The following is a 230686-nucleotide window of genomic DNA, read 5'->3' on the forward strand; positions in this document are numbered from 1 at the left end:
ACCACGCCTGATCCGATAGGGTTGGCGGGAGGAATCAATCTTTACCAGTATGCGAAAAATCCTGTCGGATATATCGATCCGCTAGGCCTGACGCCAGTTGACGCTCCTGGCTACAACGTATACGGCCTGTATGATCTGGACATAAATGGTAAGCCTGTCGGCGACCCCTATTACGTGGGCATCACCAACGACCTTGATCGAAGAACGGCAGAACATGTTGACTCTGGAAGGCTGACCGGAACGAGAAAAACCGGTTTGATCCCGATTGATGAGGACATCACTTATGGGAAAGCCAGGGGTTATGAACAAGCCTATATCGAACGCTATCAAACCAAGAACGGGATAATCGGCGAAAGCCCATCGGCCACCAACCGAGGCAATAAATACAACTCCTTCGATCACGACAACACCACGCGTGAACGAGGTCGCCATAAGTACTTTACAGATGCCTATAACAGCAAAAATTCCGGCCCAGGAAAAAGAGGAGGAGGAAAATGTCGTTGAGTAATTTCAAATTATTCGGCTGGGAAAAAAAGCCAAGAACGGTACTGCGCTCAATCAAGCCTGGGGATGTCTTCTGCTTTGAAGTGAGTAAAGGCCGTTACTGCTTCGGACGGATAATTGCCAAAGTCAGCGTCGGACACACTGCAGAAATTTATGACCTGTTTCTGCCTGAACCCACTGTTTCGGAGCAACAGATAAGCGCCGCAAAGAGAATAATTCCACCCGTTGTGCTGGACAGTTATGGTCTGTTCGATAAAAAAATATCGGGCGAGTGGCGAATCATCGGTTCAGGCCCCGAATTTATCCCTGGCGACGTAGAGAACTTTTATTTCGTTTATGGTGCAGAAGAAAACCGTAAAAAAGTCGACATATTTGGCAACACCAGCCCTGTCTCAAATGCTGCGTCACAGGACTACCCCGCCTACAGCCCAAAACAGGACGATCAAATAAAGTTCATGCTTGGCGCTTAGTTTCAATGGTACCCCCACAAAAAATGGGCACCCGACCCAGTCGGCGTGCCCATTTTTCCTACCACCCCGCCCCCTGTCGAGACGGCACTGCAATTACGCGTTAACAGTGTCTTTCAGCGATTTACCCGGTTTGAATGCAACGGTATTGCTCGCCTTGATTTTCACAGGCTCACCGGTTTGCGGGTTTTTGCCGGTGCGGGCGCCACGATGGCGTTGCAGGAAGGTGCCGAAGCCAACCAGGGTGACGCTGTCCTTGCGGTGCAGGGCGCCGGTGATTTCTTCGAGAACGGCGTTGAGGACGCGGTTGGCCTGTTCTTTGGTGAGATCTGCTTTTTCAGCGATGGCGGCTGCGAGTTCTGGTTTACGCATGTGTGAAGCCTCTTTGACGGTTTTTTGTTGTTATGTCCGTGCTGCTCTCTTCTGGAGCAGCGCCCAAAGCGCCGCAGGCTCTACTCTGCGGCAGACGGGAGTGAGGATGGCATGCCCTCGCACGCTCCGCCAGTCTCGCGGCGACCTTTCTGAGGGTAGGAATGTGCTAATTCCGACAGAACGACCGGCATTTACGCCAGCAAAGGTGGAAGTTCTTTGTTGAGGGCCAGTTTTTCCATCACCGCCGTGCCCGTCAGCGCATAACCCAGCAGGCGACCGCTGGCGTCGCGGCACAGGGCCTTGATGTCGGCGCCCTGGCCTTCGACGCTCCAGACGCCTTCGGAGCCCCTTGGCGGCGGCGAAACCACCAGCGGGCAGACCGGGGTTTTCACGGTGACGGGCATCGGGCCGTAGCTGACGGCGGTGGCATTGCCGGCCAGGGTTTGGGCCAGAGCGCGGGCGCAGGTCATCAGAGGCATGACGTACAGCAGGTTCAGGCCGTCGACCTCAGCGCAGTCGCCCAGGGCGTAGATGTTGGCGTGGGAGGTCTTGAGGTGACGGTCCACCATGATCCCACGGTTGATTTGCAGGCCCGCGGCGGCAGCCAGGTCGATACGTGGGCGCAGGCCGATGGCCGAAACGACCAGATCGCAGGGAATCACTTCACCGTCAGAAAGGTGCGCTTCCAGCCCGTCCGCCGTGCGCTGCAGGCGGTTGAGCACCGGCCCCAGGTGGAAACGCGCCCCCAGGCCTTCCAAGCCAGCTTGTACAGCGGCAGCGGCTGCCGGGTGCAGCAGGGTTGGCATCACTTGCTCGCACGGAGCGACCAGGTCGATTTCATACCCGCCAAGGATCAGGTCATTGGCGAATTCACAGCCGATCAAGCCGGCGCCGAGCAGCAGCACGCGGCGTTTGCCAGCAGCGGCAGCGCGAAAGCGTGCGTAGTCTTCAAGGTCGTTGATCGGGAAAATCAGTTCCGCCGCGTCGCCTTCAACCGGGACGCGTACGGTTTCTGCACCCCAGGCCAGGATGAGGTCACGGTAAACCAACGCTTCCTCGCCGATCCACAGGCGTTTGTGGCCCGGGTCGATGCCGCTGACACGGGTGTGAGTTCGCACTTCGGCCTTGAGTTGCTCGGCCATGGCGCCCGGCTCAGCCATGCTAAGGCCGTCGGCCTCCTTGTTTTTGCCAAAGCCGGTGGAGAGCATGGGCTTGGAGTAGGAGCGCCCGTCATCTGCGGTGATCAGCAGCAAGGGGGTTTCGCTGTCGAGCTTGCGAAACTCCCGGGCCACGTTATAACCGGCCAATCCTGTGCCGATGATCACGACAGGTGCGTTCATTCCTTTCTCCTTGTAATACGTTTCTTAAATTCGGGATTAAGCGATTTCGATCATTTCGAAATCCATTTTGCCCACGCCGCAATCCGGGCACAGCCAGTCTGCAGGGACATCTTCCCAACGAGTGCCGGGCGCAATGCCGTCATCCGGCCAGCCGTCGGCTTCGTTGTAGATAAGGCCACAGACGATACATTGCCACTTCTTCATTACTTGCTTCCTCAGGTTCAGGCGTCTTGGCCGGCGTTCGTTGGATCCAGCGTTGCCGCGCGGCTCAGGGCGTTTTGTACTGATCGGGGCCGGCAGATGCAAGCGCGATCGACGCAAGGTGCCGGTTGAGCCCGGCAAAAGCCCAGGGTGCCATGGTAAGCTCGCCGCCTCTTTTGCTGCCAATACTGACTCACCGTGCCGCACTCAATCGCCCTCCCCGATGCTTGCCAATGGCTGATCCAGAGCCGTTTGAGCCCTCTGCCTACACCATTGACCCTCAATTGGCTGTTCGATGACGGCTCGCTGACACGGCGGCTGACAGGGCTGTCCAACGACGGTTTCAGCGTAACGCCACTGTTAGAAGGCTGGCAGCCGCTGCGAGACGACGAGTGCGCCGCGCTGGACTTGGCCCCGGCCACTGTCGGCTGGGTGCGCGAGGTGTACTTGCGTGGGCACGGTCAGCCGTGGGTGTTTGCCCGCAGCGTGGCGGCGCGCAGTGCCTTGCAGGGCGATGGGCTGCACATGGATGAACTGGGCAGCCGCTCCCTGGGCGAGTTGCTGTTCTGCGATCAAGCCTTCACGCGCCAGGCAATCGAGGTGTGCCATTACCCACGGCAATGGCTGCCGACAGCCGATCAGGCGGATGGGCTATGGGCACGCCGCTCACGTTTTGATCGTGGATCGCTAAGCGTGTTGGTAGCGGAAATCTTCCTGCCGGACTTCTGGCACGTGCTGCATGAACATCCGGAGAACTGCTGATGTACCAACGTCTGCTCAAATCCCTGAACCGCCTGAACCCGAGGGCCTGGGACTTCATTCAGTTGACCCGGATGGACAAGCCCATCGGCATTTACTTGCTGCTGTGGCCGACACTCTGGGCGTTGTGGATTGCGGGCAAGGGTTCTCCCTCTTTCATCAATATTGTGATTTTCGTGTTGGGCGTGGTGCTGACCCGGGCGGGCGGCTGTGTGATCAATGACTGGGCTGACCGCAAGGTCGATGGCCATGTGAAGCGCACCGAGCAGCGCCCGCTGGTGAGCGGAAAGATCAGCTCCAAAGAGGCGCTGGTGTTTTTTGCGGTGCTGATGGGTATCAGTTTCCTGCTGGTGCTGCTGACCAACGCCACCACGATCCTGTTATCCCTTGGTGGATTGGCGCTGGCGGCGAGCTACCCGTTCATGAAGCGCTACACCTATTACCCGCAGGTGGTGCTGGGCGCGGCGTTCTCCTGGGGGATGCCGATGGCCTTCACCGCCGAGACCGGCAGCCTGCCCGCTGCTGCGTGGCTGTTATATATCGCCAACCTGCTGTGGACGGTAGGCTACGACACGTATTACGCGATGACCGACCGTGACGACGACCTGAAGATTGGCGTGAAATCCACCGCGATCCTGTTTGGCGATGCCGACCGCGTGATCATCCTGACCCTGCAAAGCCTGGCGCTGGTATGCCTGTTGCTGGCGGGGACGCGGTTTGAGTTGGGCGGATGGTTCCATCTGGGGCTGCTAGCTGCGGCGGGGTGTTTCGCTTGGGAGTTCTGGTACACCCGCGACCGGGACCGCCTGAAATGCTTCAAGGCGTTTTTGCACAACCACTGGGCCGGGTTGGCAATTTTTGTTGGGATTGTGGCGGATTACGGGTTTCGATGAGGGGCCAGGCCCCTCACCGAGAGTGGCCTGAATCAGGGCTTGGCGACTTGCCAGGCGCCGTCCATTTTGCCGTCGCCGGTCATGTCGCCGGCCTTTTTATCCATGACGAAGGTATAGAGCGGCTTACCGTTGTAGGCCCACTGGCTCTTTTGGTCATCACGGGTGATCACAGTCCATTTGCCCATTGGCTTGTCGGTAGACTCGGCCATCAACGGCGGCCAGTTAGTCGCGCACTTGTCGTTGCACATGGATTTGCCATCGGCATCCTTGGCAAAGGTATAAAGCGTCATTTCCTTGTGATCCACCAGCATCCCGTCTTTGGTCATCGCCGGCTCCGCCGCGAACGCCAGGGTCGGCAGCGTCAACGCGGCCGTTACCAGCAGGGCTTTCCAGGAAACAGTACGGTAAGTCATAGGAACCTTCCTTTTGTGGTTGTCAGGATTCGGACCCAAAGGGTAGTCCAGAGTGCCGTGATTTGCCCAAGCGACTAAATTACTGTCACACGACTGCAATAATTCCGTTATCTAATGCGGCGCAAGACAGTTAAATGACAAGAGGATTTTTGAGCATGGTTGGCAGGAGCATTCTGATTGTTGACGACGAAGCGCCCATCCGCGAGATGATCGCCGTTGCGTTGGAAATGGCCGGCTATGACTGCCTGGAGGCTGAGAACTCCCAGCAGGCCCATGCCATTATCGTCGACCGTAAGCCGGACCTGATCCTGCTGGATTGGATGCTGCCTGGCACTTCCGGCATCGAACTGGCCCGCCGCCTCAAGCGTGATGAACTGACCGGGGATATTCCGATCATCATGCTCACCGCCAAGGGCGAAGAGGACAACAAGATTCAGGGCCTGGAAGTGGGCGCTGATGACTACATCACCAAACCCTTTTCCCCACGGGAGTTGGTAGCGCGTCTGAAGGCGGTATTGCGCCGCGCCGGCCCGACCGATGGCGAAGCGCCGATTGAAGTCGGCGGTCTGATTCTCGACCCGATCAGCCACCGCGTCACCATCGACGGCACACCGGCCGAGATGGGCCCGACCGAATACCGCCTGCTGCAATTTTTCATGACCCACCAGGAACGCGCCTACACCCGTGGCCAGCTGCTGGACCAGGTGTGGGGCGGCAATGTGTATGTGGAGGAGCGCACCGTTGACGTGCATATCCGCCGCCTGCGCAAAGCCTTGGGCGACGCCTACGAGAATCTGGTACAAACCGTGCGCGGCACTGGCTACCGGTTCTCCACCAAAAGCTGAGCCAACCCTTCTACTTCCTTAGCAGCTGACAAGGACGCATGTTTAAGTGAACCAGAACTGGCATGGCACCCTGATCCGCCACATGCTTCTTTTGATCACCGGCTGCCTGTTGGTCGGGCTGATCAGCGGCTACTACGGCTGGAGCCTGGCCATCGGCATCGGCCTGTACTTGGGTTGGACCCTCAAGCAACTGCTGCGTCTGCACGAATGGCTGCGCCAGCACAAACCCGACGAAGCACCACCCGACGGCTACGGCCTGTGGGGCGAGGTGTTCGACAGTATTTACCACCTGCAACGCCGCGACCAACGGGTACGCGGTCGCCTGCAAGCGGTGATCGACCGGGTGCAGGAGTCCACCGCCGCGCTCAAGGACGCGGTGATCATGCTCGACAGCGACGGCAACCTGGAATGGTGGAACCGCGCCGCCGAGACCCTGCTGGGCCTCAAAACGCCCCAGGACAGCGGCCAGCCGGTGACCAACTTGGTACGCCACCCGCGCTTCAAGGAATACTTCGAGCAGGACAACTACGAAGAAGCCTTGGAAATCCCCTCGCCGACCAACGACCGTGTGCGCATCCAGCTGTACCTGACGCGCTATGGCAACAACGAGCACCTGATGCTGGTTCGCGACGTAACGCGCATCCACCAACTGGAGCAGATGCGCAAAGACTTCGTCGCCAACGTCTCCCATGAACTGCGCACGCCGTTGACGGTGATCTGCGGCTATCTGGAGACGCTGCTGGATAACGTCGACGAGATCAACCCACGCTGGAGCCGTGCCCTGCAGCAGATGCAGCAACAAGGCTCGCGCATGCAGACCCTGCTCAACGACCTGCTGTTGCTGGCCAAGCTTGAAGCCACCGATTACCCCTCGGACAATCATCCGGTGGCGGTGCAAAGCCTGTTGCAGACCATCAAGAATGACGCGCAGGCCCTTTCCGGCGAGCGCGGGCAGCAGATCAGCCTGGAAGCCGACCCACAGGTGTTGCTCAAGGGCAGCGAAGGCGAATTGCGTAGCGCGTTCTCCAATCTGGTGTTCAACGCCGTGAAGTACACGCAGGACAAAGGCGCCATCCGCATCCGCTGGTGGGCCGACGAGCAAGGCGCGCACCTGAGCGTGCAGGACTCCGGCATCGGCATCGACGCCAAGCACTTGCCTCGCCTGACCGAGCGTTTCTACCGTGTCGACTCCAGCCGCAACTCCAACACCGGCGGCACCGGGCTGGGCCTTGCCATCGTCAAGCATGTGCTGCTGCGCCACCGAGCGCGCCTGGAAATCAGCAGCGTGCTGGGACATGGCAGCACCTTTACCTGCCATTTTCCGCCGGCGCAGATGACCCGTTCGCGGCTTGTCGGAAATGACGAATAACTCAAACACAGCACAAAACCAAATGTGGGAGGGGGCTTGCTCCCGATGGCGGTGCATCAGTATCAGATATGCTGACTGACACACTGCTATCGGGAGCAAGCCCCCTCCCACAATTGGAATTGTGCTGTTTCGAATAAGGCATTCCAGGCCCCACCCGGCGGTAACCACTAGGCAAGCGCCCCGCCAGCCGCTACATTGGCCGACTTGCGCCTGCCTCTCGGGCCTGCCTGTCACCCCTTATTGAACACATGGAACCTGCAAAACCCAATCATGGACCCTTCCCCTGGTATCACCCTCTCTACACTCTTCGCCGACTTCGGCATGATTCTTTTTGCTCTGATCCTGGTACTGCTCAACGGTTTTTTCGTTGCGGCGGAATTTGCCATGGTCAAGTTGCGCTCCACCCGAGTCGAGGCCATCGCCCACACCAACGGCTGGCGTGGACAGATCCTGCGTACCGTACACAGCCAGCTCGACGCTTACCTGTCGGCCTGCCAGTTGGGTATCACCCTCGCCTCCCTGGGCCTGGGTTGGGTCGGTGAGCCGGCGTTTGCCCACATCCTTGAACCGATGTTGGCCGCCGTGGGCGTCGAATCGCCGGAAGTGATCAAGGGCGTGTCGTTCTTTGCGGCGTTCTTCGTGATTTCCTACCTGCACATCGTGGTCGGTGAGCTGGCGCCCAAATCCTGGGCCATTCGCAAACCCGAGTTGCTGTCGCTGTGGACGGCGGTGCCGCTGTACCTGTTCTACTGGGCCATGTACCCGGCCATCTACCTGCTCAACGCCAGCGCCAACGCGATCCTGCGCATCGCCGGCCAAGGCGAGCCTGGCCCGCACCATGAGCACCATTACAGCCGCGAAGAACTCAAGCTGATCCTGCACTCCAGCCGTGGCCAGGACCCTAGCGACCAAGGCATGCGCGTATTGGCCTCGGCCGTGGAAATGGGCGAACTGGAAGTGGTCGACTGGGCCAACTCCCGCGAAGACCTAGTGACACTGGAATTCAACGCACCGCTCAAGGAAATCCTCGCACTGTTCCGCCGCCATAAGTTCAGCCGCTACCCGGTGTACGACAGCGTCCGCCAAGAGTTCGTCGGCCTGCTGCACATTAAGGACTTGCTGCTGGAGCTGGCCGAACTCGACCATATCCCCGAGTCGTTCAACCTGGCCGAGCTGACTCGCCCGCTGGAGCGCGTGTCGCGCCACATGCCGCTGTCGCAGTTGCTGGAGCAGTTCCGTAAAGGCGGCTCGCACTTCGCCGTGGTCGAAGAGGCCGACGGCAACATCATCGGCTACCTGACCATGGAAGACGTGCTGGAAGTGCTGGTCGGCGATATCCAGGACGAACACCGCAAGGCCGAACGCGGCATCCTGGCCTACCAGCCGGGCAAGCTGCTGGTACGTGGCGATACCCCGTTGTTCAAGGTGGAACGCCTGCTCGGCATCGACCTGGACCATATCGAAGCCGAAACCCTGGCCGGCCTGGTCTACGAAACCCTGAAACGGGTGCCGGAAGAGGAAGAAGTGCTGGAGGTTGAAGGCCTGCGGATCATCATCAAGAAGATGAAAGGACCGAAGATCGTACTGGCCAAGGTATTGATGCTCGATTAACCCTCAATTGCCCAACGCAAAGTTGGGCAATGCGCCCACCGGCTGGTTGAACTCATACGGGATCGACACCAGCCCTGCCTCGGTGGCGCGCTGTACCACAAAGTGCAGGTGCGGCCCGCTGCTGTTGCCGGTATTGCCCGACAACGCCAGCGGACTCCCCACCGCCACGCGCTGCCCTACCCTCACACTGACCGACCCTTGCTTCAGATGCAGGTAGACCCCCTCGGTGCCGTCATCATGCTGCACCCGCACAAAATTCCCCGATGCATCATTGCCCCGCCCGGCCTGCTCGTTCTCGGTCTTCACCACCACGCCACTGCGCGCGGCGATGATCGGCGTGCCTTCGGGCATGGCGATGTCCATGGCGTAGCGGCTCTTGACGTCGGTGTGGCTGAAGCTGCCGCTGGGACCTTGGGTCAAGCGGAACGGACCGCCGCGCCAGGGCAAGGGGTAGCGGTAGGCTTGGGGTCGATAACGGGGGGTTGGCCTGTCGAGCATTGGACGCTCGACCTTGCGTTCCTGGATCACGAACGCCTGGGCGCCGGGGGTTTGCCGGTCGCTGAAAAACACCACGCCATTGGCGTCAGTGGATTTGTAGAGGGTCATGGCCAAGGTCGAGGTGGTGACCGTGGCCAACCCGCAGCAGATCAAAAGACGAAGGAGCATGGCGCGAACCTGCCGGGATGACTGAGCGGCAGGTTAGCAAGGGATAATGACAATCTTGTGGTGAGCTGAACCTTAAAGGGTCAGGCACCCGGCACAAAATGCTTCTGAGCCGTACCGCGCGCAATCAGGCGGGAGATGTAGTCGAGTTTCTGCGCATCCTGGTCAATAAACCGGAAGGTCAGTTGCAGCCAGTCGCTGTCGGGCTTGGGCTCGAAGGCGACGATGGCGTGCAGGTAGCCGTTGAGACGGGCCACCTCGGCGTTGTCGCCTTGCTCAAGGTCGAGCACCGCACTTTCCAGCACCTGAGGCAGGACTTCAGTGCGACGCACTACCAGCAGCGCCTCCTTGATGCTCAGCGCTTTGATGACACATTGCTGGGTGCCACTGGACAGCCGCAGTTGACCCTGGCCACGACCGGCGGCCGGCGCGGCGGAAGGGGCTTGCACTGGCGGGCTGTTGAGCAGGCCTTTGCTGGGCGCTGACGCTGCAGCTGCAACGGGGGCCGAACGCAACGCTTCAGGCTTGCCGCCCGTCAGGGCGCTCAGGGAATCGTTGCCAAAGGCCGAGTTCATTTTGGTCGGCGCGCTGGCAACCAGGGCGTCGAGGCGACCGACCTTGTGCAGGGCCTGTTTGACCTTGTTCAGCAGTTGCTCGTTAGTGAACGGTTTGCTGACGTAACCAGAAACCCCGGCCTGGATCGCCTGCACTACGTTCTCTTTATCGCCCCGGCTGGTCACCATCACAAACGGCATGGCCTTGAGGTGCGGTTGCTCACGGCACCAGGTCAACAGCTCCAGGCCGGACATTTCCGGCATTTCCCAGTCGCACAGCACCAGGTCGAAGCTCTCGCGCATCAGTATGGTCTGGGCCTTCTTGCCGTTTACCGCATCTTCAAGCTTGATCCCGGGGAAGTAGTTGCGCAGGCACTTCTTCACCAGATCGCGGATAAACGAGGCGTCATCCACCACCAATACACTGACTTTACTCATCGACCCTTCATCCTATAAAAACTTCGGCACGCAGAACGCCTGACTGATGGCATTTTGCCAAAACTCGGTAGTCACAGCTGGACTTTATTTATTCCGCTGCGCAAAAAATTCAGACACCAGAAACGAAAACGCCCGGCCAAAGGCCGGGCGTTAATTTCTCGGGCAACCTTACTTATCGTCAGATTCGCCCGGAACATTAGGGATTTGATCGGCGGAACCTTCAACTTCAGCCTTCATGCGCTTAAGGCCCATGTGCCGTACGTCAGTACCACGAACCAAATAGATCACCAGTTCCGAGATATTGCGCGCGTGATCGCCGATCCGCTCCAGGGAACGCAGCACCCAGATGATGCTCAAGACCCGCGAGATAGAGCGCGGGTCTTCCATCATGTAGGTGGCCAGTTCACGCAGGGCTGTCTTGTATTCGCGGTCGATGACTTTGTCGTACTGCGCCACCGACAACGCCAGATCGGCGTCGAAACGCGCAAACGCGTCAAGCGCATCGCGCACCATGTTGCGCACTTGGTCGCCGATGTGGCGAACCTCCACGTAGCCGCGTGGCGCTTCGCCTTCCTCGCACAGCTGGATGGCGCGACGGGCGATCTTGGTGGCCTCATCGCCGATGCGCTCCAGGTCGATTACCGACTTGGAGATGCTGATGATCAAACGCAGGTCCGAGGCCGCTGGCTGGCGACGGGCCAGAATGCGGAGGCATTCTTCGTCGATATTGCGTTCCATCTGGTTGATCTGGTCATCGATCTCACGCACCTGCTGGGCCAGGCCCGAGTCGGCCTCGATCAGCGCGGTCACGGCGTCGTTGACTTGCTTCTCCACCAAGCCGCCCATCGCCAGGAGGTGGCTGCGCACTTCCTCAAGCTCGGCGTTGAACTGCGCGGAGATGTGATGGGTAAGGCCTTCTTTGCTAATCATGTTGGCGTCCTTGGAGCGTCCGGTAAGGTGCGGAGAACCGCAGCGTCAGTGCAAACAGAACCACAGCTTCCTAGCCGTAGCGACCGGTAATGTAGTCTTCGGTCTGCTTCTTCGCCGGATTGGTGAACAGGGTGTCGGTATCGCCGAACTCCACCAGCTTGCCCATGTACATGAACGCGGTGTAGTCGGAAACCCGCGCCGCCTGTTGCATGTTGTGGGTCACGATAACGATGGTGAACTTGGACTTGAGCTCGTAGATCAGCTCTTCCACTTTCAGGGTCGAGATCGGGTCGAGTGCCGAACACGGCTCGTCGAGCAGCAACACTTCCGGCTCCACGGCGATGGTGCGGGCGATCACCAGACGTTGCTGCTGACCACCGGACAAGCCGAGTGCCGACTCATGCAGACGGTCTTTGACCTCGTCCCACAGCGCCGCGCCTTTAAGGGCCCACTCAACCGCTTCGTCGAGGATGCGCTTCTTGTTGATGCCCTGGATACGCAGGCCATAGACCACGTTTTCGTAAATGGTCTTGGGGAACGGGTTCGGCTTCTGGAACACCATGCCCACGCGGCGACGCAGCTCGGCCACGTCTTCGCCCTTGCGGTAAATGTTGGTGCCGTAGAGGTTGATCGCACCTTCCACACGGCAACCGTCGACCAGGTCGTTCATGCGGTTGAACGTGCGCAACAGCGTGGACTTACCGCAGCCCGACGGGCCGATAAAGGCGGTCACGCGCTGCTTGGGAATGTTCATGCTGACGTCGAACAGCGCCTGCTTGTCACCGTAGTAAAGGCTCAAGCCCGGTACTTCGATGGCCACGGTTTCCTGGGCCAGGCTCAGGCTCTGCTTGTCGCGACCCAGGGCAGACATGTTGATGCCATGGGAATGGGTGTCGTGTTGCATGGGATGCTCCCTGTGCTGTTGTGTGGGAGGGGGCTTGCCCCCGATAGCGATGCTTCAGGAACATGTGTGCCGGCTGGCACACCGCTCGGGAGCAAGCCCCCTCCCACAAATAAGTCCGCGTTCAATTCAGATCAGCTGTCCAGCGCCTTGTACTTCTCGCGCAAGTGGTTGCGAATCCACACCGCCGACAAGTTGAGCGTGGCAATCACCAGCACCAGCAGCAAGGCGGTGGCGTACACCAGTGGCCGTGCGGCTTCGACGTTGGGGCTCTGGAAGCCGACGTCATAAATATGGAAGCCCAAGTGCATGATCTTCTGGTCCAGGTGCAGGTACGGGTAGTTGCCGTCCAGCGGCAGCGACGGGGCCAGTTTCACCACGCCGACCAGCATCAGCGGCGCCACTTCACCGGCGGCACGGGCCACGGCCAGGATCATGCCGGTCATCATCGCCGGGCTGGCCATCGGCAGCACGATCTTCCACAGCGTTTCCGCCTTGGTCGCGCCCAGAGCCAGGGAGCCTTCACGCACGGTGCGGGGAATCCGCGCCAGGCCTTCTTCGGTGGCCACGATCACCACCGGCACCGCCAGCAGCGCCAGGGTCAGCGAGGCCCACAGCAGGCCCGGCGTACCGAAGGTCGGTGCCGGCAGGGCTTCGGCGAAGAACAGGCGGTCAACTGAGCCACCCAGTACATACACGAAGAAGCCCAGACCGAACACGCCGTAGACGATGGCCGGTACACCGGCCAAGTTGTTCACGGCGATGCGGATGATTCGAGTCAGGGTGTTCTGCTTGGCGTATTCACGCAGGTACACGGCCGCCAGCACGCCGAACGGGGTCACGATCATCGCCATGATCAGGGTCATCATCACGGTGCCGAAGATGGCCGGGAAAATCCCGCCTTCGGTGTTGGCTTCCCGTGGGTCATCGCTCAAGAATTCCCAGACCTTGCTGAAGTAGAAGCCGATCTTGGTCATCGTGCCCATGGCGTTCGGCTGGTAGGCGTGGACCACTTTGCCGATGCCGATTTCAATTTCCTTGCCGTTGCCATCGCGAGCAGTCAAGGCATCGCGGTTGAACTGGGCGTGCAGGTCGGCCAGGCGCGCTTCGATGTCCTGGTAGCGGGCATTCAGCTCGGCGCGGTCAGCATCCATATCGGCCTGGGCGGCGGCATCAAGCTTGCCTTCCAGCTCCAGTTTGCGACCGTGCAGACGAATGCGTTCGAGTCCGGCGTTGATCGCGCCGATATCGGTCTTTTCCAAGCTCTTGAGCTGTGCGGCGAGCTTGTTGACGCGATCGACACGGGCTTGCAGCTCCGGCCAAGCGGCCTCGCCTTCGGCGATGACCTTGCCATCCTGCTTGACGTTGACCAGGGTGCCGTAGAAATTGCCCCACTCACGACGCTCGATGGCCATGAGGTTTTTCGGTGTGCTCTGGTCTTTCAACCACTCGCCAACGATCCAGGTGAAGTCGTTGCCATTCAAATCTCGGTTGCCGACCTTGATCAGCTCGCGGGTCATGAACTCCGGGCCTTCATCAGGCACCGGCAGGCCAGCACTTTTCAGGCGCTCGCGGGGCACTTCTTCTTTCTGCACCACTTCGCCGATGACGATGTGGTTTTCCTGGCCCGGCACGTTGTAGTTGGCCTGGATCAGGTCAGCTGGCCAGAAGTGGCCCAAACCACGTACGGCAATCACGGCCAGCAAACCAATGGTCATGATGACCGCGATGGACACCGCGCCACCGCTGATCCAGACGCCGGGGGCGCCGCTCTTGAACCATCCATTCAGGGAGTTCTGTTTCACAGACTTCTACCTTTCTTAAAGCGACGAGTATTTCTTGCGCAGACGCTGACGGATCAGCTCGGCGAGGGTGTTCATGACGAAGGTGAACAGCAGCAGCACCAGCGCCGAGAGGAACAGCACGCGGTAGTGACTGCCGCCCACTTCCGACTCCGGCATTTCCACCGCGACGTTGGCCGCGAGCGTTCGCAGGCCTTCGAACAGGTTCATCTCCATCACCGGCGTGTTACCGGTGGCCATCAGCACGATCATGGTCTCGCCTACTGCACGGCCCATGCCGATCATCAGTGCGGAGAAGATGCCCGGGCTGGCGGTCAGGATCACCACGCGGGTCATGGTCTGCCAAGGCGTGGCGCCCAGCGCCAGGGAGCCCAGGGTCAGGCCGCGCGGCACGCTGAATACGGCGTCTTCGGCGATGGAGTAGATGTTCGGAATCACCGCAAAACCCATGGCCAGGCCGACTACCAGGGCGTTGCGCTGGTCGTAGGTAATGCCTAGGTCGTGGGAGATCCACATACGCATGTCGCCGCCGAAGAACCAGGTTTCCAGGTACGGGCTCATGTACAGCGAGAGCCAGCCCACAAACAGGATCACCGGGATCAGGATTGCGCTTTCCCAACCATCGGGCACGCGCAGGCGGATGGATTCAGGCAGGCGGCTGAAGACAAACCCGGCCACCAGGATGCCAATCGGCAACAGCATCAGCAGACTGAAAATCCCCGGCAGATGCCCTTCGACATACGGCGCCAGGAACAGGCCGGCGAAGAAACCGAGGATCACCGTCGGCATCGCTTCCATCAATTCGATCACCGGCTTGACCTTGCGGCGCAGGCTCGGGGCCATGAAGTAGGCGGTGTAGATCGCAGCGGCAACGGCCAGCGGTGCGGCCAGCAGCATGGCGTAGAACGCGGCCTTCAAGGTACCGAAGGTCAGCGGGGCCAGACTCATTTTGGGTTCAAAGTCGGTGTTGGCGGCGGTCGACTGCCACACGTATTTAGGCTCGTCGTAGTTTTCGTACCAGACCTTGCTCCAGAGCGCGCTCCATGACACTTCCGGGTGCGGATTGTCGAGCAGCAGCGGTTGCAGCTTGCCGCCGGCTTCGACGATCACGCGGTTGGCCCGTGGTGACAGGCCGAACACGCCCTGGCCATCGACCACTGGGTCCACCAGCAGGGTGCGGTGGGCGGTGCTATGGAACACGCCGAACTTGCCGGAAGCGTCCAGGGCAGTGAAGCCTTTGCGGCGCTCTTCGGCGGTGATTTCGACGATAGGCGCAGTGCCCATCTGGAAGGTGCGGATCTGCTTGAAGCGCTGTTCGCCATCCGGGTCGCGGGCCATGAACCACTGGGCCAGGCCGCCTTTGGAGTTACCGATGATCAGCGAGATACCGCCCACCAGTTGGGTGCTGGCCGTGATTTCGGCGTTGCCGTCTTCCAACAATTTGTAGCGACCGTTGAGGCTCTTGTCGCGCAGGCTAAACACATCCGCCAGGGCACGGCCGTTGATCACATACAGCCATTGCTGGCGCGGGTCGATGAAGATCGCCTTCACCGGCTCGGTCATTTGCGGCAGCTCGACACGCTTCTGCTCACTGGTGACTTCGCCGGTCATCATGTTTTCTTCGCGGCTCAGGGTCAGCACGTTCAAGTGCGAACCGGCCGAGCCTGCGATCACCAACGAGCTATCAGTGGCGTTGAGGGCGACATGCTCCAGCGGGCGGCCGGCGTCATCCAGCACGATCGGCGTTTCACCGTAAGGGTATTCAATCGCCGGGGTGATGGTTTTCTTGCCGTCCGGGTAAGACACCTTATAGGTGTGGCGGAACACCAGGGACTGCCCATTGGACAAACCGAGGATCACCAGCGGGCTGCCCGGCTGGTCTTCACCAATAGAAGCAACGCTGGTGCCGGCTGGAAGCGGCAGGTCGACGCGCTTGAGTTCAGCACCGGTCTCGACTTCAAAGAACAGCGCCTGGCCCTTGTCGGAAACCCGCATGGCGACTTGGTTCTGTTCTTCGAGGGAGATCATCAGTGGCTTGCCGGCGTCCTGAATCCAGGCCGGGGTCAGCGCGTCTTCCTTGGTCAGCGAGGCGCCCTGAAACAATGGCGCGACGACGTAGGCGAGGAAGAAGAAGATCAGGGTGATAGCGCCAAGGACAGCGAGGCCGCCCACCAGCACGTACCAACGGGTCAGGCGATCTTTAAGCGCGCGAATGCGGCGCTTGCGTTGCAGCTCAGGCGTATTGAAATCAATGCGCTTGGGAGGAGAAGTCGTCGTCATGGTGGAATTGGCCAGATCATTCATGCGCACACCCTAGCGATCCTGTATGACAGAAAGATGACAGTGCAGTGACGCAACAAATCCGCCGCGAAGCATAGCTGGCAGCGGACTAGAAAATTCGGATGCGAGGCCGGTGAGCCGGCCCCGCGGAGGCAATCAGTTGCCTTCTTTCAAACCCAGGTCAGCCAGGGCCTTGGCGGCAACTTTGGCTGGCAGTGGGATGTAGCCGTCTTTCACTACAACTTCCTGGCCTTGCTTCGACAGCACAAGCTTCACGAACTCAGCTTCCAGCGGAGCCAGAGGCTTGTTCGGGGCTTTGTTGACGTAAACGTAGAGGAAACGCGACAGCGGGTATTTGCCGTTCAGGGCGTTTTCTTCGGTGTCTTCGATGAAGTCAGTGCTGCCTTTCTTGGCCAGGGCCACGGTCTTCACGCTGGCGGTCTTGTAGCCGATGCCCGAGTAACCGATGCCGTTCAGCGAGGAGCTGATCGACTGCACGACCGACGCCGAGCCTGGTTGTTCGTTCACGTTAGGCTTGTAGTCACCTTTGCACAGGGCCTCTTCCTTGAAGTAGCCGTAGGTGCCGGATACCGAGTTACGACCGAACAGCTGTACTGGCTTGTTGGCCAGGTCGCCGGTCACACCCAGGTCGCCCCAGGTTTTCACGTCGGCTTTGCCACCGCACAGGCGAGTCGAGGAGAAGATCGCGTCGACTTGCTCCATGGTCAGGTGCTGAATCGGGTTGTCCTTGTGCACGAACACGGCCAGGGCATCCACGGCAACCGGGATAGCGGTTGGCTTGTAGCCGTACTTCTGCTCGAAGGCAGCCAGTTCGGTGTCCTTCATCTTGCGGCTCATCGGGCCCAGGTTGGAGGTGCCTTCAGTCAGCGCAGGTGGTGCGGTAGCGGAGCCGGCAGCTTGAATCTGGATGTTGACGTTCGGGTATTCCTTTTTGTAACCCTCGGCCCATAGGGTCATCAGGTTAGCCAGGGTATCGGAACCGACGCTGGACAAGTTGCCCGACACACCAGTGGTCTTAACGTAAGCCGGGATTGCCGGATCAACACCTGCGGCCACCGCGTTGGCGGTCGCAACGCCAGCAGCGACAAAAGTCATTGCCGCCATCAAACGTTTCAGTTTCATGCCTTGCTCCTAGCAGATAGGGATAGTTGGATCGGGGCCAAGTATCGAGAGGCCGTGTGAACACTCTATGTCTGAAATATGACAATTGGATGAAAGGCCAGCATTGGGAGATCAAGCAGGTCAGTAAGGTATGGCGCGGAGAAACGGGGGTAATGCGCAGGTAACGCGGTAAATCAGCTACACACTGCAATCAATGAACGGACACCTGCCCCGTGGCGAGGGAGCTTGCCCTCTCGCCACGGGTGGATCGGGCTGCTTTTAGCGGCCACGCTTCCACAGATACCCACCTACCACCATCCCCATGACACACAGCGCGGCCACGTAGTAAGCCGGGCCCATCGGGCTTTCCTTCATCAGCAGGGACACCGCCAGCGGCGTGAGACCACCAAACACGGCGTAGGCCACGTTGTAGGAAAACGATAAGCCGCTGAAGCGCACCACTGGCGGGAAGGCTTTCACCATCACGTACGGCACCACGCCAATGGTGCCGACGAACAGGCCGGTCAAGGCGTACAGCGGGAACAGCCAGTCCGGGTGAGTCAGCAGGCTGTGGTAGAGCGTCCAAGAGGTCGCCAGCAGCAGCGCGCAACCACTGATCAGCACGCGGCCTGCACCAAAGCGGTCGGCCAGGGCGCCGGAGGCGATGCAACCCAGGCTCAAGGTCACGATAGCCAGGCTGTTGGCTTGCAGCGCAACGGTCGGGCTGAAATGGTAGATGGTTTGCAGCACGGTCGGAGTCATCAGGATCACCACCACCACGCCGGCCGACAGCAGCCAGGTCAGCAGCATCGACAGTACGATCGCGCCACGGTGGTCGCGCAGTACCGCGCGCAATGGCAACTCGGCGGCCAGGGTTTTGCGTTGCTGCATCTCGGCGAAGATCGGCGTTTCATGCAGCCAGCGACGCAGGTACACCGACAGCAGGCCAAACACGCCGCCAAGCAGGAACGGGATACGCCAGGCGTAATCCGAGACCTGCTCAGGGCTATAAATAGTGTTGATCGCGGTAGCCACCAGCGAACCCAGCAGAATGCCGGCGGTGAGGCCGCTGGTCAGGGTGCCGCAGGCGTAGCCGATGTGGCGTGGCGGAACGTGTTCGGAGACGAACACCCACGCGCCTGGCACTTCACCGCCAATCGCCGCGCCCTGGATGACGCGCATCAGCAGCAGCAGGATCGGCGCCCACAGGCCGATCTGCGCGTAGGTTGGCAGCAGGCCCATGATCAGGGTCGGTACGGCCATCATGAAGATGCTCAGGGTGAACATTTTCTTGCGACCCAGCAGGTCGCCGAAGTGCGCCATGATGATGCCACCCAGCGGGCGGGCCAGGTAACCGGCGGCGAAGATGCCGAAGGTCTGCATCATTCGCAGCCATTCGGGCATATCGGCAGGGAAGAACAGCTTTCCGACCACGGTGGCGAAAAACACGAAAATGATGAAATCATAAAATTCCAGCGCCCCGCCCAAGGCAGACAGCGACAGGGTTTTGTAGTCGTTGCGGGTCAGCGGGCGCGAAGGTTGCGCACTGCTTGCGGGCACGGAGGACATGGCAAGGCTTCTCTTATAGTAATCATCGTAATAAGGACGGCACGCCCGGGACTTGCGGCGGGTCTGGCAAGATAGCAAATCGCTTGTAAAAGCACAGCGCCAGGAGAACAGTTGTGCACAAAAGCCGCGATACAGCGTCTATTTACCGACCAAATGAACGCCGGGAGGTCGTCGTGGCGCCAGGGTCTCGATATACTCGGCCCTTGCGAGCGCAAGACCCGCAGCCTTGAGGGGCTGCTGTGCCAAAACGTCGTTGGGTGCCATCCAGCCGATTTGGCAGAGTTTCCCTTTAGTACGCCTTACGAGAAACGTATCGAACGGAGTATGTTTGTGCTGAAACGTTTTTCTAACAGTCGGCTATCCACCCTGCTCCACCTATAAAAGCGTCACGGGTCAGAGGCCCCACGGCATGATCGAACTCGAACAAGAAGATCCTATCCCGCAAGGCGATCTCGCCCTGCAAATCACCGCGCTCCCGCGTGAAACCAATGGCTTTGGCGATATCTTCGGCGGCTGGCTGGTCGCGCAGATGGACTTGGCCGGTACCGCCATGGCCAGCAAGGTTGCGGGCGGTCGCGTGGCTACCGTGGCGATTGATCGCATGGCGTTCCTGGTGCCGGTGGCCGTGGGCGCGCAGTTGTCCTTCTATACCCAGGCCCTGGAAATCGGCCGCAGCTCGATCCAGATGATGGTCGAAGTGTGGAGCGACGACCCACTGTCCAGCGAATGGCGCAAGGTGACCGAGGCGGTGTTTGTATTCGTCGCTATCGATGGCAGCGGCCGCACGCGCTCAGTACCGTCGCGCGCGCGTTAAACCTCGCCGGGTTTTGACGGTCAATTGCCCCATTGCCTGCCATTGAGAGTGCTGTGTATGCCTACGCCCCACGTTGAAACCGTGAAAATCGACGAGCTGGACTGCTGGCGTATCCGCCACAACGGCGCTGAACTCATGATTGCCCAGCAGGGCGCGCATATCTTCAGTTACGGGCGTGAGGGCGAGCAGCCGCTGATCTGGCCGAACCCTGAAGCGGTATTCAAGCAAGGCAAAGGCATCCGCACTGGCGTACCGGTGTGCTGGCCATGGTTCGGGGTGTTCGACCGCAACCCGCAAAGCGTGAAGGCGATGCGCCAAAGTGATCAACCTGCGGGCGCTCACGGTTTCGTGCGTACCGCGACCTGGGCATTGGCCGGGACAACACTTGAAGGTGAAACGCTGCGGGTGGACCTGGAACTACCCGTTCCTGCAGGCGGCTTTCCCGGCTGGCCCCATCAGGTCGACCTGACCTTGAGTCTGCTGCTAAACGATCAACTGCACATCCGCCTGACCAGCCATAACCGTGGCACCGACGCCGTAACCCTGAGCCAGGCGCTGCACACCTACTTCGCCGTGAGCGATGTGCGCAACGTGCAGGTCGACGGCCTGGACGGCTCGGCGTACATCGATACCGCCGATGGCTGGAGCGAGAAGAAGCAATCCGGCCTGCTGCACTTCAGTGCCGAAACCGACCGCATTTACCTCGATACGCCCGCGCAGTTGAGCATTGTCGACAGAGACTGGCAGCGCCAAATCCAACTCACCAGTGAAGGCTCGAAATCGACCGTGATCTGGAACCCCTGGACCGAACGCGCCAAGGCCTTCGACGACATGGCCGACGATGGCTGGCAGGGCATGCTGTGCATCGAGACGGCGAATGTGCTGGATGATGTGGTGAGCTTGGCCCCAGGTGAAAGCCACACACTGGGCGTGAGCATCACCTCTATCGCCCTGTAAACCCAATCGAAAATGTGGGAGGTGGCTTGCTCCCGATAGCAGAGTGTCAGTCAGCAGATTTATTGCTGATAGACCGCTATCGGGAGCAAGCCACCTCCCACATTGTTATGCGCCGGATTTTAGAGATCTGACTCCTTCACCACCCGCACCTTGCCCGCATCCAGCGCATACGCCGCATCCGCCAGGTCGTTATTCACCTTCTCTACCTTCAACGTACCCGTAACCCAAAGCGGCGTGTAGATATCATCCAGCTTCAACCCTTTGGGATAACGCACCAGCACCAGCTGGTTAGGCGGCGGTGGTGGGACGTGAATGCACGCGCCTGGATACGGCACCAGGAAGAACAACGTACTGCGGCCCTTGGCATCGGTTTCCAACGGCACCGGGTAGCCGCCGATACGGATGTCCTTGCCGTTCATCGCAGCCACGGTCTTGGTGGAATACATCACCGCCGGCAAGCCTTTGCTCTGCTTGAGGCCGCCCTTATCGGTAAAGGTGCCTTGGGCTTCCGGGGAGTTGTGATCGATCTCGGGCATGGCTTCGAGAGCCTTTTGGTCCGACAGCGGCATCAGGTCGAGCCAGTCGGTTTCCGGCAATTCGCCGGCGTGCGCCAGGCCAGAGCCCAGCAGGAGGAGAGTCAACAGAAGACGGCGCATGGAGAGGCTCGGCAAGTACAAGTGCCGAGCATTCTAGCCCTCTGCGCCTGCGCAGCGCAGAGGACTTTGTCGGCTGATTACTTCTTTTTGATCAGGCCGTAGATCACCAGCAGCACAATGGCACCGACCAACGCACCGAGGAAGCCTGCACCTTGGCCAGCCTGGTAGATACCCAGTGCCTGACCACCGTAGGTCGCGGCCAGGGAGCCGGCGATACCCAGCAGGATAGTCATGATCCAGCCCATGCTGTCGTCGCCGGGCTTGAGGAAACGCGCCAGCAGGCCGACGATAAAGCCGATAAAGATGGTTCCGATGATGCCCATGGCATTTCCCTCTGATTGAATGTGAGTCATGCCAAAGCCTAGTCATGCCAAAGCCTAGTCAGGCTTTGCCATCCTGCAATCAGAGAGACGGCGGCAACCAATGGTTCCCGCCGTCACCAGGCTTATTGCTCAGCGATCAGCGCTTCAACCTTGAGGATCTGCGCTTGCAGCGTCGCACGGTCCTTGCAGCGCAGGTTGGCGTGGCCGACCTTGCGCCCGGCCTTGAAGGCCTTGCCGTAGTGATGCAGGTGGCAGTCATCGATGGCGATGACTTTTTCCACCGGCGGCACAACGCCGATGAAGTTGAGCATGGCGCTCTCGCCGACCTTGGCCGTGGAGCCCAGTGGCAAGCCCGCCACCGCCCGCAGGTGGTTTTCGAACTGGCTGCACTCGGCGCCTTCGGTGGTCCAATGCCCGGAGTTGTGCACGCGCGGGGCGATTTCGTTGGCCTTGAGGCCTCCGTCGACTTCAAAGAACTCGAACGCCATCACGCCGACATAATCCAGCTGCTTGAGCACACGGCTGGAATAGTCTTCGGCCAGGGCCTGCAACGGGTGGTCGGTGCTGGCCACGGACAGCTTGAGGATGCCGCTGTCGTGGGTGTTGTGCACCAACGGATAGAAGCGGGTCTCACCATCACGGGCACGCACGGCGATCAGCGAGACTTCACCGGTGAACGGCACGAAGCCTTCCAGCAGGCAAGCGACGCTGCCCAGCTCGGCGAAGGTACCCACCACATCATCTGCAGTGCGCAGGACTTTCTGGCCCTTGCCGTCGTAACCCAGGGTGCGGGTTTTCAGCACGGCTGGCAGGCCGATGCTGGCGACGGCGGCGTCCAGGTCTGCCTGCGATTGGATATCGGCGAAGGCTGGCGTCGGAATCCCCAGGTCCTTGAACATGCTCTTTTCGAACCAACGATCGCGAGCGATGCGCAGGGCTTCGGCGCTCGGATACACCGGCACGAACTGGGACAGGAAGGCCACGGTTTCAGCCGGGACGCTTTCGAACTCGAACGTCACCAGGTCGACTTCATCGGCCAGCTGGCGCAGGTGGTCCGGGTCGCTGTAGTCAGCGCGCAGGTGTTCACCCAAGGCCGCCGCACAGGCGTCCGGCGCAGGGTCCAGGAAAGCGAAGTTCATCCCCAGCGGGGTGCCCGCCAAGGCCAGCATACGGCCCAGTTGGCCGCCACCGATTACACCGATTTTCATCGTCAACAACCTCAGGCGATACGTGGGTCTGGATTGTCCAGCACGCTGTCTGTCTGCTCAGCACGGAATTTTTTCAGCACCGCGTGGAACTGCGGGTGCTTGGCGCCCAGGATACTGGCGGACAGCAGGGCTGCGTTGATCGCGCCGGCCTTGCCGATTGCCAAGGTCGCCACCGGGATGCCGGCCGGCATCTGCACGATGGACAACAGCGAATCGACGCCCGAGAGCATTGCCGACTGCACCGGTACGCCAAGCACTGGCAGGTGAGTCTTGGCTGCACACATGCCCGGCAGGTGCGCTGCGCCGCCGGCACCGGCGATGATCACCTCGATGCCACGGGATTCTGCTTCATCGGCATACTGGAACAGCAAATCCGGGGTGCGGTGGGCAGAGACCACTTTCACTTCATACGGAATGCCGAGTTTTTCCAGCATATCGGCGGTGTGGCTAAGGGTGGACCAATCGGACTTGGAGCCCATGATCACGCCAACCAATGCACTCATCGTCGTGCCTCTTCTCTCTGGGCGCCCGCAGGCGCGTCAAAAAACAACAAGCCACGCGGGAAATCCGGCGTGGCTTGTTGTACGAATTTTGGCCGGTTGGACCGGCCGAAGGCCGCGCAGTATACCGTAATAATCCAGATAAACAGCCCCTCGGATGACCATCTGTCTAGCGGGGCAAACCGGCGGTTTTATTGACTTAAGAGTCAGTCCCATACACCGCGAAATACTGTGGGAGGGGGCTTGCTCCCGATGGCGGTGTGCCAGGCACTTATCTGTCACTGATACACCGCTATCGGGAGCAAGCCCCCTCCCACATTTGCCCTGCATTCGGTCCGAGATCGGGCTCAGGTGTTCTGCGCCGCGCCACCTTCCAACTTGCGCCACAACAACCGCACATTCGCCTTGCGCACCAACGCGCAGCGATACAGCCGAATTTCCAGCGGCACATGCCATTGCGGTCCGCCGCAGACCACCAGTTCGCCTCGGGCAAGTTCGGCACGAACGCTCAACTGCGGCACCCAGGCAATGCCCAGGCCTTCCAGGGCCATGCTCTTGAGACTGTCGGCCATGGCGGTTTCGTAAACGGTGGTAAAGCGCAGCGCGCGCTGGCGCAGCAGCAAGTGCACCGAACGACCAAGGAACGCGCCGGCGCTGTAGGCCAGCAACGGCACGCTGCCCTCGCCTTCCAGATCGAACAGCGGCTTGCCATCAGCATCGGCCGCGCACACCGGGAGCATTTCGGTGTTACCCAGGTGCAGCGAAGGGAAAATTTCGGCGTCCATCTGCATCGCCGCGTCCGGATCGTAGAACGCCAGCATCAGGTCGCAACCGCCTTCGCGCAGGGCGTGCACAGCGTCGCCGACGTTGGTGGCGACCAGGCGGGTGGCGATGTTCAAACCTTCATTGCGCAACTGCGCGATCCAGCGCGGGAAGAAGCCCAGCGCCAGGGAGTGGGCGGCGGCCACTTGCATGACTTCGCCCTGCCCGCCTTCCAAGTGATGCAAATGGCGCAGGACCTCGCCGAGCTGTTCGACCACGGTGCGCGCGGTGACCAGAAACAGCTGCCCTGCTGCCGTCAATTCCACCGGTGTGCGGGAGCGATTGACCAGGGTCAGCCCCAACGCGGCCTCAAGGCTACGGATACGTCGGCTGAACGCTGGCTGAGTGACAAAGCGCCGCTCCGCCGCCTGGGAAAAGCTGCGCGTCGCCGCCAAGGCGCTGAAGTCTTCCAGCCATTTGCTCTCAAGGTTCATCACTGCCTCCCACGGGTACGCACCATTTTGGCACACACGCCCGCCATGATAGCCGGGTCACATCTGCATTATGCCGTTTATGCATAGGCCAGTGCTTAACAGCATTGGCCCAAATTTTCCTACAGGCCTAGCATTCGCAGCGTTCCGGCCTGTTCCGGGTCCATATTGAGATGATTTCCGTCATGTCCTCCGCTGCATCATTCCGCACAGAAAAAGACCTGCTTGGCGTACTCGAAGTACCCGCCCAAGCGTATTACGGCATCCAGACCCTGCGAGCGGTGAATAACTTCCGCCTCTCGGGCGTTCCGATTTCGCATTACCCGAAATTGGTGGTCGGCCTGGCAATGGTCAAGCAAGCAGCCGCTGATGCCAACCGCGAGTTGGGTCAGCTTAGCGAAGCCAAGCACGCTGCCATCAGCGAAGCCTGTGCCCGTCTGATCCGCGGCGATTTCCACGAAGAGTTCGTGGTGGACATGATTCAAGGCGGCGCCGGCACTTCAACCAACATGAATGCCAACGAAGTCATCGCCAACATCGCGCTGGAGGCCATGGGTCACCAGAAGGGCGAATATCAATACCTGCACCCCAACAACGACGTGAACATGGCGCAGTCGACCAACGACGCCTACCCGACCGCGATCCGTCTGGGTCTGCTGCTGGGCCATGACGCGCTGCTGGCCAGCCTCGACAGCCTGATCCAAGCCTTCGCCGCCAAAGGCGTCGAGTTCGGCCACGTGCTGAAAATGGGCCGCACCCAATTGCAAGACGCCGTGCCGATGACCCTCGGCCAGGAATTCCGCGCCTTCGCCACCACCCTCAGCGAAGACCTGGCACGCCTGAAAACCCTGGCGCCAGAGCTGCTGACCGAAGTGAACCTGGGCGGCACCGCCATCGGCACCGGCATCAACGCCGACCCGCGTTACCAGGCCCTGGCCGTGCAACGCCTGGCCACCATCAGCGGCCAGCCGCTGGTACCGGCTGCCGACCTGATCGAAGCCACCTCCGACATGGGCGCCTTCGTGCTGTTCTCCGGCATGCTCAAGCGTACCGCCGTGAAGCTGTCGAAGATCTGCAACGACCTGCGCCTGCTGTCCAGCGGCCCACGCACAGGGATCAATGAGATCAACCTGCCAGCGCGTCAGCCAGGCAGCTCGATCATGCCCGGCAAGGTCAACCCGGTCATCCCGGAAGCCGTGAACCAGGTAGCGTTCCAAGTCATCGGTAACGACCTGGCCCTGACCATGGCAGCCGAAGGCGGCCAACTGCAGTTGAACGTGATGGAGCCGCTGATCGCTTTCAAGATCTTCGACTCGATCCGCCTGCTGCAACGCGCCATGGACATGCTGCGCGAGCACTGCATCGTCGGTATCACCGCCAACGAAGCACGCTGCCGCGAACTGGTGGAACATTCCATCGGCCTGGTCACCGCGCTGAACCCGTACATCGGCTATGAAAACGCCACCCGCATTGCGCGTATCGCCCTCGAAAGCGGCCGCGGAGTGCTGGAACTGGTGCGCGAAGAAGGCTTGCTCGACGACGCCATGCTCGACGACATCCTGCGCCCCGAAAACATGATCGCTCCACGTTTGGTCCCGTTGAAGGCCTAAGCGTTTGTTGCACCGCTCACCAGGTTGAGGGACTAGACACCTCTCACCTTTTGAGGGCCTGAAGGCTCGTTCTTCAGGCCCTTTTTTTTGCCTCAAGGTTGTGAAATGAAGCCCATAAAAATTCCAATATCGCCCTGCAAACCCGCCTTGCCCGAATCAGCGGCGCTGAAACCTTTAATCGGCCCGTGCAGACGTATCACGTACTCCTAGGTATAGTGCCGCCCCTCTCGCGTCTGCGGCCGTCGGTAACGAGGCCCGGTAGAGCGCGAAACCGCATGAATAACAACACCCGCAAAAGGATTGGGGTCGAACTGTCGCGCACTGCCTGGTGCCATGCGACGTGTCGGACCGTCCTGCGTTTGCCATTAGAAAAATCAGCGAGGAACACTCCATGCTCGAAGTCATCAACGACTTCCTCTCAGGGAAAGTACTGATCGTGCTCATTGTCGGGCTCGGCGGTTATTTCACGATCCGCTCGCGTTTCGTTCAATTGCGTCACTTTTTCCACATGTTCTCGGTGTTCAAAGACAGCTTGAAGAGCAGCTCCGGCCAACTCAGCTCGTTCCAGGCGCTGATGCTCAGCCTCGCCGGTCGCGTGGGTGCCGGTAACATCGCCGGTGTCGGCATTGCCGTAACCCTCGGCGGCCCGGGTGCCGTGTTCTGGATGTGGGTCACCGCGCTGGTGGGTATGTCGTCGAGCTTCATCGAATGCTCCCTCGGCCAGCTGTACAAGCGCACCGACGCAGAGGGCACCTACCGTGGCGGCCCGGCTTATTACATCCAGCACGGTTTGCAGAAGCGCTGGCTGGGTATGGTCATGGCGTTCCTGCTGCTGGTGACCTTTGGCTTCGCCTTCAACGGCCTGCAAGCCCATGCCGTGACTCACTCGCTGAACAACGCTTTCGGACTCGACACCACCTACACCGGCCTCGCGCTGGCGGTGCTGCTGGGCCTGGTGTTCATCGGCGGGATCAAGCGCATCGCGTCCATCGCCGACCTGCTGGTCCCGGTCAAAACCCTGGTGTACATCGCCGTGACCCTGTACGTGATCGTGCTGCAATTCGACCACGTGCCGGCCATGCTCGCGACCATCGTCAAGAGCGCTTTCGGCCTCGACCAAGCCTTCGGTGGCCTGGTAGGCAGCGCGATCATCATGGGCGTGAAACGCGGCGTGTTCGCCAACGAAGCCGGTCTGGGCAGTGCGCCTAACGTGGCAGCGGTGGCCTCCGTAGAACACCCGATCGCCCAAGGTGTGGTCCAGGCGTTCAGCGTTTTCCTCGACACTTTCGTGATCTGCACCTGCACCGCGCTGCTGATCCTGCTCTCCGGTTTCTACACACCAGGCTTTGAAGGCGACGGCATTGCCCTGACCCAGAACTCCCTGGCTGCTGTGGTCGGTGACTGGGGCCGCATGTTCATCTCGGTGGCCCTGGCTTTGTTCGTGTTCACCTCGATCATGTACAACTACTACCTCGGCGAGAGCAACCTGCGCTTCCTGGTGGGCAACAACCGTAAGGTGCTGATGGGTTATCGCGCGCTGGTGCTGGTGCTGATTTTCTGGGGCTCGATCGAGAACCTGGGCACCGTATTCGCCTTCGCCGACATCACCATGACCATGCTCGCCTTCGTCAACCTGTTCGCCCTGGCGTTCCTGTTCAAGATCGCCATGCGTGTGCTGGACGACTACGACCGCCAACGCGCTGCGGGCATCAAGACCCCGGTGTTCGATTCCAGCCAATTCCCGGACCTGGATCTGGACCGCAAGGCCTGGCCGGCCAACCCGGCAAAACCGGACGCGGCCCCATCGGCTGAACTGAACGCTCAAGTACAACGCTGAGCGCAGCTAGATAGATGACACACCGCCTGGCCTTGGGCATGCTCTGGGCCCGGCGGCGTTTTTCGTTCAGGAGATTTGTTCATGCAACCAGCTAACAACGTGATGGTGCTCTACACCGGCGGCACCATTGGCATGCAGGCCAGCGCGAATGGCCTGGCGCCCGCGTCCGGCTTCGAAGCGCGCATGCGCGAGCAACTGGCCGACGCGCCATTGCCAGCCTGGCGCTTTCGCGAAATGGCGCCGCTGATCGACAGCGCCAACATGACCCCCGCTTACTGGCAGCGCCTGCGCAGTGCCGTGGTCGAGGCCGTGGACGAGGGCTGCGATGCGGTGTTGATCCTGCACGGCACCGACACCCTGGCCTACAGCGCAGCGGCCATGAGTTTCCAACTGTTGGGTTTACCGGCGCCGGTGGTGTTTACCGGCTCGATGCTGCCGGCCGGCGTGCCTGACAGCGATGCCTGGGAAAACGTCAGCGGCGCGTTGACGGCGCTGGGCGAAGGCCTGAACGCCGGCGTGCACCTGTTTTTCCACGGTGCGCTGATGGCGCCGACCCGCTGCGCGAAAGTGCGCAGCTTTGGTCGCAACCCCTTCGCCGCGCTGCAGCGTAACGGTGGCGTAGCCAAGGCCGAGGCACTGCCCGCCGCCCTGGATTATCGCCAGCCCAAGGCCGTGGCCAACGTCGGCGTGTTGCCGCTGGTGCCGGGCATCGCCGCCGCGCAGTTGGATGCGCTGGTCGACAGCGGCATCCAGGCGCTGCTGCTTGAATGCTATGGCAGCGGCACCGGGCCCAGCGACAACCCGGCGTTCCTCGCCAGCCTCCAGCGCGCGCAGGATCAGGGCGTGGTCGTGGTCGCAATCACCCAATGCCATGAAGGTGGCGTGGAGCTGGATGTGTATGAAGCCGGCAGCCGCCTGCGCGGCGTGGGCGTGCTGTCCGGTGGCGGCATGACCCGCGAGGCCGCGTTCGGCAAGCTCAATGCGTTGATCGGCGCAGGCCTGGCCAACGCCGAGATTCGCCGACTGGTCGAACTGGACCTGTGCGCCGAGTTGGCTTGAGATCCGATTCAAGCGATCCGGTAGAGCGTCACTCCCGCCACGATCCCGGCGGCGCACGGCATGGGAATTGCTCGGTTCAAGTATTCATTGGCCGGGATCATCCCCATGCTGCACTCGCACCTGACTACCCTCAACGCCGTTTCGCTGGTGCTTGAGGCTTTCAGCGCCCAGGGCATCAGCCCTGAGGTGCTGTTGGCCGGCAGCGGTATTGCAGCGGCGGACCTGAACCACGCCGATACACGCATCACCACGCGCCAGGAAATGCAGGTGTGCGCCAACGCGGTGGCCCTGCGCCAAGCCATCGGCCTGGAACTGGGCCAGCGCATGCGCGTGTCGTCTTACGGCCTGTTGGGCTACGCGCTGCTCACCAGTGCCACCTTCGGTGACGCTTTGCGCCTGGCCCTGCGCTACCCGGCGCTGTTGGGAACACTTTTCGAGCTGAGCCTTGAGGAGGACGGCCAACGCGTCTGGTTCACCGCCCGCGATTACCGTGAAGACCCTGCGCTGGCCGCGTTCAATATTGAGTTGTGCCTGGCTTCACTCAACGTCATCTGCGACGACTTGCTCGGTCGCCCGCTCCCTCTGCTGGGGGCGCGTTTTGAATACCCGGCGCCAACCTACCAGGCGCGTTACGAAGAGCGCTTCGCCTGCCCGCTGGAATTCAACGCCACCAGCAACGCCTTTGCCTTCGACCGCCAGTGGCTCGATCAACCGCTGCCCTTGGCCGACGCCGTCACCCATCGCGCCATGACCGAGCGCTGCCGCAAACAAAACACCGAGTTCACCGGACGCCAGGCCTGGCTGGGCCGCGTGCGTCAACTGCTGGCGGCGCAACTGCCGGCAGCGCCAGGGCTGGATAAACTGGCGGAGCAGTTGAATTGCTCGCCACGCACCTTACGCCGGCACCTGCATGACTTGGGCAGCAGCTATCAGGAGTTGCTCGACGAACTGCGCTTCGAGCAGGCCAAGCAGTGGCTGGCCAACGATGCAATGCCCATCCACCGCATTGCCGAGCACCTGGGGTTCAGTGAGACCGCCAGCTTCCGTCATGCCTTTGTGCGCTGGAGCGGGGTCGCGCCAAGCCAGTTCCGCCCCTGATCCCCACGTCCAGGCGGGGTGAATACGGACAGTGCCTTTGGCCATATTCATCCCCTTTTGGCCGCTCCTGCCGTTCTCTTGCCGCGCCGGCGAGGCAACACTGCAAGACACCGCCAAACGCCTGCGAGTACACCACTATGCTGACGATCTACTCGGACGATCATCATCTGCACCACGGTCGATGCGAACTGATGGACGGGCAACTGATGCCCTGTTTCGAAATGCCCTCCCGTGCTGATCACGTACTGCAACGGGTCAAGGACCGTGATCTGGGGCCGGTGCGAGCCCCCGAGGACTTTGGATTGGCACCGCTGCAACGCATCCACAGCCACGCCTACCTGGATTTTTTCAAAGGGGCCTGGGCACGCTGGGTTGAGTTCGGCCAGGACGGCGACCTGCTGCCCTACACGTGGCCAGCCCGCACCTTGCGCCGCGTGCTGCCCACCAGCCTGCACGGTCAATTGGGCTATTACAGCTTCGACGGCGGCGCGCCGATCACCGCCGGCACCTGGCAAGCGGCCTATAGCGCAGCGCAGGTGGCACTGACCGCGCAACAAGCGATTCAACAAGGTGCTCAAAGTGCCTTTGCCCTCTGCCGCCCACCGGGGCACCACGCTGCAGGCGACTTGATGGGCGGCTATTGCTACCTCAATAACGCTGCAATTGCCGCCCAGGCCTTTCTCGATCAAGGCCATGCCAAGGTCGCGATCCTTGATGTGGATTACCACCACGGTAACGGCACCCAATCGATTTTCTATGACCGCAGTGACGTGCTGTTCACCTCGATCCACGGACATCCGGAAGCCGAGTTTCCATTCTTCCTCGGCTATGCCGATGAGCTGGGCGACGGCGCCGGTAAGGGCTTCAATTTCAATTACCCGCTGCCGGCCGGTGCCGGCTGGGATACCTGGAGCGCCGCGCTGGATCAGGCCTGCGCGCAAATCGAGCGCTATGGCGCCGACATCATCGTGGTGTCCCTGGGGGTAGACACGTTCAAGGACGATCCCATCTCGCAGTTCAAGCTCGACAGCCCGGATTACCTGGCGATGGGTGCGCGTATCGCCCGGCTGGGCAAGCCCACGCTGTTCGTCATGGAAGGCGGCTACGCGGTGGAAGAAATCGGCATCAATACCGTCAACGTTCTCGAAGGTTTTGAGGGGTCAATCCAATGAACATGCTCAAGTCGCTTGCGTTGTGCGTCGCCGTATTAAGCAGCGCCGTCCACGCCGAAGAAAGAACCCTGCGGGTCTACAACTGGTTCGACTACATCACCCCCAAGGCGCTGGAAGGCTTCAAGGGTCAGAACCCTCAGATCAAACTGGTCTACGACATCTTCGACACCAATGAAGCCCTGGAAGCCAAGCTACTCACCGGCAACTCCGGCTATGACGTGGTGGTGCCGTCCAACGTGTTCCTGGCCAAGCAGATTGAAGCCGGCGTGTTCCAGCCCCTGGACCGCAGCCAGTTACCAAACTGGAACCACCTCGACCCCAAGCTGATGAAGCTGATCGAGGCCAATGACCCCGGTAATAAATTCGCCGTGCCCTACATGTACGGCACCATCCTGATTGGCTTCAACCCGGCCAAGGTCAAGGCCGTGCTGGGCGACAACGCTCCCGTGAACAGCTGGGACCTGATCTTCAAGGAAGAGAACATCAGCAAGCTCAAGCAGTGCGGCGTCGCCCTGCTGGATTCGCCATCGGAAATCCTGCCGCTGGCCTTGCAGTATCTGGGCCTGGACCCCAACAGCAATAACCCGAAGGACTATGAGAAAGCCGAAGCCCTGCTGCTTAAAATCCGCCCGAACATCACCTACTTCCACTCCTCCAAATACATGGCCGATATCGCCAATGGCGACATCTGTGTGGCCGTCGGTTATTCCGGCAGCTTCTCCCAGGCTGCCAACCGCGCCAAGGAGGCCAGGAACGGCGTGACCGTGGACATGCGCCTGCCCAAGGAAGGCGCGCCGATCTGGTTCGACATGCTCGCCATTCCCAAGGGCGCAAAGAACCCGCAGGACGCCTACGCCTTCATCAACTACCTGCTGCAACCTGAGGTGATTGCGCCGATCAGCGATTTCGTCGGCTACCCCAACCCGAACAAGGACGCCACCGAACGGGTCGACCCGACCATCCGCAATAACCCCAACCTGTACCCGACCGAGGCGGCGATGGCGACGTTGTACACCTTGAAGCCGTTGGACAGTAAAGCTGAACGCGCCAGGACCCGGGCCTGGACCAAGATCAAATCGGGGACCTGACCGCCCCTCACACAGGACTCAGGCTAAGTAATTACCGCCCGCGCCAATCCGCCCCTCACTACCGTTGTCCTCTGCAACGGCGCCGCACCCCGGCGCCGTACTTCCCAAGAAAGGGCCCCGAGCCACCCACGCTCACGCGCCCTTCATTTCTGCAAAGGACTTGCCTATGCCTGAAGCAACGCTTCCTGATCATCCGTCGGCCACCAGCCACAATCGACCCCCTACTACCTATGAGCTACTGACTCAACTGACCTCCGGCCCGAACAGCCGGGAGGTGGCCGCCGTGACCCTGCGCTCGGCGCTCAAGGAGCTGTATCCAACCCTGGCCATCGACCCGGACCTGGCCATGGTCGTCACGCCGAATTGGCGCGTCGTCGATGATCAAGTCCTATCCGCCCCGGCCTATGCCATGTCGCTCACTTCGGTGCTGGCAAGCCAGATGCTGAACCCGAAGCCGGTGATCTACCTCGATGGCGAACACTTCCTGACACTGCAACCCGACGCCCGGCCACCGGTGCATTTACCGGTAAAAATCGATGCCATTGCGCGCATGATCAATGAGCTGTCAGAACTGATGCTGTCTGCCTTCCAGGAGCAGTACCTCAATTACTGGAATGCCTCCGATGGCCGAAGCGGGCACCGCTGGAAAGTGTTCTCACAATCCCTGCGCAAAGTATGGAATGTCACGGCGCAAGAGGGCTGGGATGAACATGATTGCGCCATAGCCAGGTCGCTGTTCCTTTTTCCGGAGCGAGCCACACGCTCTGCCCAGGACAGCTACAACACTCACGCCTACCTGATCGACGTCGATGCGCTGCAAGACAGCCAGACCGCTCACACCGCCCTCATGGACATCGCCGTAGTGATTGGCGAGCATGAGCAGGGCCAGCGGGTCCTGGCTTACTCACTGGTCAACGGCTACGAAAAATTCGACTCGCTGGAGCAATTCGGAGAACAACTGCCCGACCGAATGAACGCACGGAACAATGAGCTAAGCCTGCAGTGGCGGCTGTACGAACCGCCGGGCAATTTCTTCGACAGCCTGGCCGGCGCACTGATTGCGTTGCAACTCGACGCAATAGGCTCGATTGACAAAGACGACCGCAAAGCGATCAACGTGGACGCCGACGCCAGCCCCCTGGTCGCGGTTGCCAACGTCCTGCCGGTGGTCGAGGACTTGAGCGATCACTCGCTATCCAATATCCGTAACATCCATGAGCGGTTGCCCGACTGGCTGGCCCACGCCTCGGACTTGGATATTTCCATCTACAGTCGGCGCCTGATCGATCTTGCCGAGTTGCATACCCTCCAGAAGGGCGCGTCCTTCAATGACGATATTGCGCCGATCCGCGAATATACCCGCGATCAGTTGCAGAGCCAGATTCGTGCGCACGCCCAAGGTGCAAACATCAACGTCGACAAGATCGAAGTTCACATCGAAAGCCCGGTTGTCTGGGGAAGCACGTTCATCGTGCCCACGGCGCCGGACATCACACGCCGTAACCTGATCGACCTAGCCCTGGAAAACCTCACAGGCCTGCCGACCGGCCAACCCCGCGTGCTCTATAACGGCAGCGCAGCTCCCCCGTGGCTGTCTTACACCTACCTGAAGGGCGTGATTGAAAACATCGATATCGGCCAGCACTACCCGGCGCTGATCAAGCGCACGCTGCTGGAAGATACGGTTCAGGCCAAGGGCAGACAAACGCTCTACATCAACCATTTGCGCGTACAGCTGCCTTTGCTGGCACTGCAACTCAAGATTCGCCAACAGCACGGGGTCGATGAACTCGGTGCGCGCTACGTCGCTGCCGTAATGCAGGACGAAGACCACGGGCGACTCGTCGACGGGCAGGAGATTGTCATTCGCCCCTTGGCATTCTTACCGACCTTGCGCCCCGGCAATGATCAGGATGTGGTTGCCAATATGTTCGTGATCGGCGCCAAAGACGCCGCCGCGGGCCCGTGCCTGCTGTACCGTCCCTTGCTGGAACCAACGCTGCTGCAGTATCCGTCACGGCAAAACCTGATCTACGCCATCAAACACACGCGCCTACTTCGCGACTCGGTGCTGGCCTGGCTGCCAGAGGCGGCGCGCTTCAACTACGCGCAGTATGTATTCCCCGATAAATGGCCATCGCCATGGACGGTCATTCGAGGGCTGGTCGAGCCGCAGGTCATGGTGTACATGAGCGGCTCCATTACCTTGAGCGACCAGGTGCTTGGCGCAGCCCCGCTGGTCGCACTGTTCAAAGCCAATGCCGAGGCCATGGTCGAACTGGCGGGCCGCCAGTCAGTCTCCAATGCGCAAAAACGCTGGGCAACCTTGCGCCAGGCAGGCTGGCAAATCTTCAATGCGACATTGCCGTTCCTGGGGCGCACGGCCGGTATCGCCGCCTGGATCTGGCAGATCATGGATGACTTGCAGGACATCGCCCAGCAGGACAACCCCGAAGCGGACCCCGAAGGCGCCTGGATAGCCCAGGTCGACCTGTTACTCAACCTTGGCATGGCCCTGGCGCTGCACGGGGCCTTGCGTCACGCGCCGGTCGAAAAACCCAGCGAAGAAACCAGGCTGAAAACAGAATCGTCAGCGGTCGAACCCGCCGAAAAAATCGAGCCGCCGCCCAGCAAAACCTCCGTGGCCCGGCTGGACAACGTAACGGGCACCGAGCTGCCGAGTCGGCATCAGGGCCTGCTGAACATTCGCGGCGCCATCCCCACCGACCGTCCAAGCCTGGAGGCCACGCTGGACAGCTTCAAAATCGAGAGGCCCGCGGGCCTGGAACCTCAGGTCACAGAGCCTGGTATCTATCTGCACCTCTACCCGAACGCCCAGAAATGGTACGCCGTGGTCGGCACGCGCTGGTTCGAAGTCAACGTAGACGAAGCGGATAACGTGGTCATCATCGACCCAGGCAATCCCTCGCGAATGGGCCCCATGCTACTCAACAACAAGGCGGGCCAATGGTTTGTGGACACACGCCTGCGCCTGCGCGGTGGTGGCTTCAAAAACCGGCGCAAGGCCGTGCAAACCCGCAATACGTCTCGAATCGGCGACCTGCGCAGGCAGCTCGACGAATTCGACGCCAATGAGCGCAGCAGGCAGTCGGAAATCGCCGGCGCACACACGGCGATAGGCGACGAAGCAGGCCCCTCCACCGAATTGCGCCGCCAGAGCTTCATCGACAAGGTCGACGCCCGAATCCTAGATTACGACGTGCCGATCCGCCAACTCAGGTCACTGGGCATTATCGATAACGTGCCCAACTACCAGAGCTCCATGATCGACTATTTGCACAAGCAACTGCTGTTGACGCGCTCCGCCATCAACCAACGCTTACCGCGGTTCCGTGAAACCCTGGAAAGCTCCGTCCCCAGCCTTGAGTCGGTCACCGGCATTGATGCCAAGACCAAGACACAAACCGCCCGGGCCATGTCGGACATGACGGGCGAAATGATCAGACGCATGGAGTACGTGGAGACACGTTTTCATGAACTGGAAACGCTTGGCATCGACGGCAACAAGGTCATTCAGAGCACGCAACACGCTCTGCCCAAGCTTCAATTGCGAGACTTGAAGGCGTTTCAAGTCACCCTGGCCCGTCACCTGTGCGTCCAAGAGGGAGACGGCGAAGCGTTCGATACTGCGCGCGCCCTGCTCGACACCATTGTCGATGCCGCCGATCTTCACATACAGAGCTGCACGGAGGCGCTGGCCGACACGGCTATTCGCTCGTTGGAGGAGCGTATCGACGTGCTCAACAGCCTGGTCGATCAATTTTCCATCGTTGACCAGCGCCTGCTGGACCTGCATGCCGAATACCCCGAGCAGGTACAGCGCGAGCCCCTGGAAACCCTGCGCAAGCAGATCAACGAATTCAATCAGCACGTCGTTCGCGAGCTGGCCCTGTTGCTCAGGGAAAGCAAAGCGTTGGAGCCCAAGCCCGGCAGTTCGAAAACCGCATCACCCCCCAAGCGCAAGATCATCAAGACACGCTTCAACGGCGTGGTGGTCGGCGAACCGCGCGCGGCCGAAGAAGGGCTGGTGGATGTAAAGTCGCCGCTGACGGGCAAAGTCATTGCGACCTTCCATGAGAAAGAGCCTGGGGTGTGGGTCGAACGCGACAGCCGCCCTTCCGGACCGCGACCGCCCCAGGCAATAGACCTGAACGTGAGCCTCGAAGAGGGTGACCAGTTGCTTCAGGACGAACCTGCCGCGACCTTGCGGACCCTGGGCCACTCAAAAAAGGCTAGGCGCATTCCGGTCGAAATCGAGGAGATGTTCCACCAATACGCCGCTCGCCTGGAGCGTGCCGTCAGCCGCATCGAAGAAGCGTTGACCCAACGTAATCTGACCGAAAGCGATCGCCCTTCCGCAGCCTCCACTAACAAGCAGCTCAACGACACGGCGCAGCGCCTGTACGAGCTGGGCACCACGACCCGGATCAGCATGACCAAGCAGCAACCGCCCACAGCGGCACGGGTGGAGTGGCTGTTTGACCGGGGTTTGGTGGAAATTGCCAAGGTCATCACCCGGCGTCGCCTCAAGGGGCCGGGCAAAGACTTTCTGGACGAGTACGAAATACGCGACCATCAAACCCACAACGTGCTGTGGTATGCCCACTTTCACTACAGCTCAGCGCAAGCGGCCGCCGAAGAATATATCGCCGGGCACCTCAAGACGCGTGAACAACAGAAGCAAGGGGGAAGCCTGCAGCGCACCGGCTTGAACGACCACGACCAGATCGCGATTTACCGCAGTCAGATCGGGTCGAAACTCGCCAAATCGCTGTTTTTTGACAGCTGACCGTGCTGCTTGTCGGCGCCCCAGGCCTTGCGCAGACGCTTCAGCGCGTCGGCAATCGCGGCTTCAGGCACGGCGGCAAACCCCAACACCAGGCCGGCGCGTTGATCCGCCGGCGTGGTGGAGTGCGCCAGCCAGTAGCTGCTCAGACCATTGACCTCCACGTCGGCCGAGCGGGCCTGCTCCAGCAGTTGCTGTTCGCGGGCCAAGCTGTCCACGCGCACCGTCATGTGCAGCCCCGCCGCTACGCTCGGCAACTCGCCAACCCCCGGCAGACCGCTGGGCCAACCGGCCAGCAAGGCATTGCGCCGGCTTAATGCTGCGCGGCGCATGCGGCGGATGTGCCGTTGAAAATGGCCCGCCGCCATGAACTCGGCCATCACTGCCTGAGTGCTGACTTCCGAGTGGCGCATGTCGACAGCGCGGCGCCGTGAGAAGGCGTCCACCAGACCCGACGGCAACACCAGATAACCCAGGCGCAGCGCCGGAAACGCGACTTTGCCGAAGGTGCCCACGTAGAGCACGCGACCACTGCGGTCCAGCGCGGCCAACGGTGACAGGGGCGCGCCGCTGTATCGGTATTCGCCGTCGTAGTCATCTTCGACGATCCAGCCGCCTCGGCGCTCGGCCCAGGCCAGCAATTCCAAGCGCCGCGCCAGGCTCATCACCACGCCCAAAGGGTATTGATGGGAAGGCGTGACGTACGCCAGGCGACAGTCGCCCAGTTGATCAAGGGCCTGGCAGTCGATGCCGTCACTGTCCACCGGCACCCCATGCAGGCACCCACCGGCCAGGGCAAATGCATGGCCTGCGGCGCGATAGCCAGGGTTTTCCACGGCCACGCCATCGCCGGGCTCCACCAGCAACTGTGCACAAAGGCTAATCGCCTGCTGTGCACCACTGGTGATTACTATTTGCTCAGCCGTACATTGCATCCCCCGCGAACTGCGCAGGTATGCCGCGATCAGCCCGCGCAGACGCCCATCGCCTGCAGGGTCGCCATAGCACAGCTGTTGCAGGTCCGGCTTGCGCCAGAAGGCCCCGTTCAGCTTGGCCCAGACCTCGAACGGGAACAGATCGAAAGCCGGCACACCGACCCGAAACGCCTTCGGCGGCCCTGCGGGTGGCTGCGACAGGTAGTGGTTTTGCAGTCGCCCCAAGGCCGGTCTGTGGATAACTTCATCATCGAGATCCGCTGGCAAATTTTCCCATTTTGTGGATAAGGCTGGGGATAAGCCTGTGTGTAACCCTGTGGATACTTTTGTGGATAGTTTTTTCGCCGAGGGCAGTTGAGCGACGTAAGTGCCATCGCCGACACGCCCTTCGATAAACCCCTCGGCATACAGCTGATCGTAGGCACGTACCACGCTGTTGCGCGAAATCGACAGCGCGGCGGCCAGGTCACGGCTGGCCGGCAGGCGCGTGCCGCTGATCAGGCGACCATCGAGTACGCGCTGGCGTAGGGCTTCATAGAGCTGACGCGTCAGGCCCTGGCCGCGATCCAGCTCGATACCGGCGGGGTTGAATGACAGAGGCGGCGCAGTCGGCGACATATTGGACCTATGAAATTGGCTGTAGATGGCTCTTACAACGGACCATTAGCCTGCCTAGGATGCTGGCATTCGCCAAGGAAAATATTCATGTACACACCTCGCGCCTTTGCCCTCGACGACTTACCCGAACTGCATCAATTGATCCAGCACACCCGCCTGGCGCAACTGGTGACCTTTGGCGAGCAAGGCCTGCAAGCCAGCCACTTGCCGCTGCTGCTCAACCCCGATGAAGGCCCCAACGGCACGCTTTACGGGCACTTGGCCAAGGCCAATCCGCAGTGGCGCGATTTACAGAATGGCAACGACGCCCTGCTGATTTTTGCCGGCGCCGACGCGTATATCAGTCCGGCGTTTTACCCGGCCAAGGCCGAGCACGGCAAAGTGGTGCCGACCTGGAATTACATCGCCGTGCATGCTTACGGCAAGGCCGAGGTGTTTACCGATGCCGAGCGCCTGCTGGCGCTGGTCAGCGCCCTCACCGACCGCCACGAAGGTAACCGTGCGCAACCATGGAAAGTCAGCGACGCCCCCGCTGATTACATCGACGGCATGCTCAAGGCCATCGTCGGCTTTGCATTGCCCATCGAGCGCCTGATCGGCAAACGCAAACTCAGCCAGAACCGCAGCGCGGCGGACATCGCCGGCGTGCGCGACGGCCTCGCCGCCAGCGCGGACGTGCGCGACCAGACCCTCGCACGCTTTATTCCCCAAGGAGTTTCAGAATGAGCCAGATCGACATCCGCCAGGTCACCGCAGCCGACCACGCCGCCTGGTTGCCGCTGTGGCAGGCGTACTTGACGTTCTACAACACCGAACTGCCGGACGCCGTCAGCCAAAGCACCTGGCAGCGCCTGATCGACGCCAGCGAGCCGACCCATTCGGCACTGGCCTGGCAGGACGGCAAGGCGGTGGGCATGGTCAACTTCATCTATCACCGATCTAATTGGAGCATCGAGAACTCCTGCTATTTGCAGGATTTGCTGGTGGACCCTGCCCAACGCGGCACCGGTGTCGGCCGTAAACTGATCGAGTTCGTCTACGCAACTGCCAAGGCCGACGGCTGCTGCAAGGTGCACTGGCTGACCCACGAGACCAACGCCACCGCGATCCAACTCTACGAGCACATCGCCGAACGCCCTGGCTTCATTCAATTTCGTAAAGGTCTTTAAGGAGCGCAGCATGTCTACTTCCCTCGCCGACTGGAAAGGCGTCCCGGCGCCCACCGCTCAACTGCTCGAAGGGCGCTTTATCCACCTGGAAAAACTCGACCCGGCGCGCCACGCCGATCAACTGTGGCAAGCCCTCGAAGGCCCCGGCGCCGACCCCAAGCTGTGGGATTACTTGCCGTACGGCCCGTTTACCGAGCGCGCCGCGTTCGATGCGTGGCTGAACAACCACGCGGCCAATACCGACCCGTACTTCTTCAGCATCGTCGACCGCGCGACCGGCCAGGTGCAGGGCATCCTCAGCCTGATGTCCATCGTCCCGGCTCAAGGCCGCATAGAAATCGGGCATGTCACCTTCGGCGCGCCGATGCAACGCTCACCCAAAAGCACCGAAGCGGTGTACCTCTTGGCCAAATACGCGTTCGAGCAGGGCTACCGCCGCCTGGAATGGAAGTGCAACAACGGCAACGCCCGCTCCAAATATGCGGCTGAGCGGTTGGGGTTCAGTTTTGAGGGGGTGTTCCGCCAGCATATGGTGGTCAAGGGGCAGAACCGGGATACGGCGTGGTATTCGATTTTGGATTCGGAATGGCCGACGGTGGGCGCGGGGTTTGAGGCGTGGTTGTCGGAGTCCAACCAAACCGCCTCGGGTCAGGTAAAAAGCCTGGCGCAGTGCCGCCAGGCTTAAGCCTTAGTTCAGCTTCTGGGCCAGCACCGCAATGTGCTCCGGCCCGATCCCGCAGCAACCGCCCAGGTGGCTGGCACCGCGTTTCTGCCAGTCCGCGGCCCAATGCAGGTAGCCCGGCGGATCGAGGTCCTCGCGCAACGGATCCAGGCCATCGTTGGCCGTGGCTTCCTTGGGTTGCGGCGGGAAGGCATTGGCGTAGGCGCCGATCTGGATCGACACGCCCAGACGCTCGAAGGTTTGACGCGCCGCGTCGATGGCCGCGCCAATCACTTCCGGCTGGCTGCAATTGAACAACAACACTTGCACACCCAACTGCGCCGCTACTTCGGCCGCGTCTGCCACCGGCTCGCCGGAGCGCAGGCGCGGGACGTCGTCAGTGTCTTCATCTTTCAAGGTAAACGACAGCCAGAACGGCTTTCCATCCTGAGGCAGGCCGGCATGAATCGCCCGCGCCTCGACGATTGAACTCTGGGTTTCCGCCAGCCACAAGTCGACGTGGGGCGCGAGCCCCTGCACCAGTGGGGTGAGCAACTCAGACACGCGCTGTGCTTCAAACAAGTCCGGACGATAGGAGCCAAACAGCGGCGGCAGCGAACCGGCCACCCGCACGTTTTTGCCCGACGCCGTTACCGCACGACGCGCCAATTCGCCGGCCAACGCCGCCAAGGCCTGGCCTTCGGCAGCAAACCGCGCTTCACCGATATGAAACGGCACCACCGCGTAGCTGTTGCTGGTGATCACGTTGGCACCGCTGTCGATATAGGCCGCATGCACAGCCTCCACCGCCTGCGGCGCTTCGCTCAGCGCCAATGCCGACCACTCCGGCTGGCGAAACGGCGCGCCACGGCGCTGCAGTTCACGGCCCATGCCGCCATCGAGAATTACTGTTTCTGCGCCCATATGCTTTTTACTCATAAGCTTATGAAAATAACTCACTATGAGAGTCGTTCTTATAACTATTTAATACGTTCAATTCGCTTCATACCAACTCTTTTTTCTAAAGGTGTCCTTCGTGAAACTTAAACCCCTGCTGGCCCTGGGCCTGATGACACTGGCTGCCTCCACCCAGGCGTTTGGCGGTACGACCCTGGACCGGATCGAACAGAAAAAAGAGCTGGTGGGCGTGCTGATGGAAAGCTATCCGCCGTTCTCGTTTCTCAATGACCAGAACCAGCTGGATGGTTTTGACGTCGATGTGGCCAAGGCCGTGGCGCAAAAATTGGGTGTGAAGCTGCGTTTGGAAACGCCATCGTGGGACGTGATCGCCGCTGGCCGCTGGAGCGGGCGCTACGATATTTGCATTTGCTCGATGACCCCGAGCAAGGCTCGCGCCGAAGTGTTCGACTTCCCGGTGGAGTACTACGCCTCGCCGGCCGTGATCGTGGTCAATGCCAAGGACGACCGCATTCACGCCGCCAAGAATTTGAGCGGCAAGAAAGTCGGCCTCACCAGTGCCTCCAGCTATGAAAGCTACCTGAACAAGAACCTGGTGATCGAAGGCGCCGAAGACACGCAACTGCAGTACCCGTTCGAAGAGGTGCAGATCGCGCCGTACGACACTGACAACGTCGCCTTCCAGGACCTCGGTCTCGGCGCCGGCGTGCGCCTGGACGCGATCCTTACCAACCTGGTGACCGCACAGCCTCGCCTGACCCAGGACAAACGCTTCAAGCTTGCTGGCGAACCGCTGTACTCGGAGCCCAACTCGGTAGCTATCGAAAAAGGCGACGCCGCGTGGGACAGCAAAGTGCGTGAGGTGTTTGCCCAGCTCAAGCAGGACGGCACCTTGAGCAAGCTGTCGCAAAAATGGATCGGCGCTGATATCAGCCGATGAGTTTTCGCACGCGGCTTTACCTGACCTGGGCGGCGCTGTTCGCCCTGTTTGCGAGCTTCTTCCTGAGCTTTGACCTGAAGTTCTCGATCATTCTCGACAAGCTGCCCAACCTGGTCGGCCTGCACCTGGCGCCCAATGGTTTCCTGCAGGGCGCGGCGTTAACGCTGTTCCTGTGCCTGTGTTCGATTCTGGTGTCGTCGGCGCTGGGCTTCGTCACGGCACTGGGGCGCCTGTCCAGAAGCGCGGTGGCGTTTGGCATCGCCACCTTCTACGCCTCGTTCTTCCGTGGCACGCCGTTGCTGATCCAGATCCTGCTGATCTATCTGGGCATGCCGCAACTGGGCCTGGTGCCCGGCGCGATCACGGCTGGGATCATTGCTCTGTCGCTGAACTATGGCGCGTACCTGAGCGAAATCTTCCGCGCCGGCATCCTTGGCGTGCCCCACGGCCAACGCGAAGCCGCCCTCGCGCTGGGCATGCGCGATAACGCGATCTTCTGGCACGTCACCCTGCCCCAAGCCATGCGCACCATTGTTCCGCCCGCGACTAACCAATTCATCTCGATGCTCAAGGACTCGTCCCTGATCTCGGTGATGGGCGTGTGGGAAGTGATGTTCCTCGCGCAATCCTACGGCCGCTCAAGCTATCGCTACATCGAGATGCTCACCACTGCCGCGATCATCTACTGGGTGATGTCCCTCGCCCTGGAATTGATCCAGGCGCGGATGGAACGTCACTTTGGCAAGGGCTATGTTCGGCGCGGGTGAAGTCAGTAGCGCGCGCGTCGCACCCGCCCCCCCCTCTGCAAACCGCGCGCCTTATCGCACAAGACCTGGGAAGTCTCCTGCAATCCAGCGGCACTGCGCCTGACATTTATCCCGCCTGAGCATCGCTAAATTCCCCGCCTCAAATATCAAGAGGTGGGCCTACATGCCGTTCATACACAAACAACTCGCACTGGCGATCATGCTGTCGCTGGGTGTCGCGAGTACTCAAGACGCGCAGGCACGGGGCGATATGGAGCCGGACAGCGAATGGCTTGATTGGATTGTCATGCCCGATGAAAGCCGACAGTTCGAACCGGCCGTCCCAGGGCCAGATGACTTCTACTTCGCGGATCGGGCGACGAGTCGCAACGGCCTGAACGTCGCCCGCGTGCTCGACGCTGCCGTGGATGAACTGTACGCGTCGGACGAAATCAGCGAACAGGCCAAGGACGAGCTGGACGATTACGGCCAGTACCTGTCCAGCCTTGCACCCGGCCAGGTCGGGGCCGCGCTTGAGCAACTGGCCGGCAGCCAAAACGCCAATCTGGGCACCGCCACGCAAAACGCCCTGAAGCAGTTGAACGCCAGCCTGCTCTCGGCAGTACGTCAGTTAGATATGGACACCCGCGAGACAGGCCGAGTTTGGCTGCAGGGCCTGGACAGCGGCGGCAGGCTCGACGCCCAACACGGCAGCGCCGGCTTGAGCCAAAGCACCCAAGGCGTGCTGCTCGGCGCCGACTGGTCAATCGACCACGCGTGGCGAATCGGTGTGGTGGGCGGCAAGTCCGGCAGCGACTTGAGCACCAAGGGTTTCAAGGGTGAAGTGGACAGCTGGCACCTCGGCACCTACGCCGCACGTCAGGACGGGCCGCTCTCGATGCGCCTCGGTGCGCTTTACAGCAGCCATCGCGGGCAGAACAAACGCTCGGTCGATCTAGGCTTGCTCGACTATCGTGAGCAGCTTAGCGGCAAATACAAGGCCCACAGCCAGAACGCTTTTGCCGAGTTGGGCTATCAGTTGGACGCTGCCGGCTGGCGTGCCGAACCCTATGCCGCCGTCGGCTTCCAGCGCTACCAGCGTGATCGTTTCGAGGAAAAAGGCGGCTACGGCGCGCTGAACGTTGGCGCACAAACCCAGCAAAACCTCAGCAATACCTTCGGCGTGCGTGTCTCCCAAGACTTCGCGCTGGGCAACCGCATGATCCTCAAACCGCACCTGAGCAGCAGTTGGAAACACCTGTATGGCAATGTCGACAGCCGCGTGCGCCAGTCCTTCGTCCATGAAAAACGCGAGGACTTCAACAGTGAGTTCACCATCGGCGGCACATCTCTTGACCGCAACAGCCTCGCGCTGCGCACCGGCCTGGACCTGACGCTGTCGGCCGAACACAGCGTCGGCCTGGCCTACACCGCGGAATTTGGCAGCAACAGCCGCAACCAGGGTCTGACGGGCCAGTGGGCGATGGCGTTTTAAAGGCGAAAAAAAAGGGGGCACATGCCCCCCGAGGATTAAACGTTAGTGTCGAAGGCTGTATCAGCCTTCGACTTCAATCAAGATTTCGCCAGGGTTCACCCGGTCGCCCTTGGCCACATGGACAGCGGTCACCTTGCCGGCAATCGGTGCCTGCACTTCGGTTTCCATCTTCATGGCTTCGGTAATCAACACTGCCTGACCGGCCTTGACCACGTCGCCTTCCTTGACCAGCACGTCAACGATATTGCCCGGCATTGCGGTGCTGACATGGCCCGGCTCGCTGGCCTGCTTGCGCTTGCTACTGCCGCCGCCGACAAATTCGTTGAGCGGCTCGAACACCACTTCTTCCGGCATGCCGTCGATGGACAGGTAGAAATGACGCTTACCTTCGGCTTTTACGCCGACACCGGTGATGTCCACGCGGTAGCTTTCGCCGTGTACGTCGATGACGAACTCGGTCGGCACACCTTCGCCACCTGCACGGGCTACGCCGCCGGCTTCAGGGATGGGTAACAACACTTCCGGGGCCAAGGTGCCGGCGTCGCGTTCTTCGAGGAACTTGCGGCCGATGTCCGGGAACATGGCATAGGTCAGCACGTCTTCTTCGGATTTGGCCAATGCGCCGATTTCTCCGCGCAGTTTGGTCATCTCTGGCTTAAGCAGGTCGGCTGGGCGCACGTCGATCACTTCTTCGCTGCCGATGGCCTGGCGACGCAACTGCTCGTTCACAGTGCCCGGCGCTTTGCCGTAGCCGCCTTGCAGGTAGAGCTTCACCTCATTGGTGATGGTCTTGTAGCGCTCACCGGCCAGCACGTTGAAGAACGCTTGAGTGCCGACGATCTGCGACGTTGGCGTCACGAGCGGCGGGAAGCCGAGGTCTTCACGCACACGCGGGATTTCGGCCAGTACTTCGCTCATACGGTTGAGGGCGCCCTGCTCTTTCAACTGGTTGGCCAGGTTGGAAATCATCCCGCCCGGTACCTGGTTGACTTGCACACGGGTGTCGACGGCGGTGAATTCGCTTTCGAACTGGTGGTACTTCTTGCGCACGGCGTAGAAGTACAGACCGATCTCTTGCAGCAGTTCCAAGTCGAGGCCGGTATCGAATTCGCTGCCTTTAAGGGCGGCGACCATCGACTCGGTACCCGGGTGGCTGGTGCCCCAGGCGAAGCTGGAGATGGCCGTGTCGATATGGTCGGCACCGTTTTCGATGGCCTTGAGTTGGCACATCGCGGCCAAGCCGGCGGTGTCATGGGAGTGGATGAAGATCGGCAGGTTCTGCTCGGCCTTCAGCGCCTTGACCAGCTCGCCGGTGGCGTATGGGGTCAGCAGGCCGGCCATGTCCTTGATCGCGATCGAATCGCAACCCATGGATTCCAGTTGCTTGGCCTGCGCCACGAACGCGTCGATGGTGTGCACCGGGCTCGTGGTGTAAGCGATGGTGCCTTGGGCATGTTTGCCGGCGGCTTTTACGGCTTCGATGGCCACGCGCAGGTTACGCACATCGTTCATCGCATCGAAGATACGGAACACATCGATGCCATTCACTGCTGCCTTGGCGACGAAGGCTTTCACCACATCGTCGCTGTAATGGCGGTAGCCCAGCAGGTTCTGACCACGCAGCAACATTTGCAGGCGGGTGTTAGGCAACGCGGCGCGCAGTTTGCGCAGACGCTCCCACGGGTCTTCTTTCAGAAAGCGTACGCAGGCGTCGAAGGTCGCGCCGCCCCAGACTTCCAGGGACCAGTAGCCAACTTTGTCGAGCTTGTCGCAGATCGGCAGCATGTCGTCGGTACGCATGCGGGTCGCCAGCAACGATTGGTGGGCGTCGCGCAGGATGGTGTCAGTAACGAAGATTTTCTTGCTCATTATTATGTTCCTCACAGGCCTGCGTGGGCGGCGATGGCGGCGGCGATGGCCAGGGCCAGCTCTTCGGGTTTGCGCTTGATCGAGTAGTTGGTCAGCTCAGGGTGGCTTTCCACAAAACTGGTGTTGAACTGGCCGCTACGGAATTCCGGGTTACGCAGGATTTCCTGGTAGTAGGCGGCGGTGGTCTTCACGCCTTGCAGGCGCATGTCGTCCAGGGCACGCAGGCCGCGGTCCATGGCTTCTTCCCAGGTCAACGCCCACACCACCAGTTTCAGGCACATGGAGTCGTAGAACGGTGGGATGGTGTAGCCGGTATAGATAGCCGTGTCAGTGCGCACGCCGGGACCGCCGGGCGCGTAGTAACGGGTGATCTTGCCGAAGCTCGGGAGGAAGTTGTTTTTCGGGTCTTCGGCGTTGATGCGGAACTGCAACGCGAAGCCACGGTGTTGGATGTCTTCCTGTTTCACCGACAGAGGCAGGCCCGAGGCGATGCGGATCTGCTCACGAACGATGTCGATCCCGGTGATTTCTTCGGTGATGGTGTGTTCCACCTGAACCCGGGTGTTCATTTCCATGAAGTACACCTCGCCCTCGGCGAGCAGGAACTCCACGGTACCGGCGTTCTCGTAGCCCACGGCCTTGGCCGCGCGCACCGACAGGTCGCCGATGTAGGCGCGCTGTTCAGGGGTCAGCTGTGGGCTTGGGGCGATCTCGATCAGCTTCTGGTTGCGACGCTGGATCGAGCAATCGCGCTCGAAGAGGTGCACCACGTTGCCAAAGCTGTCACCGAGGATCTGCGCCTCAATGTGCTTGGGATTGACGATGCATTTTTCCAGGAACACTTCCGCCGAACCAAAGGCCTTGGTGGCTTCGGAGATGACGCGGGGGAAGGCTTGTTCAAGTTCTTCGCGACTGTTGCAACGACGAATCCCGCGACCGCCACCACCCGAGGTGGCCTTGAGCATCACCGGGTAACCAATGCGGTCGCCTTCGGTGAGGGCTTCGGCGATGTCGGCGACGTTGCCTTCGGTGCCTGGCGTGACCGGCACGCCGGCTTTGATCATGCTGCGGCGCGCTTCGGTCTTGTCGCCCATGCGGCGGATCACTTCAGCGGACGGGCCGATGAACTTGATCCCACGCTCAGCACAGATGTCTGCCAACTCGGCATTTTCCGACAGGAAGCCATAGCCAGGATGCAGCGCATCACAACCGGTTTCCACGGCCAGGTTCACCAGCTTGCGCGGGTTTAGATAACCGGCCAAAGGCTCGGCACCAATGCTGTGAGCTTCGTCGGCACGTTTAACGTGCAACGCGTGGCGGTCGGCGTCGGAATAGACCGCGACCGAGCGAATGCCCATCTCGGCGCAAGCACGCACGATTCGTACGGCAATTTCACCACGGTTGGCGATCAGGATCTTTTTTATCACTTGGAAATTCCCTTGAGCCGATTGCTGCGTTCTTCGACCCCTGGAGCTAGGTCGGCGCGTGACTAAATGTTTCATGACAGTCGCGAGACACACACTAAGCCCCAGCAGGGATTAACAAAAATCAATAATTATTGGGTTGTGTATAAGTAAAGACTTATAGTCACCGCATTACGGCCGGGATGGGTATTTGAATTATGCGTAAGTCATTGATGCGTATGACATTGCGTCAATTGCAGATTTTCAATGAAGTGTGCGATTTACGCTCTTACAGCCGTGCAGCCGAGGAAATGTCTCTGACACAACCGGCCGTCAGCCTGCAAATTCGTCAGCTAGAGGAGCTGATCGGCCAGCCGCTCTTCGATTACGTCGGTAAAAAACTCTACATGACCGAGGCCGCCGAGGCGCTGCAACGGGCCAGTCGTGACATCTTCGGGCGCCTGGAAAACCTCGATATGCAGCTGTCGGACATGCAAGGTTCATTGCAAGGTCAGCTAAAGCTCGCGATTGAATCCAGTGCCAAGTATTTCGTGCCGCACCTGTTTGCCGCGTTCAAGCGCCAGCATCCGGAAGTACAACTGCACCTGACGGTGGTCAACCGCGCCCAAGTGATCCGGCGTCTTTCCGACAACCGCGACGACCTCGTGATTATGTCCATGGTGCCCCAAGACATGGGGTTGGAATTCCTGCCGTTTCTCAACAATCCGATTGTTGCCGTGGCTCCACCCGATCATCCATTGAGTCTGCAGGGGCCACTGCGTCTGCAAGACCTGGAGCCTTACACACTATTGGTGCGCGAACCGGGCTCCGGCACGCGACTGGCCTGCGAGGAGTATTTCAAGGAGAAGCGCGTGCACTTCACCCAGACGGTGGAAGTGGCTTCGGCCGAGGCGCAGCGTGAATGCGTGTGCGCAGGCTTGGGCGTGGCTTTGCTGACGCGCCATGCGGTGAATATGGAACTGGCCACCGGCGGGCTCAAGGAGCTGCCGGTGGAAGAGCTGCCGCTGTACCGCAGTTGGTGCCTGGTACAAGCCAAGGCCAAGCGCCTGTCACCGGTGGCCCATGCGTTCCTGGGCTTTATTCGCAGCGAGCGTGTGCAAATCAGCGCGCTGGCTGAACGCTTCGCTGGGCAGCCGCGGGTGCCTGCCAGTGGAGTTCTGGGTAGTCACTGATGCTCTGGAGCAGTTGGCGCTCCTGGCAACGGTCTTCAATTGCGCGACGGAACGCCATGCGACGCTGGTCTTCCTGCTGACGACGGGTCTTTACGGTGCTGTTGCTGTCTTCGTAGGGACGGGCCATTTGGTGTCTCCCAAAGCGAGTACGGGGAGTACAGGATGGGTCGTAGCGATGACGGTTTAACGGCGCGGGGGTTACAGGACGATGAATCTTCCGAATAGGTAAACAATCCAAATGTGGGAGGGGGCTTGCTCCCGATTACGGTACATCAGCCGATTTCTCTTTGACTGACCCACTGCTATCGGGAGCAAGCCCCCTCCCACATTTTGAGCGTGTATGGCCCTGGATCAGTCGTCGAGGGCTTTGACGGACTTGGGCGACAACCGCAGGCTACGCAAGCTGCGTTTCACACTCTTGAGGTGGTTGACCAGGCTCGGTCCGCGCGCCATGGCCACGCCCATCGCCAACACGTCGATCACCACCAGATGGGCGATGCGTGACGTCAGAGGCGTGTAGATCTCGGTGTCTTCATGCACGTCGATCGCCAGGTTGACTGTGGACAGTTCGGCCAACGGCGTCTGGCTCGGGCACAGAGTAATCAACGACGCGCCGCTTTCACGCACCAGATTGGCGGTGATCAGCAGGTCCTTGGAGCGGCCCGACTGGGAAATACAGATCGCCACATCCGTCGGCTTCAAAGTCACCGCCGACATCGCCTGCATATGCGGGTCGCTGTAAGCCGCTGCTGTCAGCAGCAGGCGGAAGAATTTGTGCTGGGCATCTGCCGCCACCGCGCCGGACGCACCGAAGCCGTAGAACTCCACACGCTGGGCCTGGGACATGGCAGTCACGGCTTTTTGCAGCTCCACCGGGTCGAGTTTCTCGCGCACTTCCATGAGGGTGTGCAAGGTGGTGTCAAAGATCTTGAGGCTGTAATCGGCGACGGAGTCGTCTTCATGGATTGCAAACTGACCAAAACTGGCACCGGCGGCCAGGCTTTGGGCCAATTTGAGTTTCAGGTCCTGGAACCCGGAGCAACCGATGGCGCGGCAGAAGCGCACGATGGTCGGCTCGCTGATGCCAACGCTGTGGGCCAAGTCGGCCATGGAACTGTGCATCACAGCCGCAGGGTCAAGCAGCACGTGATCGGCAACCTTGAGTTCCGATTTGCGTAACAGGTGGCGCGACTGGGCGATATGTTGCAACAGGTTCAAAGGACGGACTCTTGTTATTGGCAGGGCCAGGGGATGTAGCAAGCTTGTAGTTATACTACAAGAATTGTCGTTTTGCCCGTCCGACGCATCACTTAATTGCCCTGCCACCCTCATATTCAAAGGCCAGGAGCTTTGTAGCCACTCCGGCGCCCTTGGCGTCGCTAAGGATAATCTGCATTTTTCCGTAACAATTCTGCCAACCCGTCAGCCTGCATCGGCCGGCTGATCAAATACCCCTGCACTTCGTCGCAACGCTCCGCCCGCAGGAAATCCAGCTGCTGCTGATCTTCCACGCCTTCGGCCACGACCTTGAGCGCCAAGCCGTGGGCCATGGCGATAATCGCTCGGGTGATGGCCGCATCCTCGCGCCCCTGTCCGAGCCCACGGATAAAGGTCTGGTCGATTTTCACGTAGTCCACAGGGATGCGCTTGAGGTAGCTGAGGGACGAGTAACCCGTGCCAAAGTCATCGATGGCAAGCTTCACCCCCAGGTCACGCAGTTGCTGGAAAGTGGCGATGATGTGTTCAACGCTGTCGAGCAGTTGGCTCTCAGTCAGTTCCAGCTCCAGGTATTGCGGGTCCAGGCCGGTTTCTTCCAATACTTGGCGCACCAGGCTGACCAGCTTGCCCTGGCGCAATTGGTGAACCGAGAGATTCACCGACACCCGAATCGAAGCCAACCCCTGGCGCTGCCATTCACAGGCTTGCCAGCAAGCCTCGCGCAACACGAATTCGCCCAGCGGCACGATAAGGCCCGTTTCTTCGGCCAGGCCGATAAAGTCGCAGGGCGGCACCATGCCCCATTGTGGATGCTCCCAACGCACCAACGCTTCAGCAGCATTGAGCCTACCGGTGGCCAGGCACAGTTTCGGCTGGTAGAACACCGAAAGCTGGCGCTCCTCGATGGCTTTACGCAGATGGTTTTCCAACTGCAGGCGCTCAAGGGTGCTGCCTTGCAGGCTGTCGGTGTAGAACTGGAAGTTGTTGCCGCCCAGGTGCTTGGCGTGTTGCATGGCCATATTCGATTGGTTGACCAGTTCGGAAATTTCACGCGCATTGTCCGGCAGCAAACTCACGCCCATCGAAGCGCTAACCACCAGCTCATGCCCCTCCACCGTCACCGGCACTCGCAGCTTGGCCAGCAGCCGCGTGGCCACCCGCGCCAGGCTCGACAAGCTACCGTAGGCGTCGAACAAGACAGCGAACTCATCGCCGGACAGGCGTGCAATGGTGTCGGCTTCGGGCAAGGCGTTGATCAACCGGCGGGCCATCTTTTGCAGCAACTGATCGGCCACCTCATGGCCCAAGCTGTCATTGAGCAGCTTGAAGCGGTCCAGGTTGATATGCAGCAACGCCAGACTGCGCCCGCCCTGGCGCACGCGCTGGTGGGCTTCGCGCAGCCGTTCGCGGAACAGCGAGCGGTTGGCCAGTCCGGTCAATTCATCGTAGTGAGTGAGATAGCGCATGCGCTCCTCGGACTCGCGCCGCGCCGACAGATCAGCGAAGAAGCCCACGATGTGGCTGACTTTTCCACGAACATCGCGCACAACATTTAATTGCAGCCACTGCGGGTAAAGCTCGCCGTTCTTGCGTGTTTCCACCAGTTCGCCCTGCCAGGTGCCGTGACTGAGCAAAGCTTGGCGGATCACCGGGAAGTGGCGTCGGGCATCGCGGCTGCTGGGTAGCTCCACCACGTTGCGACCGAGCATGTCATCAATGTCAAAACCGGTGACGCGACTGAAGGCCTGGTTGACTGCGATCAGCGCGTAATCCGGGTCGAGGATCACGATGCCTTCGCTGGCGGCTTCGAACACCGTCGAGGCCAGCCGCTGTTGTTCTTCGAGCGCCTTGCCGGCACTGATGTCGCGCCGCGTACCGAGCATTCGAATCACTCGCCCGCTCGCAGCGCGCTCCACCGCGCGGCCACGGTCTTCGATCCATACCCAGTGACCATCGCCATGGCGCACGCGGTATTCCACCTGGTAATCCTCGGTGCGCCCCTTGAGGTGCTCCACCAACGCGCGTTTGAGCAACGGTAAGTCATCCGGGTGCAAGCGCGGTTTGAGGTGGCCGAGCATGGCCGTGACGTACTCCGGCTCCAGGCCGAACAGCTCTTTGAGCTGGGTGTGATGGACTTCGTCGGTTTGCAGGTTCCAGTCCCACAAGCCCAGTTCGCTGGCTTGCAACGCCATGGCCAGACGCGCTTCACTTTTATTCAGGGCCAGGCTGGCGACGTCCAACTCCTGACTACGTTGCGCCACACGGTCCTGCAGGCCGATCTGGGCTTCGCGCAGCTCTTGCTCGACCTGACGGCGCTGCTCGACTTCACGCACCAAATCCTGATTCAACTGTTCGCTGCGCTGCTGCGCCTGCTGGAGATGCTCGATCAGCGCCTGGTTCTGGAAACGCCGCAGGAGTTCACGCTGGATCAGGCGGTTGACCTGCCAGGCCACCAGGTTCAGCGACACCAGCAGGATCAGACCGAGCACACCCCAACCTTGTTGCTGCGGGCTACCATCCCATAACAGGTAGACAATAGACGGCACCAGGCACGGCACAGCGAAGGATAGAAACGCCGGCAGGCTCACGGCGTAGGCCACGCTGGCCGATAATGTCGCCGCGCCGATCAGGCCGAACACCCAGGCTTGCTGCATGAAGCTGTTAACCGGCGCCAGGGCGATGGCCGCAGTGGCCAGCGTCAGGCCACTGACCGCCGAACCGAGCATGAACATGCGCCGCCACACCGGCTGCGCCTGTCGGCTTGGCATCGCCGAATCAAACGCCGCCACCTGGATCACGCGCATGGCCACCAGGGCGAGGAGCCACACCAGCCAGATGCTGTCGAGCAGGTATTGTTTGGGGTTCCACAGCAGCCAGGCGCATACCAGGCCGTTCACCAACATTAATAGGGTCGGCAGCAGCGAACCTTGATACAACAGGCGAGTGCGCTCGACCGCCATCTCAGTGGCGTAGTGTTTATGGATAACCTGCGCAGGCGCCATCGAGGGGCCAGGCAGGTCGGTGCTGAGGGTCATAGGCAGTGTTCTTATAATGGTGAGCCCGAAACGTGGACGGAGCATACACAAGCAAACGCTTGGGCCAAACTGCTCCACGTCATAAAAACTGCGTGGTCACACGCCGCAAAGCTCGGTGCCAGACGGCTTCAGCGAGACCCGGCGCGGGCTGTGGGCATTGACCGACCGGTCATCACCCTGAGCAGAATATTGAGCCGGCCCGGATCACGTTGAATATTTTCCATCGACCACCCGGCATTGGGATTTGCCCGACTCCCCCCAGCACCCTAGAATGCGCCGATGCGCGATGATCTCTCTCTTTTGCTGAACTCCCTCAACGATGCCCAACGCCAGGCCGTAGCGGCCCCCGTTGGCCGTCAGTTGGTCCTGGCCGGTGCTGGCTCCGGTAAAACCCGAGTGCTGGTGCACCGTATCGCCTGGTTGATCCAGGTCGAAAACGCGTCTCCGCACTCCATCCTGTCGGTGACGTTCACCAACAAGGCCGCTGCCGAGATGCGCCATCGCATCGAACAGTTGATGGGCATCAGCCCGGCCGGCATGTGGGTCGGTACCTTCCACGGCCTTGCGCACCGCCTGTTGCGGGCCCATTGGCAGGAAGCTGGCCTCGCCCAGACCTTCCAGATCCTTGACAGCGACGACCAGCAACGCCTGGTCAAGCGCGTGATCCGCGAACTCGGCCTCGACGAACAGCGTTGGCCCGTGCGCCAGGCGCAGTGGTTTATCAACGGCCAGAAAGACGAAGGCCTGCGCCCGCAACATATTCAAGCCAGCGGCGATCTTTTCCTGGCCACCATGCGCAGCATTTATGAAGCCTATGAGGCTGCTTGCGCACGTGCCGGCGTGATCGACTTCTCCGAACTGCTGCTGCGCGCCCTCGACCTGTGGCGCGACAACCCCGGCTTGCTGGCCCATTACCAGAAACGCTTCCGCCACATTCTGGTGGATGAGTTCCAGGACACCAACGCCGTGCAGTACGCCTGGTTGCGCCTGCTGGCCAAGGGCGGCGACAGCCTGATGGTAGTGGGTGACGACGACCAGTCCATCTACGGCTGGCGTGGCGCGAAAATCGAGAACATCTACCAGTATTCCGAAGACTTCCCGGACGCGGTCACTATCCGTCTGGAGCAGAACTACCGTTCTACCGCTGGCATCCTCAAGGCCGCCAACGCCTTGATCGCCAACAATACCGGACGCCTGGGCAAAGAGCTGTGGACCGACGGCGGCGAAGGCGAAGCGATCAACCTGTACGCCGCCTTCAACGAGCACGATGAAGCGCGCTACGTGGTGGAAACCATTGAAAGCGCCCTGAAAACCGGCCTGGCACGTAGCGATATCGCGATTCTGTACCGCTCCAACGCCCAATCGCGGGTATTGGAAGAAGCCTTGCTGCGCGAACGCATCCCGTACCGCATCTATGGCGGTCAGCGCTTCTTCGAGCGTGCGGAAATCAAGAACGCCATGGCCTACCTGCGCTTGCTGGAAGGTCGCGGCAATGATGCGGCGCTGGAGCGAGTGATCAATATCCCGGCCCGCGGTATCGGCGAAAAAACCGTCGAAGCAATCCGCGACCACGCGCGCCACGCCGACGTGTCGATGTGGGAAGCCATGCGCTTGCTGATCGCCAACAAAGGCCTGACCGGGCGGGCAGCGGGTGCGCTGGGCGTGTTTGTAGAGCTGATCGAGAATCTGGCCGCCAAGTGCCTGGAAATGCCCCTGCACTTGATGACCCAGACCGTGATCGAGCAGTCCGGACTGATCGCCTATCACGAAGCGGAAAAAGGCGAAAAAGGCCAGGCCCGGGTAGAAAACCTTGAGGAACTGGTCAGCGCCGCCCGCGCGTTCGAAAACACCGAGGAAGACGAAGAGCTGACCCCACTCGCCGCATTCCTCGGCCACGCCTCGCTGGAAGCTGGTGATACCCAGGCCGATGAGCATGAAGACAGCATCCAGCTGATGACCTTGCACAGCGCCAAGGGCCTGGAATTTCCGTATGTGTTCCTGGTGGGCATGGAAGAAGGCCTGTTCCCCCACAAGATGAGCCTGGAAGAGCCCGGCCGTCTTGAAGAAGAACGTCGCCTGGCCTACGTGGGTATCACTCGGGCGATGCAGAACCTGGTCATGACCTACGCCGAGACCCGACGTCTGTACGGCAGCGAGACCTACAACAAGGTGTCGCGCTTCGTACGTGAAGTACCGAAGGGCCTGATTCAGGAAGTTCGCCTGTCCAACAGCGTCAGCCGCCCGTTCGGTGGCGGCCAACAGCAGAACTCCAGCAGTATGTTTGCCGGTTCCGAGATTCCGGAAACTCCGTTCAGCTTGGGCCAGCAGGTCAGGCATGCGGTCTTCGGTGAGGGCGTGATCCTCAATTTCGAAGGCGCTGGCGCCCAGGCACGAGTGCAGGTGAACTTCGCCGAAGGCAGCAAATGGCTGATGATGGGTTACGCGAAGCTCGAAGCAGTCTGAAACATTTGCCTACATGAAGCTTATTGGCCCGCCCTTGTATTCAACGAGCGCGGGCCAATATCAGTAATCAGTCCTACAGATCCTTCGGAATCGGTCTTACGCAAAAGCCCGAAACATTATGCCGCTAGCCACTGCCACTACACCTGTGCAACATGGCGCGCGTGCAATCCACAAATGGGAATTCCCTTTATGAAACGTTTTCTTAGCATCGCCATGGCGTTGTGCATCGGCCTGACGATGAGCCTCGACGCCAACGCCAAACGCTTCGGTGGCGGCAAAAGCTCGGGTGCGGCACCGACTCACCAGACCAGCCAAATGGCTCCATCCGCCGGTGCAGGCGGTGCTGCCGCTTCCGCAGGCGCAGCCGGTGCTGCTGGCGCCGCAGCCAAGGCTGGCGGTGCTTCACGCTGGCTTGGCCCTCTGGCCGGTATCGCGGCCGGTGGCCTGCTCGCCTCCATGTTCATGGGCGGCGGCTTCGAGGGCATGCAGATCTTCGACATCCTGATCATGGCCGTCATCGCCTTCCTGGTCTTCCGCTTTATCGCCGCCCGTCGCCGCAAGCAGCAGGAGCACCTGGCTCCAGCCGGCGCGCCAATGCAGCGTGAAGTGTTCGAGCAGAAACCAGCCATGGGCTCGATCTTTGGTGGTTCGGCAGCGCCTGCTGCGGCCCGTCCGGTGATCAACGCACCGGCTTGGTTCAATGAAGAGCGCTTCGTCGAAGCGGCCCGCAGCCACTTCCAGTCCCTGCAGCAACACTGGGACGCCAACGAAATGGACAAGATCGCCGAGTTCGTGACCCCGCAACTGCTGGAGTTCCTCAAACGCGAACGTGCCGAGATCGGCGACGCGTTCCAGTCGACCTACATTGACGACCTGCGCGTTCAGTTGGACGGTGTGGATGATCGCGCCGACAAGACCATCGCTACCCTGACCTTCAGCGGTGTGTCGAAGACCTCGCGTTTCGACCAGGGCGAAGTGTTCAGCGAAAGCTGGAACATGGAACGCCCTCAAGGCGAGAACCAGCCATGGCTGGTCGCCGGTATTCGCCAAAACGGCTGATACCCACGCGCTTGAGCACGCCGTAACGAAAAACCCCGGACATGTCTCATGTCCGGGGTTTTCTATTTCACGGTTGCACTTATAGCGAGCTACTGTATAAAACGCCCCTATAAACCGCGCCATCTAGCAAGAGGATCCCGGCCGTGGAAGAAATCATCGAACAATTGCGTGAAGCCAACGAACCGGTCCCGGTTCCTCTGGAACTGCCTGACGAAGATCAACTGGTGGAAATCGAAGAACAACTGTTCATCGACATCCCGTTTGTCTTCCGTGAATTCCTGCTGACCGTCAGCGATGTGGTGTACGGCAGCCTGGAACCGGTGACCGTCACCGACCCGCAATCCCACACCTACCTGCCGGATGTAGCGGCCAACGCCTGGGATGCCGGCGTTGATCGCAGCATGATTCCGATCTGCCAGGACGGCGACGACTACTACTGCGTTGAAGAAGACGGCACCGTGGTGCTGTGGTCCGGCGAAGAAGAACTCGTCACTGAAGAGACGTGGGAATCGGTTTGGCACTGGGCGCGGGATGTTTGGCTGGAAAGCTGAATCCTGTCACCCGTGGCGGACCGGTTTTTGTGGCGAGCAAGCTCGCTCGCCACAAGCGAATGCACCGCAGCACCTTAGTGCTCCGACGTGTCCTTGTGATTATCCAGAGTCTCCAGCAAGGCCACCTGCATCCGCGTATGCACGCGAATGAACCAGCGCCACAGAACGGCCGCTACCGCCGCCGCGACTACTGCAATCAGCACCAGCAACTTGTTGGTCGGCAAAATGCTGGCCGACAAGGCTGCCAATAGCAGAAAGATCACCAGAAGCGACAGAATCGGGATCAGCTCCGAGATTACCCTTCGCACACGCTGGGTATGTCGCCCGGCCATTTCCGGCTTCACGCTCATTTCTGCCAGCAGCATCGACAGCGCCTTGAGCTTGCGGTAAGCCGCTATCAAGAACGGCAGCGACAACAACAACGCCCCTCCCCAGATCAACGCCTTCTGCCAGCTCGGATCACTGATCCAACCCTCCAGATACCCGCCAATGCGCACCGCAAAAAAGCTGCCAGCGAAGAAGATCGCGATCACCAGCGCGAGGTTCACCCCTACTTGCAGGATGATCTTGCGGATCATCGACGCCAGCATCGCGCCCTCGCCCTGAGGCTGAATGCTGCGCAACCACTCGCCGTACATCCCGAAGACCCGACTCATGCGCTTGGGCATCACTGCCGCAATCTTCAGCGACAGGGGATCAGCACCGCGAATCAGGTAGGGCGTGAGCAGTGTAGTGATCGCCGAAACCGCCACCGCCACCGGATACAGGAAGTCGCTGGTTACCTGCAAGGTCATGCCCAGCGCGGCGATAATGAAGGAAAACTCGCCAATCTGTGACAGCCCCATGCCCACGCGCAGTGAGGTGCGGCCGTCATTACCGGCGATAAATGCGCCCAGGCCGCAGGACAGCATCTTGCCCAGCACCACGGCCACGGTGATTACCGCGATTGGCCAGGCATATTGCAGCAGGATCTGCGGGTCAATCATCAAGCCAATCGCCACAAAAAAGATGGCGCTGAACATGTCGCGAACCGGCTCGATCAGGCGTTCTATCTTAATCAACTGCTTGGACTCGGCCATGATCGCGCCGATCAGGAATGCCCCCAGCACCATGCTGTATTCCAGCTTGACCACCAGCAGGCAAAAGCCGAAGCACAGGCCCAATACGGTGATCAGCAGCATCTCATTGCTTTCGAACTTAGCTACGTAAGCCAGCAGACGCGGCACCAGCAAGATGCCAATCACCAAGGCGACGATCATGAACAGCGAGAGCTTGCCGACGGTGGAGAACACCTCGCCGGAGCTCACGGTGCCGCTGACGGCGATGCTCGACAGCAAGGCGATGATGCCGATGCCAAGGATGTCTTCAACGATCAACACGCCGAAAATCAGCTGGGCAAAACGCTGGTTCTTCATTTTCAGGTCATTGAGGGCCTTGACGATGATGGTGGTCGAGGAAATCGCCAGGATCGCGCCGAGGAAGAGTGAGTCCATGGTGTTCCAGTCGAACCAGCGGCCGATTTCGTAGCCGATCCAGATCATCAGGATGATTTCCAGGAAGGCTGCGATAAACGCCGTCGCGCCCACCTTGAACAACTTGCGCAGGCTGAACTCCAGGCCCAGGCAGAACATCAGGAAGATCACCCCTAGCTCGGCGAGGGTCTTGATGGTGTCTTCGTCGTGGATCAGACCGAACGGCGGCGTGTGGGGACCGATGATGAAGCCGGCGACGATGTAACCCAGCACCACCGGCTGCTTGAGGCGGTGAAACAGGATGGTGACCACCCCTGCCACCAGCATGATCACGGCCAAGTCCTGGATAAAGCTGATGGCGTGCATGGCGAGGGGCTCCTTGAGGGTACTGGCGCTTTTCCCACTTCCGCCCACGCACATGAAAATGCGCAAAGTGCGGAAGGAAAAGTCTGCCTTGATCGTAAGAAATGCCCTGACATGGGCTTTTGAAGGTTAACACCGCGACTTCCAGCAGAAAGCCGGTGCAATATATGGAAACAGATCGGTGCAGGCGTGACGGCAAGCCGCCCACCGGCGTCCCGTAAGGGATGGCGCTGCAAAGATTCCAGCACCCGCAGAGGTGCACCCCAACCAATGCCTACAACCCGTGAGTGTGTTATGGAACCCGGAAACGCCCAGCTGTCGATGACGGTATTGATGACCCCTGACATGGCCAACTTCTCAGGCAATGTCCACGGCGGCACCCTGCTCAAGTACCTCGACGAAGTGGCCTACGCCTGTGCGAGCCGTTATGCCGGTCGCTATGTGGTGACGTTGTCGGTGGATCAGGTGATTTTTCGCGAACCGATCCATGTCGGCGAATTGGTGACGTTCCTTGCATCGGTCAACTACACCGGCAATACGTCGATGGAAGTGGGCATCAAGGTGGTGACCGAGAACATCCGCGAGCGCTCGGTGCGTCATACCAACAGTTGCTTCTTCACCATGGTGGCGGTGGACGACCAGCGTAAACCCGCTGCCGTACCACCGCTGCAACCCCATAACAGTGAAGACAAGCGCCGGTTCGTGCAGGCCCAGCAACGCCGGCAGATTCGCCAGGAGCTGGAGAAGCGCTACCAGGAAATCAAGGCAGACGCGCTGTAAGTCCCAAGCCGCAAACCCGATCAAAAATGTGGGAGGGGGCTTGCCCCCCGATTGCAGTGGGTCAGCCATTACTTAGGTAGCTGATACACCGCCATCGGGAGCAAGCCCCCTCCTACATTGGGTTTTGTAAACTTAAAGTCCGATCGGGGTGGCTTCAAAGCGCACACGTGGATGGGCAATGCGATCCTGGGCCCGCACCAACTCCAACTCGTAAGTGGCGCAAGCCTGGGTTTCCAGCAGCACTTCGTGCACGGCCGCTGCGGTGAATTCAAACGCGGCCAGCAGGCTGTCGCCTAACAACACCCGCGCCAGGAACAACCCCGAGGTCAGGTCGCCCACGCCCACCGGTTGGCGCGGGAACGCCAGCAGCGGTCGACGCAGGTGCCAGCTGCCGTCAGCGGTCACCAGCAGCATCTCGAAACCATCCGGCAACTTGCCCGGGTAATCCAAGTGTTTGACCAACACGGCTTTAGGCCCGCGAGCCAGCAACGCCTTGGCCATAGCCAGACAATCGAACAGCGACTGCGGTTTGCGCCCGGCAAAGCTGTCCAATTCCAGTTGGTTGGGGCACAGGAAGTCGGCCATGGCGACGGCTTCATCGAGCAGGAAATCGCTGACTTCCTGGGGCACGATGCAGCCTTTTTCAGGATGACCCATCACCGGGTCGCACAGGTACAAGGCCTTGGGATTGATCGCTTTAATACGCGCCACACCGGTGAGAATCGCCTGGCCCTGGGCCGCGCTGCCCAGATAGCCGGACAGCACCGCATCACAGTTGCCCAACTCACCGATGGCGGCAATCCCTTCCACCAACGCCGGAATTTGCTGCGGCGCCAACACTTCGCCCGCCCACTGGCCATACTGGGTGTGGTTGGAGAACTGCACAGTGTTAAGCGGCCAGACGTTCACCCCGACCCGCTGCATGGGGAACACGGCGGCGCTGTTTCCGGCGTGGCCAAAGACCACATGAGACTGGATCGCAAGCAGATGAGGTGTGCGTTTCATGCAGGGGATTTCCGTAAAGCCATTGAAATTCTGGCCGCGCAGTATGCGACTAAACACAGCCTGTACGACAGGCCAGCGACACAGTTAAGCTGCTCTCACTTTGTTGGAGTTTTTCGCATGCTGACCCTGGGAAACATCTTCGTGTTGATGCTGCTGGCGACCGGCGCCGCCTGGGTTTGGCACAACCACGGCCTGCGCGAACGGGCGCTCGCGCGGGTGAAGCAGCATTGCGCCAAGCTCGATATCGAATTGCTCGACGGTGCCGTAGCGTTGAAACGCATCGGTTTTGTGAAGGACGCCAATGGCCGGCGGCGTCTGGCGCGTATCTATAATTTCGAGTTCACCGTCACGGGCGAGACCCGTCACAGCGGGACCATCACGCAGTTTGGCGCCCATAGCGCGCAGATCGAACTGGCGCCCTACCCGTTCGAGGCCAAGGAAGTGCTGCCCAGTGCTGAAGTCATTGAGCTGAGCCAATGGCGTCAGAACCATGCGACTAAAAACCGTCAGTAACGGCAGGCAGTCAGCGCGGCCTGCAATGCAGCCATATCCTGTGGTGTGCTGAAGATCAATTCGATACGTGAGTCGCGGCGCCATTCGCTGGGGTGCCAGGCGAGCGGGCTGTTATCCACAGCGTTGGCCGAGATCCACCCATCACGGCTGTGGATAACCAGTTTGGCGCGGCGCCACTCAAGCGATGTCAGCCACAGGTGCAGACGCTCGGAATCGAATTTCTGGCTCGGGTGCCAGCGCCAACCGATACTCCAACCGCCCTCCTGGGCCTGGCTCAGGCAGATCGGCAATGCCGGATCGCTCCAGATAGCCGGCAATTGAGCCAGCCCCTTGGGCACCTCGACGTTATCCACAGCCTCTTCAGCCTGCGCATTCAAACCTGGCAGTTTGCCGAGCGGCACGTACGCCTGCCGCGTCCAATAAATGCCACGGGCGGGTAGCTGTCGTTCGACGGCCTCGCGTTGCGCAGCATCCAGCCCCTCATCCTTGTTCAACACCAACAGCCCGGCACTGGCCAACGCTTCCTGCTGCGCTGGCGGCAAGGGTTTGCCCGCAGCCAGCGCTTGGGCATCCAGCACCAGCACACAAGGCTGAACCGCAAGCACCGTCTGCCACGGCGCTTCGCGCAACTGCTGGAGCAACTGCGCAGGATGACCCAGGCCCGAGGGTTCGATAAACAACCGATCCGGCTTGGCCTTACGCAGCAACCGGCCCAGGCCTACCTGGAACGGTGCGCCATTCACACAACACAGGCAGCCACCGGCGACCTCCCCCAAGGCAATGCCGTCGTCGTCCTGGGTCAGCAACGCAGCATCCAGGCCGATCTGCCCAAACTCATTGATCAGCACCGCCCAGCGCTCGTTGGCCGGGCGTTGGGCGAGCAGGTGCTTGATCAGGCTGGTCTTGCCAGCGCCCAGGGGCCCGGCAATCACGTGGGTGGGAATGTTCTGCAGCATAAGTGCCATCGTTCGGACCGTGTAGAGCGTTTGATCCTACGCGGTTACGCGAGCCAATCCAGCGTCAGAATCAATCGGCGCTCATCCGCTTTCAGCGCGGGGGAGCGGTGGATCAGGCCGTGGCCTTCGTTGCCATGCCATTTGGTGCCCTTGAGCAGTGCCACTTCACCGCACTGAATCTGCTCAATGCGCTCGCTGGGCTCGGCGTCCGCTTGGCTGAGTTTGCGCCGGTCCATTACCCCTTCACGCAACCACTGGCTGCCGATACCTGCATAGGTGGTGATCAGCCGCACCGGCACATGATCGACGTGAAAACGCGGGCACATGGCTTTATCCAACAATCGCAGACGAACGCCTATGCGCTTGGCGCCGAGCAGACAGGCAAAAGCACTGACCAGCCACGACACATCGGCGACAAAGCCTTCATAACCTTCAAGATCGCGGCAACTGGACGCCAATCCTCGCAAGTTCGGCTTGGCGTCTTCGCTGTTGAGTTCGATCACCATCGAATCAGCCAACGGCTCGTTGAGTGCCACAAGCAAGGCGCCGAACTCAGCGATATGCAGCGGCAACTGGCGCTGCCACAGCGCCAGGTTCACGCCGTCTTCGAGGATGTCGGACAGCACCAGCGGGGTTTCACCGCAGGTCTGGCGAATCACGGGGCGCAGGGGGATAGCCGGTGCCAGCATCAGGCTGCCTCTTCATACCAGGGACCAAACGGATCAGCCAAAAGGCGCCACCCTTCCACGCCAAGGGCCATTTCTTCATCGGTGAGCAAGCACGCATCCAACTCGACGCGCATGTGGGCGAAGTCGATGTTCTGCCCGATAAACACCAGTTCCTGGCGGCAGTCGCCGGTGCTCAGTTGCCAGTTGCCCATAATCGCCGCGACGCTTTCTTGGTCTTGTGGCCATTGGCTTTTCGGTACGAAACGCCACCAGCGTCCGGCAAACCCGTGACGCATCAGGCCGCCTGCCTGGGACCAGCTACCGGCGTCCTGATGCTTGCTGGCCAGCCAGAAAAAGCCCTTTGAGCGCAGCAGTTTGCCGTTCACCCAAGGTCGATCGATAAAGTCGAAGAAGCGTTGCGGATGGAACGGGCGGCGTGCGCGATAGGCCATGGACGCGATGCCATATTCTTCGGTTTCCGGTACATGCTCACCGCGCAGCTCCTGCAACCAGCCTGGCGCTTGGGCCGCACGCTCGAAGTCAAAGCGGCCGGTGTTGAGGATCTTGTGCAGCGGCACCTCGCCCATGACCATCGGGATGATTTCCGCCTGAGCATTGAGGCGCTCAAGGATAGCCATCAGCTCTTCGCGTTCGCTGCTGCTGATCAGGTCGATCTTGCTGATCAAGATGACGTCGGCGAATTCGATCTGCTCGATCAACAGGTCGGTGATTGAACGCTCGTCTTCTTCCCCGAGGGTTTCGCCCCGCGAGGCCAGGCTTTCGGCGGCCTGGTAGTCGAGCAGAAAGTTCATGCCATCGACCACGGTAACCATGGTATCCAGGCGCGCAACATCGGCCAGGCTTTGGTCATTTTCATCGCGAAAGGTGAAGGTTTCTGCCACCGGCAACGGTTCGGAGATACCGGTGGATTCAATCAACAAGTAATCGAACCGACCTTCCTTGGCGAGTTTTCCGACTTCTTCAAGCAAGTCTTCACGCAAGGTGCAGCAGATACAGCCGTTGCTCATCTCCACCAGCTTTTCTTCGGAACGGTTGAGGGTGACGTCACGCTGCACCTCGCTGCCGTCGATGTTGATTTCACTCATGTCGTTGACAATCACCGCCACGCGCAGATTTTCGCGGTTGCGCAGGACATAGTTGAGCAATGTGCTTTTACCGGCGCCGAGAAAGCCGGACAACACGGTAACGGGGAGACGATTGGGCATCAGGTAATCCTCATCAGGGTTGGCCGGTCAAATCGCCCGTTTATGGCGTTCGCGCAGCTCTTCACGTTCTTTGGCTTCGATACACAGGGTGGCGGTGGGACGTAGCAGAAGACGTTGCAGGCCGATGGGTTCGCCGGTTTCGCGGCACCAGCCATATTCGCCACGGGCCAGCAGTTCGAGGGCGTCGTCGATCTTGTCCAGCAGCTTCTTCTCCCGTTCCAGCAGGCGCAGTTGCCATTGGCGCTGCTCTTCGGCGCTGCCCACGTCAGCCGGGTCGCTGTTGGTTTCCTGCTCGCGCAGCACCAGGAATTCGCCTTCGATACGCGCTTGCAGTTCAGTGCGCTGAGCCAACAACAGTTCGCGGAAGAAGCCATGCTGGGCTTCATTCATGTAGTCGGCAGGCGGTTGGGTCAGCAGGTCTTGTTCAGTCATGGGGAGAGGTTCACGGGTCAGGCTGTTTTTCAATGTTATAGTATAACAATACAAATAATCCAATCCCCCCTTGCTCGCTTCGACAAAGAGGGCAATGCTTGAACGCATCCTTGCCCCGAGAAACCTTATGAAATACCTGTTGTGCGCCCTGTTACTGGCAGCGGCAGGGACCGCTTGCGCCCAAGCGCCCAGCCTGCTGGCCAACTGCACGCGCAGCGCCAACCTGCTGGCCTGTGTCGACCCACTGGGCAACGCCTACAGTGTGTCGACCGAGGGCAGAACCACGTATTTGCGCGGTTTCGAGGTGGTCGGCAAACGCTATTGGGCACAGACCAACAGCCGTTATGGGCAACTGACGTTTTTTACTGGTTTGGCGTCAGATGGGGAGGCGTGGGTCGGCTACACGCGGCGCGTGGGTTGGACCACGATCAATCGCTTCTCCAGCTCCGGCGGGGCCAGCGCCAAGTTCACCTGCAGCCGCATTACCGGCTGTTAGGCCTGACCATTCTTTTGTTCCTGCACCCACGCCATGTAGCTGTTCATCGGCGGATTCTTCTGGAAGTAGTTTTTCAGGCCATCGAACAAGCCATCCGCCACCGCCTGTTGATGACGCGCCGTCACCAAGCGCTGGGCGTCTCGGGCATTGGAGATAAAGCCCGTCTCCACCAGGATCGAGGGCACATCCGGTGACTTGAGCACTGCAAACGCGGCCTGTTCCACACGTTTCTGATGCAGGCTGGTAATGCTTTGCAGGCTCCCGAGCACCGAACTGCCCAGTTGCAGGCTTGAGGCGATGGTGGCGTTCATCGACATGTCGAGAATCACGCCGGCCAGCATCGGGTCTTTATCCTTCAGATTGAGCAACGTGGTAGCGCCCAACAGGTCCGCGCCATTTTCGCGCTGGGCCATAAAGCGTGCGGTGGCCGAGGTCGCGCCGCCCTCCGACAGCGCATACACCGACGCCCCTGAAGCGGTGAGGCGCGGCGCTGCATCGGCGTGCACCGAGATAAACATATCGGCCTTGTGCTGACGGGCGATGTCCACACGCTTGCGCAACGGCACGAAGAAATCGTCGTTGCGCACCAGTTTCACGTCAAAGCCCTTCTCGCGCTTCAAACGCCTGGCCAGCAGTTGGGCGATGGACAACACCACGTCTTTTTCGCGCTGGCCCTTGGAGCCGATAGCGCCCGGGTCTTTGCCGCCGTGGCCGGGGTCGACCACCACCATGATGTCGCGCTTCGGATGCGCCTTGCCCTCTGGCGCCACCAAAGGCGCAGGGGCAGCCGAGATCTGACGTGGCGCCTGAGTGGCGCCAGTGAGATCGAGCACCAGGCGATGCCCCTGACCCTCCTGAGGCGGCAACACAAAGCTGGTGAGCCGCATCGGTGCGGCCAGATCGAGCACGATGCGCGTATCCGATTTGCCGAAATGCCCCGAGCGAATCGAGGTGATTCCGGTGTTCTTCAAATCCAGTTGAGAAAAGTCGCCACTGAGCGCCGCGCCGCTCAGGTCGATGATCAGGCGCTCCGGCGCCGTCAGGGAGAAGGTCTTGTACTGCACCGGACCGCTGAGGTCGAACACCAACCGCAGCTTGTCATCTGAGCGCCATAAACGCGCGTTACGAATCTGCGTGGCGTAGGCCGTGAGCGGCAAAACAAAAAAGGGGCTGGCCAAGAGCAGATTGAGAAGCTGACGTCTGTGCATGACAAATACCGCAGATAAAGGAGCGTCCGTACTCGACATGACTGAAAAAAGGCTACGACAGAAAATTCATCGTAGACCCTATTGTTATACTATAACATGTCGAATTATTTCCAACGATGGACCTGCTCATGAACGCGCTGACTCTGCCGGATATCGCCGCGCAGGCTTCACGCCAAGCCTTGCCACTCGACTGGGTCGGCATGTGCGGCATCGCCCTGCCAATCCTGATCGACGGTCAGCGCTTGACCGCCACCGCCGATGCCGGCGTGAGCCTGGATGACGGCACCGCCCGTGGCATTCATATGTCACGCCTGTACCTGGCACTGGAGATGCTCGACCAGCAGCCCCTCACGCCTGCACTTCTGCGCAATGTACTTCAGCGTTTTCTCGACAGTCATGAAGATTTATCTAAGAACGCCTACCTGCGTCTGCACACGAATTTGCTGTTGAAACGCCCGGCGCTGGTCAGCCCCTTAGCTGGCTGGAAAGGCTACCCAGTCAGCATCGAAGCGCGCCTGGAAAACCAGATGTTCCACGTGGAACTAAAAATTAACGTTACTTATTCCTCAACTTGCCCCTGTTCCGCTGCCCTGGCCAGGCAGTTGATTCAGCAGCAATTTCTCGAAGACTTCGCCGACACGCCGTTGCAGCATGAAGACGTACTGACCTGGCTCGGTAGCGCAGACGGCATCGTCGCCACACCCCACAGCCAGCGCAGCAGCGCGCAGTTGCACGTACACCTGCGAGGCGAGCAACTGGCGCTGACCGACATCATCAACGACGCCGAAGCTGCTCTCGGCACCGCCGTACAAACCGCTGTGAAACGTGCGGACGAACAAGCCTTCGCCCTGGCCAACGGGCAGAACCTGATGTTCTGCGAAGACGCCGCCCGCCGTCTGAACCTCGCCTTGAAACGCTCGGATGCCGTCAACGCCTTCCACCTCAAAGTGATCCACGCCGAAAGCCTGCACGCGCACGATGCCGTGGCTGAAAGCCGCTGGACGAGACACCCTGAATGATCACCTGCAACGCTTTGCGCTGGGGCGCCCCCGGACAACCACTCACACCCGCCATAGATCTCATGCTGGAAAAAGGTAGCCTCACCGGCGTAATTGGTCCCAATGGCTGCGGCAAAAGTAGCCTGCTCAAAGTCATCGCCGGCCTGCAAAAGCCGCTGGCTGGCAAGGTGGTCGTCGATGTTCCACGCCGGGGCGGCCTAGCGTTCCTGCCTCAGCAGCAACACCTTGACCGCCAATTTCCCATTAGCCTGCAAGAACTGGTCGCCGCCGGTTTCTGGGGCACCCGACTCCCCCCGCAACAACGCAATCAGCGCCTGCAAGCAGTGCTGGAAGACTGGTGCCTCAGCGGCCTGGAACAGCGCCCGCTGATGGCGTTGTCCGGCGGCCAATTGCAACGCGCCCTGCTCGCCCGCATGAGTTTGGCCGATTCGCCGGTGTTGCTGCTCGATGAACCCCACGCAGCCCTCGATGAGGACGGCCAGACGCTGTGCTGGAAACATATCCACGCCTGGCATGCCGAAGGCCGCACGCTGGTCATCGTTTGCCACGATTTGGCGTCCGTACGCCACCACACCGAGCAAGTGCTGCAAATCAAAAACACCGGTTGTGTGTTCGGCCATAGCAAAGAGCTGATCCGCCCGCAGCCCCAGATGCAGGTGGCCTGATGCACTTCGCCGCCCACTTATGGATGCCCTTCCTCGACTTCGTCTTTATGCGCCGCGCACTGATCGGCGGACTTGTACTCGCGTGCAGCACTGCCCCGCTGGGTGTCTTCCTGATCCTGCGCCGCATGAGCCTGATCGGTGACGCCGTGGCCCACGGCATCCTGCCCGGCGCTGCGCTGGGTTTCTGGTTCGCCGGGCTCAGCCTGCCGGCGCTGACCATCGGCGGCCTCGGCGCCGGCCTGAGCATGGCTGGCCTCTCCGCTTGGATCACTCGCCGTACCGGCCTGCGCGAAGACGCCAGCCTCGCCGCCATCTACCCCATTTCCCTTGCCGCTGGCGTACTGATCCTCGGCCTCGCCGGTAAACGCCTGGATCTTTTGCACTTGCTGTTCGGCTCTGCCTTGGCCGTCGACGCAACCACCCTTACCGGAATGCTCTGGGTGTCCGGGTTCAGCCTGGTCGCCATGGGACTGATCTACAAACCACTGCTGCTGGACACCCTCGACCCGCTGTTCCTGCAAACCGTCAGCCGCCTTGGCCCGCTGGCCCATGGGCTGTTTTTAACCCTGGTGGTGCTGAACCTGGTGATCGGTTTCCAGGCCATCGGCGCGTTGATGGTGGTGGGTCTGATGATGTTACCCGCCATCGCTTCACGTTTCTGGAGCCGGCGCCTGCCGGTGTTGATTGCGGTGTCGGCGGTGCTGGGATGCCTGTCGGTATGGCTTGGTTTGTTGTTGTCGTTCTACTACTCACTGCCCAGCGGCCCGGCGATTGTGCTGGTGGCTGGCGCTGGGTACCTGCTGTCCGTGGTCTTCGGTCCGGTGCACGGTTTGATGCGCCGCCCGCCCCTGCTTACATCCCAATGAGGTGTCTCCCGATGCGCGCTCTACTCGTGCTGTTCAGCCTGCTGCTGCCGCTGTCGATGGCCCAGGCCGCCGACAAACTCCAGGTGGTCACCAGCTTCAGTATTCTCAATGACATTACGCACCAGATCGGTGGCGACCACATTCAGATCAGCAACATGGTCGGCCCGGATGCCGACGCCCACACCTACGAGCCCACACCGGACGATGCCAAGGCGCTGCTCAAGGCCAAGCTGATCATCAAGAACGGCCTCGGTTTCGAACCCTGGCTGGACCGCTTAGTCACCAGTACCGAAACCAAAGCCACGGTGGTCACCGCCAGCAAAGGCGTGATCTCCCACACCATGGAAGAGGATGGCGAAACCATCCCCGACCCGCACGCTTGGCATAACCTGGCCAACGCTGAAATCTATGTGAACAACATCACCAAGGCGCTGGTGGCTGCCGACCCGGCCAACAAGGCCGACTACCTGCGCAACAGCCAAACCTACCTGAAAGAAATCTACCGCCTGCTGGCCGAAGCCAAGACCAAGTTCAGTGCTCTGCCCCCAGGCAACCGCCGCATCGTCACCTCCCATGACGCTTTCGGTTACTTGGGCCAGGCCTATGGCATTCAGTTCCTCGCCCCCCAAGGCCTGTCTACCGAACGTGAACCCTCTGCCGCTGAAGTCGCTGCGCTGATCACACAGATCCGCAAAGACAAGGTCAAAGCCGTGTTCATGGAAAACATCAAGGACTCGCGCCTGCTCAAGCAAATTGCCGACGAAAGCGGCGCGCAGATCGGCGGCACGCTGTACTCCGACGCCCTCGCCGCCGAAGGCCCGGCCAGCACGTTTACAGGGCTGTTCGAATACAACCTCAACACCTTGTGCGCCGCCCTGAGCAAGCCATGAACCTGAGCATGCTCGAACTGGAAGGGGCTGCCAAAGGCAGTCGCTTCCCACTCAAACCGGTACTCGATGCCCTGCCATGGAACAGCGATGGCCTGATTGCCGCCATCGCCCAGCAACACAGCAGCGGCGAGGTGTTGATGCTGGCCTGGATGAACCGCCGGGCCCTCACCGAAACCCTCACTACCGGGCAAGTTTGCTACTGGTCACGCTCGCGCCAGCAACTGTGGCGCAAAGGTGAACGCTCCGGTCACTGGCAGCAGTTGGTGGAAGCACGCCTGGATTGCGACGGCGACGCGGTGCTGCTGATCGTCAACCAACTCGGCCCGGCTTGCCACACAGGCCGGCCCACCTGTTTCTACAACGCCATTGATGGCGACTACGTCCACATCATCACGGAGCCCAGCGCATGATCCGCAAGAACCCTTCCGGCGATCTGCCAGTGATTGCCGAATCGGCCTACGTCGACAAGACCGCCATCATCTGCGGCAAGGTCATCATTGGCGAGAACGTCTTCGTCGGCCCGTATGCGGTGATCCGCGCAGACGAAGTCGACGCCAGCGGCGCCATGGATCCGATCACCATCGGTGCCAATTCCAATATTCAGGACGGCGTGGTCATCCACTCCAAATCCGGCGCGGCAGTGACCATCGGTGAGTTCACCTCCATCGCCCACCGCTCCATCGTCCACGGCCCGTGCTCAGTTGGCGACCGCGTATTCATCGGTTTCAACAGCGTGCTGTTCAACTGCGCCGTGGGCGATGGGTGCGTGGTGCGCCATAACTCGGTGGTCGACGGTCGTGATTTACCCGCCGCGTTCTACGTGCCCTCCACCACCCGCATCGGACCGAATACCGACCTGTCACAATTCCCACCGGTGAGCGTCAGCGCCTCGGAGTTTTCCGAAGACGTGGCACTTACCAACGTCGACTTGGTGCGCGGTTACAAAGCCCTGCAAAACGAGTTCTAAGCCATGAGCCGCCTGCTGATCCGCAACGCCCGCCTGGTCAACGAGGGCCAGATTTTCGACGCCGACGTGCTGGTCGCCAATGGCCGCATCGAAAAGATCGCCAGCAGCATCACCGGCTGTAACGCGCCACTGGCCATCGACGCCAAGGGGCAATGGCTACTGCCGGGCATGATCGACGACCAGGTGCACTTTCGTGACCCCGGCGCGCCGGACAAAGGCAGTTTCTACAGTGAGTCCCGCGCGGCCGCGGCTGGCGGCATCACCAGTGTGATGGACATGCCCAACACCAACCCGGCCACCCTGAACCTGGAGGCGCTGGCCGATAAAAAACGCCGCGCGGCCCTGCACTCGGTGGTCAACTACGGCTTTCACTTCGGGGTAAGTAACGACAATCTCGACATCGTCGCCGCCCTCGACCCCTGCGAGGTGGCGGGAGTCAAAGTGTTCATGGGCGCGTCCACCGGCAATATGCTGGTGGACGACCCACGGATCCTGGAGCGTCTGTTTGCCGAAGTCCCGACCATCCTCCTGGCTCACTGCGAACACACGCCCAGTATCCAGGCCAACGAGCGGCGCTTGCGCGAGCGTTTCGGCGATGACATCCCCGCCGTCGCGCACCCCCTGATCCGCGACGCCGAGGCCTGCTATCGCTCGTCCTCTTTCGCGGTGGAGTTAGCCCAGCGCCACGGCACGCGCCTGCATGTGCTGCACCTCACCAGCGCGCGCGAATTGGCTCTGTTTGAAGACAAGCCCCTGGCACAAAAACGCATCACCGCTGAAGTCTGTGTGCACCACTTGCTGTTCGATGACCGGGACTATCACCGCCTCGGCCATCAGATCAAATGCAACCCGGCGATAAAGACCCGCGCCGACCGCGACGCGTTGCGCCAGGCGTTATTGAATGATCGTTTGGATGTGATTGGCACAGACCACGCGCCGCATACCTGGGCGCAAAAACAACTGGCTTATCGCGAAGCGCCGTCGGGATTGCCCCTGGTGCAACATGCGCTGCCGGCGTTACTGGAGCTGGTGGCAGACGGGCTGCTGTCGCTGGCCACGCTGGTCGCGAAGACCAGCCACCGGGTCGCCGACCTGTTTGCTATCCCGGACCGTGGTTATCTGCGTGAAGGGTATTGGGCCGACCTGGTGCTGATCAAACCCGAGCCCGAAGGTAAGCCGGTCAGGGATGAGCCGATTCTTGCCCGCTGCGGCTGGACGCCCTTTGCAGAGCGCAGCTTTCGCCACAGCGTCAGCACCACCCTGGTCTCCGGCCACCTGGCCTGGCACAACGGCAAGGTGGTCGACAGCTGCCAGGGTTTGCCGCTGCACTTTCTGCGTTAAGCGCGTGGTTTGACCGTACCGCAATCGTTGCCCAGCCACTGGGCGTGAGTGTCCAGGCTGCCCTTCTGCTGAATGCCGGTGGCATTGAAGGTGCCGTTGACGGTCGTGGTGAATTCTTTCTGGCTTTGGAAAGTGGCGACTCCGGTGCCCTGAGCTTTCGGGCAGCTGAAACGGAATTTCCACTGGTTGCCGGTTTTGTCGGTCACTTCCTGTTTGCAGCCCGATTGCGGGTCGGTCAAAGGGATTGAGTCCGAGGCGACCTGGGCTGGAGTGAGGCACACCTGCACGCCTTTACCTGCCATGGTGATGCCCTGCTTTTCGAGCATCGCGCGCTGTTCGGGGGTCATCTGTTGCTTGAGCTGACCGAGGATCAGCGACAGGTCCGGCAGGTCCTGGTTATCGACTTTCATATTGCTGGTGGTCAATTCCCACAAGCCCGGCGCCAGCATCTGCGCCTGCGCTGCCACCGGCAACGACAAACCAACAACCATGGATAAACAGAGCAGACGAGCATTCATCGGGTAACTCCTGGGCAATTGTGGGCGTTAGACGCTGCAAAGGCGCCAGTGTTGCACGCCAAATAAAATAGCGACATTCGCAGCCGAACATGGTCTGTTAGGCATTGGATTGTCTGGAGTACTGTCGTCCATGGATTTCTTTGGCCCGCACCTGCTCGCCTACTTCATCGCCACGCTGCACTTTCTCGGGACTCTCGCCGCGATCCACGCGGTGCTGACCGTCAGGACCGCTCAAGGCTCGATAGCTTGGGCCTTGTCGCTGATGTTCATGCCCTATCTCACGTTGATCCCCTACCTGATTTTTGGCCGCAGCACCTTCGACGCGTATATCCAAGCGCGGCGCCAGGCCAATCAGGAAATGCACACCGCCATCACCGCGCTGAACTGGCGTCCTTGGGTTGAGGAGGCGCTCGCTGCGCGCAACTCCAGTGCTTACGCCTCGTTGCGCGCCATGCCCAAACTGGGTCGCATGCCGTGCCTGGCCAACAATGAAGTACGCCTGCTGATCAATGGCGACGCCACCTTCAGCGCGATCTTTGAAGCCATTCGCAACGCCAAAACCGCTGTGTTGTTTCAGTTTTTCATCATTCATGACGATGAACTTGGCCGCCAATTACATACGCTGCTGAAAGAAAAGGCTGCCCAAGGCGTGGCTATCTACGTGCTCTACGACCGCATTGGCAGTCACGCCCTGCCCCATCGCTACGTGCAATCACTGCGCGACGCCGGCGTGCAGGTCAAGGCCTTCGCCACCCGCAGTGGATGGCTCAACCGCTTCCAGGTCAACTTTCGCAACCATCGCAAAATCGTGGTGGTGGATGGCATCACCGGGTTTGTCGGCGGGCATAACGTGGGTGATGAATACCTGGGCAAAAAACCGCCATTGGCGCCATGGCGCGACACCCATGTACAGGTCACCGGTCCCGTGGTGGCGTGCCTGCAGGAGTCGTTTGCCGAAGACTGGTTCTGGGCCGCGCGCGAACTACCGCCGCTGATCCTACCGGACACCTATCCCGAAGATGGCGTGCTCTGCCAATTGCTCGCCAGCGGTCCGGCCGATCCGTATGAAACCTGTTCGCTGTTTTTCGTCGAGGCCATCCACGCAGCGACCGAGCGGGTATGGATCACCAGCCCGTATTTCGTCCCCGATGAAGCGGTGTTTGCCGCCCTGCGCCTGGCGGTACTACGCGGAGTGGATGTGCGCCTGCTGCTGCCGTCGCGGCCGGATCACCGCATTGTGTATGCCGCCTCCAGCCTCTACGCCATCGAAGCCGTGCGCGCCGGAGTGCGGGTGTTCCGCTACACGCCGGGCTTTCTGCATCAGAAGGTGGTGTTGGTGGACAGCGAGATCAGCGCCATTGGCAGTGCCAACATGGACAACCGTTCGTTTCGGCTGAATTTTGAAGTGATGCTGCTGACCGTCGATGAAGCCTTCGCCCAGGAGGTGGAGCATATGCTGCTCGATGACTTCGCGCAGGCCCATGAAGTCAGCCAGGAAGAAAGCCGCGAAACACGGCGCCTGCAACAACTTGGGATGCGTGTGGCGCGCTTGATCTCACCAATCCTTTAACCAGACAACACAAAACAAAATGTGGGAGGGGGCTTGCTCCCGATAGCGGGGGGTCAGTCAACGGGTGGCGACTGATATACCGCTATCGGGAGCAAACCCCCTCCCACAGTTGGATCTCCACCTTTCTGGAACATCAGATCAGCGATAGATGTCTTCCCGCGTCCACGGCAGTTCATGGCTGCCATCCGCGTGAGGCTTCACCGCGAGGATCTGGTGCAGGTTGATCCAACCCCGTGCAAACGCATAGGCGCAACCGGCCAGGTACAACCGCCAGATACGCAACGCCTGTTCTGGCACCATCTTGGCCGCCGCTTCCAGGTTGTCCTCCAGTCGCTCACTCCAATGGTCCAGGGTTCGGGCGTAGTGCAGGCGCAGGCTTTCGACGTCGACGACTTCCAGCCCGACTTCGCTGATCTCGGCGGTCATCATTGCCAAGTGTGGCAACTCACCGTTCGGGAACACGTACCGCTCGATAAACTCCCCGGCGCCACGGCCCACCGGGCGGCCATCGGTGTGCTTGGCGGTGATGCCATGGTTCATCACCAGGCCGCCTTCACGCACCGCACCGAACAGGGTCTGGCAGTACTGCGCCAGGTTGGCGTGGCCGACGTGTTCGAACATGCCCACGCTTACGACTTTGTCGAATCGGCCGTCCTGGGGTAGATCACGGTAGTCCAGCAGTTGCAGGTCGATCTGGTCTTCCAGTCCCTCGGCTTTGACTCGCTCGCGAGCCAATACCAACTGCTCTTTGCTCAGGGTGATGCCAAACACTTTCACCCCGAACTCCCGCGCCGCAAACCGCGCCAGCCCGCCCCATCCGCAACCGACGTCGAGCAAATACTCCCCCGCCTGCAAGCGTAGCTTGCGGCACAGGTGGCGGAATTTGTCTTGTTGGGCCTGGTCGATGGATTCGCTGCCGGTTTCGAAATAGCCGCAGGAGTACGCCATGTCCTGATCCAGCCACAGCTGATAGAACTCATTGGACAGGTCGTAGTGGTAGGAAATCGCCGCTGCATCCGTGGCCTTGTCGTGGATCGAGCGCACCGGATGACTGTCGCCGTCGCCCTCGATCAAGGCATGACTCAGCTCATCACAGACCCGGATCACTTCGCTGATGGAACCTTCCAGCTCCAGTTTGCCCTCGACGAAGGCTTCGCCCAGTGAGTCGAGTGTGGGATGGGTCAGTTGCGAGACGACCGTGGGGTCCTTCACCACGATGGTCACACTGGGCTCTGGGCCCAAGTTGAATTCATGGCCGTCCCAGAGTCGCAGACGCAGCGGTAGCTGAAGATTCTGTAAGGCCGGTGGAAGTTGCGCGAGCATGAGTAGTCCCCCCTTGTTTCAGACGTCTGAACTGAGGGTAGACCATCCCAATAAAAGTAGGAGGCTATCGATTTGATAACCCTCTTCTATGGAGCTCGGCGTTGGAGCAAACCGTCCTGGACCCACTGTTTCAGCCATGTAACAGCCTGCAGCGGCGCACCCTCTGCATAAGTGACTGCTAGCTGCTCACACAGTTCTGCGAAGGTCCAACCGGTCGTCACCATACCGGCCAATGCTAAGGCTTCCGCAGGTTCCAGGCTGCGGTAATGGCACACATGATGAAGGCGCCATACCAGGCAGATCTGCGCCAGGTCCAAGGTGTAGCTGCCTGGGAAATCCGCCCCATCTTTGCTGGCACGCCAGATGCCCACGCTGTTGAAGTGACACAGTCGCTGCTGCACGGACGGTGTCAGGGCAACCTGCAAATCCGGCCAGTCCTCGGGCGGCAGGAGCGCCATGTCATTCAGGGACAGCGGCTGACCCTGCGGCGCATCGAAGGCCAGGGTAAAAGCCCACTCCAACTTAGCCAGCTCTGCCAGCGGTGCACTTTGTTCGGCCACGAGGTGCTCGTGGATAAACGCCGGCAACCGTTCGCCAAACCAACGCAAGCTGTAATGGGCCGACGGATAACGGCGTACATAAGCGTGGGTCAGCGCCGCAAACTCATCATCCCCCAGCCAATAGAGGATGGCGCTGAAGTCGTGCCGCAGTACTTCCTGCAACCGCGCGATATAGGCGTTGTGATAGATCGCCAGGCCCGTGTCTACGTCCAGCGTCGGCCCGCCCAATAAAGTGGCGGCAAAGCCACTGTTGGCGTCGGGGGTTTGGGCTAATAAATGCTGTTCGAAGGCCAACTGCCAATCGGTCAGGCGCATACCGCTCTCCTGGCCAAGGCGGTGGCGCCCAGTTCGCGGGCCTTGCTCAACTCGGTGAGCAGCTCTTCGAACGGCGGAAAATGGTCATCGCGCTCCAACAGCGTCGACACAGGCCCCCCGTGCTCCAGGGTCTGTTGGTACAGCGCCCACACCGGATCACATACCGGATGGTCGTGGGTATCGACCACGTAGTCGCCATAGTCCATATGCCCCGCCAAATGCAGCTGGCGAATGCTCTCGGGCGGCAGGTTGCGGATAAAGGTCCAGGCATCAAAGCCATGGTTGCGAGAGCTGACGTACACATTATTGACGTCCAGCAACAACTGGCACCCCGACAGATGAGCCAAGGCGTTGAGGAATTCCCACTCGGTGAATTCATCTGCCTTGGAACGCACGTAACTGGAGACGTTTTCCAGCACCAGCGGGCGCTGCAACACGTCCTGCACTTGGCGAACGCGGCTGGCGACGTGATAGAGGCTTTCTTCGGTGTAAGGCAGAGGCAGCAGGTCGTGCAACTGGTGCGCACTGCCGCGGCTCCAGCACAGATGATCGGAAACCCACGCCGGGTGAATACGCTCGGCGAGCTGTTTGATCTGCTTGAGGTAATCGATATCGATGGCGTGGGGCCCGCCGATGGACAGGGACACCCCGTGCATCACCAGGGGATAGCGCTCGGCTATCGCGTCCAGGAAGTACAAGGCTTTACCGCCCTGCACCAGATAATTCTCGGAGATCACTTCGAACCAATCCACGGCCGGCGATTGTTCAAGGATCTGCTGGTAGTACTCACTGCGTAAACCCAGGCCGTAACCCAGACTTGGAAGGGAAGCGGACATGGCTGACTCCTGGGGAAAGTGTGTCCGCAGCGGAGGGGGGCTGCCGCTGCGGTTGCACTCGTTTGCCGGTTATTCGCCGACTTTGCCGCCAGCCGCGTCACAGGCTGCCTTGGTCATAGCCTTGAAGCCGTGGCCCTTGCACTCTGCCTGGCCTTTGCAGGCGTTTTCAGCGGTCTTGCAGTCGTTCATGCCCTTGCAGGAGGTTACGCCGTAGCAATGCACTGGCGCGTCTGCGGCTTGTACCTGGGTGGCGACACCAGCAAACATGGTAGCGGCGGCCATCGCGAAAGCGGCACCAGCAGCAGCGGATTTAATGTTCATTGTTGTATTCCTCATGATCAGTAGTGGCGTCGGTCTGAACGGATTGTTCAGTCTCGACACACCACTAGAGTGAGGCCCCCCACCGGCGTTACAGCGGTGCGCAAATATTGCTGAAAATTATTCGTCGAGTTTCAAAAGCGGCTCGTGGAAGCGTAGCAAACGCCCGGCGTTACCCAGCACCAGCAACGTGCTGAGGTTGTGCAACACTGCCGCGATCATTGCCCCTGCGGCCCCCAACCAGCCAAATGCGGCGAACACCACAATCGCCAGCGTCCAGCCCAGACCGATGATCACATTGACCTGCAACGTGTGCCGACACTGGCGACTCAAGCGCACACAGGTGCCGAGGCGGCGCAGGTCGCTGCCGATCAGCACCACGTCCGCCGATGCCAGCGCGATGTCCGCCCCGCCCGCCCCCATTGCCACGCCCACCACGCCGGCCTTGAGCGCCAGGGAGTCATTGATCCCGTCGCCGACCACCATTGGCCGAAAGCCGCTGCCGATTTCGCCCAGCACGCGGTTGAGCTTGTCCTCAGGCAACGCCTGGGCTTCGACATCGCTGATGCCCACGTCCAAGGCCAAGCTGTCGGCCACGCTTTGACGGTCGCCGGTCAGCAGCAATTGGCGGCCCAGGCCCAGCTCACGCAATTCTTGCAGCGCCTGGCGGGCTTCCGGCTTGACGCTGTCAGCCAGCAACAGCCAGGCGAGAAATCGCCCGTTCAGGGCCAGCCCGGCAATCGGGCCGTCATGGTTGGGCACGCCCGTGGTGGCAATGCCCAACTGCTCGAACAACTCCGGACGCCCAAGGGCCGCTTCGCCCTGCTCGGTCTGCGCCACCACGCCGAGGCCCTGGCGTTCGCGGATGTCGGTCAGCATCAACAGTTGTTGCTGGGTAGCCAACCCCGCCAGCGCGCGGCTGACTGGGTGACTGCTCGCCGAGCCCAGGCTGGCCGCCAGATTCAGCAACGCCTGCCGGTCCGGCTCAAGGGTTTCGATGGACTGTAATCGCAGCGTGCCAAAGGTCAGGGTGCCGGTCTTGTCGACCACCAGCGAGGTCAAGTCCGCCAGCTCTTCCAGGAACGCCGAGCTGCGAATCAGAATCCCATGGCGCGCCGCCACGGCAATCCCGGCAATCGCCGTGGCAGGTGCCGACAACACCAACGCACAGGGGCACGCCGCCACCAGCACGGCGAGCATCGCCTGGGCGTCATTGGTCACAAACCAGGTGACCGCCGCCAGCAGCAGCACCAACACCATATAACTGCCCGCATAGCGCTCCAGCAGTCGCGTGATCGGCGGCTTGGACCGCTCGGCGTTCTGCATCAGCGCGATGACCTTGCCCAAGGTCGACTCGTTGCCGGTGCGCGTCACTTCAAGGCGCAGCAGACCGTCGAGGTTGATCGCCCCGCCAAACACCTGCACGCCGACGCTGGCTTCCAACGGCACCGACTCACCGGTGATCGGCGCCGTGTCCAGACTCGCCTGGCCCGACAACACCACACCATCGGCGGGCACACGGTCACCGGCGCGCACTTCCACGATATCGCCGGTGTTCAGCGTGCCGTTGTCCACTTCAACAATGCTGCCGTCGGCCTGCACCAACCGCGCATGACTGCGAGTCAGTTTGCCCAGAGCATGGATCGCTTCCTGGGAACCGATCACGCTGCGCTCTTCCAGCACATGCCCAAAGATCATGATGATCGGCAGCAACGCAGCCGTCAGCAGATCCCCCGTAGCCCAGGCGCCAAGCATGGCCAAGGCGATAAGTTGATCGGTAATGCCATGCAGGCTGGGAAACCGCAGGCTGTACCACGCCGAACGCATCACCGGCACGGCCACCAGCAGTGATGCCACACCCAGTAATAGCTGACTGACGCCAGTCTGGTCCGGCGCCAGCCAGCGCCACACCAGGCCCAGCACGAGTAATCCCAAGGCCAGCATGGCCAGGGTCAATTGCCGGGCAGCGCTGCGCTGCTCGGCGGACGTCAACATAGGTGCGCTCATTGCTCGGCTCCCTGGATGATCAAGCGGGAGTCGTCTTTAGGGTCGACCGTGGTCACGGAGCCCGCCTGGCCGAGAATCTTCGGCAAGCGCTCGCGGTACAGACGCAGAAGCAAACCCGGGTCTTTGACCTGGGCGAGGCTGGCGACGGTGGCGGTTTGCGCCTGGGCGTTGGCCAAGCGTTCGCTGGCCTGGGCGTGGGCAACCTGCACCACACGGTCAGCTTGCTGATTGGCGGTTTGGGTGAGCTTTTCCGCTTCGGTGCGCGCATTGGCCACCGCTTTATCGGCTTGCTGACTGGCCGTCAGCACCGCATTGAACGCATTCACCGCCGGGCCCGGCAGGCTCGACTGCACATCGACACGGGTGACTTCGATCCCCAAGCCCAAGCCGCTTGAGGTCAACTCCGCCAGCCGCTTATTGATGCCTTGCACCAGGTCACCGCGCAACCGTTCACGACGCTCGGCGGCGCTATTGTCGGCGCCGATCAGTTCCGGGCGCGCCACCAGAATCGTGTCCAGGTCCCGCGCCGCCGTCAGGGCCACGGCGCTGCGCGTGACCAGGCGATCCAAGGCCGGCAACACATGCTCGCCCTGCAATACAAAGGAATACGGTTCGGTGACCTTATAGAACACCCGCACATCCAGCTGCACCACTCCGGCATCCCCGGTCAGCAGGTAGCCGGAGCCGGCCATGGCATCGCTCAAGGGCGTGGCGAAACTGGCCACGCGGTCAGCCTGCACCGCCGCCTCCGAACGCAGCAGGTTTTCCACCCGCCGCTCGATCACCCGATCGGCGGCCGGCAGCAACACCACCTGCTCAAATGGCTGCGGCCAGGCCAATAGCAAGCCAGCATTCTGAATACGGTCGAGGGCGCCGAAGTGCAGCACCACGGCGCGGTTCTGCGGGTCGATCTGGCGCACATTGGAAAATGCCCAGGCCAATGCCGCCAACACAGTCACCGCGTACAGCGCCATGAACGTCAGGCGCCCGGCCTGAATCCATGGGCTGTCCGGGCTGTCACGCTCGGTCATGGCTGGACGTCCTTCGGTCCGTCCACCAGCGCACGGAATGGTGCGGCGTCGGTGCGCAGGATGATCTTGGTGCCCGGCGTCACCACCGTGCCCAAGGTATCCAGCGAGCGCAGCAAGTTGTACAGCTGGGGATTACCCGCGTAGGCCCGCCCGTAAATCTGCGCGGCCTCGACACGCGATTGCGCTTCGATATCGGCGGCTTTCACCGTGGCGTCGGCCTGCACGATGCGCGCGTCGCGCTCGGCGGCGGAACGGATTTGGGCCGCTTCGCGCTTACCCACGGCAGTGCGTTCGGTGGCGATGGTTTCGCGCTCGGCACGCATGCGGTCGACGGTGGCGGTCAGCGTCACCGAGGGCAACGTCAGCCGCTCGATACCGACTTGGGCCACGCGTACGCCGTAGGTAGTGAGCAATTGTTGATCAATTTGCTGGCGCAACTGCGCCTCGAAATCGGCGATACGTACCTGGCTGGCGTCGGTATTGATCAGGCTGGACAGGTCAAAACTGGCCGCCGTGGTTTCCAGTGCCGAGCCGACGAAAGTGCGAATCTGCCGCGCCGCCTCATCCGGCTGGTTCTGCACCGCACGCATAAAGCGCTGCACATTGTCGGCATCGCCCTGCACCTGCCACGCCACATAGGCCTGCACGATGATGCGCAAGCCATCGCGGGTGCCCACGTCCTGCAAGCCGCTGGAGGTGGTGCGCAGGCGCAGGTCCACCGGGATCGCCGCTTCGAACGGCGCCGGCCAGCGCCAACCAAGGCCCGGCTCCAGCAACACCCGCGACGGGTTGCCGAACCGCGTAATCACCGTGGCTTCGCCGGACCGCACTTGCACCAGGCTTGCCGCAGCGACCGCAAACAATACGAGCAACACGGCCCAGCCCATACGCCGCCAAGGGAATGGGCCAGCAGCGTGCTCATCACCGTGATGGTGGTGGCCGTGATGATGGTGATGACCGTGATCGTGAGAATGAGCGCTCAACAGACAGACTCCTTATTGAACGGCTTTACGCGGCACCGAGGGATCGGCCGGCAAGGTAAAAGAACGCAGATCGATCGTCGGTGCGCCATCGGCGCCCAGGCGATGATCCAGAATCAGCAGTTTGGCGTGGGCCAGGCCCTGGCTGAGTTGGCCAAGGTACTGCTCCAACACGAAGGCCTGACCCGCACTGGCATAGGCCTTTTGTTCGGCGGCGAAACGCAGGTCGGCCGCCTGTGCGCCAGCATTCACTTCATGGGCCATGGCCGTGGCTTGATCGCGGGCAATGCTGGCTTGCAACAGGGCCTGGTTGGTCTGCTCACTGGCGGCTCCGCGCTCGCGGGAGATCAGGGCCTGAGCACCGATCTGCGCAGCTTGCACGCCGTGATAGGCGTTGGCGGCACCGGCCGGTGGGTGGATGGCTTCCACAACGGTGGCGAGGATTTCCACACCGCTGTGGAGTTTCTGCAGATCCGCCTGCACCGCGCGCCCCACTTCGTCAGCCAGGCTGGTGCGTTGTTCGCCGAGCAATTCGTCGAGAGTGCGCGAAGCAAAGTCGTGCACGAGGATGCGGCTGGCGGTGCTGCGGATCAGGGTCGGTACATCCGCGCTGTTATACGTAGCCGACAGCGCGGCCTCGTCGGTAAGGCCAATGCGGTAGACGAAGCGCACATCCATATTGACGATCTGGAAGCCCTGCTTATCGCCGCTGCTGCTGGCGATGACTTGGGATTTGTCATTCACATGGCTGGCGTCCCACAGTCGATTGGCTATCAACGGCGCCGGACCTTCCGCAGGTGTCAGCTCGGGCGAAGCAGTTTCGCTGACGCTGGTGGCCAATTCATGCACCACGCCGTTTTCCACTTTAATGACGCGACCCAATGGCCAAGGCAACCCGGCATGCAGGCCGGGGCCGAAGACTTGCACCGGTTTGCCGAAGCGTTCATAGATCCCACGGCCTTGCAGGGGCACTTCATGCACACCGGTCAGCGCCCAACCGATCGCCAGCACCACCAGCGCCACCGGAAAAAATGCGCGGCGCATGTAGGTAAAGGCCCAGATCTGACGCAGGTCAATGCCGAAGCGGTTGTGCAACTCGTGCTGCAACGCCAGCAACGGTTGTGGCGGCCAGCGCAGCAAACCCGCGATAAAACTTTGCGCCATCAGGCGGGGTTCAAGATGCGGTTGGCGCGGGCTGAACAATGACAACGCGCCCCTGAGCAGAAACTCCGCCGCCACCAGTGCCGGCAGCAGGCCAATCAACACCGCCAGACGCAACGGCCACACGGACTCGGCACCGGCAAACAGCAGGCAAATCGCGCTGACCACCAGGCAACTGATCGCCACTCGGCTCAACTGCGCCAGTTGCGAAGCTTCCGGCCATTGCGCGGCGGTTTCCTGGGCCAGGCGACGTTCGAACACCAGCAAGCCAAACGCCAGGGCCAAGGCCAACGCGGCGCCAATACTGGCGGACTGACCTACAGCCGAAGCCGGCAACGCCAGGTTCCAGAATTCGATAACGCTAACCAGCGCGAGCAGCGACCAGCCGCCAAGCCACAACACCGGCGCGCCAATCTGCTTGCCAAAGCGCCCAACCAGCCGCGCGTACCCGCCCGTTTGCTCAACCGGTACTTCAACCGCGGGTTCCTCCAGCGCCTGGGCGCGCCAATCGGCCACCCACCACGCCGACTGTAAACCCGCCACCAGCACCAGCAACGCGCAGGCGCTGTTGATCAATACCACCGGCCAGATCGACAGCGGCGCAAACAAGGCGACAAACAGCGCCAGCACCCAACCGGCGACGGCCAGCACTGTCAGGCTGATACCGGCCTGACGCAATCGACGGGCATGGAACTGCCCCTGTTGAAAGCGCGCGAGGCCTTCTACAGAAGCGCCGTCAGCTTCTAGATCCACTTGCATCCCAACACGCCCGTCTGTACACAATTCGTTACGATATAACACGCGACGTGAAATTTTTGTTCGTCAAAAAGCGCTTTTGAACACGATACACATCCCCTGTGACAGGGGGCTTGCTCCCGATAACGACCTGTCAGTTGGTGCCTGTGCTGGCTGATCCATCGCCATCGGGAGCAAGCCCCCTCCTACATTTGTTTCTCAGTGCTCTCCAGAGCGTGACTAAACCCCCATAAACACGAGCCATCACTGGTAGATCTCATGATTAATCGGCACACTCCAAACCAGTTTTTCGCGGGCTCACGGACAAGGAAGCGTCACCCCCCATGATTTCGATCTATCAGCTCAAACCGCGTTTTCAAAACCTGCTGCGTCCTCTCGTGCAGCGCCTCTACGACAACGGCACCACCGCCAATCAAATCACCGTTCTGGCCGGAGTGATTTCCCTGCTGGTGGGCCTGCTGATTGCCAGCTTCGCCCAACACCTCTGGCTGTTTGCGTTGATCCCGCTGTGGATGATTGCGCGCATGGCCCTTAATGCCATCGACGGCATGCTCGCCCGTGAATTCGGCCAGCAGTCGCGCTTGGGCGCCTACCTCAATGAATTGTGTGACGTGATCGCGGACAGCGCGCTGATCCTGCCCTTTGCACTGATCCCGGGCGTGAGCCTGGCGCCGGTGCTCTTGGTGGCATTGCTGGCGGTATTCAGCGAATACGCCGGTGTGCTCGGGCCCATGGTCGGCGCTTCGCGGCGCTACGACGGGCCGATGGGCAAGAGTGATCGAGCGTTTGTACTCGGCGTGCTGGCCACCGGTGTAGCGCTAGGCTGGCTCGGCGCAGGTTGGGTCGACACGGTGATGTGGCTGGTCGCCGCCCTGCTCGCCTACACCCTGGTCAACCGCGTACGCCAAGGCCTGAAAGAAACCCCTTCCCCTTCTGCATAAGGATTTTGCGATGCGCGAACAGCAAGCACACACCTTCAGTACCCATGATGGCGTCGAGCTTTTTTACCGACACTGGCCGGCCACTTCCCCTGCGGATGGCGAGCCACGCCAGGCGATCGTGCTGTTCCATCGCGGCCACGAGCATTCGGGCCGCATCGCCCATCTGGTCGATGAGCTGAACCTGCCCCAGTTCGACTTCTTCGCCTGGGACGCCCGCGGCCACGGCCAATCCCCCGGCGAGCGCGGTGACAGCCCCAGCTTCGCCACCAGCGCCCGCGACGTGCAAACCTTTTGTGACCATATCGGCGCCACCTACGGCATCGAAGAGGAAAACTTCGCTGTCATCGCCCAAAGCGTCGGTGCGGTAATCGCGGCCACATGGGTGCACGATTACGCGCCGAAAATCCGCGCGTTGGTGCTCGCCTCGCCAGCGTTCAAGGTCAAGCTGTACGTGCCGTTCGCTCGTCCAGGCCTGGCGCTGATGCGCAAGTTTCGCGGTAACTTTTTCGTCAACAGCTACGTCAAGGCCAAGTTCCTCAGCCATGACCCGGAGCGGGTGGCGTCCTACGACAGCGATCCGCTGATCACCAAGGCGATTTCAGTGAATGTGCTCCTGGGTCTGTACGAAGCAGCCGACCGGGTTGTAGCGGATGCCCAGGCCATCCAAGTGCCGACTCAGTTGCTCATCTCCGGCTCCGACTTCGTGGTGCATCGCAAACCCCAGCAGCAATTTTTCGACCGCCTAGGCAGCCTGAAAAAAGAGCTGCATATCCTGCCCGGTTTTTTCCACGACACCCTCGGCGAACGTGACCGCGCCGTGGCGGTGAGCAGTGCCAGGCGCTTTATCCTGCAAAACTTTGCTCACCCGCTGGACCGCGCCTCCCTGCTCGACGCCGACAAACTGGGCGCCACCTGCGCCGAGTCCGAATCCCTCGCCGCGCCGCTGCCGCGCAACTCCCTGCGTGACCTGTACTGGCGCATGACCCGCGCCAGCATGGGCTTGGGCAAGAACCTGTCAGATGGGGTGAAACTGGGCTTCGACACCGGTTTCGACTCCGGCAGTACCCTGGACTACGTCTACCGCAACAAACCCACCGGCAAGGGCGGGCTGGGGCGGATGATCGACACCAACTACCTCAACTCCATCGGCTGGCGCGGCATCCGTCAGCGCAAGCTGAACGTCGAAGAACTGCTGCGCCTGGCCATGGCCAAGTTGCGGGATGAACAGCGTGAAGTACGTATCGTCGACATCGCCGCCGGCCACGGGCGTTACATTCTGGAAGCCTTGCAGGGCGTGTCGCCGCTGCCGGAATCGATCCTGTTGCGCGACTACAGCGACATCAACGTGCGCGACGGTGGCGCGCTGATCCGCGAGAAAGGCCTGGGGGATATCGCGCAGTTCGTCAAAGGCGATGCGTTTGATCGCGCGGACCTGGCGGCGCTGGAACCCAAGCCGACGTTGGCGGTGGTGTCTGGGCTGTATGAATTGTTTGCCGATAACAGCATGGTCGGCGGTTCGCTGGCCGGCCTCGCCGAAGCGGTCGAACCCGGTGGCTACTTGGTGTACACCGGCCAGCCATGGCACCCGCAACTGGAGCTGATTGCCCGCGCATTGACCAGCCATCGCCAAGGCCAGGCCTGGGTGATGCGTCGTCGCAGCCAGGCGGAAATGGACCAACTGGTGGAAGCCGCCGGTTTCCGCAAAATCACCCAGCGTGTGGATGAGTGGGGCATCTTTACCGTGTCACTGGCACAGAAGATCTGAGCATGCGCGAACCCGGTTTGTTGAAACCAGCCGTCCTGTGGCTGCTGCTATTAGCGCCGTTGTTCTTCAGCACCTACGGCTTTGCCACCTGGGTCACCAGCCAGCGCAGCGACGTGGGCACGCTGGTGTTCGGCTGGGAAACCCATATGCCGTTCTGGGCCTGGACCATCGTGCCTTACTGGTCCATCGACCTGCTCTACGGTTTCTCCCTGCTGCTGCCCAGCACCCGTCATGAACTCAAGCAACACGCACTGCGCCTGCTGAGTGCCCAGGTGATCGCGGTGAGCTGCTTCCTGATCTGGCCACTGCGTTTCACCTTCGAGCGGCCCGAGCTGGATGGCGTGTTTGGCTGGTTGTTTGCGGTGTTGGCGGGCTTCGACAAGCCATTCAACCAGGCACCGTCGCTGCACATCGCGCTGCTGGTGATCCTGTGGGTCATGTTCCAACGTCATACCCAAGGTTTCTGGCGCTGGCTGGTGCATGGCTGGTTCGCGCTGATCGGAATTTCGGTGCTGACCACTTATCAACATCACTTTATCGACTTACCCACAGGCGCCCTCGCGGGTTGGATTTGCGTGTGGTTGTGGCCGCTCGAACATCCGAGCCCGCTGCTGAATACGCGGCTTACCCAAGACCGCAAGCGCTGGCAGCTGGGCGTGCGCTACGGCTTGGGCGCCCTGGCGCTGATCATCGTGGCGTTAAGCCTGGGCGGTTGGTGGCTGTGGCTGCTGTGGCCAGCGGTTTCCCTTGGGCTGATCAAGGCGAATTACTTCGTGCTGGGCGCGGCGGGTTTCCAGAAGCGCGCTGATGGTCAGCTCACACCTGCCGCGCGCTGGTTATATGCGCCCTATCTAGTGGCTGCCTGGATCAATTCCCGGCTGTGGACACGCAACCATCCACAGCCCAACGTGATTGTGGATAACGTTTGGCTGGGGCGGATTCCTACCTCAAAGGAGCAGAGTTCATTCAGCGCCATTGTGGATCTATGCGCCGAACTGCCGATTAATCCACAGGGCCGCGCGTATCAATGCATCCCGGTGCTCGATCTGATAGCGCCGACACCCACCGAATGCCGGCAAGCTGCTGAAGCCATCGAACGCCTCCGCGCACGCGGCCCGCTGTTGGTGTGCTGCGCCCTCGGCTACTCACGCAGCGCTACCGCCGTCGCCGCCTGGCTGTTGCACAGCGGGCGCGCCACGACGGTGGACGAAGCGCTGACTATTATTCGTGCAGCACGGACCGATGTGGTCCTGCACCCCGCTCACCGTGAAGCATTGGAGGGTTTGCCCCATGCCCGCTGATATGGAACTCCAGGTGGTGGCCAGCCTGCTGCGCCGTGGCCGTTCGCTGGATCAGTTATCCACAGGACTGACCGTGGCCGGTGTGCTATTCGGCCTGGCCCAATTGCTGATGGCGAGTATTTCGATCATCTGCCTGCTGCTCAGCCTGTGGATGATTATCCTCGGCCTGCTGCAAAAGTACTGGGCGCTGCGCGTGGCCTTCGACGCCGACCTGTTCGCCCTGCTGGCCCGCGATACTCAGCGCACCACCGACCTCGACCAAGCCCTGCAGACCCTCGGCCTGCAATCGCCCAATCGGGCCGGCCGACCTTGGGCCGAGCGCCGTCGCGGCGCCCTCAAATTGTTGCGCAAACAAGCCTGGCTGCTGGGCGCGCAAGCGCTGCTGACCCTGGGCGTGATCCTCGCCAGCCCTTGGCTGCCTTTCGCCGGATAAGGAATCCCCATGTTCGAACCTGTGGTCGCCACGCTGATTACCTCCATGGCCCGCACCGTCACCGGCGCCCGCAGCCTGTGGCTGGGTTGCGCGCCCGTGCCGGTGCAACGCATCTACTTCGCCAACCACAGCAGCCACGGCGACTTTGTGCTGCTGTGGGCCTCGTTACCGCAAAACCTGCGCAAATTCACGCGCCCGGTGGCCGGCAGTGATTACTGGAATAAAAGCGCGCTGCGTCGTTACATCATCAACCGCGTGTTTAATGGTGTGCTGATCGACCGCGAACGCAAGGACCCTGTGGATAACCCTCTACAGCCTATGCTCGCTGCCCTGGAGGGTGGCGATTCGCTGATCATCTTCCCTGAAGGCACGCGCAATCCGGAGGACGGCTTACTGCTGTTCAAAAGCGGCCTGTACCACCTGGCAAAAAGTTACCCACAGGCCGAATTGATCCCCGTGTGGATCGCCAACCTCAACCGGGTCATGCCCAAGGGGCGCGTTTTGCCGCTGCCGTTGTTATGCACAACCAGCTTCGGTGCACCGCTGCAACTGGAAGACGGTGAAGACAAGGCGCTATTTCTAGCCCGCACACGCGACTCCCTGCTCGCCCTCGCCCCGGAGCATGTCTGACATGGATAGCCAAACCCTGATGCTGTTCGGCGGAATCGGCGCGATCCTGGTACTCGCCTCGCTGATCGGCCTGATCCTCAAACTGCGCACCCGTGGCACGCCGAACGCGGTGATCGACAACCTCAACGCCCGTATCAATGCCTGGTGGGTGATGGTGGTGGTGATCGGTATCGCCTTCTGGCTCGGCACCGGTGCGGTGATTCTGTTGTTCTACGCGGTGTCCTTCTACGCCCTGCGCGAGTTCCTCACCCTCACCCCGACCCGACGCAGCGACTACCCGGCGCTGGTGGCCGCGTTCTACCTCGCCCTGCCGCTGCAATACCTGCTGATTTATTCGGACTGGTACGGGCTGTTCTCGATCTTCATCCCTGTGTACGTGTTTTTGCTGCTGCCGATCCTCGCCTCATTGGGCGGCGACACCACACACTTCCTCGAACGTGCCTCGAAAGTGCAATGGGGCTTGATGATCGCGGTGTTCTGCGTGTCTTTCGTCCCGGCCCTACTGACGTTGGACATCCCCGGCTACGAAGGCCGCAACCTGCTGCTGATCGCCTATCTAGTGATCGTCGTGCAACTCTCGGACGTGTTGCAGTACGTGTGCGGCAAGCTGTTCGGCAAACACAAGATCGCGCCCAACCTGTCACCGTCCAAAACCGTGGAAGGTTTTGTCGGCGGGATTCTGCTGTCCTCCCTGATCGGCGCCGCGCTGTGGTGGACCACGCCGTTCAACCCATGGCAGTCGTTCCTGATCGCCTTGCTGATCAACCTGCTCGGTTTTGCCGGTGGGATCGTCATGTCAGCCATCAAGCGGGATCGGGGCGTTAAGGATTGGGGGCATATGATCGAAGGCCACGGCGGTATGCTGGATAGGCTGGATTCGGTGTGCTTCGCCGCGCCGATTTTCTTCCACCTCGTACGCTACTGGTGGACCTGACCACCAGCATTCTCAGCTCAATGGAGCGCTAAATGTGGGAGGAGCTTGCTCCCGATGGCGGTGTGTCAGTCGCTGAAGATGTTGACTGATCGACCGTCATCGGGAGCTCGCCCACTCCCACAAAAGCCGCCGGACACCTGAAGGACATGGCCAACCTCATGGTCGACCGCTCGCTGGCATGCATGGGCGCTCACTAACCCTATAAACATCCCGCCATACGGCGTATCGGCGTCATCTTTTGTATCAAAGACGCTGTAAGATACGCCGCACTTAGCCAGGGATGCTCACCATGTTCGATTCGCTCAAAGCCATCAGCCGTCGTGTTGTCGGCGTGTTTCTGACCGTGGTGGGGGCCGTTTTAGGCCAATGGCATCCTCCGCTGTGGCTGCGTGCTATCGGCCGTGGCGTGGAAAAACTTGGGAGTAAAGCCCGTGCTTACCCGCGTCAGACGGGTGCCGGAGTGCTCGGGCTAGCACTGCTCGTGGCCGCTGGCTTCTACGGCTGGCACTGGTATTCCAATCTGCCGCAGCCGCATACCGCGAGCTACTCGCTGCACAAGCCCAACCTGACTGACTACACCCAGCCAACGCCAGTTGTGGATAACTTACAGGTGCGCTTCGCCGAGTCCGTGGCGCCCCTTGCGGCCATCGGCAAACCCGTCACCGAGGGCATTACCCTAAAGCCCGAGGTCGCAGGCACCTGGCGCTGGGCGGATGACCGTAGCCTGTTGTTCGTGCCGGAGAAAGACTGGCCTATCGACGCCCATTACACCCTTGATCTGGCCAAGAGAAACCTGTTGGCAGATGGCGTATTGCTGGATCAGTACAGCACCCAGTTCTCCACCCAACCGTTCCGCGCCACCCTGGCCGCCAACGAGTTGTACCAGGATCCATCCAACCCGACGCTGAAGCAGCTGGTGGCGACCTTCCATTTTTCCCACCCTGTGGATGAAGACAGCCTGCGCAAGCACGTAACGGTGACCCTCGACAAAGGCCTGACCTACCGCGACGCCCAATTGCCAAATCGCCCGGAGATCACCTTCGACGAGAAAAAACTCAACGCCTACGTACGCTCCGCAGCCCTGGCCACCCCGCTGGAAAGCACCCCGGTCAGCGCCAAACTCGACGAAGGCATCAAGGCCCGCGATGGCGGCAACGCCAGCGCCGCATCGTTGGTGGCCAAAGTCACCGTACCCGGTCGCTATCGCCTGACATTTACGGGCGCCGAAATCAGCTTTGTGGATAACGAACGCGCAGAGCCAGAGCCAGTGCTGATGTTCAGCAGTTCCAGCGCTGTAGCCGATGACACCATCGCCGGTAAAGTCCAAGCATGGCTGTTGCCGGAAAAAGCCCAGGACGACACCCGCCCCTATAACACCAATGAAATCGACGACGCCCTGCTCGCCCGCAGCACCAAGGTCAACCTGACCCACGTGCCGAGCGTCGAACCGCTGAACACCCTGCACGCCTTCAAGTTCAAGGCCCCTGCCGGACGTGCGCTGTATGTACGCGTGCCCGCTAACCTGGAGGCCATCGGCGGCTATCTGGCGAAGGATCCTACGGCGTCGCTGGTAAGCATGCCGGCGTATCCGCGCACCTTGCAGTTCCTGTCTGACGGCGCCCTGCTCAGCCTCACTGGCGAGAAACGCCTGGGCTTCATGGCCAGGGGAGTGCCCGGCGCCCACGTGGAAATCGCCCGCCTGTTGCCCAACCAGTTGCAACACTTGGTGGACCAGAGCAGCGGCAGTTTTGCGCGGCCGAACTTTGGCAATGAGTACTTCGATCGTATGGTCGAGCGTCAGTCTCTGGACATTCCTCTGTCATCCAATGACCCGGCCAAAACCGTCTACGACAACGTAGATTTGAGCCACTACCTCACCGCCAACGGCGGCCGTCGCGGCATTTTCGTGCTCAAGCTGAGCCCACAGGATGAACCGGCCGAGCGTACGTTCGAATATGAACTCAGCAGTACCAGCGACCTGCGGTTTATCGTAGTGACCGACCTCGGCATCATCGCCAAACGCTCCAGCGACGGCAGTCACGACGTGTATGTGCAGTCCATCGGTAATGGTTCGCCGGTGGCCGACGCGCAAGTCGACATCATCGGTCGCAATGGCTTGCCGGTGAGCAGCGGTCACACGGACGGCGAAGGCCATGTGCATTTCGCCAAGCTGGATGAACTGCGCCGTGAGAAAACGCCGCTTATGTATGTGGTCAGTCGCGGCAATGACCAATCGTTCCTGCCAATCGCCCGTCAGTCCCAGCAGCTGGATTTGTCGCGCTTTGATGTAGGCGGTTTGGAAGAAGACGGTGCGATTGATCGCCTCAGCGCCTACCTGTTTACCGACCGCGGCCTGTACCGACCCGGCGAAACCGCCCACCTGGGCATGATCGTGCGCAGCGGCAACTGGAAAGGCGCCTTGCAAGGTCTGCCGGTGGAGCTGCAAATCACCGACCCGCGCGGTCTGGAAGTGATTCGCCAGCCACTGAAGCTCTCCGCCAGCGGGTTTGAAACCTTTGATTTCCCCAGCAGCGAAGTGGCCCCAGCCGGGGAATACACCGCGACCTTGCAGTTGATTGGCCAGAAGCAAACGCGCACAGACCTGGGCAGTGTCAGCTTCAAAGTCCGCGATTTCGAGCCGGACCGCATGAAGGTCAGTTTGAGCCTGCACGACACGCCGGTGCAGGGCTGGATTCCCCCGGACCAAGTGGTGGCTAAAGTCACCGCCATGCACCTGTTCGGCGCCCCGGCCTCGGGCCGTCGCGTTACTGCAAAAATGTCACTGAGCCCGACGCTCGCGGCATTCGACCGTTACCCCGATTACCGCTTCCGCCTCAATGATTCCCTGGAAGACGCCAGCACCGAAGACCTGGCCGAAACCACCGTCGACGATAACGGCCAGGCCGTGCTCGACCTCAACCTGCAACGTTTCGCCAACAGCACCTATCGTTTGCAAGTGATGACCCAGGTGTTCGAGGCTGAAGGTGGCCGCAACGTGGCGGCGCAAAGTGCGTTGCTGGTGTCGTCCGCGCCGTACCTGGTGGGTGTGAAAAGTCAGGATTCGCTGTCATACGTCGCTAAGGACGCCCCACGCCAAGTGCAATGGCTGGCCGTCGCGCCAGACCTCACACCGCTTGCGGTGGATGGCTTGACCAGCGAAGTGGTCGAGCACCGTTATGTGTCGGTGCTGGTGAAGCAATCCAACGGTACCTACAAGTACGAGTCACGTATCAAGAACATCAGCCAACCGGCCTCACCGCTGGTGATGACCAAAGACGGCGCCAAGCAGACCCTGAATACCGGTACGCCAGGGGATTTCACCCTGCAACTCAAGGACGCCAACGGCAACCTGCTCAACCAGATCGACTACAGCGTGGCCGGGCGCGGCAACACCTCGCGCTCCCTGGAGCGTAACGCCGAGCTGCAACTGCGCTTGGATAAACGCAGCTACGCCACCGGTGATGAGATCGCCATCAGCATTCGCGCGCCGTACACCGGCGCGGGCTTGATCACCATCGAGCGCGACAAGGTTTACACCCAGCAGTGGTTCAAGGCCGACAGCACCAACAGCGTGCAACATATCCGCGTGCCTGCGGGCCTTGAGGGCAATGCCTACGTCAACGTGCAGTTCGTGCGAGACATCGGTTCGTCCGAGGTTTATATGAGCCCGCTTTCCTACGGTGTGGTGCCTTTCAGCATCAACCTGGACGCGCGGCGCATGGCACTGAAGGTCGACGGCCCGGCGAAGATCGAGCCGGGGCAAATCCTCGACATTAAGGTCAACACCGACCGCCCGGGCCGCGCCGTGATCTACGCGGTGGACGAAGGCATCCTGCAAGTAGCGCGCTATCAAACGCCGGATCCGCTGGGTTTCTTCTTCCAGAAGCGTGCGCTGGAAGTCGGCACCAGTCAGATTCTTGACCTGATCCTGCCGGAGTTCAGCCGCCTGCTCAGTGGGGCGGCGCCTGGAGGCGATACGGAAGGCGCCCTGGCCAATCACCTCAACCCGTTCAAACGTAAACATCAGCCGCCAGTGGCGTGGTGGTCCGGGCTGGTGGATTTGCCGGTCGGTGAAACCGTGCTGCATTACCAGGTACCCGACAGCTTCAACGGCAAGTTGCACCTGTTTGCCGTCGCGGTGGATACCGACAGCGTGGGCGTCAGCGAGACCACTACCGACGTGCGCGGGCCGATCGTGATCACGCCCAACGTGCCGGCCTTCGTGGCGCCGGGGGATGTGTTCAACGTCAGCGCCGGGGTGTTCAGCAACCTCGACGCGGCAGCGGATGTGAAATTTGAAGTGCAGACCAGCGCCGGCCTCGTGGTGCAGGGCGACAAGGGCAGCACCTTGTCACTGCAACCGCGCAAAGAAGGCACTGCCGAATTCAAGATCAAAGTCGGCGACACCCTCGGTTCGGCAGACCTGCGCTTTGTCGCGGTGCTGCCGGATGGCAAGCGAATCCAGGTGGCGGAAACCACGTCAATCCGCCCCTTGAGCGAACACCGCGTCGCTCTGAGCCTGGGCCGTTTCGAGAGCGCCAGCAAAGAACTCAAGCCCACACGTGAACTGTTCAGCCAACTGCGTGATGTGCAGTTGGGCGTGGCCGCCTCGCCGCTGGTATGGGCCAACGGCCTCAAGCATTACCTGGATGACTACGGCTATGCATGCACCGAGCAATTGGTGTCCAAGGCCATGCCGGCATTGATCTGGGGCGGCACCGCACCCGAGGCTGAACAAGCCTTCAGCAGCGCGGTCCGCATGTTGCGCCAGCGTCAAAACCAGGCCGGTGGCTTTGGATTGTGGGCAGCCAACCCTGACGTGGCGCCGTACGCCAGCCTGTACGCCACTGATTTCCTGATCGAAGCCAAGGAGCGCGGGCTGCCGGTGCCGGAAGACCTGCTGGTGCGTTTCAACGCGTATCTGACAGACCTGGCCAACGGCCCGAGCGAAGGCCTGTCGGAATTGCGCAACCGTGCCTACGCCAGTTACCTGCTGAGCCGTCAGGGGATTCTGGTGAGCGGCGCGCTGAGCGACATCCGCGAGCGCTACGAGAGTTACTTCAAGGACAGCTGGCAGAACGACCTGGGCGCCGCCTACCTGGCTGCCAGCTACAAACTGCTCAAGCAGGATCGGCAGGCCGATACGCTGTTCCGCAAAATCCCGTGGCGTTCGCTTGTGGATAAGTGGGACAGCGACGGCCTGTACTACGACCCGCTGGTGCACGACGCCGAACACTTGCACCTGCTGGCGCGCCATTTCCCTGAACTGATGGATGACGTGCCCACCGCGCTACTGGATAAGCTCGGCAAACGCCTCAACGAGCAGCGCTACAATTCGCTGTCGGCGGCATTGTTGCTGCGCGCCCTGGACAACTATGGCCAGCGCGCGCAAAGCGACATGACCCTCAAGGCCACCGCCTGGCTGGGCGATAAACAGCAACAATTGCTGGAAATGGCCGGCCAGCCACCGCGCGCCGCCGTACCGCGCGCCACGCAGAAGCTGGTCATGGAAAAATCCGATGGCCCGGCAGCGTTCTACATGCTCAGCGAAGCCGGTTTTGATAAAGGCGCCAAGCTCAAAGCCATCAACAACGGCCTGGAAATCATCCACGAATACCTCGACCTCAAAGGCGAGCCGGTGAGTAAGGTAGCCGTGGGTGATGAGTTCCTGGTGCGCTTGCGCCTACGGGCTACCGACCGTGACCAAGTGCAGCAAGTGGCCGTGGTCGACTTGCTGCCCGGCGGTGTCGAGCCTGTGTATAACTTGCCCCCTGAGCCGGAAGCCGCGAGCAGCGAGGAAAGCGAAGGCGAAGAATCCGAGTACGTTGAAGCCAGCGAAGAAGAAGCTGACACCTGGCAGGCCCCCATCGGCGAAACCGAGCTGAGCAACTGGCAGCCAGACTACGTGGATGTGCGGGATGATCGGGTGGTGTTGTACGGCACTGCGCTACGTGATGTAGGCACTTTCGTTTACCGCGTACGCGCCACCAACGCAGGGACGTTCAATACGCCACCGGCCTACGCCGAAGGCATGTACGAAACCACCCTGCAGGGACGCGGCAAAGTAGGCCAGCTTGAAATTACCAAGCCTTAAACGTCTGACGCCGCTGCTGGCAGCTGCGGCGTTACTGGCCGGCGTGCGGCTTTGGCCCCATGCGCCGCTGGAACAGGCCATTACCTCCTCCAGGGTCGTATTGGCCGATGACGGCTCGCTGTTGCGTATGACGCTGGCCCAGGACGGTCAATATCGCCTATGGCTACCACTGGAGCGCATTTCACCTTCATTGATTGAGGCACTGCTGCTCAAGGAAGACCGCAATTTCTACTGGCACCCGGGGATCAATCCCCCGGCGTTGCTGCGGGCGGCCATGGCCACCTACAGCGGAGGCCAGCGCCAAGGCGGCTCGACGTTGAGCATGCAACTGGCGCGGCGCCTGTGGGATCTCAACACCCGCCAAGTGCCCGGCAAATTGCAGCAGATGGCGTTGGCGCTGTGGCTGGAAGCGCGCTACAGCAAGCACGACATCCTTGAGGCGTACCTGAACCTGGCGCCCATGGGCGGCAATATCGAAGGCGCCGAAGCGGCCAGTCGCATCTACTTTGGCAAGGCGGCGGCGCACTTGTCGCTGTCCGAAGCGTTGGCATTGGCGGTAATCCCCCAACAGCCCGGCCGTCGAGCACGCTTCGGGCCTTCGCTGCAAAACGCCCGGCTGCGCTTGATGGCTGATTGGCGCGAGACTTATCCACAAGACCCGCGTAATGACAGTTTGCTGGACTTGCCCTTGGAAGCGCGCAACCGCCAGGAGATTCCTTTTTTGGCGCCACACTTGAGCGAGCAATTGCTGGCAGCTCAAGCCGGTAACGAGTTGAACAGCACGCTCAATCTGCCTTTGCAACAATTGCTAGAACGTCTGATCACCGGGTTTATCGCCGAACGGCGCAGCACCGGGGTGGAGAACGCCACCGCGATCCTGGTCGACAGCCGCGATCAGAGCGTCAAGGCGCTGGTGGGCTCAGCGGACTACTTATCCACAGACATCCATGGACAGGTGAATGGTGTGCTATCACGGCGCTCGCCGGGGTCTACGCTCAAACCGTTTCTCTATGGGCTGGCGCTGGACCAAGGGGTGATCCACCCCATGAGCATCCTTAAAGACTTACCGAGTAACTTCGGCTACTTCCAACCGGAAAACTTCGACGGCAGTTTTGTCGGCCCACTGACGGCCCGCGACGCGTTGATCCGCAGTCGCAATATCCCCGCCGTGTGGCTGGCCAGCCAGGTCAAGTCGCCTTCTCTATACGGCTTACTGCAACGCGCCGGCATCAAAGGCCTACGCGACGAAAGCCATTACGGCCTGGCCCTGGCACTGGGTGGCGGCGAGATGACCCCGGAGGAGCTGGCGCGGCTGTATGTGATGTTGGCGGGAGACGGGCATTTACGGCCGTTGCGCTACTTGCAGCAACAGCCGCAAACCACCGGCGCACAACTGCTCAGCCCGCAGGCCGCGTTTATGGTGCGCGACATGCTGCGCCGCAACCCACGCCCAGATGGCCTGCCCGGCCGCCATTGGCGAACCGCCTGGAAAACCGGTACGTCATGGGGTTTTCACGATGCGTGGAGCGCCGGACTGGTCGGCCCGTATGTGTTGGTGGTGTGGGTGGGTAACTTCGATGGTCGGCCAAATCCAGCCTTTATTGGTGCCAAGACCGCCGCGCCGCTATTCTTCCGCATTGCTGACGCTTTGCCCCTGGCATTACCCAACGTCGCGATCAAAGCCGACAAGCCGCCCGCGGGGCTGGTGCGCATTGATGTCTGCGCTGCCTCCGGTGAGCTGCCCAACCGCTGGTGCCCGCAAACCCGCAAGACCTGGTACATCCCCGGCGTCTCGCCGATCCGTGTTTCCAACCTGCACCGCCCGGTGCTGATCGACACCCGCACCGGCAAAGCCGCGTGCCCGCCGTTCGATCCGCAATACACACGAGAGGACATCTTCGAGTTCTGGCCCAGCGACGTTCAACGCCTGTACCGAGCAGCCGGCCTGCCCCGCCGAACCCCGCCCAACGTGATGAAAAACTGCCAACCCAACCGCATCACCGACCAGAGCGAAGCGCCGCAGATTCGCTCGCCACTGACTCAGGTGAGCTACCAACTGCGCTTGTCTCAACCCCAGGAAAGCATCCCGCTGAACGCGAATGCGGCCAGCGATGCGGCGACGCTGTACTGGTTCGCTGATCAAACCTTGATCGGCCAAGGCCCGCCGCAAGCCACGCTGAACTGGAGGCCGGGCAAGTCAGGGGAATATCGGTTGCGGGTGAGTGATGATCAAGGACGCAGCACAAGTCGGGGGTTGCGGGTGGAGTTTGTACCTTAGGAGCAGTTGTCACCCTCAGCAAGCTCAACATAATTCGATTCCCCGCCTCCGGTCGCACCCGATAACCAACCCCATACAAAGCTCAGGCTGGTACGCCCAGACGTATCCACACTCACTGTGCCTCGCGACCAACCGGACAGCAGCTCACCGTCCAGCGTCAGGCACTGAAAAAGCAGCTCAATGGTATCGGCGCCGGTCACGCGACCGACTTGCGTCCCCGTGCGGATTCGGCCGCCTTGGTAGGTGCTGGATAAGGCATCACCGTCGACACGGTAATGAAACACCGTGCCGGTACCGGAAAGCCCATGGGTGTTATTCGCGACCACAAATCGGCGATTGTGCAAACGCTCGCCGAGGTGGGGAAAGGAAGATGGCATCAACGTGGCGTCCTTGCGTTGAAACCTGGAGACCCGATGGGCCTCCAGGTGAGCGAGGTATTACTCGACTGTCACCGACTTGGCCAAATTACGCGGCTGGTCTACGTCAGTGCCCTTGAGCACGGCCACGTAGTACGACAGCAGCTGCAGCGGGATGGTGTAGAGGATCGGCGACAAGGTGTCGTTGATGTGCGGCATGTTGATGACGTGGGTGCCTTCGCCATTGATCATGCTCGCCTTCTCGTCGGCGAATACCACCAGTTGGCCGCCACGGGCGCGTACTTCCTGCAGGTTGGATTTGAGCTTTTCCAGCAGTTCGTTGTTCGGCGCCACAGTGACCACCGGCATGTCGTCATCCACCAGGGCCAACGGGCCGTGTTTCAGCTCGCCGGCCGGGTAGGCTTCGGCGTGGATGTACGAGATTTCCTTGAGCTTGAGGGCACCTTCCATCGCCACCGGGTACTGCGCGCCACGGCCAAGGAACAGGGTGTGGTTCTTGTCGGCGAACAGCTCGGCGACTTTTTCCACGACGCTGTCCATGGCCAGTGCTTCGCCCAGGCGAGTCGGCAGGCGGCGCAATTCTTCCACCAAGGTAGCTTCAACACCTTCGGCCAGGGTGCCTCGCACTTGGCCCAGAGACAGGGTCAGTAGCAACAAACCAACCAGTTGGGTGGTGAAGGCTTTGGTGGAAGCTACGCCGATTTCGCGACCCGCCTGGGTCAGCAGTGTCAGGTCGGACTCACGTACCAAGGAGCTGATACTGACGTTGCAGATCGCCAGGCTGGCGAGGAAGCCCAACTCTTTGGCGTTGCGCAGCGCGGCCAGGGTGTCGGCGGTTTCGCCGGACTGGGAGATAGTCACGAACAGGGTATCGGGCTGCACCACCACCTTGCGGTAGCGGAACTCACTGGCGACTTCGACCTGGCACGGGATGCCAGCCAGGTCTTCCAGCCAATAACGGGCAACCATGCCGGCGTGGTAGCTGGTGCCACAAGCGACGATCTGCACATTGCGCACTTTGGCGAACAGCTCGGCGGCCTGGGGGCCGAACGCGTTGACCAGCACTTGGCTCTGACTCAGTCGACCTTCCAACGTGCGCTGGACCACGGCAGGTTGCTCGTGGATCTCTTTGAGCATGAAATGGCGGTACTCACCTTTATCGGCCGCTTCGGCGCCGTCGCGGTATTGCACAGCTTCGCGTTCGACGGAATTACCGTTAACGTCCCAGATCGCCACGCTTTCACGGCGTATGTCGGCGATATCGCCTTCTTCCAAGTACATGAATCGGTCGGTGACCTGACGCAGGGCCAGTTGGTCGGAAGCGAGAAAGTTCTCGCCCAGGCCCAGGCCGATCACCAGCGGGCTGCCACTGCGGGCGGCTACCACACGGTCCGGTTGGCTGGCGCTGACGACGGCCAGGCCATAGGCGCCGTGCAGTTCCTTGACCGTGGCCTTGAGGGCGGTGGTCAGGTCGCTGTGGTCCTTGAGCTTGTGATTGAGCAGGTGGGCGATGACTTCAGTGTCGGTGTCTGAGGTGAACACGTACCCCAGGCTCTTGAGCTGTTCGCGCAGCACTTCGTGGTTTTCGATGATGCCGTTGTGCACCACGGCCAGGTCACCGGAGAAGTGCGGGTGGGCGTTGCGTTCGCACGGTGCGCCGTGAGTGGCCCAGCGGGTGTGGGCAATCCCCAGGCGACCTACCAGCGGTTCGCCGGCCAGGGCCTGCTCCAACTCACTGACCTTGCCCGGGCGACGCATGCGCTCAAGCTTGCCGGCGTTGGTGAAGACGGCCACGCCGGCGCTGTCGTAGCCACGGTATTCAAGGCGCTTGAGGCCTTCGATCAGAATGGCGGTAACGTTACGTTCGGCGACTGCGCCAACAATTCCACACATGGTGCTTCTCCTAGATGATTGCCGCGCATATCAGCGTAATGCCGCGGGCTTGGATCTGGTCGCGGGCCTCAAGCGGCAGGCGATCATCGGTGATAAGGGTATGGACGCTGCTCCAGGGCAGTTCCAGGTTGGGAATCTTGCGGCCGATCTTGTCGGATTCGACCATCACCACCACTTCACGGGCGACCTCGGCCATCACACGGCTCAGACCCAGTAATTCGTTGAAGGTGGTAGTGCCACGCTGCAGATCGATGCCGTCGGCGCCGATGAACAATTGATCAAAGTCGTAGGAACGCAACACCTGCTCGGCGACCTGGCCCTGGAACGAGTCCGAATGCGGGTCCCAGGTGCCGCCGGTCATCAACAGCACCGGCTCGTGTTCCAATTCGCTCAAGGCGCTGGCTACGTGCAGGGAGTTGGTCATGACCACGAGTCCGGGCTGGTGGCCCAGTTCCGGGATCATGGCGGCGGTGGTGCTGCCGCTGTCGATGATGATGCGGGCGTGTTCCCGCAAACGCATCACGGCAGCACGGGCGATCGCACGCTTGTAGGCCGAGATCGGTTGGGCAGGATCGCCTACCAGTTCCTGAGGCATGGTGATCGCACCACCGTAGCGGCGCAGCAACAGGCCGTTACTTTCTAGGGCGGCCAAGTCCTTGCGGATAGTGACTTCGGAGGTTTCGAAACGCTTGGCCAATTCGTCCACGCTGACTTCGCCCTGTTCGTTGAGCAAGGTCAGGATGTTGTGGCGTCGTTGGGGTGTATTTCGTTTCGACATGGTATTGATAAGTTTCGTTTCGAAAGATAACGAAGGCAATCAAAACCTATTAGGACTATATCGTCAAGCGTCTGGAACAGATTCTTCAAACAACGCAGGCCAAATGTGGAAGGGGGCTTGCCCCCGATTGCAGTCGATCAGTCGACTAGAACATTGACTGAAAATCCGCCATCGGGGACAAGCCCCCTCCCACATTTGAATAGCACTGCTGATGACGCTGTGGATAACTCAGGTCTTTTTGATTTTGACCGGGCGTTTCCAGCCGTCGATATTGCGTTGGCGGGCCCGAGCTACGGCCAGTTGGGATTTATCCACATCCTGGTTGATGGTTGAGCCTGCGGCAGTATTCGAACCATCACCGATCGTCACTGGCGCAATCAGCGAGTTATTCGAGCCAATGAATACGTCCTCGCCAATAGTGGTCTGGTACTTGTTGGCGCCGTCGTAGTTGCAGGTGATTGCGCCAGCGCCGATGTTGCTGCGAGCACCGATCACCGCATCGCCGAGGTAGGCAAGGTGGCCGGCCTTTGCGTCGTCGCCCATTCGTGCATTTTTCAGTTCGACGAAGTTGCCGACATGCGCCCTGGCCCCCATCACAGTGCCCGGACGCAACCGAGCAAACGGGCCAGCATCGCTGCCCTCGCCCATCACCGCGCCGTCGATATGGCTGTTGGCCTTGATCACCACGCCCTTGCGCAGGGTGCTGTCCTTGATCACGCAGTTCGGGCCGATGACTACGTCATCTTCGATGATTACGCGGCCTTCGAGGATCACGTTGATGTCGATCAGCACGTCGCGCCCCACGGTGACCTCACCGCGTACGTCAAAACGCGCAGGGTCGCGCAGGGTCACGCCCTCAGCCATCAGGCGGCGACCTTCTCGCAGTTGGTAGTGACGCTCCAGCTCGGCCAACTGCTTGCGGTCGTTGGCGCCCTGCACTTCCATAGGGTCGTGGGGCTGCTCGGTAGCTACCAGCAGGCCATCGCTCACGGCCATCTCAATCACGTCGGTGAGGTAGTACTCACCCTGAGCGTTGTTGTTGGACAGACGGCTCATCCAGTCGGCGAGCTTGTTGCCAGGCACGGCGAGAATACCGGTATTGCCTTCAGTGATGGCACGTTGGGCCTCGCTGGCGTCCTTGTGCTCAACGATGGCCGCGACCTTGCCATCGGCATTGCGCACGATGCGTCCGTAGCCGGTGGGGTCTTCCAGCTCCACGGTGAGCAGGCCCATCTGACCAGGCACTACGTGCTTAAGCAGGCGTTGCAGGGTTTCCACTTCGATCAGCGGCACGTCGCCGTAGAGGATCAGCACGGTGTCAGCGGTAATGAACGGCACAGCTTGCGCGGTGGCGTGGCCGGTCCCCAGTTGTTTGTCCTGCAATACGAAATTCAGGTCATCCGCAGCCAAGCGCTCACGCACTGCATCGGCACCGTGGCCGATCACTACGTGGATGCGTTGCGGGTCCAACTGCCGGGCGCTGTGGATAACATGGCCAAGCATGGAGTTGCCGGCCACCGGGTGCAGCACCTTGGGCAGGGCCGAGCGCATGCGGGTGCCCTGGCCTGCGGCGAGAATGACGATTTCAAGAGACATGAATGGCTACCAATCCTGGACGGTCCGGCTTCAGACCAAAGATGTGTTTTGCTAAAAAAGAAAAAGGGTAGCCGAGGCTACCCTTTTTAATCAATCGCGCATAAGCATCACGGCGTAGCCGCTTACTTCTTGCGGATCTGCTGGAGCGTGCGCAGCTGAGCTGCAGCCTCGGCCAGACGTACAGCAGCAGCGCTGTAGTCGAAGTCCGCACCCTTTTCGTTCAGGGCCTTCTCAGCAGCCTTGACGGCTTCCTGAGCGGAGGCTTCATCCAGATCGCCAGCACGCTGCACGGTGTCGGCAAGTACCTTGACCATGTTCGGCTGAACCTCAAGGAAACCACCGGAGATGTAAAACACCTCACGTTCCCCGCCTTGCTTGGTCAGAGTGATCGGACCTGGCTTCAAGCTGGTGATCAACGGCGCGTGGCCCATGGCAATACCCAGGTCACCGAGTTCGCCGTGTGCAATCACCATTTCTACCAGACCGGAGAAGATTTCCCCTTCCGCGCTGACGATATCGCAATGGACTGTCATAGCCATCTGATTGCCTCAACCTGATGAGCGCCCGTTTCCGGGCGCCTGGATTACAGTTTCTTGGCTTTCTCGATCGCTTCTTCGATGCCGCCGACCATGTAGAACGCTTGTTCTGGCAGGTGGTCGTAGTCACCGTTGAGGATGCCTTTGAAGCCAGCAATGGTGTCTTTCAGGGAAACGTATTTACCCGAAGCACCGGTGAAGACTTCAGCCACGAAGAACGGCTGCGACAAGAAGCGCTGGATCTTACGAGCACGGTTTACCAACTGCTTGTCGGCTTCCGACAGCTCGTCCATACCCAGGATCGCAATGATGTCCTTCAGTTCTTTGTAACGCTGCAGCACGTACTGAACGCCGCGAGCGGTGTCGTAGTGCTCCTGGCCGATCACGTTCGGGTCCAGCTGGCGCGAAGTCGAGTCGAGTGGATCGACCGCTGGGTAGATACCCAGGGAAGCGATGTCACGGGACAGAACGACGGTGGCGTCCAAGTGGGCGAAGGTGGTCGCAGGCGATGGGTCGGTCAAGTCATCCGCAGGTACGTATACCGCTTGGATCGAAGTGATCGAACCTTCCTTGGTCGAAGTGATACGTTCTTGCAGAACGCCCATCTCTTCAGCCAGGGTCGGCTGGTAACCTACTGCGGAAGGCATACGGCCCAGCAGTGCGGATACTTCAGTACCGGCCAGGGTGTAACGGTAGATGTTGTCGACGAACAGCAGAACGTCGTTACCTTCGTCACGGAACTTCTCGGCCATGGTCAGGCCAGTCAGTGCTACGCGCAGACGGTTTCCCGGCGGCTCGTTCATCTGACCGTAAACCAGTGCCACTTTGTCCAGAACGTTGGAGTCCTTCATCTCGTGGTAGAAGTCGTTACCCTCACGAGTACGCTCACCCACACCGGCGAACACGGAATAACCGCTGTGCTCGATGGCGATGTTACGGATCAGTTCCATCATGTTTACGGTCTTGCCTACACCGGCACCACCGAACAGACCGACTTTACCGCCCTTGGCGAACGGGCAAACCAGGTCGATAACCTTGATGCCGGTTTCCAGCAGGTCGTTGCCGCCAGCTTGTTCCGCGAACGAAGGTGCTGGACGGTGAATGCCCCAGCGCTCTTCGGTGTCGATCGGACCAGCTTCGTCAATCGGGTTGCCCAGTACGTCCATGATCCGGCCCAGGGTCGCTTTACCGACCGGTACGGAGATGGCTGCGCCAGAGTCGATTACGTCCAGACCGCGCTTCAAGCCTTCGGTGGAACCCATCGCAATGGTACGAACTACGCCGTCGCCCAGCTGCTGCTGAACTTCCAGAGTAGTTTCCGCGCCTTGTACTTTCAGCGCGTTGTAGATGCTCGGTACGCTGTCGCGTGGAAATTCCACGTCGATAACGGCGCCGATGATTTGAACGATACGTCCGCTACTCATAGCTGGATCCTCTGAATATTTGAACCGTTAAACCGCGGCAGCGCCGCCGACGATTTCCGAGATCTCTTGGGTGATCGCAGCCTGACGCGCCTTGTTGTAGATCAGCTGCAAATCGCTGATCAGATCACCGGCGTTATCGGTAGCGTTTTTCATCGCGATCATCCGCGCCGCTTGTTCAGCTGCGTTGTTCTCGACCACCGCCTGGTACACCTGCGACTCCACGTAGCGCACCATCAAGCCGTCAAGCAGCTCTTTGGCGTCTGGTTCGTAGAGGTAGTCCCAGTGGTGCTTGAGTTCCTGATCCGGAGTCGCCACCAGTGGAATCAATTGCTCCACGGTTGGCTGCTGGGTCATGGTGTTGATGAACTTGTTGGATACCACGGAGAGGCGGTCAATCCGGCCTTCCAGGTACGCATCCAGCATCACCTTCACACTGCCGATCAAATCATTGATCGACGGCTCTTCACCCAGGTGGCTGATAGCTGCAACGACGTTACCGCCGAAGTTACGGAAAAAGGCCGCACCCTTGCTACCAACAACACACAGATCGATCTCGACGCCGTTTTCGCGGTTTACCGCCATGTCCTTGACCAGGGCCTTGAACAGGTTGGTATTCAAACCACCGCACAAACCACGGTCACTGCTCACTACCACATAACCCACACGCTTAACTTCGCGGTCGATCATGAACGGGTGGCGGTATTCCGGGTTGGCGTTGGCCAGATGCCCAATTACCTGGCGGATACGCTCCGCATAAGGACGGCTAGCAGCCATGCGCATTTGTGCCTTGCGCATTTTGCTTACCGCCACTTTTTCCATGGCGCTGGTAATTTTTTGCGTGCTTTTGATGCTCGCAATCTTACTGCGAATCTCTTTTGCGCCTGCCATGTAACACCTATCAGGTTAGCAAGCGGGAGCCTTGCGGCTCCCGCTGCGGCTTACCAGGTTTGGGTGGCCTTGAACTTCTCGATACCGGCTTTCATGCCAGCGTCGATATCGTCATTGAAGTCACCCTTCACGTTGATCTTCGCCATCAATTCGGCGTGATCGCGGTTGAAGTAAGCAATCAGCGCTTGTTCAAAGCTGCCGACCTTGGCGATTTCAACGTCGGTCAGGAACCCACGCTCAGCGGCATACAGCGACAACGCCATGTCAGCGATCGACATTGGGGCGTATTGCTTCTGCTTCATCAGCTCGGTAACGCGCTGACCATGCTCAAGTTGCTTACGGGTCGCTTCGTCCAGGTCAGAAGCGAACTGGGCGAATGCCGCCAATTCACGGTACTGAGCCAGAGCGGTACGGATACCACCGGAGAGCTTCTTGATGATCTTGGTCTGAGCGGCACCACCCACACGGGATACCGAAACACCGGCGTTCACTGCAGGGCGGATGCCCGAGTTGAACATGGCCGATTCCAGGAAGATCTGACCGTCGGTGATGGAAATCACGTTGGTCGGAACGAACGCGGAAACGTCGCCAGCCTGGGTTTCGATGATCGGCAGAGCGGTCAGGGAGCCGGTTTTGCCGGTCACTGCGCCGTTGGTGAACTTCTCTACGTACTCTTCGGAAACGCGGGATGCACGCTCCAGCAGACGGGAGTGGAGATAGAACACGTCGCCTGGGTAAGCTTCACGGCCTGGTGGACGGCGCAGCAGCAGGGAAATCTGGCGGTAAGCCACTGCTTGCTTGGACAGATCGTCATAAACGATCAGCGCGTCTTCACCGCGGTCGCGGAAGAATTCACCCATGGTGCAACCGGAGTACGGCGCCAGGAATTGCAGCGCAGGAGATTCCGAAGCACTGGCAGCCACGATGATCGTGTTGGCCAGGGCGCCGTTTTCTTCCAGCTTGCGAACCACGTTGGCGATGGTCGATTGCTTCTGACCAATAGCTACGTAGACGCAGAAAATGCCGCTGTTCTTCTGGTTGATGATCGCGTCGATTGCCAGAGCGGTTTTACCGATCTGACGGTCACCGATGATCAGCTCACGCTGGCCACGGCCGACAGGGATCATGGCATCGACAGCCTTGTAGCCAGTCTGTACAGGCTGGTCTACCGACTTACGCCAGATCACGCCTGGAGCAACTTTCTCGACCGCGTCGGTCTCGGTGTTGCCCAGTGGACCTTTACCGTCAACAGGGTTACCCAGTGCGTCGACTACGCGACCCAGCAGTTCCTTACCAACCGGAACTTCCAGGATGCGGCCTGTGCACTTGGCGCTCATGCCTTCAGCCAGACTGGTGTATGCGCCCAATACAACGGCACCTACGGAGTCTTGCTCCAGGTTGAGGGCCATACCGTAGACGCCGCCCGGAAACTCGATCATCTCGCCGTACATAACGTCGGCCAGACCGTGAATCCGCACGATGCCGTCAGATACGCTGACGACAGTGCCTTCGTTACGGGCTTGGGAGGTCACATCGAGCTTGTCGATGCGGCCCTTGATAATTTCACTTATTTCGGAAGGATTGAGTTGCTGCATTGCTCTGCTGCCCCTTCAAACTCAAGATTTCAATGCTTCGGCAAGATTCGCGAGTTTGCCGCGAATCGAGCCATCGATAACCAGGTCGCCGGCGCGAATGATGACACCACCAATAAGGGTGGCATCCTCCGCAACTTGCAGGCGCACTTCCCGGTCGAGTCGTGCACTGAGAACCTTGGCGAGTTTGTCTTGCTGTTCTTGGTTCAATGCAAAAGCACTGGTGACTTCAACGTCTACCGATTTCTCTTGCTCGGCCTTGTACAGGTCGAACAGAGCGGCAATCTCCGGCAGAAGCAGGAGACGGTCGTTTTCGGCAACGACGTGCAAGAAGTTCTGCACTTTCACATCAAACTTGTCGCCGCACACTTCAATAAAAGTGGCGGCCTTGTCTGCGCTCGTCAGTCGCGGGGCCTTGAGCACGCGCTGCATGGTGTCGTCTTGCGACACTGCTGCAGCCAGGCCGAGCATGGCTGACCAAGAGGCCAGCTGCTGGTGGGCCTGGGCGTGCTCGAAGGCTGCCTTAGCGTAAGGTCGGGCCAACGTGGTCAATTCTGCCATGATCGCCCTCGCTTAAATTTCAGCAGCCAGTTTGTTAACCAGCTCCGCGTGCGCGTTTTGATCGATTGTGGCACCCAGGATCTTCTCAGCACCGCCGACGGCCAGAGCACCCAGTTGGGCACGCAACGCGTCTTTGACACCGTTCAGTTCCTGCTCGATCTCGGCCTGAGCCTGAACCTTCACACGGTCAGCGTCGATACGGGCTTTTTCAACAGCCTCTTCAACGATCTGGTTACCGCGTTTCTTGGCTTGCTCAATGATTTCGGCTGCTTGAGCTTTCGCTTCGCGCAGTTGTTGACCCGCTTTATCTTGGGCCAACTCCAGGTCGCGAGCTGCTCGTGCTGCAGCGTCCAGTCCATCCGCGATCTTCTTCTGACGTTCGTGCAGAGCTGCGATGACCGGAGGCCATACGAACTTCATGCAGAAAACGACAAAAATCAAGAACGCTAAGGACTGACCAATAATGGTTGCATTAATGTTCACGCCAATACCTCGCTCATTCGTTGCACAACACACCAATCACTCGAAAAGACGAGTGATTAACCGGCGAGTTGACCAACGAAAGGGTTCGCGAAGGTGAAGAACAGAGCGATACCAACACCGATCATGGTCACGGCGTCGAGCAGGCCGGCGACGATGAACATTTTAACTTGCAGCATTGGAACCATTTCTGGCTGACGCGCTGCGCCTTCCAGGAATTTGCCGCCCAGCAGGCCGAAACCAATGGCAGTACCCAGGGCGCCCAGGCCGATCAACAGTGCAACAGCGATAGCGGTTAGACCAACTACAGTTTCCATCTTTCCTCCCGACTTTTACGTCGTATGGTTTAGGTTTTTTAGATTTTAAAGCGGTAAAACAAATCGTTTCATAGCCCTGGTGGGCCACCTTCCCGTTTCACCGGGAAGGACATCAGACTAGTCGAGACTGGTCTTAATGGTTCTCTTCGTGCGCCATCGACAGGTAGACGATGGTCAGCATCATGAAGATGAAGGCCTGCAGGGTGATGATCAGGATGTGGAACACAGCCCACGCCCACTGCAGAACAATGCCCAGGCCGCTAAGCCAGAGCAGGCCGCTGCCGAACATCACAGCGATCAGAATGAACACCAGCTCGCCGGCATACATGTTGCCGAACAGTCGCAGGGCCAGGGAGATCGGCTTGGCGATCAGGGTCACGAATTCCAGCAGGAAGTTCACCGGGATCAGCAGGGCTTGAACAAAGATGTTCTTGCTGCCGAACGGGTGCAGGGTCAATTCGCCGATGAAGCCGCCGATGCCCTTGATCTTGATGCTGTAGAAAATGATCAGCGCGAATACCGACAGGGCCATGCCCAGGGTAGCGTTCGGGTCAGTGGTCGATACGGCACGGAATGGAATATGCGGGTCGCCGGAAATCGCCATGGCCAACTGAGGAATCCAGTCAACCGGGATCAAGTCGACGGCGTTCATCAGGAACACCCAGACGAAGATGGTCAGTGCCAACGGTGCAATCACCGGGCTACGGCCATGGAAGCTGTCTTTCACGCTGCCATCGACGAATTCGACCAATACTTCAACGAAGTTCTGCAAAGCACCTGGCTGACCGGAAGTCGCCTTCTTCGCCGCCATGCGGAAAATTAGGACGAAGATCAGACCCAAAGCGACCGACCAGCCCAGAGTATCCAGGTGGAAAGCCCAGAAGCCCATTTCTTTGGCTTCTGCTGCGGAGTGGGCAAAGCCCCAGCCGCCGTTGGGAAGCTGACCGAAGGTCAAGTTCTGCAAGTGGTGCTGGATATAGCCCGAAGCGGTTGTTTCTGCCATGGTTGCCTCAAACGCCCTAAGGTTTCGAAAGTCTTGTTTTCATTAGCAGGGGAGCGAACCAGCTGACCAGTTGGGTCAACACGAAGACGCCGAATACAGCCAGCGGCGCCAATGGCTTCACACCTGCAAAGGTCAGTGCAAACAGCACTGCCGTCAAAATCAGTTTCCCCGCCTCGCCGGCATAAAAAGACCGGACGATAGCCTGGGCTGCTCGGGCGCCGGAAAACCGAAAGGCCCTGTGAGCAAAATACATATTGGGCAGCAAGGCTATCAGGCCTCCGCAAAGTCCCGAATATCCGGCTACGACTCCATGCCAGTACCAAAGCGCCAATGCGGCGATTAGCAAAATGACAAATTGAGCCAATAAAACCGGAAAAACAGCCAAGCGATGGAAGGGCAACGTGTTTGGCGTGCGGGTTTCCATCACTCTTGCTCCTCAATAGTCGGCTGCCGGAAATCAATAACTTGGCATAATTTGTGCCGACAAAATGCGCGCAGAGTATAGGGGCGGTTCTGCCCCTATTCAACTGCCGGGTAGTGATTTCCGATCACACGCTACATAAGCAAATGTTTCAGCGGATGTGGGCAAGGACACCCTGAAGCTCATCAAGGGAGTTATATCCGATGACCAATTGCCCTTTGCCTTTCTTGCCGTGGCGAATTTGTACCGCAGAGCCCAGGCGCTCGGCCAGGCGCTGCTCGAGACGCGCGATATCCGGATCAGGTTTGGCCGTTTCGACCGGTGCAGGTTTGCCGCTGAGCCACTGGCGAACCAGGGCCTCAGTCTGACGAACGGTAAGCCCTCGTGCGACAACGTGTCGCGCCCCTTCAACCTGTTGATTTTCCGGCAAACCGAGCAAAGCACGGGCGTGGCCCATTTCCAGATCGCCATGGGACAACATGGTCTTGATGACTTCCGGCAAAGCGATCAGGCGCAGCAAGTTGGACACGGTGACGCGGGACTTACCCACCGCTTCGGCCACTTGTTGCTGCGTCAGCTGGAATTCTTGCTGCAGGCGCTGCAAGGCGATCGCTTCTTCGATCGGATTGAGGTCTTCGCGTTGAATATTCTCGATCAACGCCATGGCGATCGCCGTTTCATCAGGCACATCACGCACCATCGCGGGAATGGTCTCTTTGCCGGCCTGCTGACTGGCGCGCCAGCGGCGTTCACCGGCGATGATTTCAAAACGACCGCCACCAATCGGGCGCACCACGATCGGCTGCATCACGCCTTGAGCTTTGATCGAATTGGCCAGTTCCTCCAACGCCTGGGGATCCATGTCACGGCGTGGCTGGTATTTGCCGCGCTGGATCAAGTCCAGAGGCAGGTGCTGCAGCTCGCGCTCGTCGGCCTGCACCGCTTGTTCTTCAAGCGATGTGACGGTCGGACCACTCAACAGTGCATCCAGTCCACGTCCGAGACCTCGTTTCTTGACGGCCATGGGGATTCCTTAAGTTGGCTGGGCTGCAGCGGTGCGGGAGTTGCGGCGTTGGCGGCGAACCATCTCGCCAGCCAGAGCCAGGTAGGCGATGGCGCCACGGGACGATTTGTCATAAGCCAACGCAGGCATGCCATAGCTTGGCGCTTCGGCCAAACGGATATTGCGCGGAATCACGGTGTCGTAAAGCTGCTCGCCGAAGTGTTCCTTGAGCTGTGCCGACACATCGTTCATCAGGCTCAGGCGCGGATCGAACATGGTCCGCAGCAGGCCTTCGATCTGCAGGTTTGGGTTGAGCAATTCGGCGATACGCTTGATGTTATCCACAAGGTCGCTCAAACCTTCCAGTGCGTAGTACTCACACTGCATGGGGATAATCACCCCATCGGCAGCCACCAACGCATTGAGCGTCAGCATCGACAGCGACGGTGGGCAATCGATCAAAATGTAATCATAGTTCTCGCGGATCGGCGCCAAGGCGCTGCGCAGACGGCTTTCTTTCATCTGCATTTCCAGCAACACCACTTCCGCCGCAGTCAGATCGCGGTTGGCCGGCAGCAATTGATAACCGCCATGCTCGGAATAGTGCATGGCCTGGGCCAGGTCACACTCGCCGATCAGCAAGTCGTAGACCGAGTTTTCCAGGCCATGTTTATCCACACCGCTACCCATGGTGGCGTTGCCCTGTGGATCGAGATCGATCAACAGCACCCGTCGCTTGGTAGCGACCAAGGATGCTGCGAGGTTGATGCAGGTGGTGGTTTTGCCCACGCCACCTTTCTGGTTCGCTATCGCGAATACCTTAGCCATTCTTGCTTGTGTTCCCAATCATGCCGTGCGGCGCAGTATCAGCAGATGGCGTTGGCCTTGGCAACCGGGTACGGCCAAGGCGTGTTCGCTATCGAGGTGGAAGTCTGCCGGCAATGCTAACAGCTCATCACTCGGATGGACGCCCTTCATTGCCAGCCAGCGGGTATCGCGGTCACCCAGGTGGCGTGTCCAGTTGCTGAAGTTCTCCATGCTGCTGAACGCCCGGGAAACAATTCCGTTGAAAGGCAGTTCAGGCGTGAATTCTTCGACACGGCTGTGGATAACGTGAAGGTTATCCAGCTTGAGTTCGAGTTTGACCTGAGTCAGGAATCGGGTTTTCTTGCCATTGCTGTCCAGGCAGGTCACTTGGGACTCGGGAAACAGGATGGCCAAGGGGATACCTGGCATGCCGCCGCCACTGCCCACATCCAACCAGCGACCGTTTTGAATAAATGGCATCACGCTCAAGCTGTCGAGCAAATGCCGGGACACCATCTCATCGGGATTGCGCACTGCCGTGAGGTTGTAAGCCTTGTTCCATTTGATCAACAGGGCTAGGTAGCCCAACAGCAACTCATGCTGGGCGGACGTCAGATCGACGCCCAATTGGCGTGCACCTGTGGATAACTCTTCGGCGTGTTGCAGGGTGACCAACGAACTCAAGCGCTTTGCTCCAACTGACGGCCCGCGCCGCGTTTTTTCAAATGAATCATCAACAGCGAAATGGCTGCCGGGGTGACGCCGGGAATACGTGAAGCCTGGCCCAGGGTTTCTGGTCGAGTTATCCCCAGCTTGCTCTGAATTTCTTTCGAAAGCCCGGAAATCCCGGTGTAGTCGATATCCACAGGCAGCTTGGTGTCTTCACTGGCGCGCAGACGAGCAATCTCGTCCTGCTGGCGGTCAATGTAACCGGCGTACTTCGTCTTGATTTCGACCTGCTCGGCAACCTGTGGATCTTCTGCGCCGCCGCCCGTCACTTCGACCAAGCCAGCGTAGTCGATTTCCGGACGTGACAGTAGGTTCAGCAAGTTGTACTCGTGAGTCAGCGGCGTGCCGAATTTCTCGGCAATTGCATCACCTTGTTCGGTACCGGGGCGAACCCAAGTGCCTTTCAGGCGCTGCTCTTCCAACGCAATGCTTTCACGTTTTTTGCAGAAGGCTTCCCAGCGCACGTCATCGACCAGCCCCAGTTCGCGGCCTTTTTCGGTCAGCCGCAGATCGGCGTTGTCTTCGCGCAGGATCAGACGGTATTCCGCCCGAGAAGTGAACATCCGGTACGGTTCCTGGGTACCCAAGGTAATCAGGTCGTCCACCAACACACCGATGTACGCTTCATCGCGACGCGGGCACCAACTGTCTTTGCCTTGTGCACGCAATGCGGCGTTGGTCCCGGCCAGCAAACCTTGGGCGCCGGCTTCTTCGTAACCGGTTGTGCCATTGATTTGGCCGGCGAAGAACAGCCCGCCGATCACTTTGGTCTCCAGGCTGTACTTCAGATCACGAGGATCGAAGTAGTCATACTCGATGGCATAGCCAGGTCGCACGATATGTGCGTTTTCCATGCCGCGAATCGATTGCACGATCTGGATTTGCACGTCGAACGGCAGGGAAGTAGATATCCCGTTCGGGTACAGCTCGTGAGTAGTCAGACCTTCGGGTTCGATGAAGACCTGATGGCTCTCCTTGTCGGCAAAGCGGTGGATCTTGTCTTCGATCGATGGGCAATAGCGCGGGCCAATCCCCTCGATTACACCGGAATACATCGGCGAACGGTCGAGGTTCGCGGCAATGATCTCGTGAGTTCGGGCATTGGTGTGGGTAATCCAGCAACTCACCTGTTTGGGGTGTTGCTCCTTGGAACCCATGAACGACATCACCGGGATCGGCGTATCGCCCGCTTGCTCAGTCATCAACGAGAAATCCACAGAACGCCCGTCGATACGCGGCGGGGTTCCGGTTTTCAGGCGACCGACACGCAGCGGCAATTCACGCAGGCGTTTTGCCAAGGCAATCGACGGAGGATCACCGGCACGGCCACCGGAATAATTCTGCATTCCGATGTGGATAAGTCCGCCAAGGAAGGTTCCCGTGGTCAAAACCACAGATTCTGCGAAGAAGCGCAGACCCATTTGGGTGACAACGCCCTTCACCACGTCTTGTTCGACGATCAGGTCATCCGCTGCTTGTTGAAATATCCACAGGTTCGGCTGGTTTTCCAGGGTTTCACGTACAGCAGCCTTGTACAGAATGCGGTCAGCTTGTGCCCGAGTGGCTCGCACTGCCGGGCCTTTGCGGCTGTTGAGAACGCGAAATTGAATACCACCCTTATCGGTTGCCATGGCCATTACGCCGCCAAGGGCGTCGATTTCCTTGACCAGATGGCTTTTGCCGATACCACCAATGGCGGGGTTGCAACTCATTGCACCGAGGGTTTCCACGTTGTGCGTGAGCAACAGGGTTTTTACGCCCATGCGTGCTGACGCCAGTGCTGCCTCGGTACCGGCATGACCGCCGCCGATGACGATCACTTCAAAACGGGAAGGGAAATCCACCACGCACCTCGTGCCTGCTTAAGTAGGTAATTAGGAATTGATTGATTGAACTGGTTTTAGAGCTTTGGCGGCAAGTATAGGGACTTAGCCCTTCCTAAAGAACCCTTTGCACAAAATTTAACCAGCTGTGGATGAATCACAGACAATAGAAATTAAAAGAGAGAAATTTATTAAATCTTTGTTTTTATGTTTATTTCTACTGAGCATCATTTCTGTGGATAGATCTCTACAGGCCTTTATTTACGGTATGTACAGAGATTCAAAAGTCTGTGGTCATGTGCCAATGAGGTCCTTGGATAAGTACGCTAATCCTGTGGATTAAACAGTCACTTATCCACAGAGGGGTTTTTACTCAGGTTTCAAGCCCTGTTATCAACTGGGCACAGGGGCGGTTATTCACAGGGCTTAATCCACAGAAATCGAGCAAACACGCGATACCGAGGTCACGGTGAAGCCACCGAAATCCTTCGACTCGGAAGTGAACAGCGTAAAAAGAGATCTATTGTGAGAAATCTGCAGTGCAGTTAATAATAGCGATTATCATTAACCTGCCCTCTCGCACCCTATGCCTACTCCTTCACACACGGTTGCCGTCCAGCATATTTACGAACAGCACCATTCTTGGTTGCACGGGTGGCTCAGAGGTAAGTTGCATAACGCCTGCGATGCGGCCGATGTCGCACACGATACGTTCGTGCGCATTCTTGGTGGGCGCCATGCGGCGCAGATCCTTGAGCCACGTGATTATCTGGCGACCATCGCCAGGGGTCTGGTAATTGACCGCTACAGGCGTCACGCCATTGAACAGGCTTATAAGCAAAGCCTGGCCGAGCGTCCTGATGCCACTGCCATCAGTGAAGAAGATAAGGCGATCATCATCGAAACCCTGGTGGCTGTGGATAAAGCTCTCGCCAGCTTGGGCGAACGCTCGCGGCGGATCTTCATGCTGTCGCAGATTGACGGCCTGACTTATCAACAGATCGCCGATCAACTGCAGGTGTCACTGACGACCGTGAAGAAGCACATGGTTCGCGCGTTGACCGAATGTTCAATGATCATGGCCACCTTGTAATGGCAGCGCCTGATCGCAAGACCTTCGAGGCGGCCGCCGGCTGGTACGTGCAGTTTCAATCCCAGACGCCCACAGCGGCCGAGCGCCATGCCTGGCAGCAATGGCTCAACATCGACCCGTCCCATCAGGCGGCGTGGAATCAGATGGAGCAATTGCAACGCAGCCTGGGTGCCTTGCCCCAGGATTTCACTCGCCGCGCTTTGTCGGCCACACAGCAACGTCGCCAGGTGCTCAAGTGGATGCTGGTACTCGGCAGCACCGGTTACTTGGGGTGGAATGTTCAGCAACATACGTCCCTGGGCAATGTTTGGGCCGATTTCTGTACACCTTTGGGCAAGCGCCGGCGCATCGAACTGGCCGACGGCACCCGGATTGACCTGAATACCCAAACCGCCATTGATGTGCTGTTCGACGGACGCCAGCGCTTGATACGCCTGCGCGAAGGCGAAGTTCTTATCCACACTGGCAAGTCGGGCGCGCAGATGCCCTTCTATGTTGAGACTCAGCAGGGTCGCATCCAGGCTTTAGGGACACACTTTACTGTGCGCCAACTGGCGGATTTCACACGGGTCGGAGTGCTGGCAGACCGCGTCAGCATTTCACCCACTGATCGACCAGACCTCAGCCGGCTGCTCGTTGCAGGCGAGAGTGCGCAATTCAATCGGCAAAGCGTAGGGGTAAGCCAACCTTACAGCGGAGCTGAAGCTGCCTGGGTCGACGGACAATTGATCGTGCTCGATGCCCGGCTCGGCGATGTGATCGACGAGCTCGGTCGTTATCGACCTGGGGTCCTGCAATGCGATCCAGCTTCGGCGCGCCTGCGGGTTTCCGGCACATTCCGATTGGATTCCACCGATGCGGTGCTGGCCAACCTGCAAGCGACGCTGCCGATCCAGGTCAATTACTTCACCCGTTACTGGGTTTCGGTGAAGCGAATCGGCTGAGCAAAAAAATAATCCACAGGGTTATCTTTTTTTTACCTGACGCGGCCCTACAGGTAATCACGACGCTACCTTCAGGGTTTATCCACCTATGCGCCTTCCTCCTAAGCTTCGCCAGCGACTCTCCTGCCACGGCCTGACCTACGGTTTGCTGCTTACCTCTACCGCCGCTGCCTGCGGGTTGTTATCAACAGGCGCCCTTGCAGCCAGCGTGGTGCAGCACTTCGCTATTGGCGCAGGTCCGCTCGACAGCGCCTTGAGCCAATTTGCGGCCAGGGCCAATGTGATCCTGTCCTTTTCGCCCCAGCAGACCGCTCATTTGAACACCCCTGGGCTTGAGGGGGACTATTCGGTGGAGCAGGGCTTTGCGCTGCTGTTGCAAAACTCGGCGTTAGAGGCTGTGGCCCAGGCGCCTGGTAGCTACATATTGCAAGCGGCGCCCACAGGAGAACTGACCCTTGCGCCTACGACTGTAAGCACGGTTCAACTGGACGGTTTCAATCAGGAGATCGCCGGGGATGTGGGCTACAAAGCTCAAAACAGCCGGATTGGGACCAAAACCAGCACGCCACTGTCGGAAACACCGCGGTCGGTATCGGTCGTCACCGGTCAGCGCATCAAGGACCAGAAGTCCCAGTCCCTTACCGAAGTACTGGGCTACGTGCCGGGTATTTTCGCCCCGCCCTTCGCTGCCGGCGATAGTCTGGCCGGTGACCTGTTCTTCATTCGCGGTTTCAACGCCACAGACTATGGCTACGGCCTGCTGCGTGATGGACTACGTGTTCAGGGCAATCGGTACGACACCACCAGTGAGCCTTATGGCCTGGAGCGGGTCGAAATATTCCGTGGGCCTTCGTCGCTGCTCTACGGTGAAAATGCCCCCGGTGGCTTGGTAAACCTGGTCAGTAAACATCCAACCGCCACGCCGCAAGGCGAGGTACAACTGGGCTATGGTTCGAATAACCGCCGTCAGGTGGGTGTAGATATCTCCGGTCCGCTCAACGACAGCGGCGACATCCTTGGACGCGTGGTGATGCTGGGGCGCAAGTCTGATACCCAGACTGATCATGTGCCGGATGATCGCCTCTACGTTGCTCCCTCCCTGACCCTGAATTTCGACGACTACAACACCCTCACCCTGCTCGCCAGCTACCAGAAGGATCACACCAACCTGGAACTCGGCCTACCAGCTGCCGGCACGTTACTGACGAATCCCAACGGTAAGTTGTCCAAGCACACCATGCTCGGGAATCCAGACTGGAGCACCTTCGAACGTGAAGCCTGGAGCACGGGGTATGAGCTCGCTCATAGCTTCAATGACGACTGGCAGTTCCGCCAGAACTCGCGCTACATGCAGTCGCGTATCAACCGTCACGAAACCTGGCCGGGCCAATTGAACAACGGCGGTTTCGGGACTCGGCTGAACATGAACGCCTACGATCGCTACAACAAGTCGATGGTTTATTCCCTGGATAACCAGCTGGAAGGCAAATTTCAGGTCGGCGGGCTGGAAAATACCCTGCTGTTCGGCGCCAGCTACGACCGCACTTCTTTCAATCAAGATTGGAATGCCGGGTTCGCCGGCACCATCGATGTGTATAACCCTGTTTACTTGCGCGATCCGACCACGCCTCTGGCAGTACAGAACACGTTGCTCGAACAGCAGATGAAAGGGGTTTATGCACAGCTGCAGAGCAAGTATGACCGCTGGTTATTCCTGTTGGGTGGCCGTCAGGACTGGGTCGAGAGTGATTTCCGCGACAAGGTCAACAAGGCCAGCGATACCGGCTCTGAAGATCGCAAGTTCACCTATCAAGGCGGGGTGATGTACCAGTTCGACAACGGCCTGACGCCGTATGTGAGCTATTCCACTGCATTCGTGCCGGTACAGCAGATTTCCAACGCCGGTTCACCCTTGAAGCCGATTACCAGCAGCCAATACGAAGTAGGCGTGAAGTACGAACCGATCGGCTGGGATACGGCAATGACTGTGTCGGTGTATGACTTGCGCAAGGAAGATGACACCTACCTCGACGCCACCACTAACAGCTACCGCCAAGTGGGCGAAAGTCGGTCCAAGGGCGTTGAAGTCGAGGTCAACAGCAACGTCACGCCTAACCTGAATTTAACGGCGGCCTACACCTACACTGACGCTCGAATCACTAAGGACTCCGCTACTTCTCTGGTCGAAGGGCACCAGCTGACCGGGGTGCCGCGGAATCAGGCGTCTGTATGGGGCAAATACCGATTCCTCGACAGTCAGCTCAAGGGGTTGTCCCTGGGGGCGGGCGTGCGTTATTTCGACAGTACCTTTTCCTACACCGCGCCCACGCTGTACGGAAAATTGGACGCGGGAAGCGTCACCTTGGTGGATGCATCCGTTGGCTATCAGTTCGACAAAAACTGGTCGGTTGATGTGAATGCCAAGAACCTGTTCGACAAGGAATATGTATCCGGTTGCAACGATGCAGGGCGTTGTTACTGGGGTGACAGCCGTACCTTGCTCGGTACGGTGTCCTACAACTGGTAAACCATTGTGGATAACGTTGCTATTTACCGATGCAGAAGCTGGAAAAGATCCGTCCCAACAAATCATCGGAGCTGAAGGCGCCGGTGATTTCCCCCAGCAGCTGCTGTGCCTGACGTAGATCCTCGGCCAGCAGCTCCCCTGCCCCCGCCAAGGTCAGCTGCGCGCGTCCGTGCTCAAGGGCCGCACTGGCATGACGCAGTGCCTCCAGGTGCCTGCGACGCGCACTGAAACTGCTTTCCGAGGTCTGCTCGTAACCCATGCAGGCCTTGAGATGGTCGCGCAGCAATTCCAGGCCATTACCCGCCGACTTGGCGCTCAGGCTGATCGTGACGTGGCCATCCTCACCCATTTCAAGCGCGATGGCTTCGCCTGTCAGGTCAGCCTTGTTGCGGATCAAGGTGACGTTAGCCGGGTCAGGTCGTTGTTCAAGAAACTCCGGCCAAAGGGCAAAAGGATCCGCAGCCTCAGGCGCAGTGGCATCAACCACCAGTAATACGCGGTCTGCTTCACTGATGGCTTTGAGGGCGCGCTCTACACCGATCTTTTCCACCTGGTCATCGGTATCGCGCAAGCCTGCGGTATCAACCACGTGCAGCGGCATGCCGTCGATGTGGATATGTTCGCGCAGGATGTCCCGGGTGGTGCCGGCAATCTCGGTGACGATGGCAGCCTCACGTCCGGCCAAGGCATTTAGAAGGCTGGACTTACCCGCGTTGGGGCGACCGGCAATGACCACCGTCATGCCATCGCGCAGCAAGGCGCCTTGCCCCGCTTCACGCAGCACTGTGGATAACTCCTCGCGGACTTTATCCAACATTGCCAATACGTGGCCATCGGCGAGGAAGTCGATCTCTTCCTCAGGAAAATCAATCGCCGCCTCTACGTAGATGCGCAGGCTGATCAATTGCTCGGTCAAGTTATGCACACGCAGGGAAAATGCCCCCTGCAGCGAACGCAACGCATTGCGTGCGGCCTGTGCGGAACTCGCTTCGATCAGGTCCGCGATAGCTTCGGCCTGGGCCAGATCGAGCTTGTCATTCAAGAACGCGCGTTCACTGAACTCACCCGGCCGGGCGAGACGGCAGCCTAATTGCAGGCAACGCTGCAGCAGCATATCCAGAACTACAGGACCACCGTGGCCTTGCAGTTCCAGGACATCCTCACCGGTGAAAGAGTTAGGTCCAGGGAAATAGAGGGCCAGGCCCTCATCCAATACGCTGTGGTCTGCATCCAGAAACGGGCCGTAATGGGCATACCGCGGTTTCAATTCCCGGCCGCTGATGGCCTTGGCTGCCATGCCGGCGAGGGGCCCGGAAATTCGAACGATACCCACACCGCCGCGACCTTGAGCGGTTGCGACAGCAGCGATGGTTTCACGAGGAGCGCTCATCAGCAGGTTCCAGAACAAAAGTGACGGAAAGCAAAACGCCCCACTAGGGGGCGTCTTGAGTGGTTATCCACAGAGTAAATTACGCCTCGGCTTTTTTGGTAGCCGCTTCGATTTTACGTGTGATGTACCACTGTTGAGAGATCGACAACACGTTGTTGACCACCCAGTACAGAACCAGACCAGCTGGGAACCACAGGAAGAAGAAGGTGAAGATGATTGGCATCATTTTCATCACTTTAGCCTGCATCGGATCCGGCGGTGTTGGGTTCAGACGCTGCTGGATGAACATGGTCGCGCCCATGATGATCGGCAGGATAAAGAATGGGTCCTTGATCGACAGATCAGTTATCCACAGCATGAACGGTGCCTGGCGCATTTCCACGCTTTCCAGGAGTACCCAGTACAGCGATAGGAACACCGGCATCTGCACCAGAATAGGCAAGCATCCACCCAACGGGTTGATCTTCTCTTTCTTGTACAGCTCCATCATGGCCTGCGACATTTTCTGCCGATCATCACCATGCTGCTCTTTCAACGCGGCCAGTTTCGGAGCCACGGCACGCATGCGAGCCATCGACTTGTAGCTGGCAGCCGACAGTGGGAAGAAGATCCCCTTAATCAGCATGGTCAGGAATATGATCGAGAAGCCCCAGTTACCCACAATGCTGTGGATATGTTGCAGCAGCCAGAAGATAGGCTGGGCAATGAACCACAGAATGCCGTAATCCACAGTCAGTTCCAGACCTGGGGACAACTCTTTCAGCACGGCCTGGCTTTTCGGGCCGGCGTACAGGGTAGCGCTGGTTTCAGCCTTGGCACCTGGAGCGACGGTCAACGCCGGGCCAGTAAAGCCAATGATGTAGTTACCTTGGCTGTCTTTACGGGTTTGAACCAGGTTGGCTTCACCCTTGTTCGGGATCCAGGCGGTCACGAAATAGTGTTGCAACCAGGCAACCCAGCCGCCTTGAACGGTTTCTTTCAGCGCGCCTTTGTCGATATCTTTCATCGACACTTTTTTGTACGGCTCGTTACTTGTCCACAGGGCTGCGCCCAAGTAGGTAGCGGTACCAGTAGCGGTGCTTGAAGAAGGATCGGAGCTGCCATCACGCTTGAGTTGGGCAAACAGATTGCCGCTCCAAGGTTTTTCGCTGGTGTTGTCGATCAGGTAAGTGACCTTCAGGTCGTACAAACCGCGAGTGAAACTGAAACGCTTGATGTAGTTGACGCCGTCGAGGCTGAATTTCAGGTCGACGTTCAACTGGTTTTGGCCATCAGCCAGTTGATAAACCTTCTTTTCGGTCGAATAAACCGGACGACCGGTAGCGCGCGCATCCGGACCATTAGTGCCGGTCAGACCGCTTTGCGCCAGATAAGTACGTTCACCACCGTTATCGAACAGTTGGAACGGTACATCCGGATGGTCTTGGCGACGTGGATACAGCGGCAGTTTCAACTGCGCGATATCACCACCTTGTGGGTCGATAGCCAAGTCGAGCACATCCGTTTTCACGAGGATGAGGTCTTTATTGGTGACCACTGGCGTTTCTAAAGGGGCGCTTGTCTCGCCATTCGCGCTGGGAACATCTGCACTCGCGGACGCATTGGTACCCAGCGGGGTGTCCGGAATAGCCGGGGCAGCCTGATTGGTAGCAACATTCTGAGTCGGCAGGGCAGCTTGGCCATAATCCTGGTTCCACTTAAGAACCATGACGTAGGACACGATTGCCAGGGCGACGATCAGGATCGTGCGTTTAATATCCATGATTACTCGGCCATCGAAGAAGAACGGGAGGTAGGGATAGGTGGAACCGGGTCATAACCACCGGGATTCCACGGATGACAGCGACCTAAACGACGAAAGGTCAGCCAGCCACCGCGCAGAAGACCATGATTTTCTATGGCTTCTAACGCGTAGCAGGAACAACTGGGGTAGAAACGACAGTGACTGGCCATCAGAGGACTAATGGCATAGCGATAAAACTGGATCGGAACGAGTGCCAGTTTACGCATTGGTACTGTCTACCCCTACAGTTTCGGTGCTGACTGCTGGTGCTGGTTTGTTGGTACGCGCCAGACGTTTCCAGAGCTTGCCGAAATGCTGAATCAATTCGGGGTTTTCTACATCCCCCAAGCCTTTGCGCGCGACGATAACAATATCCCAACCAACCAGAGTGTCCTGGTGGAGGCGAAACGATTCGCGCATCAGACGCTTGAGGCGATTGCGCTCAACGGAGAGCTTTACGCTCTTCTTGCCAATCACCAACCCGAGACGGGGGTGATCAAGATCGTTGTTACGCGCAAGGAGCAGGAGATTTTTCCCCGGAACCTTGCCGGTGGGGGAGTCAAAGACTGCCTTGAAGTGCCGGGGTGTTAGCAGACGCTTTTCCCGACTGAAGTCCTGACTCACCACCAGTACCGGATTATCAAACTGCCAGACGCGCACGACCTTTGGCGCGGCGACGCGACAGGACAGCACGGCCGTTCTTGGTAGCCATGCGAGCACGGAAGCCGTGAGTACGGGCGCGTTTGATGGTGCTTGGTTGGAAAGTACGTTTCATGGCGTTGTTACCTGGTTCGTCCACAACGGGCCGGAATGGCCCCCGTTTTAAGAGACCGGCGATTCTAGAGAAAGCAAGCCTCTAGGTCAATTTCCAACCAGCTTTTCCTTCAATTAGATCTCTATCGGGTAAAACCCCCTTTTCTATCCGCCTGGCTTCCATGAGCAATGTCATAGATATAAAAATAAAGAAGGAAGTTATTTAAAGCTTTTCTGTAAAGCTTATAAAAGCTAGGCAGGCCATCCTCTGTGGATAACTGCCTTGAGGCCATATTCCACTTGATGTACAGAGGATGACAACATGGGGGAGAAGCGGTGCTCTGCCTGTGCTGCGCTGTCGGATAAGCTGTGTGTGGAATGGCATGTTATCCACAGCCCAGTTACCCACAGACTTTCACCCCCACTTGTACAACGAGCTCAGGGCCGCTTATCCACAGACCTTATGCACAGACCACTGGTCGGCTTTTTCCGGGATAAGACATTGATTTTGGGTGCCCTGTGGGCAACCTACATGTGGATAAGTGGGCGGCTCGCCGCTACAATGGCGGCTGTTTTTGCCTCACCGGCTTTCAACTTAGGGGATATCCGTGTCAGTGGAACTTTGGCAGCAGTGCGTGGAGCTTTTGCGCGATGAGCTGCCTGCCCAGCAATTCAACACCTGGATCCGTCCGCTACAGGTCGAAGCCGAAGGCGACGAGTTGCGTGTCTACGCACCTAATCGTTTTGTTCTCGACTGGGTCAACGAGAAGTACCTGAGCCGCGTTCTCGAATTGCTCGACGAACACGGCAATGGCCTTGCGCCTGTGCTCTCCTTATTAATAGGCAGCAAACGCAGCTCGGCGCCTCGCGCTGCGCCGAATGCGCCATTGGCGGCGAGCGCTTCTCAAGCTCAGGCCGCAGCGGCACCTGTTAATAACTCGCCTGCTCCCGTTGCCCAGACGCCTTCCAAATCGGCGTCACAGAAAAACGCACCTATTAATGAAGAGCCGTCTCGCGACAGCTTTGACCCCATGGCTGGTGCCAGCTCGCAGCAGGCACCGATTCGCGCCGAACAGCGCACCGTACAGGTCGAAGGCGCGCTCAAGCACACCAGCTACTTGAACCGCACCTTTACCTTCGAGAATTTCGTCGAAGGTAAATCTAACCAGCTCGCTCGCGCCGCGGCCTGGCAAGTGGCGGATAACCCCAAGCATGGTTACAACCCGCTCTTCCTTTATGGTGGCGTGGGCTTGGGTAAAACTCACTTGATGCACGCTGTGGGTAACCACCTATTAAAGAAGAACCCGAATGCCAAGGTCGTTTACCTGCACTCGGAGCGCTTCGTAGCGGACATGGTTAAGGCCTTGCAGCTCAATGCCATCAACGAGTTCAAGCGGTTCTACCGTTCCGTTGACGCCTTGCTGATCGATGACATTCAGTTCTTTGCTCGTAAGGAACGTTCACAGGAAGAGTTTTTCCATACCTTCAACGCCCTGCTCGAAGGCGGCCAACAGGTCATCTTGACCAGTGACCGTTATCCGAAGGAAATCGAAGGCCTGGAAGAACGCTTGAAGTCGCGCTTTGGCTGGGGCCTCACCGTTGCGGTAGAGCCGCCGGAGCTGGAAACCCGCGTTGCGATCCTGATGAAAAAAGCCGATCAGGCAAAAGTCGATCTGCCACACGACGCTGCTTTCTTTATCGCACAGCGCATTCGTTCCAACGTGCGTGAACTCGAAGGCGCGCTCAAGCGAGTCATCGCACACTCGCATTTCATGGGGCGCGACATCACCATCGAGCTGATTCGCGAATCCTTGAAAGACTTGCTGGCACTGCAGGACAAACTGGTGAGTGTGGATAACATCCAGCGCACCGTGGCCGAGTACTACAAGATCAAGATTTCCGACCTGCTGTCCAAGCGCCGTTCTCGCTCGGTGGCTCGTCCGCGACAAGTGGCCATGGCCCTCTCTAAGGAGTTGACCAACCATAGCCTGCCGGAAATCGGCGATGTGTTTGGTGGTCGCGACCACACCACAGTCTTGCACGCATGCCGCAAGATCAACGAACTTAAGGAATCCGACGCGGATATTCGCGAGGACTACAAGAACCTGCTGCGTACACTGACCACTTGATGACACCAGCGCAGCTTATTAAGGCAAGGGACTAGACCATGCATTTCACCATTCAACGCGAAGCCCTGTTGAAACCCCTGCAACTGGTCGCAGGCGTCGTCGAGCGCCGACAGACCTTGCCGGTGCTCTCCAACGTATTGCTGGTTGTCGAAGGCCAGCAGTTGTCCCTGACTGGTACCGACCTGGAAGTCGAATTGGTTGGCCGCGTGCAGCTGGAAGAGCCTGCAGAGCCTGGCGAGATTACTGTGCCAGCGCGTAAGCTGATGGACATCTGCAAGAGTCTGCCGAACGACGCGCTGATCGACATTAAGGTTGATGAGCAGAAGTTGGTGGTCAAGGCAGGTCGCAGTCGTTTCACGCTGTCCACTTTACCGGCCAATGATTTCCCGACTGTGGAAGAAGGCCCAGGCTCACTGACCTGCAGCCTTGAGCAAAGTAAACTGCGCCGTCTTATCGAACGCACCAGCTTCGCCATGGCCCAGCAAGACGTGCGTTACTACCTCAACGGCATGTTGCTGGAAGTGTCGGAAGGCATCATCCGCGCCGTGGCCACCGACGGTCACCGTCTGGCGATGTGCTCGATGCGGGCTGATATCGGTCAACCTGATCGTCACCAGGTGATTGTTCCGCGTAAGGGTATTCTCGAACTGGCACGCCTGCTCACCGAGCCTGATGGCAATGTCAGCATCGTGCTGGGTCAGCACCATATCCGCGCGACCACCGGCGAATTCACGTTCACGTCCAAGCTGGTCGACGGCAAATTCCCGGATTACGAGCGTGTGCTGCCTAAAGGTGGTGACAAGTTGGTAATCGGTGATCGTCAGGCCCTGCGTGAAGCGTTCAGCCGTACCGCGATTCTTTCCAACGAAAAGTACCGTGGTATTCGTCTGCAATTGGCCAACGGTCAGTTGAAAATCCAGGCCAATAACCCGGAGCAGGAAGAAGCGGAAGAAGAAGTCGGCGTTGACTACAACGGTGGTTCCCTGGAAATCGGCTTCAACGTGAGCTACTTGCTGGACGTGTTGGGTGTGATGACCACTGAACAGGTTCGCCTGATCCTGTCTGACTCCAACAGCAGCGCTCTGGTGCAGGAATCCGACAACGACGACTCGGCTTATGTTGTTATGCCGATGCGCCTGTAATCATGCTCAGCAGAAGCTAGATGTCCCTTAGTCGCGTCTCGGTCACCGCGGTGCGCAATTTGCATCCGGTGACCTTCTCCCCCTCCCCCCGCATCAACATCCTCCACGGCGCCAACGGTAGTGGCAAAACCAGCGTGCTGGAAGCCATCCACCTGCTAGGGCTTGCCCGTTCCTTTCGCAGTGCCCGCTTGTTGCCGGTGATTCAGTACGAACAACTGGCCTGCACGGTCTTTGGCCAAGTCGAACTGGCAGAAGGAGGCCACAGCAGCCTGGGGATTTCTCGTGATCGCGGCGGTGAGTTCCAGATTCGCATCGACGGGCAAAATGCTCGCAGTGCTGCGCAACTGGCAGAGATCCTGCCGTTGCAACTGATCAACCCTGACAGCTTCCGATTACTGGAAGGTGCGCCGAAAATCCGCAGGCAGTTCCTCGACTGGGGAGTGTTCCACGTGGAACCACGATTCATGGCCACATGGCAGCGCCTGCAGAAGGCCCTGCGGCAGCGGAACTCGTGGCTGCGGCATGGTACACTTGACGCCGCTTCGCAAGCGGCCTGGGACCGGGAATTGTGCCTGGCCAGCGATGAAATAGATGAATACCGCCGCGCCTATATCAAAGCCTTGAAACCAGTCTTTGAGCAGACCTTGAGTGAGTTGTTGGATCTCGAGGGGCTGACGCTGAGTTACTACCGTGGTTGGGATAAAGAGCGTGAGCTGAGTGCAGTGCTCGCGACTTCCCTGCAACGGGATCAGCAAATTGGCCATACCCAGGCCGGACCCCAACGGGCTGATTTGCGTCTTAGATTAGGCGCACACAATGCTGCGGACATCTTGTCCCGTGGCCAGCAGAAGTTGGTGGTGTGTGCACTGCGTATCGCCCAGGGTCATCTGGTTAGCCAAGCCCGACGTGGTCAGTGTATTTATCTGGTGGATGACTTGCCGTCTGAACTCGACGAGCAACATCGCCGTGCGTTATGCCGCTTGTTGGAAGAATTACGCTGCCAGGTTTTTATCACCTGTGTAGACCACGAATTATTGAGGGAAGGCTGGCAGACGGAAACGCCAGTCGCTTTGTTCCACGTGGAACAAGGCCGTATCACCCAGACCCACGACCATCGGGAGTGAAGGCATGAGCGAAGAAAACACGTACGACTCGACCAGCATTAAAGTGCTGAAAGGTTTGGATGCCGTACGCAAACGTCCCGGTATGTACATTGGCGACACTGATGACGGTAGCGGTCTGCACCACATGGTGTTCGAGGTGGTCGACAACTCCATCGACGAAGCTTTGGCCGGTCACTGCGACGACATCAGCATCATCATCCACCCGGACGAATCCATCACCGTGCGCGACAACGGTCGTGGCATTCCGGTAGATGTGCACAAAGAAGAAGGTGTTTCGGCAGCAGAGGTCATCATGACCGTGCTCCACGCCGGCGGTAAGTTCGACGATAACTCCTATAAAGTATCTGGCGGTTTGCACGGTGTGGGTGTATCGGTAGTGAATGCTCTGTCCGAAGAGCTGATCCTGACCGTTCGCCGTAGCGGAAAGATCTGGGAACAGACCTACGTCCACGGTGTTCCACAGGAGCCGATGAAAATCGTTGGCGACAGTGAAACCACCGGTACTCAGATTCATTTCAAGCCGTCCGATGAAACATTCAAGAATATCCACTTCAGCTGGGACATTCTGGCCAAGCGTATTCGCGAACTCTCCTTCCTCAACTCCGGTGTGGGTATCGTCCTTAAGGACGAGCGCAGCGGCAAGGAAGAGCTGTTCAAGTACGAAGGTGGTCTGCGTGCATTCGTTGAATACCTGAACACCAACAAGACTGCGGTCAACCAGGTGTTTCACTTCAACATCCAGCGCGATGACGGCATCGGCGTGGAAATCGCCCTGCAGTGGAACGACAGCTTCAACGAGAACCTGTTGTGCTTCACCAACAACATTCCCCAGCGCGATGGCGGCACTCACTTGGTGGGTTTCCGTTCCGCGCTGACGCGTAACCTGAACACCTACATCGAAGCCGAAGGCCTGGCGAAGAAGCATAAAGTTGCTACCACCGGTGACGATGCGCGTGAAGGTTTGACCGCGATTATCTCGGTGAAAGTGCCGGATCCTAAGTTTAGTTCCCAGACTAAAGACAAGCTGGTGTCTTCCGAAGTGAAGACAGCCGTTGAACAGGAAATGGGTAAATACTTCTCGGACTTCCTGCTGGAGAATCCGAACGAAGCCAAGCTGGTCGTCGGTAAGATGATCGATGCTGCGCGTGCCCGGGAAGCCGCGCGTAAGGCTCGCGAGATGACCCGTCGTAAAGGCGCGTTGGATATCGCCGGCTTGCCGGGCAAACTGGCTGACTGCCAGGAAAAAGACCCTGCCCTCTCCGAACTGTACTTGGTGGAAGGTGACTCTGCTGGCGGTTCCGCCAAGCAGGGTCGTAACCGTCGCACCCAGGCTATCCTGCCGTTGAAGGGTAAGATCCTTAACGTAGAGAAAGCTCGCTTCGACAAGATGATTTCCTCCCAGGAAGTTGGCACCTTGATCACGGCGTTGGGCTGCGGTATCGGTCGCGACGAGTACAACATCGATAAGCTGCGCTATCACAACATCATCATCATGACCGATGCTGACGTCGACGGCTCTCACATCCGTACTCTGCTGCTGACTTTCTTCTTCCGTCAGTTGCCGGAGCTGATCGAGCGTGGCTACATCTACATCGCCCAGCCACCTTTGTACAAAGTGAAAAAGGGTAAGCAAGAGCAATACATCAAAGACGACGACGCCATGGAAGAGTACATGACGCAGTCGGCCCTGGAAGATGCGAGCCTGCACTTGAACGACGAAGCACCGGGTATTTCCGGTGAGGCGTTGGAGCGTCTGGTTAACGATTTCCGCATGGTGATGAAGACCCTCAAGCGGCTGTCGCGCCTATACCCACAGGAACTGACCGAACACTTCATCTATCTGCCGGCCGTGAGCCTGGAGCAGTTGGGCGATCATGCAGCGATGCAGGAGTGGCTGGCCCAGTACGAAGTACGTCTGCGCACTGTGGAGAAATCTGGCCTGGTGTACAAAGCCAGTCTGCGTGAAGACCGTGAACGTAACGTATGGCTGCCAGAGGTCGAACTGATCTCCCATGGTCTGTCGAACTACGTCACCTTCAACCGCGACTTCTTCGGCAGCAATGACTACAAAACTGTGGTCACCTTGGGCGCGCAACTCAGCACCCTGCTGGACGACGGCGCCTACATTCAGCGTGGCGAGCGTAAGAAAGCAGTCAAGGAGTTCAAAGAGGCCCTGGACTGGTTGATGGCAGAAAGCACCAAGCGCCACACCATCCAGCGATACAAAGGTTTGGGTGAGATGAACCCTGATCAATTGTGGGAAACCACCATGGACCCTGCTCAGCGTCGCATGCTGCGCGTGACCATCGAAGACGCCATTGGGGCAGACCAGATCTTCAACACCCTGATGGGGGATGCGGTCGAGCCTCGCCGTGACTTCATCGAGAGTAATGCTCTGGCAGTGTCTAACCTGGATTTCTGATCCAGGCGAGACCCACAGAAAAAAGGCCAACGCTATGCGTTGGCCTTTTTTATTACGTGAAAATCAGTTTTTCTAAAATGCTCCACGTGGAACATCACCGTTTTCACCCATGGGAAGCTGTCGCCACACTCTCCAAACGGTACCCATACCCATAGATCGTCAACAGCTGCCAACCCCTGTCAGCAGTAAGCCCCAGCTTGTTACGCAACCGATAGATATGCGTATCCAAGGGTCTCGATGACACCATTTCTTCATGGGTCCAGAACCGCTCATAGAGGTACTCGCGGGACAGTGGCCGGGCCAGGTTGGCGAACAAGCAGCTCGCCAAGCGGTATTCCCGCTCGGTGAGGTTGATCGGTTTTCCCGCACGAGTGACGGTCAATTCGGCATCGTCAAAGGTCAGATCATTGAAGCTCTGTACTTCCTGGGTCGCCGGCTTCTGCAGGCCATGGCGACGTAGAACGGCGGTCACCCGAGCCTTCAGTTCATTGGGGCGAAAGGGTTTGCTGACGTAATCATCGGCGCCACTGTTCAACGCGGTGACGATATCGCTTTCAGCATCGCGGCTAGTGAGCATGATCACGGCGGGTGGGGACTCCATGTGTTCACGGGTCCAGCGCAGCAATGCGATGCCAGTGATATCGGGCAGTTGCCAGTCGAGTATCAGCAGGTCAAAGGTTTCCCGACGCAATTGGCGCAGCAGGTCTTCGCCACGCTCGAAGCAATGAAGGGTCCAGGGCTGTTCGGCGGTGCTGGGGATTTGTCGCAGTGTCTGTTCCACCCGTCTCAATTCAGCGGGTTCGTCATCCAGTATTGCGACACGCATGGGTGGGTCCTTTCTTCTCGAAGAGTACTGCAGCCGTAGTGAAGGCACGTACTGCACAGATGCCGGTCGTCGAATCTGAAGAATTGTGCGCAGATTCGTCGGCCCCTTGGATCTCTCGGTACGCTGGGATCAATAAGTGATTAACCCAGTTAAAGTCCTCGGTACCTACGTGGGAAAGATACCGGCTCCAAGCCTTAAGGAAAAGGATCAGCCGACGCGTGCGCTGTCGTAAACTCCTGTGCCCTGATAGTGGATGCCCTTTGGAATTCGCACCTTTACGAGTCCCAAGCAGTAAAACTTTTCCACCGCGTCAAAAATGAGCTTCACTGGGCGCTATGCCACCTTCTACCGCATGCCAACAACAGGGACACGCTGATCAATGATGCTCTGGGGCAAGGCCGAAAAACGTCAACCCACCCATGCCCAACGGCTGTTCCACGGTCTGGTTCGTGAGTGGTTGTGGATCGGTTTGCTGTTGTTGCCGATCACAGCCTACCTCTCAATGAGTACTGGCCTGGCTTTGAACAACCCGCTGTATGACAGCCTTCGCCGTCTAACACCGCTGCCGGTGGATCCGCGTATCTTGCTGGTTACTATCGATGACTCCAGCCTGAAGAAGCTCGGCCAGTGGCCTTGGCCCCCTAGTTTGCACGCCGACCTGATCGATCGTCTGAGCGCTGCACAACCCGCCAGCATTCTGTTGGATGTAATCTTCAGCGATCCCGCCGATCCCCTCCAAGAAAAACGTTTGGCAGATGCGGTGTGCAACGCCGGCAACGTACTGTTGCCCTTGGGGCGTGACGACTCTGCCAGTTATAGCCCACCCAGAGTACAAATGCGGCCGCTGCTCAAATGTGCCAAGGGGGTTGGGCATATCAACGTGGAGGCTGACAGCGATGGCGTGGTGCGCAGCCTTTATTTACGTGAGGGCCCACCCAATGCGACGGCACCTCAGTTGGCGTGGTTGGCGTTCACGATGAGCGGCCAGCCTTCAGAGATGCCAGGTGAGCCTGTGGATTCGAATTCCCAGGATTGGCATCGAGAGTATGCAGTTCGCATCCCGTATATCGCCCCCGACAGCCATTTTCCAAGCGTGTCTTATGTCAGCGTATTACGTGGAGAAGTCTCCCCCGAGCGCCTGCGCAATCGCCTGATTCTGGTAGGAGCGCCAGCATCGGGAATGGGCGATCGCTATGTCACGCCGCTCTCACCCATGGTGGGAACCACGGCGGGCGTGGAGATTCAGGCCAACGTGCTCAATGGATTGCTGCAAGGTCGCAGCATTGTGGACTTGCCCGACTGGGTGGCAGCCCTGATGGCAACATCCCTGGTGGCGGCACTACTGGGGCTGCTGCTCTACCGCCCACGCTTTGCACTGTGGATGACCCTTGGTTGTATGTTCACGGCTTTGCTCGGCTCATTTGCCCTATTGCGTATCGGCTACTGGTGGTCGCCTGCGGCCTGCCTGATCGGATTGCTGCTCAGCTACCTGATCTGGAACTGGCGACGTCTCAGCGTGATCCTGGCGTACTTTGGCTGGGAGTTGGCCCGATTGGATGACGAACCCAAAGTTCTGCCCGAGCGCCGACGTGCGCCTGCCAGCAAAGGTGATGTGTTGCAGGGGCGCATCTTTGCCCTAGAGCAAGCGGTAAGCCGTACAAGGGACACACGACGCTTTATGGCCGATGGGCTGGAGTGCCTGCCGGTGGCGACGCTGATCACAGACACACAAGGCAATATCCTGCTGGCCAATCGCATTGCCCGCGACGTGTTCGGCAGCGATCTGGTCAACCAAAACCTATTGGACCAATTGGTTGATCTGGGTTATCCACCCCTGCACAACGGCGTGCGTCCTGCCCTTTCTGCGTTGGAGCTTGTTGAGTTCCGTGATATTCACCAACGCAGCCTGCGCATGGAGCTTGCTCCTTTACTACCTGCCGAAGGGGATGTAGCGCTGGGTTGGTTGCTAAGCCTCACAGACCTGAGCAAAGAGCGCGAGGCCCAGCAGCACCGGGAAACCATGCTGCGTTTCCTTTCCCATGATCTGCGTGCACCGCACTCGGCGATCCTCGCGCTGCTCGACGTGCACAACGCCGAGTCGCCAGTATTTTCTCAGATTGAGCAGCAAGTACGCCGAGCCTTGAGCCTGACCGAATCCTTCGTCCAGTTGGCGAAAGCGGAGGCCGATGGTTACCACTTCCAACCGACGCTGTTTGCCATGCTGGTAATGGATGCTTTTGACCAGGTAGCACTGATCGCCCAGCTCAAAGGTATTCACCTGGTCCACGATCTTGAAGAGGCGGATGAAGGGATGGTGTCAGCCGATCAGTCCCTACTCACTCGCGCGTTATTCAATGTGCTGGAGAACGCGATCAAGTACTCGCCATCCGGCACCACCGTCCGGTTGAGACACAGCAGCGAACAAGGTTGGTTGGAATGCCTTATCAGCGACCAGGGCCCCGGGATAGCCTCCAAGGATTTACCGGAGCTGTTCAGCCAGTACAAACGCTTTGATTCAGCCCACGGCAGCGAAGGGTTGGGGCTAGGGCTCACCATGGTCAAGGCAGTCGTGGAGCGCCATGGAGGACGTATCGAATGTGAAAGCACCCTAGGCAAAGGCACCACATTCAGACTGCAATTGCCCTTGCTGGAAGACTGTTAAAACGTCCTTTTCTGCTGTGCATAAAAAACCGGTCACAAGGACCGGTTTTTTTATGCGGAAAAAACTTATGCACGTTTTTCGAGATTTTATCGGCTCTGGAAATATGTAAGTAAATCAGCTTCTTATGACTCAAAAAAGCTGATTCGCCAACAAACCGTACACAGGTTATCCACAGATCCTCATATCACCGGCGTATCCACAACAACTGGCTCTGGCGGTAGAGAACCCATGGCCCGCTGCTGTGCCTCATTCCACGCCTGGGCGCGCTCATTCAGCGCTGCAATAGCGCGTGGGCCTTCGCCTTCTGCGTACATTGGCTCGCCAATCACCACCGTGATGGTGCCCTCGCGTTTTGCCCAACCGGTCTTCGGCCAGAACCTGCCGGCGTTATGTGCAATCGGCAACACCGGCAGGTTGGCGTTGACCGCCAATGCTGTACCGCCACGGGAGAACTTGCCTACGGTCCCGAAGGGGACTCGTGTTCCTTCCGGAAAGATCAGCACCCACACGCCGTCTTTGAGCAGCTCATCGCCCTTCTTGGCGACATGCTTGAGCGCTGCCTTGGGGTTGTCACGGTCGATAGCAATCGGGCGCAACATGGCCATGGCCCAGCCGAAGAACGGCACGTACAGCAGTTCACGCTTGAGCACTTGGCTCAATGGCGAGAAGTAAGCCGAGAGAAAGAAGGTCTCCCAGGTGCTCTGGTGATTCGACAAAATCACGCACGGCTGGTCCGGTACGTTTTCCGCGCCCTTGACCTCGAAACGAATGTTCAGGAACACCTTGGTCAGCCACAACGCGCAGCGGCACCAATAGACGTTGATAAAGCGATAGCGCGCCTTGAACGGCAGGAACGGCGCAATAAAAAAGCTCAGGGTGCACCAGAGAAACGAACTGGTGCCCAGCAGCAGGTAAAAGAAAAAGGTTCTGATGGCCTGCAAAATCGACATGGCGGCATTTACCGTTGCGGGACAGGGCCCGCCTGTTAAAAGCGCACTCCCGAACAGTCCTTGGTCAGGAAGTCGAGGGCGGCTAGTTGTTGATAAGTTCTGCGGCAACCGCCGCCAGATCGTCAAAAATCAAGGTGCCTACCGGCAGGTTTTTCGCCTGGGTCTTTTCGCCTTTCCCGGTCTTTACCAAAACTGGCTGAGAGTCGACGGCTTTGGCCGCCTCCAGGTCACCGAGGCTGTCCCCGACGAACCATATCCCAGCCAAGGGCACCTTGTAATGTTCTGCAATGGTTTTCAACATGCCAGGTTTGGGTTTGCGGCAATCGCAGCCCTCATCCGGCCCGTGAGGGCAGTAAACCACCAGCCCCACCTCACCGCCCTGCTCCGCCACCAGCGTGCGCAAGCGCGCGTGCATGGCGTCCAGGGTAGCGATGTCGTAATAGCCACGGGCAATGCCGGACTGGTTGGTGGCGATGGCCACCGTCCAGCCGGCTTTGCTCAACTGCGCGATGGCCTCGATCGAACCGGGCAGTGGAATCCATTCCGCCACCGACTTGATGTAAGCGTCGGAGTCGTAGTTGATCACCCCGTCCCGATCGAGAATCAGCAGTTTCAACATGGTCAGCTCAATGTCGAAATGTCAGCGATGTTGACGAACAAGCCGCGCAGACGCGCCAGCATGGCGTAACGGTTTTTCCGCACGCCGGCATCTTCGGCATTGATCATCACGGCTTCGAAGAACGCATCCACCGGCTCACGCAGGGTGGCCAGGCGCGCCAGCGCTTCGGCGTAATTACGCTCGGCGATCAGCGGCTTGACGGCGTTTTCTGCCTTGGCGATGGCCGAATTCAGCGAGAACTCTTTGGCATCGGCAAACAGGCCAGGGTCGACGTCGCCATTGCCCAGGCCTTCGGCCTTGCTTAGCAGGTTCGACACACGCTTGTTCACAGCGGCCAGGGCATCGGCTTCCGGCAACTTACGGAAGGCCTGTACGGCTTGTACGCGCTGATCGAAGTCCAGCGCCGAACCCGGCTGCAGGGCGCGAACCGACAGGTAGACGGAAACGTCCACGCCTTCGTCTTCGTAACGCGCACGCAGGCGGTCGAACACGAACTCCAGCACTTGCTCGGCCAGACCCGCTTGCTTGACCTTGGTACCGAACTGACCCACCGCGAACACGATGGCCTGTGTCAGGTCCAGGTCGAGCTTCTTGTCGATCAGGATACGCAGCACGCCCAATGCCGCACGGCGCAGGGCGTACGGGTCTTTGCTACCGGTAGGCAGCATGCCGATACCGAAGATGCCCACCAGGGTATCCAGCTTGTCGGCGATGGCCACGGCCGCACCGGTCAAGGTAGTTGGCAGTTCTGCACCAGCACCGCGTGGCATGTACTGCTCGTTCAGCGCCAGGGCGACGTCTTCGGCCTCGCCATCGTTGAGGGCGTAGTAGTAGCCGGCAACACCTTGCATCTCTGGGAATTCGCCGACCATCTCGGTCGCCAGGTCGCACTTGGACAGCAAACCAGCGCGGGCGGCCGAGGCCGCATCGCCGCCGATGCGTGGTGCGATGTAGGCAGCGAGTTTGGAAACACGCACAGCCTTGTCGTAGACGCTACCGAGTTTTTCCTGGAACACCACGTTTTGCAGGCGCAGGTTGAAGTCTTCGAGCTTCTGCTTCTTGTCTTGCTTGAAGAAGAACTCAGCGTCAGTCAGTCGCGGGCGAACGACTTTCTCGTTACCGGCGATGATCTGCTGCGGGTCTTTGCTTTCAATGTTGGCTACGGTGATAAAGCGCGGCAGCAACTTACCGTCCACGTCCAGCAGGCAGAAGTACTTCTGGTTGTCCTGCATGGTGGTGATCAGTGCTTCTTGCGGCACATCGAGGAAGCGCTCTTCGAACGAGCACACCAGCGGCACAGGCCATTCAACCAGCGCGGTCACTTCGTCGAGCAGGCTTGGCGGCACGATGGCGGTGCCTTCCTGCAGGCGGGCCAGTTCTTCGGTGCGCTTGCTGATCAGCTCGCGACGCTCGTTGGCGTCGGCCAGCACATAGGCTGCACGCAGATCGGCGGCATAGTTCGCCGGCGAGGTGATGCGTACGGCTTCTGGATGGTGGAAGCGGTGACCGCGGGAATCTCGGCCGGCCTTCTGGGCGAGGATGGTGCAGTCAATGACCTGGTCACCGAGCAGCATCACCAGCCATTGGGTTGGGCGGACGAATTCTTCTTTACGTGCACCCCAGCGCATGCGCTTGGGGATCGGCAGGTCGTTCAGGGAGTCTTCAACGATGGTCGGCAGCAGGCTGGCAGTCGGCTTACCGGTGATGACCTGGCTGAAACGCAGTTTCGGACCACTCTGGTCGATCTCACTCAGTTCCACGCCACACTTCTTGGCAAAACCAAGGGCAGCCTGGGTCGGATTGCCTTCAGCGTCGAAAGCCGCCTGGCGCGGCGGGCCGTCGAGGTTAATGCTGCGGTCCGGTTGCTGGGTTTCCAGCGCGGTCAGCAACACGGCCAGGCGACGTGGCGCGGCGTAGACTTTCTTGGCTTCAAACTTCAGGCCAGCGCTTTGCAGGCCTTTTTCGATCCCGGCCAGGAACGCATCGGCCAGGGTGTTGAGTGCCTTCGGTGGCAGCTCTTCGGTGCCCAGTTCAACCAGGAAATCTTGAGCACTCATTGTGCAGCCTCCAGCTTAGCCAACACTTCATCACGCAGGTCCGGGGTTGCCATCGGGAAGCCCAGCTTGGCGCGAGCCAGCAGGTAGGCTTGGGCGACGGAACGCGCCAGGGTGCGTACACGCAGGATGTATTGCTGGCGCGCGGTTACCGAGATGGCACGGCGGGCGTCCAGCAGGTTGAAGGTATGGGACGCCTTCAACACCATTTCATAGCTTGGCAGCGGCAGCGGCTGATCGAGTTCGATCAGACGCTTGGCTTCGCTTTCGTAGAAGTCGAACAGTTCGAACAGCTTCTCGACGTTGGCGTGTTCGAAGTTGTAGGTGGATTGCTCCACTTCGTTCTGGTGGAACACATCGCCGTAGGTCACTTTGCCGAACGGGCCGTCAGCCCACACCAGGTCGTAGACCGAGTCCACGCCTTGCAGGTACATGGCCAGGCGCTCAAGGCCGTAGGTGATTTCGCCGGTCACCGGGTAGCACTCGATGCCACCGGCTTGCTGGAAGTAAGTGAACTGCGTCACTTCCATGCCGTTGAGCCAGACTTCCCAGCCCAAGCCCCAGGCGCCCAGGGTCGGCGACTCCCAGTTGTCTTCGACAAAGCGGATATCGTGGACCAGCGGATCCAGGCCAACATGCTTGAGCGAGCCCAGGTACAGTTCCTGGAAATTGTCCGGGTTCGGCTTCAATACCACCTGGAACTGGTAGTAGTGCTGCAGACGGTTCGGGTTTTCGCCGTAGCGGCCGTCAGTCGGGCGACGACTGGGCTGCACATAAGCGGCGTTCCAGGTTTCCGGGCCAATGGCCCGCAGGAAGGTAGCGGTGTGGAAAGTGCCGGCGCCTACTTCCATATCGTAGGGCTGAAGTACCACACAACCTTGCTCGGCCCAGTATTGCTGGAGGGCGAGGATCAAGTCTTGGAAGGTACGCACGGCTGGCGTAGGCTGGCTCACGAAATTCACCTGTTACTTGGGCTGCGATTTAAAGAGCGGGAGTATACCCGATTCGGCCGCGCCACCATCCCCTGGAGCCTTATGCCACGCTGCTTTTGGTGTTCTGAAGATCCGCTGTACATGGCTTATCACGATCAGGAGTGGGGAACGCCGCTACGCGATGCGCAGGGTTTGTTCGAGTTGCTTTTACTCGAAGGGTTCCAGGCGGGCCTTTCCTGGATCACCGTTTTACGCAAACGCGAGCATTATCGAAAGGTCTTGTTCGGTTTTGATCCGAAGCGGTTGGCGCAATTGAGCGATGACGAGATCGAAGCGCTGATGCTCGACCCAGGTATCGTGCGCAACCGCCTCAAGCTCAACGCCACCCGGCGCAACGCTGCGGCTTGGCTGGCGCTGGAGGACCCGGTGGGGTTGCTCTGGTCGTTTGTCGGCGGGGTTCCCAAGGTCAACCATTTCAAGGACCGCAGCGAAGTGCCGGCGATTACGCCGGAGGCTGAAGCCATGAGCAAAGCACTCAAGAAAGCCGGTTTCACCTTTGTTGGCCCGACCATCTGTTACGCGTTCATGCAGGCCTCTGGCATGGTCATGGACCACACTCAGGACTGCGACCGTTACGCGGACTTGGTCAACGCCGGTTAGAATGCGCGCTTTGCGCACCACACACGATCAGGAGTGACCTGTGGAAAAGTTTAAAGGCGCCTTGCTGGTAGGCGCTCTTCGGTTGTTTGCCCTGCTGCCATGGCGCGCAGTGCAAGCCGTGGGTTCGGCCATCGGCTGGATCATGTGGAAAACCCCCAACCGATCCCGCGAAACGGTGCGGATCAACCTCTCAAAATGCTTTCCGGACATGGACCCCGCCGCCCGGGAGCGCCTGGTCGGCCAAAGCCTGATGGACATCGGCAAGTCCCTGACTGAAAGCGCCTGCGCCTGGATCTGGCCGGCCCAGCGTTCCATCGACCTGGTGCGTGAAGTCGAAGGCCTGGAAGTGCTGCACGAAGCTCTGGCCTCGGGCAAAGGCGTAGTCGGCATCACCAGCCACCTGGGCAACTGGGAAGTGTTGAACCACTTTTACTGCAACCAGTGCAAACCGATCATTTTTTACCGCCCGCCCAAGCTCAAGGCAGTGGATGAGTTGCTGCGCAAGCAGCGCGTGCAGTTGGGCAACCGTGTGGCGGCTTCCACTAAGGAAGGCATCCTCAGTGTGATCAAGGAAGTGCGTAAAGGTGGCCAAGTGGGTATTCCCGCTGACCCGGAGCCGGCGGAATCGGCGGGGATCTTCGTGCCATTCTTTGCAACCCAGGCGCTCACCAGCAAGTTCGTGCCGAATATGCTCGCGGGCCATAAGGCGGTCGGTGTATTCCTGCATGCCCTGCGACTGCCGGATGGTTCGGGCTACAAAGTGATCCTGGAAGCTGCGCCGGAAGACATGTACAGCACCGACACCGCCACGTCTTGCGCCGCGATGAGCAAGGTCGTTGAGCGTTATGTCGGCGCCTACCCGAGCCAGTACATGTGGAGCATGAAGCGCTTCAAGAAACGCCCGCCGGGTGAAGAGCGGTGGTATTGACCCAAAGACAATACAAAACCAAATGTGGGAGGGGCGGTGCGACGATTCGACTTGCCCCTCCCACATTTTCGATCTGCTTAGCTTTGGCGGTCGAGTTTCTTCAGGAACACCGTCATCTCTTTTTCGGCCTGCTTGTCGCCATGGGCCTGGGCCGCTTCAACGCCCTTCTCCCACGCCTGTCGCGCTGCGGAGTTATCACCCTGGCCTAACTGTGCCTTGCCCAACAACTTCCACGCCGCCGAATACTTCGGATCGAACTCGACGCATTTCTGCAAATGCTCCGCCGCTTTGGCGTTGTCCTTCAAATCCAGATAACCCTTGCCCAAGCCGAAGCGCAGCAGCGAATTATCCACACCCTTGGCGAGCATTTTTTCCAGGGATTCGAGCATGTCGGTCACTCCGGTTGATCAGAAAAAGCTCAATCCCACGTGGAACAACTTCTCCACATCGCGGATATGTTTTTTATCCACCAGGAACAGGATCACGTGGTCACCCGTGGCGATCATCGTATCGTCGTGGGCAATGATCACCTCTTCGTCACGAATGATCGCGCCAATGGTTGTGCCCGGCGGCAGGCCTATATCGCGGATGGCTTTGCCGATCACTTTGCTCGACTTCGAATCCCCATGGGCGATCGCCTCAATGGCTTCCGCCGCGCCGCGCCGCAGGGAGTGCACGCTGACGATATCGCCACGGCGTACGTGGGCCAGCAAGGTGCCGATGGTCGCCAGTTGCGGGCTGATGGCGATGTCGATATCGCCGCCCTGGATCAGGTCGACATAGGCCGGGTTGTTGATGATCGTCATCACCTTCTTCGCCCCCAGCCGCTTGGCCAGCAGCGACGACATGATGTTGGCTTCGTCATCGTTGGTCAGGGCCAGGAAGATGTCGGCGTCGGCGATGTTCTCTTCCATCAACAGGTCGCGGTCCGAGGCGCTGCCTTGCAGGACGACGGTGCTGTCGAGGGTGTCGGACAAATGCCGGCAGCGCGCCGGATTCATCTCGATGATCTTCACTTGGTAGCGACTCTCGATGGCCTCGGCCAGCCGTTCGCCGATCTGGCCGCCACCGGCGATAACGATGCGCTTGTAGTTCTCGTCGAGCCGGCGCATTTCGCTCATGACGGCGCGAATATTCGCTTTGGCCGCGATGAAAAACACCTCGTCGTCGGCTTCGATCACTGTATCGCCCTGCGGCAGGATCGGCCGGTCACGCCGAAAAATCGCCGCTACGCGGGTTTCCACATTGGGCATGTGTTCACGCAGTTGGCGCAGTTGTTGGCCGACCAGTGGACCGCCGTAATAGGCCTTCACTGCGACCAATTGGGCTTTGCCACCGGCGAAGTCGATCACCTGCAAAGCGCCCGGGATTTCGATCAGGCGCTTGATGTAGTGGGTCACCACTTGCTCAGGACTGATGAGCACATCTACAGGAATGGCGTCGTTATCGAACAGGCCGGCGCGGGTCAGATAGGCGGCTTCGCGGACCCGGGCGATCTTGGTCGGGGTGTGGAACAGGGTATGGGCGACTTGGCAGGCGACCATATTGGTTTCGTCGCTGTTGGTCACGGCCACGAGCATGTCGGCATCGTCGGCCCCGGCCTGACGCAGCACCGTAGGAAACGATGCACGACCTTGTACGGTGCGGATATCCAGGCGGTCGCCCAAGTCGCGCAGTCGTTCGCTATCGGTGTCGACCACGGTAATGTCGTTGGCTTCACTGGCCAAATGTTCGGCCAGTGTGCCGCCGACCTGCCCTGCCCCAAGGATGATGATTTTCATCCGGTCACTCCCTCAATAACCATTCAGCCACGCGCGGCGGCGATCTTGATCAGTTTGGCGTAGTAGAAGCCATCGTGTCCGCCTTCTTGCGCGAGCAGTTGGCGACCGTGAGGCTGCTTGATACCGGCCGTCGTGGCGAGATCCAGCTCACGGGCGCCGCTGGTGCGAGCGAGGAAGGCTTCGATCACCTCAGTGTTTTCGGTGGGCAATGTCGAGCAGGTGGCGTAGAGCAGGATGCCGCCGACTTCGAGGGTCGGCCACATCGCGTCCAACAGTTCACCTTGCAGCGCGGCCAGGGCGGCGATGTCGTCGGGTTGGCGTGTGAGCTTGATGTCCGGGTGGCGGCGGATCACACCGGTCGCGGAGCAAGGCGCGTCCAGCAGAATGCGCTGGAACGGTTTGCCGTCCCACCATGCGGCGGTGTCACGGCCGTCGGCGGCGATCAGTTCGGCGCTCAGGCCCAGGCGTGCGAGGTTTTCCCTTACACGCACGAGGCGCTTGGCTTCCAGGTCAACAGCGACGACACCGGCCAAGCCTTTTTCGACTTCCAGGATGTGACATGTCTTACCGCCTGGTGCACAACAAGCGTCCAGCACGCGCTGGCCCGGTGCCAGATCGAGCAGGTCGGCGGCCAGTTGCGCGGCTTCGTCCTGCACACTGATCCAACCCTCGGCAAAGCCCGGCAGGCTGCGTACATCGGCGGCGGCCTCCAGCACGATGCCGTCGGTGCTGTACACGCACGGCGTCGCGTTGATGCCTGCGGCCGTCAGCAATTGCAGGTATGCGTCACGGCTGTGATGGCGACGGTTGACCCGCAGGATCATCGGCGGGTGCGCATTGTTCGCCGCGCAAATGGCTTCCCACTGCTCGGGCCAGAACGCCTTGAGGGATTTTTGCAGCCAGCGCGGGTGGGCGGTACGCACTACCGGGTCATGTTCCAGCTCCGCCAGCAGCGCCTCGCTTTCGCGTTGGGCACGGCGCAGCACAGCGTTGAGCAGGGCCTTGGCCCAAGGTTTTTTCAGCTTGTCGGCGCATCCGACGGTTTCACCGATGGCGGCGTGGGCCGGCACGCGGGTGTAGAGCAACTGATAAAGCCCTACCAGCAGCAGCGCCTCGACGTCAGCATCGGCCGCCTTGAAAGGCTTTTGCAGCAGCTTGGCCGCCAGCGCCGACAAACGAGGTTGCCAACGGGCGGTGCCAAAGGCCAGGTCCTGGGTGAAGCCGCGGTCACGGTCTTCGACTTTATCCAACTGCGTGGGCAGTGAACTGTTCAGCGAAGCCTTGCCGTTGAGTACGGCGGCGAGAGCCTTGGCGGCGGCCAGACGTGGGTTCATTGCGCGGCCACCCCAAGTACAGTGCCCAGGGAAAATTTCTCACGACGGCTGTTGAACAAGTCGCTGAAATTCAGCGCCTTGCCGCCGGGCAATTGCAGACGCGTCAGGCACAGCGCCTGTTCACCGCAGGCGACCAACAGGCCTTCCTTGCTGGCGCCGATTATCTCGCCGGGGGCGCCTTTGCCGTCCGCCAAATGGGCAGCCAACACTTTCAAGGCTTCGCCGTTGAGGGTGCTGTGGCAGACCGGCCACGGGTTGAAGGCACGCACCAGCCGTTCCAGCTCCACCGCCGGGCGGCTCCAGTCGATGCGTGCTTCGTCTTTGTTCAATTTGTGGGCGTAGGTGGCCAGGCTATCGTCTTGCACTTCGCCTTCCAGGGTGCCTTCGGCGAGGCCGGCGATGGCTTGGATGACGGCAGTTGGGCCCATTTCGGCCAGGCGGTCGTGCAGGCTGCCGCCAGTGTCTTCGGCGGTGATCGGCGTAACCACTTTGAGCAGCATCGGGCCGGTGTCCAAACCTGCCTCCATGCGCATCACGGTCACACCGCTTTGCGCATCACCGGCTTCCACCGCGCGCTGGATCGGCGCCGCACCGCGCCAGCGTGGCAGCAGCGACGCATGGCTGTTGATGCAACCCAGGCGCGGGATATCCAGCACCACTTGCGGCAGGATCAAGCCGTAAGCCACCACCACCAGTAGGTCAGGATTGAGCGCAGCCAGCTCGGCCTGGGCCTCGGCGTTGCGCAGGGTAGGCGGCTGCAGTACAGGAATGTTGTGCTCAAGCGCCAACTGCTTGACCGGGCTCGGCATCAGTTTTTGCCCGCGACCGGCCGGGCGATCCGGCTGGGTATACACCGCAATGACATCGTGAGGGCTGGCAAGCAGCGCCTTGAGGTGTTCGGCGGCGAATTCAGGGGTGCCGGCAAAAACAATGCGCAATGGCTCGGTCATGGGAAGTCTCGGTTAAAAACAGTCACAAAAGAAAAAGGCTTGCCGCAGCAAGCCTTTGGAAGGAGGGCATCAAGCTTGCTGGCGATGCTTTTTTTCCAGCTTCTTCTTGATCCTGTCGCGCTTGAGCGTGGACAGGTAATCGACAAATAGTTTGCCGTTGAGGTGGTCGCATTCGTGCTGGATGCACACTGCCAGCAGGCCTTCGGCAATCAGCTCGAACGGCTTACCGTCACGGTCCAGGGCTTTGATCTTCACGCGCAGCGGGCGCTCGACGTTCTCGTAGAACTCCGGCACCGACAGGCAGCCTTCCTGATATTCGCCCATCTCTTCGGTCAGTGGCTCGAACTCAGGGTTGATGTACACCATCGGCTCGCTACGGTCTTCCGACAGGTCCATGACCACGACGCGCTGATGCACGTTGACCTGGGTGGCGGCGAGGCCAATGCCCGGGGCTTCATACATTGTTTCAAACATGTCATCGACCAACTGACGAACCTTGTCGTCCACTACGGCCACCGGTTTGGCGATCGTGCGCAGGCGCGAGTCGGGGAATTCGAGGATGTTCAAAATAGCCATAAGCGTAATTGCTGCACATGTGAGGTAAAGGCAAATCGGCGGTGGGATGGACCCATACGGCCGGTGTGAAAGGTTCGAAAGCCGCGAAGGCTCTGGCATTTCACGCGAACGCACATAATAAAGGAGATTCACCCCATGAGGAAATCGCTACTCGTCTTGCTGCTATGGGCCCCGTTCGCCGCAGCCCTGCTTCCCCAACCTGGCTCGCGTCTGGATCAACCGACGCAACAGGCCATTCAGCGGTTTTTATTGCATAACCGTATTCTTGATACGCCTCAGGATCTGGACAATGCGCCTTACATTGTCGCGACCGACGGCGGGCGCGTGCTGGGGGCCAATGGCGAACGTGTGCACGCCAGAGGCGACTTGGATCCGGCCCAGCCAAGCTATGGGATCTTTCGCCGAGGCAAGGTCTACGCCGACCCCAAAACGCAGGAATTGCTGGGTATCAACGCCGATGACATCGGTACCGCGCGCTTTGTGATGGCGGGCGACCTCACCACCCTCGCTGTGCAACGGGTAACTCAGGAGGTACGCCCTGGCGACCGCCTGCTCCGCGCGCAATTGCCTACGGCGCTGGAGCCCGTAAAGTCAGCGCCTTTCATCGAAGGAAAAATCATCGATATCCCAAGGGGCGTCACCCAGATTGGCGTGCTGGACGCCGTCACCCTGAGTAAAGGCCGGCGCGACGGTCTGATGGAGGGTCAACTGCTGACCGTCATTAAAACCGGCGCCACCGTCCGCGACCCGCTCACCGGTGTTCCCACGAAGCTACCCGATGAGCGCGCCGGCACTCTGCTGGTGTTCCGCACCTACGAAAAACTCAGTTATGGCCTGGTTCTCAGCGCCTCACGCCCGTTGGCAGTCATGGATCGTTTCGAGACTGCTGCGCAAACGCAATAAATAGCCTGCTAAATAAGTTACCAACAGAGTTATCCACAGCTTTTTCCGGTCAAGGATGATCAGATGTTTCCGATAAACAGCAGTGAAATTTCCCCTTCAGAACTGGAGGCCCGACTACGCTTGCACAGGCTGCCAGAAGTAGGCCCGAAGCGTTTTAGGTTGTTGATCGAAGCGTTCGGCAGCGCTTCAAAGGCCATCAGCGCGCCTGCCAGTGCCTGGCGTGCACTGGGCTTGCCACCCATCAGCGCAGACGCTCGCCGCAGTCCCGAAATCCGAGATGGCGCCAGTGAGGCATTGGCGTGGTTGAGTCGTCCGGCCCAGCATTTGCTGATGTGGGACCAGCCTGAGTATCCGGCATTACTAGCCCAGATCGACGATGCGCCACCGCTGTTATTCGTCGCTGGCAACCCTTCAATCCTCGAAAAACCTCAACTGGCGATGGTCGGCAGCCGGCGCGCGTCGCGCCCTGGCATGGACACCGCTGCCGCTTTTTCCCGTAGTTTGGCCGGCGCCGGTTTTGTCATCACCCGTGGCCTCGCACTGGGTATCGATGGCGCGGCGCATCAGGCGGCATTGGATGTGGGTGGACACACCATCGGCGTGCTTGGCACCGGCCTGGAAAATGTTTATCCACAGCGCCATCGACGGCTCGCAGAGGCGATGATTGCCCAGGGCAGCGCAGTGATTTCCGAGTTCCCACTGGACGCTGGGCCTCAGGCGAGCAACTTTCCGCGGCGCAATCGAATCATCAGTGGTCTGTCGCTGGGCGTGCTGGTGGTGGAAGCCAGTGTGGCCAGTGGCTCGCTGATCACCGCGAAGCTGGCTGCCGAGCAAGGCCGGGAGGTGTATGCCATCCCGGGCTCCATCCATCACCCTGGAGCCAAAGGCTGTCATCAGTTGATCCGCGATGGTGCAATGCTGGTGGAAACCATTGAGCACATCCTCGAAGGCTTGCGGGGCTGGCAGGCCTTGTCGCGCCCGGCGCCGATGCCGGTGATCCATCCGCTGGTGGCGTTGCTGCACGCGGCGCCCCACACCAGCGAAGCCCTGGCGATTGCCAGCGGTCGGCCTTTGTCCCAAGTGTTGGCGACCCTCACGGAGCTGGAGCTTGAAGGCCAGGTGATTTGCGAAAGCGGTCGCTGGCTGGCGCGTGGTCAGCTTTTATAGCTGCCGGTTTTTTGGAACTAGGTTTTGTAAAGAAGATCGGTAAACTGCCCAGAGCTTTAGTCCGGAGAATGAGCAATGGTCAACAGGTGGCGTGTGTTGGAAACCGCACGAGAAATTCGCGCAGGCGCGGTGATTGCCTATCCAACCGAGGCGGTATGGGGCTTGGGCTGCGACCCGTGGAATGAAGAAGCAGTCGACCGTTTGCTCGCCATCAAGAATCGCTCGGTGGACAAGGGCCTGATCCTGGTGGCCGACAACATTCGTCAGTTTGATTTTCTCTTCGAAGATTTCCCCCAAGACTGGATCGACCGCATGGCCAGCACCTGGCCAGGGCCGAACACTTGGCTGGTGCCCCATCAGGACTTGCTGCCGGCATGGGTGACCGGTGTGCACGACACGGTCGCGCTTCGGGTCACTGACCATCCTCTGGTGCGGGATTTGTGTTCGCTGGTCGGGCCGTTGATTTCCACGTCGGCCAACCCTCAAGGCCGCCCGGCTGCGCGCTCGCGGATTCGCGTGGAGCAGTATTTCCGTGGTCAGGTCGACTTGGTACTGGGTGGCGCCCTCGGCGGGCGCAAGAATCCAAGCCTGATTCGCAATCTGGCAACCGGTGAGGTGGTGCGACCGTCGTAATACTGAGGTGTGGCTGATCGCCGGCAAGGCACCTCCTACAGAGGATTGCGTGCTATTGCCGGCGATAGCGTTCTTAAGCCTTACGGCAACAGGATGGTCGACCCGGTGGTGCGCCGCCCCGACAACTCCGTCTGTGCCTTCGCCGCGTCCGCCAGCGAATACCGCTGGTTGATATCAATGCGCACCTTGCCGCTCTGGATCATCGAAAACAGATCATCCGCCATCGCCTGCAAGTTCGCTGGGTTGTTGGCGTAGGTCGCCAGGGTCGGTCGTGTCACGTACAGCGAGCCCTTGGCCGAGAGTATCCCCAAGTTCACCCCATCCACCGCGCCCGAGGCATTGCCAAAGCTCACCACCAACCCACGGGGCGCCGCGCTGTCCAGGGAAGTCAGCCACGTATCCTTGCCGACACCGTCGTACACCACCGGGACCTTTTTGCCGTCGGTCAATTCCAGCACGCGCTGTGCGACGTTTTCCTTGCTGTAGTCGATGGTTTCCCAGGCACCGAGGGATTTGGCCAAAGCGGCTTTCTCTGGCGAACTCACGGTACCGATCAACTTCACGCCGAGCGCCTTGGCCCATTGGCAGGCCAGGGAGCCCACGCCACCGGCCGCAGCGTGGAACAGGATGGTCTCGCCGCCCTTCAGTTCATAGGTCTGGCGCAACAGGTACTGCACGGTCAGGCCCTTGAGCATGGCACCGGCGGCTTGTTCGAAGCTGATGTCGTCCGGCAGGTGCACCAGGTTAGCGGCGGGCAGTACGTGCAGTTCGCTGTACGCGCCCAGCGGGCCGCTGCCGTAGGCCACGCGCTCGCCGACCTTGAATTGGGTGACTTCGCTGCCAACCGCGTCAACTACGCCGGCGCCTTCTGCGCCCAGACCGGACGGCAAGGCCGGTGGTGCGTATAGGCCGCTGCGGAAATAGGTGTCGATGAAGTTCAGGCCAATGGCCTCGTTACGCACACGAACCTGCTGCGGGCCCGGCTCCGCCGGCGTGTAGTCCACATATTCAAGTACATCGGGGCCGCCATGGGCGCTGAACTGGATACGTTTGGCCATCTGCACTTCTCCTTGGGTCGAATTCGCGTAGCCCCCTATCGGACTCCTAAGCTTGATCTTCGTCAACTGCGACGGCATAGGGTGCAGTGGTATCCTGTGCGCCCATTTGCCGCCGACGCCCAATGGCCTCGCGTAGCTTTGCCCGATTCAAGGTGATGCCATGACTACCCGCACCGAGGCTGTAAAGGCCTACCTGCTTGACCTGCAAGACCGCATTTGCAGCGCCCTGGAAACCTTTGAGACGGACACTCGCTTTATCGAAGACGCCTGGACCCGGCCTGCCGGCGGTGGCGGTCGCACCCGTGTGATCGAAAACGGTTCGGTGATCGAAAAAGGCGGCGTTAACTTTTCTCACGTATTCGGCAGCGGCCTGCCACCATCCGCCAGCGCACACCGCCCAGAGCTGGCCGGTCGTGGCTTTGAAGCCCTCGGCGTGTCGCTGGTGATCCACCCGCACAACCCTCATGTGCCGACGTCCCACGCCAACGTGCGTTTTTTCATCGCTGAAAAAGAAGGCGAAGAGCCGGTGTGGTGGTTCGGTGGTGGCTTTGACCTCACTCCGTATTACGGCAACGAAGAAGACTGCATCCACTGGCACCGTGTGGCCGAGCAGGCCTGCGCACCTTTTGGCCCGGACGTGTACTCGCGCTACAAGGCCTGGTGTGACACCTACTTCCATATCAAGCATCGCAACGAACCCCGTGGTATCGGCGGCCTGTTTTTCGATGACTTGAACGAGTGGGACTTCGACACCTGCTTCGCCTTCATCCGCGCCATCGGCGATGCCTATATCGATGCTTATCTGCCGATCGTGCAGCGTCGCAAAGCCATGGCCTATACCGAGCAGCAGCGCCAGTTTCAGGAATTCCGTCGCGGCCGCTATGTTGAATTCAACCTGGTCTACGACCGTGGCACCCTGTTTGGTCTGCAATCGGGCGGGCGTACCGAATCGATCCTGATGTCGCTGCCGCCGCAAGTGCGCTGGAGCTATGACTGGAAGGCCGAGGCCGGCAGCGAAGAGGCGCGGCTCACTGATTACTTCCTGCAAGACCGCGACTGGCTTGGCGTTGTCGCGCCTAAGGCGGCGGTCTGATGGATCGTTATGTTGTCTTCGGCAACCCCATCGGTCACAGCAAGTCGCCGCTGATTCACCGCATGTTCGCCGAGCAGACCGGCGAACAATTGGACTACAGCACTTTGCTTGCGCCCTTGGAGGATTTCACCGGTTGTGCCCGTGAGTTTTTCCAGCAAGGCCGTGGCGCTAACGTCACCGTACCGTTCAAGGAAGACGCTTACCGTCTGGCCAATAGCCTCACCGAGCGCGCTCAACGCGCCGGTGCGGTGAACACCCTGAGCAAGTTGGCCGATGGCACGCTGCTGGGTGATAACACCGACGGCGCGGGCCTGGTGCGCGACCTGACGGTAAACGCCGGGTTGAGCCTGCAAGGCAAACGCATCCTGTTGCTGGGTGCCGGTGGCGCGGTACGCGGGGCGTTGGAACCGTTGCTGGCTGAGCGTCCTGCTTCATTGATCATCGCCAATCGCACTGTGGAAAAGGCTGAATTGCTCGCCGAGCTGTTCGACGACTTGGGCCCGGTGTCGGCCAGTGGTTTCGACTGGCTCCGTGAGCCGGTGGACGTAATCATCAATGCCACGTCTGCCAGCCTGTCAGGCGATTTACCGCCGATTGCCGGCAGCTTGATAGAACCGGGCAAGACCTTTTGCTACGACATGATGTATGCCAAGGAGCCGACCGCGTTTTGCCGTTGGGCGGCTGAGCAAGGTGCAGCTGTGGCAATGGATGGCCTGGGCATGCTGGTTGAACAGGCCGCTGAAGCGTTCTTTCTATGGCGCGGTGTGCGCCCGGATTCGGCGCCGGTGTTGGCTGAACTGCGCCGTCAGTTGGCGCAGTAATCAATCTTCAAACTGGATGGGGCAGTTATCGGCCCCTTCCAGTTTCTTCAGCTCTTCAACCACCTGCGGCCGTGCCCCGCGCAATGTCAGGCTACGCCCCAACCCCTTCAATCTCCGCGCCTCCTGGTGCAGCATCTCTACCCCGGAATAGTCGATAAAGTTGATCTGCTGCGCCTCGATCACCACCCGCTTGCCCTGCAAACTTTGCAGGCGCACTTGCAGGTAATGGCTGGCGCCAAAAAAGATCGAGCCGCCGACTCGCAATATATCTTCTTCACCGTCTCGCCATTGTTGAACCCGTGGCTGCGACGTGCGTTTGAGATAGAAAAACAGCGACGCCAGCACCCCCGCATAGATCGCCGTTTGCAGCTCCAGTAATAACGTGGCGACACAGGTCAGGCTCATCACCACAAACTCTGCACGGCTGACGCGAAACAGCGCGCGAATAGCACGATGATCCACCAAGCCCCAGCAAATCAGCAGGATGCTCGCCGCCATGCTCGGAATTGGAATACGCGCGATCAATGCCGCACCAAATAACGCAAACAGCGCCACCCATAACGCGGAAAACACCCCGGCCAACGGCGAGCAGGCGCCTGCCTCGTAGCTGAGGCCTGAGCGGGTAAAGGAACCGGCCGACAGATAGCCGGAGAAAAATCCGCCGACGATATTGGATAAACCCTGCGCGCGAACTTCCTGATTCGCGTCGAGCAACTGTTGCGAACGAGCCGACAGCGAGCGGGCAATCGACAGGCTGGTCACCAGTCCCAGCATGCCCACCGCCACGGCACTGGGCAGCAGGCGCAGGATCATGTCCAGGTCCAACGGTAACGGGCTGAACGGCGGCAGTTTGCCGATAAACGAACTGACCAACGCCACATGCCCGAACATCGACGGCCATAGCCACGTTGCCAGGCTACCCAGGGTCAGTGCGATCAGTAGCGTTGGCCAGCGAGGCACGAGGTATTTGAGCAAAGCACCCACCAGCAACGTCCCGATCCCCAGGACAAGGGACGCGTGGTCCCACTCGCCAGCATGGTGGATCAGCGCCAGCAGGCTATTGATTGCGGTGGCCTGGCTCGGCAAATCCAGCCCCAACAGGTTCGGCAACTGCCCCAGGGCAATCACCACGGCGGCGCCCAAGGTGAAACCCAACACCACCGAATGGGAGACAAAGTTCACCAGTGCGCCAAAGCGCAGCATGCCCAGCAGCCACTGGAATACGCCGGCGAGAAAGGTGAGCAACAGGATCAAGGTGATGTAGTCCTGCGACCCCGGCACGGCCAATGGGCTCACGCTGGCATAGAGCACGATGGAAATCGCCGCCGTGGGGCCACAGATCAGGTGCCAGGATGAACCCCACAGGCACGCGATCAGCACCGGGATGATGGCGGCGTACAGACCGTACTCCGGTGGAAGACCGGCGATCAGCGCGTAGGCAATCGATTGGGGCAGCGCGAGCACGGCGCCGCTGAGGCCGACCAGCGCGTCCCGGCCCACAGTGGCTCGGGTTTGACGCGGGAGCCAGCTGAGGAAGGGGAAGAGTGTATGGCGGTTGGGCCGGGGCATTTATAACTCGGCTGAAAAGGTTTGACTCAGGGTATCAGTACACACTGGTCCTTGTGGGAGGGGGCTTGCTCCCGATATAGGTGGACCCGTCTAAATCTCTCTGACTGGCACTCCGCTATCGGGAGCAAGCCCCCTCCCACATTGGAATAGCGCAAGGCCCTAGAGTTTGGCCTTTACTGCCGGCAACGCGTCCTTGCCATCCACGGTTTTCACCCCATCCAGCCACTTATCCAATACTGCCGGATTGGCCTTGATCCATGCCTTCGCCGCATCGGCGTTGCTGACCTTGTTGTTGGCCACTTCGGCCATGATGCTGTTCTCCATCTCCTGGGTGAAACTCAGGTTGGTCAGCAGTTTTCCTACGTTCGGGCAGGCTTGTGCATAACCTTTGCGGGTCAAGGTATAAACGCTGCCGGTGTCACCAAAATACTTTTCCCCACCTTTGAGGTAGTGCATTTTCAACTGCACGTTCATCGGGTGCGGGGTCCAACCGAGGAAGGTGACGAAGCGCTGTTTCTTCACCGCCCGCGACACTTCCGCGAGCATCGCTTGTTCGCTGGACTCGACCAGCTTCCATTGGCCCAGATCAAAGTCATTCTTCTTGATGATCTCCTGCAACGAGATATTCGCCGGCGCGCCGGAGCCGATGCCGTAGATCTTCTTGTCGAACTTGTCGGCAAATTTGTTCAGGTCGGCGAAGTCATGCACACCCGCGTCCCACACGTAGTCCGGCACGGCGAGGGTGAACTCGGTGCCGTCGAGGTTTTTCGCCAGTTGCACCACATCGCCATTGGCCACGAACTTGTCGTAAAAACCCTGCTGCGCGGGCATCCAGTTGCCGAGGAACACATCCACCTGGCCGTCTTTGAGCCCGCCAAAGGTAATCGGCACCGCCAGGGTGTCGACCTTGGGTTTGTAGCCCATGCTCGTCAGCAGAAAACCGGTGATGGCATTGGTGGCCGCGATATCGCTCCAGCCCGGATCGGCCATTTTTACGGTTTCACAGCTGGTGTCTGCATACACATTGGCGCTGCCCAGCACCAGCATGCCCACTATCACAGATAACTTTTGCATGGCCTTCCCTCTGTATTTATTGGTTTTGGCAGGGTTGTGGATAACGTGCCTTGCGCTCCAGGTCATCGAGGTCGATATGGTTGCGCATGTATTGCTGACTGGCGTCGACCAGTGGCTGGTGATCCCAGCTCTTCAGCTTGCCTTGGGTCAGCGCCTCAAACACCAGGCGTCGACGGCGTTGGCTGGCGAGCACCTGCTGGTGGATCGCCGGGATGTCCCATTTGGCCCGCGCTTCATTCAAAAACGCCTCGAACAGTGGCCGGTGTTCCGGTGACTGGCTGAGCTCTTTCCGCTCGTGCGGGTCGTTGTGCACATCGAACAGTAGACAAGGGTCGTCTTCGCTGTAGATGAATTTGTAGGCGCCACGGCGAATCATCATCAGCGGGCTGATGGTGCCTTCGGCCATGTATTCGCCGAACACTTCGTCGTGCCCGCCCTGCCCTTGCAAGTGCGGGATCAGCGAGCGGCCATCGAGTGGCAGGTGTGGGTCGAGTTGACCGCCGGCCAGTTCCACCAGGGTCGGCAGCAGGTCGGCGGTGGACACGGCGTTGGACACGCGGCCCGCCGCAAACTGCCCCGGAGCGCAGATCAGCAGCGGCACGCGGGCTGCCATTTCAAACCAGTGCATTTTGTACCAGAGGCCGCGCTCGCCGAGCATGTCGCCGTGGTCGCCGGAGAACACGATAACCGTGTCGTCGGCCAGGCCGGTGTCTTCCAGGGTTTGCAGCAGCTTGCCGACATTGCTGTCGATGTAACTGCAGGCGCCAAAGTAAGCCCGGCGCGCATCGCGGATCTTATCCACAGGCAGCGGCTTGTCCCACAGGTCATAGACCTTGAGCAGGCGCTGGGAATGCGGGTCGAGATCACTTTGCGCGGGCGTTGCAGGCAAAGGAATGTCGTTGTCGTCGTACAGATCCCAGAACGGCTTGGGAATGGTGTACGGGTCGTGGGGATGGGTCATGGATACGGTCAGGCAGAACGGCTGGTCGCCGTCCTCACGAATATGGTCGAACAGGTACTGCTGGGCCTTGAACACCACCTCTTCGTCAAAATCCAGCTGATTGGTGCGCACGCAAGGACCGGCTTGCAGCACCGAGGACATGTTGTGGTACCAGCTGGGGCGCACGTCCGGCTCGTCCCAGTTCACTGCCCAGCCGTAGTCGGCGGGGTAGATGTCGCTGGTCAGGCGTTCCTCGTAGCCGTGCAGTTGGTCGGGGCCGCAGAAATGCATCTTGCCCGACAGCGCAGTGCGGTAACCGAGACGACGCAGGTAGTGAGCGTAGGTCGGTACATCGGCGGGGAAATCAGCCGCGTTGTCGTAGGCGCCAATCTTGCTCGGCAATTGGCCGCTGACCAAGGTAAAGCGCGAGGGTGCGCACAGCGGGCTGTTGCAATAGGCGGCGTCGAACACCACGCCTTGCTCGGCGAGGCGGCTCAGATTGGGCAGCTTGATCGGGGAGGAACCGTAGAACGGCAGCATCGGCGCGGCCATTTGATCGGCCATGATGAAAAGAATGTTCTTGCGCTTCATGGGTTCTCGGCATTCCATAGGCGGTGTTTATGCGATTGAGCATGCGGCCCATGGAAAATGGGGTAAAGCCCATGAAAAGCAATGTCTAGGATAAGCACAGCTTATGTATGAATCCCTTGGTGACCTGTCCCTCGACCTGCTGCGCGCGTTTGAAGCGGCGGCACGTCATCGCAGCTTTACCGCCGCCGCGATGGAGCTGGGCACCACTCAACCAGCGATCAGCCAGCAGATCAAGCGCCTGGAAGAACAGTTGGCGGTCCGCCTGTTTGATCGCATCTACCGCGGCATCGAACTGACGGACGCCGGCGCCTTGCTGTTCGAGCATGTGCAAGGTGGCCTGCAAACCATTAATCAGGGCCTCAGCGCCATCACCCAGCAGGATCAGCACGAAGTCCTGCAAGTGGCCACCGACTTCGCCTTCGCGGCCTACTGGCTGATGCCGCGCCTGCACCGTTTCCATCAGGCCAACCCTCAGGTCGATGTGAGCTTGGTGACCAGCGAGCGTAATCACGCGACCCTGCGCAGCGACATTGACGTGGCCGTGCTGTTTGGCGACGGCCGCTTCAAGCAGGGCGACAGCCTTTGGCTGTTCAATGAGGAAGTGTTCCCGGTGTGCAGCCCGCAGTGGCTCAAGGACCAATCCGCGCCGCTGACGTTACAGAATCTGCACGATGTGCCTTTGCTGCACTTGCGCCAGGAAAACAACAGCCAGTGGTTCGACTGGAGTGGCGTATTCCGCGAGCTGGGCATCAGCGCTGCGCCCACCCCCGGCCAGCTTCGCTTCGACAACTACACCTTGCTGATCCAGGCAGCGATTGCCGGCCAAGGGGTGGCGATCGGCTGGCGCCATTTGGTGGATAACCTGCTGGAACAGAACTGGTTGTGCCGACCGATCGGCAATACGGTGATTTCGCGCTTTGGCTATTACGTGGTGCAGCCCCAGCGCAAGCGGCGTGGACAGTTGGTCGAACGTTTCGTCGACTGGTTGCAGGCAGAACAGGCCAGCAGCGCGCAGTCCCTGACCGGACTGGCCCTGCCGTCGATTGCGGTCTAGGATTTGCCGCACATTGGATCCGGAGTCCGTCATGCAACGTATCAAGGGCTATCACGCCCATATCTACTTCGACGCAAGCACCATTGAGCAGGCGCGCACCCTGTGCGAAGACGCCGCCAAACTCTTCCCACTGCGTATGGGACGTGTGCACGAAAAACCCGTAGGCCCACACCCGGACTGGAGCTGCCAGTTGGCGTTCGACCCCGAATACATCGGCGTGGTGCTGCCGTGGCTGGTGATCCATCGCAACGGTTTGGTGGTGTTCCTGCACCCTGATACCGGTGATGACTTGAAGGATCACACCGACTACGCGATCTGGATGGGTGCGATGCGCGAGCTGGACCTGTCGGTTTTTTAACCTCTCTTTATCAGATGAAACCCGTTCCTTCCCGCAGTAAAAGGCGAGGAAGTTGTAGGATTTATCTTGTTTCGTCTCACTATATGGGACTGTTATTTATATATTGAGATATATCCGGCCATAGGTTTATATTCGCCCATCTGCTTTTTTCAGCACCCACTCATTTCAGGTGAAGCGATGCAGGCGCAATTGATCGCGCTCGATTGGGGGACCAGCTCCCTTCGTGCTTATAAACTCGGCCCCGCGGGCGTAGTGCTGGAACAGCGCTCGCTGGCGTCGGGCATCATGCATTTGCCCAGCGAGCCCCGGGACATTGCCGGTGTGCGCTGCAGCGATGGCTTCGAGTTGGCGTTCGATACGGCGTGCGGCGATTGGCTCGACGCCCAACCCAATCTTGCGGTGATTGCCTGCGGTATGGTCGGCAGCGCCCAAGGCTGGAGCGAAGCGGCGTATCGCAGCACGCCGGTCGACGTCGCCAGCCTGGGCAAGGCGTTGCACACGGTACGCAGCCTGCGCGGTGTCGATGTGCATATCGTGCCCGGCGTGATCGAGCAGGTCGGCTTGCCCAACGTGATGCGCGGCGAAGAAACCCAGGTGCTGGGTGTGCTGCAAAGCCTGTCGGTCGCTGGTGAATTGCTGATCGGCCTGCCCGGCAGTCATTCCAAATGGGTCGAGGTGGTGGAAGGTTGCATCACCCACTTCGATACCTTCATGACCGGTGAACTGTTCGCGGTGCTGAGCAAGCACAGCCTCTTGGGGCGTACGCAAAAGGTATCCGAGCAGTTCCAGGCCGAGGCTTTCGACCGCGGCGTTCAAGTGGCGCTGTCAAAAGATGGCCAGCGCGGCGTGCTGTCGACCTTGTTCAGTGCGCGCACCCTGGGCCTGACCGCCGAACTCACCCCTGAGCAGCAGCCCGATTACTTATCCGGCCTGCTGATCGGTCATGAACTGGCCGGCTTGCCAGCCAGTGCACGGCACATCCCCATCATCCTGGTAGGCGCCGGCCCGCTGTGCGTGCGCTACCAACGCGCCCTCGCCCTCTGCGGTTTCGCCCACGTCAGCCTGGCGCAGGAAGCGACCGAGCGCGGCCTGTGGCAACTGGCAGTGGCCGCCGGGCTCACTCAACCTGCAACGGAGGCCTGACATGCTCAAGCAAGCACTCGCACAAAACGGTTTGATCGCGATCCTGCGCGGCCTGCGCCCTGACGAGGCCCAGGCGGTCGGCCAGGTGCTGTACGACGCCGGTTTTCGTGTGATCGAAGTCCCGCTGAATTCGCCGGACCCTTACACCAGCATCCGCACCCTGCGCGACAGCCTGCCCGCCGATTGCCTGATCGGTGCCGGGACGGTGTTGACGCCGGAGCAGGTCGAGCAGGTCAAAGCCGCTGGCGGCCAGGTGATCGTTATGCCCCACAGCGATGCCAAGGTCTTGCGCGCCGCGAAAGCCGCAGGCCTGTACCTGTCGCCGGGTGTGGCTACGCCCACCGAAGCGTTCGCCGCACTGGCCGAAGGCGCCGATGTGTTGAAGCTGTTCCCGGCCGAGCAAATGGGCCCGGCGGTGATCAAGGCGTGGCTTGCAGTATTGCCAGCCGGCACGCTGTTGCTGCCGGTGGGCGGCATCACCCCGGACAACATGCAGGTGTTTACCGATGCCGGCGCCAAAGGGTTCGGGCTGGGTTCCGGGTTGTTCAAACCGGGTATGACAGTGGATCAGGTAGCGAGCCGCGCCCAAGCGTATGTCGCCGCATGGAAAGCCCTGAGCTGATATCAAGTTCCGCGCCCCTGGCGCTGCATCTATAAGAGAGATAACAGATGAAAATCACCAAACTGACGACCTTTATCGTCCCGCCGCGCTGGTGCTTCCTCAAGGTTGAAACCGACCAGGGCGTGACCGGTTGGGGTGAGCCCGTAGTCGAAGGCCGCGCTCACACTGTGGCCGCTGCCGTCGAGGAACTGTCCGACTACCTGATCGGCAAAGACCCACGCAATATCGAAGACATCTGGACCGTGCTCTACCGCGGCGGCTTCTACCGTGGCGGCGCTGTTCACATGAGCGCCCTCGCGGGTATCGACCAGGCGCTGTGGGACATCAAGGGCAAGGCCCTCGGTGTGTCCGTCAGCGACCTGTTGGGTGGCCAGGTGCGCGACAAGATTCGCGTGTACTCGTGGATCGGCGGCGACCGCCCGGCCGACACCGCCCGCGCTGCCAAAGAGGCCGTGGCTCGCGGTTTTACCGCCGTGAAAATGAATGGCACCGAAGAATTGCAATTCGTCGACAGCTTCGAAAAAGTCGACCTGGCCCTGGCCAACGTGGCTGCCGTGCGTGATGCGGTCGGCCCTAACGTGGGCATCGGCGTCGACTTCCATGGCCGGGTGCACAAGCCCATGGCCAAGGTGCTGATGAAAGAGCTGGACCCGTACAAGCTGATGTTTATCGAAGAGCCGGTGCTCAGCGAAAACTACGAAGCGCTCAAGGAACTGGCACCGCTGACCAGCACGCCGATTGCCCTGGGCGAGCGCCTGTTCTCGCGTTGGGACTTCAAGCGCGTGCTCAGTGAAGGCTACGTCGACATCATCCAGCCGGATGCCTCCCACGCTGGCGGCATCACCGAAACCCGCAAGATCGCCAACATGGCCGAAGCCTACGACGTGGCCCTGGCCCTGCACTGCCCGCTGGGCCCGATCGCCCTGGCGGCGTGCCTGCAACTGGATGCGGTTTGCTACAACGCGTTTATCCAGGAGCAAAGCCTGGGCATTCACTACAACGAGAGCAATGACCTGCTCGACTATGTGCGTGATCCGGGCGTGTTCGACTATGACCAGGGTTTCGTGAAGATCCCTAACGGGCCGGGCCTGGGCATTGAGATCAACGAGGAATACGTGATCGAACGCGCGGCCATCGGCCATCGCTGGCGCAACCCGATCTGGCGTCATGCTGATGGCAGCTTTGCCGAGTGGTAATAGCCTCTGACTGAATCAATGCGGTCAAAAAATGTGGGAGGGGGCTTGCCCCCGATAGTGGTGTGTCAGCTAGTACATCCATAGCAGGCAGACTGCAATCGGGGGCAAGCCCCCTCCCACAGGTTGATCCGATTTCTTCAGTCAGCTCAGTTTCAGTCCTCAACAAACATAAGAAGAGGCAACCCCCATGCACCCTGAATCCTTCACCGGGCAGGCTTCTTTAGTCACGCCTACCAGAAAGCGCTTCTTCATCATGGTGCTGTTGTTTATCACCGTGGTGATCAACTACCTCGACCGCAGCAACCTGTCGATTGCCGCCCCGGCGTTGACCAGCGAGCTGGGCATCGACCCGGTACATGTCGGGCTGATTTTCTCGGCGTTCGGCTGGACCTATGCCGCCATGCAGATCCCCGGCGGTTGGCTGGTGGATCGAGTGCCGCCGCGTATCCTCTACACCGTCGCCTTGCTGTTATGGTCCATCGCCACGGTGATGCTCGGCTTCGCTGCCAGCTTCATCGCGCTGTTTGTATTGCGCATGGCCGTTGGCGCGCTCGAAGCCCCGGCCTACCCGATCAACAGCCGCGTGGTCACCACTTGGTTTCCTGAGCGTGAGCGCGCGACGGCGATCGGTTTCTACACCTCCGGGCAATTCGTCGGGTTGGCGTTCCTCACGCCGGTACTGGCTTGGCTTCAACACTATTACGGCTGGCACATGGTGTTTGTCGTGACCGGTGGTGTCGGTATTTTGTGGGCGGGGATCTGGTACGCCGTGTACCGCGAGCCGAAGGACTTCAAAGGCGCCAACGACGCTGAAATCCAACTGATCCGTGATGGCGGCGGCCTCGTGGATATGCAGGAAAAAGCCACCAAGGCACCATTCAGCTGGGTCGACCTGGGCATCGTGCTGAGCAAGCGCAAGCTCTGGGGCATCTACCTGGGCCAGTTTTGCCTGAACTCAACGCTGTGGTTTTTCCTGACGTGGTTCCCAACCTACCTGGTGAAATATCGCGGCATGGACTTCATCAAGTCCGGCCTGCTGGCGTCGCTGCCGTTCCTGGCCGCGTTTGTGGGTGTGCTGTGTTCGGGGATTTTTTCCGACTGGCTGATTCGCCGAGGCGCTTCGGTGGGTTTTGCGCGTAAGTTGCCGATCATTGGCGGGCTGTTGATTTCCACGGCGATCATCGGCGCCAACTACGTGGACTCAACGGCGTGGGTGATTGCGTTCCTGGCGGTGGCGTTCTTTGGTAACGGCCTGGCGTCGATTACCTGGTCGCTGGTATCGACCCTCGCGCCTGCGCGTTTGCTGGGTCTGACCGGCGGCGTATTCAATTTCATCGGCAACCTGTCGGCGATTGCCACGCCCATCGTGATTGGCTTTTTGGCCAGCGGCGATTCGTTTGCGCCGGCGATTACCTATATTGCGGTGCTGGCGTTGCTTGGGGCGCTTTCTTACATATTGCTTGTAGGCAAAGTCGAACGTATTGAGCTGAATGAATAACCTGTGGCGAGCGGGCTTGCTCTGGCAAGCCCGCTCGCCAGTAAGACCTTAGTTCAGAACACCATCAAGAATTTCGTAAACGATGCCGGTGCCCACCGCGATCAACACCACATCCGGCCCCGAACGGCGCCATTCGTAACCCGGGTAAACCGGCAGGCGCGCCAGGGCGCGGTTGTCCAGGCGTTCGCCGTAGTAACCGCGCGGTAGCGGCTGGCCGCGTACCAGGCGCACATTCGGCGGCGGCGGCGCGCCACGGGAGAACTGGCCGTGGTTATCGTGGATGATCTGGCGCACCGGGCCGAAGTCCTGAGGTGGGCCGCCGCGACGGTTGGCCTGCGGACCGCGATGGTCGTCGCCACGTTGCTCGTGCTGGCCCTGCGGGCCGCCACGGTCATCACCTCGCTGGTCAGGCGGTGCGGCTTGCACCAGGGCGCTGGCGCCAAGCACCAGTACACCTAGACCTGCAATCACGGATTTGGGCATTTTCATCGGGTATTCCTCAGGGCACACAAACAAAAAAGGGATTTCGAACGAGGTTCGAAATCCCTTGGTCTTGCTGTTTAGGCCGTGAAGCTGCGAGTTGATTCCTCTGTATCAGGAACTTTACCTCTCGCTACATGGCGCTTACTTACGGGCGTTACGCACACCTTCCGACAGCGCCGCGCAATGGCTCAACACCCCGTCGATGGCTTGTTGGCCGTTGCTGGCATTGGCGATGTGATCGATCAACGCCGACCCCACCACCACACCGTCCGCCAAGCGCGCGATAGCGGCGGCTTGTTCCGGCGTGCGGATACCAAAACCGATGCTGATCGGCAGGTCAGTATGGCGACGCAGGCGGGTCACGGCCTCTTCGACGTGCTCCAGGGTGGCGGCACCGGCACCGGTCACGCCGGCTACCGAAACGTAGTACACAAAGCCGGAGCTGCCGTTGAGGACGGTTGGCAGACGCACGTCGTCGGTGGTCGGCGTGGTCAGGCGGATAAAGTCGATACCCGCCGCTTGCGCCGGGTCGCACAGCTCGCCGTTATGCTCAGGTGGCATGTCGACCACGATCAGGCCATCTACACCGGCCTCTTTGGCGTCGGCGATGAACTTAGGCACGCCGTATTTGTGGATCGGGTTGAAGTAACCCATCAACACCAGCGGAGTGTCGTTGTTGTCTTTACGGAACTCGCGAACCATCTGCAGGGTTTTCAGCAGGTTCTGCTTGGCTTCCAGGGCGCGGATGTTTGCCAGTTGGATGGCTGGACCGTCGGCCATCGGATCGGTGAAGGGCATGCCCAGTTCGATCACATCGGCGCCAGCAGCAGGCAAGCCTTTGAGGATCGCCAGCGAGGTGTCATAACCGGGGTCACCGGCAGTGACGAAGGTCACCAAGGCGGCGCGGTTTTGTTCTTTCAGTTGCGCAAAGCGGGTTTGCAGGCGGCTCATCAGTGTTTCTCCTGCTGGGCGGTTTCCATGTGATGCATGACGGTCTGCATGTCTTTGTCGCCACGGCCGGACAAGTTGACCACCATCAGGTGATCCTTTGGCAAGGACGGTGCGCGCTTGAACACTTCGGCCAGCGCGTGGGCGCTTTCCAGGGCAGGAATGATCCCTTCCAGGCGGCAGCATTTGTGGAAGGCCTCAAGGGCTTCGTGGTCAGTCACCGAGGTGTACTGGACGCGGCCGATATCGTGCAACCAGGCGTGTTCCGGGCCGATACCGGGGTAGTCGAGACCGGCGGAAATCGAGTGGGCATCGATGATCTGGCCATCGTCGTCCTGCAGCAGGAAGGTACGGTTGCCGTGCAGCACGCCCGGTACGCCGCCGTTGAGGCTGGCGGCGTGCTTGCCGGTTTCGATGCCATGGCCGGCGGCTTCAACGCCGATGATCTCGACGCTGGTGTCATCCAGGAAGGGGTGGAACAGGCCCATGGCGTTAGATCCGCCGCCGATGCACGCCACCAGGCTGTCCGGCAGGCGGCCTTCCTGGGCTTGCAGCTGAGTGCGGGTTTCCTTGCCGATCACGGCCTGGAAGTCGCGCACCATCGCCGGGTACGGGTGTGGGCCGGCCACGGTGCCGATCAGGTAGAAGGTGTCGTCGACGTTGGTTACCCAGTCACGCAGGGCTTCGTTCATGGCGTCTTTCAGGGTGCCGGTGCCGGCGACCACGGGGATGACTTCAGCGCCCAACAGTTTCATGCGGAATACGTTGGCCTGCTGGCGCTCGATGTCGGTAGTGCCCATGTAGATCACGCATTGCAGGCCGAAACGCGCTGCGACGGTGGCAGTGGCCACACCGTGCATGCCGGCACCGGTCTCGGCGATGATGCGTTTTTTGCCCATGCGCCGTGCCAGCAGGATCTGGCCGATGCAGTTGTTGATCTTGTGCGCGCCGGTGTGGTTCAGCTCTTCACGCTTGAGGTAGATCTTGGCGCCGCCGCAGAACTCGGTCAGGCGTTCGGCGAAATAGAGTGGGCTTGGGCGGCCGACGTAGTCGCGCTGGAAGTAGGCCAATTCTTCATTGAACGCCGGATCAATCTTGGCCGCTTCGTATTCGCGGGCCAAGTCGAGGATCAACGGCATCAGTGTTTCGGCGACGTAGCGGCCGCCGAACGCGCCAAACAAGCCGCTGGCGTCAGGGCCGTTGCGCAGATCGGTCTGGGACTGAGTCATGGGACGCTCCAGGAAAGAAGATGTGTAAGAAACAATGAGGGCCACTCTACCCCTCACGCCCCAGGCTGAAAACCGATAAGATTGCCGCAACCTGTCAGGAAAACTCACAGATGAGTCGAGACCTTCCGCCCCTCAATGCCCTGCGCGCCTTTGAAGCCACCGCTCGGCTTAATAGCGTCAGCCAAGCTGCTGAGCAATTGCACGTGACCCACGGTGCAGTCAGCCGGCAGTTGAAGGTGCTGGAGGAGCACCTGGGGGTGAGCCTTTTCGCCAAAGACGGGCGCGGCCTTAAACTCACAGATTCCGGCGTTCGACTTCGGGATGCCAGTTTCGAGGCGTTCGAACGTTTAAGGGATGTCTGCGCCGAATTGACTCAGGCCAGCGCCGATGCGCCCTTCGTGCTCGGCTGCTCGGGGAGTTTGCTGGCGCGTTGGTTGATCCCGCGCTTGGGGCGTCTGAACTCAGACTTGCCGGACTTGCGCCTGCACTTGTCGGCGGGTGACGGCGACCTTGATCCTCGGCGTCCCGGTCTCGATGCCCTGCTGCTATTCGCCGAGCCACCTTGGCCGGCGGACATGCAGGTGTATGAGCTGGCCAGCGAACGCATCGGCCCGGTGATGAGCCCGCGCTTTATCGGTTACGAGCGTCTGCGGCTCGCGCCCGCCTCGGCTTTATGTGGCGAAGCGCTGCTGCACACCACATCGCGTCCGCAAGCCTGGCCAAGTTGGGCGCAGCAACACGGCATCGCGTCGGGCGCGCTGAAACACGGCCAGGGTTTTGAGCATTTGTATTATTTGCTGGAAGCGGCGGTGGCCGGGCTGGGTGTAGCGATCGCTCCGGAGCCGTTGGTGGCGGAGGACTTGCGTGCAGGTCGCCTGGTGGCGCCGTGGGGTTTCAGTGAAACTCCGGCGCACCTGGCATTGTGGCTACCCAAGCGCGCCGCAGACGGGCGCGCCGGGCAACTGGCGCAGTGGCTCAAAGCTGAGCTGATGCGCCAGCCTGTTTAGCCGGTCAATCAGTCACCGCGTTTGCAGAGCAGGTACGCCGCCAGCAGGCCCAATGCGCCTACCGCCACACCGGCTGTAGTCCATGGGTGCTCTTGGGCGTAGTCGCGGGTAGCAACGCTGGTTTCGCGGATTTTGACTTTGCTTTCTTCATAGGCGTCGCTGATCAGGTGGCGGGAGTGCTTGAGAGCATTCTCGGCGTTACTTTTCAGGGCCTTCAACGTTTTGCGCGACTCATCGGACGCATCGTCCTTGAGGCTTTCAAGGGACTTGAGCAGGCTCGAAATCTCGGCTTCCATGCTTTCCAGCGACGCTTTACGTAAAGAAGTGTTGGCCATTTGGACTCTCCTGAAGTGATTGAGTGGCGTGTGTAGATACCGACTCCAGCGGTTTCAGAAAGTGCAGTAAATCTGAACTTTCGAGTGGGAATAACCGCCAGAAGCAGTACGAATATTCACTGCTAGTCTTGATTGACGACCCCTAGGAGAAACGCCATGAGTGATCATCACACCTACAAGAAAGTCGAATTGGTTGGCTCGTCGACCACGAGCATCGAAGACGCCATCAACAACGCCATTGCTGAAGCCAACAAAAGCATCAAGCACTTGGAGTGGTTTGAGGTGACTGAAACTCGTGGGCATATCGAAAATGGCAAGGTCGCCCACTACCAGGTCACCCTCAAGGTGGGGTTCCGAATTGCCAGTAGTTGATAGGGCGAGTTGAACTTTGCTGGCTGGCCGATTGCCATAACCTGCGCTACAAACAATGGGTGCCGACGTGATGAGCGTCGGCACACTCTTTTCGATCAGCGCAAGGAAAGTAACGGATGAAGAAGTTCCTGTTAGCGGTAGGTTTGTTGAGCATTGCAGGCACAGCCCTGGCGGCGGGCAAGCCTTGTGACGAACTGAAAAGCGAAATTGCAGCGAAAATCGACGCCAAGGGCGCTTCGGGTTATTCGCTGGAAGTGGTGGATAAAGGCGCCTCAACCGACGCTAAAGTGGTCGGTAGCTGTGAAGGTGGCACCAAGGAAATCGTCTACAAGCGCGGTTAATCCTGTGTTGCAGACATAAAAAACCGACGCAGGTGCGTCGGTTTTTTTTCGCCTGGATGTTAGCCCTTCATCACTTGAGCCAGCAGCTCGTAGGAATGAATCCGGTCGGCGTGTTCGTACAGGTCGCTGGTGAAGATCAACTCATCGGCGCCGGTCTGCTCTACCAACACCTCCAGCTTGGCGCGGATCTTCGCCGGGCTTCCCACCATCGCCAGGCCGAGGAAACTGCCTACAGCGTCTTTTTCATGGGGCAGCCACAGGCCATCCATGGTATCGACCGGCGGTCGCTGCACCAGGCTTTGCCCGCGCATTAGCGCAAGGATGCGTTGGTAAACCGAGGTGGCCAGGTAGTCGGCCTGTTCGTCGGTGTCGGCCGCCACCAGCGGAATGCCGAGCATCACGTAGGGCTTGTCCAGCACAGCCGACGGCTTGAAGTGATTGCGGTAGACGCGAATTGCCTCGTGCATCAGACGCGGTGCGAAATGCGAGGCGAAGGCGTAGGGCAAACCGCGTTCGCCTGCCAGCTGTGCGCTGAACAGGCTGGAACCGAGCAACCAGACCGGCACGTTGGTGCCGGTGCCGGGTACGGCGATCACCCGTTGGTCCGGCGTGCGTGGGCCCAAGTAGGCCATCAGTTCGGCCACGTCTTGCGGGAAGTCATCCGCGCTGCCGGAGCGCTCACGGCGCAGGGCACGGGCGGTCATCTGGTCGGAACCTGGTGCGCGGCCAAGGCCCAGGTCGATACGTCCGGGGTAGAGGCTTTCCAGGGTGCCGAACTGTTCGGCGATCACCAGCGGCGCGTGGTTGGGCAGCATCACGCCGCCGGAGCCGACGCGGATAGTCGACGTGCCGCCGGCCAGGTAACCCAGCAATACCGAGGTGGCTGAGCTGGCGATGCCGTCCATATTGTGGTGTTCAGCCACCCAAAAACGGTTGTAGCCAAACTTTTCCACGTGCTGGGCCAAATCCAGGGAATTGCGCAACGACTGCGCCACACTGCCGTTGGCCCGTACGGGCACCAGGTCGAGGGTCGAGAACTTCACGTCGGACAGCGATTTCATAAGCCTGCTTCTCCAATTGGGGCGCAGGCTTTTTAGACTATCCAAAACCTGCCGCTTCATATGCATGTTCTATGCAATGAGGGCATATACCCGAGATTCAATAGCGAGGGTGGAAATTTCCTACTGAATTGCTAGGTTTCTCCGACAAGATGAACTTTGCCATGCTGACTATCCTCAGAACCCTTACTGACGCAAAACCACCGTTCGAGGAGAAAGCTATGAGTATTGTTAAAAAAGCATCCGCGCATTGGGAAGGCGACCTTAAGACTGGCCTGGGTTCCATCTCCACGGAAACCGGCGTGCTGCGCGAAGCGCCTTACGGCTTCAAGGCCCGTTTCGAGGGTGGCAAGGGTACCAACCCAGAAGAACTGATCGGCGCGGCCCATGCCGGCTGCTTCTCCATGGCGTTTTCCATGATCCTGGGCGATGCGGGGCTTAAGGCTGACAGCATCGACACCCAAGCCGAAGTGACGTTGGACCAAGTGGATGGCGGCTTCGCGATCACTGCGGTGCATCTGATCCTCAAGGCCAAAATTCCCGGCGCGAGCCAGGCGCAGTTTGATGAGCTGAGCAAGAAGGCGAAAGAAGGCTGCCCGGTGTCCAAAGTGCTGAATGCGAAAATCAGCCTGGATGCCACGCTGGTTAACTAACACAGCAGGTCCACTGTGGGAGGGGGTTTGCTCCCGATAGCGGTCGGTCAGTTACAGAAATGTTGACTGATGCGCCGCTATCGGGAGCAAGCCCCCTTTCACGTTCAATTCTGAGTTAAATCAGAACTCGTGTTTCCAAACTGTGGTCGAATAGCCATATGCAGCCTAGGCGCACACCCGTGCGCACTGTATTCAGGGAGCTTCACACATGAAACGTTTTGCCTTGGCGATCATCTGCGGTGTGTTGGCCACTTCGGCCGTGGCCGCGCCGAAAGATTGTGAAGAGCTTAGGAAAGAGATCGAGGTCAAGATCCAGGCTAACGCTGTGCCGTCCTACACGCTTGAGATCGTTAGCAAGGAAGAAGCTGAGAAGCACGACGTGGCCATGGTCGTCGGCAGTTGTGAGAACGGCACCAAAGCAATCGTTTACCAAAAAAACAACGACTGATCAGAGGCAGTTCACGCTGCGTTCTTCAGCCAGTAATTGGCGGGCAGCGTTATACAGGCGGATATTCGGCGTGTAGCCCAGTGAGCGCCCTTCCAGGCGATAGCGTTGGCCAGCTTCGAAATGGTCGTACTGCAGGGTTATGAAGCAGGTTCGCTCGGTCGTTTGGCCAAAGCTGCTGAAATTTCCGCCCGTAGGCACTTCAAAATCAAAACGAACCATCAGCTCGTGGCTGCCAGGCGGGAATTGGAAGTAACGTCCATCGTTAAGGTTCTTGCCGTCCAGGCGCTGCGCCATCACCAGCTTGGCACCCGGCGTCGGCGTCGCAAAATCAATCCAGGCTTGTTGCGGATCGGCGGCAGGCATCGGGGTCGACGTACAGGCGCTGATGAACACGGCGGCGACACAAAGCAAGAGCTGACGCATGACAGGCACTCGGTGATAGGACGGGTATCGCGGTCAGTATAAACACGAACCTATCACCCAGGAGCAGTGAGGGCATGGTCAGGCGTTTTCTTCCGGGGTTGATGGTTGTGCTGCTCAGCGGTTGTTCCAGCATTAGCTATTACGGCCAACTGGCGGGTGGCCAATGGCAGCTTTTGCAGGCTCGGCAGCCGGTTTCAGCGGTCGTCGCTGACTCGTCCCGCCCGAAGCAGCTACGTGACCATTTGGCGCAGTCCCAGAAAGCGCGAACCTTCGCCAGTGAACACCTGCACCTGCCTGACAATCAGAGTTACCGGCTGTACGCCGATATTGGTCGGCCTTATGTAGTCTGGAATGTGTTCGCCACGCAGGAATTTTCCCTGTCTCCTGAAAACCACTGCTTCCCCATCGCTGGTTGCGTGGCTTATCGCGGCTATTACAGCCAAGGTGCCGCGCGGGGTGAGGCTGCGTTGTTGCGCCAGCGAGGCATGGATGTATCGATTGGCGGTGTTGAGGCCTATTCCACGCTGGGTTGGTTTAATGACCCGATCATCAGTTCAATGATGAACTGGGGCGATGAACGTCTGGCCACGCTGATCTTCCATGAGTTGGCGCATCAGCGTTTTTATGTGAAGGACGACACCGAGTTCAACGAGTCATTTGCCAACTTTGTCGAGCAGGAAGGCACTCGCCAATGGCGCGCCGCCCGTGGCCTGGCGCCGCTGAGCGATGCGACGTTAAAGCAGCGTGACCAATTTATCCAACTGATCCTGGATACTCGAAAGCGCCTGGAAAAGCTCTACGCCCAGCCTTTGGCCGCCGCGCAGATGCGCCAGGCCAAGGCGGCCGAATTCGAGTACTTGCGCCGTGACTACGGGAAAATGCGCGATAACCAATGGGGTGGGGACAAGCGCTATGACGCTTGGATCAACCAGCCGATGAACAACGCGCGGTTGCTACCGTTCGGGCTGTATGACCAGTGGGTGCCGGCATTTGCGGCGTTGTTCCGGCAGGAAGGTGGGGATTGGCTGAAGTTCTATGCTGCGGTGGAGAAGTTGGGTGGGTTGCCTGTAGTGCAGCGCAAGGCTGCGTTGAGGCAGTTGGAGGGAGGTTGAGCTCTAGGGACTCATCGGGGGCAAGTCCCCCACAGTTTTTCAACATGCGGGAAGACGATTGCCCCCAATGGCGGCTTCAAGGGCGCTGCAAAAACGCCTGATGCATCTGCGCCAACGTCTCGAAGTGCCACGTCGGCGCCTCGGCGTTCAACTCTTCGAAACTACCAAACCCATAACCGACGGCTGCCGAATCCAGCCCGTTGCTACGCGCGCCGATCAGGTCGTGCTTGCGATCACCAATCATCAAGGTGTTCGCCGGTTCTAGGCCTTCCTCGCGCATCAGATGGGCGATCAGCTCGACCTTGTTGGTCCGCGTCCCATCAAGTTCGCTGCCGTAGATCACCTTGAAGTGCTTGGCAAAGTCGAAATGCCTGGCGATTTCACGGGCGAATTCCCACGGCTTTGAGGTGGCTACATACAGCTGGCGACCTTGGCTGTTCAAGTCTTCCAGCAGCGGCATCACGCCGTCGAACACGCGGTTTTCATACAGCCCCGTGACCTTGAAGCGCTCGCGATAGAAATTCACCGCCTCCCACGCCTTGGCTTCATCGAAGTCGTAGAAATGCATGAATGCTTGCAGCAACGGCGGGCCGATGAAGTGTTCGAGTTTGGTCAGGTCCGGTTCATCGATGCCCAGTTTGCCGAGGGCGTATTGGATCGAGCGGGTAATGCCCTCGCGTGGATCGGTGAGGGTGCCGTCCAGGTCGAACAAAACGGTTTGGTAATGCAGGCTCATTGGTCAAATCCTTCAGCCAAGTGCAGGTCTTTGAGCTTCACGTAGTTCGCGGCGCTGTAGGTGAAAAATGTGCGCTCCTTGTCAGTCAGCGCGCGGATTTGTTTAACCGGACTGCCGACATACAAGAAGCCGCTGTCGAGTTTCTTGCCCGGTGGCACCAGGCTGCCGGCGCCGATAATCACGTCGTCTTCCACCACGGCGCCGTCCATCACGATGCTGCCCATGCCGATCAGGATGCGGTTGCCCACGGTGCAGCCGTGCAGCATGACTTTGTGAGCGATGGTCACGTCGTCGCCGATCAGCAGTGGGAAACCGTCCGGGTTGAAGGGGCCTGCGTGGGTGATGTGCAGCACGCAGCCATCCTGCACGCTGGTGCGCGCACCGATGCGGATGCGGTGCATGTCGCCGCGAATCACGGTCAGCGGCCAAACCGAGCTGTCGGTGCCGATTTCGACATCGCCGATCACCACCGCCGAAATATCGACAAAAGCCCCGGCGCCCAGGGTTGGCGTGTGGTTCTGATAGGTGCGAAGGGTCACGATAGCCTCTCTCTCTTCTGCTGATAGCTGCGGTGGGCGTTGATTGTAATTAAGATGGCCCCATCTTTGTTCTTACATGTTTCTTCAGCCAAGGTGCCAACCGTGAGCGCGAACAACCCTCTTCTGCAGTCCTACGACCTGCCGCCGTTCTCGGCGATCCGTGCCGAACACGTGCAGCCGGCCATCGAACAGATCCTCGCCGATAACCGCGTTGCCATCGAAGGCATCCTGCAAAGCCAGGGTAAAAATCCGACATGGGCCGGGCTGGTGCTGGCCATGGACGAACTGAATGACCGACTGGGCGCCGCCTGGAGCCCCGTTAGCCACCTCAACGCCGTGTGCAACAGCGCCGAATTGCGTGAGGCCTATGAAAGCTGCCTGCCGGCATTGAGTGCCTACTCCACGGAGATGGGCCAGAACCGCGAACTGTTCCAGGCCTTCGAAGCCCTGGCCAACAGCCCTGAAGCCGCCGGCTTCGACGTGGCGCAAAAAACCATCCTTGAGCACTCTCTGCGTGACTTCCGTCTGTCGGGTATCGACCTGCCGCCCGAGCAGCAGAAGCGTTATGCCGAAGTGCAGAGCAAACTCTCCGAGCTGGGCAGCAAGTTCTCCAACCAGCTGTTGGACGCGACCCAGGCCTGGACCAAACACGTCACCGACGAGGCAACCCTCGCTGGCCTGACCGACTCGGCCAAGGCGCAAATGGCAGCGGCTGCCCAAGCCAAAGGCCTCGACGGCTGGCTGATCACCCTGGAATTCCCCAGCTACTACGCGGTGATGACCTACGCCCACGACCGCGCCCTGCGTGAGGAAATTTACGCGGCCTACTGCACCCGCGCGTCGGACCAAGGCCCGAATGCCGGTCAGAACGATAACGGCCCGGTGATGGAACAGATCCTCGACCTGCGTCAGGAATTGGCGCAACTGCTCGGTTTCGCATCGTTCTCCGAACTGAGCCTGGCCACCAAAATGGCTGAATCCAGCGATCAGGTCCTGAGTTTCCTGCGCGACCTGGCCAAACGCAGCAAGCCGTTTGCCGCCCAGGATCTGCAGCAACTCAAGGCCTATGCCGCCGAACAAGGCTGCGCCGACCTGCAAAGCTGGGACAGCGGTTTCTACGGCGAAAAACTGCGCGAGCAGCGCTACAGCGTGTCCCAGGAAGCCCTGCGCGCTTACTTCCCCATCGATAAAGTGTTGGGCGGCCTGTTTGCCATCGTGCAGCGCCTGTATGGCATCGAGATCGCCGAGCAGAAAGGCTTCGACACCTGGCACCCGGATGTTCGCCTGTTTGAGATCAAGGAAAACGGCCAGCACGTCGGCCGCTTCTTTTTCGACCTCTACGCCCGCGCCAACAAGCGTGGCGGTGCCTGGATGGACGGCGCCCGTGACCGTCGCCGCACCGTTGACGGCGTGCTGCAAAGCCCGGTGGCCAACCTGGTGTGCAACTTCACCCCGGCTGACAGTGGCAAGCCTGCCCTGCTGACCCACGATGAAGTCACCACGTTGTTCCACGAATTCGGCCACGGCCTGCATCACCTGTTGACCCGCGTCGAGCACGCTGGCGTGTCCGGCATCAACGGTGTCGCCTGGGATGCGGTGGAGTTACCGAGCCAGTTTATGGAGAACTGGTGCTGGGAGCCCGAAGGCCTGGCGCTGATCTCCGGCCACTATGAAAGCGGTGAGCCGCTGCCTCAGGATTTGTTGCAAAAAATGCTCGCGGCGAAGAATTTCCAATCCGGCTTGATGATGGTCCGCCAGTTGGAATTCTCGCTGTTTGACTTTGAGATGCACGCCACCCACGGTGATGGCCGCAGCGTGGCGCAGGTGTTGGAAGGCGTACGCGACGAGGTGTCGGTCATGCGTCCGCCAGCCTACAACCGCTTCCCTAACAGTTTTGCGCACATCTTCGCGGGCGGTTATGCGGCGGGTTATTACAGCTATAAGTGGGCTGAAGTGCTGTCGGCGGATGCCTTCTCCAAGTTCGAAGAGGACGGCGTACTTAACGCTGAGACCGGTCGCGCATTCCGCGAGGCGATCCTGGCGCGTGGTGGTTCCCAGGCGCCGATGGTGCTGTTCGTCGACTTCCGCGGACGCGAACCGTCGATTGACGCGCTCTTGCGCCACAGCGGCCTGAGTGAGGACGCGGCAGCATGAATGACGGGCCTGTGATCACCAAAAAACAATTCATCGCCGGGGCTGTCTGCCCGGCGTGCAGCGAGCCGGACAAGCTGAAAATGTGGACCGAGGACAACGTACCGCACCGCGAGTGCGTGGCCTGCGGGTATACCGATACGCTCAATGACCAAGGGCTGTCGGTGCCCAAGGAGTTGGGTACGCGGGTGAATACGTCTGCGCTTAAAGCGCCAGCCGACCCCAAGGTTCAGGCAGTGCAATTCTTCCCGAATCCGAAATTGAAAAAAGACTAACGGCCCTACCCGGGCCAATGTGGGAGGGGGCTTGCCCCCGATAGCGCAAGGTCAGCCAGCCTCTGGATTGGCTGACCCGCCGCTATCGGGAGCAAGTCCCCTCCCACATTTTTTTGCCTGCAATTATTCGACTTAGGTCGCTGAATCCATAATCTACATCCTTAGCCTGCTATCATTTGTAACTATTGATTGCCCAAATACCGACGAGCCGCTCCCCAGAAGTGGCCGAATAAACCCGTGACCACATGATGAGGTGCACCCATGTCTGATCAAGATCAAGACAACCCCCGGCGTGATTTTTTGCGCAAATCCTTGACCTTGATCCCGGTGGTCACGGTTGCGAGTACCGGCCTTGGTGGCTCGATACTGATGGCCACGCCTGAGCCTGCCCATGCCGCGCCGGCCAAACCTGCGAAGAACGACAAGGCCTACGAGCCGAGCTATTTCATCGCTGAGGAATGGGCGTTCATCAACGCCGCCGTCGAGCGTTTGATCCCCGCAGATGCTCAAGGCCCAGGTGCCCTGGAAGCCGGCGTGCCGGAATACATCGACCGTCAGATGAACACGCCGTACGCCAGCGGCGCGCTGTGGTACATGCAAGGTCCGTTCAACGCGGACGCCGCGCCGGAGATGGGCTGGCAGAGCAAGTTGGTTCCCAAAGAAATTTATCGCCTGGGCATTGCCGCGACGGATGCGTGGTCGAAAGCTTTCAACGGTAAAGCTTTTGCTGCGCAAGACAGCGCTACCCGAGACGATATGCTGCGCCGTCTGGAGGCTGGTGGCGGCGAAGTGGCGGCGCATTTCGACGCCGTACCGCCGAAAATCTTCTTCAACCTGTTACTGCAAAACACCAAGGAAGGCTTCTTCTGCGACCCGATTCACGGTGGCAATAAGGGCATGGTCGGCTGGACCATGATCGGCTTCCCCGGCGCGCGCGCCGACTTTATGGATTGGGTGGAACGCAACGAGCAATACCCCTTCCCGGCTGTTTCCATCCGTGGCGAGAGGGCATAAACGTGGCGACCATCATGAAGAAAGTGGATGCAGTGATCGTCGGCTTCGGCTGGACCGGCGCGATCATGGCAAAGGAGCTGACAGAAGCGGGCCTCAACGTGCTGGCGCTGGAGCGAGGCCCGATGCAGGACACGTACCCTGACGGTAACTATCCTCAGGTCATCGACGAATTGACCTACAGCGTGCGTAAGAAACTCTTCCAGGACATTTCCAAAGAGACGGTGACCATTCGCCATAGCGTGAATGATGTCGCCCTGCCTAACCGTCAGCTCGGCGCTTTTTTGCCGGGCAATGGCGTGGGTGGCGCGGGCCTGCACTGGTCCGGTGTGCACTTTCGTGTCGACCCGATCGAGTTGCGCATGCGCAGCCACTACGAAGAACGCTACGGGAAAAACTTCATTCCCAAGGACATGACTATCCAGGACTTCGGCGTCAGCTATGAAGAACTGGAGCCGTTCTTCGACTATGCGGAAAAAGTCTTCGGCACCTCCGGCCAAGCTTGGACCGTTAAAGGTCAGCTGGTGGGTGAAGGCCGTGGCGGCAACCCTTACGCGCCGGATCGTTCCAACCCGTTTCCGTTGGAAGCGCAGAAAAATACGGTCTCCGCACAGCTGTTTCAGAAAGCGGCTGCCGATGTGGGTTACAAACCCTACAACTTGCCATCCGCCAACACCTCGGGGCCTTACACCAACCCCTATGGCGCGCAGATGGGCCCGTGCAACTTCTGCGGTTTTTGCAGTGGCTACGTGTGCTACATGTACTCCAAGGCCTCGCCGAATGTGAACATCCTGCCGGCGCTGCGTCAGGTGCCGAATTTCGAACTGCGCCCCAATTCCCACGTGCTCAAGGTCAACCTAGACAGCACCAAGAAGAAAGCCACGGGCGTGACCTATATCGACGCCCAGGGCCGTGAAATCGAGCAGCCGGCGGACTTGGTAATCCTCGGCGCGTTCCAGTTTCACAACGTGCGCCTGATGCTGCTGTCGGGCATCGGCAAGCCGTACGACCCGATTACCAATGAAGGCGTGGTGGGCCGGAACTTCGCTTACCAGAACATGGCAACCATCAAGGCCTTCTTCGATAAGGACACCCACACCAACAACTTCATCGGCGCGGGCGGTAATGGCGTGGCGATGGACGACTTCAATGCGGACAACTTCGACCACGGCCCACACGGCTTTGTGGGCGGCTCGCCGATGTGGGTCAACCAGGCCGGCAGTCGGCCAATTGCGGGTACGTCCAACCCGCCCGGCACCCCGGCCTGGGGCAGTGCGTGGAAGCGCGCCACCGCCGATTACTACACCCATCAGGTGTCGATGGACGCCCACGGTGCCCATCAATCCTACCGAGGCAACTACCTGGATCTGGACCCGGTGTACCGCGATGCCTACGGCCTGCCGCTGCTGCGTATGACGTTCGATTGGCAGGAAAACGACATCAAGATGAACCGTTTCATGGTCGAGAAAATGGGCAAGGTTGCCGAAGCGATGAACCCCAAGGCCATCGCTGTACTTGGTAAAAAAGTCGGTGAGCATTTCAACACTGCGTCTTACCAGACCACCCACCTCAATGGTGGCGCGATCATGGGCACCGATCCGAAAACCAGTGCGTTGAACCGTTACCTGCAGAGCTGGGACGTACACAACGTGTTTGTCCCTGGCGCGTCCGCTTTCCCACAGGGCCTGGGCTACAACCCTACCGGCCTGGTGGCGGCGCTGACCTACTGGTCGGCCCGGGCGATCCGTGAGCAGTACCTGAAAAACCCCGGCCCACTGGTTCAGGCATAAGGAGCGATGACCATGAAAGCACTTGTTATCGCCACGTTTGCGCTGCTCAGCAGTTGCTCGATAAGCGCCGCCGAAACCGACCTGGTCAGACAAGGCGAATACCTGGCCCGCGCCGGTGACTGCGTGGCTTGCCACACCGCCAAGGGCGGCAAACCCTTCGCAGGCGGGCTGCCTATGGAAACCCCGATTGGCGTGATCTACTCCACCAACATCACCCCGGACAAGACCGGCCTTGGCGACTATAGCTTCGAAGACTTCGACAAGGCCGTGCGCCATGGCGTCGCCAAGAGCGGTAGTACGCTTTACCCAGCGATGCCGTACCCGTCTTACGCGCGTGTCAGCGACAGCGATATGCAGGCGTTGTACGCGTACTTCATGAAGGGCGTGGAGCCCGTCGCCCAAGCAAATAAGGACAGCGACATTCCCTGGCCCTTGAGCATGCGTTGGCCGTTGGCGGCGTGGCGTTGGATGTTTGCCCCTGAAGTGGCTGACACACCAGCGGTAGCAGGTGCCGACCCGGTGACAAGTCGTGGCGCTTACCTAGTGGAAGGCCTCGGTCACTGCGGCGCGTGCCACACCCCCCGTGCGTTGACCATGCAGGAAAAAGCCCTGAGTGCCACAGATGGCGATGCCTTCCTGTCCGGCAGCGCGCCGTTGGAAGGTTGGATCGCCAAGAGCCTGCGCGGCGACCACAAGGACGGCCTTGGCAGTTGGAGCGAGGAGCAACTGGTGCAATTCCTCAAGACCGGTCGCAGTGATCGCAGCGCGGTGTTTGGTGGTATGAGCGACGTTGTAGTCCACAGCATGCAGTACATGTCGGAAGACGATTTGACCGCTATCGCCCGTTACCTCAAGAGCCTGCCTGCAGTCGATCCCAAGGACCAGCCGCATGTGTACGACAAGCAGGTAGCGCAGGCGCTGTGGAAAGGCGATGACAGCCAGCCGGGTGCGTCGGTGTACATCGACAACTGTGCGGCCTGCCACCGCACCGACGGCCATGGCTATACACGCGTGTTCCCGGCGCTGGCGGGCAACCCGGTATTGCAGACGGCGGATGCCACCTCGCTGATCAACATCGTGTTGAACGGCGGCACCTTGCCGGCCACTCACGCGGCGCCATCGACCTTCACCATGCCGGCATTTGCCTGGCGCCTGTCGGACCAGGAAGTGGCGGACGTAGTCAGTTTCATCCGTGGCAGTTGGGGCAATAAAGGTGCGCCGGTGAAAGCCAGCGACGTGGCTGATATGCGTAAAAACGATATGCGCACCACCTCGGGCGATGACCTGGGGCAGGTCACACAAAAACACTGACCGCCAAACGGCACTGGTCAGAAACGTCGCGCCTCGATACTGTATATAAAAACAGTATCGAGGCGTATTCATGTCTACTCCGTTGCCGCCCCGTGGCCGGGGCACGGCCACTAACCTGCACAACCGCTTTGCGCCTTCGGTCAGCGTGGCCGAGGACGATGGCTGGTATCAGGAAGTACCGCCGACCCAAGGCACCGAGGTGCGTATTGAGACGGCTAAAACCATCATCACCCGCAACAACTCACCGGACCTGCCGTTTGATCGCTCGATCAACCCGTATCGCGGTTGCGAGCATGGCTGCATCTACTGCTATGCGCGGCCCAGCCACGCCTATTGGGACATGTCACCGGGGCTGGATTTCGAGACCAAGCTGATCGCCAAGAGCAATGCGGCCGACGTGCTGGAGCAGCAGCTGTCCAAGCCGGGCTATGTGTGTGCGCCGATCAACCTGGGTTCCAACACCGATCCGTACCAGCCCATCGAGCGTGAATACAAGATCACGCGTCAGACCCTCGAAGTGCTGCTGCGCTACCGACATCCGGTGACCATCATTACCAAAGGTTCGCTGATCCTGCGTGACCTCGACCTGCTCACCGAGTTGGCCCGCCAGCGTCTGGTGGCGGTGATGATCAGCCTCACCAGTCTGGACGACGAGCTCAAGCGCATCCTGGAGCCGCGCACGGCAGCGCCTAAGGCGCGGTTGCGAGCGATCCGTGTGATGCGAGAGGCGGGGATTCCCGTGGGTGTGTTGTGCTCGCCGATGATTCCGATGATCAACGACAGTGAGTTGGAGAGCCTGCTGACCGAGGCGCACGCCGCCGGTGCGCAGAGCGCAGCGTACATGATGCTGCGCCTGCCCCTGGAAGTGGCGCCGTTGTTCGAAGAGTGGCTGACGGCGCATTACCCGCAGCGTGCGGCTCACGTAATGAGTCTGGTGCGGCAGGTGCGAGGTGGCGAGGTGTATGACAGCCGCTTCGGTGTGCGCATGCGGGGCGAAGGACCTTTTGCTGATTTGTTGGCCCAGCGTTTCAGCAAGGCGATCAAACGCCTGGGGCTCAATCGCCGTGAAGGATTCAATCTGGATTGCACGGCGTTCTGTCCGCCGGGCAGACAGATGGCATTGTTGTAGACTTATCAGGAAGAACGCACCTTTCTTGTAGGAATAGTCGCGTTTTGACATCACTGAAACCCGCGATCTAGAGCGGTTCATTCAGTTTGAGTTAAGTTTCGGCGGTTACCTTGCTCAGCGAGTGACTGATGAGTCGACACCCGGGTTATTGGAGTTTTACAACTATTCCACTGGCCGGGCGTCGAACTGTCCTGAACACGCCCCCTGCACTAATCAAGAGGATGAATCATGAGTGATAAGGATAAACAGCCGTTGGCTGCGTCGGCTTCAGCCTCTCAAATGGCGGAGTCCGCCGATGCAGCGCTAAAGCATATCGTTGACGGTTTTTTGCATTTCCATCACGACGTCTTCCCCCAGCAGGAAGAACTCTTCAAGAAACTCGCCACGGCCCAGAGCCCGCGAGCGATGTTCATCACCTGCGCCGACTCGCGAATCGTCCCCGAGCTGATCACCCAAAGCTCGCCTGGCGACCTGTTCGTGACCCGTAACGTAGGCAACGTAGTGCCGCCCTACGGCCAAATGAACGGTGGTGTTTCCACGGCCATCGAGTACGCGGTACTTGCCCTCGGTGTGCAGCACATCATCGTGTGCGGACACTCCGATTGCGGCGCCATGCGGGCGGTACTCAACCCCGACAGCCTGGAGAAAATGCCGACGGTAAAAGCCTGGTTGCGGCATGCCGAGGTCGCCAAGACCATGGTCCATGACAACTGCGATTGCGCCAGCGAAGGCGAGAGCATGAAGGTGCTCACCGAAGAAAACGTCATCGCCCAGTTGCAACATTTGCGCACCCACCCTTCCGTGGCTTCGCGTATGGCTAATGGTCAGCTGTTCATCCACGGTTGGATCTACAACATCGAGACCAGCGAAATCCGCGCCTACGATGCCGACCAGTCGGCGTTCCGACCGTTGGGCGGTGACGGGCCGATCCCTTCAGCGACGCCTAAAGCGCGCTTCTAAAACACTTCCCTGCCGGGTAATGCGGTGGCTGCCATGGATGCAGCCAGGCTTTACCGCGCCCGGCGAATGCCTCGGGAGAGTCATCATGCGTGCTGCTCAATTGAAAGCTGTATTGCCACGGGAGCTGCTCGCCTCGGTGGTTGTGTTTCTGGTCGCCCTGCCGCTGTGCATGGGGATCGCGATTGCGTCCGGCATGCCGCCGGCCAAGGGCCTGATCACCGGGATTATCGGTGGCCTGGTGGTGGGGTGGCTGGCGGGGTCGCCGCTGCAGGTCAGCGGTCCGGCGGCGGGTCTGGCTGTGCTGGTGTTTGAATTGGTGCGCCAGCACGGCATGTTGATGCTGGGCCCGATCCTGCTGCTGGCGGGCTTTCTGCAACTGGTGGCCGGACGTTTGCGCCTGGGCTGCTGGTTCCGCGTGACAGCGCCCGCAGTGGTGTACGGCATGCTGGCGGGCATTGGCGTGTTGATTGTGCTGTCGCAGATTCATGTGATGCTCGACGGTGCGCCCAAGCCTTCGGGGCTGGACAACCTGGCGGGTTTCCCGGCTGCACTGGCTGAAGCCATACCGACCCTTGGCGGAGGTCTTGGCTGGCAAGCGGGTTTGCTTGGGCTGTCGACGATGCTGGTGATGTACCTGTGGGATAAATTCCGTCCGCAACCGCTGCGGTTTGTGCCGGGCGCTTTGCTTGGCGTCGGCCTGGCTACGGTCACCAGCCTGGTGCTGGCGTTGCAGGTCAAACGCGTGGAAGTCCCGGAAAACCTGGCTGACGCCATCGACTGGCTGCGCCCCAGCGACCTGCTGAACCTGGCCGATCCTCAACTGCTGATCGCTGCTTTCGCAGTGGCATTTATCGCCAGCGCCGAAACCCTGCTTTCCGCCGCGGCTGTCGACCGCATGCATAATGGCCAGCGTTCCGATTTCGACAAAGAGCTGTCCGCCCAAGGTGTCGGCAACATGCTCTGCGGCCTGGTCGGTGCTTTGCCGATGACCGGCGTGATCGTACGCAGCTCAGCCAACGTCCAGGCGGGTGCAACCACTCGTCTGTCTGCCATGTTCCATGGCGTGTGGTTGCTGGGTTTCGTGTTGCTGTTGTCGAGCGTGCTGCAAAGCATTCCGGTGGCGAGCCTGGCCGGCGTGTTGGTGTACACCGGGATCAAGCTGGTAGACGTCAAGGCGTTCAAGGCCTTGGGGCGCTACGGGCGGATGCCGATGTTTACCTATGCGGCCACGGCCTTGGCGATCATCTTTACTGACCTGCTGACGGGTGTGCTGGTGGGCTTTGGCCTCACGTTGGTCAAACTGGCGCTCAAGGCGTCCCGGCTGAAAGTCAGCCTGATTGACCTGCCTCAGGATGGAGAGATGGAGCTACGGCTGACCGGAGCGGCGACCTTTCTCAAAGTGCCTGCGCTGACCCAAGTGCTGTCGACGATACCTGCGGGGACCACGGTGCATGTGCCGCTCAACAACCTCAGCTATATCGACCATTCCTGCCTGGAGTTACTGGAAGAATGGGGTCGGGCGAATGCGGCTAAGGGCTCGAAGTTGGTCATTGAGGCGCGCGGGTTGAAGCGACGGCTCGAAGGCCGGGTTAGGACGACGACGGGAATCGGCTCGGCGCCATCAATCGGCTGATGAAGCCGGATCAAAATGTGGGAGGGGGCTTGTTCCCGATAGCAGAGTGTCAGTCTAAGCATATGTGACTGAGCCACCGCTATCGGGAGCAAGCCCCCTCCCACATTTTTTCTGCGTCTACCTCAGGATTCAGGCGGGTTGATCCAGCGCCAATTCAACCCCCAGTTGCCGAGACAGGCACGGCCAGCGCTTCCACGCGGCGTCTGTGTCAGGGCTTTTCAACTGCTCGCGGTACGCCTCGACGGACTCCAGCGCAAAGCTGTCTTCGTTGAGCATCTCATCCACCGCCAGGTGGACGGCTTCATCCAGTTGGTTGGCAAACGCTTCGCCGATCAACTGATGGGCAATCAAGTTAGCCACGGTGGTATCCGCCGGAATCAACGGCCGACCGAAGTGCTTGATATACAGATCGTTTACTTCCTCCACCAGACGATGAGCCAGGTAGGCCTCGTCCAGCAGCCCGTCCAGGCCTTCGTGGCCTGCCAGAATAGCTGGCGGTTGCAGGAAGAAATGCTCGGCAATCTTCAGCACCGGCTTGATCTGGCTTTCGATACCGGCCTCGCGGGCAACTTCATTGGCCGCGTCGAGCAAATCCGGGACCAAGTCGATGTAGGCGGTGACAAAGCGCGCCATGACAACGTTGCGATCACCTTCAGCCAGAGCGATGGCCGAATGCAGGTGCGGCAATTGTTTTTCCAGTTGCTGGGCAAGCTGGCCCGTAGTGGCTTCGTGTTGATGGGCACGGGAAATCTGCTCGCGCAATGCGGCGGTGTTCATGAAGGCTCCAGTGATGCAGGCGTAGGAAAAGGGAGAGGTTAAGTTAGCTCGTTTATACGAGCGCCTAAGACGCATTTGTCATAATTATTTCATGGTTATGCGCAGGCGTTATATTGAATTGCCATCGTTCGTCGGAAAATCGATTCCGCTCCCGGTTTCATTGGCTCCGGCCGTGCCATTTTGCCTCATTTGTCCCTACACATTGCGGGGTTGCATACCCTGTCTATACTCGGATTTGTACGCGATTAGCTGATGACGCCAGACTGCATAAGCAGGCAAGGCTAAGCGGTTGTAAGCAGTATGGAAGCCGCTCCCTTCGACGCAGGTGCAAACCGGCGGGATAACAAGAACGATAAGGGGAACCCGCAATGATGCGACATCCACACGTTTGGATGGGCCTCCTGTTGTGGTCAGTATTCGGCCAGGCGCACGCCGCCTGGACAACGAATATGGCGCCAGGTGCAACGGAAGTCAGTCACGCTGTGTTCGATCTGCACATGACCATTTTCTGGATCTGTGTGGTGATCGGCATCATCGTGTTTGGCGCCATGTTTTGGTCGATGATGGTCCACCGGCGCTCCACCGGCCAGGTCGCAGCCAAGTTCCACGAGAGCACCACCGTGGAAATCCTCTGGACCGTCGTGCCCTTGCTGATCCTGATCGCGATGGCTATTCCCGCAACCAAGACCTTGATCAACATCTACGACAGCAGTGAGTCGGATATCGATATCCAGGTCACTGGCTACCAGTGGAAGTGGCATTACAAATACCTGGGCCAGGATGTGGAGTTCTTCAGCAACCTGGCCACACCCGCCGAGCAGATCCATAACCAGGCCACCAAGGGCGAGCACTATCTGCTGGAAGTCGACCAGCCGTTGGTGCTGCCGGTGGGCGCCAAAGTGCGCTTTCTGGTTACCGCCGCTGACGTGATCCACTCTTGGTGGGTGCCGGCTTTTGCGGTCAAGCGCGACGCTATTCCCGGCTTCGTCAACGAGGCCTGGACTCGGGTCGAGAAGCCCGGCATCTACCGTGGGCAATGCGCCGAATTGTGCGGTAAAGACCACGGTTTCATGCCCATCGTCGTCGAGGTCAAATCCAAGGCTGACTACGAAACCTGGCTGGGTGAACGCAAGGCCGAGGCCGCCAAGCTCAAGGAACTGACCTCCAAAGAGTGGACCCTTGAAGAGTTGGTGGCCCGTGGTGACAAGGTTTATCACACCACCTGCGTGGCCTGTCACCAGGCAGAGGGCCAGGGCCTGCCGCCGATGTTCCCGGCGCTCAAGGGCTCGAAAATCGCTACCGGACCGGCCGCCGACCACCTGAGCATCGTCTATCACGGCAAGCCGGGCACTGCGATGGCCGCGTTCGGCAAGCAGCTCTCGGAAGTGGATATCGCCGCCGTGGTGACCTACGAGCGCAACGCCTGGGGCAACAACAAAGGCGACATGGTCACGCCAAAAGACGTGCTGGCCATCAAACAGGCGGAAAGCAAATGACAGCCCTCATTACATTTGCGCCGCCCCGCCCCGCCCATTCGTTTGCAGGAGAACGGCCATGAGCGCTGTGATCGATGACCATGGACACACCAGTGACCATGCCCACGGCCCCGCCAAGGGGTTGATGCGTTGGGTGCTGACCACCAACCACAAAGACATCGGCACGATGTACCTGTGGTTCGCCTTCACGATGTTCCTGCTGGGCGGTTCGTTCGCCATGGTGATCCGTGCCGAACTGTTCCAGCCCGGGTTGCAGATCGTCGAACCGGCATTTTTCAACCAGATGACCACCATGCACGGCCTGATCATGGTGTTCGGCGCGGTGATGCCGGCATTTGTCGGCCTGGCCAACTGGATGATCCCGCTGATGATCGGCGCGCCCGACATGGCCTTGCCGCGTATGAACAACTTCAGCTTCTGGCTGTTGCCAGCGGCTTTCCTGTTGCTGGTCTCGACGCTGTTCACCCCTGGCGGCGGACCGAACTTCGGCTGGACCTTCTACGCCCCGCTCTCCACCACCTACGCGCCGGAAAGCGTGACGTTCTTCATTTTCGCCATCCACCTGATGGGCATCAGTTCGATCATGGGCGCGATCAACGTGGTCGCTACCATCCTCAACCTGCGCGCGCCGGGCATGACGTTGATGAAGATGCCGCTGTTCGTGTGGACCTGGCTGATTACCGCTTTCCTGCTGATTGCGGTGATGCCGGTGCTGGCTGGTTGCGTGACCATGATGCTGATGGACATTCACTTCGGCACGAGCTTCTTTAGTGCGGCTGGCGGTGGTGATCCGGTGCTGTTCCAGCACGTGTTCTGGTTCTTTGGTCATCCGGAGGTGTACATCATGATCCTGCCGGCCTTCGGCGCCGTCAGTTCGATCATTCCGACCTTCTCGCGCAAGCCGCTGTTCGGCTACACCTCAATGGTTTACGCCACGGCAAGCATCGCGTTCCTGTCGTTTATCGTGTGGGCGCACCACATGTTCGTGGTCGGTATCCCGCTGGTGGGCGAATTGTTCTTCATGTACGCCACGTTGCTGATCGCCGTGCCGACCGGGGTAAAGGTGTTCAACTGGGTCAGCACCATGTGGCAAGGCTCGCTGACGTTCGAGACGCCGATGTTGTTTGCGGTGGCCTTCGTGATCCTGTTCACCATCGGCGGCTTCTCCGGGTTGATGCTGGCGATTGCCCCGGCTGATTTCCAGTACCACGACACCTACTTTGTGGTGGCGCACTTCCATTACGTACTGGTGCCCGGCGCGATCTTTGGGATCTTCGCGTCGGCCTACTACTGGTTGCCGAAATGGACCGGCCACATGTACGACGAAACCCTGGGCAAGCTGCACTTCTGGCTGTCTTTCGTGGGCATGAACATGGCGTTCTTCCCGATGCACTTTGTGGGGCTGGCCGGTATGCCGCGTCGGGTGCCGGACTACAACCTGCAGTTCGCCGACTTCAACATGGTCTCGTCGATTGGCGCGTTTATGTTTGGCGCCACGCAGATCTTCTTTTTGTTCATCGTGATCAAGTGCATTCGAGGTGGCCCGCCGGCGCCGGCCAAACCGTGGGATGGCGCTGAAGGCCTGGAGTGGAGCATTCCTTCGCCTGCGCCGTACCACACGTTCACCACGCCGCCGGAGGTCAAATGAACCGGTTGCCACACAGCAACGGTGAGGGCGGCAAGCCCCCTCACGCATTGATCGCATTCGCTTCAGGGGTGTGTCATGGCTGAATCCCTGCCCCTCAAACGGTTGGTCACTCGCCTGCTGGTCATGGTCGTGGCGATGTTCGCCTTTGGTTTCGCCCTGGTGCCGATCTACGACGTGATGTGCAAGGCGTTTGGCATCAACGGCAAGACTGCCGGGCAGTATGAAGGCGAGCAGATCGTCGACCCGACGCGCCAGGTGCGGGTGCAGTTCCTGTCTACAAACGCCATCGACATGGTCTGGGACTTCTACGCCAAGGCGGACGAGGTGGTGGTCAACCCAGGCGCTGTGACCGAGATGCTGTTCGTGGCCCACAACCCCACTGACAAGCCGATGACCGCCCAGGCCGTGCCAAGTATTTCCCCGGCCGAAGCGGCGATGTACTTCCACAAGACCGAGTGTTTTTGCTTCACCCAGCAAGTGCTGCAGCCAGGCCAGCGTATCGAGATGCCCGTGCGTTTCATCGTCGATCGAGACATGCCCAAGGATGTGAAGCATTTGACCCTGGCGTACACGCTATTTGATATCACTGCGCGCCAACCGCCCGTGGCTTTGCATACCGGCGGCTAGCTACTGTTTGCCCCCTCAATCGGGAGAGTGAATACATGTCGAATCATGATACGTACTACGTACCGGCACAAAGCAAGTGGCCCATAATTGCCACGTTTGGCCTGCTGATCACCGTGTATGGCCTGGGCGTGTGGTTCAACGATCTCAAGGCCGCTCGCCCGGAATCCCACGGCCCGTGGATCTTTTTCGTTGGTGGGCTACTGCTGGCCTATATGTTGTTCGGCTGGTTCGGTGCGGTGATCAAAGAAAGCCGCGCGGGTTTGTACAGTCCGCAGATGGACCGCTCGTTTCGCTGGGGGATGAGCTGGTTCATCTTTTCCGAAGTGATGTTCTTCATCGCCTTCTTCGGTGCGCTGTTTTATGTGCGGCACATGTCCGCGCCCTGGCTGGCCGGTGAAGGCTCAAAGGGCGTCGCGCACATGCTGTGGCCGAATTTCGAATTTGCCTGGCCATTGCTCAACAACCCTGACCCGAAACTCTATCCCGCCCCCGAGGGCACCATCAGCCCGTGGGGCTTGCCGCTGGTCAACACCATCCTGCTGGTGAGCTCCAGCGTGACCATCACCATCGCCCACCATGCCTTGCGCAAGGGCCATCGTGGCGCGCTGAAAATCTGGTTGGCGCTTACCGTGCTGCTGGGCCTGGCGTTTCTCGGGTTCCAGGCCGAGGAATACATCCACGCCTATAAAGAGCTGGGCCTGACGCTGGGCTCCGGTGTGTATGGCGCGACGTTCTTTATGCTCACCGGATTCCACGGTGCCCACGTGACCATCGGCACGATCATTTTGTTTGTGATGCTGATGCGCATCCTGCGTGGCCACTTCAACGCCGAGCACCAGTTTGGTTTCGAGGCAGCCAGTTGGTATTGGCACTTTGTGGATGTGGTGTGGATCGGGCTTTTTTTCTTCGTCTACGTACTGTGAGGCGTCTTACCACGGCGCGTGAGAAACCAGCTGGCCGCTGAAAAATCCCCAGGTGATCAGCATGAGGGTGATCACGGCCAGTACGACACGCACGGTCAAGGCAGTGACGAGGCGGTTGGAGTTGCCCTCGTCCTTGACCAGAAAGAACAGGCCACTGAACAGGCTCACAACAGTCGCGATCAGCATCAGGGCAATGGCTGCTTTGAGCATGGTCTGGCTCCTGGATTTTGATGGGCATTGATGAAGAGCGGCGGGCAATGAAAACAAGTATAGCCAGCGCCATAAAACAGTTTCGCCCCGGTATTGCGCCGACATTGGTGGTGTTGGTGCTGCTGCCCTTGATGGTGGGTTTGGGGTGCTGGCAGCTGTCGCGCGGGCATGAAAAGCAGCTGTTGCTCGACAGCTATGCCGAGCGCCGCGCGGCTGAGCCGATGAGCAGTGAACAACTCAACGACACGGCAGATCCGGCGTTTCGCCGTGTGCATCTGCGCGGTCAATTCGACGCCGACCATAGCGTCTTGCTCGACAATCGCATGCGCAATGGCAAGGCCGGTGTCGAGTTGCTGCAACCCTTCCACGATCAGGCCAGCGGCCTGTGGCTACTGCTCAATCGCGGCTGGCTGCCCTGGCCGGACCGCCGCACACCGCCCGCCTTCACCACACCAGAGCAGCCGTTGAATATTGATGCGTGGGTGTACGTCGCCCCTGGCGAAACCTTCCAGCTGCATGCCGACCCCGCAGCCACGCAATGGCCGCGATTACTCACGGCGCTGCATCCCGCAGCGCTTTGGACAGAGTTGGGCCGCAGTGGCTTTGCCTACGAACTGCGCGCTGAAGCCGGCCCCGGTACCTACGAAACGACTTGGCCGGTGGTCGCCATGGGCCCGGAGAAACACCTGGCCTATGCCGTGCAGTGGTTCGCCATGGCGCTGGCGCTGCTGGTTCTTTACCTCTATCTCGGATCGCATAACAAGAAGGAGAAGCCCCATGGGAGCGGCCACGAATCCACTCAACATGTCTGACCTGCCCGATCGGCGCAAAGGCCGTTGGCAACTGCTGCTGATCCTGCTGATGGTGATCGGCCCGATGGTGCTGGCCACGTTTATGTACAAGCTGCAGTTCTGGGTGCCGGACAGCCGCAGTTATCACGGCGAGATGATCGGCAATGGCCAGACCCGCGCCGATATCGGCGTGCAGGCGGATGAACAGCGCTGGCAACTGCTGGTGACTGCGCCCGCCGCCTGCGCCGCCGATTGCCAGCAGTTGGTGTACCTCGCGCGGCAATTGCAGATCGGCCTGGGGCGCGATGCCTCGCGCGCCAGTCACGCGTTGGCCGGTGCGCAACCGGTCGGTGCCGATTACGAAGCCAAGCTGAAAGCCGAATACCCGCAATTGCAGCGCTATCAACTGGACCTTTCGACGTTTAACAAAAACGCTGCCGCGCCGGGCGATGCGCAGCTGTGGATCGTCGATCCCCACGGCAACCTGGTGCTGCGCTACGACGCCAAGGTCAAGGGCAAGGACCTGCTCAACGACCTGCGCCACCTGCTGAAATTGTCGAACATCGGATAAGGGCATCGTCATGGCCAAACCTGGATTTCGCCTCGCGTTGTTTGCCACCTTGCTGGCGCTGATCGTCGTGCTGCTCGGCGCCTATACCCGCCTGACTCATGCCGGCCTCGGTTGCCCGGACTGGCCGGGTTGTTATGGTTTTATCAGCGTGCCGCAAAGTGAAGCCCAGTTGGCCCATGCCGAATTGCATTTTCCTGACACGCCGGTGGAGGCCGACAAAGGCTGGGCCGAAATGACCCATCGCTACTTCGCTGGCACTCTGGGTCTTTTGATTGTGTTGTTGGCGGCGCGCTCTTGGAGTCATCGGCGTGACCCAGGCCAGCCGGTCAAGTTGCCGTTGTTTCTGCTGGCGGTGGTGTTTGCCCAGGCGGCGTTTGGGATGTGGACGGTGACCTTGAAGCTGTGGCCGCAGGTGGTGACAGGGCATCTGCTTGGCGGCTTTGCCACCTTGAGTTTGCTGTTTTTGCTGACCTTGCGCCTGTCCGGTGTACTGCCCGCGCTAATCGTGCCCAAGCGCCTGCAATATTGGGCGACGGCTGGTTTGGTGCTGGTGATCGGACAGATTGCGCTCGGTGGTTGGGTCAGCTCCAATTACGCGGCCGTAGCCTGTGTCGACTTGCCCACCTGCCATGGACAATGGTGGCCGGCGGCAGACTTTGCCAATGGCTTTCACCTGACCCAACACATCGGCCCAAATTATTTGGGCGGCCAGCTCGACAGCGAGGCGCGCACGGCCATTCACCTGACCCATCGTATCGGCGCAGTACTCGTGACCCTGGTCCTGCTCGGCCTGGCCTGGCAACTGCGCGCGGTGGGCATGACGCGTCTGTCGGGCTTGTTGCTGATCGCCCTCGGCGTGCAAATCTGCCTGGGGTTGAGCAATGTGATGTTCGGCCTGCCGCTGGCGGTAGCGGTCGGGCATAACGCGGGCGGTGCCGGGTTGCTGCTGACCCTGGTGCTGGTCAATTACCACGCCCGCACCAGCCTGGTTCGGGTGCGCAATCAGTTGCCGTTCGGCTGGCGCTTCATCCCGCGCAAACACGTATCAGGCCTCATCACCCTTAAAGGAGAGATGCCATGGCGACCTTGATCGGCGCGCGTCACGATCAGGCGATCTGGCGTGACTATCTAGAGCTGACCAAGCCGAAAGTAGTGGTGCTGATGCTCATCACGTCCCTGGTGGGAATGTTCCTCGCCACCCGCGCGGGCGTGCCGTGGACGGTGCTGATTTTTGGCAACTTGGGCATTGCCCTGTGCGCGGGCGGCGCGGCGGCCGTCAACCATGTTGTGGATCGGCGGATCGATGCGGTGATGGCACGCACTCACAAGCGGCCCCTGGCGGAGGGTCGCGTGTCGCCGGTTGCGGCGCTGGCCTTTGCATTGTTTTTGGCTGTTGCAGGGCTGGGCCTGTTGCTGGCGTTCACCAATGCCCTGGCGGCGTGGCTGACCTTGGCCTCGCTGCTCGGCTACGCCGTGATCTACACCGGATTCCTAAAGCGCGCGACGCCGCAGAATATTGTCATCGGCGGGTTGGCTGGCGCTGCACCGCCGCTGTTGGGTTGGGTCGCCGTCACCGGTCACATCAGCGCTGAACCGCTGCTGCTGGTGCTGATCATCTTCGCTTGGACCCCGCCGCACTTTTGGGCCCTGGCCATCCACCGCAAAGAGGAATACGCCAAGGCCGACATCCCCATGCTGCCAGTGACCCACGGCGAGCACTACACCAAGGTGCATATCCTGCTCTACACCTTTGCCCTACTGGCGGTGAGCTTGATGCCCTACGTGATCCATATGAGCGGCCCACTGTACCTGGCGTGCGCGCTGGTATTGGGCGCACGCTTTCTGCAATGGGCCTGGGTGTTGTACCGTGGCGGTCGGCCGCACGCGGCGATCAACACCTTCAAGTACTCTATCTGGTACTTGTTCCTGCTGTTTATCGCCCTGCTCGTAGACCACTACCTACTGTTGAACCTATGACTCGAACTCAAAAAACCGTCTTCATCCTGGTGGCCATCGTCGCGTTGATCATGGGCCTGACCGTCAACAAAGTACTTAGCGGAAAAGGCCAGGGCGACCCCACCGCGCTGATCGACGCCGGCATCATCCTGCTGCCGCAAAGCCGTCAGCTACCGCCTGTGACCATGACAAATCAGGACGGCCAGCCGGTGGCGTTCAACGAGTTGAAGGGGAGGTGGAGCCTGTTGTTCTTCGGCTACACGTTCTGCCCGGATATCTGCCCGACCACCCTCGCCCAATTGCGCCAGATCAAAAGCGAACTGCCGAAAGAGGCTGTGGATAAGTTGCAAGTGATCCTGGTCAGCGTCGACCCACATCGCGATACCCCGACTCAGCTCAAGCAGTACTTGGGCTACTTCGATCCGCAGTTTATGGGCCTGACCGGCGCGAATGTGGAGGATGTGCAGAAGGTGTCGAATGCGGTGAGCATCCCGTTTATTCCGGCAGATACCAGCAAGCCGAACTACACCGTCGATCACAGCGGTAACCTGGCGCTCATCGGCCCGGATGGCACGCAGCGTGGGTTTATTCGTTCGCCGTTGAACAACCAGAAATTGGTGGCGCAGTTGCCGGGGTTGTTGCAGCGCAATTAGATGCACCCCAAAACAAATGTGGGAGGTGGCTTGCTCCCGATTGCTGAGTGCCTGTCACTGCATCTGGTGACTGACCCACTGCTATCGGGGGCAAGCCCCCTCCCACATTGTTTGATCTCTGGTGTATTGGAGATCGGGTAGATCAGAACGCCGGCTTGATCGCGCCTTTGTACTTCTCTTCGATGAATTGCTTCACTTCAGGCGTGTGCAGGGCAGCTACCAGCTTCTTCACAGCGTCCGAATCCTTGTTGTCTTCGCGGGTGACCAGGATGTTCACGTAAGGCGAGTCGCTGCCTTCGATCACCAATGCATCCTTGGACGGGTCCAACTTGGCTTCCAAGGCGTAGTTGGTGTTGATCAACGCCAGGTCGACCTGGGTCAGCACGCGCGGCAGGGTGGCGGCTTCCAGTTCGCGGAACTTCAGGTTTTTCGGGTTTTCGGTGATGTCTTTGATGGTCGACAGGATGTTGGTCGAGTCCTTCAATTTGATCACGCCGGCTTTATCCAGCAGCAACAGCGCGCGGCCGCCGTTGGTGGCGTCGTTAGGGATCACTACGTTGGCACCGCTTGGCAGCTCGTCCAGCTTTTTGTACTTGCTGGAGTAGGCGCCCAGAGGCTCCAAATGCACCGCGCCGACACTCACCAGGTGAGTGCCCTTGGCTTTGTTGAATTCATCCAGGTACGGCTGGTGCTGGAAGAAATTAGCGTCCAGGCGTTTTTCCGCTACCTGTACGTTGGGCTGTACGTAGTCGGTGAAGACTTTGACCTGCAGGTCCACGCCTTCTTTGGCGAGGGCAGGTTTCACGAATTCCAGGATTTCCGCGTGGGGTACCGGCGAAGCAGCGACCGTCAGGGTCTCGGCATGGGCGGAAAACGCGGCAACGGCGGCGAAAGCAACCAGTAGTTTTTTCATCCAACAAGCTCCTTGTTCGGGCATGTGCCGGCTTTTGGCCGGCAATGGCCGTTATTTTCGAGAAAAGTGCACCACCAGCCTGTCGCCGACGGTTTGCAGAATTTGCACCAGGATCAACAGCATCACCACGGTGACCACCATCACATCGGTCTGGAAACGCTGGTAACCGAAACGGATCGCCAGGTCGCCCAGGCCGCCAGCGCCGACCACACCGGCCATGGCCGTGTAGGACACCAGCGTAATCGCCGTCACCGTAATCGCCGCGAAGATGCCGGGGCGTGCTTCGGGCAACAGTGCATTGGTGATGATCTGGCGAGTGGTTGCGCCCATGGACTGGGTGGCTTCGATAATGCCGCGGTCCACTTCACGCAAGGCGGTTTCCACCAGACGCGCGAAGAATGGCGTGGCGCCCACCACCAGCGGCGGAATCGCACCGGCCACGCCCAGCGAGGTGCCGGTGATCAGTACGGTGAACGGGATCATCACAATCAGCAGGATGATGAACGGCAGCGAGCGCAGGATATTCACGATCAGCGACAGCAGCGCGTACAGCCCTTTTTGCTCGAACAGCTGGCGCGGGCTGGTCAGGAACAGCAGCACGCCCAACGGCAGGCCCAGTAGCACGGTAAAAAACAGCGAACCGAACAGCATGATCATGGTGTCGCCGGTGGCGAGCCAGATTTCGGACCAGTCGATATTGGCGAAGAAACTCAGGAAGATTTCCATTAGCGCAGCACCTCCATGTGGACGTCTGCGGCGGTGAAGCGGGCAAAGGCCGCTTCCATGTCACCGCCGGTGACCGCGAGGGTCAGTTGCCCATAAGGGATGTCTTTGATGCGGTCGATACGGCCGGCGAGGATGCTGTAGTCCACACCCGTTTCGCGGGCGACGGTGCCCAGCAGCGGCGCGTAGGTTGCGTCGCCCTGGAACGTCAGACGTACGATGCGGCCCGGTACGTGGGCGAAGTCATCGCGCTGCTCGCCTTCGTCGACCTGTTCGGCTTCTTGTACAAAGCGTTTGGTGGTCGGGTGCTTGGGATGCAGGAAAACGGCGGCTACCGAACCTTGCTCGACGATCACGCCGGCGTCCATCACGGCCACCTGGTCGCATACGCGGCGGATCACGTCCATTTCATGGGTGATCAGCACGATGGTCAGCTTCAGCTCGCGGTTGATCTCAGCCAACAGTTGCAGGACCGACGCGGTGGTCTGCGGGTCGAGGGCGCTGGTGGCTTCGTCGCACAGCAAGATCTTTGGCTTGGTCGCCAGGGCGCGGGCGATGCCGACGCGCTGCTTCTGGCCGCCGGACAATTGCGCGGGGTACTTTTTGGCGTGGTCCGACAAGCCGACGCGGGCGAGCAGTTCAGCCACGCGCAGGTCGATGTCTTTACGCGACAGTTCGCCGGCCAGGGTCAGTGGCAATGCCACGTTATCGGCGACGGTCTTGGACGCCAGCAGGTTGAAGTGCTGGAAGATCATCCCGACCTGCTGGCGGAAGCGGCGCAGGCCGTTGGCGTCCAGGGCGGTGACTTCTTCGCCGTCGACCGTGATCTGGCCGCCACTGGGCTCTTCCAGGCGGTTGATCAGGCGCAGCAAGGTGCTTTTACCCGCACCCGAGTGGCCGATCAGGCCAAACACCTGGCCGTTTTCGACGCGCAGGCTGGTGGGGTGCAGTGCGGGGATATCCTTACCGGCAACGCGGTAGGTTTTATGGACGTTTTGAAACTCGATCACGTAGCGAACCTTGTGGGGCGCATTGAAAAGGGATCAGCGGTTAGCCGGGCGCGCATTTTAGCCTGTCCATCTAGTGTTTCTTAGCATTTATTTCGCATTCAACCTGCGATTTGGCAATAACGCGATCAAAGGTCATAAAAAAGGAACGGCCCAAAACCCCATCAGTCACTACTTAAGCAACTCGATTTCCCAGGTGCCGTGCCTGGGGTTTTGCTCAAACGAGCCGGGCACCGCTCTGGCCACTTTGAATAAGGAGTTTTGACTGATGAGTACCAAGAAGCCAGCCACACCGCCGAAGAGTGACCTTGCGGGCACCGATACCCTGGATCGTGGTAACACCAACGCCAAATTACACAGCCTGGAACAGTTTCGCTCAGACGCTACTGGCCAAGCCTTGCGCACCAACCAAGGTGTGAAGATTTCCGACAACCAGAACAGCTTGAAGGTCGGCGCGCGAGGGCCTTCGCTGCTGGAAGATTTCATCATGCGTGAAAAGATCACGCATTTTGACCATGAACGCATCCCCGAGCGCATCGTGCATGCCCGAGGTACGGGCGCCCATGGTTATTTCCAATCCTATGAGAACCATTCGGCGCTGACCAAGGCCGGCTTCCTACGCGACCCTGGGCACAAAACCCCGGTGTTCGTGCGTTTTTCCACCGTGCAAGGCCCGCGTGGTTCCGGCGATACGGTGCGTGACGTGCGTGGCTTTGCCGTGAAGTTCTTCACTGAAGAAGGCAACTTCGACCTGGTGGGCAACAACATGCCAGTGTTCTTCATTCAGGACGCGATCAAATTTCCGGACTTTGTGCACGCGGTAAAACCTGAGCCGCACAACGAGATTCCTACCGGCGGCTCGGCGCACGACACCTTCTGGGATTTCGTCTCTCTGCAACCGGAGTCGGCACACATGGTGATCTGGGCCATGTCCGACCGGGCTATTCCTAAAAGCCTACGGAGCATGCAGGGTTTTGGCGTACATACGTTCCGCTTTATCAATGCCGAAGGCGTCTCCAATTTCGTTAAGTTTCACTGGCGCCCTACCGCCGGTACGTGTTCGTTGGTGTGGGACGAAGCACAAAAGCTCGCAGGTAAAGACACCGATTACCACCGTCGCGACCTGTGGGAGTCCATTGAAACCGGTGATTACCCTGAGTGGGAACTGGGCGTACAGGTAATCCCTGAAGACAAGGAACACGCCTTCGACTTCGACATTCTCGACCCGACGAAGCTGATTCCGGAGGAATTGGTGCCGATTACGCCGCTGGGCAAAATGGTGCTGAACCGCAATCCGGATAACTTCTTTGCTGAAGTTGAGCAGGTGGCGTTCTGCCCTGGGCATATCGTTCCGGGCATCGACTTCTCTAATGACCCACTGCTGCAGGGGCGCCTGTTTTCCTACACCGACACGCAGATCAGTCGCCTGGGCGGCCCGAACTTTCATGAGTTGCCGATCAATCGGCCGGTAGCGCCATTTCATAACGGCCAGCGCGATGCTATGCACCGCACGGTGATTGACAAGGGGCGTGCTGCCTACGAGCCCAATTCGATCGATGGCGGTTGGCCGAAAGAAACGCCACCTGCGGCGCAGGACGGTGGTTTCGAGTCGTACTACGAGCGTGTTGATGCCAATAAAGTGCGTGAGCGCAGTGAATCGTTCGGCGACCACTTCTCTCAGGCGCGCCTGTTTTTCCGCAGCATGAGCAAGCATGAGCAAGAGCACATCATTGCGGCGTACAGCTTTGAGCTGGGCAAGGTCGAACGTGAGTTTATTCGTGCGCGGCAGGTCAACGAGATCCTGGCCAATATTGACCTGGAACTGGCCAAGCGCGTGGCGCAGAACCTCGGCCTGCCGGTACCGAAAAAGGGCACAGTGGAAGAGCGCGAGACCGCGTTGGCACGCTCGCCTGCTTTGAGCCAGGCGAACTTGTTGCCTGCGGATATCAAGACGCGCAAGGTGGCGATCTTGGCGGCGAATGGCGTGGACGGCGTGGCGATTGCGGCATTGAAGAAGGCCTTGGAAGCCGAGGGTGCGCACGCCAAATTGCTGGGTCCAACCTCGGCACCGGTTACCACGGCGGATGGCAAGAGCCTGCCGGTGGACGCGACGATGGAAGGATTGCCGTCCATTGCGTTTGATGCGGTCTTTGTGCCTGGCGGTAAAGAGTCAGTGAAGGCGTTGAGCGCGGATGGTGTGGCGTTGCACTACGTGCTGGAGGCTTACAAGCACTTGAAGGCTATTACCGTCGCCACTGATGCCAAGTCGCTGTTGGATCTGTTGAAGCTTGAGGTGGATGCGGGGCTGATCGTGGGGTCGGATGCGAAGGCGTTCAAAGCGTTCTTTGCCGCGATTGGGCAGCATCGGGTATGGGATCGTGAGCCTAAGGCCAAAGCGATTCCGGCTTAACTATTTGGGTGTCTGTTAGACCGCTATCGGGAGCATGCCCCTCCCACATTTTGAACTGTGAATACACTCAAAATGTGGGAGGGGGCATGCTCCCGATGCGTTTATTGCGCCCTGCGCGGAATCAACACAACCTGCGCCGGGATGTGTTTCAGAATCTGCCTGTGAATCTTCAGCTCATACGCCGAATCAATGCGTTTCACCCGTTTGGTCAGCAGCGTAGCCAACCACGGGTAATCCTCGGTGCGTGGCGCCTGAATGCTCACGTCGCACTGGTAATTCACCACGTCGGTGGCAATCGCATCCAGTTGATGGCGCAATTCTTCGATATTGGTGAGGTTCAAGGCCACCGTGGTGCTGGGCGCCGCCGGGTCGATGACCTTGGCGGCGGGCTTGGCCTCGGCGGCCTTGAGCGCCTCTTCGGCTTTATCCAGTTCGACCTTGCGGGCGTGGGTAATAGCGCTGTTGACGCCGCCGGTCAGGGCTGGCGCCTTGGGCATCAGCGCGCGGGCGCGGCTCAGGGCGGTGGCGGCGGCGTTGACGTCACCTTTTTGCAGCACGATCTGGCTGCGCTGCAGGTAGGCTTCGGCCAATTGGCGCTGATAAGGCTCTAGTGTCGGGTCGTTAGGCGACTGGGCCTGCAACGCTGCCAACTGGTCTTCGGCAGTGGCAAGCTCGCTGCTGGCGAGGTTTTGCTCCAGCTGCGCGATGGCCGCAGCACGTGGGTCCGGAGCCTCGGGGGCGGCGGGCGGTGTGCTTTGGCAGGCGCCCAGCAGCAGGGAAAATGCGGCAAGGAGCAGATAACGGGAGGTGAACGGCTTCATTCCTGCGACTCTCTATTTGCGCAAAAAGCGAGCAAGTCTACACCCCTCGACGGGGCAGGACAAAACTCAGCAGAAACAGGGCGGCGGCCGCGACCACAATCGATGGTCCGGCTGGCGTGTCCTTGAACCAGGACAGCGCCAGGCCTCCGCACACTGCTAGCATCCCCAGAAGGCTTGCACCGATGGCCATCTGCTCGGGTGAGCGGGCGTGGCGTTGGGCGGCGGCGGCGGGGATGATCAGCAGCGACGTGATCAACAATACGCCGACAATCTTCATCGCGACAGCGATCACCACGGCGATCAACAACATTAGGGCCATGCGCAAAGCCGATACGGGCAAGCCTTCGACCCTGGCCAGTTCTTCATGCACCGTGATTGCCAGCAGTGGGCGCCACAGGACTACCAGAAGTACCAGAACAGCAGCACTGCCGCCGAGGATCCAGGCCAGGTCCGTTGGGCTGATCGCCAACAGATCGCCGAACAGATAGGCCATCAGGTCGATGCGGACTTCATGCATAAAGCTCAGTACGACCAGGCCTAGTGACAACGTGCTCGGCGCCAGAATGCCCAGCAGGGTGTCCGAGGCCAGCGGCTGGCGCTGTTGCAGGGTTACCAGCAGCACCGCCAGCAGCAGGCAGCCTACGGTCACTGCGATGGTCGGGCTTACATCCAGCAGGAAACCCATCGCCACGCCCAGCAGCGCGGCGTGGGACAAGGTGTCGCCAAAGTACGCCATGCGACGCCAGACCACGAATGAGCCCAGCGGGCCAGCCACTAGCGCCAAAGCCAAGCCTGCCAGCAGGGCGTAAAGCAGAAAATCAGCCATGCTTGCAGCTATCTCCATGAACGTGGGTATGAGGTGTGGCCGGGTCGTCAACCACAGCGCCATGCAGGTCATGGGCGTGGTCGTGATGGTGGTGGTAGATCGCCAGGCTCTGGGCATTTTTGCCGAACAACTCGACAAACGCCGGGTCGCCGCTGACCTGTTCCGGGTGGCCGGAGCAGCACACGTGGCGGTTGAGGCACACCACTTGGTCAGTGGTGCTCATGACCAGGTGCAGGTCGTGAGAGACCATCAGCACGCCGCAGCCGTGGCGGTCGCGCAGGCGTGTGATCAGGCTGTACAACTCGGCCTGGCCGGCGACGTCGACGCCCTGCACGGGCTCATCGAGCACCAGCAACTCGGGCTCGCGCAGCAGGGCGCGGGCCAGCAATACGCGCTGCATTTCGCCGCCGGAGATGCTCTGCACCGGGCTGTCGATCACTTGTTCGGCGCCGACTTCCTTAAGTGCAGCCTGTGCGCGGACACGGTCTACGCCAGGCACCAGGCGCAGGAAGCGAAGTACAGAGAGGGGCAAGGTCGGGTCGACGTGAAGCTTCTGCGGCATGTAACCGACGCGCAGCTTGGGCTTGCGCCATACGCTGCCGCTGTCGGGCTTGAGCAGGCCAAGCACGGCACGCACCAGGGTGGTCTTGCCGGCGCCATTTGGGCCGATCAGGGTAACGATCTGCCCCGGCTCTACGCTCAGTGCGATGTTATCCAGCACGCTTTGCCCGGCGAACGTGACCCCAACCTGCTCCAGTCGGATTAAAGCGTTGCTCATCAAGCCCCCTGGCAGCCCGCGCACAGGCCGACCACTTCGACCGTTTGCCCTTCGACCCTGAAGCCAACGTCGGCGGAGCTTGTGATAATGGCGTCACTGATGCTTTTTTGTTCAAGTTCGATGGCGGCGTGGCACTCGCGACAGATGAGGAACTGACCCTGGTGTGCGTGCTCTGGGTGGTTGCAGCCGACAAAGGCGTTGAGCGATGCGATGCGGTGTACCAGGCCGTTTTCCAACAGGAAGTCCAGCGCGCGGTACACGGTTGGAGGCGCGGCGCGGCGGCCGTCCTGCTCGCTGAGCACGCCCAGAATGTCATAGGCGCCCAGCGGCTTGTGGCTCTGCCACACGAGTTCCAGCACCCGGCGACGCAAGGCGGTCAGGCGCAGGCCTTTCTGCGCACACAGGGTGTCGGCTTCCGACAGCGCGGTGTGCACGCAGTGAGAGTGGTCGTGGGGACGGCTGGCAAGCGGTGTTTTAGGCATGAGCGGCGACAGATATTTGATAGAGACGTTATTATGTTACCCGTTCCTACGTCATTGAGTGGTCATCGTGTCCCGACTTTTTCCCGTTTTTGTCGTTTTCATCACCAGTTTGTTCATCGCAGGCACAGTTCAGGCCGAGGTACGGGTACTCACCAGCATCAAGCCTCTGCAGTTGATAGCCGCGGCTGTGCAGGACGGCGTGGCCGTGCCGGAGGTGTTGTTGCCCCCCGGCGCATCGCCGCATAACTTCGCGTTGCGCCCATCCGACGTACGGCGTGTGCAGTCGGTGGATCTGCTGTACTGGATTGGGCCGGATATGGAGAGTTTCCTGCCTCGCGTGTTGAAAGGTCGTACAGCGACGACGGTAGCGGTGCAAGACTTGCCGGGAATGAAACTGCGTCGTTTCGGCGAAGATAGCCATTCTCACGCTGACGATGCCGACGAACATGACCACGATCACCGCCCGGGCAGCCTGGATGCGCATTTGTGGTTGTCCACGGTAAACGCCCGGGTGATTGCTGCACGTATGGCAGCCGACCTGAGCGCCGCTGACCCAGTGAATGCCGAGCGTTACCAGAGCAACGCAAAGGCGTTTGCCGGCCGTCTGGACGCCCTGGATGCACGCCTGAAAAAACGCATGGCGAGCATCGGCGACAAGCCTTATTTCGTGTTCCACGAAGCCTTTGATTACTTCGAAGATGCTTACGGGCTTAAGCACACCGGCGTGTTTAGCGTCGCCTCCGAAGTACAGCCAGGTGCCCAGCATGTAGCGGCAATGCGTACTCGCTTGCAGGAAGTGGGCAAGACCTGCGTGTTCAGTGAACCGCCGTTGCGCCCGCGCTTGGCAGAGACGCTGGTGGCCGGGCTGCCGGTGAAACTGGCTGAATTGGATGCGTTGGGCGGGTATACACCGGCGACGGCTCAGGGTTATGAGCAGGTGCTGGAGAAGCTGGGGAATGACTTGGCCGGTTGCCTGGAGTCGTTGTAAGCCTCACAACGAAGATCAAATGTGGGAGGGGGCTTGCCCCCGATGAAGGCGCTTCAGTCGATGATAATTTGACTGATGCATCGCCATCGGGGGCAAGCCCCCTCCCACATTTTTGACCGGGTTGGTCCTTAGAGCGCGAATGGCAGGTGGACGGTGACCTGCTGGCGCTGCGCCAACCGATGTTCGAACTCGGCGGGATCGTGGATCAACACGTCCTGGCCGGCAAATGACTCAGCGGCAATCAGCCGTGACAGCCAGAACCGCACGCATGCCACTCGCAACATGGTCGGCCAAAGCTCCGCTTCCTTCGCTGTAAACGGTCGCAGTCCAGCATAAGCGCCCAACAACGCACGAGCGCGTTGTCCGTCGATCACACCATCGTCATCCGAACACCAGTCATTCAGCGCGATTGCCACGTCGTAGAGCATTGGGCCCGAGCAAGCATTGTAGAAGTCGATCAAGCCCGTCAGGTGTGTACCTTCGAACATTGCATTGTCGCGGAACAGGTCGGCGTGCACGTTGGCGCGCGGCAGGGCGAGAATCTCGGCCTTATGGGCTTCGATTTCAGTCAATGCAGCGTTCAGCAGGCTTTGCTGTGCATCGTTCAAATGCGAAATTAGCTGCGCACCTTCGCTGAGCATCCAGTCCAGGCCGCGATCAGTTTTGCGTTCCAGCACCTTCTCGCCTTGCGTCGCCAAGTGCAGGTGACCAAGCAACTCACCTACTTGGGCGCAATGCTGTGCGTTGGCGTCTTTGATGTGCTTGCCGGCCAGGCGTGGTTGCAGCAGTGCCGGTTTACCCTTCAATTCGCGCAAAGCCATGCCATCGGTGGTCCGCAGGGCGTATGGCACAGGCAGATCGGCGTCGTGGAGCACGTCGAGCAGTTCGATGAAGAACGGCATCTCCGCGACAGGGCCGCGCTCAACGAGGGTCAGGACGAATTCGCCCTGCTCCAGGCTGATAAAGAAATTGGTGTTTTCGCTGCCGGCAGCAATCCCCTGGAAGTCAAGCAGGCGGCCGAGCCCGTAAGGGGCGAGAAAGGTTTCCAGCTCGGGCCGAGCCAGGGGGGTGAACACAGACATGGTTAAAACTGCCATTACGGGCGCCGCTGTGGGCGGCGCCAATTGAAGTTAAGAAATCATTTCCATTCGAAGATCTTCCATGACGGGATCAGCATATCCGGCTGGTCAGAGCGGATGAAGTTTGCGTCGGTTCCGTCCGCGCGCACCAGGAAATAGGGAGGAGCACCTTTAACGGTCACCTTGATTGCATACAGGAAGCCGTTTTGACGGTACTCCTGAATAGTCCTGTTGCCTTCCGTGCGAATGGTCACTTCCGGGTCGCCCGAAGGCGCATCGTCTGCCGCCATGGCAGCCATCGGAGCGAGTGCAATCAAGCCAGTCAACAGCAGGCGATTGAATGTACGCATGATAACCTTGTCCCTTTGTTTTCATTGGTCCGGCTATTCTAGCGCCAGACCCGCCGAAAAGGTTGATCCTGCTCATGAGCCAAGCGCCCCTCGTCCTGGTGGACGGTTCTTCTTACCTGTACCGCGCCTTCCACGCGCTGCCACCGCTGACCACTTCCAAAGGCCTGCCGACCGGTGCGGTCAAGGGCGTGTTGAACATGCTCAAAAGCCTGCGCAAGCAGTACCCGGACAGCCCCTTTGCGGTGGTGTTCGACGCCAAGGGTGGGACTTTTCGTGATGACATGTACGCCGAATACAAGGCTAACCGTCCGAGCATGCCCGATGACATGCGCGTGCAGATTGAGCCGCTGCATCAGAGTGTGATCGCCTTGGGCTTCCCGCTGCTGTGCGTTGAAGGCGTTGAGGCCGATGATGTGATCGGCACCCTGGCCCGCAGCAGCGCGGCGGCTGACCGTCCGGTAGTGATCTCCACCGGCGATAAGGACATGGCGCAGTTGGTCGACGGGCACATTACCTTGGTCAATACCATGACCGGTAGCGCCATGGACGTGGACGGCGTAAAGGAGAAATTTGGCGTCGCTCCGGAGCAGATCATCGACTATCTGGCGTTGATGGGTGATTCGTCCGACAACATCCCGGGCGTTCCGGGGATTGGTCCTAAGACCGCTTCCGGCTTGCTGGTGGGTGTGAATGGCGGCCTCAAAGAGCTTTATGAACAGTTGGATATTGTGCCGACTCTGCCGATCCGTGGTGCCAAGACGCTGCCGGCCAAGCTTGAAGAGCACCGGGAGATGGCGTTTCTTTCCTACCAACTGGCGACGATCAAGATTGATGTGCCGCTGGACGTGGGATTGGACGATCTGCACCTGATTGAACCAGACCGCGAGAAGCTGCTGGAGCTTTACACGCTGTTGGAGTTCAAGAGCTGGATTGATGAGATTCAGCGCGATTCCAAGCGTGTTGAACTGAAGGCGGTACCGGTGGCTGAGAAAGCTGTTGAACCCCAAGCGCCCGTAGAAGCCTCGTACACCACAATCCTCGACCAGGCCACGTTCGATCTTTGGCTGAAGAAGCTAAACGACGCGAAGTTGTTCGCTTTCGACACTGAAACTACCGGGATCGACGCCCAACAGGCGCAACTGGTCGGGGTTTCCTTCGCTGTGCAGCCCCATGAAGCGGCGTACATCCCGCTGACCCACTCCTACATTGGCGCGCCGGAACAGCTGGATCGTGACACCGTACTGCTGGCCTTGAAGCCGTTGCTGGAAGATCCGTCCAAGCTCAAGGTTGGCCAGCACGCCAAATTCGACATGAATATCTTGGCCAACTGCGCCATTGGCGGCGACCCGGCAAACGGCATCACCGTGCGTGGCATCGCGTTCGACACAATGCTTGAGTCCTACGTGCTGAACTCCACCGCGACGCGCCATGATATGGACAGCTTGGCCAAGAAGTACCTGGACTACGACACTGTCAGCTTCCAGGACATCGCTGGCAAAGGCGCCAAGCAGTTGACGTTTGACCAGATCGCGCTTGAACAAGCGGGTCCCTATGCGGCCGAAGATGCTGACGTAACCTTGCGGTTGCATCAGGAACTGCATGCGCAACTCGCTGCTATCCCGAGCCTGGCCAGTGTGCTGACGGACATCGAAATACCTTTGGTACCCGTGCTGGCCCGCATCGAACGCCAGGGCGCTTTGGTCGATGCGAAGTTGCTCGGCGTTCAGAGTATTGAGTTGGGCAACAAGATGGTTGAGCTGGAACGCCAGGCCTTCGAGATCGCTGGTGAGGAATTCAACCTGGGTTCACCTAAGCAACTCGGGGCGATTCTCTACGAAAAGCTGGGTCTGCCGGTGCTGAAGAAGACTGGCAAAGGACAGGCGTCTACCGCCGAAGAAGTGCTCGCCAAGCTGGCCGAAGATGACTATCCGCTGCCTAAGGTACTCATGCAGTACCGCAGCATGAGCAAGCTCAAAAGCACTTACACCGATCGCCTGCCGGAGCAGATTAACCCGCGCACCGGGCGTGTTCACACGTCATATCATCAGGCTGTGGCGGCAACCGGGCGCTTGTCTTCCAGTGACCCGAACCTGCAGAACATCCCCGTGCGTACCGCCGAAGGGCGGCGGATTCGTCAGGCATTCGTGGCGCCCAAGGGCTACAAACTGCTGGCGGCGGACTATTCGCAGATCGAACTGCGGATCATGGCGCACTTGTCCAAGGATGAGGGGCTTATGAATGCGTTCCGCAACGACCTGGATGTGCATACCGCGACGGCGGCTGAGGTATTCAAGGTCGAATTGGCTGAGGTCACGTCCAATCAGCGTCGCAGTGCCAAGGCAATCAACTTTGGTCTGATCTACGGCATGGGGGCACAGAAGCTCGGCAAGGACATCGGCGTCGATACCAAGACTGCAAAGGCTTACATCGACGTGTACTTCGCCCGCTACCCAGGGGTTCGCGACTACATGGAGCGCACCCGCGCCCAGGCTGCCGATCAGGGGTACGTGGAAACCTTCTTCGGTCGCCGGCTGTATTTGCCGGATATCAATTCCAATAAGCCTCAGGAGCGCGCGGCTGCAGAACGCACCGCGATCAACGCGCCGATGCAGGGCACGGCGGCGGACATCATCAAGAAAGCCATGGTGCTGGTGGATAACTGGCTGACCGACTCGGGCCTCGATGCCAAGGTGATCCTGCAGGTACACGACGAATTGGTGCTTGAGGTGCGTGAGGACTTGGTCGAGCAGGTCAGCGAGAAGATCCGCGAACACATGAGCGCGGCGGCACAGTTGGATGTGCCGTTGGTGGTCGACGTGGGCGTTGGCGATAACTGGGACGAAGCACACTGATATCGGGCGTTTGCCACCACCGGGCGTGGTGGCAGAGTGCTTTAGTTCAAAAGTCGACGTTGGTTATTTCCAATAGTTTTCTGATACCGCCGGAACTTAACCCGTGAACTGCTACTCAGAGTTACTGAATGGGTGGTGAAGCCCTTCAATGCTCCTATGTTGTGTTAAGTGTTGGCAGATATCTGGGCCCCGCCCTAGCGGTCCAGAACTTGAACCCCGAACTTCCCCTCCCCATACGAAGTCCGGGGTTTTTTTTGCCCGCAGAAAAGTTACTCGGCGATTTCCGCGCCCTTGTCTGCTAATTCCATCCAGCCTGCCAGTACGGTGTAGGCCTCTTCCAGACCCATGCGCTTAGGCGCCGAGAACAGCTGGATGGTGATTGTGTCACCCCAACCTTTGCGGATTTCGGCCTGCACTTTGAGCAGAGTGTTCTTGGCGGCGCCGTAGGTCAGCTTGTCGGCTTTGGTCAGCAGGATATGCATGGGCATGCCGCTGGCGACGGCCCAGTCGAGCATCAGCAGGTCGAAGTCAGTCATTGGATGACGGATGTCCATCATCAGAATCAAACCCTTCAAACTCTCCCGGCCACCCAGGTAAGCCTCCAGGTGACGCTGCCAGTGCAGCTTCAGCGGGATAGGTACTTTTGCATAACCATAGCCTGGGAGGTCGACCAGACGCCGATCATCGTCTAGCTTGAAGAAATTGAGCAGTTGCGTGCGGCCCGGTGTTTTCGACGTGCGCGCGAGACTGGCGTGGGTCAGGGTGTTCAGCGCGCTGGACTTACCGGCGTTGGAACGGCCGGCAAAGGCGACTTCAAAGCCCTCGTCATCGGGGCATTGGTCTACTTTGGCGGCGCTGAGCATAAAGGTGGACTGTTGGCACAGGCCTAGGATGGGATTCTTGAGTTGCATGAGATTTCCGATGTGGGCGGTGCCGAGAAAGGGTGCGGCAAGCGGTGTCGTTTCCGTTTCAGTAGCGCCAGTATATAATGCCGCAGATTTTGTGTGTGCTTTGTCCCAGCGAAGGATGAGGTACACGGGAGCGAAAGACCTTTATTGCGCATTAGAACGCAAAACGCTCTCAAGCCCTGAAAAGGTCGATGTATGACCTGATGGTTGCTCGCTTTTGGTGCCCTGATCCCGCTTTACGGCGCTCAGGCTACACAGGAACCGGAAGCGCTGTACAACCGAGTTTGCGTGGCCACGACAGTGCGACACGTGACCGAGGGTTTCAAGGCAATGCCGCCGCGTGGTTTGTGCATGGACTGCAGTACTGAGGATTACCATGCCGTCATTGAGTTGATGGTGAGTAAACCCGGTAGATAACTCTTAAACCCTTAGCCGTAGTTGGATTAGCTGATGAACAAACTGATCGTGAGTCTGCTGTTGACCTTGGGCATCACTGGCGCTGCCGTCGCTGCAGAGGGCCCCATTAAAGGTGATGCCACTGCCGGTCAAGCGAAAGCCGCTGTGTGTGGTGCCTGCCACGGACCGGATGGCAACAGCCCGGCGCCGAACTTCCCCAAACTCGCTGGCCAGGGTGAACGTTACCTGACCAAGCAGATGCAGGATATCAAGAGCGGCAAGCGCACTGTGCTGGAAATGACCGGCCTACTGGCGAACTCCAGCGATCAGGACCTGGCAGACATCGCGGCGTATTTTGCCAGCCAGAAGGGCAGCGTGGGAGCTGCTGATCCTAAATTGGTGGCACGCGGCAAGAAGCTATTTCGCGGTGGCAATCTGGATAAAGGCCTGCCGGCCTGCACCGGCTGCCATTCACCGAACGGCGCGGGTATTGCGGCAGCGGCCTTTCCTCACTTGAGTGGTCAGCACGCTCAATACATCGCCAAGCAGCTGACGGATTTCCGCAAGGAAGAAGGTGGTCGAGCTAACGATGGCGACGCGGCGATCATGCGTACCATCGCCCGCAAGCTGAGCGATGAAGACATCGCAGCCCTCTCCAGTTACATCCAGGGCCTGCACTAAGCGCCTGCAACGTTAACGCTCGATTAATCCCGCGATGCAAGCATAAAAAGGGTGGCCCAGGCCGCCCTTTTTTGTGGCCGGTGCCGTTACACTAACGAACTCATGCCCGCGTAGACCTGTCACACCTAAAGGTCGCGTGAGGCGACTTTATTTGTCCAGGAGTAAAGCATGCGTAATCTGATCCTCAGCGCCGCTCTCGTCACTGTCAGCCTTTTCGGCATGACCGCACAGGCTGCCGACGTGCCGCTTGAAGCCGGTAAAACCTACGTGGAATTGGCCAATCCAGTGCCTGTTTCTGTGCCGGGCAAGGTTGAAGTGGTGGAGCTGTTCTGGTACGGCTGCCCGCATTGCTACGCGTTTGAGCCGGTCATCAACCCTTGGGTCGAGAAGCTGCCTAAAGACGTGAACTTCAAGCGCATCCCGGCCATGTTCGGCGGTCCATGGGATGCCCACGGCCAGCTGTTCCTGACCCTGGAAGCCATGGGCGTGGAGCACAAGGTCCACAACGCGGTATTCAACGCGATCCAGAAAGAAGGCAAGCGCCTGACCAAGCCAGAAGAAATGGCTGACTTCGTCGCGACCCAAGGCGTCGACAAAGACAAGTTCCTGGCCACCTTCAACTCGTTCGCCATCCAAGGCCAGATCAAGCAGGCCAAGGAACTGGCGCAGAAGTACGGCGTACAAGGCGTACCGACCATGATCGTCAACGGCAAATACCGTTTCGACCTGGGCACTACTGGTGGTCCTGAAAATACCCTCAACGTTGCAGACCAGCTGATCGCCAAAGAGCGCGCAGCCAAGTAAGGGGCTTCCCATGCGCCGCTGGGGCACCACCGAACGTGTCGTTGGCCTGCATGACCCGCAGGTCAATGAGCATCACCTGGAATCGACAGGCTTGCCGGCGGACAATCGTCTGCGTCTGCTCAGTTTCAATATCCAGGTGGGTAACAGCACCGAGAAGTACCGTCACTACATCACCCGTGGTTGGCAGCATTTGCTGCCCCACAACGGGCGGGCCGGTAACCTGCAGAAGATCGGCGACCTGTTGAGTGACTTCGACCTGGTCGCCTTGCAGGAAGCCGATGGTGGCAGCATTCGCTCGGGCTACATCAATCAGGTCGAGCATCTAGCCCATCTTGGGGCTTTCCCCTACTGGTATCAGCAACTCAATCGCAACCTCGGGCGCTTGGCGCAGCACAGCAATGGTGTGCTCAGCCGCTTGAAGCCGACTGCCATCGAAGACCATCCATTGCCGGGTCCAAAGGGGCGTGGGGCGATCCTCGTGCGTTTTGGCGAAGGGCCTGAAGCCTTGGTGGTGGTAATGATGCACTTGGCGCTCGGGGGGCGTACGCGCAACCTTCAGTTGGCTTACGTGCGCGATTTGATTGGCAAATACAAGCATCAGGTGCTGATGGGGGATATGAACACCCATGCCAACGACCTGCTGCAGAATTCCCCGTTGCGCGACCTAGGGCTATTGGCGCCGCAAGTCGAAGCCACGTTTCCGAGCTGGCGACCGCAACGCTGTCTTGACCATATCCTGCTCAGCCCGAGCCTCACACTGGAAAGTGTGCAGGTGCTGGCGCAGCCCATTTCCGATCACCTGCCGGTCGCGGTAGAGATTCGTCTGCCGGGCTCGCTCACGGCAGATGCATTACCCGCGTTGAGCCCTGGCCCTCGCGGACCCCTTGCATGAGCGACGACGCCCAGCGCTGGAAAGAAAAATACCTGCTAAGTATCGAGCAACAAGAAAAGCTCGAACGCCGTTGGGCTGCACGCCTTGATCTGCTGCGCCGCGGGCTGGTGCGTAGCACGCTGGCGGCGGAAGGTACCGACCGGGCCGTTGATCAATGCATGAAGGAAATGCGCGACGTTGTGCGCACCGACGACATGGACGCCGCCCTCGCGGCCTTGCTGCCGCGCCTGGAAAAAGCCGTGCTCGATTCTGAGCAGCGCCGCGAAACCCGCATTGACCAGATGAGCACCGCACTGACGTCCCTGGTTACGCAGTTGCAAAAGTTGCCGCTGCCCCGTGAGGTAGCCCGTCCGCTGAAAACCTTTGCCAAGCAGTTGGATGGCCGCGTCAGCCAGGCTCGAGAGATTCCTTTGTTGCTCAGCGAGCTGAGCAACCTGCAAGGGCAGGCGCTGAATAACCTGGAGCCGGAGGGTGAAACTCCGCGTCCTGGGCCAGGTTTGTTGCAGCGTCTGTTTGGTGCCAAGGACGCCGCGAGCGAAACGGTAGCCACTGAGCCCGTTGCCAGCCCAGCGCCGTCCCCCGTTGTGACCCACGCCGCCGCCGAGCCTCAGGAACCTGAGCAAAACGATGAACTGACGCAAGCCCTGCGGGCCTTTGCGCCGCAGACTCAGGAGCCGGTTGCTGCACAACCTGAACCCGCCAAGGCCGCCAGCGAAGCGTTTGTGTACGAGGCGCCTGCGCAGAGGGTGGCAGAGGTTGCGCCTGTCGCCGAAGCTCCAGCGCCTAAGGCGCCACAGCCTCAGGAGGAAGAGCCAGCGGCCGAAAGCGCCCTCGCGGCCTTAATCGAGACCCCGCCGGTAGCGGTCGAGACGCCGGATGAGACGGTGATCGGTAGTCTCTCGCTCCCGCCTGTGTTGGAGGTCGATGAGCCTGACCCCAACGAGCTGCAATCGGACGGCCCCTATTCCCTGCCTGACTCACCCGAGCCGTCCTACAGCTCCGTGGCCAAGCATATTGAAGACACCCTGCTCGGCCTGCTGGAAGAGCTGTCACTGCCCGAGCGCCATCGGCCACAGGCCGAAGCCATGCGCGAGCGCCTGGCCCACGGTCTGAACTGGTACGAACTGCTGCCGATCCTTGATGACTTGGCGGTGCTGATGCTGGCGATCACCGACAGCGGCCAGCATGAGTTCGAGGCCTACCTGAAACAGCTTAACGAGCGTCTTGAGGCCTTCCAGGGCCACCTGCAAGTGGCCAGCGACGGTCATGCCGACAGCCGCTCCGCAGCCCGGGAGCTGGACACGCAGATTCGCGAGCAGGTCGACGGCCTGCAAAGCAGTGTGCAGGACGCCGCGGACTTGGACAGCCTCAAGCAGGTGCTGGAAAGCCATCTTGAGGGTTTGCTGGGCACCATGGACGAGCACCAGCAGCAGCGTGACCAACGCGAGCAGGAAGTGGCGGCGCGCTTGAAAGGGCTGGCCGAGCGGGTTGCCAATATGGAGCAGGAGGCCCAGGGCTATCGCGAGCACCTCGAGGTGCAGCGCCAGAAGGCGCTGATCGATCCGCTCACCGACTTGCCCAACCGCGCCGCCTGGAGCGAGCGCCTCGACCATGAGGTCAATGCTTGGCACCAGCACGGCAATAATTTGTCGCTGGCGATGCTGGACCTGGACCACTTCAAGCGCATCAACGATGGCTACGGCCACCTGGCCGGTGACAAGGTGCTGAAGATTATCGCCAACGTGCTGCGCAAGCGCCTGCGCTCCAACGATTTCATCGCGCGGTTTGGCGGTGAAGAGTTTGTGCTGCTGATGCCTGATTCATCCCTGTCGGATGCCTTGGGCGTGGGTGAAGTGCTGCGTGCGGCGATCGAGGCCTGCCCGTTCCACTTCAAGGGCGAGCCGGTGACGATTACGGTATCCATGGGGGTGGCGCAATTCCAACCGGGAGAACGCAGTGACCTGGCGCTCAAACGAGCGGATGAGGCGCTGTACCGGGCTAAAGCGGCAGGTCGTAACCAAGTGCAAGCGGCATAAAAGTTGTTCTATTTTGTAACTTGACCGCTTGGCCACGGACCGTACGTTACACTGTTGCATTATCGTCTTCAGCGTGCTGTCTTCCGCCATGAAATTCTTGTACTTCACCTTTGTGCTTCTTCTGCTCGCCGGCTGCGCCAGCGGTCCCCGCCTGAACACCAGCCACCCCTCGGCGAACCACGACAATCGCGTGCAGTTCGTGGTTGTCCACTACACCTCCACCAATCTTGAACAATCACTGGCCCTGCTGACCCACGGCGAGGTCAGTGCGCATTACCTGATCGGCGACGACGCCTCTGCCACCATCTACAAGCTGGTGGATGAAAGCCAACGCGCCTGGCACGCGGGCGAAAGCGAGTGGATGGGGCGTACCTGGCTCAACTCCAGCTCCATCGGGATCGAAATTGTGAACCCCGGCTATAAGGACACGCCCACAGGTCGCCTGTGGTACCCGTATTCCGAGGCCCAGGTAAAATCGCTGGTAGTGCTGCTCAAGGACATCAGCAAGCGCAATGGCATCGACCCCAAGAACATCATTGGTCACAGCGATATAGCGCCGCTGCGCAAGCTGGACCCGGGACCGTTGTTCCCTTGGAAGCGCCTGGCCGATGAAGGTCTGGGTGTGTGGCCGGATGCTCAGGCGGTCGCGCGCTTTCAGGTGCAATATGCTGCTGAACTGCCGAGCATCACCTGGTTCCAGGAGGAGTTGGCGCTTCTTGGTTACCCGACACCCCAGACCGGTGTGTTGGATGTCGCAACGCGTCATGTGATCGCGGCGTTCCAGATGCGTTTTCGGCCTTCCCTGTTTGCTGGGGAGCCGGACGCCGAAAGTGCCGCTATTTTGCGTGCCCTCAACCGGCGCTAAAGGTTAAAGCGGTAACGCCATGTAGAACTGAGTGCCCTGCCCCGGCCGCGAATACACCCCCATGCGACCGCCGTGCAGTTGCACAATCTCTTTGCACAGCGCCAGTCCAAGGCCGGCGCCGCCTTTCTTGCGGCCCACCTGGACGAAGGGTTCGAAGATGCGCCCTTGTTGGCCATAGGCGATACCTTCGCCATTGTCCTCGACACTGATGATTACCCGCTCGCCATGGCGTCGAGCCTGCAGGTGAATCTGCCCGCCGTCGGCGGTGTGACGCAGGGCGTTGCCCAAAAGGTTGTCGAGCACACGCTCCAATTGCGCCTGGTCGGCATACAGGCGTGGCAGGTCGGATTGAACCTCTACCAGCAACTCTATGTTCTGCGCATTGGCGGGCTCCACAAAGCGCGCACGAGCGTTTTCAAGCAGGTCGGTCACGTCGCACGGGCCCAGGGTGAGTTTCTGCAGGCCGTTCTGGTAGCGCGAAAAATTGAGCAAGTCGTTGATCAACTGCATCAGGCGCTGCATCTCTTCATTGACCGTATCCAGCAGGTCCGCTTCGCGGGAGTCCGCCGGGAATTTCGCACGTTCGCGGAACAGGCCGAACGCCATGTGCATGCCAGTCACCGGCGTGCGCAATTCGTGGGATGCCCGCAGGACGAACTCGCTGCGTACCCGTTCAAAGGCGCGCTGTTCGGTCACGTCGTGCAGCACCATGACCGCCCCGAGAATATGCCCCTCGGTATGGCTGACAGGTGTGAGGCTGTAGGTCAGCAGGCGCAGTTCGCCCTCGACTTCCACTTCCAGATCATCCGGCGCCCGTTCCAGGTTGCCGCCGCGCAGCACCATTTGCAGCTGTTCATCCAGTTCGGGACGCATCAGGGCTTCGCCCAGGCCTTGGCCGAGGCGTTCCTCGTCCCAGCCCAACTGGCGCTGCGCGACGGGGTTGAGATGTTCCAGGCGGCCTTGGCGGTCAATCATCAGCAGGCCATCGTCGATGCTGTCTAACACAGCTTGCAGGCGCTGCTGGCCGGCCAGCAGTTCGTCAACGTTGGTCGCTTGATGCTGACGAACCGCCTCGGCCATCAGGCCAAAACGGCGGGTTAACAGGTTCATTTCCGCTGCTGAAGAAATCGGCAGCGTCACCTCGAAATCACCTTGGCCGATCTTGTCCGCCGCTTTGGCCAGCGCCTCAATTGGCCCGCCGAATCGCCGGGCGATGCCATGGGCGGTGACAAATCCGATGATCAGCACCGCGAGCCCCACCAACCCCAGCAAACCAGCGATCAGCAACGCCCGCTCACGGGATTTATGCTCGCTGGCGCTGATGTTATCCAGGGCCTGCTTATGTTCGGTAATCAGCCCGTTGCGCAGCACATTGAAGGTTTCGGTGAGTTTTTCCTTGCTGCCCGGCGGCGGCGACGCTTGCTGGGATTGGTCGAAGGCTTCAAGCAAGTCTTGGTATTGGAGGCGTGCCTGGCTGAAACCGTTGCCATGGCCATCGCGCTGTTCGTGGGCGATACCCTGTTCCAGCAAGTCGAAGTAACGTTTTTTGGAGGCTTGCAGCGCCTCGGGGTCAGGGCGCTGCTCCAGCATCATGATCAACTGGTCGCCAAGGATCTGGCGCAGTTTGAGGCCCAGGTCCAGGGTGACAAAGTTGCTGCGGATCAGCGATTCCTGGGTCTTAGCCATCTGCATCACGCTGACTAAGCCCAGGATCAACCCCAGCAGAGCGACGGTTATCAGCGCTGAAATGCTCAGGAATAAACGAGTGCGCAGTTTCATCGCTAACTTCATAGGGTGCAGCTCACAGGTTGTACTGTTTGCGTTTGCGATACAGGGTCGACGCGTCGATGCCGAGGGTGCGTGCCGCCTGGTCCAAGGTGTCGCTGGTGGCCAGAACCGCACCGATATGGGCTTTCTCCAGCTCGTCCAGACTCAACGCCGCCCCGATACGCGGTGCATTGTTGGTCGGTTGTTCGGCCATGCCTAGGTGGACGATTTCTACCTTTTCCTGCGGGCAGATGATGCTCGCCCGCTCCACCACGTTACGCAGCTCACGGATGTTGCCGGGCCAGCGATAGTTGAGCAGCGCTTCACGTGCTTGATCACTGAAACCCCGCGCCGGCCGGGCGTATTCCTTGACGAAGCGCGCCAGGAAACGGTCTGCCAGCGTCAGGATGTCTTCACTGCGCTCGCGCAGCGGCGGCAAGTGCAGGGTGATGACGTTGAGGCGGTACAGCAAGTCTTCACGGAAACGTCCGTCGCGCACCATGTCTTCCAGGTTTAAGTTGGTGGCGGCGAGGATACGCACGTCGGCCCGGCGGGTGACCGGGTCGCCCACGCGCTCGTATTCCTTGTCCTGGATAAAGCGCAGTAACTTGGGCTGCAACGTGAGCGGAAAATCGCCGATCTCATCAAGAAACAGCGTGCCACCGTCTGCCTGATTGACGCGGCCCAGCGTGCTCTCACTGGCGCCGGTGAAGGCGCCACGGCTATGACCGAATAGCTCGCTTTCCATCAGCTCAGCGGTCAGCGACGGGCAATTGATGGTCACGCAGGATTTCTTGGCGCGTTTGCTCCAGCCGTGAATAGCGCGGGCCAGTTCGCCTTTACCGGTGCCTGATTCGCCAAGGATCAAGATGTTGGCGTCGGTCCCCGCCACCTGGCGCGCGGTTTCCAGCACCACCATCATTGACGGGCTATGAGAGTCGAGGCCGTCTTTGGGCTGGCGCACTGCACCTTCTAAAGCCTCCAAGCGCGCGGAAAGTTGGCGCACCTCCAATTGCTTGGCCGTAGCGAGGCGCAGTTGATCGGGGCTGCAAGGCTTGACCAAGTAATCGGCGGCACCGGCCTGGATCGCGTCCACGGCGGTATCGACGGCGGAGTGAGCGGTGACAATCACCACGCGCATCCACGGTGCCTGGATACGCATATGTGCCAGCACATCCAGACCGTTGTCTTCGCCCAGGCGCAGGTCCAGGAAGCACAGGTCGAACACCTGGCGTTGCATCAGGGCATCGGCCTGGGCGGCGCTGTTGGCGGTGGCGACGGTGTAGCCTTCATCTTCCAGGCAATAACGGAAGGTGCGGAGGATCGCGGACTCGTCATCCACTAAAAGAATGCGGCCTTGAAGTTCCTTGGCTGATTCCATCTGTCCCGCGCTCCTTAACTATAAATGATGGTGTTTAGTCCCGGAATAATCGGGCAAGTTGCATGGTTTATTCTGATTGATAAAAGGCATTGCCGTGCAGGTATCTGCATCTTTTCCTACAAAGCCCCGCCTGATGGCGTTTTCATGCCTTCTTGCCACTTCGGCAACTACTCCGTTGCTTTCGATCCTTTGATCCGACCACTGACCGTCGTGCATTTCGCACGGCCTATAAAGGGCGATCGTGCAGGATGCTGCACTGCCATTGTGTCTTTAATGCATAAGCTACTGATTTCATTGGGTTTTATTTTGTAAAAAAGCTGGCATGCACGCTGCAATACCTCTCTCAATGAATAATCAAAATGCGGGAGAACATCAGCATGACTCGCCAAATCCTCAGCCAATTGTGTGTATCGCCACTGCGCTTACAGCAAGGCATGTTTGCCAGCTTGGCCGTAATGGTCACGCTGATAGCAGGCCAGCAGATGCAACATTGGCAGCAGAGTCAGCAGCAAACCCCGCATTTCGAACGTCCGGCGATGACGCAGACACATTTCAGTTCCATTGGCAGCCGTACCGTCGGTGCTGCTTCTGCTGATGTAACTGCACCGCAATTGAGAGTGGCCGAGCAGGATTCCACCCTGGGCGAGCTGCCAACCCAAGAACGTTGGGTGTTTTAGGCAATAAAAGCGGCCGCTTGTGTAGGGCGGCCGTACGGCACGGCACTACCGCTGTTACCTCTATCGAAGCGTAAGGAGAATCACCATGTTGAGTTGGGCAATCACATTTCTGATCATCGCCATTGTGGCTGCAGTTCTGGGCTTTGGTGGTATCGCGGGCACCGCCACTGGGATCGCTAAGATCCTGTTCGTAGTCTTCCTGGTGATGTTCATTGCTTCGTTCTTCTTTGGTCGTCGCGGCCGAGGCTGAATATGACCACTCTGTGCTTTAAAACCATGGCTGTCGCCCTGCTCTTGGGCGGCAGCGGCCTGGCGATGGCCGCCAATGACGGCCAATCCCGGGCCAACCAATTGCTGACCGCGGACCCGCAGTACCGCGAGACTTGGCAAGACGTGGTGAAAAAAGAAGAGCGCTTGCCGGAATGGGTGATGAACCTGTCAGGCACAGCCGAGCAGATGAACGCCGTGGAAGAAGATGGTGACAAGTACTTGGTCGGGCCGCTTTGCGAAACTGCAGACACGTGCAAGAACAAGCGCCTGATCGTCGCCTTCAGCTTCGACAAGGAAGATGCCTACGCCATGTTGGTGGAAGTGCCCGCCGGTTTGCCGGCAGATAAATCCCCAACACGCCATGCCGATTACCGTTTTATCGGTAAGCCGGATGAAGGCATGCAGAAGCTGCTGATGGAGCAGCTGAAGAAAGATCCGAATTGGTACTAGGTCCCGGCTACGGGGCCAGCGTCCATAGAAAGAAGCACCCTTGCTTCTTTCTGTTTGCACCGCTCGCCAAGAGCGGTGCATGACCAAGGGGCTGGGTTGCTCTGATCAAATGGGATCGGCGTGACCTACGGGTACAGGGAGTGCCTGCGCAAGGGCCGGGTCAGGCGAAAAGCTGCGACGCAAGTTCACAAGCCCCCTGCTTGCTGAACTTGCGGCGGGCTTATGACTTTCATCCCTGCCTTTTATGCCGCCCATAGCTGCGAATTTTCTTTTTGCTTGTTCCCAACCATTACTTGGTGTGTCGGGACGACCATCTATCGAGAAAGTTTTGTCGACGCTATAGGACATTTCTGACGCAATGCCGCGTGATTCCCAGGCATTTCTGCCAACGCACCAAACACGTGCAGAATCTCTGCGCGAGCCTGAATTGGCCGGTTCACGGCATATTCACCTGACAATATGTCGCATATGAACTGACCGTTCGGACAGTTATTATGAAAAAAAGTCATGCCGATTCGGCATAGGGTAGGCGTTTACGGCATTAGACGTCGCTCCCTTGCATCGGAATAGTTGCGCCTTTTTTCGCCTGCCAGTAAGCCATTTCGGCCACGCTGCGGTGACCTTTCATGGAGGCAGATGCACACACTTTTTCGCTTTCGAGCGGTCCAGCTGGCGCATTTGCCTTAAGTTCACTTGAAGTAAGGGTAATGACATGAAGAAGGCAAAGCTAAGCCTCGCCTGGCAGATCCTCATCGGTTTGGTGCTGGGGATCGCAATCGGCGCAGTGCTCAACCATTTCAGTGCTGAAAAGGCCTGGTGGATCAGCAACGTGCTGCAGCCAGCGGGCGATATCTTTATCCGCCTGATCAAGATGATCGTGATCCCGATTGTGATTTCCTCGTTGATAGTCGGCATTGCCGGTGTCGGTGACGCGAAAAAGCTCGGTCGTATCGGCGTCAAAACCATCCTTTACTTCGAAGTCGTCACCACCATCGCCATTGTGGTCGGCCTGTTGCTGGCCAACCTGTTCCATCCGGGCGCGGGCATCGACATGAGTACCCTCGGTACGGTGGATATCTCCAAGTACCAGGCGACCGCCGCCGAGGTGCAGCATGAGCATGCGTTTATCGAGACCATCCTCAACCTGATCCCGTCGAACATCTTCGCCGCTGTTGCCCGTGGCGAGATGCTGCCGATCATTTTCTTCTCAGTGCTGTTCGGCCTGGGTCTGTCGAGCCTCAAGCCTGAGCTGCGTGAGCCGCTTGTGACCATGTTCCAAGGCGTGTCCGAGAGCATGTTCAAAGTCACCCACATGATCATGAAGTACGCCCCGATCGGCGTATTCGCACTGATCGCAGTGACTGTCGCTAACTTTGGCTTTGCCTCCTTGCTGCCGCTGGCCAAGCTGGTGATCCTGGTTTACGTCGCCATCCTGTTCTTCGCTTTTGCAGTACTGGGCCTGATCGCCCGACTGTTTGGCTTCTCGATTCTCAAGCTGATCCGCATCTTCAAAGATGAGCTGGTACTGGCTTACTCCACCGCCAGTTCCGAAACCGTGCTGCCGCGCGTGATCGAGAAGATGGAAGCTTATGGCGCGCCAAAGGCTATCTGCAGCTTCGTGGTGCCGACCGGTTACTCGTTCAACCTCGACGGTTCGACCTTGTACCAGAGCATCGCGGCAATCTTTATCGCCCAGCTGTATGGCATTGACCTGTCGATCGGTCAGCAACTGATGCTGGTGCTGACTCTGATGGTCACCTCCAAAGGCATCGCCGGCGTGCCGGGCGTGTCCTTCGTGGTGCTGCTGGCCACCTTGGGTAGCGTCGGGATCCCGCTGGAAGGCCTGGCGTTCATCGCCGGTGTGGACCGCATCATGGACATGGCGCGTACCGCCCTCAACGTGATCGGTAATGCCCTGGCGGTATTGGTCATCTCCCGTTGGGAAGGCATGTACGACGACGCCAAGGGCGAGCGCTACTGGAATTCGCTGCCGCACTGGCGCACCAAGCAAGCCCTGCCGACTGCCCAAGCCACTCGCGGCTGATAGTCCGACGGCTCTAAGACAAACCCCGGTAAATCCGGGGTTTGTCGTTTCTGCCAGCCCCGCTATCATTCGCCCCATCTTTCGGGGGATTTAACTGATGCTCAATGGCCTGTGGCTTGGCTTCTTTGTCGTGGCGATGGTGTCAGCACTGGCGCAATGGCTGGTGGGGGGTAACGCCGGGATTTTTGCGGCGATGGTGGAAAGCATTTTCGCCATGGCCAAATTGTCGGTGGAAGTGATGGTGCTGCTGTTCGGCACCCTGACCCTGTGGCTGGGCTTTCTGCGTATCGCCGAGAAAGCCGGGATCGTCGATTGGCTGGCCAAGGCCCTTGGCCCGCTGTTTCGCCGCCTGATGCCGGAAGTGCCGGCCGGCCACCCTGCCATCGGTCTGATCACCCTCAACTTCGCCGCTAACGGCCTGGGCCTGGATAACGCGGCCACTCCAATCGGCCTAAAGGCCATGAAGGCGTTGCAGGAACTTAACCCCATCCCCAACACGGCGAGTAACGCGCAGATTCTGTTCCTGGTGCTCAACGCCTCGTCTCTGACACTGCTGCCAGTGACCATCTTCATGTACCGCGCCCAGCAAGGCGCCGCCGACCCGACGTTGGTGTTCCTGCCGATCCTGTTGGCCACCAGCGCTTCTACTCTGGTGGGCCTGCTGTCGGTGGCGGTGATGCAGCGTCTGCGGCTGTGGGATCCGGTGGTGCTGGCTTACCTGATTCCGGGTGCGTTGGTGCTGGGCGGCTTTATGGCGTTATTGGCCACGCTATCTGCCACGGCGCTGGCCGGTTTGTCGTCGATCCTCGGCAACCTCACGTTGTTTGGATTGATCATGCTGTTCCTGGTGATCGGCGCGTTGCGCAAGGTGAAGGTGTACGAGGCGTTTGTCGAAGGGGCCAAAGAAGGCTTCGACGTGGCCAAGAACCTGTTGCCTTACTTGGTTGCGATGCTCTGTGCCGTGGGTGTTTTGCGCGCCTCCGGGGCCTTGGACTTTGGCCTTGAGGGGATTCGCCATCTGGTCGCTTGGACCGGCATGGACACGCGCTTTGTCGATGCATTGCCCACGGCGATGGTCAAGCCATTCTCCGGCAGCGCTGCGCGGGCGATGTTGATCGAGACCATGCAGACTCAAGGTGTGGACAGCTTCCCGGCTCTGGTGGCGGCGACGATCCAGGGCAGTACGGAAACCACCTTTTATGTGTTGGCGGTGTACTTCGGCTCGGTGGGCATTCAGCGGGCGCGGCATGCCGTGGGCTGTGCGTTGCTGGCTGAGTTTGCTGGTGTCGTGGCGGCGATTGCGGTGTGCTACTGGTTCTTTGGCTGAGGCTCGGATCGCTATTGGGAGCAAGCCCCCTCCTACATGTTGATCTGTGAACACATTCAAAATGTGGGAGGGGGCTTGCCCCCGATGAGGTCCTCAGCGTTTCGCAACACCGTTGCCCTGCTGAACAACCCACTCCACCACCTGCCTGCTCAACTGATCCCCGGCCACTCCAAACCCGGCCACCACCGCCGGCACCTTGGTATCGCTCACCGCTTGGTGCACTTCAAACCGCCGGCTGGCAATAATCCGCTGATCACTGCCACGCACCAGGCGTGCGTCGAGGCGGATCACCACCTCCACCGCACTGCCCCGGTACTCACTCTGAAACGCCTGCAACTGCCCGCCTAGCTCATAGTCGGCCTGCAGGTTAGTGTCGTCGGTGCTCAACAGCGTCACTCGGCCGTCACGCTGGAAGCCGTCCAGCAGGCGATTACGCAACAGTACCGGCGCGGGATCGCTCCAGCGCGAGTTGGCGTAGCTGCTGATCAGGTCGCCATTGGGCACCACGGCGATGCGTGGGCTGTCGAGGAACTCGCTGGTTTGTGGCTTGGTCAGGCGTAGCGACCAACCTACCGGGGTGCCTTGAGTCGTCGTCTGGGCGGAGGCCAGGCGGTAGACGTCCGACGGGTCGGCTTTAGGCAGGATCGAGCATGCGCTCACCAATGCCAGCGCCACAGGAGCGATCATTTGATAAGCACGCTTCATGGCGTGAACTCCTTGTTCTTATCACTGCCCAGCAGGTAACCGCTGGGGTTGGCTTCCAGGCGGCGGGAGATGGCGCGCAGCGAACCGAGTGTTTCGCGCAGTTCGCGCACCGCCGGCGCCAGTTCGTTGAGGCCCTGCATGCCACTGTTCACCGAGTCTTTGTTATTGGTCAGCAAGGTATTGATGGTGGCGGTGCTTTGCTCCAGGGATTTCATCGCTTGTTCGGCGCTGCCGAACGCCTGTTTGCCTTGATCGTTGAGCAACCCGTTAGCGTTACGCATCAGCACCGTGGTCTGCTCCAGAGCAGCGGTGGCTTGTTTGCTGACTTGCATCAGTTGTTGCATCACCACCTTGATATCGCCGCGTTGGTCGGCAATGGCGCCAGTGGTTTGTTGCAGGTTATCCAGGGTCTTGCTCAGTCGCTCGACGTTATCCGAGGAGAACATCTCGTTGGCGTTGTGCAGCAGCAGGTTGATGCCGGTCATCAGGTCATTGCTGTTGTTCAGCAGCCGCGCGATGGGTGATGGCGAGGCGATGATCTGCGGCAGGTTGCCATCCTTGCCCTTGAGCACCGCACTTTGAGGTGTCCCGCCGCTGAGTTGGATGATCGACGTGCCCGTGATGCCGGTCAGCGCGAGTTTGGCTTGGGTGTCTTCCTTGATCGGCGTCTGCCCGGCCAGGCGGATACGCGCGAGTACGCGGCGCGGGTCGTTGGGGTCCAGGCTCAGGCTGATCACGTCGCCCACCTTGATCCCGCTGTATTGCACCGAGCTGCCTTGAGACAAGCCGCTGACCGCCTCGTTGAAGATCACTTCGTAATCCTGGAAGGCGCTGTCGACGCTGGATTTGGCCAGCCACAGGCCAAACAGCATCGCGCCGACCACCACGATCACGCTGAACAGACCGATCATCACATGATGGGCTCGGGTTTCCATGTCATACCTCGTTGAGCGGTTGAGCGGCATCCAATGCCGCGCGGCCCCGGGGGCCGTGGAAGTATTCGTGAATCCAGGCGTCGTCCGTTTCCGAGACGATATCGATGGCGTCCGCCACCAGCACTTTCTTCTGCGCCAGCACCGCCACGCGGTCGGTGATGGTGTACAGCGTGTCCAAGTCATGGGTGACCAGGAACACGCTCAGGCCCAGCGCGTCGCGCAGGGTCAGGATCAGTTGGTCGAATTGCGCCGCGCCAATCGGGTCGAGGCCGGCGGTGGGCTCGTCGAGGAACAGGATGTCCGGGTCCAGCGCCAGGGCCCGGGCCAGTGCGGCGCGCTTGATCATGCCACCGGAGAGCGACGCGGGGTATTTGTCGGCGGCCGACAGCGGCAGCCCAGCGAGGGCGAGTTTGACGGCCGCCAAGTGCTCGGCGTCTCGACGGCTGAGGCCTGCGTGCTCGATCAGTGGCAGCGCGACGTTCTCGGTCACGGTCAGCGAGGAAAACAGCGCGCCCTTCTGGAACAGCACGCCGAAGCGCCGCTCTACCAGCGAACGCTCATGCTCCGGCAGGCTCGGCAGATTCTTGCCGAACACCCGCACTTCGCCCTCGCTGGGGCGGCGCAGGCCGACGATGCTGCGCAACAGTACCGACTTGCCACTGCCGGAGCCGCCGACCACCGCAAGGATTTCGCCCTTGTACAAATCCAGGTCGAGATTCTCGTGCACGCTCTGGCTGCCGAAGCGATTGCACAGGCCACGCACTTCAATCACCGCCTCGGTGGGCGAACGGTGTAGACGACTCACCAGCCCATCTCCATGAAGAACAGCGCGGCAACCGCATCCAGCACGATCACCACAAAGATCGATTGCACCACGCTGGAGGTGGTGTGGGCGCCGACCGATTCGGCACTGCCGCTGACCTTGAAGCCTTCCAGGCAGCCAATGGCTGCGATCAAAAAGGCGAAGATCGGTGCTTTCACCATGCCCACCAAAAAGTGCTGCACGCCAATGTCCGATTGCAGTAGCGAGAGGAACATCGCCGGCGAAATATCCAGCGCCACGGCACACACCACGCCGCCGCCGACGATCCCCGAGAGCATCGCCAGAAAGGTCAGCATCGGCAGCGCGACCAGCAGCGCGAGTACGCGGGGCAGTACCAGCAACTCCATCGGATCCAGGCCCAGTGTGCGGATGGCGTCGATTTCTTCGTTGGCCTTCATCGAACCGATCTGCGCGGTAAACGCACTAGCGGTGCGGCCGGCGATCAGGATCGCAGTGAGCAACACGCCGAATTCCCGCAGGAAGGAGAACGCCACCAGGTCCACCGTAAAAATTGTCGCGCCGAAGCTTTTGAGTACCGTGGCGCCAAGAAACGCCACCACGGCACCGACTAGAAAGGTCAGCAACGCCACGATAGGCGCAGCATCGAGGCCGACCTGTTCGAGATGGGCAACCATCGGCGTCAGGCGCCAGCGCTTGGGGCGGAAAATGCCACGGGCAAAGGTTTCGAGGATCAGGCCGACAAAACCCAATAATTGCTTGCTGTCCTGCCAGACGGTATCCACCGCCCGCCCGATGCGTGCCAACACCTGGATACCGGCAGCCTCTTCCGGTGCTTTTTCCGGTACGCAAAAATCGTTGAGTGAGCGGTAGACGGTCTTGAGCAACGCGCGGTCGGCAGCGGACAGACTGCAATCGGTCTGCTCGGCGGATTGCTCGATACGGGTTGGCCCAAGCAGTTCCACCAGCAGCGAGGCGCCGGCGGTATCCAGGGCGCCGAGCCCATTGAGGTCTATGCGTGCGCCGGCGTCGTATTGGCCGTCGAGTTTGTCCGACAGCTTCTTTAGGTTTGCGTAGTGGGCCAGCGTCCAGTCCCCCGTAATCCGCAGTAACGGAGGGGCGGTGGAGGTATCGAGGTGGGCTGCGCCGGCCGTGGGACTACTGGTCATAAGCTCCGAGCTTGTATTGGCTATCCACAATTCCTACGTAATAGCACGATACAGCCTACTTCGGGTTGTCCGTTTGTGCTGCGTCAGTCACTTTGAAGCGCAGCACGCCGATCACCTGCCCGTCTTCGGTCAGCACTTGAACTTGCCAGCGCCCCGCCGAATCGGGCGGGAAGTTCTGTTTGTGGGTCCAGGCGCGATAGCCTTCCTTGCGCCCGCCGTGGATGTCCAGGGCAATGCGGTCGACCTCTTTGCCGTTGAATTTCCACACGTGGTAGATCCGCTCATTCAGCCCGCGTGGCGCGTTGATTGCGGTATAGGCATACAGCCCGCTGCTGCGCAGTTGAGCGACAGTCACTTCCTTGAGGTCATCGCCTGGCGTGCGGTCTTGCAGCTGGGTGCTGATGGCCACTTCGGTCATCCACAGCGTGGCCGGCGGTACCCAGCTGCGTAGGAACCAGCCTGCGCAGCCAATCGCGGCGGTCACCCCCAGCAGCATCGCCCAGCCCTTGAGGCTGCGCAGCGGCATGCTCACTGCCAGGCTCGGGATCGACAACGCCATGGCTACGCCGAGGGCGAGCTTGTAACTCTCGGCGGTGGTCAGGTGCAGGATGATCGGCAGCGCGGTGAGCAGCGCGGCGAACAGCGTCAGGGTGTGCAGCGCCAGGAACAGCGAGCGCTTGGGCGCCAGCCATTTGTAGTACAGCGGGTCGATGATCGACACCAGTGCCGCTGCGCCGAGCAGGCCGGTGAATATCGATTGGCCACTGTTCCACGCCGTGGTGATGAAAAAGAACGGCAGCACGAAGAACAGACTTTCCTGGTGGATCATCTGGGTGGCGTAGCGCAGCAGGGGTTCGGGAATTTCCCGCTTGAACACCTTGGTGAACAGCTGGGTAAAGCTGTTCTCCAGCATCAGCCACAACCAGCTCACCAGCATGATGACCGCGATCCAACTGGCCATGCCCTGCTGACGGTCCACCAGAATGAAACTGCACACACCCGAGATGAAGCCGCCGAGTGCAATCACCCCTGGGTAGCGCTTCATCAGTTCGAGGATGCGGGTGATTAAACGGGTTACGTTTTGCATTCGGCGGTTCGCAGTCTTTGTAGGAAAAAATCCCAGACAGAATAACGTCTTAGCCCGGCGTTCGGTGCCCGATTACGTGATCCGTTTGCGATAAAGCCGCACGCCGATCAACACAATGGCGATCAGGCCAAGCACGCCGGCGCCGATCCAATTGAGCATGTCGTAACTTAACAGCGGTTTTTCGATGCGCCAGTAGCCAGGCTGCTTGAGTACCTGGCGCATGGCTTGGTTCGCCTGATCCAAGTTGACGGCCTTGATGCGTTTGACCGGGTCGCTGAAGCGGCCTTTGTCGTAGTCGGCCAACGCCGCCCAATAGTAGTCGGCCAACGCGCTGTTGCCCTGCACGGCCCAGGCTTGCCGCGCGATGGCGGCCTGTTGCAGGCGGGCGAAGGTGGCCGGGTCGAGGCCGTCTTTGAGCAACTGCGCGGTGAGGTCGTGCAGTACCTGTTCGGCCTCAGGGAGGTTTTCTCGCTCAAGGTCGGCATTCAGGCTGAGGAAACCTACGCCGCCGAGCACTTCGCGTTCGCTCCAGGGGCCGTAGGACAAACCGTGCTTGAGGCGCAGTTGACGGTACAGCGCCCAGTCGAGGTAGTCCTTAAGCAGGTCGTAGGTTTCATCGTGCTGGTCGTCCAATACCGGTTCTGGGAACAGCCAGTGCAGTTTGGCGCTGTTGCCTACCCAGCCGTGGATCAGTTCGCGGTGGCTGTTGGCGGTGTGCTGGATTTCCGGCAGGGGCCTGTGCTCGGTGGGGTCTACCGGGTCGAGTTCGCCGTAGGTGCGTTCCAGGTAGGCCGGCAGCAGTTTGTCGAGTTCGCCGACGACGATCAGGGTCATGTTGTTGGGGGCGTACCAATTCTTGCGCAGTGTCTGCAACTGGTCGCGAGTCAGTTGCTCGACCTCGGCGCGTTCGGCGCATTTGAGGCCCAACTCGACGGCCAGTTGATTGCTGGCGGTGTGGCCCAGGTCCTGACGGTCCAGCAGGCGTTGCAGGTGCGAGTAATGGCCGCCGTCTTCGCGCTCTACTACTTGTTTGGCCGCATTGATATTGGCGTCGGTCAACTCAGTGCGGGTGATGATTGCCAGTAACAGGTCGAGCACCTTGCGCTGGTTTTTCGCGGGAGCCTCAATTACGAAGGTGGTGTCGGCATTGCTGGTGTAGGCGTTCCACTCGCCGCCCAGGGCCTGCATGCGCTCTTCGAGGTCGCCTTCGCCGCCGCCGTCGATGCCACTGAACAGCAAGTGTTCGAGCAAGTGCGGCAACTCCTTTTCCTCACAGCCGAAGTCATCCAGGCCCACACCGACCACCAAACGGATCGCCACGTGCCCACGTTCGGTGCCCGGCTTGAGTAGCAATTGCAGGCCGTTGGGCAAGGTGTAGCCCTCGACTTGCAGGCGGTCAAAGGCAAAAGCGTGGGCAGAACCCATAAGCAGGCAGGCGAATAACAGGCGACGCATAACTGGCTTCCTGGCGAGTGAGGTCAGCTCTAACTGACTTCACGGGCCATCGTACGTTCAGGGCGAATGCGTGATGTCGGCAATATCTTCGGCCGAGAGCGCGCCTGTGTCGGACGTTTCCAACACTACATACGCACTGCTACAAAACAACGAATTGAGGCGTTTCATGTCGGCAATCAGCTCCAGGTGCAGGGAACTGGTCTCCAGGCTCTGTACGATTTTGCGTTGCAGACGGCTCACATGGGCGTGGGCCAAGCGGCGCTCCTGGGCGCGAAAGCGGCGCTTTTCGCGTAGCAATTGGCGTGCGCTTTCCGGGTCGGCGCTGAGGAATACCGAAAGGCCGAGTCGCAGGTTGGCTATCAACTGGCTGTGCAGGCCGGTGAGTTCTTCCAGGCCTACTTCGGAAAACTGGCGGCGCTGAGAGGTTTTCTGCTGCTGGACTTTACGCAGCATGCGTTCGATCAGGTCGCCGGCGAGCTTCAGGTTGATCGACAGTTCGATGATCTCGGCCCAGCGGCGACTGTCCTGTTCGCTCAGGTCTTCGCGGGGCATTTGCGCCAGGTAGAGCTTGATTGCGCTGTAGAGCGCTTCGACGTCATCACTGAGGCTGCGCATCTCCTGGGTGATCGCAGTTTGCTTGCCGCGCAGTACTTCTTGCATGGCGGTGAGCATGTTGTCGATCAGGTCGCCCAGGCGCAGGGTTTCGCGGGCTGCATTGGCCAAGGCCAGGCTGGGCGTGGTGAGGGCCGTGGGGTCCAGATGACGGGGTTTGGCCTTGCCGTTGGCCTCTTCTCGCTCGGGCAGCAACCACGCGCAGAGGCGCGCCATTGGGCCGATGGTCGGCAGCAGGATCAGGCAGCGACTGACGTTGTAGAGCAGGTGGAAGGTGATGACCATGCCTTGAGTGTTGTAGTCCAGGCCGTCCATCCACAGTACCAGTGGGTCGAGCACCGGGATGATCAGCAGCAGGCCAATCAGTTTGTACAACAGACTGCCCAGAGCCACTTGGCGCCCGGCGGCGTTCTGCATGCTGGTGCTGAGGAAGGCCAGCACGCCGCTGCCGATGTTGGCGCCGATCACCAGGCCGATGGCCACGTGCAAGCCGATCACGCCGGCGCCGGCGAGGGTGGCGGTCAGCAATACGGCGGCCAGGCTGGAGTAGGAAATCATCGCAAACAAGGCACCGACCAGTGCGTCGAGCAAAATGTCGCCGGTCAGCGAGGCGAACAGCACTTTCACGCCCTGGGCGTGGGTAATCGGGCCGGCGGCTTCGACGATCAATTGCAGCGCGAGGATGATCAGGCCGAGGCCTATTCCTACTCGCCCCAACTGCCCTGCCCGCGTCTGTTTGCGCGACAGAAAGAAAATAACGCCGAGAAAGATCAACAGCGGCGACAGCCAGGACAAGTCAAAGGTCAGCACCCGCGCCATCAGCGCGGTACCGACGTCGGCGCCGAGCATAGTCGCCAGTGCGGGCATCAGGCCCATCAGGCCCTGGCCCACAAATGAGGTCACCAGCATGGCCGTGGCGTTGCTGCTCTGCACCATGGCTGTCACCAGGATGCCGGCGACAAACGCAAGCCAGCGCTTGGACATGTTATGCCCGATGACCTGACGCAAGTTAGAACCGTAGACCCGCAGGATCCCGGTACGGACGATGTGCGTGCCCCAGATAAGTAGGGTCACGGCGGAAAGCAGATTGAGCAAGGTCAGCATGCTCGGCCCCCCGTGTAGGTGTGCTCCAACAGGAGCGAAGGAAAGTTGCCGCGTGCCGCTCTACGTCTTGTACTTAAGCTGTAGTTGGCGAATGGGCTCGGCGCCAGCATCGCATAGCTAAAGTGGGGATTGAAACAAAACTGTCATGAAATCAGCTTTTTGCGGATGAAAAAAAACGGGACGCAAGCGCCCCGTTTTTTACGACTGGCTCGGGTTATTGACCCGGGATGTCCTTACGCAGTTTCACAGGATCCTGCTGTTTCTTCTTTTTCGCGATGGCGGTGCGCATCTTGATGTTCACCGCTTCTACCGCCAGCGAGAATGCCATGGCGAAGTAGACATAGCCTTTAGGCACATGCACGTCGAAGGATTCGGCGATCAGCACTGTACCCACCACCAGCAGGAACGACAGCGCCAGCATTTTCAGCGACGGGTGCTTGTCGATGAAATCGCTGATGGTGCCGGCAGCCAGCATCATCACCAATACGGCAACCACAATCGCGGCAACCATGACCGGTACGTGGGAGACCATGCCGACGGCGGTGATCACCGAGTCCAGGGAGAACACGATGTCGATGATCGCGATCTGGATGATGGTGTAGATGAACTTGCCACCGGCGCCTTTCGGCTCGTCCTGGGTTTCGTCTTCACCTTCCAGTGCGTGGTACATCTCTTGGGAGCTTTTCCACAGCAGGAACAGGCCACCGAAGAACAGAATCAGATCGCGACCGGAAATGCCTTGGCCAAACACCACAAACAGGTCGGCAGTCAGTTGCATGACCCAGGTGATCGACAGCAGCAACAGGATGCGCGTGACCATGGCCAGCGCCAGGCCGAATATCCGGGTGCGAGCCTGCATATGCTTAGGCATGCGGCTGACCAGGATCGAAATCATGATGATGTTATCGATGCCCAGGACGATCTCTAGGGCCGTCAGGGTGAAGAAGGCAATCCAGATTTCCGGATTGGTCAGCCATTCCATGTGTATTCCTTTGAGCGTGTGTTAGGCCGCACCGGCGTAGGGCCGGCGCAGCTGGGTTGTACGATTATAGAGTGCTGAACAGCGGAAAAATCCCCATCAGCAATGCGGCGAACATTATGCACAGGCACACCAGCACTGCCCACTTCAGGGTGAAGCGCTGATGATCGCCAAATTCGATACCGGCCAGGGCGACCAGCAAGTAGGTCGACGGTACCAGCGGGCTGAGCAAGTGCACCGGTTGGCCAACGATGGAGGCGCGGGCCATTTCCACTGCGGTGATGCCGTAGTGGCTGGCGGCTTCGGCCAGTACTGGCAGTACGCCGTAGTAGAACGCATCGTTGGACATGAAGAAGGTGAACGGCATGCTCACCAGTGCGGTGATAACGGCCAGGTACGGGCCCAAGGCGTCAGGGATGACCGCCAGCAGGCTCTTGGACATCGCATCGACCATGCCGGTGCCCGACAGGATGCCGGTAAAAATACCCGCGGCAAAGATCAGCCCTACCACCGCCAGTACGCTGCCAGCATGGGCGGCGACGCGGTCTTTCTGCTGTTGCAGGCACGGGTAGTTCACGATCATCGCGATACTGAACGCCACCATGAACAGCACCGGCAGCGGCAACAGGCCGGCGATCAGTGTGCACATCAGGGCCAGGGTCAGTGCGCCGTTGAACCAGATCAGCTTCGGACGGCGGGCGTCTGGAAATTGCGACACGCTGATTTCGCTATGGTCGATCTCGTCGCCCTGCAGGTGCAGTTCGCCCAGGCGAGCACGTTCGCGCTTACCGTACATATAGGCGATCGCGAGGATAGCGACGACGCCGGCGGCCATGGCCGGAATCATCGGTACGAAAATATCCGAAGGGTCCACATGCAGCGCACTGGCGGCGCGGGCGGTCGGACCACCCCAAGGGGTCATGTTCATCACGCCACCGGCGAGAATGATCAAGCCGGCCATGATCCGCGGGCTCATGCCGATGCGCTTGTACAGCGGCAGCATGGCGGCCACGCAGATCATGTAGGTGGTGGCGCCGTCACCGTCCAGGGACACCACCAGGGCCAGTACGGCGGTGCCGACTGAAACCTTCAGCGGGTCGCCTTTGACCATCTTGAGGATCTTGCGCACGGCCGGGTCGAACAGGCCGGAGTCGATCATCAAGGCGAAGTAGAGGATGGCGAACATCAGCATCACGCCGGTTGGCGCGAGCTTGGTGATGCCTTCGAGCATCATCGGGCCGATCTTCGGTGCGAAACCGCCGAACAGCGCGAACAGGATTGGCACGATGATCAGGGCGATCAGCGCAGACAGGCGCTTGGTCATGATCAGGAACATGAACGTGATGACCATGGCAAAGCCAAGGAAAGTCAGCATAGGAATACTCCAGGCGTAGCGCGGCTAGGGAATGGCGAACCGGGATGGGTCAGCGCAGAACGAAAGGCACGAGGCGTACGGGGGGAGTTGGGGCGAACAGGCGGGTACGGACGGACATCGGGAATCACCATTGTTGTTGTAAACAGCCGGTCTTTTGCCGGCAGTGGGGGCGATCCTAGACGTGAAAGCTTTCAGCCAGCTTTCGCTGGCTAAACAGGCGATGTGGAAAAGACGCACGGTCTTCAAGGGGGCACAGGTGAAAATGTGGGAGGGGGCTTGCTCCCGATAGCAGAGTGTCAGTCACTGCATGTGCAAGCTGACCCACCGCCATCGGGAGCAAGCCTCCTCCCACATTTGATATGTGTTTATTTCGGCTGCTTCAGGGCAGCTCAAGGCCGCCCGCTGCTTTGTGCAGTTTGCGCAGGTGTTCGCCCACCTGCTTGAGGTTGGCTTCGCATGCGGCGATTTCTGCGGCGCGAGCAGGGTCCAGCAGCGCCCTCACCTCTTTATCCAGCTCGCCGGTCAGCGATTGCAGCTGTTTCTGGCGTTCGGCGCTTTCCGATTCCAGGCGTTTGGCTTCCGACGGTTGTGGCAGGCCGTAGCCGCCGCTGCCGAGCAATTCTGCTGGCCTGCTGAGGAACCCACTGTTGGCGAGGATCTGTTGCAGCGTGGCGTTGGCTTTTTCCATGCCGCCGTTTTTCAGCTCGCGGGCACCGAGATAGCGCTGTTTGACCTCATCCTGAGCCAGCATCAGCTGCTTGCGAAAGCTTGCCTGTTCCAGCAGCAACAACGCGGCGCTAGTGCGCAGATCGGCCTGGTCGAACCATGGGCGCCGTTGCGCTGCGCTGAGCGATAGCCAATCTTCAACCTGGGTCTGTTTGATCGGCAGGTGTTTGCGCAGCACATCGAACATCGCCTGATAACGCTCGCGGAACGAGTCAAAGTGATAGCCCAGGCGCAGGGCTTCACGTTTGTCATTCAGCACGCTGGTATCGGCCAGGCCGCGGGCTTGTAGCACTTCAAGCAGGCCGTTGGGGGTGATGTTGTCCAGGCCGGTGAGTTGCGGGTTGGCGCTGCCGCTGCGTAACAGCTTCAGGCTTTCGACCGCGCAGTTATTGGACAGGAAGAAGTAGTTGCCGTCGTAGCTCCAGTGCATCTCTGCAGCGTGTTCGACGGTGTCGTTGATCTCTTGTCGTGACAGTCTCAACGGCACGGAAGCCAGGCCGCGCAGCTCGGTCTTGGTGTATTCGTCGATCACCTGGGCCAACGGAAGCACAAACAGGCGTGACGGGTACTTGCCCACCAGGCCATCCCAACTCGACAGTTGTACGTCACCGACGAACGCGCGGTAGGACAAGACCAGATGCTGGTCCAGGTCCAGCCGGCAATCTGGTCCGCGGGGACGGCCCGGTGCGCAGATCACCAGGCGTAACATGCTGTGGCCCCAGCGGCTGACCAGGTTCTGGTTGGCTTCGGCCAGCAGATAGTCGATTTCATAGACCCGCTCCGGGTCCACGTGGCCCAACGGCGTCTTTGCAAAGTCGTTGCCCGCATTGAGGAACGGGTAGGCCTTGGCGCAGGCATCCTGTTCAGGCGGTGCCCAGCCGAAGTGTTGCTGGTAATAGCGGAACAGTGCGGGGCGTCGGCAGGCGTAGCTTGGATCGAGGAGGAAGTACTCCATGTTGACCGCGACGAACTCCAGCGGGCTGCTGGTTTCGTAGATGTCTGGGCTGCGCACGATTTGGCGGTTGTGCTGCTCGCGCTCACCGCGCCGGCCGACATACTGCGGCCAGCCGGCGAGGTCCAGCAGGCGCGGGTCATCGCTGAGGGTGAAACGGCGTTCATTCTGGCCACGGCATTGATCGGGCAGGCCGATCAGGCCGGTGATGCTGTTCTGGCGGCTGCAGCGCTGGATCAGCGCGCGCTCGTCCTTGGACCACAGGCGCGCACGGTCATAGATATGGGTCAATTCATGCAGCACGGTGGCGAGCATTTCCCGGCGCACGGTGCCGTGGGGGCGATTGGTTTTCTGGGTGGCGGCGCTGCCATCGGTCAGGGGAGCGAGCAGATTGCGGTTGAGGTCCAGTTCGGACACCAACGAGGCCTGACCATAGGCATTTTCGGGCATCTTGTCGGTCCAGCCGACATCGATGCGTCGGTCCAACTGCTCGATAAAGCGCGGCGGCAGTGAGCGCATCGCTTCATCGAGCAATGCCTGGCTGGCCTGCTGTTCGGCCGGGCTCAAGCCTTCTGTCTTGAGCCGCAGTTGCAGGCTGGCCTGGGCTGCGCTGGCACACAGCAGCACAGTCCCGGCCAGGAGCCAGGCAGCGAGGCGCCTCACAGAGCGAGGATGGCTTCGGCGAGGGTCTGGTCGCTGGCGTCGCGGGCTTCCGGCAGGCGGGTGCGCAGGGTATCGAAGGCGGCTTCCAACTGTGCGCCTCGGATTTCGCCATTGGTGGCGACGAAACTGGCGGCGTCGTCGTGAGCTTCGCGCACGACTTTGGAGTCGCGGATGGAGGTGGTGGTGTCCGAGGTGAAATCAATGGTGCGGCCGGAGGCGCGGACAATGATGTTACTGGTGGCCACCAGGGTATGCGCCTGGGCAACGTCGGCCAACAACAGCAGGCCAAGGGTGGCGGCGATCAACGGGCTACGCATGGAAGAACTCCGAATACAAAGATGGAAACACAAAGATGATTATTGGACGAGAATTGCCTGCGCCAGTTCAAGGTCGCTTGCATGAAGTTTTGGTTGGTTCCGGCGCAGGTAATCCAGTGCCGATTCCAGCCGCGCTCCACGCCATTGGCCGTCAGTGGCGATGAACGCGGCGGCGTCATCCTGAGCGGCCACTACTACTTTGCGGTCGAACGGTGCGGAGGTCACCTTGCTGGTGGCATACGCGCTCGCAACGGTGCTCTGGATGGTCAGGTCAAAGGCCGAAGCCAGTGGCGACCAGCCAGCGAAAAACACGACAGGGACAATTAACAGGCGGTATGAAAAAGCCATGGGACTCGACAACTGAAAACGAGCGCCAAGGCTAGCGCAATGCCCCGGCGAGAGCCAGCGCCGAGGCATTCAAGAGCAACTGGCGCTCGCTCATATCAGGTGCGATCAGATAGCCAGGATGGCTTGAGCCAGCTGTGCGTCAGTCGCGGTATTCAGTTGTGGTGCTTGTTGGCGGATCTGGGCCAAGGCGCTTTCCAGCTTCACACCACGAATGGCTCCTTCGCTGGCGACAAAGCTGGCAGCGTCGTCTCGGGCGGCACGCACGACTTTGTTATCGCGAAGGGACGAAGTGGCATCGGAGGTGGCGTCTGAAGTGGCCTTC

Annotated in this window: 214 protein-coding genes (2 of these 214 cut by a window edge); 103 read left to right on the forward strand and 111 right to left on the reverse strand. The window is 59.8% G+C overall.

The genetic code is table 11. The features are described from left to right. Together CKW32_RS14125 and CKW32_RS14130 are read left to right on the forward strand one after the other, a co-directional pair. Positions 1–504 carry the 3' portion of an RHS repeat-associated core domain-containing protein gene (locus CKW32_RS14125; protein ID WP_095185225.1) on the forward strand. The gene continues 3948 nt to the left of window position 1, outside the view, so only the last 504 of its 4452 coding nucleotides appear in the window; its start codon lies beyond the left edge, outside the window; its stop codon occupies positions 502–504. Further along, positions 495–974: an Imm26 family immunity protein gene (locus CKW32_RS14130; protein WP_095185226.1), complete on the forward strand. Its 480-nt coding sequence runs from the start codon at positions 495–497 to the stop codon at positions 972–974. The genes CKW32_RS14125 and CKW32_RS14130 overlap by 10 nt, the downstream gene beginning before the upstream one ends. Positions 975–1067: 93 nt before the next feature. Here the strand turns inward: CKW32_RS14130 and CKW32_RS14135 are convergent, their stop codons facing one another. From CKW32_RS14135 to CKW32_RS14145, 3 genes are all read right to left on the reverse strand, one after another. Next, on the reverse strand, positions 1068–1343 hold the full coding sequence (locus tag CKW32_RS14135; protein WP_003176958.1) for an HU family DNA-binding protein: 276 nt from the start codon (positions 1341–1343) through the stop codon (positions 1068–1070). Between the two features lie 191 nt (positions 1344–1534). Continuing rightward, complete coding sequence (locus CKW32_RS14140; protein ID WP_095185227.1) at positions 1535–2683, reverse strand: NAD(P)/FAD-dependent oxidoreductase; 1149 nt, start codon at positions 2681–2683, stop codon at positions 1535–1537. Between the two features lie 36 nt (positions 2684–2719). After that, positions 2720–2887 (reverse strand): rubredoxin, encoded by a 168-nt coding sequence (locus CKW32_RS14145; RefSeq protein WP_032884447.1) that lies wholly within the window; start codon positions 2885–2887, stop codon positions 2720–2722. 195 nt (positions 2888–3082) lie between these two features. Between CKW32_RS14145 and CKW32_RS14150 the strand changes: the two genes are divergently transcribed. Further along, entirely contained in the window at positions 3083–3646 is a 564-nt protein-coding gene (locus CKW32_RS14150) for a chorismate lyase (RefSeq protein ID WP_095185228.1), read from the forward strand. Next, complete coding sequence (ubiA, locus tag CKW32_RS14155; protein ID WP_032884449.1) at positions 3646–4536, forward strand: 4-hydroxybenzoate octaprenyltransferase; 891 nt, start codon at positions 3646–3648, stop codon at positions 4534–4536. The genes CKW32_RS14150 and ubiA overlap by 1 nt, the downstream gene beginning before the upstream one ends. Positions 4537–4568: 32 nt before the next feature. On the opposite strand, the gene CKW32_RS14160 is transcribed toward ubiA, so the two are convergent. Further along, the gene (locus tag CKW32_RS14160; protein ID WP_095185229.1) at positions 4569–4949 is read right to left on the reverse strand and encodes a hypothetical protein; all 381 of its coding nucleotides are present in this window, start codon (positions 4947–4949) and stop codon (positions 4569–4571) included. Positions 4950–5104: 155 nt separating this feature from the next. Here CKW32_RS14160 and phoB point away from each other — a divergent pair, with 155 nt between their 5' ends. The 3 genes from phoB to CKW32_RS14175 all read left to right on the forward strand — a co-directional run bounded on the left by phoB (position 5105) and on the right by CKW32_RS14175 (position 8774). Then, entirely contained in the window at positions 5105–5794 is a 690-nt protein-coding gene (gene phoB, locus CKW32_RS14165; protein ID WP_032884451.1) for a phosphate regulon transcriptional regulator PhoB, read from the forward strand. Positions 5795–5876: 82 nt separating this feature from the next. After that, on the forward strand, positions 5877–7163 hold the full coding sequence (gene phoR, locus CKW32_RS14170) for a phosphate regulon sensor histidine kinase PhoR (protein WP_185168236.1): 1287 nt from the start codon (positions 5877–5879) through the stop codon (positions 7161–7163). Positions 7164–7433: 270 nt separating this feature from the next. After that, the gene (locus CKW32_RS14175) at positions 7434–8774 is read left to right on the forward strand and encodes a hemolysin family protein (protein WP_032884453.1); all 1341 of its coding nucleotides are present in this window, start codon (positions 7434–7436) and stop codon (positions 8772–8774) included. A gap of 3 nt (positions 8775–8777) precedes the next feature. On the opposite strand, the gene CKW32_RS14180 is transcribed toward CKW32_RS14175, so the two are convergent. The 8 genes from CKW32_RS14180 to CKW32_RS14215 form a co-directional block, all read right to left on the reverse strand. Then, positions 8778–9440 carry a M23 family metallopeptidase gene (locus CKW32_RS14180; RefSeq protein ID WP_032884454.1) on the reverse strand — a complete coding sequence of 221 codons (663 nt, stop codon included), beginning with the start codon at positions 9438–9440 and terminating at the stop codon, positions 8778–8780. 80 nt (positions 9441–9520) lie between these two features. Next, positions 9521–10429, reverse strand: coding sequence for a response regulator (locus CKW32_RS14185; RefSeq protein ID WP_032884455.1), 909 nt, complete (start codon positions 10427–10429; stop codon positions 9521–9523). 168 nt (positions 10430–10597) lie between these two features. Then, entirely contained in the window at positions 10598–11359 is a 762-nt protein-coding gene (gene phoU, locus CKW32_RS14190; RefSeq protein ID WP_032884456.1) for a phosphate signaling complex protein PhoU, read from the reverse strand. Between the two features lie 70 nt (positions 11360–11429). Continuing rightward, positions 11430–12263 carry a phosphate ABC transporter ATP-binding protein PstB gene (gene pstB / locus CKW32_RS14195; RefSeq protein ID WP_032884457.1) on the reverse strand — a complete coding sequence of 278 codons (834 nt, stop codon included), beginning with the start codon at positions 12261–12263 and terminating at the stop codon, positions 11430–11432. A 131-nt stretch (positions 12264–12394) separates the two neighbouring features. Further along, complete coding sequence (pstA, locus tag CKW32_RS14200) at positions 12395–14065, reverse strand: phosphate ABC transporter permease PstA (protein ID WP_032884458.1); 1671 nt, start codon at positions 14063–14065, stop codon at positions 12395–12397. Between the two features lie 15 nt (positions 14066–14080). Next, positions 14081–16114, reverse strand: a complete 2034-nt coding sequence (locus tag CKW32_RS14205) for an ABC transporter permease subunit (RefSeq protein WP_177326410.1) — start codon at positions 16112–16114, stop codon at positions 14081–14083. Between the two features lie 384 nt (positions 16115–16498). After that, the gene (locus tag CKW32_RS14210) at positions 16499–17485 is read right to left on the reverse strand and encodes a phosphate ABC transporter substrate-binding protein PstS (RefSeq protein ID WP_032884460.1); all 987 of its coding nucleotides are present in this window, start codon (positions 17483–17485) and stop codon (positions 16499–16501) included. Between the two features lie 258 nt (positions 17486–17743). Continuing rightward, positions 17744–19033, reverse strand: coding sequence for an MFS transporter (locus CKW32_RS14215; RefSeq protein WP_032884461.1), 1290 nt, complete (start codon positions 19031–19033; stop codon positions 17744–17746). 409 nt (positions 19034–19442) lie between these two features. Between CKW32_RS14215 and CKW32_RS14220 the strand changes: the two genes are divergently transcribed. Continuing rightward, the gene (locus CKW32_RS14220; RefSeq protein ID WP_003176975.1) at positions 19443–19847 is read left to right on the forward strand and encodes an acyl-CoA thioesterase; all 405 of its coding nucleotides are present in this window, start codon (positions 19443–19445) and stop codon (positions 19845–19847) included. Positions 19848–19904: 57 nt separating this feature from the next. Further along, positions 19905–20804 carry a D-hexose-6-phosphate mutarotase gene (locus tag CKW32_RS14225; protein WP_095185231.1) on the forward strand — a complete coding sequence of 300 codons (900 nt, stop codon included), beginning with the start codon at positions 19905–19907 and terminating at the stop codon, positions 20802–20804. A gap of 119 nt (positions 20805–20923) precedes the next feature. Here CKW32_RS14225 and CKW32_RS14230 read toward each other — a convergent pair whose 3' ends face one another. The 5 genes from CKW32_RS14230 to CKW32_RS14250 form a co-directional block, all read right to left on the reverse strand. After that, positions 20924–21460, reverse strand: a complete 537-nt coding sequence (locus CKW32_RS14230) for a DUF3299 domain-containing protein (protein WP_032884463.1) — start codon at positions 21458–21460, stop codon at positions 20924–20926. A 77-nt stretch (positions 21461–21537) separates the two neighbouring features. Continuing rightward, entirely contained in the window at positions 21538–21783 is a 246-nt protein-coding gene (locus CKW32_RS14235) for a GlsB/YeaQ/YmgE family stress response membrane protein (RefSeq protein WP_032884464.1), read from the reverse strand. A gap of 122 nt (positions 21784–21905) precedes the next feature. Further along, positions 21906–22991 (reverse strand): 5-(carboxyamino)imidazole ribonucleotide synthase, encoded by a 1086-nt coding sequence (locus CKW32_RS14240; RefSeq protein WP_095185232.1) that lies wholly within the window; start codon positions 22989–22991, stop codon positions 21906–21908. 11 nt (positions 22992–23002) lie between these two features. Then, positions 23003–23494 carry a 5-(carboxyamino)imidazole ribonucleotide mutase gene (gene purE / locus CKW32_RS14245; RefSeq protein WP_003176980.1) on the reverse strand — a complete coding sequence of 164 codons (492 nt, stop codon included), beginning with the start codon at positions 23492–23494 and terminating at the stop codon, positions 23003–23005. 344 nt (positions 23495–23838) lie between these two features. Continuing rightward, a complete protein-coding gene (locus tag CKW32_RS14250; protein ID WP_010566930.1) occupies positions 23839–24747 on the reverse strand; it encodes a LysR substrate-binding domain-containing protein in 909 nt (302 codons plus the stop codon). A gap of 182 nt (positions 24748–24929) precedes the next feature. Here CKW32_RS14250 and aspA point away from each other — a divergent pair, with 182 nt between their 5' ends. The 7 genes from aspA (at position 24930) to CKW32_RS14285 (ending at position 37418) form a co-directional block, all read left to right on the forward strand. Then, the gene (gene aspA, locus CKW32_RS14255; protein ID WP_032884466.1) at positions 24930–26354 is read left to right on the forward strand and encodes an aspartate ammonia-lyase; all 1425 of its coding nucleotides are present in this window, start codon (positions 24930–24932) and stop codon (positions 26352–26354) included. A gap of 391 nt (positions 26355–26745) precedes the next feature. Continuing rightward, the gene (locus CKW32_RS14260; RefSeq protein ID WP_095185233.1) at positions 26746–28191 is read left to right on the forward strand and encodes a sodium:alanine symporter family protein; all 1446 of its coding nucleotides are present in this window, start codon (positions 26746–26748) and stop codon (positions 28189–28191) included. A gap of 81 nt (positions 28192–28272) precedes the next feature. After that, a complete protein-coding gene (locus CKW32_RS14265; RefSeq protein WP_032884468.1) occupies positions 28273–29250 on the forward strand; it encodes an asparaginase in 978 nt (325 codons plus the stop codon). Between the two features lie 105 nt (positions 29251–29355). Further along, complete coding sequence (locus CKW32_RS14270; RefSeq protein WP_032884469.1) at positions 29356–30348, forward strand: AraC family transcriptional regulator; 993 nt, start codon at positions 29356–29358, stop codon at positions 30346–30348. A gap of 137 nt (positions 30349–30485) precedes the next feature. Continuing rightward, on the forward strand, positions 30486–31520 hold the full coding sequence (locus tag CKW32_RS14275) for a histone deacetylase family protein (RefSeq protein ID WP_095185234.1): 1035 nt from the start codon (positions 30486–30488) through the stop codon (positions 31518–31520). Then, complete coding sequence (locus CKW32_RS14280) at positions 31517–32608, forward strand: polyamine ABC transporter substrate-binding protein (protein WP_095185235.1); 1092 nt, start codon at positions 31517–31519, stop codon at positions 32606–32608. The genes CKW32_RS14275 and CKW32_RS14280 overlap by 4 nt, the downstream gene beginning before the upstream one ends. A gap of 166 nt (positions 32609–32774) precedes the next feature. Next, the gene (locus tag CKW32_RS14285) at positions 32775–37418 is read left to right on the forward strand and encodes a dermonecrotic toxin domain-containing protein (RefSeq protein ID WP_095185236.1); all 4644 of its coding nucleotides are present in this window, start codon (positions 32775–32777) and stop codon (positions 37416–37418) included. Here the strand turns inward: CKW32_RS14285 and CKW32_RS14290 are convergent. Beyond that, positions 37373–38968 (reverse strand): PLP-dependent aminotransferase family protein, encoded by a 1596-nt coding sequence (locus tag CKW32_RS14290; protein WP_095185237.1) that lies wholly within the window; start codon positions 38966–38968, stop codon positions 37373–37375. The genes CKW32_RS14285 and CKW32_RS14290 overlap by 46 nt on opposite strands. Positions 38969–39055: 87 nt before the next feature. Between CKW32_RS14290 and CKW32_RS14295 the strand changes: the two genes are divergently transcribed. From CKW32_RS14295 to CKW32_RS14305, 3 genes are read left to right on the forward strand one after another with little or no spacing between them, the layout of a single operon-like run. Then, positions 39056–39694 (forward strand): FMN-binding negative transcriptional regulator, encoded by a 639-nt coding sequence (locus CKW32_RS14295; RefSeq protein ID WP_095185238.1) that lies wholly within the window; start codon positions 39056–39058, stop codon positions 39692–39694. Further along, complete coding sequence (locus tag CKW32_RS14300; RefSeq protein ID WP_095185239.1) at positions 39691–40137, forward strand: GNAT family N-acetyltransferase; 447 nt, start codon at positions 39691–39693, stop codon at positions 40135–40137. Before CKW32_RS14295 ends, CKW32_RS14300 begins: the two co-directional genes overlap by 4 nt. Before the next feature lie 10 nt (positions 40138–40147). Further along, entirely contained in the window at positions 40148–40822 is a 675-nt protein-coding gene (locus CKW32_RS14305) for a GNAT family N-acetyltransferase (RefSeq protein WP_032884476.1), read from the forward strand. Positions 40823–40825: 3 nt separating this feature from the next. On the opposite strand, the gene CKW32_RS14310 is transcribed toward CKW32_RS14305, so the two are convergent. After that, positions 40826–41722 carry a homocysteine S-methyltransferase family protein gene (locus CKW32_RS14310; RefSeq protein WP_095185240.1) on the reverse strand — a complete coding sequence of 299 codons (897 nt, stop codon included), beginning with the start codon at positions 41720–41722 and terminating at the stop codon, positions 40826–40828. A 112-nt stretch (positions 41723–41834) separates the two neighbouring features. On the opposite strand from CKW32_RS14310, the gene CKW32_RS14315 reads away from it, so the two are divergent. The 3 genes from CKW32_RS14315 (at position 41835) to CKW32_RS14325 (ending at position 44897) form a co-directional block, all read left to right on the forward strand. Beyond that, complete coding sequence (locus tag CKW32_RS14315; RefSeq protein ID WP_095185241.1) at positions 41835–42656, forward strand: ABC transporter substrate-binding protein; 822 nt, start codon at positions 41835–41837, stop codon at positions 42654–42656. Then, positions 42653–43423 carry an amino acid ABC transporter permease gene (locus CKW32_RS14320; protein WP_095185242.1) on the forward strand — a complete coding sequence of 257 codons (771 nt, stop codon included), beginning with the start codon at positions 42653–42655 and terminating at the stop codon, positions 43421–43423. Before CKW32_RS14315 ends, CKW32_RS14320 begins: the two co-directional genes overlap by 4 nt. A gap of 163 nt (positions 43424–43586) precedes the next feature. Next, positions 43587–44897, forward strand: coding sequence for an autotransporter domain-containing protein (locus CKW32_RS14325; RefSeq protein ID WP_095185243.1), 1311 nt, complete (start codon positions 43587–43589; stop codon positions 44895–44897). A gap of 60 nt (positions 44898–44957) precedes the next feature. Here CKW32_RS14325 and oadA read toward each other — a convergent pair whose 3' ends face one another. Then, on the reverse strand, positions 44958–46766 hold the full coding sequence (gene oadA, locus CKW32_RS14330; protein WP_032884481.1) for a sodium-extruding oxaloacetate decarboxylase subunit alpha: 1809 nt from the start codon (positions 46764–46766) through the stop codon (positions 44958–44960). Positions 46767–46777: 11 nt separating this feature from the next. Next, positions 46778–48193: an acetyl-CoA carboxylase biotin carboxylase subunit gene (locus tag CKW32_RS14335; RefSeq protein ID WP_003213442.1), complete on the reverse strand. Its 1416-nt coding sequence runs from the start codon at positions 48191–48193 to the stop codon at positions 46778–46780. A gap of 194 nt (positions 48194–48387) precedes the next feature. Here CKW32_RS14335 and CKW32_RS14340 point away from each other — a divergent pair, with 194 nt between their 5' ends. Then, positions 48388–49362, forward strand: coding sequence for a LysR family transcriptional regulator (locus CKW32_RS14340; RefSeq protein WP_032884482.1), 975 nt, complete (start codon positions 48388–48390; stop codon positions 49360–49362). Here the strand turns inward: CKW32_RS14340 and CKW32_RS28595 are convergent. From CKW32_RS28595 to CKW32_RS14355, 3 genes are all read right to left on the reverse strand, one after another. Continuing rightward, positions 49292–49489: a PA3496 family putative envelope integrity protein gene (locus tag CKW32_RS28595; RefSeq protein ID WP_081797576.1), complete on the reverse strand. Its 198-nt coding sequence runs from the start codon at positions 49487–49489 to the stop codon at positions 49292–49294. The genes CKW32_RS14340 and CKW32_RS28595 overlap by 71 nt on opposite strands. Positions 49490–49713: 224 nt before the next feature. Next, positions 49714–50580, reverse strand: coding sequence for a transcriptional regulator HexR (hexR, locus tag CKW32_RS14350; protein ID WP_003177007.1), 867 nt, complete (start codon positions 50578–50580; stop codon positions 49714–49716). A 161-nt stretch (positions 50581–50741) separates the two neighbouring features. Further along, positions 50742–53615, reverse strand: coding sequence for an EAL domain-containing protein (locus CKW32_RS14355; protein ID WP_032884483.1), 2874 nt, complete (start codon positions 53613–53615; stop codon positions 50742–50744). Between the two features lie 279 nt (positions 53616–53894). Here CKW32_RS14355 and uvrD point away from each other — a divergent pair, with 279 nt between their 5' ends. The 3 genes from uvrD to CKW32_RS14370 all read left to right on the forward strand — a co-directional run bounded on the left by uvrD (position 53895) and on the right by CKW32_RS14370 (position 57688). After that, a complete protein-coding gene (gene uvrD / locus CKW32_RS14360) occupies positions 53895–56078 on the forward strand; it encodes a DNA helicase II (RefSeq protein ID WP_095185244.1) in 2184 nt (727 codons plus the stop codon). Between the two features lie 189 nt (positions 56079–56267). Further along, positions 56268–57137, forward strand: coding sequence for a Tim44 domain-containing protein (locus tag CKW32_RS14365; protein ID WP_032884485.1), 870 nt, complete (start codon positions 56268–56270; stop codon positions 57135–57137). Positions 57138–57280: 143 nt separating this feature from the next. Beyond that, on the forward strand, positions 57281–57688 hold the full coding sequence (locus CKW32_RS14370; RefSeq protein ID WP_017739032.1) for an SMI1/KNR4 family protein: 408 nt from the start codon (positions 57281–57283) through the stop codon (positions 57686–57688). A 74-nt stretch (positions 57689–57762) separates the two neighbouring features. Here the strand turns inward: CKW32_RS14370 and CKW32_RS14375 are convergent, their stop codons facing one another. After that, positions 57763–59526 (reverse strand): cation:proton antiporter, encoded by a 1764-nt coding sequence (locus CKW32_RS14375; protein ID WP_032884486.1) that lies wholly within the window; start codon positions 59524–59526, stop codon positions 57763–57765. A gap of 291 nt (positions 59527–59817) precedes the next feature. Here CKW32_RS14375 and CKW32_RS14380 point away from each other — a divergent pair, with 291 nt between their 5' ends. Then, positions 59818–60303 (forward strand): acyl-CoA thioesterase, encoded by a 486-nt coding sequence (locus tag CKW32_RS14380; protein ID WP_003177014.1) that lies wholly within the window; start codon positions 59818–59820, stop codon positions 60301–60303. Positions 60304–60435: 132 nt separating this feature from the next. Here the strand turns inward: CKW32_RS14380 and pdxY are convergent, their stop codons facing one another. Further along, positions 60436–61308, reverse strand: coding sequence for a pyridoxal kinase PdxY (gene pdxY / locus CKW32_RS14385; RefSeq protein WP_095185245.1), 873 nt, complete (start codon positions 61306–61308; stop codon positions 60436–60438). A 117-nt stretch (positions 61309–61425) separates the two neighbouring features. Here pdxY and CKW32_RS14390 point away from each other — a divergent pair, with 117 nt between their 5' ends. Continuing rightward, the gene (locus CKW32_RS14390; RefSeq protein WP_095185246.1) at positions 61426–61821 is read left to right on the forward strand and encodes a DUF3301 domain-containing protein; all 396 of its coding nucleotides are present in this window, start codon (positions 61426–61428) and stop codon (positions 61819–61821) included. On the opposite strand, the gene CKW32_RS14395 is transcribed toward CKW32_RS14390, so the two are convergent. The 4 genes from CKW32_RS14395 to dksA are packed head-to-tail and all read right to left on the reverse strand — an operon-like array spanning position 61815 to position 65103. After that, a complete protein-coding gene (locus tag CKW32_RS14395; protein WP_095185247.1) occupies positions 61815–62777 on the reverse strand; it encodes a GTP-binding protein in 963 nt (320 codons plus the stop codon). The genes CKW32_RS14390 and CKW32_RS14395 overlap by 7 nt on opposite strands. Positions 62778–62821: 44 nt before the next feature. Beyond that, positions 62822–63466, reverse strand: a complete 645-nt coding sequence (locus CKW32_RS14400; protein WP_095185248.1) for a DUF1826 domain-containing protein — start codon at positions 63464–63466, stop codon at positions 62822–62824. Further along, positions 63466–64671, reverse strand: coding sequence for a zinc metallochaperone GTPase ZigA (gene zigA / locus CKW32_RS14405; protein ID WP_095185249.1), 1206 nt, complete (start codon positions 64669–64671; stop codon positions 63466–63468). The genes CKW32_RS14400 and zigA overlap by 1 nt, the downstream gene beginning before the upstream one ends. 27 nt (positions 64672–64698) lie before the next feature. Beyond that, positions 64699–65103, reverse strand: coding sequence for an RNA polymerase-binding protein DksA (dksA, locus tag CKW32_RS14410; protein WP_032884492.1), 405 nt, complete (start codon positions 65101–65103; stop codon positions 64699–64701). A gap of 127 nt (positions 65104–65230) precedes the next feature. Between dksA and CKW32_RS14415 the strand changes: the two genes are divergently transcribed. Next, complete coding sequence (locus CKW32_RS14415) at positions 65231–65599, forward strand: glutamine synthetase (protein WP_095185250.1); 369 nt, start codon at positions 65231–65233, stop codon at positions 65597–65599. Here CKW32_RS14415 and CKW32_RS14420 read toward each other — a convergent pair. Continuing rightward, complete coding sequence (locus CKW32_RS14420; protein ID WP_095185251.1) at positions 65596–66807, reverse strand: N-acetylmuramoyl-L-alanine amidase; 1212 nt, start codon at positions 66805–66807, stop codon at positions 65596–65598. The genes CKW32_RS14415 and CKW32_RS14420 overlap by 4 nt on opposite strands. Positions 66808–66935: 128 nt before the next feature. Here CKW32_RS14420 and folE2 point away from each other — a divergent pair, with 128 nt between their 5' ends. The 7 genes from folE2 to CKW32_RS14455 are packed head-to-tail and all read left to right on the forward strand — an operon-like array spanning position 66936 to position 72555. After that, a complete protein-coding gene (folE2, locus tag CKW32_RS14425) occupies positions 66936–67826 on the forward strand; it encodes a GTP cyclohydrolase FolE2 (protein WP_032884495.1) in 891 nt (296 codons plus the stop codon). Next, on the forward strand, positions 67823–68491 hold the full coding sequence (locus tag CKW32_RS14430) for a metal ABC transporter ATP-binding protein (RefSeq protein ID WP_095185252.1): 669 nt from the start codon (positions 67823–67825) through the stop codon (positions 68489–68491). Before folE2 ends, CKW32_RS14430 begins: the two co-directional genes overlap by 4 nt. Continuing rightward, positions 68491–69357, forward strand: a complete 867-nt coding sequence (locus CKW32_RS14435) for a metal ABC transporter permease (protein WP_032884497.1) — start codon at positions 68491–68493, stop codon at positions 69355–69357. The genes CKW32_RS14430 and CKW32_RS14435 overlap by 1 nt, the downstream gene beginning before the upstream one ends. Positions 69358–69368: 11 nt before the next feature. After that, on the forward strand, positions 69369–70247 hold the full coding sequence (locus CKW32_RS14440) for a metal ABC transporter substrate-binding protein (RefSeq protein WP_032884498.1): 879 nt from the start codon (positions 69369–69371) through the stop codon (positions 70245–70247). Next, positions 70244–70657 carry a phosphoribosyl-AMP cyclohydrolase gene (hisI, locus tag CKW32_RS14445; protein WP_095185253.1) on the forward strand — a complete coding sequence of 138 codons (414 nt, stop codon included), beginning with the start codon at positions 70244–70246 and terminating at the stop codon, positions 70655–70657. The genes CKW32_RS14440 and hisI overlap by 4 nt, the downstream gene beginning before the upstream one ends. Then, positions 70654–71214, forward strand: coding sequence for a DapH/DapD/GlmU-related protein (locus CKW32_RS14450; RefSeq protein ID WP_032884500.1), 561 nt, complete (start codon positions 70654–70656; stop codon positions 71212–71214). The genes hisI and CKW32_RS14450 overlap by 4 nt, the downstream gene beginning before the upstream one ends. A 3-nt stretch (positions 71215–71217) precedes the next feature. Further along, the gene (locus CKW32_RS14455; protein WP_095185254.1) at positions 71218–72555 is read left to right on the forward strand and encodes a dihydroorotase; all 1338 of its coding nucleotides are present in this window, start codon (positions 71218–71220) and stop codon (positions 72553–72555) included. Here CKW32_RS14455 and CKW32_RS14460 read toward each other — a convergent pair. Continuing rightward, on the reverse strand, positions 72552–73073 hold the full coding sequence (locus tag CKW32_RS14460; protein WP_032884502.1) for a DUF3617 domain-containing protein: 522 nt from the start codon (positions 73071–73073) through the stop codon (positions 72552–72554). The genes CKW32_RS14455 and CKW32_RS14460 overlap by 4 nt on opposite strands. Positions 73074–73203: 130 nt before the next feature. Between CKW32_RS14460 and cls the strand changes: the two genes are divergently transcribed. Then, positions 73204–74643, forward strand: coding sequence for a cardiolipin synthase (gene cls, locus CKW32_RS14465; RefSeq protein WP_095185255.1), 1440 nt, complete (start codon positions 73204–73206; stop codon positions 74641–74643). Between the two features lie 138 nt (positions 74644–74781). Here the strand turns inward: cls and cfaB are convergent, their stop codons facing one another. The 8 genes from cfaB to hflK (CKW32_RS14505) all read right to left on the reverse strand — a co-directional run bounded on the left by cfaB (position 74782) and on the right by hflK (CKW32_RS14505) (position 83933). Continuing rightward, positions 74782–75966: a C17 cyclopropane fatty acid synthase CfaB gene (gene cfaB / locus CKW32_RS14470; RefSeq protein WP_032884504.1), complete on the reverse strand. Its 1185-nt coding sequence runs from the start codon at positions 75964–75966 to the stop codon at positions 74782–74784. 86 nt (positions 75967–76052) lie between these two features. Beyond that, positions 76053–76841 (reverse strand): DNA-binding domain-containing protein, encoded by a 789-nt coding sequence (locus CKW32_RS14475; protein WP_095185256.1) that lies wholly within the window; start codon positions 76839–76841, stop codon positions 76053–76055. Further along, on the reverse strand, positions 76832–77677 hold the full coding sequence (locus CKW32_RS14480) for a DUF692 domain-containing protein (RefSeq protein ID WP_095185257.1): 846 nt from the start codon (positions 77675–77677) through the stop codon (positions 76832–76834). The genes CKW32_RS14475 and CKW32_RS14480 overlap by 10 nt, the downstream gene beginning before the upstream one ends. Before the next feature lie 69 nt (positions 77678–77746). Beyond that, positions 77747–77998: a membrane protein gene (locus tag CKW32_RS14485; RefSeq protein ID WP_032884507.1), complete on the reverse strand. Its 252-nt coding sequence runs from the start codon at positions 77996–77998 to the stop codon at positions 77747–77749. A 117-nt stretch (positions 77999–78115) separates the two neighbouring features. Beyond that, positions 78116–80002: a cation-translocating P-type ATPase gene (locus CKW32_RS14490; RefSeq protein WP_095185258.1), complete on the reverse strand. Its 1887-nt coding sequence runs from the start codon at positions 80000–80002 to the stop codon at positions 78116–78118. Further along, a complete protein-coding gene (gene hflK, locus CKW32_RS14495) occupies positions 79999–81033 on the reverse strand; it encodes a protease modulator HflK (protein WP_095185259.1) in 1035 nt (344 codons plus the stop codon). The genes CKW32_RS14490 and hflK (CKW32_RS14495) overlap by 4 nt, the downstream gene beginning before the upstream one ends. Continuing rightward, positions 81030–82019 carry a protease modulator HflC gene (gene hflC, locus CKW32_RS14500; protein ID WP_371260679.1) on the reverse strand — a complete coding sequence of 330 codons (990 nt, stop codon included), beginning with the start codon at positions 82017–82019 and terminating at the stop codon, positions 81030–81032. The genes hflK (CKW32_RS14495) and hflC overlap by 4 nt, the downstream gene beginning before the upstream one ends. A 9-nt stretch (positions 82020–82028) precedes the next feature. Then, positions 82029–83933 (reverse strand): protease modulator HflK, encoded by a 1905-nt coding sequence (gene hflK / locus CKW32_RS14505; RefSeq protein ID WP_095185260.1) that lies wholly within the window; start codon positions 83931–83933, stop codon positions 82029–82031. 320 nt (positions 83934–84253) lie between these two features. Here hflK (CKW32_RS14505) and CKW32_RS14510 point away from each other — a divergent pair, with 320 nt between their 5' ends. From CKW32_RS14510 to pbpC, 8 genes are all read left to right on the forward strand, one after another. Continuing rightward, positions 84254–84871 carry a CDP-alcohol phosphatidyltransferase family protein gene (locus tag CKW32_RS14510; protein ID WP_032885184.1) on the forward strand — a complete coding sequence of 206 codons (618 nt, stop codon included), beginning with the start codon at positions 84254–84256 and terminating at the stop codon, positions 84869–84871. Between the two features lie 10 nt (positions 84872–84881). Next, on the forward strand, positions 84882–86636 hold the full coding sequence (locus tag CKW32_RS14515; RefSeq protein WP_032885182.1) for a bifunctional alpha/beta hydrolase/class I SAM-dependent methyltransferase: 1755 nt from the start codon (positions 84882–84884) through the stop codon (positions 86634–86636). A 2-nt stretch (positions 86637–86638) separates the two neighbouring features. After that, on the forward strand, positions 86639–87937 hold the full coding sequence (locus CKW32_RS14520) for a phosphatase PAP2/dual specificity phosphatase family protein (protein ID WP_032885181.1): 1299 nt from the start codon (positions 86639–86641) through the stop codon (positions 87935–87937). Then, the gene (locus CKW32_RS14525) at positions 87927–88370 is read left to right on the forward strand and encodes a hypothetical protein (RefSeq protein ID WP_095185261.1); all 444 of its coding nucleotides are present in this window, start codon (positions 87927–87929) and stop codon (positions 88368–88370) included. The genes CKW32_RS14520 and CKW32_RS14525 overlap by 11 nt, the downstream gene beginning before the upstream one ends. Positions 88371–88379: 9 nt before the next feature. Continuing rightward, positions 88380–89000, forward strand: coding sequence for a 1-acyl-sn-glycerol-3-phosphate acyltransferase (locus tag CKW32_RS14530; protein ID WP_095185262.1), 621 nt, complete (start codon positions 88380–88382; stop codon positions 88998–89000). Between the two features lies 1 nt (position 89001). Beyond that, a complete protein-coding gene (locus tag CKW32_RS14535; protein WP_032885177.1) occupies positions 89002–89934 on the forward strand; it encodes a phosphatidate cytidylyltransferase in 933 nt (310 codons plus the stop codon). A gap of 289 nt (positions 89935–90223) precedes the next feature. Continuing rightward, positions 90224–96028: an alpha-2-macroglobulin gene (locus CKW32_RS14540; protein WP_095185263.1), complete on the forward strand. Its 5805-nt coding sequence runs from the start codon at positions 90224–90226 to the stop codon at positions 96026–96028. Next, complete coding sequence (pbpC, locus tag CKW32_RS14545) at positions 96009–98306, forward strand: penicillin-binding protein 1C (protein ID WP_095185264.1); 2298 nt, start codon at positions 96009–96011, stop codon at positions 98304–98306. The genes CKW32_RS14540 and pbpC overlap by 20 nt, the downstream gene beginning before the upstream one ends. Here pbpC and CKW32_RS14550 read toward each other — a convergent pair. The 17 genes from CKW32_RS14550 to mnmG all read right to left on the reverse strand — a co-directional run bounded on the left by CKW32_RS14550 (position 98303) and on the right by mnmG (position 114555). Further along, positions 98303–98683, reverse strand: a complete 381-nt coding sequence (locus tag CKW32_RS14550; RefSeq protein WP_095185265.1) for a hypothetical protein — start codon at positions 98681–98683, stop codon at positions 98303–98305. The two genes, pbpC and CKW32_RS14550, sit on opposite strands and share 4 nt — an antisense overlap. Positions 98684–98743: 60 nt before the next feature. Next, entirely contained in the window at positions 98744–100576 is a 1833-nt protein-coding gene (gene glmS, locus CKW32_RS14555) for a glutamine--fructose-6-phosphate transaminase (isomerizing) (protein ID WP_032885169.1), read from the reverse strand. A gap of 10 nt (positions 100577–100586) precedes the next feature. After that, positions 100587–101354: a DeoR/GlpR family DNA-binding transcription regulator gene (locus tag CKW32_RS14560; RefSeq protein ID WP_024078249.1), complete on the reverse strand. Its 768-nt coding sequence runs from the start codon at positions 101352–101354 to the stop codon at positions 100587–100589. A 228-nt stretch (positions 101355–101582) separates the two neighbouring features. Then, positions 101583–102950, reverse strand: a complete 1368-nt coding sequence (gene glmU, locus CKW32_RS14565; RefSeq protein ID WP_032885167.1) for a bifunctional UDP-N-acetylglucosamine diphosphorylase/glucosamine-1-phosphate N-acetyltransferase GlmU — start codon at positions 102948–102950, stop codon at positions 101583–101585. Positions 102951–103072: 122 nt separating this feature from the next. Beyond that, the gene (locus CKW32_RS14570) at positions 103073–103489 is read right to left on the reverse strand and encodes a F0F1 ATP synthase subunit epsilon (RefSeq protein ID WP_032885166.1); all 417 of its coding nucleotides are present in this window, start codon (positions 103487–103489) and stop codon (positions 103073–103075) included. Positions 103490–103533: 44 nt separating this feature from the next. Continuing rightward, complete coding sequence (gene atpD, locus CKW32_RS14575) at positions 103534–104910, reverse strand: F0F1 ATP synthase subunit beta (protein WP_003177062.1); 1377 nt, start codon at positions 104908–104910, stop codon at positions 103534–103536. A 27-nt stretch (positions 104911–104937) separates the two neighbouring features. Beyond that, entirely contained in the window at positions 104938–105798 is an 861-nt protein-coding gene (atpG, locus tag CKW32_RS14580; protein ID WP_010565870.1) for a F0F1 ATP synthase subunit gamma, read from the reverse strand. A 50-nt stretch (positions 105799–105848) separates the two neighbouring features. Further along, complete coding sequence (atpA, locus tag CKW32_RS14585) at positions 105849–107393, reverse strand: F0F1 ATP synthase subunit alpha (RefSeq protein WP_003177064.1); 1545 nt, start codon at positions 107391–107393, stop codon at positions 105849–105851. A 21-nt stretch (positions 107394–107414) separates the two neighbouring features. After that, positions 107415–107951, reverse strand: coding sequence for a F0F1 ATP synthase subunit delta (locus tag CKW32_RS14590; RefSeq protein WP_032885165.1), 537 nt, complete (start codon positions 107949–107951; stop codon positions 107415–107417). 12 nt (positions 107952–107963) lie between these two features. After that, entirely contained in the window at positions 107964–108434 is a 471-nt protein-coding gene (locus tag CKW32_RS14595) for a F0F1 ATP synthase subunit B (RefSeq protein WP_008439543.1), read from the reverse strand. Positions 108435–108490: 56 nt separating this feature from the next. Beyond that, entirely contained in the window at positions 108491–108748 is a 258-nt protein-coding gene (gene atpE, locus CKW32_RS14600; protein WP_002555987.1) for a F0F1 ATP synthase subunit C, read from the reverse strand. 133 nt (positions 108749–108881) lie between these two features. Next, a complete protein-coding gene (gene atpB, locus CKW32_RS14605) occupies positions 108882–109751 on the reverse strand; it encodes a F0F1 ATP synthase subunit A (RefSeq protein ID WP_017736231.1) in 870 nt (289 codons plus the stop codon). Between the two features lie 16 nt (positions 109752–109767). Further along, positions 109768–110175 (reverse strand): F0F1 ATP synthase subunit I, encoded by a 408-nt coding sequence (locus CKW32_RS14610; RefSeq protein ID WP_010565865.1) that lies wholly within the window; start codon positions 110173–110175, stop codon positions 109768–109770. 148 nt (positions 110176–110323) lie between these two features. Further along, positions 110324–111196, reverse strand: a complete 873-nt coding sequence (locus CKW32_RS14615) for a ParB/RepB/Spo0J family partition protein (protein WP_016970690.1) — start codon at positions 111194–111196, stop codon at positions 110324–110326. A 9-nt stretch (positions 111197–111205) separates the two neighbouring features. Further along, entirely contained in the window at positions 111206–112003 is a 798-nt protein-coding gene (locus CKW32_RS14620; protein WP_032885161.1) for a ParA family protein, read from the reverse strand. Between the two features lie 18 nt (positions 112004–112021). Beyond that, entirely contained in the window at positions 112022–112666 is a 645-nt protein-coding gene (rsmG, locus tag CKW32_RS14625; protein WP_032885159.1) for a 16S rRNA (guanine(527)-N(7))-methyltransferase RsmG, read from the reverse strand. Then, on the reverse strand, positions 112663–114555 hold the full coding sequence (mnmG, locus tag CKW32_RS14630) for a tRNA uridine-5-carboxymethylaminomethyl(34) synthesis enzyme MnmG (protein WP_095185320.1): 1893 nt from the start codon (positions 114553–114555) through the stop codon (positions 112663–112665). The genes rsmG and mnmG overlap by 4 nt, the downstream gene beginning before the upstream one ends. A gap of 565 nt (positions 114556–115120) precedes the next feature. On the opposite strand from mnmG, the gene CKW32_RS14635 reads away from it, so the two are divergent. From CKW32_RS14635 to CKW32_RS14645, 3 genes are all read left to right on the forward strand, one after another. Further along, positions 115121–115627, forward strand: a complete 507-nt coding sequence (locus CKW32_RS14635; protein ID WP_095185266.1) for a sigma-70 family RNA polymerase sigma factor — start codon at positions 115121–115123, stop codon at positions 115625–115627. Then, positions 115627–116571 (forward strand): FecR domain-containing protein, encoded by a 945-nt coding sequence (locus CKW32_RS14640; RefSeq protein WP_095185267.1) that lies wholly within the window; start codon positions 115627–115629, stop codon positions 116569–116571. The genes CKW32_RS14635 and CKW32_RS14640 overlap by 1 nt, the downstream gene beginning before the upstream one ends. An 88-nt stretch (positions 116572–116659) precedes the next feature. Continuing rightward, entirely contained in the window at positions 116660–119098 is a 2439-nt protein-coding gene (locus CKW32_RS14645; protein ID WP_095185268.1) for a TonB-dependent siderophore receptor, read from the forward strand. A 19-nt stretch (positions 119099–119117) separates the two neighbouring features. Here the strand turns inward: CKW32_RS14645 and mnmE are convergent, their stop codons facing one another. The 5 genes from mnmE to rpmH all read right to left on the reverse strand — a co-directional run bounded on the left by mnmE (position 119118) and on the right by rpmH (position 123046). Further along, positions 119118–120488 (reverse strand): tRNA uridine-5-carboxymethylaminomethyl(34) synthesis GTPase MnmE, encoded by a 1371-nt coding sequence (mnmE, locus tag CKW32_RS14650; RefSeq protein ID WP_032885154.1) that lies wholly within the window; start codon positions 120486–120488, stop codon positions 119118–119120. A gap of 79 nt (positions 120489–120567) precedes the next feature. Next, a complete protein-coding gene (yidC, locus tag CKW32_RS14655) occupies positions 120568–122250 on the reverse strand; it encodes a membrane protein insertase YidC (protein WP_032885153.1) in 1683 nt (560 codons plus the stop codon). Positions 122251–122252: 2 nt separating this feature from the next. Next, complete coding sequence (gene yidD / locus CKW32_RS14660; protein WP_010207715.1) at positions 122253–122498, reverse strand: membrane protein insertion efficiency factor YidD; 246 nt, start codon at positions 122496–122498, stop codon at positions 122253–122255. After that, a complete protein-coding gene (gene rnpA, locus CKW32_RS14665; RefSeq protein WP_026013533.1) occupies positions 122491–122895 on the reverse strand; it encodes a ribonuclease P protein component in 405 nt (134 codons plus the stop codon). The genes yidD and rnpA overlap by 8 nt, the downstream gene beginning before the upstream one ends. Positions 122896–122911: 16 nt before the next feature. Next, positions 122912–123046 (reverse strand): 50S ribosomal protein L34, encoded by a 135-nt coding sequence (gene rpmH, locus CKW32_RS14670; protein WP_003213577.1) that lies wholly within the window; start codon positions 123044–123046, stop codon positions 122912–122914. A gap of 586 nt (positions 123047–123632) precedes the next feature. On the opposite strand from rpmH, the gene dnaA reads away from it, so the two are divergent. The 4 genes from dnaA to gyrB are packed head-to-tail and all read left to right on the forward strand — an operon-like array spanning position 123633 to position 129841. Further along, on the forward strand, positions 123633–125153 hold the full coding sequence (gene dnaA / locus CKW32_RS14675) for a chromosomal replication initiator protein DnaA (RefSeq protein WP_032885151.1): 1521 nt from the start codon (positions 123633–123635) through the stop codon (positions 125151–125153). A 38-nt stretch (positions 125154–125191) separates the two neighbouring features. Further along, positions 125192–126295: a DNA polymerase III subunit beta gene (gene dnaN / locus CKW32_RS14680; RefSeq protein WP_005783345.1), complete on the forward strand. Its 1104-nt coding sequence runs from the start codon at positions 125192–125194 to the stop codon at positions 126293–126295. A 20-nt stretch (positions 126296–126315) separates the two neighbouring features. After that, entirely contained in the window at positions 126316–127419 is a 1104-nt protein-coding gene (gene recF, locus CKW32_RS14685) for a DNA replication/repair protein RecF (RefSeq protein WP_012721452.1), read from the forward strand. A gap of 4 nt (positions 127420–127423) precedes the next feature. Continuing rightward, complete coding sequence (gyrB, locus tag CKW32_RS14690) at positions 127424–129841, forward strand: DNA topoisomerase (ATP-hydrolyzing) subunit B (protein WP_032885149.1); 2418 nt, start codon at positions 127424–127426, stop codon at positions 129839–129841. A 103-nt stretch (positions 129842–129944) separates the two neighbouring features. On the opposite strand, the gene CKW32_RS14695 is transcribed toward gyrB, so the two are convergent. Continuing rightward, positions 129945–130667, reverse strand: coding sequence for a response regulator transcription factor (locus tag CKW32_RS14695; RefSeq protein WP_032885147.1), 723 nt, complete (start codon positions 130665–130667; stop codon positions 129945–129947). Between the two features lie 379 nt (positions 130668–131046). Here CKW32_RS14695 and CKW32_RS14700 point away from each other — a divergent pair, with 379 nt between their 5' ends. After that, on the forward strand, positions 131047–133329 hold the full coding sequence (locus tag CKW32_RS14700) for a CHASE2 domain-containing protein (RefSeq protein ID WP_095185269.1): 2283 nt from the start codon (positions 131047–131049) through the stop codon (positions 133327–133329). Positions 133330–133508: 179 nt separating this feature from the next. On the opposite strand, the gene CKW32_RS14705 is transcribed toward CKW32_RS14700, so the two are convergent. The 4 genes from CKW32_RS14705 to glyQ all read right to left on the reverse strand — a co-directional run bounded on the left by CKW32_RS14705 (position 133509) and on the right by glyQ (position 137905). Beyond that, positions 133509–134279: a 1-acyl-sn-glycerol-3-phosphate acyltransferase gene (locus tag CKW32_RS14705; protein WP_095185270.1), complete on the reverse strand. Its 771-nt coding sequence runs from the start codon at positions 134277–134279 to the stop codon at positions 133509–133511. A gap of 82 nt (positions 134280–134361) precedes the next feature. Further along, positions 134362–134898, reverse strand: a complete 537-nt coding sequence (gene gmhB / locus CKW32_RS14710) for a D-glycero-beta-D-manno-heptose 1,7-bisphosphate 7-phosphatase (RefSeq protein ID WP_012721458.1) — start codon at positions 134896–134898, stop codon at positions 134362–134364. Positions 134899–134900: 2 nt separating this feature from the next. After that, positions 134901–136955, reverse strand: coding sequence for a glycine--tRNA ligase subunit beta (glyS, locus tag CKW32_RS14715; protein WP_095185271.1), 2055 nt, complete (start codon positions 136953–136955; stop codon positions 134901–134903). Then, positions 136952–137905, reverse strand: a complete 954-nt coding sequence (gene glyQ, locus CKW32_RS14720; protein WP_003213601.1) for a glycine--tRNA ligase subunit alpha — start codon at positions 137903–137905, stop codon at positions 136952–136954. The genes glyS and glyQ overlap by 4 nt, the downstream gene beginning before the upstream one ends. Before the next feature lie 81 nt (positions 137906–137986). Here glyQ and CKW32_RS14725 point away from each other — a divergent pair, with 81 nt between their 5' ends. Then, positions 137987–138544: a DNA-3-methyladenine glycosylase I gene (locus tag CKW32_RS14725; RefSeq protein ID WP_095185272.1), complete on the forward strand. Its 558-nt coding sequence runs from the start codon at positions 137987–137989 to the stop codon at positions 138542–138544. 40 nt (positions 138545–138584) lie between these two features. Continuing rightward, positions 138585–139472 carry a lysophospholipid acyltransferase gene (locus CKW32_RS14730; protein ID WP_032885142.1) on the forward strand — a complete coding sequence of 296 codons (888 nt, stop codon included), beginning with the start codon at positions 138585–138587 and terminating at the stop codon, positions 139470–139472. A 77-nt stretch (positions 139473–139549) separates the two neighbouring features. On the opposite strand, the gene CKW32_RS14735 is transcribed toward CKW32_RS14730, so the two are convergent. The 5 genes from CKW32_RS14735 to def all read right to left on the reverse strand — a co-directional run bounded on the left by CKW32_RS14735 (position 139550) and on the right by def (position 144113). Next, positions 139550–139861 (reverse strand): lipopolysaccharide assembly protein LapB, encoded by a 312-nt coding sequence (locus CKW32_RS14735; protein WP_032885141.1) that lies wholly within the window; start codon positions 139859–139861, stop codon positions 139550–139552. Positions 139862–139879: 18 nt separating this feature from the next. Beyond that, a complete protein-coding gene (gene trkA / locus CKW32_RS14740) occupies positions 139880–141253 on the reverse strand; it encodes a Trk system potassium transporter TrkA (protein WP_032885140.1) in 1374 nt (457 codons plus the stop codon). 23 nt (positions 141254–141276) lie between these two features. Continuing rightward, on the reverse strand, positions 141277–142587 hold the full coding sequence (gene rsmB, locus CKW32_RS14745; RefSeq protein WP_032885139.1) for a 16S rRNA (cytosine(967)-C(5))-methyltransferase RsmB: 1311 nt from the start codon (positions 142585–142587) through the stop codon (positions 141277–141279). After that, on the reverse strand, positions 142584–143537 hold the full coding sequence (gene fmt, locus CKW32_RS14750; protein ID WP_095185273.1) for a methionyl-tRNA formyltransferase: 954 nt from the start codon (positions 143535–143537) through the stop codon (positions 142584–142586). The genes rsmB and fmt overlap by 4 nt, the downstream gene beginning before the upstream one ends. Before the next feature lie 69 nt (positions 143538–143606). Next, positions 143607–144113, reverse strand: a complete 507-nt coding sequence (gene def / locus CKW32_RS14755) for a peptide deformylase (RefSeq protein ID WP_032885135.1) — start codon at positions 144111–144113, stop codon at positions 143607–143609. Positions 144114–144248: 135 nt separating this feature from the next. Here def and CKW32_RS14760 point away from each other — a divergent pair, with 135 nt between their 5' ends. From CKW32_RS14760 to CKW32_RS14770, 3 genes are all read left to right on the forward strand, one after another. After that, entirely contained in the window at positions 144249–145016 is a 768-nt protein-coding gene (locus CKW32_RS14760; protein WP_095185274.1) for a peptidoglycan-binding protein, read from the forward strand. A gap of 63 nt (positions 145017–145079) precedes the next feature. Next, complete coding sequence (dprA, locus tag CKW32_RS14765; RefSeq protein WP_095185275.1) at positions 145080–146183, forward strand: DNA-processing protein DprA; 1104 nt, start codon at positions 145080–145082, stop codon at positions 146181–146183. 75 nt (positions 146184–146258) lie between these two features. Then, positions 146259–146816 carry an L-threonylcarbamoyladenylate synthase gene (locus CKW32_RS14770; protein ID WP_032885130.1) on the forward strand — a complete coding sequence of 186 codons (558 nt, stop codon included), beginning with the start codon at positions 146259–146261 and terminating at the stop codon, positions 146814–146816. An 80-nt stretch (positions 146817–146896) separates the two neighbouring features. Here CKW32_RS14770 and CKW32_RS14775 read toward each other — a convergent pair whose 3' ends face one another. Further along, entirely contained in the window at positions 146897–147874 is a 978-nt protein-coding gene (locus CKW32_RS14775) for a quinone oxidoreductase (protein ID WP_095185276.1), read from the reverse strand. A 160-nt stretch (positions 147875–148034) separates the two neighbouring features. Between CKW32_RS14775 and hemF the strand changes: the two genes are divergently transcribed. Further along, positions 148035–148967 (forward strand): oxygen-dependent coproporphyrinogen oxidase, encoded by a 933-nt coding sequence (gene hemF / locus CKW32_RS14780; protein ID WP_032885127.1) that lies wholly within the window; start codon positions 148035–148037, stop codon positions 148965–148967. Next, the gene (aroE, locus tag CKW32_RS14785) at positions 148967–149788 is read left to right on the forward strand and encodes a shikimate dehydrogenase (protein ID WP_032885125.1); all 822 of its coding nucleotides are present in this window, start codon (positions 148967–148969) and stop codon (positions 149786–149788) included. Before hemF ends, aroE begins: the two co-directional genes overlap by 1 nt. On the opposite strand, the gene CKW32_RS14790 is transcribed toward aroE, so the two are convergent. The 3 genes from CKW32_RS14790 to betC form a co-directional block, all read right to left on the reverse strand. Further along, positions 149789–151357, reverse strand: a complete 1569-nt coding sequence (locus tag CKW32_RS14790) for a SulP family inorganic anion transporter (RefSeq protein WP_095185277.1) — start codon at positions 151355–151357, stop codon at positions 149789–149791. A 159-nt stretch (positions 151358–151516) separates the two neighbouring features. Further along, on the reverse strand, positions 151517–152431 hold the full coding sequence (choX, locus tag CKW32_RS14795; RefSeq protein WP_095185278.1) for a choline ABC transporter substrate-binding protein: 915 nt from the start codon (positions 152429–152431) through the stop codon (positions 151517–151519). A gap of 16 nt (positions 152432–152447) precedes the next feature. Continuing rightward, on the reverse strand, positions 152448–153962 hold the full coding sequence (gene betC / locus CKW32_RS14800) for a choline-sulfatase (RefSeq protein ID WP_095185279.1): 1515 nt from the start codon (positions 153960–153962) through the stop codon (positions 152448–152450). A 103-nt stretch (positions 153963–154065) separates the two neighbouring features. On the opposite strand from betC, the gene CKW32_RS14805 reads away from it, so the two are divergent. The 6 genes from CKW32_RS14805 (at position 154066) to CKW32_RS14830 (ending at position 159833) form a co-directional block, all read left to right on the forward strand. Next, positions 154066–155016, forward strand: coding sequence for a LysR family transcriptional regulator (locus CKW32_RS14805; RefSeq protein ID WP_032885121.1), 951 nt, complete (start codon positions 154066–154068; stop codon positions 155014–155016). Between the two features lie 31 nt (positions 155017–155047). After that, positions 155048–155374 (forward strand): DOPA 4,5-dioxygenase family protein, encoded by a 327-nt coding sequence (locus CKW32_RS14810; RefSeq protein WP_032885120.1) that lies wholly within the window; start codon positions 155048–155050, stop codon positions 155372–155374. A gap of 177 nt (positions 155375–155551) precedes the next feature. Continuing rightward, positions 155552–156517, forward strand: a complete 966-nt coding sequence (locus CKW32_RS14815) for a 2-dehydro-3-deoxygalactonokinase (protein ID WP_032885118.1) — start codon at positions 155552–155554, stop codon at positions 156515–156517. A 1-nt stretch (position 156518) separates the two neighbouring features. Beyond that, positions 156519–157139, forward strand: a complete 621-nt coding sequence (locus CKW32_RS14820) for a 2-dehydro-3-deoxy-6-phosphogalactonate aldolase (RefSeq protein ID WP_095185280.1) — start codon at positions 156519–156521, stop codon at positions 157137–157139. A gap of 47 nt (positions 157140–157186) precedes the next feature. Beyond that, positions 157187–158335, forward strand: a complete 1149-nt coding sequence (gene dgoD / locus CKW32_RS14825; RefSeq protein WP_003170741.1) for a galactonate dehydratase — start codon at positions 157187–157189, stop codon at positions 158333–158335. 187 nt (positions 158336–158522) lie between these two features. Beyond that, positions 158523–159833 carry an MFS transporter gene (locus CKW32_RS14830; RefSeq protein ID WP_095185281.1) on the forward strand — a complete coding sequence of 437 codons (1311 nt, stop codon included), beginning with the start codon at positions 158523–158525 and terminating at the stop codon, positions 159831–159833. 48 nt (positions 159834–159881) lie between these two features. Here CKW32_RS14830 and CKW32_RS14835 read toward each other — a convergent pair whose 3' ends face one another. From CKW32_RS14835 to trpB, 3 genes are all read right to left on the reverse strand, one after another. Beyond that, the gene (locus CKW32_RS14835) at positions 159882–160322 is read right to left on the reverse strand and encodes an anti-virulence regulator CigR family protein (RefSeq protein WP_032885113.1); all 441 of its coding nucleotides are present in this window, start codon (positions 160320–160322) and stop codon (positions 159882–159884) included. Positions 160323–160457: 135 nt separating this feature from the next. After that, positions 160458–161267 (reverse strand): tryptophan synthase subunit alpha, encoded by an 810-nt coding sequence (gene trpA, locus CKW32_RS14840; RefSeq protein ID WP_095185282.1) that lies wholly within the window; start codon positions 161265–161267, stop codon positions 160458–160460. Further along, positions 161267–162493 carry a tryptophan synthase subunit beta gene (trpB, locus tag CKW32_RS14845; protein ID WP_032885111.1) on the reverse strand — a complete coding sequence of 409 codons (1227 nt, stop codon included), beginning with the start codon at positions 162491–162493 and terminating at the stop codon, positions 161267–161269. The genes trpA and trpB overlap by 1 nt, the downstream gene beginning before the upstream one ends. A gap of 110 nt (positions 162494–162603) precedes the next feature. On the opposite strand from trpB, the gene CKW32_RS14850 reads away from it, so the two are divergent. Then, complete coding sequence (locus CKW32_RS14850; RefSeq protein ID WP_095185283.1) at positions 162604–163500, forward strand: LysR family transcriptional regulator; 897 nt, start codon at positions 162604–162606, stop codon at positions 163498–163500. Between the two features lie 8 nt (positions 163501–163508). Here CKW32_RS14850 and CKW32_RS14855 read toward each other — a convergent pair whose 3' ends face one another. Beyond that, on the reverse strand, positions 163509–163835 hold the full coding sequence (locus tag CKW32_RS14855; protein ID WP_032885107.1) for a YqjD family protein: 327 nt from the start codon (positions 163833–163835) through the stop codon (positions 163509–163511). Between the two features lie 156 nt (positions 163836–163991). Between CKW32_RS14855 and CKW32_RS14860 the strand changes: the two genes are divergently transcribed. Then, positions 163992–164207 (forward strand): dodecin, encoded by a 216-nt coding sequence (locus CKW32_RS14860; RefSeq protein WP_032885105.1) that lies wholly within the window; start codon positions 163992–163994, stop codon positions 164205–164207. A gap of 116 nt (positions 164208–164323) precedes the next feature. Continuing rightward, a complete protein-coding gene (locus CKW32_RS14865) occupies positions 164324–164548 on the forward strand; it encodes a DUF1161 domain-containing protein (RefSeq protein WP_032885104.1) in 225 nt (74 codons plus the stop codon). Positions 164549–164607: 59 nt separating this feature from the next. On the opposite strand, the gene CKW32_RS14870 is transcribed toward CKW32_RS14865, so the two are convergent. Further along, on the reverse strand, positions 164608–165609 hold the full coding sequence (locus CKW32_RS14870; protein ID WP_032885102.1) for an LLM class flavin-dependent oxidoreductase: 1002 nt from the start codon (positions 165607–165609) through the stop codon (positions 164608–164610). A gap of 218 nt (positions 165610–165827) precedes the next feature. Here CKW32_RS14870 and CKW32_RS14875 point away from each other — a divergent pair, with 218 nt between their 5' ends. After that, a complete protein-coding gene (locus tag CKW32_RS14875) occupies positions 165828–166259 on the forward strand; it encodes an OsmC family protein (RefSeq protein WP_010207768.1) in 432 nt (143 codons plus the stop codon). A gap of 208 nt (positions 166260–166467) precedes the next feature. Beyond that, positions 166468–166707, forward strand: a complete 240-nt coding sequence (locus tag CKW32_RS14880; RefSeq protein WP_032885100.1) for a DUF1161 domain-containing protein — start codon at positions 166468–166470, stop codon at positions 166705–166707. Here CKW32_RS14880 and CKW32_RS14885 read toward each other — a convergent pair whose 3' ends face one another. Then, positions 166708–167130 (reverse strand): lipoprotein, encoded by a 423-nt coding sequence (locus tag CKW32_RS14885; protein WP_032885099.1) that lies wholly within the window; start codon positions 167128–167130, stop codon positions 166708–166710. It lies immediately after the preceding gene. A gap of 74 nt (positions 167131–167204) precedes the next feature. Here CKW32_RS14885 and CKW32_RS14890 point away from each other — a divergent pair, with 74 nt between their 5' ends. Then, positions 167205–168242, forward strand: a complete 1038-nt coding sequence (locus CKW32_RS14890) for an aminopeptidase (protein WP_095185284.1) — start codon at positions 167205–167207, stop codon at positions 168240–168242. Positions 168243–168318: 76 nt separating this feature from the next. Here CKW32_RS14890 and CKW32_RS14895 read toward each other — a convergent pair whose 3' ends face one another. Together CKW32_RS14895 and CKW32_RS14900 are read right to left on the reverse strand one after the other, a co-directional pair. Then, positions 168319–168978 carry an HAD family hydrolase gene (locus CKW32_RS14895; protein ID WP_095185285.1) on the reverse strand — a complete coding sequence of 220 codons (660 nt, stop codon included), beginning with the start codon at positions 168976–168978 and terminating at the stop codon, positions 168319–168321. Then, positions 168975–169517 carry a gamma carbonic anhydrase family protein gene (locus CKW32_RS14900; RefSeq protein WP_095185286.1) on the reverse strand — a complete coding sequence of 181 codons (543 nt, stop codon included), beginning with the start codon at positions 169515–169517 and terminating at the stop codon, positions 168975–168977. The genes CKW32_RS14895 and CKW32_RS14900 overlap by 4 nt, the downstream gene beginning before the upstream one ends. A gap of 54 nt (positions 169518–169571) precedes the next feature. Here CKW32_RS14900 and prlC point away from each other — a divergent pair, with 54 nt between their 5' ends. The 8 genes from prlC (at position 169572) to CKW32_RS14940 (ending at position 179777) form a co-directional block, all read left to right on the forward strand. Then, the gene (gene prlC / locus CKW32_RS14905; RefSeq protein WP_177434273.1) at positions 169572–171671 is read left to right on the forward strand and encodes an oligopeptidase A; all 2100 of its coding nucleotides are present in this window, start codon (positions 169572–169574) and stop codon (positions 171669–171671) included. Next, positions 171668–171943, forward strand: a complete 276-nt coding sequence (locus CKW32_RS14910) for a YheV family putative zinc ribbon protein (RefSeq protein WP_032885090.1) — start codon at positions 171668–171670, stop codon at positions 171941–171943. The genes prlC and CKW32_RS14910 overlap by 4 nt, the downstream gene beginning before the upstream one ends. A gap of 261 nt (positions 171944–172204) precedes the next feature. Further along, positions 172205–172957, forward strand: coding sequence for a gluconate 2-dehydrogenase subunit 3 family protein (locus CKW32_RS14915; RefSeq protein WP_095185288.1), 753 nt, complete (start codon positions 172205–172207; stop codon positions 172955–172957). A gap of 2 nt (positions 172958–172959) precedes the next feature. Next, positions 172960–174744 carry a GMC family oxidoreductase gene (locus CKW32_RS14920; protein ID WP_032885087.1) on the forward strand — a complete coding sequence of 595 codons (1785 nt, stop codon included), beginning with the start codon at positions 172960–172962 and terminating at the stop codon, positions 174742–174744. Positions 174745–174756: 12 nt separating this feature from the next. Beyond that, positions 174757–176055, forward strand: a complete 1299-nt coding sequence (locus tag CKW32_RS14925; protein WP_095185289.1) for a cytochrome c — start codon at positions 174757–174759, stop codon at positions 176053–176055. Positions 176056–176125: 70 nt separating this feature from the next. Then, positions 176126–177184, forward strand: coding sequence for a PA0069 family radical SAM protein (locus CKW32_RS14930; protein WP_095185290.1), 1059 nt, complete (start codon positions 176126–176128; stop codon positions 177182–177184). A 228-nt stretch (positions 177185–177412) separates the two neighbouring features. Then, positions 177413–178144, forward strand: coding sequence for a carbonic anhydrase (locus CKW32_RS14935; protein WP_095185291.1), 732 nt, complete (start codon positions 177413–177415; stop codon positions 178142–178144). An 85-nt stretch (positions 178145–178229) separates the two neighbouring features. After that, positions 178230–179777 (forward strand): SulP family inorganic anion transporter, encoded by a 1548-nt coding sequence (locus CKW32_RS14940; protein ID WP_095185292.1) that lies wholly within the window; start codon positions 178230–178232, stop codon positions 179775–179777. A 129-nt stretch (positions 179778–179906) separates the two neighbouring features. Here the strand turns inward: CKW32_RS14940 and CKW32_RS14945 are convergent, their stop codons facing one another. Then, positions 179907–180554 carry a hypothetical protein gene (locus tag CKW32_RS14945; RefSeq protein ID WP_095185293.1) on the reverse strand — a complete coding sequence of 216 codons (648 nt, stop codon included), beginning with the start codon at positions 180552–180554 and terminating at the stop codon, positions 179907–179909. Between the two features lie 368 nt (positions 180555–180922). On the opposite strand from CKW32_RS14945, the gene coxB reads away from it, so the two are divergent. The 4 genes from coxB to CKW32_RS14965 all read left to right on the forward strand — a co-directional run bounded on the left by coxB (position 180923) and on the right by CKW32_RS14965 (position 185248). Beyond that, on the forward strand, positions 180923–182050 hold the full coding sequence (gene coxB / locus CKW32_RS14950) for a cytochrome c oxidase subunit II (RefSeq protein ID WP_032885077.1): 1128 nt from the start codon (positions 180923–180925) through the stop codon (positions 182048–182050). A 58-nt stretch (positions 182051–182108) separates the two neighbouring features. Beyond that, positions 182109–183698: a cytochrome c oxidase subunit I gene (gene ctaD, locus CKW32_RS14955; RefSeq protein ID WP_032885076.1), complete on the forward strand. Its 1590-nt coding sequence runs from the start codon at positions 182109–182111 to the stop codon at positions 183696–183698. Positions 183699–183773: 75 nt separating this feature from the next. Then, on the forward strand, positions 183774–184325 hold the full coding sequence (locus CKW32_RS14960; RefSeq protein WP_032885075.1) for a cytochrome c oxidase assembly protein: 552 nt from the start codon (positions 183774–183776) through the stop codon (positions 184323–184325). 35 nt (positions 184326–184360) lie between these two features. Continuing rightward, positions 184361–185248, forward strand: coding sequence for a cytochrome c oxidase subunit 3 (locus CKW32_RS14965; protein WP_095185294.1), 888 nt, complete (start codon positions 184361–184363; stop codon positions 185246–185248). A gap of 6 nt (positions 185249–185254) precedes the next feature. Here CKW32_RS14965 and CKW32_RS14970 read toward each other — a convergent pair whose 3' ends face one another. Then, entirely contained in the window at positions 185255–185458 is a 204-nt protein-coding gene (locus tag CKW32_RS14970; protein WP_032885073.1) for a twin transmembrane helix small protein, read from the reverse strand. A 47-nt stretch (positions 185459–185505) separates the two neighbouring features. Between CKW32_RS14970 and CKW32_RS14975 the strand changes: the two genes are divergently transcribed. The 5 genes from CKW32_RS14975 to CKW32_RS14995 are packed head-to-tail and all read left to right on the forward strand — an operon-like array spanning position 185506 to position 189429. Next, a complete protein-coding gene (locus CKW32_RS14975; RefSeq protein WP_095185321.1) occupies positions 185506–186270 on the forward strand; it encodes an SURF1 family protein in 765 nt (254 codons plus the stop codon). Further along, positions 186236–186820 carry a hypothetical protein gene (locus CKW32_RS14980; protein WP_032885072.1) on the forward strand — a complete coding sequence of 195 codons (585 nt, stop codon included), beginning with the start codon at positions 186236–186238 and terminating at the stop codon, positions 186818–186820. Before CKW32_RS14975 ends, CKW32_RS14980 begins: the two co-directional genes overlap by 35 nt. 10 nt (positions 186821–186830) lie before the next feature. Continuing rightward, a complete protein-coding gene (locus CKW32_RS14985) occupies positions 186831–187910 on the forward strand; it encodes a heme A synthase (protein WP_095185295.1) in 1080 nt (359 codons plus the stop codon). Then, complete coding sequence (gene cyoE / locus CKW32_RS14990; protein ID WP_032885070.1) at positions 187898–188797, forward strand: heme o synthase; 900 nt, start codon at positions 187898–187900, stop codon at positions 188795–188797. Before CKW32_RS14985 ends, cyoE begins: the two co-directional genes overlap by 13 nt. After that, positions 188794–189429, forward strand: coding sequence for an SCO family protein (locus CKW32_RS14995; RefSeq protein WP_095185296.1), 636 nt, complete (start codon positions 188794–188796; stop codon positions 189427–189429). Before cyoE ends, CKW32_RS14995 begins: the two co-directional genes overlap by 4 nt. A 142-nt stretch (positions 189430–189571) precedes the next feature. Here the strand turns inward: CKW32_RS14995 and CKW32_RS15000 are convergent, their stop codons facing one another. Genes CKW32_RS15000 through CKW32_RS15010 form a run of 3 tightly spaced genes read right to left on the reverse strand, consistent with a single transcriptional unit; the run spans position 189572 to position 192075 of the window. After that, a complete protein-coding gene (locus CKW32_RS15000; RefSeq protein ID WP_032885066.1) occupies positions 189572–190342 on the reverse strand; it encodes a MetQ/NlpA family ABC transporter substrate-binding protein in 771 nt (256 codons plus the stop codon). Between the two features lie 51 nt (positions 190343–190393). After that, positions 190394–191068, reverse strand: coding sequence for a methionine ABC transporter permease (locus tag CKW32_RS15005; protein WP_032885064.1), 675 nt, complete (start codon positions 191066–191068; stop codon positions 190394–190396). After that, complete coding sequence (locus CKW32_RS15010; RefSeq protein ID WP_095185297.1) at positions 191068–192075, reverse strand: methionine ABC transporter ATP-binding protein; 1008 nt, start codon at positions 192073–192075, stop codon at positions 191068–191070. Before CKW32_RS15010 ends, CKW32_RS15005 begins: the two co-directional genes overlap by 1 nt. Positions 192076–192340: 265 nt before the next feature. On the opposite strand from CKW32_RS15010, the gene katE reads away from it, so the two are divergent. Then, positions 192341–194482 (forward strand): catalase HPII, encoded by a 2142-nt coding sequence (gene katE / locus CKW32_RS15015; protein WP_095185298.1) that lies wholly within the window; start codon positions 192341–192343, stop codon positions 194480–194482. A 101-nt stretch (positions 194483–194583) separates the two neighbouring features. On the opposite strand, the gene CKW32_RS15020 is transcribed toward katE, so the two are convergent. The 4 genes from CKW32_RS15020 to zur are packed head-to-tail and all read right to left on the reverse strand — an operon-like array spanning position 194584 to position 197389. Continuing rightward, a complete protein-coding gene (locus CKW32_RS15020; RefSeq protein ID WP_095185299.1) occupies positions 194584–195303 on the reverse strand; it encodes a PA5502 family lipoprotein in 720 nt (239 codons plus the stop codon). 37 nt (positions 195304–195340) lie between these two features. Further along, the gene (gene znuB / locus CKW32_RS15025; protein WP_032885058.1) at positions 195341–196129 is read right to left on the reverse strand and encodes a zinc ABC transporter permease subunit ZnuB; all 789 of its coding nucleotides are present in this window, start codon (positions 196127–196129) and stop codon (positions 195341–195343) included. After that, complete coding sequence (znuC, locus tag CKW32_RS15030) at positions 196122–196907, reverse strand: zinc ABC transporter ATP-binding protein ZnuC (protein ID WP_032885056.1); 786 nt, start codon at positions 196905–196907, stop codon at positions 196122–196124. Before znuC ends, znuB begins: the two co-directional genes overlap by 8 nt. Beyond that, positions 196907–197389, reverse strand: coding sequence for a zinc uptake transcriptional repressor Zur (gene zur / locus CKW32_RS15035; protein ID WP_032885055.1), 483 nt, complete (start codon positions 197387–197389; stop codon positions 196907–196909). Before zur ends, znuC begins: the two co-directional genes overlap by 1 nt. 58 nt (positions 197390–197447) lie before the next feature. Between zur and CKW32_RS15040 the strand changes: the two genes are divergently transcribed. Next, complete coding sequence (locus CKW32_RS15040; protein ID WP_032885054.1) at positions 197448–198377, forward strand: zinc ABC transporter substrate-binding protein; 930 nt, start codon at positions 197448–197450, stop codon at positions 198375–198377. Between the two features lie 128 nt (positions 198378–198505). Here the strand turns inward: CKW32_RS15040 and CKW32_RS15045 are convergent, their stop codons facing one another. Together CKW32_RS15045 and CKW32_RS15050 are read right to left on the reverse strand one after the other, a co-directional pair. Further along, complete coding sequence (locus CKW32_RS15045) at positions 198506–199459, reverse strand: homoserine kinase (RefSeq protein ID WP_095185300.1); 954 nt, start codon at positions 199457–199459, stop codon at positions 198506–198508. A 56-nt stretch (positions 199460–199515) separates the two neighbouring features. Further along, positions 199516–199806 (reverse strand): DUF2782 domain-containing protein, encoded by a 291-nt coding sequence (locus CKW32_RS15050; RefSeq protein WP_032885051.1) that lies wholly within the window; start codon positions 199804–199806, stop codon positions 199516–199518. A gap of 74 nt (positions 199807–199880) precedes the next feature. Between CKW32_RS15050 and polA the strand changes: the two genes are divergently transcribed. Next, a complete protein-coding gene (gene polA, locus CKW32_RS15055) occupies positions 199881–202658 on the forward strand; it encodes a DNA polymerase I (protein WP_095185301.1) in 2778 nt (925 codons plus the stop codon). A 269-nt stretch (positions 202659–202927) separates the two neighbouring features. On the opposite strand, the gene yihA is transcribed toward polA, so the two are convergent. Then, complete coding sequence (gene yihA / locus CKW32_RS15060) at positions 202928–203569, reverse strand: ribosome biogenesis GTP-binding protein YihA/YsxC (protein ID WP_032885049.1); 642 nt, start codon at positions 203567–203569, stop codon at positions 202928–202930. A 204-nt stretch (positions 203570–203773) separates the two neighbouring features. On the opposite strand from yihA, the gene CKW32_RS28600 reads away from it, so the two are divergent. From CKW32_RS28600 to CKW32_RS15090, 6 genes are all read left to right on the forward strand, one after another. Continuing rightward, positions 203774–203983 carry a cytochrome gene (locus CKW32_RS28600; RefSeq protein WP_233896924.1) on the forward strand — a complete coding sequence of 70 codons (210 nt, stop codon included), beginning with the start codon at positions 203774–203776 and terminating at the stop codon, positions 203981–203983. A 33-nt stretch (positions 203984–204016) separates the two neighbouring features. Continuing rightward, positions 204017–204643, forward strand: a complete 627-nt coding sequence (locus CKW32_RS15070) for a cytochrome c (RefSeq protein ID WP_095185302.1) — start codon at positions 204017–204019, stop codon at positions 204641–204643. Positions 204644–204811: 168 nt separating this feature from the next. After that, the gene (dsbA, locus tag CKW32_RS15075; RefSeq protein WP_032885047.1) at positions 204812–205447 is read left to right on the forward strand and encodes a thiol:disulfide interchange protein DsbA; all 636 of its coding nucleotides are present in this window, start codon (positions 204812–204814) and stop codon (positions 205445–205447) included. Between the two features lie 10 nt (positions 205448–205457). Further along, positions 205458–206339: an endonuclease/exonuclease/phosphatase family protein gene (locus CKW32_RS15080; protein WP_032885046.1), complete on the forward strand. Its 882-nt coding sequence runs from the start codon at positions 205458–205460 to the stop codon at positions 206337–206339. Beyond that, entirely contained in the window at positions 206336–208375 is a 2040-nt protein-coding gene (locus CKW32_RS15085) for a diguanylate cyclase (RefSeq protein WP_095185303.1), read from the forward strand. Before CKW32_RS15080 ends, CKW32_RS15085 begins: the two co-directional genes overlap by 4 nt. A gap of 88 nt (positions 208376–208463) precedes the next feature. Further along, complete coding sequence (locus CKW32_RS15090; protein WP_095185304.1) at positions 208464–209240, forward strand: N-acetylmuramoyl-L-alanine amidase; 777 nt, start codon at positions 208464–208466, stop codon at positions 209238–209240. A gap of 3 nt (positions 209241–209243) precedes the next feature. Here the strand turns inward: CKW32_RS15090 and CKW32_RS15095 are convergent, their stop codons facing one another. Next, positions 209244–211031 (reverse strand): ATP-binding protein, encoded by a 1788-nt coding sequence (locus tag CKW32_RS15095; RefSeq protein ID WP_032885043.1) that lies wholly within the window; start codon positions 211029–211031, stop codon positions 209244–209246. 10 nt (positions 211032–211041) lie between these two features. Further along, positions 211042–212388 (reverse strand): sigma-54-dependent response regulator transcription factor AlgB, encoded by a 1347-nt coding sequence (gene algB / locus CKW32_RS15100; RefSeq protein ID WP_032885041.1) that lies wholly within the window; start codon positions 212386–212388, stop codon positions 211042–211044. 377 nt (positions 212389–212765) lie between these two features. Here algB and CKW32_RS15105 point away from each other — a divergent pair, with 377 nt between their 5' ends. From CKW32_RS15105 to CKW32_RS15125, 5 genes are all read left to right on the forward strand, one after another. After that, positions 212766–213065, forward strand: coding sequence for a hypothetical protein (locus CKW32_RS15105; RefSeq protein WP_032885189.1), 300 nt, complete (start codon positions 212766–212768; stop codon positions 213063–213065). An 85-nt stretch (positions 213066–213150) separates the two neighbouring features. Continuing rightward, positions 213151–213315: a DUF1328 domain-containing protein gene (locus tag CKW32_RS15110; protein ID WP_003170804.1), complete on the forward strand. Its 165-nt coding sequence runs from the start codon at positions 213151–213153 to the stop codon at positions 213313–213315. Between the two features lie 2 nt (positions 213316–213317). After that, a complete protein-coding gene (locus tag CKW32_RS15115; protein ID WP_032885040.1) occupies positions 213318–213785 on the forward strand; it encodes an inhibitor of vertebrate lysozyme family protein in 468 nt (155 codons plus the stop codon). 712 nt (positions 213786–214497) lie between these two features. Beyond that, positions 214498–215829 carry a glutamate/aspartate:proton symporter GltP gene (gltP, locus tag CKW32_RS15120; RefSeq protein ID WP_032885038.1) on the forward strand — a complete coding sequence of 444 codons (1332 nt, stop codon included), beginning with the start codon at positions 214498–214500 and terminating at the stop codon, positions 215827–215829. A 97-nt stretch (positions 215830–215926) separates the two neighbouring features. Beyond that, entirely contained in the window at positions 215927–217156 is a 1230-nt protein-coding gene (locus tag CKW32_RS15125) for a nucleoside recognition domain-containing protein (RefSeq protein ID WP_048721443.1), read from the forward strand. Positions 217157–217249: 93 nt separating this feature from the next. On the opposite strand, the gene lptE is transcribed toward CKW32_RS15125, so the two are convergent. The 13 genes from lptE to CKW32_RS15195 all read right to left on the reverse strand — a co-directional run. Then, positions 217250–217861, reverse strand: coding sequence for an LPS assembly lipoprotein LptE (lptE, locus tag CKW32_RS15130; RefSeq protein WP_095185305.1), 612 nt, complete (start codon positions 217859–217861; stop codon positions 217250–217252). Next, positions 217858–218796 (reverse strand): MlaD family protein, encoded by a 939-nt coding sequence (locus tag CKW32_RS15135; RefSeq protein ID WP_032885033.1) that lies wholly within the window; start codon positions 218794–218796, stop codon positions 217858–217860. Before CKW32_RS15135 ends, lptE begins: the two co-directional genes overlap by 4 nt. A 1-nt stretch (position 218797) precedes the next feature. Next, positions 218798–219601, reverse strand: a complete 804-nt coding sequence (locus CKW32_RS15140) for an ABC transporter ATP-binding protein (protein ID WP_095185306.1) — start codon at positions 219599–219601, stop codon at positions 218798–218800. Continuing rightward, positions 219598–220746, reverse strand: coding sequence for an ABC transporter permease (locus CKW32_RS15145; RefSeq protein WP_095185307.1), 1149 nt, complete (start codon positions 220744–220746; stop codon positions 219598–219600). Before CKW32_RS15145 ends, CKW32_RS15140 begins: the two co-directional genes overlap by 4 nt. Before the next feature lie 55 nt (positions 220747–220801). Further along, a complete protein-coding gene (locus CKW32_RS15150) occupies positions 220802–221833 on the reverse strand; it encodes a DUF5924 family protein (RefSeq protein ID WP_032885028.1) in 1032 nt (343 codons plus the stop codon). A 72-nt stretch (positions 221834–221905) separates the two neighbouring features. Next, the gene (locus CKW32_RS15155) at positions 221906–223288 is read right to left on the reverse strand and encodes a pitrilysin family protein (protein ID WP_095185308.1); all 1383 of its coding nucleotides are present in this window, start codon (positions 223286–223288) and stop codon (positions 221906–221908) included. Positions 223289–223345: 57 nt separating this feature from the next. Next, entirely contained in the window at positions 223346–225004 is a 1659-nt protein-coding gene (locus tag CKW32_RS15160; RefSeq protein ID WP_095185309.1) for a Na/Pi cotransporter family protein, read from the reverse strand. 214 nt (positions 225005–225218) lie between these two features. Then, positions 225219–225986: a TerC family protein gene (locus CKW32_RS15165; RefSeq protein WP_032885024.1), complete on the reverse strand. Its 768-nt coding sequence runs from the start codon at positions 225984–225986 to the stop codon at positions 225219–225221. Between the two features lie 64 nt (positions 225987–226050). Next, complete coding sequence (locus tag CKW32_RS15170) at positions 226051–227358, reverse strand: CitMHS family transporter (RefSeq protein WP_032885023.1); 1308 nt, start codon at positions 227356–227358, stop codon at positions 226051–226053. Positions 227359–227737: 379 nt separating this feature from the next. After that, entirely contained in the window at positions 227738–229699 is a 1962-nt protein-coding gene (locus tag CKW32_RS15180) for a DUF4105 domain-containing protein (RefSeq protein ID WP_095185310.1), read from the reverse strand. Next, a complete protein-coding gene (locus CKW32_RS15185) occupies positions 229696–230016 on the reverse strand; it encodes a DUF2388 domain-containing protein (RefSeq protein ID WP_027608008.1) in 321 nt (106 codons plus the stop codon). Before CKW32_RS15185 ends, CKW32_RS15180 begins: the two co-directional genes overlap by 4 nt. A 39-nt stretch (positions 230017–230055) precedes the next feature. Continuing rightward, the gene (locus tag CKW32_RS15190) at positions 230056–230364 is read right to left on the reverse strand and encodes a DUF2388 domain-containing protein (RefSeq protein ID WP_032885019.1); all 309 of its coding nucleotides are present in this window, start codon (positions 230362–230364) and stop codon (positions 230056–230058) included. A gap of 105 nt (positions 230365–230469) precedes the next feature. Then, on the reverse strand, positions 230470–230686 hold the 3' portion of the coding sequence (locus CKW32_RS15195; RefSeq protein WP_032885017.1) for a DUF2388 domain-containing protein. The gene runs 104 nt beyond the window's last position; only the last 217 of its 321 coding nucleotides appear in the window; its start codon lies beyond the right edge, outside the window; it ends in the stop codon at positions 230470–230472.

Source organism: Pseudomonas sp. Irchel 3H9 (assembly GCF_900187495.1).
GTDB classification, from domain to species: domain Bacteria; phylum Pseudomonadota; class Gammaproteobacteria; order Pseudomonadales; family Pseudomonadaceae; genus Aquipseudomonas; species Aquipseudomonas sivasensis.

Excerpts from the sequence above, each read along its gene's own strand:
- recF (WP_012721452.1), top strand. The coding sequence starts at position 126,316 with ATGTCCCTTAGTCGCGTCTCGGTCACCGCGGTGCGCAATTTGCATCCG.
- CKW32_RS14725 (WP_095185272.1), top strand. The coding sequence starts at position 137,987 with ATGCCACGCTGCTTTTGGTGTTCTGAAGATCCGCTGTACATGGCTTAT.
- CKW32_RS14910 (WP_032885090.1), top strand. The coding sequence starts at position 171,668 with ATGAATGACGGGCCTGTGATCACCAAAAAACAATTCATCGCCGGGGCT.
- CKW32_RS14835 (WP_032885113.1), bottom strand. The coding sequence starts at position 160,322 with ATGAAAATGCCCAAATCCGTGATTGCAGGTCTAGGTGTACTGGTGCTT.
- CKW32_RS14510 (WP_032885184.1), top strand. The coding sequence starts at position 84,254 with ATGATTTCGATCTATCAGCTCAAACCGCGTTTTCAAAACCTGCTGCGT.
- CKW32_RS14820 (WP_095185280.1), top strand. The coding sequence starts at position 156,519 with ATGCTCAAGCAAGCACTCGCACAAAACGGTTTGATCGCGATCCTGCGC.
- CKW32_RS14855 (WP_032885107.1), bottom strand. The coding sequence starts at position 163,835 with ATGGCCAACACTTCTTTACGTAAAGCGTCGCTGGAAAGCATGGAAGCC.
- pdxY (WP_095185245.1), bottom strand. The coding sequence starts at position 61,308 with ATGAAACGCACACCTCATCTGCTTGCGATCCAGTCTCATGTGGTCTTT.
- CKW32_RS14610 (WP_010565865.1), bottom strand. The coding sequence starts at position 110,175 with ATGGAAACCCGCACGCCAAACACGTTGCCCTTCCATCGCTTGGCTGTT.
- CKW32_RS15190 (WP_032885019.1), bottom strand. The coding sequence starts at position 230,364 with ATGGCTTTTTCATACCGCCTGTTAATTGTCCCTGTCGTGTTTTTCGCT.
- dksA (WP_032884492.1), bottom strand. The coding sequence starts at position 65,103 with ATGACTGAACAAGACCTGCTGACCCAACCGCCTGCCGACTACATGAAT.
- choX (WP_095185278.1), bottom strand. The coding sequence starts at position 152,431 with ATGCAAAAGTTATCTGTGATAGTGGGCATGCTGGTGCTGGGCAGCGCC.
- CKW32_RS14225 (WP_095185231.1), top strand. The coding sequence starts at position 19,905 with ATGCCTACGCCCCACGTTGAAACCGTGAAAATCGACGAGCTGGACTGC.
- CKW32_RS14940 (WP_095185292.1), top strand. The coding sequence starts at position 178,230 with ATGCGTGCTGCTCAATTGAAAGCTGTATTGCCACGGGAGCTGCTCGCC.
- CKW32_RS14590 (WP_032885165.1), bottom strand. The coding sequence starts at position 107,951 with ATGGCAGAATTGACCACGTTGGCCCGACCTTACGCTAAGGCAGCCTTC.
- CKW32_RS14895 (WP_095185285.1), bottom strand. The coding sequence starts at position 168,978 with ATGAGCCTGCATTACCAAACCGTTTTGTTCGACCTGGACGGCACCCTC.
- CKW32_RS14985 (WP_095185295.1), top strand. The coding sequence starts at position 186,831 with ATGGCCAAACCTGGATTTCGCCTCGCGTTGTTTGCCACCTTGCTGGCG.
- CKW32_RS14400 (WP_095185248.1), bottom strand. The coding sequence starts at position 63,466 with ATGCTGGCACCGGCTATCCCCCTGCGCCCCGTGATTCGCCAGACCTGC.
- CKW32_RS14395 (WP_095185247.1), bottom strand. The coding sequence starts at position 62,777 with ATGCTGCAGAACATTCCCACCCACGTGATTGCCGGGCCCCTGGGCGCT.
- atpE (WP_002555987.1), bottom strand. The coding sequence starts at position 108,748 with ATGGAAACTGTAGTTGGTCTAACCGCTATCGCTGTTGCACTGTTGATC.
- CKW32_RS14620 (WP_032885161.1), bottom strand. The coding sequence starts at position 112,003 with ATGGCTAAGGTATTCGCGATAGCGAACCAGAAAGGTGGCGTGGGCAAA.
- CKW32_RS15150 (WP_032885028.1), bottom strand. The coding sequence starts at position 221,833 with ATGCAAAACGTAACCCGTTTAATCACCCGCATCCTCGAACTGATGAAG.
- CKW32_RS15160 (WP_095185309.1), bottom strand. The coding sequence starts at position 225,004 with ATGCTGACCTTGCTCAATCTGCTTTCCGCCGTGACCCTACTTATCTGG.
- CKW32_RS14460 (WP_032884502.1), bottom strand. The coding sequence starts at position 73,073 with ATGAATGCTCGTCTGCTCTGTTTATCCATGGTTGTTGGTTTGTCGTTG.
- CKW32_RS14570 (WP_032885166.1), bottom strand. The coding sequence starts at position 103,489 with ATGGCTATGACAGTCCATTGCGATATCGTCAGCGCGGAAGGGGAAATC.
- CKW32_RS14925 (WP_095185289.1), top strand. The coding sequence starts at position 174,757 with ATGAAAGCACTTGTTATCGCCACGTTTGCGCTGCTCAGCAGTTGCTCG.
- aspA (WP_032884466.1), top strand. The coding sequence starts at position 24,930 with ATGTCCTCCGCTGCATCATTCCGCACAGAAAAAGACCTGCTTGGCGTA.
- CKW32_RS14770 (WP_032885130.1), top strand. The coding sequence starts at position 146,259 with ATGGTCAACAGGTGGCGTGTGTTGGAAACCGCACGAGAAATTCGCGCA.
- CKW32_RS14450 (WP_032884500.1), top strand. The coding sequence starts at position 70,654 with ATGATCCGCAAGAACCCTTCCGGCGATCTGCCAGTGATTGCCGAATCG.
- CKW32_RS14640 (WP_095185267.1), top strand. The coding sequence starts at position 115,627 with ATGGCAGCGCCTGATCGCAAGACCTTCGAGGCGGCCGCCGGCTGGTAC.
- cyoE (WP_032885070.1), top strand. The coding sequence starts at position 187,898 with ATGGCGACCTTGATCGGCGCGCGTCACGATCAGGCGATCTGGCGTGAC.
- gyrB (WP_032885149.1), top strand. The coding sequence starts at position 127,424 with ATGAGCGAAGAAAACACGTACGACTCGACCAGCATTAAAGTGCTGAAA.
- glyS (WP_095185271.1), bottom strand. The coding sequence starts at position 136,955 with ATGAGTGCTCAAGATTTCCTGGTTGAACTGGGCACCGAAGAGCTGCCA.
- CKW32_RS14375 (WP_032884486.1), bottom strand. The coding sequence starts at position 59,526 with ATGCACGCCATCAGCTTTATCCAGGACTTGGCCGTGATCATGCTGGTG.
- CKW32_RS14275 (WP_095185234.1), top strand. The coding sequence starts at position 30,486 with ATGCTGACGATCTACTCGGACGATCATCATCTGCACCACGGTCGATGC.
- katE (WP_095185298.1), top strand. The coding sequence starts at position 192,341 with ATGAGTACCAAGAAGCCAGCCACACCGCCGAAGAGTGACCTTGCGGGC.
- CKW32_RS14415 (WP_095185250.1), top strand. The coding sequence starts at position 65,231 with ATGAAATACCTGTTGTGCGCCCTGTTACTGGCAGCGGCAGGGACCGCT.
- CKW32_RS14355 (WP_032884483.1), bottom strand. The coding sequence starts at position 53,615 with ATGACCCTCAGCACCGACCTGCCTGGCCCCTCGATGGCGCCTGCGCAG.
- CKW32_RS14645 (WP_095185268.1), top strand. The coding sequence starts at position 116,660 with ATGCGCCTTCCTCCTAAGCTTCGCCAGCGACTCTCCTGCCACGGCCTG.
- cfaB (WP_032884504.1), bottom strand. The coding sequence starts at position 75,966 with ATGCTCGCGCAACTTCCACCGGCCTTACAGAATCTTCAGCTACCGCTG.
- CKW32_RS14700 (WP_095185269.1), top strand. The coding sequence starts at position 131,047 with ATGATGCTCTGGGGCAAGGCCGAAAAACGTCAACCCACCCATGCCCAA.
- oadA (WP_032884481.1), bottom strand. The coding sequence starts at position 46,766 with ATGAGCAAGAAAATCTTCGTTACTGACACCATCCTGCGCGACGCCCAC.
- CKW32_RS15115 (WP_032885040.1), top strand. The coding sequence starts at position 213,318 with ATGACCACTCTGTGCTTTAAAACCATGGCTGTCGCCCTGCTCTTGGGC.
- CKW32_RS14265 (WP_032884468.1), top strand. The coding sequence starts at position 28,273 with ATGCAACCAGCTAACAACGTGATGGTGCTCTACACCGGCGGCACCATT.
- uvrD (WP_095185244.1), top strand. The coding sequence starts at position 53,895 with ATGCGCGATGATCTCTCTCTTTTGCTGAACTCCCTCAACGATGCCCAA.
- CKW32_RS15085 (WP_095185303.1), top strand. The coding sequence starts at position 206,336 with ATGAGCGACGACGCCCAGCGCTGGAAAGAAAAATACCTGCTAAGTATC.
- CKW32_RS15110 (WP_003170804.1), top strand. The coding sequence starts at position 213,151 with ATGTTGAGTTGGGCAATCACATTTCTGATCATCGCCATTGTGGCTGCA.
- fmt (WP_095185273.1), bottom strand. The coding sequence starts at position 143,537 with ATGACCGAGCCATTGCGCATTGTTTTTGCCGGCACCCCTGAATTCGCC.
- zur (WP_032885055.1), bottom strand. The coding sequence starts at position 197,389 with ATGCCTAAAACACCGCTTGCCAGCCGTCCCCACGACCACTCTCACTGC.
- CKW32_RS15080 (WP_032885046.1), top strand. The coding sequence starts at position 205,458 with ATGCGCCGCTGGGGCACCACCGAACGTGTCGTTGGCCTGCATGACCCG.
- aroE (WP_032885125.1), top strand. The coding sequence starts at position 148,967 with ATGGATCGTTATGTTGTCTTCGGCAACCCCATCGGTCACAGCAAGTCG.
- CKW32_RS14975 (WP_095185321.1), top strand. The coding sequence starts at position 185,506 with ATGAAAACAAGTATAGCCAGCGCCATAAAACAGTTTCGCCCCGGTATT.
- CKW32_RS14440 (WP_032884498.1), top strand. The coding sequence starts at position 69,369 with ATGCGCGCTCTACTCGTGCTGTTCAGCCTGCTGCTGCCGCTGTCGATG.
- atpG (WP_010565870.1), bottom strand. The coding sequence starts at position 105,798 with ATGGCAGGCGCAAAAGAGATTCGCAGTAAGATTGCGAGCATCAAAAGC.
- CKW32_RS14635 (WP_095185266.1), top strand. The coding sequence starts at position 115,121 with ATGCCTACTCCTTCACACACGGTTGCCGTCCAGCATATTTACGAACAG.
- CKW32_RS14160 (WP_095185229.1), bottom strand. The coding sequence starts at position 4,949 with ATGACTTACCGTACTGTTTCCTGGAAAGCCCTGCTGGTAACGGCCGCG.
- CKW32_RS14435 (WP_032884497.1), top strand. The coding sequence starts at position 68,491 with ATGCACTTCGCCGCCCACTTATGGATGCCCTTCCTCGACTTCGTCTTT.
- CKW32_RS14310 (WP_095185240.1), bottom strand. The coding sequence starts at position 41,722 with ATGGGCGCAGAAACAGTAATTCTCGATGGCGGCATGGGCCGTGAACTG.
- CKW32_RS14230 (WP_032884463.1), bottom strand. The coding sequence starts at position 21,460 with ATGCGCCGTCTTCTGTTGACTCTCCTCCTGCTGGGCTCTGGCCTGGCG.
- dnaN (WP_005783345.1), top strand. The coding sequence starts at position 125,192 with ATGCATTTCACCATTCAACGCGAAGCCCTGTTGAAACCCCTGCAACTG.
- yidC (WP_032885153.1), bottom strand. The coding sequence starts at position 122,250 with ATGGATATTAAACGCACGATCCTGATCGTCGCCCTGGCAATCGTGTCC.
- CKW32_RS14815 (WP_032885118.1), top strand. The coding sequence starts at position 155,552 with ATGCAGGCGCAATTGATCGCGCTCGATTGGGGGACCAGCTCCCTTCGT.
- CKW32_RS15165 (WP_032885024.1), bottom strand. The coding sequence starts at position 225,986 with ATGGAATGGCTGACCAATCCGGAAATCTGGATTGCCTTCTTCACCCTG.
- CKW32_RS14295 (WP_095185238.1), top strand. The coding sequence starts at position 39,056 with ATGTACACACCTCGCGCCTTTGCCCTCGACGACTTACCCGAACTGCAT.
- dprA (WP_095185275.1), top strand. The coding sequence starts at position 145,080 with ATGTTTCCGATAAACAGCAGTGAAATTTCCCCTTCAGAACTGGAGGCC.
- CKW32_RS14185 (WP_032884455.1), bottom strand. The coding sequence starts at position 10,429 with ATGAGTAAAGTCAGTGTATTGGTGGTGGATGACGCCTCGTTTATCCGC.
- CKW32_RS14250 (WP_010566930.1), bottom strand. The coding sequence starts at position 24,747 with ATGAACCTTGAGAGCAAATGGCTGGAAGACTTCAGCGCCTTGGCGGCG.
- CKW32_RS15155 (WP_095185308.1), bottom strand. The coding sequence starts at position 223,288 with ATGCGTCGCCTGTTATTCGCCTGCCTGCTTATGGGTTCTGCCCACGCT.
- CKW32_RS14135 (WP_003176958.1), bottom strand. The coding sequence starts at position 1,343 with ATGCGTAAACCAGAACTCGCAGCCGCCATCGCTGAAAAAGCAGATCTC.
- CKW32_RS14615 (WP_016970690.1), bottom strand. The coding sequence starts at position 111,196 with ATGGCCGTCAAGAAACGAGGTCTCGGACGTGGACTGGATGCACTGTTG.
- CKW32_RS14735 (WP_032885141.1), bottom strand. The coding sequence starts at position 139,861 with ATGCTCGAATCCCTGGAAAAAATGCTCGCCAAGGGTGTGGATAATTCG.
- CKW32_RS14300 (WP_095185239.1), top strand. The coding sequence starts at position 39,691 with ATGAGCCAGATCGACATCCGCCAGGTCACCGCAGCCGACCACGCCGCC.
- CKW32_RS14235 (WP_032884464.1), bottom strand. The coding sequence starts at position 21,783 with ATGGGCATCATCGGAACCATCTTTATCGGCTTTATCGTCGGCCTGCTG.
- CKW32_RS14935 (WP_095185291.1), top strand. The coding sequence starts at position 177,413 with ATGAGTGATAAGGATAAACAGCCGTTGGCTGCGTCGGCTTCAGCCTCT.
- CKW32_RS15170 (WP_032885023.1), bottom strand. The coding sequence starts at position 227,358 with ATGCTGACTTTCCTTGGCTTTGCCATGGTCATCACGTTCATGTTCCTG.
- CKW32_RS14325 (WP_095185243.1), top strand. The coding sequence starts at position 43,587 with ATGCCGTTCATACACAAACAACTCGCACTGGCGATCATGCTGTCGCTG.
- CKW32_RS14830 (WP_095185281.1), top strand. The coding sequence starts at position 158,523 with ATGCACCCTGAATCCTTCACCGGGCAGGCTTCTTTAGTCACGCCTACC.
- CKW32_RS14365 (WP_032884485.1), top strand. The coding sequence starts at position 56,268 with ATGAAACGTTTTCTTAGCATCGCCATGGCGTTGTGCATCGGCCTGACG.
- rpmH (WP_003213577.1), bottom strand. The coding sequence starts at position 123,046 with ATGAAACGTACTTTCCAACCAAGCACCATCAAACGCGCCCGTACTCAC.
- hemF (WP_032885127.1), top strand. The coding sequence starts at position 148,035 with ATGACTACCCGCACCGAGGCTGTAAAGGCCTACCTGCTTGACCTGCAA.
- cls (WP_095185255.1), top strand. The coding sequence starts at position 73,204 with ATGGATTTCTTTGGCCCGCACCTGCTCGCCTACTTCATCGCCACGCTG.
- CKW32_RS15090 (WP_095185304.1), top strand. The coding sequence starts at position 208,464 with ATGAAATTCTTGTACTTCACCTTTGTGCTTCTTCTGCTCGCCGGCTGC.
- phoU (WP_032884456.1), bottom strand. The coding sequence starts at position 11,359 with ATGATTAGCAAAGAAGGCCTTACCCATCACATCTCCGCGCAGTTCAAC.
- CKW32_RS14860 (WP_032885105.1), top strand. The coding sequence starts at position 163,992 with ATGAGTGATCATCACACCTACAAGAAAGTCGAATTGGTTGGCTCGTCG.
- CKW32_RS14870 (WP_032885102.1), bottom strand. The coding sequence starts at position 165,609 with ATGAAATCGCTGTCCGACGTGAAGTTCTCGACCCTCGACCTGGTGCCC.
- CKW32_RS14145 (WP_032884447.1), bottom strand. The coding sequence starts at position 2,887 with ATGAAGAAGTGGCAATGTATCGTCTGTGGCCTTATCTACAACGAAGCC.
- CKW32_RS14960 (WP_032885075.1), top strand. The coding sequence starts at position 183,774 with ATGGCTGAATCCCTGCCCCTCAAACGGTTGGTCACTCGCCTGCTGGTC.
- CKW32_RS14805 (WP_032885121.1), top strand. The coding sequence starts at position 154,066 with ATGTATGAATCCCTTGGTGACCTGTCCCTCGACCTGCTGCGCGCGTTT.
- znuC (WP_032885056.1), bottom strand. The coding sequence starts at position 196,907 with ATGAGCAACGCTTTAATCCGACTGGAGCAGGTTGGGGTCACGTTCGCC.
- hisI (WP_095185253.1), top strand. The coding sequence starts at position 70,244 with ATGAACCTGAGCATGCTCGAACTGGAAGGGGCTGCCAAAGGCAGTCGC.
- CKW32_RS14430 (WP_095185252.1), top strand. The coding sequence starts at position 67,823 with ATGATCACCTGCAACGCTTTGCGCTGGGGCGCCCCCGGACAACCACTC.
- CKW32_RS14995 (WP_095185296.1), top strand. The coding sequence starts at position 188,794 with ATGACTCGAACTCAAAAAACCGTCTTCATCCTGGTGGCCATCGTCGCG.
- CKW32_RS15095 (WP_032885043.1), bottom strand. The coding sequence starts at position 211,031 with ATGAAGTTAGCGATGAAACTGCGCACTCGTTTATTCCTGAGCATTTCA.
- CKW32_RS14485 (WP_032884507.1), bottom strand. The coding sequence starts at position 77,998 with ATGAACATTAAATCCGCTGCTGCTGGTGCCGCTTTCGCGATGGCCGCC.
- coxB (WP_032885077.1), top strand. The coding sequence starts at position 180,923 with ATGATGCGACATCCACACGTTTGGATGGGCCTCCTGTTGTGGTCAGTA.
- CKW32_RS14535 (WP_032885177.1), top strand. The coding sequence starts at position 89,002 with ATGGATAGCCAAACCCTGATGCTGTTCGGCGGAATCGGCGCGATCCTG.
- zigA (WP_095185249.1), bottom strand. The coding sequence starts at position 64,671 with ATGCCCAATCGTCTCCCCGTTACCGTGTTGTCCGGCTTTCTCGGCGCC.
- znuB (WP_032885058.1), bottom strand. The coding sequence starts at position 196,129 with ATGGCTGATTTTCTGCTTTACGCCCTGCTGGCAGGCTTGGCTTTGGCG.
- gmhB (WP_012721458.1), bottom strand. The coding sequence starts at position 134,898 with ATGTTGAAACTGCTGATTCTCGATCGGGACGGGGTGATCAACTACGAC.
- def (WP_032885135.1), bottom strand. The coding sequence starts at position 144,113 with ATGGCTATTTTGAACATCCTCGAATTCCCCGACTCGCGCCTGCGCACG.
- atpB (WP_017736231.1), bottom strand. The coding sequence starts at position 109,751 with ATGGCAGAAACAACCGCTTCGGGCTATATCCAGCACCACTTGCAGAAC.
- CKW32_RS14890 (WP_095185284.1), top strand. The coding sequence starts at position 167,205 with ATGGTCAGGCGTTTTCTTCCGGGGTTGATGGTTGTGCTGCTCAGCGGT.
- CKW32_RS15045 (WP_095185300.1), bottom strand. The coding sequence starts at position 199,459 with ATGTCTGTGTTCACCCCCCTGGCTCGGCCCGAGCTGGAAACCTTTCTC.
- CKW32_RS14130 (WP_095185226.1), top strand. The coding sequence starts at position 495 with ATGTCGTTGAGTAATTTCAAATTATTCGGCTGGGAAAAAAAGCCAAGA.
- CKW32_RS14885 (WP_032885099.1), bottom strand. The coding sequence starts at position 167,130 with ATGCGTCAGCTCTTGCTTTGTGTCGCCGCCGTGTTCATCAGCGCCTGT.
- yihA (WP_032885049.1), bottom strand. The coding sequence starts at position 203,569 with ATGCAACTCAAGAATCCCATCCTAGGCCTGTGCCAACAGTCCACCTTT.
- CKW32_RS14550 (WP_095185265.1), bottom strand. The coding sequence starts at position 98,683 with ATGCCATCTTCCTTTCCCCACCTCGGCGAGCGTTTGCACAATCGCCGA.
- CKW32_RS14180 (WP_032884454.1), bottom strand. The coding sequence starts at position 9,440 with ATGCTCCTTCGTCTTTTGATCTGCTGCGGGTTGGCCACGGTCACCACC.
- CKW32_RS14705 (WP_095185270.1), bottom strand. The coding sequence starts at position 134,279 with ATGTCGATTTTGCAGGCCATCAGAACCTTTTTCTTTTACCTGCTGCTG.
- CKW32_RS14945 (WP_095185293.1), bottom strand. The coding sequence starts at position 180,554 with ATGAACACCGCCGCATTGCGCGAGCAGATTTCCCGTGCCCATCAACAC.
- pstB (WP_032884457.1), bottom strand. The coding sequence starts at position 12,263 with ATGCAACACGACACCCATTCCCATGGCATCAACATGTCTGCCCTGGGT.
- CKW32_RS14340 (WP_032884482.1), top strand. The coding sequence starts at position 48,388 with ATGCGTAAGTCATTGATGCGTATGACATTGCGTCAATTGCAGATTTTC.
- dgoD (WP_003170741.1), top strand. The coding sequence starts at position 157,187 with ATGAAAATCACCAAACTGACGACCTTTATCGTCCCGCCGCGCTGGTGC.
- CKW32_RS15185 (WP_027608008.1), bottom strand. The coding sequence starts at position 230,016 with ATGCGTAGCCCGTTGATCGCCGCCACCCTTGGCCTGCTGTTGTTGGCC.
- CKW32_RS14260 (WP_095185233.1), top strand. The coding sequence starts at position 26,746 with ATGCTCGAAGTCATCAACGACTTCCTCTCAGGGAAAGTACTGATCGTG.
- CKW32_RS15105 (WP_032885189.1), top strand. The coding sequence starts at position 212,766 with ATGACTCGCCAAATCCTCAGCCAATTGTGTGTATCGCCACTGCGCTTA.
- CKW32_RS14775 (WP_095185276.1), bottom strand. The coding sequence starts at position 147,874 with ATGGCCAAACGTATCCAGTTCAGCGCCCATGGCGGCCCCGATGTACTT.
- glmS (WP_032885169.1), bottom strand. The coding sequence starts at position 100,576 with ATGTGTGGAATTGTTGGCGCAGTCGCCGAACGTAACGTTACCGCCATT.
- CKW32_RS15000 (WP_032885066.1), bottom strand. The coding sequence starts at position 190,342 with ATGAAAAAACTACTGGTTGCTTTCGCCGCCGTTGCCGCGTTTTCCGCC.
- CKW32_RS14215 (WP_032884461.1), bottom strand. The coding sequence starts at position 19,033 with ATGTCCTCCGTGCCCGCAAGCAGTGCGCAACCTTCGCGCCCGCTGACC.
- CKW32_RS14240 (WP_095185232.1), bottom strand. The coding sequence starts at position 22,991 with ATGAAAATCGGTGTAATCGGTGGCGGCCAACTGGGCCGTATGCTGGCC.
- CKW32_RS14220 (WP_003176975.1), top strand. The coding sequence starts at position 19,443 with ATGATCGAACTCGAACAAGAAGATCCTATCCCGCAAGGCGATCTCGCC.
- CKW32_RS14525 (WP_095185261.1), top strand. The coding sequence starts at position 87,927 with ATGCCCGCTGATATGGAACTCCAGGTGGTGGCCAGCCTGCTGCGCCGT.
- CKW32_RS14810 (WP_032885120.1), top strand. The coding sequence starts at position 155,048 with ATGCAACGTATCAAGGGCTATCACGCCCATATCTACTTCGACGCAAGC.
- gltP (WP_032885038.1), top strand. The coding sequence starts at position 214,498 with ATGAAGAAGGCAAAGCTAAGCCTCGCCTGGCAGATCCTCATCGGTTTG.
- glmU (WP_032885167.1), bottom strand. The coding sequence starts at position 102,950 with ATGTCTCTTGAAATCGTCATTCTCGCCGCAGGCCAGGGCACCCGCATG.
- prlC (WP_177434273.1), top strand. The coding sequence starts at position 169,572 with ATGGCCCCATCTTTGTTCTTACATGTTTCTTCAGCCAAGGTGCCAACC.
- atpD (WP_003177062.1), bottom strand. The coding sequence starts at position 104,910 with ATGAGTAGCGGACGTATCGTTCAAATCATCGGCGCCGTTATCGACGTG.
- CKW32_RS14790 (WP_095185277.1), bottom strand. The coding sequence starts at position 151,357 with ATGCCCCGGCCCAACCGCCATACACTCTTCCCCTTCCTCAGCTGGCTC.
- CKW32_RS14140 (WP_095185227.1), bottom strand. The coding sequence starts at position 2,683 with ATGAACGCACCTGTCGTGATCATCGGCACAGGATTGGCCGGTTATAAC.
- phoR (WP_185168236.1), top strand. The coding sequence starts at position 5,877 with ATGCTTCTTTTGATCACCGGCTGCCTGTTGGTCGGGCTGATCAGCGGC.
- CKW32_RS14850 (WP_095185283.1), top strand. The coding sequence starts at position 162,604 with ATGAGTCGAGACCTTCCGCCCCTCAATGCCCTGCGCGCCTTTGAAGCC.
- CKW32_RS14280 (WP_095185235.1), top strand. The coding sequence starts at position 31,517 with ATGAACATGCTCAAGTCGCTTGCGTTGTGCGTCGCCGTATTAAGCAGC.
- CKW32_RS14420 (WP_095185251.1), bottom strand. The coding sequence starts at position 66,807 with ATGCACAGACGTCAGCTTCTCAATCTGCTCTTGGCCAGCCCCTTTTTT.
- trpA (WP_095185282.1), bottom strand. The coding sequence starts at position 161,267 with ATGAGCCGCCTGCAAACCCGCTTTGCGCAACTGAAAGAACAAAACCGC.
- trkA (WP_032885140.1), bottom strand. The coding sequence starts at position 141,253 with ATGAAAATCATCATCCTTGGGGCAGGGCAGGTCGGCGGCACACTGGCC.
- CKW32_RS14540 (WP_095185263.1), top strand. The coding sequence starts at position 90,224 with ATGTTCGATTCGCTCAAAGCCATCAGCCGTCGTGTTGTCGGCGTGTTT.
- mnmE (WP_032885154.1), bottom strand. The coding sequence starts at position 120,488 with ATGAGCGCTCCTCGTGAAACCATCGCTGCTGTCGCAACCGCTCAAGGT.
- CKW32_RS14760 (WP_095185274.1), top strand. The coding sequence starts at position 144,249 with ATGAGGAAATCGCTACTCGTCTTGCTGCTATGGGCCCCGTTCGCCGCA.
- CKW32_RS14880 (WP_032885100.1), top strand. The coding sequence starts at position 166,468 with ATGAAACGTTTTGCCTTGGCGATCATCTGCGGTGTGTTGGCCACTTCG.
- CKW32_RS15005 (WP_032885064.1), bottom strand. The coding sequence starts at position 191,068 with ATGGAAATCTTCCTGAGTTTCTTCGCCAATATCGACTGGTCCGAAATC.
- CKW32_RS14305 (WP_032884476.1), top strand. The coding sequence starts at position 40,148 with ATGTCTACTTCCCTCGCCGACTGGAAAGGCGTCCCGGCGCCCACCGCT.
- CKW32_RS14515 (WP_032885182.1), top strand. The coding sequence starts at position 84,882 with ATGCGCGAACAGCAAGCACACACCTTCAGTACCCATGATGGCGTCGAG.
- CKW32_RS14455 (WP_095185254.1), top strand. The coding sequence starts at position 71,218 with ATGAGCCGCCTGCTGATCCGCAACGCCCGCCTGGTCAACGAGGGCCAG.
- CKW32_RS14970 (WP_032885073.1), bottom strand. The coding sequence starts at position 185,458 with ATGCTCAAAGCAGCCATTGCCCTGATGCTGATCGCGACTGTTGTGAGC.
- CKW32_RS14380 (WP_003177014.1), top strand. The coding sequence starts at position 59,818 with ATGGAACCCGGAAACGCCCAGCTGTCGATGACGGTATTGATGACCCCT.
- CKW32_RS14175 (WP_032884453.1), top strand. The coding sequence starts at position 7,434 with ATGGACCCTTCCCCTGGTATCACCCTCTCTACACTCTTCGCCGACTTC.
- CKW32_RS15145 (WP_095185307.1), bottom strand. The coding sequence starts at position 220,746 with ATGACCAGTAGTCCCACGGCCGGCGCAGCCCACCTCGATACCTCCACC.
- CKW32_RS14285 (WP_095185236.1), top strand. The coding sequence starts at position 32,775 with ATGCCTGAAGCAACGCTTCCTGATCATCCGTCGGCCACCAGCCACAAT.
- CKW32_RS28595 (WP_081797576.1), bottom strand. The coding sequence starts at position 49,489 with ATGGCCCGTCCCTACGAAGACAGCAACAGCACCGTAAAGACCCGTCGT.
- CKW32_RS14930 (WP_095185290.1), top strand. The coding sequence starts at position 176,126 with ATGTCTACTCCGTTGCCGCCCCGTGGCCGGGGCACGGCCACTAACCTG.
- CKW32_RS14980 (WP_032885072.1), top strand. The coding sequence starts at position 186,236 with ATGGGAGCGGCCACGAATCCACTCAACATGTCTGACCTGCCCGATCGG.
- CKW32_RS14560 (WP_024078249.1), bottom strand. The coding sequence starts at position 101,354 with ATGTCGAAACGAAATACACCCCAACGACGCCACAACATCCTGACCTTG.
- CKW32_RS14520 (WP_032885181.1), top strand. The coding sequence starts at position 86,639 with ATGCGCGAACCCGGTTTGTTGAAACCAGCCGTCCTGTGGCTGCTGCTA.
- ctaD (WP_032885076.1), top strand. The coding sequence starts at position 182,109 with ATGAGCGCTGTGATCGATGACCATGGACACACCAGTGACCATGCCCAC.
- CKW32_RS15125 (WP_048721443.1), top strand. The coding sequence starts at position 215,927 with ATGCTCAATGGCCTGTGGCTTGGCTTCTTTGTCGTGGCGATGGTGTCA.
- CKW32_RS14390 (WP_095185246.1), top strand. The coding sequence starts at position 61,426 with ATGCTGACCCTGGGAAACATCTTCGTGTTGATGCTGCTGGCGACCGGC.
- yidD (WP_010207715.1), bottom strand. The coding sequence starts at position 122,498 with ATGCGTAAACTGGCACTCGTTCCGATCCAGTTTTATCGCTATGCCATT.
- CKW32_RS14695 (WP_032885147.1), bottom strand. The coding sequence starts at position 130,667 with ATGCGTGTCGCAATACTGGATGACGAACCCGCTGAATTGAGACGGGTG.
- hflK (WP_095185259.1), bottom strand. The coding sequence starts at position 81,033 with ATGACCGAGCGTGACAGCCCGGACAGCCCATGGATTCAGGCCGGGCGC.
- phoB (WP_032884451.1), top strand. The coding sequence starts at position 5,105 with ATGGTTGGCAGGAGCATTCTGATTGTTGACGACGAAGCGCCCATCCGC.
- CKW32_RS14480 (WP_095185257.1), bottom strand. The coding sequence starts at position 77,677 with ATGTCCGCTTCCCTTCCAAGTCTGGGTTACGGCCTGGGTTTACGCAGT.
- algB (WP_032885041.1), bottom strand. The coding sequence starts at position 212,388 with ATGGAATCAGCCAAGGAACTTCAAGGCCGCATTCTTTTAGTGGATGAC.
- CKW32_RS14865 (WP_032885104.1), top strand. The coding sequence starts at position 164,324 with ATGAAGAAGTTCCTGTTAGCGGTAGGTTTGTTGAGCATTGCAGGCACA.
- CKW32_RS14290 (WP_095185237.1), bottom strand. The coding sequence starts at position 38,968 with ATGTCGCCGACTGCGCCGCCTCTGTCATTCAACCCCGCCGGTATCGAG.
- CKW32_RS15135 (WP_032885033.1), bottom strand. The coding sequence starts at position 218,796 with ATGGAAACCCGAGCCCATCATGTGATGATCGGTCTGTTCAGCGTGATC.
- CKW32_RS14210 (WP_032884460.1), bottom strand. The coding sequence starts at position 17,485 with ATGAAACTGAAACGTTTGATGGCGGCAATGACTTTTGTCGCTGCTGGC.
- dsbA (WP_032885047.1), top strand. The coding sequence starts at position 204,812 with ATGCGTAATCTGATCCTCAGCGCCGCTCTCGTCACTGTCAGCCTTTTC.
- trpB (WP_032885111.1), bottom strand. The coding sequence starts at position 162,493 with ATGACTCAGTCCCAGACCGATCTGCGCAACGGCCCTGACGCCAGCGGC.
- ubiA (WP_032884449.1), top strand. The coding sequence starts at position 3,646 with ATGTACCAACGTCTGCTCAAATCCCTGAACCGCCTGAACCCGAGGGCC.
- CKW32_RS14475 (WP_095185256.1), bottom strand. The coding sequence starts at position 76,841 with ATGCGCCTGACCGATTGGCAGTTGGCCTTCGAACAGCATTTATTAGCC.
- CKW32_RS14915 (WP_095185288.1), top strand. The coding sequence starts at position 172,205 with ATGTCTGATCAAGATCAAGACAACCCCCGGCGTGATTTTTTGCGCAAA.
- CKW32_RS15050 (WP_032885051.1), bottom strand. The coding sequence starts at position 199,806 with ATGCGTACATTCAATCGCCTGCTGTTGACTGGCTTGATTGCACTCGCT.
- CKW32_RS14320 (WP_095185242.1), top strand. The coding sequence starts at position 42,653 with ATGAGTTTTCGCACGCGGCTTTACCTGACCTGGGCGGCGCTGTTCGCC.
- CKW32_RS14490 (WP_095185258.1), bottom strand. The coding sequence starts at position 80,002 with ATGAGCGCACCTATGTTGACGTCCGCCGAGCAGCGCAGCGCTGCCCGG.
- rsmB (WP_032885139.1), bottom strand. The coding sequence starts at position 142,587 with ATGAACCCACGTCTGGCCGCCGCCAAGGCTCTCGCCGCCGTACTCAAC.
- atpA (WP_003177064.1), bottom strand. The coding sequence starts at position 107,393 with ATGCAGCAACTCAATCCTTCCGAAATAAGTGAAATTATCAAGGGCCGC.
- folE2 (WP_032884495.1), top strand. The coding sequence starts at position 66,936 with ATGAACGCGCTGACTCTGCCGGATATCGCCGCGCAGGCTTCACGCCAA.
- CKW32_RS14270 (WP_032884469.1), top strand. The coding sequence starts at position 29,356 with ATGCTGCACTCGCACCTGACTACCCTCAACGCCGTTTCGCTGGTGCTT.
- CKW32_RS15020 (WP_095185299.1), bottom strand. The coding sequence starts at position 195,303 with ATGAAGCCGTTCACCTCCCGTTATCTGCTCCTTGCCGCATTTTCCCTG.
- CKW32_RS14530 (WP_095185262.1), top strand. The coding sequence starts at position 88,380 with ATGTTCGAACCTGTGGTCGCCACGCTGATTACCTCCATGGCCCGCACC.
- CKW32_RS15070 (WP_095185302.1), top strand. The coding sequence starts at position 204,017 with ATGAACAAACTGATCGTGAGTCTGCTGTTGACCTTGGGCATCACTGGC.
- purE (WP_003176980.1), bottom strand. The coding sequence starts at position 23,494 with ATGAGTGCATTGGTTGGCGTGATCATGGGCTCCAAGTCCGATTGGTCC.
- lptE (WP_095185305.1), bottom strand. The coding sequence starts at position 217,861 with ATGAAGCGTGCTTATCAAATGATCGCTCCTGTGGCGCTGGCATTGGTG.
- hflK (WP_095185260.1), bottom strand. The coding sequence starts at position 83,933 with ATGCAAGTGGATCTAGAAGCTGACGGCGCTTCTGTAGAAGGCCTCGCG.
- polA (WP_095185301.1), top strand. The coding sequence starts at position 199,881 with ATGAGCCAAGCGCCCCTCGTCCTGGTGGACGGTTCTTCTTACCTGTAC.
- CKW32_RS14875 (WP_010207768.1), top strand. The coding sequence starts at position 165,828 with ATGAGTATTGTTAAAAAAGCATCCGCGCATTGGGAAGGCGACCTTAAG.
- betC (WP_095185279.1), bottom strand. The coding sequence starts at position 153,962 with ATGAAGCGCAAGAACATTCTTTTCATCATGGCCGATCAAATGGCCGCG.
- CKW32_RS14965 (WP_095185294.1), top strand. The coding sequence starts at position 184,361 with ATGTCGAATCATGATACGTACTACGTACCGGCACAAAGCAAGTGGCCC.